We start from the raw sequence: 226271 nt of genomic DNA on the forward strand, positions 1-226271 counted from the left end.
CACATCAGCGCGCGAGGCGCCGCCCGCTACCCACAGAATTGCGAGGAAAGCGACGAGCATCCAGAAGGACAGGGACGATGCGCGACCGGATGCTGCGGTGGAATGACGAGACATGCGCGGGCGAATAGACAATTCCTTTCTCCACGCAAACCGAATAGTTGTCATGGATTGAGGCACCAATGAACTGCGTTGTTTATAAATCTGGAATCAATGCCTCCCAGATCCCGCACAATGACCGTCCGCACACCGCCGAATTCCTCGCGGACGGAAATCAAATTGCACGGAGGCGGAGAGTGTGGAGATCCTGTCGCCGAGTAACGCGAATTATGCTTTTCAACCCCGCAGCAGTTTGCGATCGCCAGCAGTCCGATTGAAAAGGGTGTGATCGTGGGGACTCTCTACCGGATAGCGCACCGCGAGCCGGGGAGACAGAAATCGATCCAGGATAAACCCTGGATTTCGCGCTTCGGCCTGTGCAGTCGCATTGGCGGAATACTCCGCAGTTGCAGCCACAAGAACCCGCGCCGCACTTTCCGTTTGTGCAAACTCTTCGGGTCTTGATGACTACAAACACACGAATGATCACCTACCGACAAGCAGCAGGACACGGGTGTTCGTTGATCAGGTCATGTCATGGCGCGCAAGCAACCGATGGCGATTTGGCCGCGTTCGCGCTGCTCAGGAATTTCTTCGGCGCGCTGTTGGCGGTCGGCCGCAATGTCGGCACTTGATTTGCTCTCGGCGGCGCCGAGTTGCTGGACCCGGCTGTTGTAAACAGTGCGCACCTGCTCGACAGCGTTTAACATTGCCGGATCGAGCTGGCCGCCTTCAGACATTTGTGCATACAAGGAATCCAGCGCGATACTGCACGAAAGTGACCGGATGTAGGCACTCGTTTCTGCCGACAGCGCCTGTACACTGCCCACGGAGAGAGCCACGGCAGCCCGCTTGTCCTCATCGCTAAATTGGCGCGCCTGCCCGACCTTCTCACTAGGAACCGGAGCCGCTGTATCGGCACCGCATCCGGCAAGGAGCAGGGGTGCAAAAAGCAGTTCGACTTTGCGGGCGATGGGGCGTGATGTTCTCAGATGGACCATGGGCCTACTAATGCCACAATCGGAGTTGCGCAAAGCATGAAATAGCATAACGTCTCCCCACCACCCGGCACCGGTCGCGCAATGCCGCTTTGCCGACCATTTCCCGCCATTATTCTCATTGGCGTTTGTTTTGCCCACGCTGCATTTTATGGCTTTTAGGCGGATTTGCATGACCAGTTGCGTGCCCCGCTTTCAATGCGAGCGGATTATTAAAATCACTGTCACACAGCTGGATCTTCTCTTTACGTGCACTCGCCTCGCCCCTATACGACCCAATCTCGTGGGTAACTGGACCTCTGATCTCAAAATGCGTAATTTTTTCCTAAGCCTAATGGTCAGTCTTGGCCTAGTCGGGTGCGCTGGGCAACCGCCCATCCAGTCGACTTCCGATCTTACCGTAATTGAATCTAGCATGGTGCTTCCTGCGCCAAGCCGCGGCGACTTGGACGCAACCGACCGGGTCGCCCTGATTGGTCCGCTCGATACCATCACCGTGCGCGTTTTCGGCATTCCCGAACTGGGCGGCCAAATGCAGGTTGATACCAGCGGCCGGATCGCAATGCCGCTGATCGGGGCGGTCGATGCCGGGGGTAAGACCTCTTCCGAACTCGCGCGCGACATAGAAGTCGCACTGGCCCGGAATTTCATTCGCGATCCTGATGTGACCATCAACATCAACAGTTCGGTCAGCCAGGTTGTGACAGTGGATGGCCAAGTTGTGGAGCCAGGGCTTTATCCGGTAACTAATCAGATGACATTGCTGCGTGCGGTCGCTTCAGCCCGTGGCCTGACCGAATTCGCCAAGCAGGACGATGTCGTTATCCTCCGTACCGTCGATGGCCAGCGGCTTGCCGGCCTCTACAACATCGGCGCTATCCGCCGGGGCCTTTATGCAGATCCTGATATTTACGCCAACGATCTGATTGTAGTCGGTGACAGTCCGCAGAGGCGGCGGTTCCGCGACATTATCGGTTTGGCTCCGCTTCTGGCCGCGCCGGTCATAGCAATTTTACAGCGTACGACACCTTAAGATTATGAACATTCTGACAAACAGTCGCGAAGATCGACGCTTCGATCAAAATTCTGAGGCTGATGCGCCGTACAATGCGCCAGCCGCATTTGAGGAACGTTCCGTTCTGCAGCATTATATGCGTATTGCATTGCGCTGGCGCTGGGTAATTCTCGGGGCAACCATCGCCGCGGCGGCGCTAGGCCTCGTTGCCACCTTGCTGATGACCCCGCAATACACTGCCGCCTCGACGATCGAGATCCTGCGCGAGTCGGACCAGGTCACAAGCTTCGAAGGGGTCGAACGCGAAACCAGCATCGCCGATCAAGAGTTCTATCAGACCCAATATGGCCTGCTGCGCGCTCGAAGCCTCGCTGAGCGGGTAGCTAATGAATTGAATTTGGTCGACGATCCCAAATTTTTTGAAATGTTCGGCGCCGCGAAAGCTGGCGAGGCAGCCTTTCAAATAAGTAACGGTCGTTTTCCGGCGCAGGGCCGGGCAGAACGTCAGCGGATTGCAGGCGAGGTGTTGCTCGCGAACATTAGTGTCGATCCCACTCGCCTGTCGCGACTAGTGGACATCCGATTCACCAGCCCCGATGCCGCATTCTCCGCCGCCGTCTCCAATGCTTGGGCCAAAAATTTCATCGAATCCAATCTGGAACGCAAACTTCAGTCGACCTCTTACGGACGCGACGCTCTTCAGCGGCAGTTGACCGATTACAAGCAGCGGCTCGACGAATCTCAGCGGCGGTTGGTAGGCTATGCTTCTGCCCAAGAAATTATCAACCTTCCGGCCACCAGCGCAGGCGCTCAGGAGCGTCCGATCATTGCGGACAACCTCGCTACGCTCAATTCGGCACTAAGCGAGGCAATTGCCGACCGCATCGCTGCGGAATCTCGCTTCCGGCAGGCAGGCAGCGCTGGCAGCACCGTTGCAGCCCTCGACAACACTGCGATCAACAATTTGCGTCAGCGGCGGGCCGAATTGGCTGCAGAATATCAGCAACTTATGGTCCGCTTTGAACCGGGTTATCCTGCAGCGCGGGAAATCAAACAGCAAATCAGTGCGCTGGATAGCGCGATTGCGCGCGAGGAAACGCGCGTTTCAGGCTCGGTGCAAGCTGAATATCGCCAAGCGGTCCAACGTGAAAACGCGCTGGAAACAAAGGTGGCCGCTTTAAAAGAAGAATTTCTTGATCTGCGCCGGCGCTCGATTCAATATAATATTTTTGAACAAGAAGTCGACACCAACCAAGCCCTTTACGATGGGCTTCTCAAGCGGTTCGAGGAAATCGGTATCGCCGGCGGTGTCGGCGTTAACAATGTTGCTATCGTGGATCTTGCCGATGTCCCGCAAAACCCGTCGAGCCCCAACTTAATTCTCAATATGCTGATAGCCGTGCTTGGCGGTCTCATGATTGGCATTGCGATGGCGCTGGGTCTTGAGCAGCTTGACGAATCCATCGGTGACCCGACCGAATTGCAGCGCCGGCTCGGCCTGCCATTGCTGGGGTCGGTTCCAAAGGTGGAGGACGAGACCCCTACGGAAGCCCTGCTCGATAGAAAGTCTGCCCTTGTCGATGCTTATCTGGCGATCCAGACTAATCTCGCCTTTACAACCGAACATGGCATCCCGCGCGCATTTTCGGTGACCTCTACCCGTCCCGGCGAAGGCAAGTCCACGACCGCGCTGTCACTCGCCACGATCCTGTCGCGCCAAGGGCGCAAGGTCATTTTGGTGGACGGCGACATGCGCTCGCCATCGGTTCACCAGCTTGCCGGCGTCAACCATGATCGCGGACTGAGTAATTTTCTCACTGGCGAAGACGCACTGGAAGGGCTCATTTTCCAAATCGAGAATTTGGGTGTCGATGCCATGACATCCGGTCCAATACCGCCCAACGCGGCCGAACTCCTTACCGGAAATCGCCTTTCCCAGTTAATCGAACGACTGCTGGACACTTACGATCACGTCGTGGTTGACAGCCCGCCGGTGCTTGGTCTCGCCGATGCGCCATTGATCGGTTCACAAATGGAAGGCGTCATTTATGCGGTCGAATCACATGGAATTCGCTCCACACAAATAAAGACCGCGCTCAATCGGCTGGCGAGTGGCAAGGTTAAGGTCTTCGGGGGAATCGTCACCAAATTCGACGCCCGCAAGGCGCATCTCGGCTATGATTATGATTATGGTTATGGTTACGGGCGAGACGCGAAAACCGAGCCGGCCTAATGCAGAAGCGGCGCCGCTCCTCATCCTCGCATCGCTCGGCCCCGCGCCGCTCGCGGCGAAACTGGTTGGGCCGCTTGGCGCTCGCATCGGGTGCCAGCACTGTCGGCCTGCTGAGCGTAAGCGGGTCTTTGGCACAGGTTATCGAACTGGCCGATCCGTCGCGCGCGGCTATCCTTGCGCCGAACAATGGCGTCATTCTCGCCGCTAGCGCGCAACAAAAACTGACGATGACGCCGACAGAGGCTCAGGATTCGGACCCGGCGCGGCTTGCGCGCGCTTCGCTGCGCGAGGATCCCACCGCAGTCGATGCGCTCAACGTGCTTGGGCTACAGGCGCAATTGCGTGGCGATACCGAGGGCGCGAGGAAGGTTTTTCAATATTCCCTGCTGCTCTCACGGCGTGAACTTCGGTCGCAAATCTGGGCAATAGAAGAGGCGGTCAGTCGCGGCGATATCGCCGCTGCCCTGCGCAGCTACGATATCGCCCTTCGAACCTCCAAGGCAGCGCCGGACTTGTTACTGCCAAATCTGGTCGCCGCGCTGGCCGAACCCAAAGTGCGCGCTGGTTTGCTGCCGATAATGGAAAGCAAACCTGTCTGGACCGAAAGCTTTTTGTACCAAATTGCTACTAGCGAGATCGCGCCAGCAGCGGGCGTGGCGTTCTTTCGCGAGGGCGAGTCGGTGGGTCTGCCGGTCACCAACGACTTGCGCGCAGCCTTGGTAAATCGTCTGCTGGCAGAGGGAGATACCAAGCAGGCTTGGGCCTATTATTCAAAATTCCGCAGCGGTGCGAAACGTAACCGTTCGAGCGACCCAGAATTTGCATTAAATGCTGGCATTCGCTCTGCCTTCGATTGGACTCCAAGCGCCCAGCCGGGAATTTCCGCTGCTATTTTACAAAAGGGGAAGGTTGGCTTGCTGGATTTCTCGCTGCCGCCCGGAACCGGCGGCACGCTGGTGCAGCAAACACTGCTACTCCCACCGGGAACATATCGTATTGAAGGGCGCAGTCGCGGCATCGTCCAACCGGACCGGACGCGCCCCTATTGGGCGCTGTTTTGCCAGGACGGCCGCGAGCTGGGACGGGTCGATGTCCTCAATTCGGATGTAGCCGGCGGCGCATTCGAAGGGCAGGTGAGCGTTTCGAGAGACTGCACGATGCAGACACTGTCCCTGATAGCGCGTGCATCGGATGACATTAACGGCGTCTCGGGTCAGATAGAACGGGCGTCGCTCACTCCAGCGGGAGAAGATCAATGATCAGTGCCAATTCGAACAAATGGGCGTTGGTAGGCGCAGTGGCAGCGTGTGTCGGGTTTGCCGCGCCCGCATCTGCGCAAGTATCGCCTCGCTTTCAAGCCGCCGAAGATGCGGATGCCAGTGACGAGGCGGAAACTCAGAATGAAGGAATGCAACGGTCTGCCCGCACCGCTGACACCGGGGTTGGCGAAGTCGGCAAGCGCCTGACAGCGCAAGACGCTGCGGCGATCGCCGATCCCTTGGGTCGTATTAACTCGCGGATCAATAATCGGGTCGAAAATCGCATTCGTAACAGAATCGACCGCGATTATGATCCTGCTGCTAATGCGACGTCACCCTATGAGGTTGCAAATCGACAGACACGCGTGGGGCAGAGCCAGCCCCGTTAAATACCCAGCCGCCACGGCCTGACAACCGCCATCGAGGTGGTGGATTACACCGACCATATACGATCACAGGTCGCGCAGGAAATACCGTCACGAGCGGCCCGATTCACCGGTCCCGAAGTTGCTCGCTCTATTCCATCGCTGCGATCGCGGCCTCAGTAACGTTTTAATGCGGGAAGACGCTTTGCTCCGCAGACGGTTGTCAGGCTCAACATTCCCAAGTTTGTTTTTTATACCGCGATGATTAGGCCGTCTGGCTACCATTTCAGCCATTGTCAGCCGGCCAGACGCAGACCCGGCGCGGGTGCGGTTTTTGCGGCATCGGGCCAGATACCGCGTGTATCGTAAGCGATGATGTGGCCGCGTTCTTCAGCGGGGATTACACGGAAAACGTCATGATCCACCAAAACGATCATGATGCCGCAAGTTTCCAGCGCTGCATCAACATCGATTAATTCCGCACCGGTTCCATTAAATTCTGGCGGCAATTCCTGCGCATAGGGTTCGACAATCTTGATACGCGAGGAAAACTTGCGCGCGAGACTGGCTGCGACAAAGCGCGCGGGGCTTTCGCGGAAATCATCGATGTTGGCTTTAAATGCCAGCCCCAGGCAGGCAACAGGTATGCCCGGATTATCTTCCACCAGCTTTGTTGCCCTCGCGATGACGTGGTGCATCTTGGCGTCATTCACATCGCGCGCCATGCGGATCATGCGGGCCTGCGCGGGTGCGCTGTTGACGATGAACCACGGATCGACTGCGATGCAGTGCCCACCCACACCGGGGCCCGGTTGAAGGATATTCACGCGCGGGTGCCGGTTCGCCAGTTTGATCACTTCCCACACATCAAGGCCGGTCTCATCGGCGATCATCGAAAGTTCATTGGCAAAGGCGATGTTGGTGTCGCGATAAGCGTTTTCGACCAGCTTCGTCATTTCAGCGCTGCGGGCGTCGGTGATCACGCAGGTTCCGCGTACGAACCGTTTGTAAAATGTGAGCGCCTTGCGGGCGCAGCGCGGCGTAATTCCGCCGATCGAGCGGTCATTGTTGGTCAGTTCTTCGATTATATGGCCTGGCAAAACACGCTCTGGACAATAGGCAATGGATACGTCCGGCGTATCGGCAGACACGCCCGGCAGTTTAAGATCGGGGCGTAACCCGGCGATCAAATCGCGCATTTTCTCCGTCGTGCCAACCGGCGAGGTCGATTCAAGAATGATGGTATCGCCGCATTTGAGCACTCCGGCAACTTCGGTCGCGGCGGACAGTACATGGGAAATATCGGGTGTGTGGTTGCCGTCTTTTTCAAACGGTGTCGGCACCGCAATCACAAACACATCCGCAGGTCGGACATGCGTGGTCGCGGTCAGCAACCCGCTTTTCACGGCTGCGTGGACCAACCCGTCGAGATCGGCTTCTTCGATATGGATTTCTCCGCGGTTGATCGTATCGACGACCGTTTGTGTGACATCCACCCCGTGCACACGCACGCCGGAACGCGCAATCACGGCAGCCGTAGGCAGTCCGATATAGCCCAGACCTACCACACAGGTTTCAATTGATGTTTCGCCGCGCATGGCAGACCTTTTCATTTATGTTCGCAGGAGGTCATGCCGCAAAGCGGTAAAGATAGCGGTAACGATACCGCCAGACGGGCAATATTTTCCGCGTTTCAGGCGCGCCCGAGCAAGTCCGCGATCCGCGCTGATGAATGGCCGTCGCCGAAGGGATTATGCGCCCGCGCCATCGCGGAATAAGCGTGGTCATCGTCGAGCAGGCGTTCGGTTTCGGCCACGATTGTATCTGCGTTTGTGCCGACCAATTTGGCAGTGCCGGCCTCGATACCCTCGGGCCGCTCGGTCGTTTCACGCATGACCAGTACCGGCTTTCCCAGCGCAGGCGCTTCTTCCTGAACGCCGCCACTGTCGGTCAACATCAATGCCGAGATGTCGAGCAGACGCGCAAAATGGAGATAATCGAGCGGTTCGATCAGCGCCACATTATCCAGCCCGCCCAGCGCCTCGTTCATTACCGTCCGAACGGCGGGATTGGGGTGCACCGGAAAGACCAGCGCAACATCGCCGCGCTGCGCAATCCTGCGAACCGCTTCGGCGATCGCTTCAAGCCCGCCACCGAAATTTTCACGGCGGTGGCTGGTTACTCCGACAATCCGCTTGCCCGCGAACCTTGCTTCGATATCGGCCAACCCTGCGGCGAGCGCAGGCTCTGCTGCTATTCGCGCCGTAACCCATTGCAGCGCATCGATAACCGTGTTGCCGGTAACGTGGATGGTGTCCGCAGCTGTGTTTTCAAGCCGCAGCGCCGCCGCTGACGTTTGGGTTGGCGCGCAATGTAGCGCCGCGATGGAACCTATGACCTTGCGGTTCACTTCTTCGGGCCACGGCTGATATATATCGCCGCTGCGCAACCCTGCCTCGACATGGCATACGGGTATTTTGCGGTAATAAGCTGCCAGAGCGCCCGACATGGCTGTCGCAGTATCACCTTGGACAACAACCCAATCGGGCTGTTCTTCATCCATTATTTTGCCAAGACCGGTGAGCAGCGCCGCAGTCAGGCTATCAAGCGATTGATCAGGGCGCATCAGATCAAGATCATGGTGCGGCGTAATTGCGGCAATTCGCAAAACCTGATCGAGCATGTCGCGGTGCTGGCCCGAAACGCAGATGCGCGACACGAAGCGCGTGTCATCCTCCAGCACATGGGCAAGCGGGAAAAGCTTGATAGCTTCGGGACGGGTACCGAATATGGTGAGGATTTTGCGCGCGGTCATGCAGATGCCCTTAGCGCGTGAGGGTTAAGACCGCGTTTGCCTTATTGCGGAGCGTCTTCACCCGAGGCTTGGGCGGCGATATCTCCGCCCACGGGGACCTCTGCAACTGGGGCAGGTTCTCCGGAAACCTGTTCGCCCGGCAGATTGCCCGTCCGTTCGCGTTCCAGACGTTCCATATACTGGCGTTCGAGCGATTCGACCCGGCGCTGCGTTTCTTCAGCATCTTCATCGATTGCAGACAGCCGTTCCTGCCGCGCATCCTCGATCAACTGACCAAAGCGGATATTGGGTGCGTTGGCTTTTTCGCCATATGCCGCATTGATCAGTTGCTGGGTGCAGCCGGTCTCGCCGCCGGATCCCACCGGACTACAGGACAGAATTCCAAATGCGCCGACCATTTCCATCGATTCGACCCGCCGCGTCCAGGGTTCGTTTGACGGATCATCGCTTTGACGCAAATTTTCCGGGATCCGGTATTGGTCGCTCAACCTGACGCAGACGGTGATAATCTCGTCAGTGGAGGACGGACATTCCTGATCATCATAAATTACCAGCTGGTTGACTGCATAATCACGGTCCTGCGCAGCGGCCACTTGTCCGGGGGCGAACAAGGCTCCGGTTGCCAGAATGGCTGCAGCTAACGATCGGGACATGGTCAAACCTTTCATACGATTAATCCGGCATCAAGCGCCAGACGCGCTGAATATGCAATGAAGCGAATGATCGCGCCAGCCGGTTCCCCGGCCACCGAAATTACTAAATCCGTTCGGAAACCTTGATCGCGATCCGGCAACCCAGGCGGATTGCGCCTGATAAAAGCGGGTACCCCGGGGTCTCCTCTGCGCCTGCAGCGATGGCGGCCGCATGGTGTTCCCGCTCATCTTCGCGAAATTCCGCGATCATGGCGGCAAGTTCCGGGTCGTCCCCGCTCGCGGAAAGTTCTTCGAGCTGATCGGAATAGTGCTTATCGATCTCCGTTTCGACCGCTGCGGTGCACGCCATTGCCGCCTTCGGCCCCAGCATAGCGGTCGCGGCGCCCAGGGCATAACCTGCCACCGACCAGACAGGCTGCAGCGCGGTGGGCCGCACTCCGCGCCGTGCCATCAGCGCATCGAATTTTTCGCGATGGACAGCCTCTTGTGCTGCCATACCTTCGATTTCCTGTGAATGCGCGCCGCGCGTTCCCATAACCGCCAATTGCCCGGCATAAATCCGGGTCGCGCCAAATTCACCTGCCTGATCGACGCGGATCATACGGTGGATGTCAGGTTTGCCTGCGGGCGTGCGTTGAGTCATTTGCGGTTTCCAAGCAGTATGAATATTACGGTCGCGGACAGGGTCGAAATCAGGAAATTCCAACCTGCCAGTGAAACGCCCCACAAGGCCCATGGTGCCCGGTCGCAGCGCACGAGCGGCGCATTGATGATCGCTTCGAGGGCATCCCCGCCCTGCGGCACTGACGAAGCGCAGCCGGTAATGCCTTGCCACCAGCCATATTCGACCCCGGCGTGAAAACCGCCAATCAGGCCCGATACCGATATCGCAGTCGCAGCAAGCGCAAGCCACATCCGCTTCGGCGCCGCCAGCAGGCCGGCAATTGCAAAACCCAGACCGGCGAAGTGCGGCCACCGCTGCCACCAGCACATTTCGCAGGGGAACAGGCCAAAACCATATTGCGACAAATACGCCCCCGCCAGCAGCAATGCAGGCACGCCAACAGCAATCCGCTGCGCGGCTTTGATCGCTGATCCGTCAGTCGGCGGCACTATCGCAGCGCTTTGTCAGTTGCGCGCCGCAACCGCGTTTCCGCCGGTGCGGCGCAGGGTTTGCAGCGCATAATGCAACTGGAAATCCTCGATGCCCTGTTCCTTCAGTTCTTCCGAGGTTTGCGTAAAGCGCGGATCAATCGCCTTGTCGCGTTCCAGGTCTTCGTCCTTGATCCCGAGTTCATTAACCAGATGCCCGCGCAGATCGCTTTCGCGCATGGCATATTTGGCTCGTTTCGCCGCATCGGGATCCGACAGCTGCGGAACGCGGATATCAGGGTTGATGCCGCCTTCCTGCACCGACCGGCCAGCAGGCGTATAATAGCGCGCGGTGGTCAGCTTAAGCGCGCTGTCCCGGGTGAGTGGCAACAGGGTCTGGACACTGCCCTTGCCAAAGCTGCGTTCGCCCATAATCACGGCACGGTGCTGGTCCTGCAATGCGCCGGCTACAATCTCGGAAGCGGAAGCCGATCCGGCGTCGATCAAGACAACCAGCGGGATCCCCGAAGCAATATCCCCGCGGAACATCGATTCCGCTTCGTAATACAGGTTTTCGCTTTTCGATCGGCCGCGCTGCGATACGATCCGCCCCTTATCGAGAAACAGGTCGGAAAGCGCCACGGCCTCGTCGAGCGAGCCGCCAGGATTTCGGCGCAAATCAAGCACCAGCCCGTTCATACGGCCGGTCGCATCGCGCTTCAGCGTGTTCCATGCTTCATAAACATCGCGGCCGACGTCGCGCGAAAATTCATTGACTGTGATGACGCCGATATTTCCTGTCGCAAGTTCATGCGTCACCGGTTCCAGTTCGATCACGCCGCGCGTCACCGACACGTCGAAAGGTTCATCGCGGCCCGGCCGGAAGATGGTCAGCCGGATGCTTGTACCCGCTTCACCGCGCATTTGCTTGACCGCATCATCCAGTGTGCCGCCATAAATCAGCTTGCCATCGAGATGGGTAATAAAGTCCCCGGCCTTGATTCCGGCCTGTTCGGCAGGGCTGCCGCGGAACGGCGAAATAATTTTTACCGCACCCTCATCATGGATTACCGAAAGCCCGAGCCCGGAATAATTTCCGTCGATCATGGTTTCCATGCGCTCCAGAGTGGCGCCATCTAGATATGATGAATGCGGATCGAGCGAGGCGAGCATCCCGTCAATGGCACCGCGAATCAGCTTTTCATCATCGACCGGCTCGACATAACTCGCCTTGATCCGCTGATAAGTCGCGAAAAGTTTTGCAAATTCGGGACCCGCCCGCCCATCAACCTGGGCAAACCCGGCAGTGGTGGCGGGGATGAGCGCGACTGCGGTCACCAATGCGGCGGAGCGGATAATTCCAGCAAACTTCATGGAGTGGGCCTTTCGTTACGTTACTATCTATCGTTCATTCCTGCTGAACGCCAGATGAGGATTTCCCCCGCGTATTAATGCGGGACAGACATTCCGCGCAGGGAATATCGCGTGGGCGTAGCTGGCATGGTCATCATTTGGCGCTAATGCAGGAACACGACCCGCAGCAGCAACAGGACCGACCCATGCGCGTACTCATCACCGGAACGGCCGGATTTATAGGCGCTGCTCTTGCCCGGACGTTGATTGCGCGCGGCGATGAAGTGATCGGGATCGATAATCTCAACGATTATTATCAGGTCTCTCTGAAGCAGGACCGGCTGGCACAGTTGCGCCAGGAAGGCGGGACGCAGTTCGCATTTCATCAATGCGATTTTTCGGACATGGCAATGCTGGAAGAAACGCTGGCGGGTGAAAGTTTCGACCGGATCGCGCATCTCGGGGCGCAGGCCGGGGTCCGCTACTCCATCGAGAACCCGCATGCCTATGTTTCAGCCAATCTGGCTGGACACCTCAATATGCTCGAGATCGCGCGCCGCCGCGAAACCTCGCACATGGTTTATGCCAGTTCTTCCTCCGTTTACGGGGGAAACACCAAACTACCTTTCTCCGTCGATGATCAGGTCGATCACCCGCTATCGTTATATGCAGCGACGAAAAAAGCCGATGAGCTGATGAGCGAGACTTACGCCCATCTCTATCGCATCCCGTTGACCGGGTTGCGCTTTTTCACTGTCTATGGACCGTGGGGCCGGCCCGACATGATGATGTGGATTTTCACCCGCAAGATACTGGCGGGCGAAACCATACCGGTTTTCAATCACGGCGATATGTACCGCGACTTTACCTATGTGGATGACATCGTTTCGGGCGTTGTTGCATGTCTCGATAAACCGCCGCCCGATGATGGTGCGGCCAAGGCAGGCGGCAGTGTGAAGCCGCACGCAATTTACAATATCGGCAACAACCGCTCGGAAAATCTGATGAAGGTTATCGGGCTGCTGGAAGACGCCTGCGGCACGAAGGCGCGGATGGAAATGCTGCCGATGCAGCCGGGCGACGTACAGAAAACCTATGCCGATATCGATGCGATCCGGTCCGATCTGGGATACAACCCGGCGACCCCGATAGAAGTCGGAGTGCCCGCTTTTGTCCGCTGGTACAGGAACTATCATGGTATTTAAGTGCCTGTAAAACCGGTTAGCTGACAAATTCAGCCGGGTTGACCGGAATCCCGTCTCGCCTCAATTCCAGCAGAACTTCGGGCCGCCCGGGCTTGGCAACGCCCAAAGGGGCCCCTGCAACCAGCTGTTCTCCTACCCCCACATCGGTGCGGGCAAGGCCGGTCACCAGACTGATCCAGTTGCCCGCGTGTTCGATAATCACGATCCGGCCATATCCGCGGTAAATTCCGGCAAAGGCCACCCTTCCCGCGGCGGGTGACACGACCTGCGCACCGCCAGCCGGAGCAAGCGTGATGCCCTTTGCCTTCACTCCTGCCACCGTCGGGGAACCGAACCCCGAAATTGTCCGCCCTGCTACGGGCATCAGATAGGGTGATGGTGCCCCGATACGGGATGTGGCAACCGGTGATGGCTGGGGCGCCGCGGCGATTGCTGCTGCGCCCTGGGAAGGGCGCAAAACCGGCCCGTCCAAAAGTGCAAGTTCGTCACGCAGTTTACCCGCCTCGTCCAATGTGCCCACCAGATTGTCCAGATCGCGCGCTTCTTCGGCCAGAGCGAGTGCCCTTTCCGCCTCCCGATCGGCGCTACCGCTGGCTCTGCGCGATGCCAGACGCTGGCTTGTCTCAAGCCCGGCAAGGTCGATCTTGCGTTCGCTCAACCGGGTTTCGCTATCACGCAAAGCGGTCACGGCCTGGCGGGTCTCCCGTTCCAGCTGGCGCGCCCGGTCAATCTCGCCGCGCAACGCAGCGGTGCGATGCGCAACTTGCGGGACCGTGCTGGACAGCATGGCGCGCAGATACACAATGTCCCGGACAGATCCCGGACGCAGAGCAGAAAGCGCAAGCGGCCGGCGGGATAATTTCTGAAGCGCACCGGTCAGCCGGACCAGCGGCTGCTGGCGCTTTGCAAGGCGGGCCCTGAGAGCGGTTTGCTGGCCGTCAATCAAGGCTATGCGCGCTTCTGCCATGGCGATACCGGCTTCTGCCTGCTGAACCCGCGCAGCAAGGGCGGCGGCTTCGCGTGCGGTCTTTTCCGCAGCCTGGCTGGCGTTGTCGGCTTCGGCTTCCAGCCGGTCTGCGCGCAACCGGGCGGCGGTCGATTGTGCCTGTGCCCGCTGCAAATCCGCGCGCGTTTCCGCCGCATTTCCGAAAACGACAGGACGCTGGGCCGACGCGCTATATTGCAGAGCGCCAAATGCGGTAGCGGCAAGTACGGGTATTATTGTCCAGTATATGCGTTGGCGGTTTGACCTCATGACCATTCCGTCATGCCCGATGATAGGGATGTCCGGCAAGGATTGCTGTCGCGCGGTACAGTTGTTCCATTACCATTGCCCGCGCCAGAAGGTGGGGCCAGGTCGCCTTGCCGAATGCAAGCAGCAAATCTGCCGATGCGCGTTCTTCGCGCGTGTGTCCGTCAGCGGCGCCCAGCACAAAGCGCGCTTCGCGCACGCCATCATCACGCCACGCACCAAGTATCCGGGCAAATTCTGCCGAATCCATATCTTTACCGCGTTCATCAAGTAATACGGTTTTGGCAGGGGTTAGCGGGTCAGCGACCTTGCCTCCCGTTTCGGGCAATTCGGTCAGTTTGAGCGGCCACGTAATGCGCTTCTCGTAGCGGCGCGAAAGTTCCGCCTCGGGAGAGCGGGCGATTTTCCCGCGCGCCACAACGTGTAGCAGCATGGTAGATCAGACCCCTTCGTTACGGCCCTTTTTCCAATCTTCGCTGTCGTCACCAATCGCCCACATGCGTTCAAGATTGTAGAAACTGCGAACTTCGGGCCGGAACAGGTGCAAAACCACATCGCCCGCGTCGAGCAAGACCCAGTCAGCCGCCGGTAGCCCTTCCAGACGGACGGGACCAAAGCCGGCCTTTTTGACTGTTTCAGCCATCTTCTGCGCGATGGAGGCAACCTGCCGCGTGGAACGGCCCGATGCGATCACCATATAATCGGCAATGCTGGACTTACCCTCGAGAGGGATCGAGACCACCTCCTGCGCCTGATCATCATCCAGTTGTTTGAGGATCATCGCGTGAAGTGCTTCCGGATCGCGCTTGGCAGAGAGGTTGGCCCCTCCGGCGGCGCGGCCTGCTACTGAAGCATCGGCTGGGGATGTATGTGACGCCTGTGTCATCGGCGGTGGTTAGCTCCTGAAAATTATGCTGCAACGCACGTGGACCATCCGGCTGATCATGCCGAAAGATCCGTCTGCGTATATGGAATGAGATTGCGCGTGATTTGGTCCCTGGGCACGGCACCACCGAAGCGGCTTGCCCAGTCCGGGTCTGCGCGGCGGATGGCCGTGGCAGAACGGGAATCGGGATCGAAACGTAATTGGACCAGTGTCGGTGCGCTCCATCGCTGCGCTGCGGAAAAGCTGGCAGCGGGAACACGGTAGCGCCCTAGCCAGGCCATCGCGGGGCTCGCGGTAGCCTGGCTATCATAGCCGGGCCTTGCGATCACCGCAATCGGCATGGTGCGGGCAATTTCGCGCCAGCGTTTCCAGCGGTGGAACTGGGCTAGATTATCGGCGCCCATCAACCAGACAAAGTCGCGCTTTGCAAACCGGCGATTGAGGGCGGAAAGCGTATCGACAGTATATGTAGAACCAAGCTCCCGTTCGATCGCGGTTACTTTGATCGGAGCGCGGCCGGTCATTTTCTGCGCCGCTTTCACGCGTGCGGCCAGCGGAGCCATTCCCCGCTTCGGTTTAAGCGGATTACCGGGGGAAACCAGCCACCACACTTCGTCCAGACCAAGTGCCTGTAGCGCAAAAAGACTGACCCGGCGATGCCCGCCATGGGCCGGATTGAAGCTGCCTCCCAAAAGACCGGTGCGGATCATAAAGCGGTCAGGCGCGAGTTTGGCCAGAGCCGCGCACGAGCCATTTATATGTCGTCAAACCTTCAAGCGCCACGGGCCCTCGGGCGTGCAGTCTGCCAGTGGCAATTCCGATTTCCGCACCGAGTCCGAACTCCCCGCCATCGGCAAACTGGCTGGACGCATTGACCATAACGATTGCCGAATCGACTTCGGAAAGGAAGCGATTCGCAGCTGCGTCATCAGCGGTGATGATCGCATCTGTGTGGGCAGAGGAATGCGCGGCTATGTGGTCCAACGCAGCCTCAATACCGTCAACTACCCGGACCGACAGCCGGGCGGCGAGATATTCGGTGTCCCAGTCAGCATGATCGGCGGCGGATATTCTGCGATCGAGCGCCTGCGCCCGCGCATCGCCGACAATCGTGCACCCCTGTTCGATCAGGCTTTCAATAATCGCCTCCGATGCAGGAAAGGAGGTATCGAGCAGCAGCGTCTCCATCGCTCCGCAAACGCCGGTTCGCCGCATTTTCGCATTGATGACAACATCACGCGCCATCGAAGGATCGGCCGCCGAATGGACATACGTGTGACAAATTCCGTCCAGATGCGCCAACACCGGCACGCGCGCATCTGCTTGAACGCGCGCGACAAGGCCTTTGCCCCCGCGCGGCACGATCAGATCAATCAGACCGGCGGCCCGCAACATCGCGCCCACCGCTGCACGGTCCTGGGTCGGCAGAATTTGCACTGCTGCCGCTGGCAGGCCTTGTGAAACCAGCCCTTGCTGCATCGCCGCATGAATGGCGTGGTTGGAATGCACCGCCTCGCTGCCGCCGCGCAGCAAAACTGCATTACCCGCGCGCACACATAAGGCAGCGGCATCCGCAGTTACATTCGGCCGGCTTTCGTAAATAATCCCGAGCAGACCGATGGGCACACGCACGCGGCTAAGCAACAGCCCGTTGGGACGTGTAGAATGGTCGATTACCTGGCCGACCGGATCGGGTAACCCCGCAACCGCGTCAACCGCATCGGCAATCGCGCGCAAGCGGTTTTCATCAAGCGCGAGACGGTCCAACATCGCTGCGGAAACACCGGCGTGCCTGGCGGAATCGAGATCTTTTTCGTTCGCTGCAAGAATATCGCTGCTTGCCTCGCGTAACGCCGATGCTGCGGCGCCGAGCGCAGCCGCTTTTTCCGCGTCGCTCGCCGCGGCGAGAGCACGCTGCGCGCTCCGGCCAGCCCGGGCGAGACCGTGGACCAGTTCAACCGCATTTCCCGCAATTTGCGTTTGATCGTCCATAAATGATGCCTAGCAGCACACCTCATGGCTGTCAGGTGGTGAAATTTGGCATCGCGCAACACGTCTGGCACCGATTTGTTCCTGCCAGAGCAACAAAATAATCGAATGAAACAACGTTTCACCCCGCGACTCTTTCGACTCGGCGAGTCTTGGCACGGTTGGATTCGACCAGCCCCGAAACGCCTGTTAGCGATCCGGCCAACCCGTAAACGGACCTTGGGGGTCTCGATTTGACTGACGCATCTGCCGCTAGTGGCAAATTTGACCGCTTGCGTGCCTGGTTTCCCGATCGTGAATTTTTCATGCGGTCGCAGGGACAGGTTCGATTTATCAAAATTTCATCACGCCTGCAGATAATCGCTGCCGGTACGGTCGTTGCGGCATTGCTGTTCTGGACCGTCTCGATGGCGATTATGGCGTTCGCGCAATATAACGCGCAGGCTGACCGAATGGCTCTGCTAGGCAAGCAAGCAGCGGTGGCGAAGGCTGAAAGCCGCGTGACTGCCTATCGCCAGAATATTGACGCAGTGGCTGACGATCTGAAACGCCGTCAGGATGTGCTGGAAGAATTCACCGAATCGCTCCCGGAAGATATGCGCAAAGGCGAAACCGTCAGCGATTCTTCGACCGAAGCTGCCAAGACGATCTCGAAAGTCAGTTCGTCCATTCCCGAGGCCGCCGGCCTCGCGCTCATCGAAGCGCGGCAGCTTGCTTATGTCGAGCGCCTTACACGTTATGCAGATCGCCGCGCTGCGCGCGCGGAAACAGCGCTTCGCAAACTTGGTCTCGACCCGAAATCGATGATGGCCTCTTCCCGCCGGCAGGCGATGGGTGGCCCGCTGCTCAACCTTTCTACCGAGAGCGATGGTTCGCTAGATCCGCGCTTTGAACGTCTGGGCCTGAGCCTGGCGCGCATGGAAGCACTTGAAAACGGGCTCGACGCAATTCCGCAAATCCGTCCGGCCAGAGTTGCCACCTTATCCTCCAGCTATGGCTATCGCCGCGACCCGATTACCGGAGGGGCGGCAATGCATAACGGGATGGACTTCAAAGGTCCGACCGGCGCCCCGATATTTGCCGCTGCAAAGGGTAGGGTCAGCTATGTCGGTTACAAGGGAGGCTACGGCAAAGTCGTCGAGGTAACCCATGGAAACGGCCTGATGACACGGTATGCCCACATGTCACGCTTTGCCGCATCGGTTGGCCAAACGGTCGAGGCTGGCGCGATAATCGGCGCAATCGGCAACACCGGCCGTTCAACCGGTCCACATCTGCACTTTGAAGTGCGCATCAACAACCGCGCCGTTAATCCGCGCCCGTTTCTGGAGACTGCACCCGATGTTCTTGAAGAAGCCCGCAGAGACCGGCCAGGGACCCGCGCCAATGGTTAGGCCGTCCGGCAATGGAGCGACCTTTTCCGTCATCGGCAGCGATGTGACCATAAAAGGCAACATCAGCGCGAGCGCGGACCTGCATGTGGACGGCCGGATCGAAGGCGACATCGCCTGTTCGAACCTGGTGCAGGGTGAAGGCAGCGAAGTCATTGGCGCGATCACCGCCGAAAGCGCCCGGCTTGCGGGCCGCGTGGCCGGATCAATTACTGCCCGCGAACTGGTGGTGCTCAAGTCCGCGCATATCGAAGGCGATGTGAATTACGATGCCCTGACGATTGAACAGGGCGCCGCAGTTGAAGGGCGGTTCGCACCGAAGAAAGCGGCCACTGCTCCTGCCAGGCAAGCGCCCCCCGCGGTAGTTACAACCGACAAATCAAAGGATGGTGGCGACGAGCCGCATCTGACGCTGGCAGGCTAAACTGGCGGGCTAAAAACGCCTCAATTTCCGCAGACCCGCTAAAGAACCTCAGCGCGCAACGCCTTGCGGTCCAGCTTGCCGATCATCGTTTTCGGCAGTTCGTTTCGGATGACAATTTCGGCCACGCGCTCATGCTTGCCCACTTGCGGGTTGAGCCACGTTTTCAGACTATCTGCACTGGTGTCGGCCCCGTCGTTCAGAGTAATATAGGCGTTGGGAACCTCACCCAGATAATCATCCGGTACACCCAGGACCAAGGCTTCTTTAACCGCCTCATGTTCAACCAGCACGGCCTCTATCCGGCTCGGAAATACCTTGAACCCTCCGACCGCAATCATGTCCTTGCTGCGGTCAACGATTTTCATGTAACCTTCGCTGTCGATCATCGCGATATCGCCGGTGCGAAGCCACCGCTCGCCATTAAACTGCGCGAAAGCAGTTTCCGCAGCATCGGGGCGGTTCCAGTATCCTCCCATAATCTGCGGGCCAATAACGACAAGTTCGCCGGGCTCACCCGCAGCAGCCGCGATTGCCGGATTTTCCTTGTCCAGCAACATAACCCGCGTCCGGGGCAGTGGTTGGCCGATTGTGCCCGGGCGGTTTTCACCCTGATAGGGATTCGTGGAGACCACACCCGAACTTTCAGTCAGGCCGTAACCCTCGACCAACAGCGCGCGGCTCTTTTCCTGAAAGGCTTCGCGCACCGGTGCCGGCAGCGGGGCACCGCCGGATATGCATACTTGGAGCGAGGAAAAATCCGTTTTCGCAAAATCCGGATGGTCAAGCAGTGCCTGATACATCGTCGGAACACCCGGAAAGGCGGTCGCGCCGACTTTGGCCAGCGTCTTCAGCGCTTGCCCCGCATCGAAGCGCGGAAGCAAAGCCATGCAACCGCCCTTCAAAATAGTCCGGTTCAACACGCAGGTGTTCGCGAAGACATGAAACATCGGCAACACACCAAGAATGATATCCTCGATGTCGGTGAACGGATCGATCGCATCGACCTGCCGCGCATTTGCGCTCAGATTCTGGTGTGTCAGCATCGCGCCCTTCGGCGTTCCGGTCGTGCCGCCTGTATATTGCAGCAATGCCAGATCATCGGCGGAAATTTCCACGGGAGACGGATTGCCGCGAGCAAATTCTGCCCAGCGTAATACATCCTTGCGCGCGGGTATGGCAGTCAGTTGTTTGCGGCCGAGCAGGCGCAGTGCATACCCCTTGATGGCGGGAAGCATGTCCGGAAGTCGGCCGACGAGCAGGTAGCTGAGCGAGGAAGCCCCAAGCACTTCCAGAGCGGTTGGCAACAGTGCCGGCACATCCATCGTCACCAGCATCTTCGTACCGGAATCTTCGACCTGGTGGGCGAGTTCCTCAGCCGAATAGAGCGGCGAGAAATTCACGACCGCGCAGCCGGCGATCATCGCGCCGTAATATGCGGCCGGATAGATCGGGACATTGGGCAGGAACAAACCGATCCGGTCACCGCGTTCGATTCCGGCGGCCTGCAACCCGGCGGCAAACCCCCGCGCTTCGGCCATGATTTGGGAATAGCTGTACGTGCGGCCCATGAACATGATCATCGGCGCAGCGGGTGCCCGCCTGACACTGTTCTCAAGCATTTGCGGCAGGGTTAGCGGCGGAAAATCCATGTCCCAAGCACAGGGGTGCTGATAGACATCTGCGTCGGGATGATCGGGTGCGCTACTGACATTCATGTTAATATTGTGCCGAACCGATGGCGGCAGAGCAAGGAAATTTTGCCCTGCAACTTACGAAAATTGCACCAAAAAGGGCCGCGCCGTTCCTCGCCGGGCGTGACGCGGCCCGTTTGATCGTCAATGGCTTTAAATTTACTCGCCCGGTGCTGCAGGTTCTTCGTCAGGAGCGCCTGCAACGGGCGTCTCGCCTTCGGCGGCCTCACCTGCGCGCTTGGCAACCAGCCAGGCCGCCGCTTCGGCTTCCTGAGCGGCTTCGACCGCAGCCTTTGCCGCATCGACCCGTTCCTGCTTCAGTTCAGCGATCAAGGCTTCCTTGTCCGTTCCGAGGCGGGCATCTGCGGGCGCTTCGTCCTCAATACCGGCCTTTTTGGCCGCCTTTGCTACAACTGAGTCAAGTTCGCGCTGCGAGCAAAGACCGAGTGTTACCGGATCTTTTGCCTGAATATTCTGGATGTTCCAGTGGGTCCGGTCGCGGATCGCATTGATGGTATTGCGGGTGGTACCGATCAGTTTCGAAATTTGTGCATCAGAAATTTCAGGATGGCTGCGCAGGATCCACGCAATCCCGTCGGGCTTGTCCTGCCGCTTCGATACAGGGGTATAGCGCGGGCCTTTTGTGCGGCTGACCTGCACCGGGGCCTTCTGCATCTGCAGTTTGTATTCGGGATCGGCCTGACCCTTGTCGATTTCCGCCTGAGTCAATTCACCCGAATGCAACGGGTCTCGGCCAGTGTATTTGCTGCTCGCCAGATCATCGGCCATCGCCTGAACTTCGAGAATATGCAAACCGCAGAAATCTGCGATCTGTTCAAAGCCTAGCGAAGTATGGTCGACCAACCATGACGCGGTCGCATGAGGCATTAGTGGTGTGGGCTGGGACAAGTTTCGTCTCCGTAGAAAATATAAGGGCCGCCCCTTGCGGAGCGGCCTGTGCCGGGACGATGTAGGCGATCACCTGCCAAACGGCAAGCAGATACGCATCAAACAAGTGTCGGGCGTCTCTTTCGAAGAAATATTTCCATCACAGCCGAAGCGAGCCTGGATTCAAGCAGCACTTCGGTTTGATGGATCCCGTCCGGCACGGAATCGCGAAAGGAAGGAATTTCGCGGACACGATCATCAAACATCACGGCAATCCTTGCAAATCTGCGGTTGTCTGATTGTTCGATAGAGCCAAAATATGACGTGGCGGCCACAAAACGATGACAATTCAGAGTCACCGCCAAGAAATCTTTCAGACTGCCAGCACGATCTTTCCGATATGATCACCCGCTTCCATTCTGCGGTGCGCAGCCGCCGCATCGACGAGCGGAAAAATCCGGTCCATTTCCGGACGCAGTTGGCCGCTGGCGACAAAATCCCACACATTGGTATGAATTTCATCCGCCAGAAGCGCCTTGAAGGCGTCCGGCCTGGCGCGCAGTGTCGACCCGGTAAGCGTAAATCGCCGCGCCATGATGACTGCCATATTCAGCTCTGCCTTCATCCCGCCCAGCACCGCGATGGTGACATGGCGCCCGTCTTCCGCCAGGCAGCCCAAATTGCGGGATACATAGTCACCTGAAACCATATCAAGGACGATTTCCACACCTTTGCCCCTGGTAATGGACTGCACTTCCTCGACGAAATCAGCCGATTTGTAATTCACGGCAAAATTCGCGCCGATCCTTTTTGCAGCCGCGCACTTTGCGTCGCTGCCGCAAGTCACGATGGTTTTGATGCCGAACAGTCCCGCGAGCTTGATCGCCATTGTGCCGATGCCGCTGGTGCCGCCGTGAACCAGCAAGGTTTCGCCCTCCGTCGCCCAACCGCGCTCGAACACATTATGCCAGACTGTGAACAGCGTTTCGGGGAGTGCGGCAGCTTCTGCGAGGTCCAATCCCTCGGGCACCGGCAGGCAGTGGGCAGCTTTTGCAAGACAATATTCGGCATAGCCACCCCCGGTGACCAGAGCGCATACTTTCTGCCCTTTTACAATATTTTCAACGCCTTGTCCTGACGTCACGACTTCGCCCGAGATCTCCAGTCCCGGAATCGGCGATGCACCGGGCGGCGCCGGATAGTGTCCCTGGCGCTGGATGACGTCGGGGCGGTTCACGCCGGCAAATGCGACCTTCACCAAAACCTCGCCAGCGCCAGGCAGCGGTACATCGATGGTGGATGCGCGAAGAACTTCCGGCCCACCGGCTTCAGCGAAGCCGACTGCAGTCATTGTTTCAGGTAAGGTGATTTTCAGGGCCCTTCGATTTTTGCGCAAACTATTTGAAAAGATCGCCTAAAGCGAGAGTGCGGGGATATGTTTCTCTCCAACGCGGATCGATCCGCTCGAGCAACATTGCCTCCGCCGCGCCGAAATCATACACCGCCAGCCGTTGCCGGGCGGCAAGATCAGAACCGGTCAGATCGGTCAGGACCCGTCTACCGGAAGCGGCGGCCTCCGCTCGGATAGTATCGTCGGGGTGCCTGTGACCGAGTTCGATTTCGGTCCAGCGGGCAACCCCTTCCTGCCAAAGCTGGAATTCGAAATATCGCCAGTCAGCATCGCTGACCGTTCTCTGCAGCCGGTTTCTGGCTGCCAGATATTGCATCTTTGACGCCGTGAATGCGGCGCCGTCCGGCGCTTGTAGTGCAGCCTTCAATGCAGATGCGGCAGCGGCATATGCGGATCCCGTCGCGGGGTCTGTGTAAGGGAACGCGTAATCAAGCATCCACATCCCGGTATCGTCACCGCCCGACAAACCGAGTGCGTCGACGCGGGGGTAATAGTCGGGCAATGCCGATTGCCATTGATGAAAATGCTCGTGCACCAATGTCAGCTGCCACCGCGCAAGCGACAAATTGGTCGCCCGGGGCGTTCCGATGACCACCACCGACGGCGGGCCAAAAGCGGGCATCGCGGCGAGAAATGTCGGTTTGCGCCAGCTGGACGGGCCGATTGCGCCAGCTGGACGGGCCGATTGCGGCAGAACATCCGGTTACGAACAGGCCTGACGCCCGTTCGAACCCGCCGGGCAAGCGGTCGTCACACAATAATATCTCGCGGTCTTCCTCGATCAGAAGAATTCCGAACGGCGCTTCAGAAAGGCCCGGCCACAATTTATCTGCCTGCTGCGTCACATAAGTCCGGATCGCCGCAATTTCGCTGTAGGGGGAACCGCTGGAAGTGGGGGAACCGCTGGCGGTTTCCGGGAATGGCGCGCGGGCGGGCTGGGCCACGCAGCCAGGCGGCAGCAACAAAAGGATGGTCGCCGCGATGATTCGCCCGACACCGCCCGCCAGACCGGAATCTCCCAATGCACCCCTCCCGCAAATATGACCCGGTCAAAGCAAAGCGCAGCAAGCCTGCGGCACTCGATAACTGTGGCGAATTCGCCTCTCCGGCGCAAAGTTACACCCGCTCTGTGTTGACAGCAAGCGATGCGCGCATGACACTGGAGGGGATATGGAAGATGACCGCCCACGCGCAAAGGGTGATGCCGCCGGCAAGCTTTCCGGTGAATTGCTCGATAGCTATTCGCTCCATGAACTGGATGAGCGGATAATTTCGCTTGAAGCCGAAATCGCCAGAGTCAGGGCGCACCGCGAAAAATCGGCTTCACACAGAAGCGCGGCCGATGCATTGTTTGGCGGCAAGCCATGAATAACGGCTGGCCAAATTGTCCGCATCGGGCCGCTCGCAATGCTGTTAAGACTACCCATATAGTCGGTGTTCACCTGCCTGTCGCATACCCTGATACCATCAGGATAATTGCCTCGCTGCCAATCAAAATTCCCAGGAAAGCGATTTAATGCCAAGCTTTGCCCAAAATCTCGAGAAGACCCTCCACGCGGCGCTGACCAATGCGTCGGACCGAAGCCATGAATACGCCACGCTCGAGCATTTGCTGCTCGCGCTGGTCGAAGACACGGATGCGGCCCAGGTCATGACATCTTGCGGTGTCGATCTGGGAGAACTGCGCGAGGCGGTGAAGCAGTATCTCGATCAGGAATACCAGTCGCTTAAAACCGAAGACGGCGCGGACCCGCAGCCGACGGCAGGTTTTCAGCGCGTAATCCAGCGGGCGATTTTGCACGTTCAATCATCTGGCAAGGACACTGTAACCGGCGCCAACGTTCTGGTCGCGCTGTTCTCCGAACGTGATTCATACGCTGTCTATTTCCTGCAGCAGCAGGATATGAGCAGGCTCGACGCGGTAAGCTTCATCAGCCACGGCATCGGCAAGGGCGGCAAACAGATCGAGGACAAAGGCGTTCCGTTGGGCGAAGAATCGCAGGTCGAAAACGATCCTACTGCCGATAAGGGCAAGAAGGAGTCCGCGCTCGACCAGTTTACCGTCAATCTCAATGCCAAGGCCGAGGCCGGACGGATCGACCCGCTCATCGGTCGCGGCCCCGAAGTTGACCGGACGATCCAGATCCTGTGCCGTCGCAGCAAAAACAATCCGCTGTATGTGGGTGATCCCGGCGTCGGCAAAACCGCCATCGCCGAAGGGCTGGCGCGCAAGATTGTCGAAGGTCAGGTTCCCGATGTGCTCAGGAATGCGGTCATATACTCGCTCGACATGGGCGCGCTGCTGGCCGGCACACGCTATCGCGGTGATTTTGAAGAGCGGCTGAAGCAGGTGGTCAACGAACTGGAAAAAATGCCCGATGCGGTGTTGTTTATCGACGAAATTCACACGGTAATCGGTGCCGGAGCGACCAGTGGCGGCGCGATGGACGCGTCAAATTTGCTGAAACCTGCGCTGTCAAGCGGTGCGATCCGCTGTGTCGGATCGACTACCTACAAGGAATTCCGCAATCATTTCGAAAAAGACCGCGCTCTGCTGCGCCGGTTTCAGAAAATCGATGTGAACGAGCCGACGATCGAAGACACGATCAAGATCCTGAAGGGTTTGCGCAGCGCGTTCGAGGATCATCACGGGGTAAAATATACACCGGACGCGATCAAATCAGCAGTCGAACTGTCCAGCCGATATATCAATGACCGGAAATTGCCGGACAAGGCGATCGATGTGATTGACGAAGTGGGCGCGATGCAAATGCTGGTTCCGCCCAGCCGCCGGAAGAAAAAGATTACTGCACGCGAGATCGAACAGGTCATTGCGACAATGGCGCGCATTCCGCCCAAATCGGTGAGCACGGATGACAAGCGCGTACTCCAGCATCTCGACCGTGATCTGAAACAGGTCGTATTCGGCCAGGATGCTGCGGTTGAACGTCTGGCAACAGCGATGAAGCTGAGCCGTGCCGGATTGCGTGATCCCGACAAGCCCATCGGCTCGTTCCTGTTCAGCGGTCCGACCGGCGTCGGCAAAACCGAAGTCGCGCGCCAACTGGCCAGCATCATGGGCATCGAGCTCAAACGCTTCGACATGTCCGAATATATGGAGCGTCACAGTGTCTCACGCCTGATCGGTGCCCCTCCGGGTTATGTCGGGTTCGACCAAGGCGGTCTGCTGACCGATGCGATCGACCAGAATCCGCATTGCGTTCTGTTGCTTGACGAAATCGAGAAGGCGCACCCCGACCTTTTCAACATCCTGTTGCAGGTTATGGATAATGGCCGTCTGACCGACCAGCACGGCAAGTCGGTGGACTTCCGCAATGTGGTCCTGGTGATGACTACTAATGCCGGCGCTGCGGATATGGCAAGCACAGGTATCGGCTTCGGAGATGTGTCCAAGGAAGATGCGAGTGAAGAAGCGGTGAAGAAGATGTTTTCACCGGAATTTCGCAACCGGCTCGACGCAATTGTGCCGTTCTCCTATCTCGGCACGAATACTGTCAGCCGGGTCGTGGACAAGTTTATCTTGCAGCTTGAACTGCAACTTGCCGAACAGGATGTGCACATTCAGTTCGATACCGATGCCCGTGAATGGTTGGCCAAGAAGGGCTATGACAAACTATACGGTGCGCGTCCGATGGCCCGTCTGATCCAGGACAAGATCAAGCAGCCGCTGGCCGAAGAACTGCTGTTCGGCAAGCTGGTGGACGGCGGCGAGGTTCACGTTTCTGTCAAGGATGGCAAGCCGTCTTTCGAAGTCACGCCTGCGCCCCCCAAAGCGCCCTCAGCAAAGAAGAAGAAGCCGGCTGTGAAGAAAGCCGGCCCGAAGAAGCCGGATGCACAAGCAGGTGATAGCGACAAGCCAGCCGGCAAGGACGATAACGACTAGACTGCCCGGCTCGGGGTTGAAGGGGGAATTATGCGTGCGAGGTTTATCTGCGGTGTAGCCGCAAGTTGTTTGGCACTCGGGGCTGTGGCGCCAGCGGCAAGCGCCCAGGAAGTTCCGGTGCTGGCTGCGCGCACGCAGGATAGCGGCCTACCGCTCAGTGAAAACCAGCTGCGTACACAGCTGCCTTATCTGGCGCTTTCGCTAAAGGTTAATCCCGCAACAAGAAGCATTATCGGCCGCGCTGATTACCAGATCATGGCCACTGACGCGGTGACCAGGGCAGAATTCGATCTCGATCCGCGCTATGACATTTCGGCGATCACCGTCGATGGCAAGACGCTTGCGAAAACAGGCTGGTCCAACCCCGACGGGTTTCTTTCAATTACGTTACCAAAGAGACTGGCGGCTGGTGAAACTGCCCGCGTCAGCATCAGTTACGCAGGCACGCCGCACGTTGCGGTGCGCGCGCCTTGGGATGGCGGCTTTGTCTGGGACAAGACACCCTCGGGCGCAGACTGGATTTCGACTGCAATTCAGATGCAGGGCTGCGACATTTTCTGGCCGTGTATGGACCATCCTACGCGCGAGGTTGGTGTGCTCGACAGTTCGATAACCGTGCCGGCCCCGCTGGTGGCTGCAGGTAACGGTGTCTTGCAGAGTGTCGAACAAAAAGGCGACTGGACTACCTATAACTGGCGCGCAAAAAACCCCAATAGCTATGGCGTCTCGCTGAATATCGCGCCTTATGAACTGCTGGAATTTGAATACAAAAGCCGGTTCGGCAACACCATTCCGGTCAAATACTGGCATCTGCCCGAAAGCGCCGGGCAGGCACCCGTGCTGATGGCAGAAATGCCGATCTACCTCGATTTTTTCGAGGAACTGATTGGCCCTTATCCCTTTGCGGACGAAAAGGTGGGCGTTGCCGAGACATCGCATCTGGGCATGGAGCATCAGACTATCAACGCCTACGGCAATCAATACCGGCCTACTCCCGAAGGTTATGACACGCTCATGCAGCACGAATTTGCGCATGAATGGTTCGCCAATCAGCTGAGCAATGCTGAAAGCGCCGATATGTGGTTACACGAAGGCTTTGGCGCCTATATGCAACCGCTGTATCTTTTGTGGAAAGATGGCGAACTCGCTTATCACGCCGATTTGTGGCAAGCGCGGAAGGGCCTCATAAACCGGTTCCCGGTTGCGCCGCGCGAACGGATCAGCAGCACCAAATATCTCGATGGAGAGGCTGGATGGGGCCGCGATATTTACGCAAAAGGGTCATGGGTGCTGCACACTTTGCGCGAGCATTTGGGCAATGAAAATTTCTTCAAGGCGACCACCCGGCTGGTTTACGGCCGGGACGATCCAAAGCCCGGCAATTTTGTCCCGGTCGTCAAAAGCACCGACGATTTCCTCGCTATCGTCAATGACGTGACCGGCAAGGATTTTGGCTGGTTTTTCGAAACATATTTACGCAGCGCCGAATTGCCCAAGCTGGTTGAAAACCGTGAAGGGAAAATACTGAATCTGGAATGGCAGGCACCAGGAGGGACGTTCCCGATGCCGGTCGAAGTTCTGGTGGATGGCAGGACCATTGTCGTTCCCATGGGTGGCGGCAAGGGATCGCTCGATCTGGGGTCGGCCACGGTTCATTATATCGCGGACCCGAAAGGCAAAATCCTGAAAGATGATCCCGATATCACCCGCTGGCAGGAATGGCTGCGTTCGCGTGAGCGCGGTCAGCGGCCCTAGCGCCAACTGACCGCTAAAGCGGAACACTTTGCACCGGTGCGGTTTCATCTAGGGATGGCCGCACCCTTTTCCTGGATCCAGCCCGAATCGCACGGCATTTATGTCGCCCCTGCCGACTGCTGGGTTGACCCATCGCGCGCGGTTGAAAATGCGCTGGTGACCCACGGCCACGCCGACCACGCGCGTGGCGGCCACGGCATGACGGTTGCGACGCCTGAAACGCTGGCGATAATGAATCTGCGTTACCAGACGGATTCGGGTGCGACGCCTGCACCCTACGGCGAAACGCTGAGGCTCAAGGGCGGAGTTGATGCTACATATATACCCGCCGGACACGTGCTTGGCAGCGCGCAAATCCTGCTCGAACACGCCGGCGAAAAGGTCATCGTCACAGGCGATTACAAGCGCCGCGCCGACCCCACATGCCCGCCGTTCGAAGTCACCCCCTGCGATATCCTCATTACCGAGGCGACGTTTGGTTTGCCGCTGTTTATCCACCCGCCAATCGAAGATGAAATTGCCAAGCTGCTGAAGGCACTGGCTGACAATCCCGACAGCTGCGTTCTTGTCGGCGCATATGCGTTGGGGAAAGCCCAGAGGGTAATCGCCGAACTGCGCGCGGCGGGGCATTTGGATACGATCTTCCTTCACGGCGCAATGGAGAAAATGTGCCGGCTATACGAAGAATGGGACGTTGCGCTGGGCGATCTGAAACTGGTGGCGGGTCACAGCAAGGATGACATGCGCGGCCATATCGTGGTCGCGCCGCCATCGGCGCTGGCTGACCGCTGGAGCAGGCGTCTGCCTGACCCGATCACCGCAATGGCATCGGGTTGGATGCGCGTGCGGCAAAGGGCGCGTCAGCGCGGGGTCGAACTACCGCTGATAATCAGTGACCACGCCGATTGGCAGGAACTTACCCGCACAATCGAGGAAGTGAACCCGCAGGAAAGCTGGATCACCCATGGGCGCGAAGAGGCGCTGTTGCGCTGGCATCAATTGACCCAGCGCAAGGCAAGGGCGCTTGCGCTGGTCGGGCGGGAGGATGAGGATGAGTGAACCCGCTGTCCGCCCATCCCCGCACCTCGTCTCAGCCGGCGGCAAGCGCCTTAAGGCCGGCATCTATTGCAGCCAGCATTTCGTCAGTGATCATACCTTGCGAGAATGGTTGGACCTGGCGAAGGCTCCAGTCCTTGAAATCACCATAATTCGGATGCCCTGTGATGCCGGGCATATGTTTTTCGACCACTGCCGCAGCAGCAGGATCCGCCATCAGGGTCACGATCGGCGTTTGCGTCGAGAGCGCGGCCTTTACTGCCGCACTATCGGCGACCGGTTCTCCGGCCTGCGCAGCAGCAGGTACTATCATCAAGGACAAGGCGAGTGCGATAGATTTGATCACATTGAATTCCATTCCGGACACGGCGCAAAAGGACGCCTGATGGGCGTAATTGATAATCCCAGCTTAATCCTGTGTGAAGCAGGAAAAACCTGATTATGGAGCGCTTTGCGAAATTGATCGACACGCTGGTCTATACCGGCAGCCGGAATGCCAAGCTCAGGCAAATCGCCGAATATTTGCGCGAAACGCCAGACCCTGACCGCGGCTGGGCATTGGCCGCGCTGACAGACGGGCTGGATTTCGCGGCGGTTAAATCCACCACCATCCGCAATGCCATGAAAGAACGGGTTGACCCGGTATTATGGTCGCTAAGCCGGGATTTTGTGGGTGATACTGCAGAAACCGCCAGTCTGCTGTGGCCTGAACCGCATGGCAAAATTGCTCCCCCACCAACGGTGAGTGAAGCGGTTGAAGCGCTTACGGCCATGACGCGGGCGACTGCACCAAAGGACCTGCCTGCGCTGCTGGACCGCCTCGATCCATCGGGCCGCTACGCGTTGTTGAAACTCGCCACCGGAGCGATGCGGATCGGCATCTCGGCGCGGCTTGGCAAGGTTGCATTCGCGCAGGCATTTGACGTGTCGGTGGATGATGTCGAAGAATATTGGCACGCGCTGCAACCGCCCTATCAGGAATTGTTTGCCTGGGCCGCAGATGGCGCTGCGCCGCCGGATACCGAAAATGTCCCGCTGTTCCGCCCCTTCATGCTGGCCCACCCGCTAGAAGATACTGTGGTGTCGATGGACAATTATGCGGCCGAATGGAAATGGGACGGCATCCGTGTCCAATTGGTCAACGTGGCGGGCGAGACACGGGTATATTCCCGTTCGGGCGACGACATATCGGCGACCTTCCCCGAACTGGTGACCGCTTTGCAGATACCCGCAGTGGTTGATGGCGAATTACTGGTCCGCGGCAGTGTCCAGGGCGGCGAAGCGGTCGGTGCGGCCAGTTTCAATGCATTGCAGCAGCGGCTGGGCCGCAAGACCGTGAGCAAGAAGATGCTAGCCGATGCACCGGCATTTGTGCGCCTGTATGATGCGCTGATAATCGGCGGTAAGGATTTGCGCTCACTGGCGTGGGAAGCCCGGCGCAAACAGCTCGAGGCTCTGGTCCCGCAGTTACCCGACAGCCATTTCGACATATCGCAAATCGTCCATGCGGACACTTTCGACCAGCTTGCAGAAATTCGCGCTACCGTGCGTGACGATGCAATCGAAGGGCTGATGCTGAAACGCCGCGACAGCCCTTATATCGCGGGGCGCAAAACGGGCCTGTGGTATAAATGGAAACGCGATCCCCTGTTAATCGACTGTGTGCTGATGTACGCGCAGCGCGGCAGCGGGAAACGCAGCAGCTTTTTTTCCGACTACACATTCGGTTGCTGGAACGGCGATCCCGACAAGGGTGCCGATTTGCTTCCGGTGGGTAAAGCCTATTCAGGGTTTACCGACGAGGAGCTGAAAAAACTTGACCGGCATGTCCGGCAAAACACTCTCAACCGCTTCGGGCCAGTCCGCGAAACAGACAAGAGCCTGGTTTTCGAAGTCGCATTCGATTCGGTTCATGAAAGCAAGAGGCACAAGTCGGGTTTGGCCATGCGGTTTCCGCGCATTCACCGTATCCGGTGGGACAAACCGCCGCACGAAGCGGACCGGATCGGGTCACTTCAGGCGCTGATCAGGGATTAGTTGCGCCGCGCAACTGCGGGCGTCCCGACGTCAGTCGAAATTTGCAGCGTCCACCGCCAAGCTGTGGTGCTTTGCATTCTCGGTGTAATGGGCGACACCAGCCCGCATCCCGGCCACTGCGGCCTCGGGTAAATCGCGCAAATATTTTGCCGGGCGTCCGGCCCACAATTGGCGCGGCTCCATAATCTTGCCCTCGGTCAGCATTGCGCCTGCCGCCAACATCGCGTCACTGCCGATCCGGGCCTTGTTCATTGCAATAGCACCAAGACCCACGAAACCGCGATCCGCAATGTTGCAGCCGTGGATCATGGCCAGATGGCCGATCAGCACATCGTCGCCGATAATGCAGGGCGAGCCATCAGGGTCGCCCGGGCGTTCGGGGTCGCAATGAATAACGCTGCCGTCCTGCACATTCGTCCGCTCGCCAATGACGATCCGGCTGACATCCGCGCGCAAGACGCAGTTGTACCAGATACTGCTGTCGGCACCGATTTCCACATCGCCAATGATACGGCAGCCCGGCGCGATAAAAGCGCTGTCGTGGATCCTTGGGGATTTTCCGTGGATAGGTATGATCGAAACGCCGGGCCTGTGCTTGGTCATCAGTCTGTCCCCAGTAGGTTTTCCCATTGGATAAACGGAATTGTGGAAGCGTAATCGTCGGTCCAGGCCACGTCTGCTTCAGGGCCCAGCGTCCGCCATGGTAATGTTGGCCGTGATGCCAACAAAGCTGCCATTTTTTCCGGTTTGGGCGCCATAGCAACCCAATAGGATGCATCGGTAACATTGTTTTTACCGGGTCGGTCATCGCGCAGCGCCGAAACCCAGCCGCGCTTTCGTGTGGCGGCCGCTAGCACCGGCCGCAAATTGATGTAACGGTTGGAAATATGCGCGATGATCACGCCATCATCGGCAATCGCACGCTGATACACATCAAGCGCCTCCTGCGTAAGCAAATGCAGCGGTATTGCGTCCGAACTGAATGCGTCAATCACCAGAATGTCAAACGAACCGGCGGGCAGTTTGGCCAATTCCAGCCGTGCGTCGCCCAGATACGTTTTCGCATCGGGTGCGCATTGCGGTAAAAATGTAAATTCGTTGCGCGTCGAATATGCAAGGATAGCCGGGTCGATTTCGAAGAAGCTGTATGTCTGACCCGGCTGCCGGTAACATGCCAGCGTACCGGTTCCCAGCCCGACCACGCCGATTCGCGCGCCATCTCCAAAAACTGCGCCTGCCGAACCCAAGGCAATCCCGACCCCCGACGTTTTGCCGTAATAGCTGGTCGGTTCCCGTCGCCGCTCCGGATCGAGGAACTGCTTTCCGTGCAAGGTGGTGCCATGTGCCAATGTGCGAATGTCCGGATTGGCATAATCGCGCACGGTATATACCCCGAAATAGCTTCGGCTGCGCAAATCCTTGGCCGACACTTCCAGAGTAGCAAAGCCGCCCCTCGTCAGCATGATAATTGAAAGCACCAGCACGAACGCCCAGCGGGTCGTGCGCACAGCCAGGCCGCAAAGCGCGATAGCCAGCATCAGACAAACCACCAACAGATTGTCTCGGGCTTCCATTGCCTTGACCATGGCAACGCCGAGGCCGATGGCAATCATCACGGCAATTCCCACAGTAACCAAGCGCTGTTTTTCGGTTTTGTTGAACCGCTGCATCCAGCGCGGCAGGTAACCCAGCGGGACCAGCAGGCCCGCCGCCAGGACAAGCAGGGGATGTTCCCAAACCCAGTCGAATACCAAAGGCGCAATCAGCGCGGTAAACAATCCGCCCAGAACGCCGCCAGCCGACATCACAAGATAGAACAGCGTCAGGCGTGACGGGTCCGGCCGGTCTTCATACAGGCGCGAATGCAGCGCGACCGAAATGACAAACAGCATCACCACCGCTGCCAGCGCAACCGACATGTTACCACCGCCTTCGGAAACCGCAGCCATTCCTCCTGCCAGCAACAGAACCAGTGGGGCAGGCCGGATAAACGTATTGGCCGCGACACGATTTTCGGAGAATGCCGGGACAAAGCTGAGGAGATACAGACCCAGCGGAATCACCCACAGCAACGGCATCGCAAAAATGTCTGTCGTAAGGTGAGTGGTGGTCGAAAGCATCAGGCCGGAAGGCACCGCAGCAAGCGCTAGCCAGACCACGATCCGTTTGAAACCAATCGGTTCTGGCGGCGTCTCGGCGGCGCTTTGGGTATAGGGCGCCGCGTTCCACCGCGCCCATGCGGTGAGCGCCACAAGCATCAACAGCAACCCGTAACCGGCGCTCCAGGCCAGACTTTGCGCGCGCAGCGAGAGGTTGGGTTCGAACAACAAAGGATAGCTTATCAGGCCCGCAAAGCTGCCCACATTGGATGCCGCATACAGCGCGTAGGGATCGCCAGCGCTTTTATCTGCAGCGAACCACCGCTGCATCAACGGCGCCTGCGCAGACACCAGAAAGAACACCGGGCCGATCGTCATCGCGAGTAGCGCGGGCACCCACAAAGCCTCCCAGCCGGGAGACGGCGGATCGAGGTTTGCCAGCGTAATCGGTAATGTCAGCGCGGCCATCGCGAGCAGCGTCAGATGGATTGCGGCCTGACGTTTGACCGCCAGTTTGCCCAGTAAATGGGCATAGGCATATCCGCCGAGCAGCAATGCCTGATAGACCAGCATGGCGCTGTTCCAGACATTGGGCGCACCCCCCAGCCTGGGTAGTGCAAGCCTGGCAACCATGGGCTGCACCAGAAACAGCAGAAAGCTACCCGTCAGGATTGCAGCCACAAACAGGGCACGGCGCGATGTGCCGGAATTCGCTTCCATCAACCGGGTTCCTTTACATATGTCACGTGCGGCTGCAGCGGATCGCCATGCGCCAATCCGGGATGCCCGAAATCCAGCCGGGGCAAATGCGTCATCCCCAGGCGGACCATCAGACCCCTGCTTGCCTTGTTTTTGACTGACGTTATCGCAAACACCGGTTCGCCGGTCCGGTTCGCCGCCGCCCATGCAAAACATGCCTGTGCCGCCTCGCGGGCGTAACCCTGACCCCATGTCTCGCTGGCCAGTCGCCAGCCTATCTCAAGCCGGTTTTTGACCGGTTCGACTTTGCCGCGCACTAACCCTGTAAACCCGATCATGCGCGAATCGTCTTTGCGTTCCAGAGCCCAGAATGTATGCCCGAAACGCTGTGCACGGCCCTGCAAATCGGTGATTAGGCTGGCGGTTTGCGTACGGTCCATTAACGGGCCAAGCGTCGCCATGACCGCCGGATCGCTGCACATACCGTGAAAAGCATCGATATCGTCATCGCGCCAATCGCGGATGATCAACCGCGCGGTTTCGATCATTCCGAAAGCAATTGCGCGGCCAACGGCGCATGATATGTCAGAACGCCCGTGCAACCGGCCCGCTTGAATGCCATCAATGTTTCGAGCACCAGCGCATCGCGGTCGCCGGCGCCCGCTGCAGCCGCCGCTTCGATCATCGCATATTCGCCGCTGACCTGATAAGCAAACACCGGCACTTCGAAACGTTCGCGCACCCGCCGGACAATATCGAGATAGGCCAGCCCCGGCTTTACCATCACACTGTCGGCACCTTCGGCGATATCAAGCGCGACCTCGCGCAAGGCTTCATCGCCATTGGCCGGATCCATCTGATAACTTTTCTTGTCACCCTTAAGCAGACCGCCGGATCCCACCGCTTCACGAAACGGTCCATAGAATGCGCTCGCATATTTTGCCGCATAAGCCATAATCTGGACATTGTGGTGTCCGCCCATTTCCAGCGCCATGCGAATGGTCTTCACGCGGCCATCCATCATGTCGGACGGCGCGATAATGTCTGCCCCCGCTTCGGCCTGGTTGATCGCCTGATCGACCAGAACGGCAACCGTGTCGTCGTTTACGACGTAACCGTGTTCATCCACCAGTCCGTCTTGCCCGTGGGCAGTGTACGGGTCGAGCGCAACATCGGTGAGAATGCCGACGTCATGACCACACGCATCGCGGACAGCCTTGATTGCGCGGCACATCAGATTGTCGGGGTTGAGGGCTTCTGCGCCGTCGTCGCTGCGGCGATCCGCCTGTGTGTTGGGAAATAATGCGATGCAGGGAATACCAAGCGCCGCGGCCTCTTTGGCACGTGCGGCAATACCATCTACCGACCAGCGTGAAACGCCCGGCAATGCCGCGATCGGCTCTTGCACCGCTGATCCTTCGGTCACGAAAAGGGGCCAGATCAGATCGGCAGGGGTGAGAATATTCTCGCGATGAAGCGCTCGGCTCCAACCGGCGGACCTGGTGCGGCGCATGCGCAAGGCAGGAAATGAAGCGCTCATCCGCGCCTGTTGCCCCATCTTGATAGCGCTTTCAATTGCTCAACCGACCTTCTTTGGCGCAGCAATGCGGTCGATTTCGCGGACGGGCGCTTCGGGCGCGCTGGTTTCCGGTGTCAACCGCTGCAACGCCTCACCCGCCTTTACTTGCCTTAGTTCAGCCAGCCGGTCACGGAACTGCTGCAATTCGGCACCCTCGAGCTGGGCTCTGGTTACGAAGCTGACGGAACGCGGATCGACCTTCCGGTTACCCCGGTACAATTCATAATGGAGATGCGGGCCGGTGCTAAGCCCGGTTGATCCGACATAGCCGATGACCTGACCGCGCCGGACGCGCGCGCCGCGGTCGGCGGCAATCCGGCTCATATGGCAGTAGCGTGTCGCAAGACCGCCGCCATGCTGCAGTTTTACTGCATTACCGCAGCCGCCCATGCGCCCCGAGCCTGTGACGACGCCGTCCGTGACAGCGACGATCGGTGTGCCGCGCTGCGCCTTGAAATCAATTCCCGAGTGCATCCGGCGATAACCCAGAACCGGATGGCGCCGCATCCCGAAACCCGATGAAATCCGGCCGGCGACGGGCTGCACGAGCCCGCTGCGCTGTTCGCCCACACCCGATGCTTCGAAAAAGCGCCCGCTGCTGCCCCAGCGCATCAATTGCGCGCGCGGCGAACCGCCCCGCTCTATTCCAGCATACAGCACCTTGCCCGTCTGCGTCTCGCCGGTCGCCGCACGCTTGTATTCCACGATCAGGTCGAACTGGTCGGTCGCGACAATGTCGCGTTCCAGATTGAGCTGGCCGTCAAGCGCCTGAAGATATTGCTGGACCGCGCCAGACGGCGCGCCTGCTGCCCTGGCCGAACGGTAGAGGCTGTTGCCGACAATGCCGCGGATCCGCAGCGGTGTGCTGTCCACCTTGATGGCGTTGCGTTTGAGCGATAGCCCGCCCGAGGTCCGCTCCAGCGCCAGTTCCAGATCGAAACGGGCGCGAAAACGCATGGCATCCAGCGGGCGCGGATCATCTGCTGCAGGGCGGCGGCCAAGCGTTATGTCCATCCGTGTACCGGCCTCGATATCGGACAAGGGGACTGCCGCGGCGATCATATTGGCAATAAGCTCAGCCTCGTCCCGTCCCACCCCTGCGCGGCGCAAGGTACGGGAAAAACTGTCGCCTTTGGCCAGCGTTGCAACCATGTCGATGCTTGGGCGTTCGGGCGCAGTTTTCAATTTGACGACTGCGGGTGTTGCCGCCATTCGGCGGCCCGTATCGCCGCCCAGCGCCAGGGGCAAAATCATCTGGCTGCGGAATTCATCGCGCGCGCTTTCATCGATCCGCATTGCAGGCGCAGCCTCAACCGGTGAGAAATCGGGCCAGAAAGCCAGCGCGATTGCCGACAAACCAAGCAATGTGCCGGCACCGCGCAGCCAGCGCCTGCTGCCGATTTCTTCGGCCAGATCAGGCGCCAGATCGATGGTTTCGAATTTTTCCGATGTGTTGGCGCGCCATTCGGTAAATCTGTCGGAAAGGCTGCGCACGCGCTGCATGACTTGCGGCTTGCCATAGTCAAGCACATGCGTGCCCGAAAGCGCCAACATCGTGCTGCCGCCCCCCTTTACGTCGTCCGGTTCGTCATCAGGTGACGTGAACAAGCGCACCGCTCCCCTTGCCGTTTCGCGCGCCCAGAAGGGCATCGAAACACTTCTTTGCCGCAACGTCCGTCAATTTAAAGTTAATTCCGCCTTAAGCTGCGATAATACGATGGCTGTGCAAGACGGGTTGATTAGACAGTCGGGGCGGTTGTTTAGGCCCGGTGCAAGTGCCACATTCCATTTGTGACTGACAGCCAGCTCAAGGCAGTTTTAGGGCCGACCAACACGGGTAAGACCCATTTGGCGATCGAGCGTATGTGCGCCCATTCTAGCGGGGCCATGGGTTTCCCGCTGCGGTTGCTTGCCCGGGAAGTGTATGACCGTGTCTGCGCCATCAAAGGCGACAGGGAAGTCGCGTTGATCACCGGCGAAGAACGGATTGAACCGGCGGGCGCGCGCTGGCTGTGCTGTACGGCCGAAGCAATGCCGCGCGATGGCGGCGGGAAAGCATTCGTTGCACTGGACGAGGCGCAATTGGGCGCGAACCGCGAGCGCGGACATATTTTCACCGACAGACTGCTGCATGCCCGCGGGCGCGACGAAACGATGCTGCTGGGTGCTGCAACGCTGGAACCGATGATCCGCGCGCTCGAGCCGGATGCGGAGATAATCCAGCGCCCGCGGTTTTCGACACTGAGCCATATCGGTCCGCGCAAATTGTCTCGTCTGCCGCCACGCAGCGCAATTGTCGCCTTCAGTACCGAACAGGTTTACGTTGTTGCCGAAATGCTGCGGCGGTTTCGCGGCGGCGCGGCAGTGGTGATGGGCGCGCTTAGCCCGACGACGCGCAACCGCCAGGTCGAAATGTTCGAAAACGGCGAGGTCGATTACATTGTCGCAACCGATGCCATCGGCATGGGTCTGAACCTGGATGTGCATCACGTGGCATTTGCCGGACTGACCAAGTTTGACGGCGTGCGAAAACGTCGACTTTTCCCGCATGAGATGGCGCAGATTGCCGGGCGCGCGGGCAGGCACCAGCGCGATGGCACGTTCGGAACGCTCGCGGGGATCAGGAAAGACGGGCAAATTCCCGAATTTACCGACGAAGAAGTTTATGCGATCGAAGAACACCGGTTTGCACCGATCACAAAGTTATACTGGCGCAATGCGCAGCCGCGGCTTGATAATCTGGCCGCCTTGATCGGCGATCTGGAGGAAGTTCCGCTCGATCCGGTGCTCGCGCCGGCGCCCGAAACCATCGATCTGGCAGTCCTCAAGCGGCTTGCCGGCGAACCATTGGGGGACGAGATTCGCGGGACCGGCTCTGTCAGGCGTTTTTGGGAAGCATGTTCGCTGCCCGATTTTCGTCAGTTGGGAATTGAGGCGCATTCGCGGTTCGTGGCACGTCTGTGGCAGGATTTGAAAGGTGGCGGCTATCTTGGCGCGGATTACATGGCCGCCAGAATTTCTGATCTGGACAATATGCAGGGCGATATCGACACGCTTCAGGGGCGGATCATGGCAATCCGCAGCTGGGCTTATATCGCGCAGCGACCCGACTGGGTGCTGGCGCGCGACGAAATGGCGGCCAGAGCCCGCGCGGTGGAAGCCCGGTTGTCCGACGCCTTGCATGCCAGGCTCGCAGAACGTTTTGTAAATCGGCGAACTGCTCTATTGATGAAGAATATGGGCCAAAATTCATCATTATTGCCGGTTGTACTGACAGACAGCGGCGCAGTTACCGTCGAGGACGAAGTCATCGGCTCGGTAGAAGGTTTCCGTTTTGTCGTCGATCCGCTGGCAGGTGTGGCAGACCGCAAGATGCTTCTGGCAGCCGCAGAACGCGCCCTGCCGCGGCTGCTCGCGCAGCGATCGCGAAAATTGATCGAGAGTGATTTCGCCGGTGTCGAACTTAGGGAAGGTAGCGTAATCTGGTCCGGGCAAACGCTTGCGCGCACTGCCACTGTGCAGCGAAATACGAAGCTCGAAGCTGACCGCAATCTGGCATTGCTGCCGGCGCAGGCCAAAGACAAATTGCTGGATGGCTTGCGGAATTGGCTCGGCCTTCGGATGGAACCGTTGGCACCGCTACACGCGCTCGAAGCGGGTTCGCGTGATCCGGATGCCGGTCCGGAAACCCGTGCGCTGCTGATAAAGCTGGTTGAAGGGCACGGCCTGCTAGCGCGTGAAAATGCGGGACTGGAAATAGTTCCCAAGGAAAATAGACGCTTGCTTCGCCGCCTTGGCGTCGTAATCGGCGCGCTCGATATATTCGTACCGGCGTTGCTCAAACCGGCAGCACGCAGAATGCTGCACGATAACGGGGCGGATAAACGCCCGCTTCAGGACAATATGCAGCCGGTCGTCAATGATGTTCGCCGGGCACCAGCGGGATACCGGATGGTGGGCCAACAGGCCATTCGCGTTGATGTGGCTGAGAAAATCGTGCGGGCTGCCCATGATGGGCGCGGCGCGGCAAAACCGCGCAAATTTGCCATCGATCAGGCGCTTGCCACTTCAACCGGGCTGAAGCAGGCCGCATTTGATAATCTGATGCGCCAGACCGGCTTTACAAAATTCCCGCACAAGGAACTTGCGGCGGATGCGTTTGGTCCGCCTGCGCCTTTGCTGTGGCAGTGGCGCCCGGCTCGCCGCACGAATGGAAAGTTGGCCGACAGCAAAAAACTGCAAAGTCGCAGCCGCAAGGGCAGCCAGCCGGAAGTAAAGCGGCAGCCAGAGGGTGGCGGCGCATTTGCCGGCTTGGCGGATTTGCTCGGTTGATCAGAATTGACCGTCTGCTGTGTCTGCTGCGACTAACCAAAACACGCAGCAAAGCCCAGAGCCTGATCGCAATGGGCCATATCAGGCGCAATGGTGTGCGGGTTACCAATGATGCGCTAAAGGTGAGCGTCGGCGATATCCTGACGCTACCGCTCGGCGAGAATGTTCGCGTGATCGAACTTGTGTCCTTGCCCGACCGGCGCGGCTCTCCGGCCCAGGCCATCGCGCATTATCGTATTGTGGAGCCGCAATCGCTTGACCCGGCAGGCGAAAGCACATTAGCAGCCGGTACGTTACCGCCGTACGAAGAGGATTAGACTGCAATGACCTATGTCGTGACTGATGCATGCATCAAATGCAAATATATGGATTGCGTCGAGGTCTGCCCCGTCGACTGTTTCTACGAAGGCGAGAATATGCTCGTCATCAACCCGTCGGAATGTATCGACTGCGGTGTTTGCGAACCGGAATGTCCCGCCGAAGCTATTTTGCCGGATACGGAAAACGGGCTTGAGAAATGGCTTGAGGTGAATACGAAATTTTCTGCCGAATGGCCCAATATCACGGTTTCGCGCGAAGCGCCGGCCGATGCCGATGAATTCAAGGGCAAAGAGAATAAGTTCGAAGAACACTTCTCCGAAGCGCCCGGCGAAGGCGACTAATTCGGTCGCAATTTGCAACTATGGTATTTTGCTGGCGAATCTGCTATATAATGGCGTAACTGGCCGTAACCCGCGGGTTACGGCGCAGTCGTGTTGATTGAAAGGCAGGCCGGCCCCCTCTCGAAATTGTTGACTGTCAGACGCCCGCCCCGATTGCGGACGGTCGGACGATTCATCATTTCGAACCGCGGCCCAGCCTAAAGAAAGGAATATTCATGGCAGGCAACGCACTCGCCTTCGATGTCGGCGATTATGTCGTCTATCCCAAACACGGTGTAGGCCGTGTGACCGAAATCCAGAATGAAGAAATCGCCGGAATGCAGTTGGAACTGTACGTGCTGCGGTTCGAAAAAGAACGCATGACCCTGCGCGTCCCGACAAACAAGGTCGAAGCGATCGGTATGCGTAAACTTTCCAGCGACAAGACGCTGCGCGAAGCTATGGAAACACTGAAGGGCAAACCCAAAGTCAAGCGCACCATGTGGTCGCGTCGGGCCCAGGAATATGAAGGAAAGATCAATTCCGGCGAGCTATCGGCCATTGCCGAAGTTACCCGCGATTTGTTTCGACCTGAAGATCAGCCAGAGCAATCCTATTCCGAACGCCAGATATTTGAAGCTGCTTCGAGCCGGCTTGCGCGCGAATTGGCTGCGATGGAAAAAACTGACGAGCCAACCGCGCTCACGAAGATCCTAAATGTTCTTAAAGAACACGCGCCGCAATATTATGTGAGTGACGACGACGATAAATAAGCGCCGCATCATTCGACAAACAGCATAGGGGCCACGCTGAAGAGCGTGGCCCCTTTCTTTTACGCGGTTGAATTTTTACCTGATTGGTGTATTAAGGTGGCAACACAGACCAAGTTGAGAGGCAAACATGCTCCATAAATTTTTCCGCAGGATAGCTCCCATTGCAGCACTCGCTTTGGGCGTGGCTACATCGGGCTGCGACAATTTGAACATGAATATAAACGGGGCTGACGGCGTACCATTGTCCGAACTGGATATGGCGGGTGCGGCCCCGACCGAAATCGTTCTGGCGGGCCCGGATACGGTGAAGATCACCGAGGGCGCGAATCTCGCCATTACGGTAGAAGGTGACGCCGCCGTAACGGGACAGCTCAGGTTCGACCTCGACGGTGAGACGCTGACTGTCACGCGGGCAAAAGGCAGCAAAACAAAGGGTGCGGCGACCGTCAATGTCACTATGCCTGCCCTTACGAGCATCACGCTTGCCGGTTCCGGCAAGATCATCGGCGGCACAATGGCGGGCAATGCCGATGTGACGATCGCCGGCTCAGGTGAAGTTGCGACACAGAACATCAAGGTTGACCGTCTGGACCTGACTATTGCCGGATCAGGTACGTACAAAACGAATGGCACGGCGGCGGCCATGGACATGACCGTAGCGGGCACAGGCTCCGCTTTGATGGGCGGCCTCAAGATCGACAAGGCCGATATCACGATCGCCGGTTCTGGTGATGCCGAGTTTGCGTCTGACGGAACAGTTGATGCCAAAATAATGGGATCGGGCGATGTGACAGTTCGCGGTAGTGCGAAATGCACCATCAATTCAATGGGCTCGGGCACGCTGAATTGCAGTGCGGGCACCCCTGCGACAACGGAAGCACCAAAAGCGGCCGAACCTCCTGAAACGCCGGAAGGTCCCGAAACACCGACTGACGGCAATTAGTTTTATCAGTCTTCGTTTAATTCAAGCGTAATAAACGGGGCGTTATGGTGCGAGGCGAAGGAACTTCGATCATGCGCCCCGTTTCTGTTTTCCTCTTCTGCATTACAATGTCAGCCGCCGTATCGGGCTGCGTAGCGAAAACAGCTTTCGACGTTGTGACAGCGCCTGTCAGAATTGCCGGAAAAGCGGTCGATCTTGCAACGACCAGCCAATCCGAAGCAGACGAGAAGCGCGGCCGTGAATTACGCAAGCGCGAGGAAGAACTGGGCAAGCTGGAGCGCCGTTATGAGAAGCAACTCGAGGAATGTGAGAATGGCGATCGCGCCGCCTGCGAGCAGGCGCGCGAAAGCCACGCCAGAATTGAGCAAATGTTGCCGGGCGTACCGGTCAGTCCGGACTAGTCCCGCCCCGCAGCGGCGCGCTGCAACCGGTCATTGATTGCGGCGCCAATGCCGCCGGCCGGAACAGGTGCCACAGCAACGCGCGGTTTGGGCGATGCGGCCGCCTCGTGAAGCGTCCGGTAAAGCCGTGATGCAGCAATCACAAGATTGCCGTCCTGCGACAGGGTTGTATCTCCGCCGATGTTTCCAAAGCCGATGAAAAATTCGTCACGCTCGGCGGTTTTCGCATTTAACCTGACGGGTTTGCCAGGAGAATAGTGGCTTGTCAGTTGGCCCGGCGCCTCGATCGTGGAACTGCCAGCGGATGCGGCACATCGCAGTTCTTGACTGATTGCGGCCTCCGAAATCGGCCCCGGTCGTAACAATTGCCAACTTCCGTTTTCGCGTAGCGCGACGATTGTCGACTCCAGCCCCTGCCCGCATGGCCCGGCATCAAGCACCAGGCCGGCCGCCTGCCCCAACGACCGCACCACATGAGCGGGATCGGTAGGGCTCACATCGCCGCTACGATTGGCCGAAGGTGCCGCCAATGGAAGGCCTGTAGCAGCCAATAGCGCCTGCATGACAGGATGCGCCGGGTGGCGCAGCGCGACCGTCGGCAGGCGCGCCGTTACAGCGGCTGCGAGGCGGGAGCCAGCCAGCGTGGGCAGAACGATTGTCAACGGACCGGGCCAGAATCGACGCGCCAGATTCTCTGCCTCCTCGCTGAACCGGGCAATTGTCCTGGCCTGATCCAGCGAACCCACATGAACAATCAGCGGGTTGAAACTGGGCCGGCCCTTCGCCCGGTAAATACGCGCAACCGCCGCGTCGCTGTCTGCGCGCGCAGCCAGGCCATAGACCGTCTCGGTCGGTAAAGCGACAATCTGGCCATTTCGCAGCATTTCAGCAGCTTTGGCGATTCCTTCTGCATTTGCGGGCAGCGTTTCCGTAGCGTTCTTGCGAGCCATGCCCGCGCGCTATAGGTGGGGCACACAAAAGCCAAGGAAATCACACGTGCAAAGCTTCACACCGCCTACCCAGGACCAACTGCTCGCCATGAAGGTCAATGCCGGAATCGCCGAACTTTCCCAAAGCGAACGGTTCGCTGCAGCCGAAGCGGATATGGTCGAAGCTATCGCGGAAGGTATCGGCGCATTTGCTTCCGGCGAATGGGCTCCGCTCAACCGGATCGGCGATCAACAAGGTGCCAAACTGGAGAACGGGGTGGTCCGCCTGCCCGATGGTTTTGCGCAGGCTTACGAAGCTTATGTCGAACAAGGGTGGAACGCCATTTCCGCGCCGACCGCATATGGAGGGCAGGGTTTGCCGAGCACGCTGGGCTGCAATGTGCTTGAAAACCTTGGGACAGCGAATTTCGCGTTCAATCTGTTACCTATGCTGTCCATCGGCGCGGTTGATGCGATCGAAGATCATGGCAGTGATGCGCAGAAGAATATCTATCTGCCAAAACTGGTAAGCGGCGAATGGTCAGGCACGATGAATTTGACCGAACCGCAAGCGGGCAGCGACGTAGGCGCGCTGCGTTCTACTGCTACCCCGATCGAGAGCGGCGAAAACGCGGGCAAGTTCATGATCCAGGGCCAGAAGATTTACATTACCTGGGGCGAACACGAATTGTCCCGCAACATTATCCATCTGGTGCTTGCTCGCACGCCGGGTGCGCCCGAAGGAAGCCGCGGCATTTCGCTGTTCGTTGTGCCCAAATATCATGTCTCTGCCGATGGGTCATTGGGCGGGCGCAACGATCTTCGCTGTGTCAGCCTTGAACATAAACTCGGCATCAATGCATCGCCCACCTGCGTGATGAGTTTCGGCGATAATGGCGAATGTATCGGTGAAATGATCGGTGCGGAATTTGGCGGACTGCGCGCCATGTTCACGATGATGAATTCTGCGCGAATCAATGTCGGCGCGCAGGGAGTTGAAGTGGCGGAACGCGCGCTGCAACAAGCCAGCCATTATGCAATGGACAGGGTCCAGTCCGCGCGTGCGGGATCGGAAAGCCGCGATGCGGTGGCAATAATCGATCATCCCGATGTTCGCCGGATGCTGTTGCGGATGCGCAGCCTGACCGAGGGAATGCGCGCGCTGCTGTATTACACGACCGGTCAGGTTGATCGTGGCACTTTGGGTGATGCCCAAGCCCGGATGCGCAGTGAATGCCTGGTGCCGATGATAAAGGCCTGGGGAACCGACACCGGCGTTCTGGTGGCCAGCATTGGCCTGCAGGTTCACGGCGGAATGGGTTTTGTCGAAGAAACCGGGGCGGCCCAGCATTACCGCGATGCCCGAATCGCCCCGATTTACGAAGGCACCAACGGTATCCAGGCTGCCGATCTCGTCACGCGCAAACTGGGCTTCGAAAACGGCGCAGTGCTAATTGGTCTGCTGCGCGAGATCGAAGCGGAAGCGGCGGAGGCGCCGGGACTGTCCAGACTGGCGGGCGAATGCGCCGGGATCGCTGCATGGATGCTTGACGAGGCTAGCCTCGATGATCGGCTGGCAGGCAGTGTTCCATTTACCGAAATGTGCGCCGTTGCTGTCGCGGGCTGGCAAATGCTCAGACAGAAACACGCGGTCGAAGCAGGCGATGCGCCGGCGCTGGACAAAATCAAGCCGGTCACTGTCCACTATTTCCTTGAACATATCGTGCCTGAAGCAAGCGGCCTTGCCGCTGCGGCCCGCGGGGGCAGCAGCCTGTTCTACGAACTGACCGCAGAACAATTGGCAGGATGACGGACCAGGGCGATCCGCTGGCGCGCATTGCCGCTGCGCTGGAGCGGATTGTGCCGCCGGATGGGCTGACAGACTGGCAGGGCAGCCCGGCCTATTCGTGGGGCCGACGTCCGCCCCGCGAAATAGACCGGATTGAAGCACCATTGTTGGACGAGCTACTCGCCATTGATGTGCAAAAACGCATCGTGACGCAGAACATTTTGCGGCTCGCGCAAGGTCATGCTGCGCACGATATGCTGTTGTGGGGCGCTCGCGGGATGGGCAAGTCTGCTCTTTTGCGCTCGGGCATGATCGCAGCGCAGACCATCCATCCGGGCGCGATCGCGCTGGTGCAGGTGGCCATCGATGCTTTGCCCCGTTTGCCTGATCTCTTCGCCATTCTTGCAAAGCAGGATCGCAATTTTCTGGTCTATATGGATGATCTGGGCTTTGCCCCCGAAGACACCGCTGGTCCGCGCCAACTCCGCAGCTGGCTTGAAGGCGGGGTCGATGCACGTCCGACCAATGTGAGGCTCGCAGTTACTTCAAACCGCCGGTCGATTGTCCCGCGCGAAGCTGCCGAACAGTCCGGCGCATTGAACCCGCGTGATGCGCTAGACGATGCGCTGGCCCTCGCTGATCGATTTGGTCTCACCATCGGGTTCCATAATTGCTCCCGGGACGAATATCTCGAAATCGTCAGTCGTTATGCGGCAACGGCAGGATTACGGTTTGAACCTGCGGACGCGCTGGAATGGGCGATCCAGCGTGGTGCGCGGTCCGGCCGGACTGCATGGCAATACATCACCGAACTGGCCGGGCGCGCGGGTATAGCGCTGTAGCCGGTTGGCTATTGATCCCTGCGGCCTGAGCGCGGATCCACGAGATTGCGCCGCGGCGGCAGGCTTTCGGTTTCGAACAGTGCCGGGGCGGTGGCGGGCTTCGCATTGGCGGCTATGACGCGCCAGATAATTCCGGCTGTATCATCGCTCATCAACAAGGCACCATCGGCGGCCCAGTCCACCCACGTCGGCCGGCCGCGCGTGTCACCACCCGACGTGAGGAAGCTGCCCAGTACTTCGACTGGTTTGCCTTGCGGATTTCCCCGCTCGTCAAACGCGACATAAATCAAATCATAGCCCGACGGCGGTTTGCGGTTCCACGACCCGTGACGCGCAATAAACGCGCCGTTGCCAAATGCATCGCCCATTCGGCTGCCCTGCTCGGTGAAAACCATTCCAAGCGCTGCAACATGGGGGCCAAGCGCATATTCGGGACGGCGCACATATCCTGCAACCATGGACGGCATGGGTGCTTTCACACGGTCGTCTACGTTGTCACGGTAGTAGAACCACGGCCAGCCATAATTCACCCCAACGGGCACATTGGTAAGGTAATCAGGCACGAGGTCCGAGCCGAGCATGTCGCGTTCGTTTACCGTGGTCCACAATTCGCCGCTCCAGGGATTGAATGCGAGGCCATTGGGATTGCGGAGACCTGTTGCAAACAGCCGCGACTTGCCGCTTTGAACGTCCAGTTCGTGGATTGCGGCACGACCTTTTTCGATCTCCATGCCTTTCTCGCCGATATTCGAAACGGATCCGACCGCCACGTAAAGCTGGCTGCCGTCCGGCGACAGCGCGAGATTGCGCATCCAGTGCCCACCGCCCGGCGGCAGATCCATGAGTTTGGTTGCCTTGCCGGTCACCGCATCAGCGCCCAGTTCGTAATCGAATGACAGGACGGCATTGTGGTTGGCGACATAAAGTTTGCCGTCCGCCCACTCGATACCGGACGGCGATTCCAGATCGTCACGCAGCACCTTGCGGGTTTCGGCAGCACCATCTCCGTCACTGTCGCGCAGCAGGACCAGTTGTTCCGGCGAGGCCCCGGCAGAGCCCGCCTTTTCAAACAATATTCCGGCAATCCAGCCCTGTATCCCGCCCGGCCCTTCGGACGCGGGTGCGCGGGTAAGCGTGACCAGAACATCGCCATTGGGCAGAGTGTGTATGACACGCGGATGATCGAGCCCATCGGCGAAGCGGCTGACGGCGAGCCCTTCAGCAGCAGCGGGAACTTCACCATCCTTCCAGCCGATCGGGTCTGCAATGGCCACGGTCGGGAAACTTTCCGCTTCCGGATCGGCCAACAATGGTTCGGTTCCGGTTACTTCGCTGACCGAGTAATCTGCAGTGTTGCCGCGAAGCAGCCACGCGCCAAGTGCGGCGACCGCAAGGATAAGGACCAGCAAGGCGATAAGAATTTTGCGTTTTGTGCTCATGCTGGCGGTGATAAATGCTCTGCGGCCTTGCGGCAATGGTGCATTCATTTAACTAACCGCCATGTACGATTTTCATGCCGATCACAGCCTCCCGGCTGACGAGATGTACCGCGAACTGAATGCCGCTGCTGCATCATTGGTCGATGGGGAGCCAGATGTTGTCGCCAATATGGCCAATATCGCCGCGTTGATGTGGCAATTTGTTCCCGACCTGAACTGGGCAGGCTTTTACCGGGTGGTGGATGGCGAACTGGTGCTGGGGCCGTTTGTCGGCAAACCAGCCTGTATCCGAATCGCCATCGGACAGGGCGTTTGCGGCGTTGCTGCAGCCAGCGGTACAACCCAATTGGTCGAAGACGTACACCGGTTTCCCGGTCACATCGCGTGCGATGCGGATACAAAATCTGAGCTGGTGGTGCCGGTTATGCGGCACGGAAAAGTAATCGCGGTAATCGATCTCGACAGTCCCCGCCTTGCGCGTTTTACGCTGCAGGATGCGGCCGGTCTGGAACAATTATCGGCCGCTATCGCCGAACACGTCTGAGCCCGGGCCAAGCGCCCCGAAACGGGACATTGCGCGCAGCATGCTTGGGTTTCTGCGCAAGACGATGATAAATTTTGCCCTAATGCTGCGAGAATCGCCATAACGCAATTCGAGTGGCCCGACTTGGGGAAATGGAACATGTCTGTCCGAATCAAAGCTGCCGCGAGCGCATTTGCAATATCACTTTTCCCAGCGGCAGTTGCCGCACAGGACGCCCCGGTCATTGTGTATGAGCCCGTGACGCAGGTGGAAAAAGCCGAAACCGCCGAAGACATCGAAACAGTCATTATGCGTTCCGACCCGGTGGTCCAGCCGCTGCCCGGTGCTCCGCGGCTGGAGATTGAGGAGTTTGAAACAGAGCCGCTGCCGGCTTCGGTTGAGGTGGAGCGCGAAGTGTACAGCGTTTCGCCGGACCCGGTACAGGGCGAACCTATGATCCGCGGCCCCCATCACGAGAGCCAGATGGATTATGGCCAAATGCATCACCGACAAATCCACCATACCGCTTCCCCTTATTATTCCTATCCGCAAGGCTATTATCAGGCTCCGGCGATGGCTGGCGGATATCCGGCTGCAGCCGGACAGTTCGAACGTGAAGAATGGCTCGCACAATGCCGCGAACGATATGGCCGCGGCGAAGGCAAGAGCAGTATTATCGGATCGCTGTTGGGCGCCGTTACCGGCGGCATTATCGGCAACCGCGTGGCTGACGGCGAACGGTTGGGCGGCACTCTGATCGGTGCCGGTATCGGGGGCCTCGCCGGTGCAGCGATCGGATCGGCGATATCGGGAAGCGGCAAACGCCGAGCGGCGCGCGACTGCGAAGAATGGCTGGATGACTATTATTCGGGCGCTTACCGCCCCGCATACTCCGGATATTACTATCCGCAGGCTTATGCCTACACTTACACGATGCAACCGGTTCTGGTCGCCATTCCGCAACACCGTGTGACACGGCAAATTGTGACGGAAGAGCATTATTATGACGAAGTCATGGTGCCAGAAACCGCAGCCGTTCCAGCCAAGCGCCGCATCGTGGGTGACAAGCGCATTCGCGCTACGCCAGCTTCGCCAACTAAGCGTCAACGATCTGGCAGGTAACGCGGCGGCAATCGGCATCGGCTGTCGCGGCGACTAATCCGCCATCGCAATTGCACTACGGTCGGCGCGCATCCGGATCGTTCCCAACCGCTTGAGATCCATTCCTTTTCCTAGAATGAACGGCGACGACAGACTGGTTGCTACCTCCAACACTTTGGCATCAGCGGCCTTCAACCTGAGGCTGTATGCACCGTAAGGCACACGGTCGAAAAGGAAGAACCCGTCATATTCGCTGACGGTTTGCGCAACGACGGTTCCCTTTGCATTGACCAGTTCCAGTTGCGCACCGCCGCGCGGGACACCTGACACAGTGTGAAGAACGCCTTCGACTTCGCCAGTGGGCGTTACGCCCAGCTCGATTACTGCGGCGACACCGGGTCGGGGCGTTACGACGACACCCTTTGTACCCGCCGCCAGGAACGGATCGTCGAGGCTTCCTTCGTCAATTCCGACAACAACCGGGATATAGGGCCGCAAACCGTCAACGACTGTGCGGCCATTCTGGTCGGTGATTGACTCGGTTGTACGGAAACCGGCCTCGACACCCACATTTTCGAGCACTTCTTCGCCAGTCTGGCGGCGCCCGTCGGCATTATCATCGCGGAAAACGGTAACCGCCGCCTGTCCTGTTCTGGCAAGCTTGTTTCGCGAAAACCGCACCCCGCCGCCGGCTGGATCTGGACCGAAACTGAAGGCTACCGAAAGCCGTCCTCCGCGCGATCCATCCGAACCGGCGGTTGCCCCCGCGCTGAGCGAGAATTTGTCAAACTGACGGACGTAGGCAAGCTCGCCGGTCGTCCGTCTCGCGACGGCATCACGGTCTAATCGTAACGCAACATCGGAGAAATCGTTCAATCGTTTTTCGGCAACCAGACTGGCGCTCCGAAATCCTTCGTCGCGGCCTGATAATTGAAATGACGCTTCCCCGCGCAGGCGCACCCCGGCAAGTCTGCCGTTTGCGAGCAGCCGCAGCCTGGTCCCGTCATTCGGGCCGAATCTGGGGCCTGTCGTGTTTATATTTGCCAACTCGCCCGTTAACGCAATGCGGCGGGTGCTAAGCGAGGCCCGCGTTAACCATTCGGTAACTTTTCTACCGTCCCGCTCGACGGAATGGCGTACGCCTGCCTGAACCGGAACTGCTATCTTGCCCAGTTTCAGGGTCGCATCCAACGTCAATGCATGATCGCTTTTCTGATCTGCGCCCACCAGGTCGCTCTCGAAGCGCCCATCTACCCACAACGACTGGGCCTGGAAATTGATATTTCCAAATTTGCCCAGCGCTTCGGCGCGATAGGTTCTGCCGCTTCTATATTCCTGCGCCGCCGACAGCTCCAAAAGCATCGGTCCGATCGAACGCAGAACGTTCGCCTCCAGATAATTCCGGCGTTTCCCGCCCAAAACGATGCTCTGAAGTGCGAAACCGGCCATGGTGCGCCTGTCGAACCCGCGCTCGATCCCGATACCCCCTCGCCACCCTGTCATTGGCTCGTTGATCCGCTTGCGTAAATCTATGAGGTCGCGATCCTGTTCGACGATCCCGGCCCAATATTGGAAGGTGCCTGGCGCAATGCTCTGCGCTCCGACAGGCAAATTGCTTCGCTCGCGGCGGATTTGTCCTTGCGGGCCATAAAGCACCACTTCGAGCGCATTCTGGCCGTAGAGAAGCTCTACATCGATAAATTCGTAACGCCCGTCTTCGCGGGAACCCTGAAAAGCGATCAACTGACCGTTCCGGTAAAGTTCGGCATCCCACCCGGTTGGCAATGCGCCCCGCAATGTGGTGGTTGAAAAGCTGCCGCCACGGCCAAGTGGCCGATTGCTGACAAATGCGCCGCGGCCCACAGCCGTCTGTCCGGTCAAGCTGGTGCTTGGTGTCTCGACGTCACCAATTGCCACTTGCGTCGCATCCAGCGGTCCCAGCAGTCCGCCGTCCAGATTGATCTTGTAGGCGCGCATGCGGAGCGAGTTGGGCACGCCCTGCCTGTCAGACGCGATGCGCGCATCAAAACTGGCGCCGGCTATCTCGCCGCTGCTGAATAATTCAAACCGCCTGCTGATTTGCGTATCGCCATCCGGCTTGGTCAGAACATTGGCACTGACAACCGCGTCAACCGACGGGGTGCGCCACGCGCGGTATGGCACATCGGCCTGTTCAAGCGTTGCCAGATCAAAGCTGGCGCGTTTCGGGCGAAGTCGCGCCGCACGACTTTTCCGTTCTAAAGCTGCGATGAACGGCAGTGCTTCTCCGCCCTCGACTTTAATCGCCGCATTCTGCAAATTCGGCTTGAATGACACTCCGAACCAGTTCGATAGCGCCCGACTGTCCACGCACCATCCCTCAGGCGTGTCGTAGATATCGCCTGCGGACAGTATTTTTGAACCGTTCACGTTTTGTACCGTATTTGCTGCTCGATCGATAGTGAAGTTCTGATCCTCCGCAAACAACCAACCGGTTGCGCGGCGCGACTTTTTGTCGAGTCGAAGCGGTAGATCCAGCGCCTGGATGATGTCAGCCATATCCACACATATGCCCTGATCGGTTTGGTAGCCGCGTATGTCCCCGGCCAAGCGGTATCGCTGGATCTGTAACTCCAGCAAGAGGAAATCATCTTCGCTGGCTTCCCACTGCTGCGAGGCGGGTGTGGCAGCGGTTTGCGCCTGCAACGGCACGCTCGCCCCAAACACGGAAAGCGCCGCTGCGAAGCCCGCAGCGGCGCTAAGCCGGGTGGAACGAAAACTTTTCATATCAAGTGGCTGATTTGTATGCCGTTATCTGGCCTAGCCGATAACTGTATCGACTGCGGCGATAAGAGCGCCGCCATTTTCCGGCATTTCGCGGTATTCGATCCGGACAGGCCCGCGCAATTCGGCGGCCTTTTCTGGATTAAGTCCCAGTTGAACTGTTCGCTGTGCAACTTCGGAATAAATAGCCACGCCGCGTGCGAGAAACAAAGGTTCATCAACGCCCTGCCGCATCACCCGGATCTCGCCGTAAGTGGAACTTTGGCCTTGTCTGGCTAAATCCAGCGCAAGATATTGCCCCCGATCGTTCCGTTCGATGCGAGGGTTCTGGATCGCTGCTGTCGCTTCCAAGCGACCTTTGCGTACAATAATCGGAATGGTTACGCCGTAAACCGGCACCAACTCGATCCGGATACCGGTAGCCGGATCCGCATCGGGCCCTTGCGTAACGGGCTTCGCATCGGGAATCGCCTTGAAAGACATGTGGACCCGGTATTCGCCATCAGGCAAGGCAGCATCGGGGCGCGCGCTGATGCGGACGGCTTGCGGTTGTCCCGGAGCTAGCCTGATACGGCGCGGGGCATAGCGGATCATCGCGAGCGCCGCCTCTTCTACCGCATTCACACCTTCGGGGGCGACATCTTCCAATGTGCCCTCGCTTGTCATCCGGCGCAGCTCCAAACCGATGCGGTACGTCGCCTCCTGATCACCTATGTTGCTCAGAATGACTTCCGTCCCCTGCCGGCCGTCAAGGATAACCCGCGTCGGGGCGACCAGCAGATCGCCCTGGGCGGCAAGTGGCGCGGATAAGAACACGGCCGCGGTCGCAACCACTGGCAGCAAACTGTGGGCGACAAGGCGTGCGAAGCGGGAATTCATGTTTATTCTCTCCAAAGCACAGGATGCCAAAGCGGCACCCAGGGGATCGCCCTTATGCCTTAGGCAAACAGGGTTAAGATCGCATAAACCCTATGCAGGACGGGCAATGAAAAAGGGCTGCTCCGCGTTATGCGGAACAGCCCCCTTCATTTGTCCGGGCGCGGGAAACGCCAGGTCAAAAGTCCCTTAAATTATTGATATTCTACCGTGACTGCGAACATTCCGGAATAAGTCCCGGCGATTTCCGAACCGTCGAAAGTCAACGTGCCGCCAACTGCAAAACCGCCGTCGCCATCAACGTCGAGCGTAACCACGTCGTCGGCATCATTACTGACGAAACTGCTCAGCTCGAGCTTGTCGGCCGCGTTAGTGGCAACGCCGCCGGCACGGACGAGGTCAACTGCTGATGTTGGAAGCGAAATGCCTACGTCCTGGTCGCCCTGGCCGGTAATCTCGAAATTGACTGCAAAAGTATCGCCGATGCAAACGAGGTTGGCCGAACAGGTCGGATTTGATTCGTCGGTCGGGTCAAGAACGATCGTACCCCCGCCGTTTACGGCAACCTGACCAAAGTCGAGGATCGAACCCTCGGCAACGACCAGTGTCAAAGCGGTGAGAACTTCCGCCTCTGCAGTTGCGGTTTCAGAATCAGCCGCCGAAGCTGCGGTGGACATACCGAGTGCGGCAATAAGTGCGACGCCAGCGGCGCCGTTACGGAATTTATTAGTCATCTGGATCTGGTCCCTTCCAAAGCGATTTCTAGCCCGGGTCACCCGAGGCAAGCCCGCCGAACGGGTCTAGCCCCATTCGCAAATCCGTCTCTAAGGGCGGGAGGTTCAGCTTTCCTTTGTACGCTTGGTTAACAACGCAACGCTTTTGCGTTAACTTCTAGTTTCTTCCATGCGGATGCGTCAGCACATTAAGTGACAATACGTATCTGAATTGAAAGACTTTTTTGTCAAATATCGCCGCCGGTAAGGCGTTGGCACAGCAGGTCCAACTGATCCAAAGTGCGGTATCTGATCGAAACCGCGCCTGATCGCGGGTCTGCGTCGGTTGCAATTTTCACATTCATGCCAAGAAATTCTTCGAGATGATTCTGTACTGCCGCAATATCGGCATCTTTGGCAGTATCACGCGGGGACCGGGCCTTGCGCTGTGCGGGTCCGTCACCTGAACGGACCAGCTTTTCTACTTCGCGCACGGATAACTTGGCCGAAACAGCCTTCCTCGCCAGTTCCTCGGCTGCATCGTTGCCGATTAATGCGCGTGCGTGGCCCATTCCCAGTTCGCCCGTTTCGACCAGTTCGAGCACGCTGTCAGGCAAGGATAAAAGCCGCTGGAGATTTGCGACATGGCTGCGCGATTTGTCGACGATGCCGGAAATTTCCGCCTGAGTGAGGCCCTCGCTCTTTGCCAGGCGGCTATATGCACGCGCCTCTTCAATCGGGTTGAGGTCTTCACGCTGGATATTCTCGATCAGGGCGAGGGTCATCACATCGCGCTCGTCGAGGTCGCGGACCAGAGCGGGAATTTGGTGCAAATGGGCCTTTTGCGCTGCGCGCCAGCGGCGTTCACCGGCTACAAGTTGATAGCGCCCGCCTTTTGTCGGACGAACAATGATTGGCTGGATTACCCCGCGCGATGCAATCGAGGCGGCAAGTTCCTCCAATGCCGTTTCATCAAAATGGCGGCGCGGCTGGTCAGGATGCGGTTCGATATCTGAAACGGACAGCATATTGAGGCCGTCACCTACCGATGTGACTGTTTTTGCTGAATTGTTTTGCGCACCATAATTGGATTGGACCAGAGGTTCCTCCCTCCGCGTTTCGCCTAGCAGTGCACCTAAACCTTTGCCCAGTTTTCGCGGTCTGGATTTCGCTGCTGAATCCGGCGCTGCTACAGACAGGCGGATGGGGTCCGAGGGATCGCTCATGCGGCTTTTTTCCTTTCAGGCAAACGGCCGATCAATTCCCTCGCCAGAGCCATATAGGCCCGGCTTCCGGCGCAGGAATGGTCATAAACTAGCGCCGGAAGGCCATGGCTCGGCGCTTCGGACAATCTGACGTTTCGCGGGATCACCGATTCAAACACCAAATTGCCCAGACAATCGCGAACATCGTCCGCCACCTGATCTGTAAGGCGGTTGCGCCGGTCGAACATGGTCAACACGATGCCGACAATGCCAAGATCGGGATTGAACCGCTGTTGAATACGCTCGACCGTCTGCAGCAGCTGGCTGAGCCCCTCAAGCGCGAAAAACTCGCATTGCAGAGGAACCAGCAACGTGTCGGCTGCACCCAGGGCGTTGAGAGTAAGCAGCCCGAGGGAGGGGGGGCAATCGATAAAACAAATATCGTAACCCGTGTTTCCGGCCAATGCACTACGAAGGCGGTCGGTTCGCTGCTCGACGGAAACAAGCTCTATCTCGGCTCCGCTCAGATCTTCCGTCGCGGGCACCAGATCCAAACCCGGAATCTTGGTTGCCATCGCACAATTGGCGAGAGGCGCCTGATCAACAATTAGATCATAACTGGACTTCTCCCGCTCGCCAGCACTGATCCCCAGGCCCGTCGATGCGTTCCCCTGAGGGTCCAGATCGATGAGCAACGTTTTCCAGCCGGTTGCCGCCATAGCGGTTGCGATATTGATCGCGGTTGTGGTTTTGCCCACCCCGCCCTTTTGGTTTGCAATAGCAATCCGTATCATGTCGTCGGCAGCTTCATGTCTTCTGACGTTCCTTGATCTGCCCTTTGCCAACAAGAATTCGGGCCTCTGCACTGGTCACCGATTGTTCCACGTGGAACAGTTTTTTTGTTGCCGGCTTGGCATCTTCCAATTCTTGCTCCGCCGAACGCCCTTTCGGCAACAGCCAGATCGTTTGGCGTGTGGAAAACCGTGCGGACAACTTGAGCAAAACCGGCAACGGCGCGAAGGCCCGGGCCGAAATAACGCTTACTTTGGTTGTTTCAACGTTTTCCAGTTTTGCGGCATCGACGCTACAATTACGAAGCTCGAAGTGATCGATGCAACCTTCCAACCACTCGATTCGCTTACGCCGCGATTCGACAAGACGAATACGCTGGTTTGGACGCATCAGCGCAACGACCATCCCGGGCAGCCCGGCCCCGGTCCCCAAATCCAGCCAAACACCTTGTGTTTCACGTGGAACATGGCTGAGAAGCTGCGCGCTATCTGCGATGTGCCTTACCCACATATGGAACAGCGAAGACTTCGAAACGAGATTCTGCCGGGCAGCCTCTTCGCGTAGCATGGAGCAGAACATAATAAGCCGCTCCATTGCGGCGCTGTCGCACATGTCAGCAACAAACTGACTTGCCTGTTCTTCGGTTTCTATCATCTGCATCCTGTCATGCGGCAATTGCTGCGCGTTTGCGGGCGTGAACAAGTAGCGCCGCCAGCGCAGCTGGCGTAATCCCCGCAATACGCCCGGCCGCGGCCAAAGTGGCGGGTCTCGATGCTTCCAGCCGTTCAAGCATCTCGTTCGATAGGCCCGGGACATCACAAAACGGATATCCCGTACCCAAAACAACGCCCTCGCTGGCCTTCAGATCGCGTAGTTCTGAATCCTGCCGCGCGAGATATGGGGCGTAGGCACAGTCTTCGGCGACTTCTAATGCCGCGTCACTCGCAATATCTGCTCCATCTGGTAACCAGGGCGATAGTCCATCCAGATCCACGCCGCCGAAACGCAACCAGTCCGCCAATGTACGCTTGCCCGAATCAGGACGCACCGGCAGGCCCGCTGACGCAAGCGTGGCCGCGCTTATATCGGCGGCTAATAATTGCTTCCATTCCGCGCGCAAATCCATTTTGCGCATGAACGCTACAGTCCTGTCTTGCGCAACACAGCCTGCCTCGATTGCCAGCGGGGTCAACCGCGTGCCTGCGTTATTGGCGCGCAACCGCAAACGATATTCGGCGCGGGATGTCAGCATCCGGTAGGGTTCACTGACACCGTGAAGCGTCAAATCGTCCAGCATAACGGCGATATACGAATTGGACCGGTCCAAGTCCGGCATTTCCCGGCCAAGCACCGCCGCGGCGGCGTTCATCCCGGCCATTAGACCTTGGGCCGCAGCCTCTTCATAGCCGGTCGTGCCATTGATCTGGCCCGCACAGTACAGCCCGGGGATTGCTTGCAACTCGAGCGAAGGCGCCAAGGCGCGCGGATCGATATGGTCATATTCGACCGCGTATCCGGGCACGGTCATATCGACAGCCTCTAGCCCCTCCATGCTGCGAAGCATCGCAAGCTGGACATCCGTCGGCAAGGACGTGCTGATGCCATTGGGATAAACCATGGCCGTGCCCAGCCCTTCAGGTTCGAGGAAGACTTGATGACCATCACGGTCGCCAAAACGGTGAATCTTATCCTCGATCGAAGGACAATATCGCGGCCCTTCGCCCTGGATATCCCCGCCGAACAAGGGCGACCTGTCCAGATTGGCCCGAATAATGTCGTGCGAGCGAATATTGGTACGCGTGACGGCGCAGAATATCTGCGGATTGACCCGCTTGGCGGACATCTCGGACATCGTCCAGGACTGGCAATCCGATGGCTGCTCGACAAGGCGCGCCCAATCGATTGTTCTACCATCAAGCCTGGGCGGAGTGCCCGTTTTCAACCGTGCCATCGGCAAATCTGCAGCGCGCAGTTGCTGCGCCAAAATCTGTGCCGAGTCTTCTCCGATCCGCCCGCCCGTCAAACGCTCTTCGCCGCGAAACAGCGTTCCGCCCAGAAAAGTCCCGGTGCACAGGATCACACATTTCGATACGAGCCGTGTCCCATCACCCAGAACGAGCCCGCGGATGCGGCCGCCGCTGATCAACAGCTCAGCCGCTTCACCGGCTATAAGGTCAAGATCGCCCTGTTGCTTCAACTGATGCTGGATCGATGCTTTGAAAAGGATCCGGTCGGCTTGAATCCGCGGCCCCCATACTGCGCTGCCTTTGGACTGATTTAGCATACGGTAATGTATCGCCGCTGCGTCTGCCGCTTTGGCTATCAAACCGTCGAATGCATCGACTTCGCGGACTAGATGCCCCTTGCCCAGCCCGCCTATCGCAGGATTACAGCTCATGGCGCCGATCGCCTGCAGATCAAAACTGACGAGACCCACGCGCGCGCCCATCCGCGCTGCGACCGCAGCAGCTTCTACTCCGGCGTGACCGCCGCCGATAACGAGGATATCGTGAGGTTTCATTTGAGGCCTCGATATAACGGGAGTAGCGATTTAGCCAACATTGTTTCGAACCAAGGGCGGTCGCCACCTTAGGCTGTGGCACTTACACTTCGACAATGTGTTCCACGTGGAACATCATTTTCCGATGCAGAAGCGTCCGAACAGCGTATCAAGCATATCTTCGGTGCCAGACCTGCCTACCAGCCGGTCAAATGCCGAGCGCGCTGTCCTGAGATGTTCGCCGAGTATAAGCAGATCATCCGGCACGTCGCCGCCAAGTGCCTCCGCAGCCTCACCGATGAGTTCTGCCTGCCGCTCGTTCAACGCAATTTCGCCTGGTTTGGGTAGCGAACCGCGGGCGTTTCGTATGATCGCAGAGCGGAGTGTTTCAATGCCTTCGCCAGTTACCGCAGACACGCGGTAATCTGGCCGGGATTTGCAATGCGCGCCCGTATCAATTTGCGACTGGACCTCCCAACAACCCGCCGGCCCCATACCTTCAGCGCCAAGCCACAAGACCAGATCAGCATCGCAGATCTCTTTCTGCGCGCGGCCAATCCCTATTTTTTCAATCTCATCGGCGCTTTCGGTGTGCAAGCCTGCCATATCCACAAATGTCAGCGGCACACCTTCCAGCGCAATCGAACGGGTCAGGACATCGCGCGTTGTGCCCGCTACAGGTGATGCGATTGCTGCTTCGCATTCCACTAACACGTTGAACAAAGTCGATTTTCCCGCGTTCGGGGGGCCTGCAAGCGCCACGCGGTAGCCCTCTTTCAGAACCCTGGCGCGCGGGCGTTCCAGCCATTGGCAAAGTGAGGCAGACAATGCCCCAAGATTGTCTCCAAAGTCATTCGGTAGCGGCGCGACATCATCTTCGTCGGCGAAATCCAGTGCCGATTCTACCAAGGCCGAGAGCGAAAGAAGGTCGTCACGCCAAGCAGCTACCTGGTCCGACAACGCGCCGTTTGCCAGTGCCATTGCAGAGCGGCGCTGCAGCTCTGTCTCGGCTTCCAGCAAGTCCGCGAGTCCCTCAGCCTGCGCCAGATCAATCCGGCCGTTAGCGAAGGACCGCCGGGTGAACTCGCCGGGTTTTGCAGCCCGCAATCCATCGATGCCGGACAAGGCATCTTCGACCGCGCCAACAATCGCCCGTCCGCCGTGAAGATGCAATTCGCCGCAATCTTCGCCGGTGGCACTTGCCGGCCCTGGAAACCAGAGCACCAGAGCATCGTCAAGTTTGTCACCAGACGTGCTGCGTAATTCGGCCAGTGACGCGCGCCGCGGTACGGGCAGTTTTCCGGCAAGTGATCGCAGGGCGTCAGCCGTGGCAGGTCCGCTGATCCGGATCACCGCTATGGCTGCGGGCGGCGCACCGCTGGATAAGGCGAATATCGTGTGCATGGGAAGCGCGATCTGGCGTGCCGCACTGGCTATGTCAGTCGTCAGTCTTTTTCCTGGACGTTTTACCAGCCGCTGCAGCCCCGGCATTAAGACTGCCTTCGACAAAATTCTGGAACAATTTCATGCCCATTTGCCCCATCGGCGCCAGATTTTTGGCGTAATCCTGCAGTTGGTCAGGGCTTGTTACACCCTTCATGGCCTTCGACATCATATCGACATAGATGTCATTTGCCTTGCCCACATCGGGCAAACCCATGAATGTGCGCGCCTCTTCCGGTGTGCAATCGATTTCGACGTGGACCTTCATGCGTGTTCCTCCGTTAGGCTCTTATGGCCGTCTGTTTGGATTTGGGCTTCCCAAAGCCAGTTGGCAAGGTCCGCAACATGGCGATAGGGATGGTTGCGAAGCCTGCACACGGCGGAATCGATCGATTTCAGGAGAGTATTATGACTGTGATGTCTCAAGTTCCGACACTGCAAACCGAGGGAAATATCCCGACTTATGTTGCGCGTCCTGAAAACGAGGCAAAGGCCGCAATCATCGTGATCCCCGAAATATTCGGCGTAAATCCGGGTATTCGCAAAAAATGTGACGACTGGGCTGCAAAAGGTTACGTAGCCGCGGCGCCGGATATCTTCTGGCGTTTCGCCGCGGGTGAGGAACTTGATCCGGATATCGAAAGCGAATTTAATCGCGCGCTCGAAAATATGGGCAAATTCGATGCCGATCTTGGTGTCCAGGACATTGAAGCGTTGATCCGCTGGCTCAAAGACGACTGTAATGTCTCGAAAGTCGGGGTGGTTGGTTTTTGCCTGGGTGGCCGCATGGCATACATGGCAGCGGCGCGCACGGACATCGACGCCAGCGTCGGGTATTACGGTGTGATGATCGATCAGATGATCAATGAAGCGCATGCCATCGCCAATCCGCTGATGCTGCATATCCCTGAAGAGGATCACTTCGTCGATAAAGCCGCGCAGGCCGCCATCCATGATGGTCTCGACAACAACACCAAAGTTACCCTGCACGATTATCCCGGAATGGATCATGGGTTTGCCACCGAAAGCGGAGCGCGGCGCGACGCGGAAAATGCGCGGATCGCCGACAGCCGGACGGACGCGTTTTTTTCCAAGAATCTGGTCTAGGTCGGGCGTCCGGTATGGCTGCGCTCACCGCTCCGCGTTACCTGATCCCTGCCGTGTTACTGGCGTTCACAGGTCTTTCCGTACTGTATCCGCCGCTCTGGCTGGCGCTGGTGTTGTTGATCCCTGCAACGATTGTAGCAGTGTGGGATTTTTTTCAGACAACCCACACGCTCAGAAGAAATTTCCCCTTGGTTGCGCGGGTGCGGTGGTGGTCGGAAGAATTGCGCCCGTTCGTACAATCCTATTTCGTTGAGGGCGATCTTGAAGGGCGTCCTTTCAACCATGATCAGCGAAGCCTGATTTACGCCCGTGCGAAAGGCCAGCTGGATTCGCATCCCATGGGCACCGAACTCGATGTGTATTCCGACGAATATGAGTGGCTGGGGCATTCAATCGTGCCGCGCGACGAAGCGCCTGAATTCTGGCGGGTCAACGTCGGCGAAGAGAGCTGTGCCAAACCGTATAATACCGCGCTTTTGAACATTTCCGCGATGAGCTTCGGGTCGCTTTCTGCCAGAGCCATCGAGGCGTTGAACCTGGGGGCGAGCATGGGCGGATTTGCCCATAATACGGGTGAAGGCAGCATCAGCAAATATCACCGTGCGCATGGCGGCGACCTGATATGGGAGATTGGCAGCGGATATTTCGGCTGCCGTGCGAAAGATGGCGGGTTTGACGGAGGGCTGTTTGCCGAAAATGCCAGCGGCGATGCAGTAAAAATGATCGAACTCAAGCTGAGCCAGGGCGCCAAGCCGGGCCATGGCGGCGTGCTACCCGGTTCCAAGGTCACACCCGAGATTGCCGAAGCGCGCGGTGTTACGCCGTGGCAAACCGTTTATTCCCCCGCCGCACATCCGACATTTTCCACCCCGATCGAAATGCTGCAATTTATCCGCAAATTGCGTGAATTATCCGGTGGAAAGCCTGTCGGGTTTAAGCTGTGCGTGGGTCAGCCGCATGAAATCCTCGCCGTTGCCAAAGCGATGCTCGAGACGGGCATCACACCGGATTTCATCACGGTTGACGGAGCGGAGGGAGGCACCGGCGCGGCACCGCTCGAACTTTCCAACAGCGTCGGCATGCCCCTGCGCGAGGGATTGATCTGGGTCCGCAACGCGCTGGTTGGCACGGGCCTGAAAGACAAGGTGAAGCTGGCCGCTGCGGGAAAAATCCACTCTGGGGCCGGTATGGCCAAGGCGTTCGCTCTGGGGGCGGACTGGTGCAACGCTGCGCGCCCCTTCATGTTTTCGCTGGGCTGCGTACAATCGATGCAATGCCACACAGGTAATTGTCCCACCGGTGTCGCAACGCAGGAAGGCTGGCGGCAGCGTGGTCTGGTGGTCGAAGATAAAGGGCCGCGTGTCGCACGATTCCAGCACCAAACCGTGGCTTCATTGCGCGAGATCGTAGTGGCCATGGGACTGAACAGCCCGTGGGAAATAACCCCGCGCGACATGCGTGAGCGGCTTAATGGCGCCTATTCGGCACCAATCGACAAGATCTATGAATTTCTGGATGAGAGAGCGCTGCTGGACGATCCCGCGAGCACGAAGATTTCCGATTATTGGGCGCAAGCTAAGGCGGATAGTTTCCGGCGAACCGCATGAACGGCCGGTGTAATCCGGCATGGCCTGCGAACGCTAATTCAATGCGGCGAAATTTCGTACCAGCCGCAAGACTTGCGGGTGAAGCCCGCCGGGTAACTGTTCTTCCAATATCCGGCGCCGCTCGCCCAGAGTATCGCCGAATTTGATCCTGCGCATTGCCCAGCTTTCGAACACCGGGCTTTCAACGGCAATATCTTCCAGCTTCAAGACGCCCGTATGGCGCGGATCGGCCATGATCCGTGACATCAAAAGCATCAGCTGCGAACCCTCTCCCTCTAACAATTGCAGGAAGTTTCTGCCGTTATAAAGCAGGAATCCGCCGACACCCTGCGCCGCATTGTTGCGAGACGCGGATTCGACGATTTCTTGGACCTGGTCTTCAGACAAACCGGGTGCGGTCGAAATATATACGTATTGGCGCAACCGAAACCTCTGGTATCCTATTGATTCATCGTATCGAAGAAGTCTTCGTTGGTTTTGGAATCCTTCATCTTGTCCAGCAAGAATTCCATCGCATCGATGGTACCCATTTGCATCAGAATACGGCGAAGCACCCACATTTTTGAAAGCTTGTCCTTCTCGACAAGGATCTCTTCCTTGCGGGTGCCAGACTTACCCACATCCAGAGCCGGGAATATGCGTTTATCTGCAACTTTGCGATCAAGCACGATTTCCGAGTTGCCCGTGCCTTTGAACTCTTCGAAAATCACTTCATCCATGCGGCTGCCGGTATCGATCAGAGCGGTTGCAATGATCGACAGTGAGCCGCCCTCTTCAATGTTACGCGCCGCGCCGAAGAACCGCTTGGGGCGCTGCAGCGCATTTGCATCGACACCGCCGGTAAGAACTTTACCCGAGCTAGGCACAACCGTGTTGTAAGCGCGGCCCAGGCGCGTGATGGAATCGAGCAGGATAACGACATCGCGCTTGTGTTCGACCAGACGTTTGGCCTTCTCGATCACCATTTCGGCGACTTGCACGTGGCGTGTCGCAGGCTCGTCAAAAGTGGAGGATACAACTTCGCCTTTCACGCTGCGCTGCATATCCGTGACTTCTTCGGGCCGTTCGTCAACCAGCAGGACAATCAGGAAAACCTCTGGGTGATTGTCGGTAATGGCCTTGGCGATATTCTGCAGCAGAACTGTTTTACCCGTCCGCGGCGGAGCGACGATCAGCGCGCGCTGGCCCTTGCCCTGCGGCGAGATGATATCGATTACCCGCGCCGATTTGTCCTTTACCGTGGGATCAAGCGTATCGAGCGACAGCTTCTCGTCCGGATAAAGCGGCGTCAGATTGTCGAAGTTCGTCCGCATACGAACCGCATCGGGATCATCGTAATTGACGCTGGTGATCGTGTTTAGCGCAAAATAGCGTTCGCCGTCCTTGGGTGCGCGAATTTCACCTTCGACAGTGTCGCCGGTACGCAAACCGGCCTTGCGGACCATATTGGGCGAAACATAGATATCATCGGGGCCGGCGAGATAGTTCGCTTCGGGGCTGCGAAGGAAGCCGAACCCGTCCTGAAGCACTTCGATTGTGCCAAGACCCATGATATCATCGCTATATTCATCGTCTTCTGCAAGTTCGCGCAAAATGCAGAACATCAAGTCCTGACGGCGCATCGTGCTTGCCGCTTCCACATCGAGATCTTCGGCCATCTGGACGAGTTCTGCGGGCGTTTTCTGTTTCAGGTCTTTAAGATGCATAAATAATTTCCGGCAATGAAAATTGCGTGTCTGAGATGGCCGGCGGACCTGTGGGCTTGGAGAAAGCGGGTCCGGTCGCACGGGCGACCAGTTGCCGGGTTGAATTGTCAATTACGACTGCAATGCCGCGCCGTCAATTCCGTAAACGGCCCGCGCTTGACGAACTTTTCCTAAAACGGTTTCACGACTACCAAGATAACGATCAAAACAATCGCGATCCCGGGAACTTCGTTGAGCAGCCGGAGCGTTTTTCCGGAAGATCGCCGTTCGCCGCGTGCGAGTTTTTTCGCGTAGCTGCCGAGATAACCGTGATAACCGCTCAGCAGGATAACCAGCAGCAATTTGGCATGGAACCACCCTTGCATGAATGCTCCGGTGGACATCGCCAGCGCCAATCCGGCCAACCAAACAACTATCAGCGATGGCAACAGGATTATCCTGAGCAACTTGCGCTCGCGGTCGACCCAGGCAGCTGCCTCCGGCGATCCTTCGGCAGCCTCCTGATGATAGACGAAAAACCGCGGCAACATGAACAATCCGGCCATCCAGAAGATGACAAACGTGATGTGGGCAGCCTTGAGCCAGAGATAGATCATCGCGAGGACATCCTGCATGGGTGTGATTTAGGCCAGGGTTGGACGGAATTTAACCCCGTAATTTTCTAAGCAATGCTTCGACATGCGAAACCGGAGTCCGGCGATCAATCCCGTGACCAAGGTTAAATATGTGCGGCCGGCCGGCAAATGCGCCAAGGATATAATCAATCCGGCAATCCAGTTCAGCGCCGCCGGCAAGCAGCAGGAGCGGATCAAGATTGCCCTGAACCGGCAGCCCGCCGGGCAGATGCTTCGCCGCCCAAAGCGGATCGATCGTTTCATCGATACCCAGAGCATCAACCCCTGTTTCGCGGGCATAGGCCGGCAATTTCTCGCCCGCGCCTTTGGGAAAACCGATGACCGGCACAGCGGGATGGCGATCATGGATTGCGGCGGTAATGGCCGCATTGGGGCCGATAACCCAGCGCTCGAACTCTGCGGGCGCCAGACTGCCCGCCCAACTGTCGAACAATTGCACACCTTCCGCGCCGGCTTCGATCTGACCAGAAAGATATTCGATCGTGACAGCAGTGATTGCATCGATGATTTCGGCAAATGCTGCAGGATCGCGGTATGCCAGTGCGCGGGTATCGAACTGGTCGCGGCTCCCCTCGCCGGCGACCATGTAAGTCGCTACTGTCCACGGGCTACCGGCAAAGCCCAGCAAGGTCGTCTCAGGGCCCAATACAGCCCTGACCTTGGCAACGGTCTCATAAATCCTCGCAAGCCGCTCAGGCACAGCTTCCAGCGAAGACAGAACGGTGTCTATCAGCGTCGGTGAAAGCTTTGGGCCTTCACCAGCCAGAAACTCCAAATTTTGGCCCATGGCATGCGGCACGATCAGAATATCCGAAAACAGGATCGCCCCGTCAAACCCGAACCGCCTGATCGGCTGGATCGTGACTTCGGTAGCAGCATCGCTATCATAGACCAGATCGAGAAATCCGCCCTTCTCTGCGCGTAGCGCGCGGTATTCGGCCAGATACCTGCCAGCTTGGCGCATAAGCCACACCGGAGGCACCGGAAGCCGGGTTCCGCGCAATGTTTCGAGAAGAGGACCAGGCATCGAAGAGACGTCCTTACTGAATATATAAGTATATTTATAGATTCTGTTGAAGATAGATGGCCCTGTGGAAAGCGGGGACAGGTGCTCCCTGCCCGATTTGTCCCGGTTTGAACAGATTCCAAATCAGGTTTTCGCAATCTCCGAATCCGCAGAGGAGTCGGTTAGCCAAGCGAGTCAAACGACACTTTTCCCCGCTGTCCCGGGTCTGTGGATTGGCCAGGCTACCTGTGTTCAAAACACCCTGCGGATGACTCGTAGTGGGCATGGATCGGGAGCAAAAACTTGTCCGCTGTTTCGTCCCGTGGTTTATGCCGGTGATTGTCCACAGCCTGAAACGGCGCAATTCCCAGCTCCGGAACCTGACCCGTATGACCAAAGTAAATTTGCATCTCGTGTCGGATTCGACCGGCGAGACATTGGAAATGGTCGCGAAGGCCGCGCTCGCACAATTTGATGACGCCGAGGTTGTCCGCCATTTCTGGCCGATGGTCCGCAGCCGTGTCCACCTGGACCGGATCATGACCGAACTGGCTGCCAAACCGGGTCTGGTCATGTTTACATTGGTTAATGATGAAACGCGCAGCCGGCTCGAGGAACATTGCCGCACATTGGGCTTGCCCGCCGTCCCCGCGCTTGATGCTGTAACCCAGGCTTTGGAAAACCAGCTCGGTCAGGAAGCTCACGGCCGGCCCGGGCGGCAGCACTTGATGGACGAGGCGTATTTCAAACGCGTCGATGCGATCCATTATACCATCGCTCACGATGACGGAATTGCTTACGAGGATTGGGAGGAGGCGGAGATCATTCTCGCCGGGGTTTCGCGCTGTTCCAAAACGCCCACCAGCATATATCTCGCCAACCGCGGCTATAAGACTGCCAATATCCCGCTGGTGATCGAAAGCCCGCCTCCCGATGATCTTTTCAGGCTGCGGCATCCGATGATCGTGGGTTTGACTACCGCGCCTGAACGGCTGGTGCAGATCCGCCGCAATCGCCTGCTCAGTCTGAATGAAGGCACCGAAACGTCCTATGTCGATGATGAGCGTGTCCAGCAGGAAGTGAAATTTGCCCGCCGGATGTTCGCCGATAATGGCTGGCCGGTGATCGATGTGACCCGGCGCTCTATCGAAGAGACCGCAGCGGCAATCATCAAGCTTTATAACGAGCGTGAGGCGCGCGATGCCCCGGCCAGGGTCGACGCAAAACCGATATGATTGTTCTCGCATCGAAAAGTGCGTCACGGCGGGCCATGCTGGATGCGGCTGGGGTCAGCTACGTGGCTTTGCCTGCAAATATTGATGAAAGAGCTCTCGAATCCGGGTTAGCAGACGGTTCGGTGGACATAATTGCCGCCGCTTTGGCGGATGCCAAAGCACTGGCAGTGGCCGCGCAGCGACCGCGCGATCTGGTGCTTGGCAGCGACTCGCTCGTCACAGTTGCCGGACAACGGTTTGACAAGCCGCAGTCACGTGATGACGCGGCCAAACATTTGCAGTTCTTCTCGGGCAAAATGCTCCATCTCCACAGCGCCGCCTCGCTTGCACGCGGAGAACGTATCGTCTGGCGTCACAGCGCAATGGCGTCACTGCAAGTTCGTGACTTATCAGGCCGGTTTATCGAAAAATATCTCGATGCCGAATGGCCCGAAGTGTCGCATTGTGTGGGAGTTTTCAGGATCGAAGCACTGGGGGTTCAATTGTTCGACAGCATCGAAGGTGATCAATTTACCGTGCTGGGTATGCCGCTCTTGCAGGTCTTGGGCGCTCTACGCGTTTTTGGTGAACTCGACTCATGACCGTCCAGCTTGCCGGCCTTACACCTTACGCCCATGTCATCGGCGACCCGATTGCGCATTCCAGATCGCCGGTCATTCACGGCTTCTGGATCGAAAAGCTGGGACTGACAGCACATTACGATAAAAGGCTGGTCAGGCCGGATATGCTGGCAGACTATCTGGCGGGTTGCGCCGGTGATCCCGATTGGCGTGGATGCAACGTCACGATGCCGCATAAACAGGCGATATTGCCGCTGCTTGACCGGATTGATTCGCTGGCCGCCAAAGTGGGTGCGGTGAATACGGTCGTACGCGGGGACGATGGCAGGCTTGCGGGATATAACACCGATGTGGCCGGATTTATCGAGCCACTGCAGGACATGGTCCGGCAACGCCATTTGTTCCGGATGGCGCGCGTAATCGGCGCGGGCGGTGCGGCCCGCGCAATTATCACTGCACTAGCGAATGAAGGGTTCGTGCTGGTCGTCGCTGCCAGAGACCCCGGCAAAGCCCGCCTCCTGCTGGATGAGCTGGATCCAGCGGGGGACCATCACACCGCACCGCTTTCACATTTTGCCGGGGTTACCGATTTCGAGTTCGATGACCGTAACGGATGCTGCGATCTGATTATCAATGCCAGTCCGCTGGGAATGGCCGGTCAGGCCGGGCTCAAGTTCGATCTTACCCACGCACCCCCGGGCAGTATTTTCTACGATATCGTAACCGATCCGCCACAAACAGATTTTCTGAAAGCGGCGCGAACTGCCGGTTTTGCGACAATCGATGGGTATTCGATGTTGATCGGGCAGGCTGCGGCAGCATTCGAGCTGTTCTTTGGCCGCGCCGCTCCGCGCGAGTTTGATTCCGAATTGCGCGAAAGGCTGATGGCATGACGAAACGGGAGGGATCAGCGCAGCGCCCCATCATCATCGGGCTGACAGGCTCAATCGGCATGGGCAAGACGACGGTGGCAACGATGTTCGAAGAATGCGGAGTGCCGGTGTTCGATGCCGATGCGGCAGTCCATAAATTGCAAGGCCCCGAAGGCCTGCTTATTCCGGAAATCGAAGCCGCATTTCCCGGGACGACATCGGCAGATGGTGTCGACCGGACCAGGCTGGGCGAGATAGTCTTTGGAAATGATCAGGCGTTGGCCCGGCTGGAATCGATCGTCCACCCTGCCGTTGCCAGAATGCGACAGGATTTCATCACTGAAAACCGCAATGCGACGTTGCTGGTGTTCGACATACCTTTGCTATTCGAAAAAGGCGGGGCAACGGCAGTCGATTATGTTGTTGTCGTATCTGCACCTTCCGGCGTTCAGCGAGAGCGAGTCCTGGCACGCCCCGGCATGACAGCAGAAAAGTTCGACCAGATTCTCAAAAGGCAAGTTACCGATTCCGAAAAACGTGCGCGGGCAAATTACATTATCGGCACTGGTGGATCTCTTGAAAAGACCAGACGCCAGGTTTCGCAGTTGGTTGAGACGATCAGCCAACAGCGGGAGCAAAAACATTAATCTGCGGGCCTTGTCATGGCCGCAATCGAGTCCGATAGTATAGCTAATGCGTGAGATCGTATTTGATACGGAAACAACCGGCCTCGACCCCAAGACGGGTGATCGCATGGTCGAAATCGGTTGCATCGAGATGGTCAACCGGGTGGCGACAGGCCGCAGCTACCATGCGTATTTCAATCCCGACCGCGATATGCCCGAACAGGCAGAGGCTGTGCATGGTCTCAGCATCGGTTTTCTGTCCGACAAACCGAGATTTCCGGAGACTGCCGGCGAATTGCTGGCATTTATCGAAGACTCGCCGCTGGTGGCGCATAATGCTTCGTTCGATTTCGGCTTCCTCAATACGGAACTTGCGCTGGCTGAAATGCCACCGGTCGATATGTCGCGCATGGTCGATACGGTTGCCATTGCCAAACGCCGACACCCAGGCGCGAAATTGTCTCTCGATGCACTATGTTCACGCTACGGCATCGATCGCAGCCACCGCGTAAAACACGGGGCGTTATTGGATGCCGAATTGCTGGCGCAGGTTTATGTCGAACTGACCGGCGGCAGACAGATTGGCCTCGAACTGGCTGCCAACGAAACACAAAGCGTCGTCGAAATGCCTGTTGGGAAGCTTGTGAAACGCGATTTTCGCGCCCCCCGCCCGCATTCGGCCTCTGAAGAAGAACTTGCCCGGCACAGGGCGTTTCTCGAAGGCATGAAAAAACCGCTTTGGGCTAGCTGACATGCTGGCCCGATACCTCCGCGGCCCCCGCCGCATTTAACAGGAGAATTCGTCACGATGGATATTCGGATCTCGGGCCACCAGGTCGAAACCGGCGCCGCCTTACAAGAACACGCGGCCCACCGCCTCAGCTCTATCGTCGACAAATATTTCGACCGTGCCATTTCGTCGCACGTCACATTCGGCAAGGCACCGGCCAACGGGTTTGGCTGTGATATCGTGACCCATGTTATGCAAGGGACCATCGTAAAAGCGCATGGCGAAGCGCAGGATGCGCATCAGGCGCTGGATGCGGCGGCTGCCAAGATCGACACCCAGCTTCGGCGTTACAAACGGCGGCTGAATGATCGCCATGCGCAAACGGCGCACGCCGTAAAGGAAGAAGAGGCTGCCTACATCGTGTTCGCGGGTGGCATGGATGATCCGGATGATACAATTCTCGAGGATACAGTTGCAGATGCCCCGCCGATTATCGCGGAAATGCGGGTCGATATTCCCGAGGCAAGCGTTTCAGACGCGGTCATGATGCTGGATTTGCGTGATACCAATGCGCTGTTTTTCAAAAATGCTGGCACCGGGAGGCATAATATGGTCTATCGCCGCAATGATGGATCGATCGGCTGGGTCGAACCGTCCTGACGGCCCATTCGCGGAATCGCTCGGTGCGCCGCAAATAATGCTGACCCCACCTCTTTTTCGCGTATCTCGGCGGTATCGTCCGCTGGAATTCTGCAATAAGGGTGTATGTCGGGGGCCCTATAACGAATTGATTTGACCGGATAATGAACGCAGAATTCAAGATAGTACCCGAAGCGGTGCAAATCGCGGCTCCTGAAAACAAGGAAGCCGGACTGGATATCCTGGCGCGCGTTTTTGCGCGTGCCTATTCGCTGGATGCGGACGAGATTCTGGAATCGCTACGAGAACGTGAGCAATTGGGCAGCACCGGATTTGGACGGGGTATCGCGATACCCCATGCGCGCGTTTCAGGATTGAAGCGTCCTATGGCGGCCTGTCTGCGGCTTGGGCAGCCGATTGATTTCGGGTCAGCAGATGGTCGGCCAGTTGATCTGATATTCGGGCTAATCTCCCCGGCGGATGCGGGTGCCGCACATTTGCAGGCTTTGGCCGCAATTTCGCGCTTGCTACGCGATGAGGCGATGCACGAAAGATTGTCAAGCGCCCCAAGCGAAGAAGCTCTGCGCGGCCTGCTCACCAACATTGCGGACCGTGACGCTGCCTGAATCTGACACTGCAGACCCGGAAATGGGCGCTGCCCAGCATTTTCGCGCGCTTGAAGGACTTTACCGTTCCGCGCCGATCAACGAAAGTTTTCGCTCTCGTCTGCAAATCGAGGAGCAGGGCCAAGCGATTATCCGCTTCACAGTGGACGAGCGATGCTTTCACGCTGCCGGTGCTGCTCACGGCACTATCTATTTCAAAATGCTCGACGATGCCGCTTTCTACGCGGCAAATACGCTTGTCACGGACCGGTTCTTGCTCACCACGTCATTCAATCTGCATTTCTCCAAACCCGTCCGCGCGGGCGATGTCACCGCATTCGGCCGCTGGGTTAGTGGCAGGCGGCGGGTCCTGGTCGCCGAATCGCGGTTGGTAGATGCGGACGGTGAGGAAATCGGGCGCGGGACAGGCACATTCATGCGCTCGCGCATCCCCCTCTCGACATTGCCAGGCTACCGGACGGCAGGGGCCTGATTTGGATACCCGCTTGCCTGCACATCTGGAAATCAGCGGGCTGATCCGGTCGGTTCAGGCCGCCGGCGGCTTTGCAACGGTTATTGCAAAAGGTGAACGCGACGCCGGAACGATACTGATCGTCACATTGGAAAAGAATGGGCACCAGAGGCTGTTCGAGCGGATGCCGCAGCTGGACGGTTCGCGCAATTTTATTGCGTCACGCGAAATGGACGTAGATAACCCTATGGAATTTCAGGATTATTTGTCCCGCCGGGCCAAACAAGATCGGGACATCTGGATTTTGGAGCTGGATATCGCGGATGCAGAACGGTTCATCGTTAATGTCGGATCGGTTTAGTTGACTTAACGTTTACGTCAGCTATTTGGCCTGTCGAACACCAGACGCGTATGCAGCGTAGCAGATAATAAGATCTGTTCAGCAGGCACGCAGACGGGGAACGGCCGGCAGGCCCACTACGACCCGACCTGATAGAATCGACACAACAGGGTCCAACCTGCGACAGAGCCCGTTCACCGCTCAAAAGACGAACAACATGAGCCGAAAGACCAAGCGGGCTGGCGTTGTCGCCGTGGCCGCCACCCTGATTACAACCTTCGCCCTGTCGGAAAGTTCCGGCGTGGCAGCAGAGGCAGCCGATTCGGCGCCCGCGATCCAGTTTAGCGATCCTGAATTTCAGGGTGCTGCCAATCAAGCCTTCATTTCCGAAGAATTGGTCCAACCACTTCCCGCTGGGGAACCAGCCACGGAAACCGAAGCCGGGGCCCAAGCCGCTGACTCAGATCAACCGGCACCGGCAAACGCAGGCTCGCTTCGTGAGCTCGTTTCCGAAACGACAACGTCAGGCAAACTGTCCAGCAACCTTCATTGTCTTGCCAGCGCAGTGTATTTCGAATCCCGCGGCGAACCGCTTGATGGCCAGTTGGCTGTTGCTGCGGTAATCATCAATCGCGCTGATAACCGTCAGTTTCCTTCGGATTATTGCGGCGTTGTCACGCAGCGATCTCAGTTTTCTTTTGTAAAAGGTGGCCGAATTCCGGCACCGCGCACCGGCAGCAGTGCATGGCGCAAGGCGAAAGCCATCGCCACAATCGCGCATGAGGGCACCTGGCAGAGTGAAGCGGGCGATTCGCTTTATTTCCATGCGACTTATGTAAAACCACGCTGGGCCCGTACAAAAACGGCGCGCGCCACGATCAGAACGCACGTATTCTACCGTTAGTCGCGTGTTTTCCCTCTGATTACCAAGCAGAAGCGCAATGAACAGGAAGGCTCTCGTCCCTACCAGGGATCGGGGGCCTTTTGTTTGTCCGCCAGTTGTCTCACGCCCGTCCGCCGCCCGCCCGTCGGATAACGTGCGAAAGTTCAGGCGGGCGCCAGTTCCACCCAGACGGGTGTATGGTCGCTGGCACGTTCGCGGCCGCGAAACTCCTTATCGACCCCGGCCGCGGTCATGCGGTCCGCCAATTCGGGTGAAAGCAGCAAATGGTCGATGCGGAAGCCGTGATCGCGCTGCCAAGCTCCGCGTTGATAATCCCAATAAGTCCACACGCCACCGCGCGGGTTGAGCGTTTCGATTGCATCGGTCCAGCCGCCGGCAAGCAGGCGGAAATACGCATCGCGCGATTCGGGCTGGGTCAGCGCGTCATCAGCCATGGCGCGGACCGAATATGTGTCCTTGGCTTCCGGAATGACGTTGAAATCCCCCAGCACTATCGTCGGTATTTCCAGATCCCACAAATGTTTCATCCGCACGCGCAGACGCTCCATCCACGCCAGCTTGTAATCGAACTTGGGTCCCGGCTGCGGATTCCCGTTGGGTAGGTAAATACAGGCAATCCGCACACCATTCACGTCAGCTTCGAGATAACGCGATTGTTCATCGTCGGGATCATCGTCTGATAGCCTGGGCAGCCCTCGCTGTTTTTCGACTGGAAGCACACCGTCGGCAAGGATTGCCACCCCGTTGAAACTTTTCTGGCCGTGCCAGATCGATTTGTAGCCGATCTTTTCGAATTCTTCTGCCGGAAACCCGTCATCCATCGTCTTGATTTCCTGCAGGCAAGCGACTGCAGGACGTGTTTCCTCCAACCATTCAAGCAAGCGCGGCAACCGAGCCTTGATCCCGTTGATATTGTAGGTGGCAATTTTCATGACCCGGTGTTTAGCCGCATCTCGGCAACCGCGTCCATCACGCTCCGGCCAAAAATCGCCGGTATGGCAGGTAGTCCTAGATTCCGAAGCTGGAGCCGCATCCGCAACCGGCGGCAGCTTGCGGATTTTCGACTTTGAACGCTGCGCCGCCTAGCGATTCGACGAAATCCACCGTGCTTCCTGCGACCAGATCAAGGCTGACCGGATCGACGACCAGACGAACGCCATCGGTTTCACTGATCATGTCGTCGCTGTCAGGAAAATCGGCCAGATCGAATTTGTATTGAAAGCCGGAACAACCCCCTCCCTCCACCGAAAGGCGCAATATCGCCGGCCTGGCCTGTTTTTCGGCAATGGCAGCCACGCGTTTCGCCGCGTTGGCAGTTAATGAAAGTTGGGGCATGTCCATGCTACTGATGTAGGGTTACGCGGCGCGCTTCTCAAGCGGTCTGGATGTAAGACCGCATCGCCTCGGCTTCGCTCTGGACTTCATCGATCCGAGATTTTACCAGATCGCCGATCGAAATGAATCCCTGCATATTGTCCCCCTCGATTACCGGCAGATGGCGAATGCGCCGCCGCGTCATCAATGCAAGCGCGTGGTCAACCTTGGTGTCGGGCGTCACAGTGATGGGATCCTTGGTCATCACTTCGCTGATTTCGCGGTCAAGACAAAGTGCGCCTTCTGCAGCAAGTTTGTAAATAACATCGCGTTCGGAAAATATCCCGACCACCCGGCCATCCTGCATGACCGGCAGTGCACCGATGCGTTTTTCCGCGAGAAGAGCAATTACATCACGCACCTTCATCCCGACGTCGCAAGTGATGATATCACTGCTGTCACGGCTTACGATCAAGCGGAATACTTCCATTTTTGCTTCGCTCCTGCGGTTACTTCGGCACAAAACATGCCACGTAATCGGGTGAAATGCGAATCGCATTCCGGCACAGCGGTTTTACAAGGACAATTGCCAAATCCGCCTGGCGCTCCCATGTCAGCCTTCATGGTACCGAAATCACCACTTGATGACCCTCAAAAAGCCGCTTTCGCATGGGCCCGCTATCGCCGCCTCATGCGGTTCATGCTGGGTGTGACATCGGGTGTTGTGCTGATTGCGCTGGCACTGCTTTACAAAAACGGACCCAGCGTTTCGGTCCATTTCTATATTGCCGTGGCGCTGGGTATCGGCTTCATGATGTTGCTGACCGCTGCATTGATGGGTCTGGTGTTCCTGTCAAACGGCACGGGACACGACGAATCGATTTCTGACCCGCTCAACAAGGATGACGCACTTTAGGGTTGCTACGTTTTGGCCTGTTGGAGACGGTAGGCATCTACCGGCCGCCCACCGATCAGATGTTCCTGGATAATCTGCTCCAGAACGGTTTCAGTGCAGCTGTGATACCAGACGTTTTCCGGCCAGACGACAGCGATCGGGCCTGCCGCACATAATTGCAGACAGTCTGCCTTGGTCCGCGCAATACCGCCGCTGACGCCGCTTTTCGGACCGACAAGACCGAGCTGCTTAAGTCTCTTTTTCAAGTAGCTCCATGACTTCTTCCCGGTTTCGCGGTCACAACATTTCTGCTTTTCAGACACCGCGCACAGAAAGATGTGGCGCTGCGTTTCTTCGCCGCCAATCTTCGCCAACGCTGTTTTTGCCTTACGCAGATCTTTCATCGGCCAAGGCTCATTCTGCAGTCCAGCGTTTCAACCAGTCAAAAACCGTGTTGTGCCATTGTAGCGAATTTTTCGGCTTCAATACCCAATGGTTTTCGTCCGGGAAAACCAGCAACTGTGACGGGATCTGTTTTTCCTGCAATGCCGTGAAGCTGGCGATGCCCTGTGTGTAAGGGACTCGGTAATCTTTTTCACCGGTAATCACGAGCATGGGGGTTTGCCAGTTTGCGACGTGATTAACCGGGTTCCATTTTTCGTAAAGTTCAGGATTTTCGGAATAGGAACCGCCAAAATCCCACTTCGGAAACCACAATTCTTCAGTCGTGTAATAAAAGCTGCGCATGTCAAACAGCCCGTCGTGCTGAACCAGGCAGTCAAACCGGTCGGACCAGTTACCTGCGATCCAGTTCATCATATAACCGCCATATGATGCCCCCATGGCGCAGGCCCTGTCGCCGTCGATAGTGCTGTCGAGCTCTAGCGCAGCGGCCAATCCTTTTTGCAGGTCCTCCAGCGGCTTGCCGCCCCAGTCCTGATTGATGCTGTCGGTAAAATCCTGTCCGTATCCGGTCGATCCATGAAAATCGATGGAGATCACGGCATATCCCTGGCTTGCAACCACGCGCGGGTTCCAGCGGCTCGACCACCCGTCGTTGAACGACCCTTGCGGCCCGCCATGGACGTATAGAATTGCCGGAATTGTCTTATCCGCCATCGCAGCGGGCCGGGTTATCTGGCCCCAGACCGTATCGCCGCCGGCCCCTGTGAAGCTGAACCGCCGGGTTGTGACGCCAGCCAGCCCGGCCAGCGCTGCATCCGTATCACGATAGGTAATCCGCCGCCCGGGCTGCCCGCCTTGCGAAACATAAACATCCGAAGGCGCTTCAATGGTGCTTCGCGTAAACACCAGCCTGTCGCCGGGCAGCGCGGCGGCAATGCCGATCTGCCCTTCGCGGCCCGGTGCAAGAGACAAACGGGTAACGCTGCCGGTTTTTACATCTATCCGGAATGCAGGCGTATCGAGTATTTCCTGCGCCGTGGCGATGATATGCTGTGAATCCGGTGTCCAGGTCAGCGACCCTACCGAACGATCCCAGTCAGGTGTCAAGATGCGGGTCTGCCCGGTGCCAAGATCGCGCAGCATCACTCTCAACCGGTCAGCTTCGTATCCTGCGCGTTCCATCGCGGCATACGCAAGATATTTGCCGTCGGGAGAGGGTGATGGTAAAGTATCCATTGCCTGATTGGCTGCGGTCATATTCACCGGCGCAGCGCCCGACAGGTCCGAGGCATAGATATCGACATTGGTCGAATAGGGCTCATTTCGATCCTTGACGCGGGCAGCAAAATAGATGCTGCGACTGTCGGCGCCCCAGGCAATATCCTCTCCCCCGCCAAACGGTCTCGTGGGGGTATTGGCGATCAGCGCATCGTCTCCGGGGGGGCCATCCAGCGCGGCGCCTTTGGTCGCCGTACCGCTGCTGATATCGAATACGAACACACGGCCATATTCGCCCGGCGTTTCGTAAGCGTCCCAATGTCGCACAAAACCGGCATCGCCTTCGAACAGCATTCCTGACCCGGGGCCGGTCAAACTGCTATTACCGCCCTCGTCGCAGCCGAAAGTCCGGCATTCGCGGGCAATTTTCCCGAACACCGCAATCTTCGAAGAATTGGGCGAGATATGGAAGCCGTTCACATCGACTTGGAAATTCGTGACCTGCGAAATTGCGCTTACAGCGCCCTTCGCATCTAGGCCGGCACGCCAGACCTGCGAGGTTCCGCCTTCGCCGCGTGACGACAGAAAATAAATCTGCCCGTCCGAAGCAAAGGCGAGATCGCTCGCATCTCCGGACAGGTCCAGCTCGACCGGGTCGGTCCCCGCACGGGTTATGTCCTGCAAATAAATGGCTGTGGCGCGCTCGTAACTTTCGGGATCGGTTCGGGTAATCGTATAGATCACCTTCCGACCGTCAGGACTGGCTGACGACATTGCAACGCGCGGCATGGTCACAAGGTCTTGTGCCGTCATGGCTCTGGGCTGCGGTACCGCATCCTGCGCGAAAGCAGGTGAGGCCAATATAAGCGAAAGGGCGGTGAAGCCGAAAGTCTTGATCATGCTGCGGAAACTAGCGGCTAGTTTGCCACGTGCAAGCGATTTGCCTTTAGCCGCGTTTACCCGCGATACGGGCAATTTCGGCGGCGACCATTTTTTCAACCATTGGTGGCAAGTTCGTGTCGAGCCACTGGGCCAGCATCGGACGAAGCATCTCGCGCACCATCCCTTCCAGCGACGTTTCTCCGGAACGGACGATCTGCGGTTGGACGCCGGGTTTTGCAAGCATGGCAAGCGCTTCGAAATTTTCACGCATCGAACCGCGGGTGGTTTCGGCTGTCAGCGGCTCGCTCTGATCCGGATCGCTTGAATCGCAGGGTTGCTCGACAAATTCGGCTGATCCGAGATCCAGAATTTCATCGTCACCCGTATCGCGATCGTCCGAAAGATCGGGAGCAGCGATTGCCTCCGCTTCATCCTTGCGGCGCACACGCGCCTGGGCGGCGTCGAGGCGATTATCGCGCGCAATCACCTTCTTTATGGATTCGAGAATTTCCTCGACCGAAGCTTCGCCGTGTTGCTGCATTCTAGCCACCCCTGACATTCTGCCTTCAATAAACGCCGTCTTCTGCGTCCGATTCACCGTCTGCAGGGATTTCGCCATCTTGAGGCGGCGAGTCAACGGTGCTGGTTGAAACCGCTGCCGGTGCCGGGTCGCGGTCCCAGTCCCACCAACTGCCCTCCACGCGCTGATAATTGACATCTGCATCGTACAGCGGAACGTCGTCACCCAGGCCCAGATCGCGGGCTTCGGCGCGGCCCATTGCAGCCAGCAGGCTAAAGCCAGCAACATATGCGTTGCGCCGCGCGGTCACCAGTTGGACGCGCGCGGATAACAATTCGCGTTCTGCATCCAGAATATCCAGCACAGTGCGGTTGCCGACCGTATTTTCGGCCCGCGTGCCTTCCAGGCTTAGCTCGGCCGCAGACACCGCTGTCTGCGTTGCAAGGATAATGCTGTTGGCGGCGCGCCAGCTGGAATAGGACGCCCTTACCTGTGCGATAACCCCGCGTTCGGCGGCAATTTCATTCTCGAGCGCGGCGGACGACCGCGCCTGCGCCTGCCGTTGAAGCGCAGCCACTCGTCCGCCGTTGAAAATGGGAATCGAAGCGCGAATACCGGCCTGCGCAGATGTTTGTGCCTGATCAATGGTCGGTCCGACACCGCCGCCGCCCAGCGTGCCAAGATAATTGGCATAGTCACCGCCGGAAAACAGACTTACCGACGGCAAACGGCCCGCGCCGGCTACGTCAATATCATAGTCTGACGCCGCAGCGCGTTCGCGGGCAGCAATCAGGTCCGGATTGTTTTCAAGCGCGATGTCCACTGCTTCGGCGACATTGTCCGGAAGGCCGGGCAATGGTGGCGGAGGCTGGAGATTGTCGGGCACATCCCCGACCAACTCGATATAGGTCTCGCGCGCGCCGATCAGATTGGCCCGCGCGCTTTCCAGGTCGCTTTGCGAGGTGGACAGCCGTGACTGGGATTGTGCCACATCCGTGCGGGTCAGATCACCGATTTCGAACCGGTCGCTGGTCGCCTGGAGATTGATGGACAGGACATCGACGTTGTTCAGCGACAGGCCGACAACCGCCTGCTGCAGGAGTACATCCATATACGCAGCGACAACCTGCGAAAAAAGCGAACTTTCGGTTCCCCGCAGGTCAGCCTGTCCTGCTTCGACCCGCGTCTCCGCGGCGCGCACCGAATATTTGACTGCGCCGCCCGAATAGACCGGCACCGCCAGATCGACCCGCGCTCCGACGACCCGCTCCGGCGCGGTGAAGTTGGCGGTCGATTGTTTCAGAAATTCGGTGTAGTTGGCCGACCCGTTGACACTGGGGCGCCCGAAAGATTTCTCGAGCGGAACATTCTCGTCAGTGGCCCGCTGGTTGGCCCGTGCTGCCTGAAGTGTGGGATTGGTCTGGTAGGCGCCGATCAAGGCTTCCTTCAGCGTATCGGCATGGGCTGGCGCGGACAGCGCGAACAAAGACACGGCAAGAAGCAGCGAAGCTGATTTGTTCCCCCATAGAACCATTATCAGAAGCTCCAGCTTTCAGCCTTGTCAAATTCTGGCAAGTGCGGAAAACCGATTTCGGCGCGCGGCACCAGCGCGACGGTTCCGGCAGCCTTTCGGCCAACCGCGAGACGGGTCACGCCGCTGCGCACCAGCCCGGTTACAATACGCGCATCATCGGCCATGCTTTTTACCAACCTGTCCGACAGACGGGTTATAGCCCCGTCGATCAACACCAGAGTGTAGGTATCTTTTTTGCGCAAATTAGCGGCCGCTTGTGCGGGTGTGATAATATCGATCGAGCCGACCAGAGGACCAATGAGTTCACCCAGATAGCCGCTGCCGCCATCCACCAACAGCACCCTGTCGCCCAGTTCGGGCCTGGCTTCTTCGAGCATCAGCCCGTGGCTGAGCGGAGCCGCAAGATGCTTGCCGCCGCCGAGCGCGATTGCGCGGTCCATATAGGCAAATCCGCGCGCGCTATCAGGCACATGATCTTCGCGCGGGACGGCTGCAAAACGTGCCAGAATGGCGGGATCATTGACCCCGGTAACCCGCAATTGGCTGTCGATCATCGCACGGCGCGCGGCGGCGAAGTCGGTAGTGGGGCGGGTTTGTGTCAATGTCATTTCAAATCCGTGGGCTGTGTTGTGTTACTAATACGCGGCGCCGCAAATGCATAGGCGCATAGGATGTTTTGGCCAAGTGCTTTGACGATAGGGCTTCGCCCGGACTATGGGCGTAGCATTCGATATAGAGGAGTATGCGGTCGATGAGCGACATGATCACCATCCGTGAGGAAGACCTGATCGAGAGTGTTGCCGATGCGCTGCAATATATCTCCTATTACCATCCGATGGATTACATTCGCGCGCTCGGCGATGCTTATGAGGCAGAGCTTGGTCCGGCGGCGAAGGACGCCATCGCACAGATCCTGACCAACAGCCGGATGTGTGCCGAAGGACACCGGCCGATCTGTCAGGATACCGGCATCGTAAACATATTCGTCAAATGGGGTCAGAACTGCCGCCTCGCATCGGACAAGAGCTTGCAAGACGTGGTAGATGAGGGGGTTCGCCGCGCGTACACGCATCCCGAGAACAAGTTGCGCGCGTCAATTCTGGCGGACCCCGCATTCACCCGGCGCAACACGCGCGATAACACCCCCAGCGTGCTTTCGGTTGAAATGGTCCCGGGTTCGAAGATCGAAATCGACGTGGCTGCCAAGGGCGGCGGCAGCGAAAACAAATCCAAATTCAAGATGATGAACCCGTCCGATAACATCACCGACTGGGTGCTCGAACAAATACCCAGCATGGGGGCTGGGTGGTGTCCGCCCGGAATGCTGGGCATCGGGATCGGCGGAACGGCAGAACATTGCATGAAGCTCGCCAAGCAGAGCCTGATGGAACCCATCGATATGGCGCAGTTGAAGCAGCGCGGCGCGCAAACCGATATCGAACAATTGCGGATTGATATTTTCGATGCGGTAAATGCCACCGGGGTCGGCGCGCAGGGTCTGGGCGGCCTGTCCACTGTACTCGACGTAAAAATCTACGATGCACCCTGTCACGCGGCTGGAAAGCCGGTGGCGATGATCCCCAATTGCGCCGCAACGCGCCACGCCCATTTCACTCTCGACGGGTCGGGGCCTTCCTTTCTGGAAACACCCAAGCTGGACGAATGGCCTGACGTGAACTGGCAGCCTGATGCTGCGGCCAAGCGGGTTGATCTGGATAATCTGACCAAGGAACAGGTGGCCAGCTGGGATCACGGAGACCGCCTGCTCCTGTCGGGCAAGATGCTCACCGGACGCGATGCGGCGCATAAGCGGATTCAGGACATGATTGCTGCGGGGGAACAATTGCCGGTCGATTTCACGAACCGCGCCATTTACTATGTCGGCCCGGTCGATCCCGTCATGGGCGAAGCCGTGGGTCCGGCCGGCCCGACCACGGCGACAAGGATGGACCGATTTACCGAAATGATGCTCGATCTGGGCCTGCTGGCCATGATCGGCAAGGCCGAACGCGGCAATGATGCAGTTGATGTAATCTCGCGCTTCAAGGTGTCATATTTAATGGCAACCGGCGGCGCAGCCTATCTGGTCAGCCGCGCAATCAAGGAAGCCAGGGTTGTCGGCTTTGAAGATCTGGGCATGGAAGCCATTTACGAGTTCACCGTCGAGGATATGCCCGTGACCGTCGCGGTCGATAGCAAAGGCAACAACGTCCATAAGCTGGCGCCGGAAATCTGGCGCAAGAAAATCGCGGAAGAACACCTTTTGCCGACTTAACAGGACATTTGATCGTTCGACAAAACGCGCCACCAGATCGACGGCGGCGCTGGATTGAATGCGAGATTTCGTCCAAAGTCTGCCGGTAATGGATATGAAACGCGATACTGCGGCTGCGCCGGCCGAGCCCCGTGCCAGAGTGCCCTTCAAGGTCGTGCTCGTATCGATGGTCACTCTGTGGGTCGCCTATTTCCTACTGGCGACGCTGAGCAGCTTGCTGGCCGATTATGATTTTCAGGACGAGCTGATAATTCGCCGTCTGGCGGTGTGTTTCGGCGGCGTGCTGGTGACCATCGGTGTTTGGCTGGTTCTGCGCATTTTCGACAATCGCAGCTTGGCTGCCAAAGCCGCGGTAGCGCTCATCATCGCCTTTCCGGCAGCGCTGTTGATCGCCCAGATCAATCAATGGGCATTTGCGGATATGGAAGGGCGGGTGTTGAACAAGATCGGCGAGGATGGCGTAAAATTTCGCCGCGATGCTGCCGGTAATCTGCTCGTCGATGTGCCGACCGAATCGGAAGATGGCGAGCAAAAACCCGAAACTGAGACAACGACCGTCACACTCGCACGCGGGGACACGCCCTATCGCAAGTTCAGAGTGCTGACCGAATCCGCGCTGGGCCGCTATTTCCTGCTCCTCGCCTGGGCTGCGCTATACCTGGCTTTGCTCGAAGGTGCGCAGGCACGCGCGGCGGAGCGGCGCGAAGGCGAATTTCGGCGGGCAGCCAAGGCCGCCGAACTCCGCTCGCTGCGGTATCAGGTCAATCCGCACTTTTTGTTCAACACGCTCAATTCATTATCTGCGCTGGTCATGACAGGCAAAGCGGAGCGGGCCGAACAGATGATCCAGGCGACCGCGAGTTTTTACCGGCATAGCCTGGCCGAAGAACCTACTGCCGATGTGCCCTTGGCGGAGGAGTTTGCACTTCAGCGGCATTATCTGGATATCGAATCGGCCCGCTTTCCCCATCGCCTCAGGTTCGAATTCGATCTGCCGGGCGATCTGGCAAACGCCATGGTTCCGGGGATGATTTTACAGCCTCTGGTTGAAAATTCGGTCAAATACGGCGTCGCACCCGTATCCCGGATTGTGACGATCGTGATCAAGGCACGAGAGGAATATGATCGTCTGGTGCTGACAGTCAGCGACGATGGCCCCAGCGTGCCCGACACCGGCAATCACGGATTTGGTATCGGGCTTGCCAATGTTGCCGACCGGCTTGAGGCGTGTTTCGGCCCGCTTGCGAGCATTTCATCCGGACCGACCCAAAACGGATATTCGACACAGCTGCGGATGCCGCTTGAACGCCATGACTGACGAAACTGAAAAACCGGTTTTGAAAACTTTGATCGTGGATGACGAACCGCTCGCGGTAGAGCGGATGCAAGTCATCTGCGCTTCGCTTGACGCCATTACGGTCGCCGGCACAGCCAATGACGGCGCTGCGGCCCTGCGGCTGATCGAAGCACTTTCCCCCGACCTTGTGCTGCTCGATATGACCATGCCCGAACTGGACGGCCTGGCTGTAGCCAGAGCGATTGCCAAACTGGACCAGAAGCCCGCGGTCATATTCGTGACGGCCCACGATTCTTTTGCGGTCGAGGCGTTTGATTGCGACGCGGTCGATTATGTGTTGAAACCGGTGACCCCGCAGCGGCTGGCCCGCGCAATTGAACGCGCATCAGAAAGGCGCGGCACCTCCAGCACCAGGCGGAGCCAGTGGCTGTCCGAATTATGGGTGCCGCATCGTTCGGAATTGCTGCGCATCGAAGTGGCGCAGGTCAGCCGGATCGATGCAGAACGCGATTATGTCCGGTTGCATGTCGGCGAACGGACATATTTGCTGCTGCAAACGATAGCCGGGCTTGAGAAACGGCTCGATCCCGACGAATTTATCCGCATCCACAGATCGAACATCCTGCGCCGCGATGCCATTCGCGGGCTGAAACACGATGGATTGGGTGTGTGGTCTGCCGAGCTTGAAGATGGTGAAAAGCTCAGGATTGGCCGCACCTATCTGGCAAAAGTGAAGGCAATGGCCGGGCGCTAGCGGTCCGGCCAGTAAAAGGCCGCCCGAAGGCGGCCAAGGGGGGATCCGGGCGGGGGGACTAAACCATCCCGGATCCGTTTGAGGTATCGTTATCCGCCAAGCAGGTTGTCGCGGATTACCGATGCCATTTGTACGGAAACCTTCTGCCGGGTTTCTCTGTAACAGGCGTTTTCTTGCCGGGATGTTTTCAACCGGCCTTGACTGTCGAACCGGCAAACCTGCCGCGCTGCTTCATTCAGTCTGGTCTGGAGTGTTTTCTGACCTTCCGGGGTGGTCAGCGCCAGGTCGGCGTAATTGACGTGCGCCACGACCGGATTGGTGCCGGCGATCGCCGGTTGCGCGATGGCAACTGTGGCTGCCAGGCCGATTGCGGCGAAACTCCTCGCGAGGGTTGGGGTGAGATGCCAAGTATTCATGGTCATTTCCTTTCAATCTACCGCAACCGGCGGGCGGGGGAGAAATGCCGACTGCGTACGATACTAATGCTCCAAGCCAGAAAGTTACGCAGCAACTGCTATACCGAAACACAATATGTCTCGACCAGAGCATCGCGCTACCGACGAATTGCGCGAAGATGCCCACGAATGGCCTTTGGTAATCGACGAACAACCCGCCTATATGAATGCGGATGGCCGTTTTGATTACCTTTCTGCTGGGAATCGGCAATTTTGCCTTGCACAAGGCTGTGCTCGAGAGCGGGCATCCACTTATCGGCCGGATGCCATGGTTTGTGCATATGTTGGGTGGGCGGGCCAGTCTGATAAGCGAATTTGCGGTGTTATTGGCGGCGATGCTGCTGGTCGGAACAGGCAATCCCGAGGTCTGGTATTATTACGCCGGTTACACCTGTTTCAACGTTTTTGCCGCCTGGCTTATCTGGACCCGCCGGGTTTGACCGGTGGCGCGTGGAACCGGCGGCAGATCGGCGCGCTTAGCTGACATGACCAAGACACAGAAAATCAGGCTGGTGTATAATTCGGCAAGCGGAAGTCATGACGATAGCCAGATCGCAGAGCTTGCGGAAAGCCTTTCCGGCTATGGCGCGCTGGAACGCTCGGACTGTAAAGATGACGGGTTGCCTGCCATTAGGGATCTGGACGATTCGGATACGGATCTGGTCGTCATTCATGGCGGTGATGGCACGCTTAACGGCTGTCTGACTGCGCTGGAAGGTTGGGGCGGGGCTGTTCTGGCGCTGCCCGGGGGAACCAGCAATCTGTTGTCCCATACGCTGCACGGGGACCTTGGCTCGCTGGACATTGTTGCGTTACTCTCTCGCGGCGAATTGACCAGATCGAGGATCGATTGCATCCGCTGGCGCGACGGGATCGCCGTAGCGGAAATCCTGGCCGGGCCCGGCGCCCGCTGGGCCAATGTGCGCGAGGATATCCGCGATCGCGATATCGCCGGTGCCCTTTCGCACGCAAATGAAGTCATCCAGCGCAGTGCCAACGGGTCGCTGGCCAGGCTCGACAAGCCCGCGGCGGGCAATCCGGATGGGTATGGCGCTATCCGGTTATACCCGCAGTCAGGGAAGATCGCGGCTGCCGGCTATAGCATTGACGGTGTCGCTGATTTTCTTGCCCAGGGTGCCGCAATCGCATTGCGCGATTATCGCAAGGGGCCACATGACGACATCGGCCAGTTTGCCGAGGTTATTTGTCGCTCGACCGGTGACGAACCGCTTGACCTGATGATCGATGGAGAAATCATCGAAGGGCAGCCAAGCGAAAGTTTTTCGCTTGCACCGCTCGGTCTCGATCTGCTTTGCGCTACGCATGGCTGAAGAAACACTGTTATTCCATGTAAGCGATGTCCATTTTGGTGCAGAAAACCGCACTGCTCTTGATTGGTTTGCTGCCGCTGTCGCGCAAGAGAAACCGGCTGCGGTAATTTGCACCGGTGATGTTACGCAGCGCGCGAAGCATTCCGAATTTGCCGCTGCGCGAGAATTTTTCGGCAGCTTGGGGGTTCCGGTCACGATCGAACCCGGCAATCATGATATGCCTTACTACAATTTGTGGGAGCGATTTACCAACCCTTATGGACGGTTTGGCGCCCTGGAACGCACCGTCGAAGCCCAGCTTGATCTTGGAGCGCTCGCTGTGGTCCCGCTCAAGACGACCGTCCGCATCCAGCCTCGCTTCCCGTGGTCCGATGGATATGTCCGCGACGAGGCTTTGGCGAAGACGCTCGGCCAGTTGAAACAGGCGCGTCAAAACCATGACTATGTGATTGTTGCCTGCCATCACCCGCTTGTTCCGGCGCGTCACGGCGACAAGAACCCGACCATCGGGGGTGATGAAGCGTTTGCAGCACTGGCGGGTGCCGGTGCAGATGCAGTGCTTTCCGGCCATGTGCACCATTCGTTCGACTTGATCCGTGAAGCCGCTGGAAACGGGGTAAAGGTTGTCGGCGCCGGAACACTTTCAACGCGGCTCAGGGGCGCACCGCCCGCTTATAACACCCTGCTTTACCGGCAGGGTCATGGTTTGACAGTAGAGCACCGCACCTTTTCGGACCAATAGGCCGGCGGCGGCGCAAACAGTCCGCCTAAAACAACAAAAAAGGCGACCCGAGGGCCGCCCTTTCTGGTGTTGATTGTCTGAACGCGTTTAACGCTTGGAGAACTGGAAGCTCTTGCGAGCCTTGGCCCGGCCGTATTTCTTACGTTCGACCACACGGCTGTCTCGCGTGAGGAAGCCAGCTGACTTCATCGTTGCGCGCAAAGCAGGTTCGTAACGCGAGAGAGCCTGGCTGATGCCGTGCTTTACCGCGCCGGCCTGGCCTGAAAGCCCGCCACCCTTGGTGGTTGCGATCACGTCATACTGCCCGTCACGCTCGGAAATCGTGAAGGGCTGGTTGATGACGAGCCGCAGCGTCGGACGTGCGAAATACACTTCCTGATCGCGCCCGTTGATCGTGATTATGCCCTTGCCGGGCTTGATCCAGACGCGTGCAGTTGCATCCTTGCGCCGGCCGGTCGCATAAGACCGGCCTTGTGCATCGATTTCCTGCTCGCGCAGCGGCGTAGTCGGAGCCTGGGGCGCCGCTTGGCCAACTTCTCCGGCACCTTGAGCAGCAGCAACTGCATCAGCATCGGGGGCATCGCCAGCAATCGTCTTGAGATCGGCCAGATCGGAAACGGTGGTAGATTCCGGCTTGGTTTCGGGCGCCTTGGTTTCAGCAGGCTTCGCTTCGGTGGCTACAGCGGGTCCGCCTTCGGACGCTTTTTCTTCAGGAGCCTTGTCAGCCGGAGCCTTGTCCTTTGCCGCCTTGGCTTTTGGCGCTTTGGCATCGGTTTTGGTTTCGGCTTTAGCGTCGGCCTTCTTGGCAGCCTTAGGCTTGGCCTTGGTTGCCTTGGCTTCGGTTTTGGCTTTCGGAGCGGCCGCGGCAGCAGCCTCTGTTTCGGCAGCCTTCGGGTCTGGTTTCTTGTCGTCAGCCATTATTGAGCAGCCTTGTTCTTGCGGTTCATAGAGGCAACGTCGAGCACCGCAGGCTTTTGACCTTCATGCGGGTGTTCGGTGCCGTTATAGAGGTGCAGCGCTTTCATCTGGGCACGACCCAGCGGGCCGCGCGGAATCATACGCTCGACAGCCTTTTCAAGCACGCGCTCGGGAAAGCGGCCTTCGAGGATCTTGGCAGGCGTGGTTTCCTTGATGCCACCGACATAGCCGGTGTGCTTGTAGTAAATCTTGCCCGTCATCTTGTTACCGGTGAACCGGACCTTGTCGGCATTGATAACAATGATGTGATCGCCGCAGTCAACATGCGGCGTATAGCTTGGCTTGTGCTTTCCGCGCAGGTGGTTCGCGATGATTGTGGCAACACGGCCGACAACCAGTCCATCGGCATCGATAATGTGCCAGTTTTTTTCGACCTCAGCCGGTTTGATCGACCGGGTGGTCTTGGTCAGCGCCTTCATGGCATGGTCCTTAAGATAGGAATACAAACAAATAGGCACCCGATCAGGGGTGCCCGAATGCGCGCGCTTTTGACGCAAATCATCCGCAAGTCAAGCAAATCGGGCGATTGCCGGAAGGTAAAATAATACCTCTGTGCAAAATGCTTGCCACGTCACGGCTGAGTTAGCCGAGGATCCAGTGTTCCTCGGAGGTTCTGCGAGACCCTGATAATTCGGTTATGATCAGCCGTTTTGCACTCGTCATGAGGCCGCTGGCGGCAGCACGGTTTCCCGAAAATTCGACGGCAATCGTTCCTTTCAGCCCGCCCGGCAGGGAGATCGTGTCCTGGCGGCGATTGGCCGATGCGGGCGGAACAAACAGATCGGGCGGGGAAGCCGCATTGGCGGTAGCTGCTGATTGCGCCAGCACAGAGATATAGGCGCGTGCCTGCGCTTGATCGTCCACCGGCAAGCCCGCATCAGCTATCACGTCCAGTGCTTCGGCAACTGCGCGCGCCAGCGAAATCGAATCGTCAATTTGGCGGGCATCCATCAACACGCCGCTCACGCCCAGATTGACTGGATAGGCTGCAGAATCGTCGCGGTCGAATTCGAAACCAGCAAATCTTGCCAGTGAAGGCGGAGCGTCGATTTCGACCGAAACCTGCCGGCCGGACAACGAATATCCCGAGCCCAGCGCAGTAAACTCGACCTCGTAGTCGCGAGTGATCGTGATGGTTTTTCCGTCACCCAGGTCACGCCGGAGGCTGCGACGCAAGTTCATGGGCGCCAACGGGGGAGAAAACTGGCTAGGTGACGCATTTGCAGTCATTGGAAACGCGGGGGAAAATACTGCCGCCGCCCCCAGGATCTGCAGAATCTTTCTTCGGCTATGCGGCTGCTTCATGCCCTGCTGCCCAGCGCATGGGCGCCCCAGGCAAAGGCCGCAACCAGCAGCGCGCCGACCAATTGGTGCGCCACCGCGAGCCAAAGTGCGACACCGGTCATCACCGTTGCGATGCCAAGCAGGATTTGCGTTCCAAAGGCGGAGTGAATTGCGATTGATGCAAGCCGATTTACCGGTTTGACTCTGCGCGCCATCACAACCAGCGCGATGACGGCAATCCACGCCCACCAGCGATGGGCGAAATGCAGCAGATACGGATCATGCGTTGCCGCCCAGAAGAAGCCGCGAGACGTATCCCATTCAGGCACTAATCTGTCTTGCATAAGCGGCCAGCTGTCTGAAGCGAGGCCTGCGTTCAGTCCGGCAACCCATGCGCCCAGCAGAATTTGCACAAACAGGATAAATCCGGCAGCCCACGCCAGGCCCGTAAACCGTGCCGGAGGGGCTGCCTGGTCAGCAGCATATGCGCGCAGGTCCAATGCTGTCCACACGAGCCCTCCCAATGTGAAAAATGCGGTCACCAAGTGAATGGAGAGCCAGAAATGGCTGACGTCGGTCATGGTACCCGACAGACCGGAGCGAACCATGTACCAGCCGAACACGCCTTGCAGCCCGCCAAGTGCAAGCAACGCGAGCAACCGCGGTTTGTACCCTGCCGGAATTGCCTGCTTCACCCAGAACCAGATCAGAGGCACGGCAAATGCCAGACCGATCAAGCGGCCCCAAAGCCGGTGAAACCATTCCCAGAAATAGATGAACTTGAATGCCGCGAGATCCATCCCGGCCGGCCCTGATTCGTTGATAAACTCAGGAGTGGCGCGGTAAAGCTCGAATTCGGCCTGCCATTGCGCCTCGCCCAGTGGTGGCAACGCGCCCGTAACCGGGTCCCATTGGGTAATCGAAAGACCGGATTCGGTCAGGCGGGTGATTCCGCCGACGCCCACCATTATCAGAACCATGACTGCAACGAACAGCAGCCAATTTGCGATATTGACGGGGCGAACTACGCTGCCGGCCAGCGTTGGCGCGGCGTCTCGCTGAAGAACGGTTGTGGCCATCTGCCCCAGATGCGGATCAATTGTTCGAACCGCAAGGCCGAATCCGACTTGCGCAATGATATAATATATCATAAATGATGTTTATGGTTTCAGCAACGCTTCCGACAAACAGCCGCACGGTCAGGCATTGGCTGGACCGTGCGGGCGTGGTCCTGTCGGCGCTGTGCGCCGCGCATTGTGTGGCAGGGTTGGCGCTGGTCACTCTACTCGGCGCCAGCGGAGGCCTTTTGTTTGCGCCGCAATTCCACGAAGCGGGCCTGGCAATTGCGGTCGTGATCGGAGCGCTTGCGGTCGGTATGGGCGCAGTGAAACATCGCCGGCTTGCGCCCGTCGTGCTGGGTATCACCGGGCTGGCGCTGATGGGGGGCGCATTATTTGTCGAGCATGGATATTCCGAAGCCGGTTTGACAATTGCTGGCGTCGCTCTGGTCGCTGCTGCACACATCATCAACTTGCGCCGCGCGTAGCACACGCTATCTGGCCTGTATGGCCGCATCACTGAACCTGACCGTCAACGGCGAAACGCATAGCGCGCCCGCCAAATCCTCCATCGCCGATCTGGTGCGCCAGATGCAGCTGGACCCGGCCAAGGTCGCGGTTGAGCATAATTCGGTAATCGCGCCGCGTTCCCGGCTTGCCGACATTGCCCTGATGGAAGGCGATGTGCTGGAGATCGTCCATTTCGTCGGCGGCGGACAGGGCGATGGGGGCGATGGGGGCGATGATAGCTGGTCAGTGGCAGGCCAAACCTTCACATCGCGGCTGATCGTGGGAACGGGTAAATACAAGGATTTTGCAGAGAACGCAGCAGCGCTGGAAGCCAGCGGCGCGGAAATCGTCACTGTGGCGGTACGCCGCGTGAACGTGTCTGACCCGGCAGCGCCAATGCTAACCGATTTCATCGATCCGGCCAAGACAGTCTATCTGCCCAATACGGCTGGCTGCTTCACCGCAGATGATGCGATCCGCACTTTGCGATTGGCGCGCGAGGCCGGCGGCTGGGATCTGGTCAAACTTGAAGTGCTGGGCGAAGCGCGCACATTATATCCCGATATGCGCGAAACGCTCAAGGCCACCGAAGTGCTTGCCGGCGAAGGGTTCAAGCCGATGGTCTATTGCACCGACGATCCGATTGCCGCCAAACAGCTTGAAGAAGCCGGCGCGGTTGCGGTTATGCCTCTGGGCGCACCGATCGGCAGCGGGCTGGGTATCCAGAACCGTGTTACTATCCGCCTGATAGTCGAAGGGGCCAGCGTGCCGGTGCTGGTTGATGCAGGCGTCGGCACGGCGAGCGATGCTGCTGTCGCGATGGAACTTGGCTGCGACGGCGTGTTGATGAACACCGCAATTGCCGAGGCTAAGGACCCGATCCGGATGGCGCGGGCGATGAAGCTGGCAGTCCAGGCCGGGCGGGATGCGTATTTGTCGGGCCGCATGGCAACGCGGAAATATGCGGATCCCAGCAGCCCCCTGGCCGGGCTGATATGAACAAATTTTTCTGCGCGTTTACCAAACGCTAACCATATTCAGTGACAACCGGAGCCAGAAAGCGCGCGGGCCGATTAGCCTGCGCGATGGGGGACCGGGCAATGGCTGCAGCTGAAACCATTTCAATGACAATCGCGGAAATGCGCGAATTTGCCAGCTTTGACGCGGCAGAACAGCGCTATATCCGGCGCAGCCTCGATATCGGTCTTGGCCGGCAGGATGCCTTCAAGCTGTGGGCCCGCGATGCCGCGGAAAGCGCGGCCATTCGCAGCCAATATGTGACCTATCAGGAATTGAAGGCACTGCGCGACGATATTCCCGCAAGCCACGGCTTCGAACAGATTGAAAGCTTCATGGGCAAACTCATCCGGGTTGCCGCATTCGACCTGGCGCAGGAACGTATCGCCAGTTTTTCAGCGTTCCGCTTCCTTTACGAGCGTCTGCTCGGCGCTGACATCCGCGCGTGGCTGCCCAGCGCATTTTGCGGCGCTGCTGCCTTGCCGCAAATCCGCCCGGACTGCCGCCGGGATTTGTTGCAAAGCCTGAGCGAAGCTGCCGCAACAGCGCCCGGCTGGTCCGACCGCGAACCCAGTTTCTACCCTGAGTTCATCGAAGCTGAGGCGGCCTAAACCTCTGAAACAGCTTCGCCGGCGGTTAGTTGAACCGTGGAACCGACTATTCGCCAAACTCTGTCAAGATATCGAGCGGTGTACGGTTAACCGGCTTTTACGTTACCCGTGGCCGAGCGTCATCCTCCATTGCCTTGATAATCGGGCGGGCCGAAAAATCATTATAACACGCCATTTGCCCCGCAATACCAGCGATGTAACTCCCCACAGAAAATGGTCTGCAATCAAAGCGGGTCAGAAGATCAACTCCGATAAAGCCCGTCCAGCCGTGCCTGATAGCGTTCGCGGATTTTGTGGCGGCGGATTTTCAGGCTCGGCGTCATTTCCTCGTTTTCAACCGAGAATGGCTCGTCCGCGAATTCGAATTGGCGGACTTTTTCGGTGACTGAGACACTCTGGCTTACGCGGTCCACTCCTTTGCGAACCGCGCTGCGGAATGCCGGTAGATCCTGTAGCGCGGCCATGTCGAATTTCTCGCCGTTTTTCTGCGCCCATTCAAGCGCCCATTCGGCGTCCGGCACAATCAGGCCGACCAGATAGGGGCGTTTGTCGCCAACAACCATGGCTTGCGCGATCTCGGGCTGGAGTGTCAGCATACCTTCTATTTTCTGCGGCGCGACATTATCGCCCTTGTCATTGACGATCATGTCTTTCTTGCGGTCGGTTATGATAATCCGGCCCTTGTCGTCTAAATGTCCGATATCGCCGGTGTGCAGCCAGCCATTCTTAAGCGTGCGCTTCGTCTCGGCACTGTTTTGCCAATAGCCGTGCATTACCAGTTCGCCGCGGCAGAGGATTTCACCGTCTTCGGCAATTTTGACCTCCACCCCGCGAAGCGGCGCGCCGACTGTGTCCATCTTGATGCCCGTTGCCGGACGGTTACAACTGATGACGGGGCCAGCCTCCGTCTGGCCGTAACCCTGCAGCATGGTCAGCCCCATCGCGTCGAAAAATATCCCGACCTCAGGGTTGAGCGGTGCACCACCTGACACCATCGCTTTCAAACGCCCGCCGAATTTTGCGCGGATTTTGGGACGCAGCGATTTTTCGAGAACCATGTCCATCGCCTTGTCAAGCATCCGCCCGCGCCCCTCGGCCTTACGCGCTCCGATGGTGAGCGCGCGGTCCATCAGGTAATTCGGCACGCGGCCCTGTTTCTCGATTTGCTTGATGATGCGGGTACGCAGAACCTCGAACAGGCGCGGCACCACAACCATTACTGTCGGGCGCACTTCTTCGATGTTGCTGGCCAGTTTTTCCAGCCCCTCCGAATAGAAAATTTCCGCGCCGACACCGATGGGCAAAAACTGTCCGCCCGAATGTTCGTAAGCATGGCTGAGCGGCAGGAACGAGAGAAAACGGTCCCCCTCATCCAGACCGAAATCTTCTATCAGCACTTCGGCTGCGCCAGCCACATTGCACAGGATCGCGCCGTGATGCTGGAGCACTCCGCGCGGTGCACCGCCCGTGCCGCTGGTATAGATTATACAGGCAGTGTCATCGCGTTTCATCGACGCAACCCGGGCATCGACAGCGGCGCGCGCGGCCTGCGCATCGCCCGTCAGAAGATCGGCCCAGTTATGCCCGCGAAAGCTACCGGCCTGGCTCTGTTTCTGACCGTCGATCGCGATCAGATGTTCGGCGATGCCCGATTGCAGCATCGCGGGCAGCAGCGGCGCCGCCAGCTTGTCGCCCGATACGATGACCGCGCGCGCCCCCGAATTATCGAGGATGTGCTCGTGATCATGCGTCGTGTTGGTGGTATATGCGGGCACTGTAATACAGCCCGCCGCCATGATCGCGAGATCGGCGACGCACCATTCAGGCCGGTTTTCGGAAACCAGCATCACGCGGTCGCCCGGCTCCAGGCCTAAACCGCGCAGGCTTTCGGCCAATATGCAAACCTGTTCGGCGGTTTGGGCCCAGCTTTGCGTTACCCATTCGCCGCCCGATTTGCGGCCAAGGAAGGGCGCATCGCCTTTTTCCCCGGCGCGTTTGAAAAACAGTTCTACAAGGCTGTTGGCCGATTCGATTTCTGCAAGCTGCACCTTGGGCCCGCTCCTCTTTCCCGCGAAATTATTACCGCTGTTACGGTTTATGATGGTTTAGGGTTCCGCAGGGCCAGCGGCAAGGGCCAGCGGCAAGGGCCAGCGGCAAGGGCCATCTGCAAGTGGCGACGGCGAGGTGCCAGCGGCATGGGCACATCCCTAGCGGGTAACCGCAATGCCCTCGCTCCGCGGATCAGCCGCACCTACCCAGATCCCGCTGATTTTGCGCGCAGCATTGGCCTTTAGCGGCAAGCCGCGCGCCGCGACATCATGACCCAGATTGCGCAACGCGGGGATCATGTCTTCCAGATAGGTTCCAGCCTCCACCGAAATCGCATCACCCGGCGAATACAAAACAGGTAAAGCAAGTGCATCCGCAGGCGTCATACCGAAATCGATCATGCCGATAAGCCCGCGCGCGACCTGCACCGGGATTGTCGAGCCGCCAGCAGCGCCAATAGCCATCACCAGTTCGCCATCGGGCGCGTAAACCAGAGTTGGTGACATGGAACTGCGCGGCCGCTTGCCGCCTTGGACGCGGTTAGCGATTTTCCGGCCATCCTTTTCCGGTGTGAAGCTGAAATCGGTCAGTTCATTGTTGAGATAAAACCCGCCGAACGTCAGCCCCGAACCGAAGGAGCCTTCGATAGTGGATGTATAGCTCACCGCATTACCTGCTCCATCGACTACCACGAAATGCGAGGTGCCGTTTTCTGCCGGTTCATCCCCATCAGGCGGAGCGAGAGACATGTCAGCCGGCAATCCGTGCGAAACATCCGCCATGCGTGCATCGGGCGCAATCAGACCGCCGCGGGCAGCCAGATAATCGCCGTCCATCAGGCCCGCCACAGGCACGGAAACGTAATCGCCGTCGGCCAGATACCGTTCCCGGTCGGCATAGGCGAGCCGCTGGGATTCGGCGAACAGGTGCCAGAATACCGGATTTTCTGCACCCAAAGCGGCCAGATCATGCGCTTCCAGCTGTTTCAGGATCGCGAAAACCGTGGTCGCGCCGGATGATGGCGGCCCCATTCCGCAAATCCGGTAGCTGCGATATTCACCGCAGACCGCACTGCGCTCGGCCGCACGGTAATTTGCTATATCGGCCGCCGTCATTCCGGCGGTGCGCGGTGTGTCGGCGGCAACTTTGGCAGCCAGCGCCGCGCCGCGCGGCCCCTCGTAAAAATACTGTGCCCCTGCAATCGCAATGCGCTGCAGCGTTTCAGCCAGATCAGGGTTGCGGATAAGACTGCCGACAGGGAGCGGAACATTATCGGCGCCGAAATATACCGGCCTGATCGCCGGATCGCGTGCCGCCCGTTCCGATTGGCTCGAAAGATATTCATGACCGCGCTCGCTCAGAATATAACCCTCGCTTGCCAATTTGATTGCCGGAGCAAACAGTTCTGTCCAATCCAGCCGCCCGTGTTGGCGATGCGCCATCTCCGCAAGGCGGATATTACCGGGCACACCGGTGCTGAGCCCGGTCATGACAGCGCCGCGATAACCAACGGGCTGGCCATCGCTGAAAAGAAACCAGTCTTCGCCCGCTGCCGCTGGTGCCGTTTCGCGCCCGTCGATTGTCGTGACAGCCCCATCCGCTGTTCCGCGGACGAAAAAGCCGCCGCCGCCAATCCCGCTTGATTGCGGTTCGACCACAGTCAGCGCAAGCATGGTTGCAATCGCGGCATCGGTGGCGGTGCCGCCTTGCCGGAGGATTGATGCACCCGCTTCTGCTGCGCGCGGATCTGCCGCGCTGACCACTCCAAAATTTTGCGGCGGCAAAGGGCCCGCCATCGGCGTAGCGCAAGCGCCAAGCGGCAGAAGCAGAACCAGCGAAGCGATGAGGCGTGTAATCATGATCGCGGTGCTATTCGCTCCCGACTGCCGCGGCAATGCCCGAAAAGCCGTCGCGTTTCATCAGTCCGGCCAGACCGCGCGTAATCGTCTTGGCTAATGCGGGACCTTCATAGACCATGGCGGTATAAAGCTGGACCAGGCTGGCGCCGGCGCGAATGCGTGCCCACGCGTCTTCCGCGGTAGCGATCCCGCCAACGCCCACCAGCGGCATTGCCCCCCCCGTCGCGCTGCGGAAATCGCGGATGCGCTGCAGCGCCAGATCGCGCAAGGGCTGACCCGAAAGTCCGCCCGTCTGATCGGCGTGGCGCGATTTCAAGGCGGGCCGCGCAATCGTTGTGTTGGAGACGATCAGCGCGCCCAGCTGCCTGTCCAGCGCGATCCGCGCGATTGCATCCATGTCTGCCGGTTCCAGATCAGGCGCGACCTTGAGGAATATCGGCACGTCATATGACCCGCGCGCCGCGATCACTCCATCGAGCAGGTCGATCAACGCCCCTTCATCCTGCAACGCGCGCAGGCCCGGCGTATTGGGGCTGCTGATATTGACCGCCAGATAGGATGCGTAAGGCACCACGGCTTTGGTCATGGTGGCATAATCGGCGCTGCGATCGGTGCTATCCTTGTTAGCGCCTACATTCACACCTACGATCCCGCCGCGATCCTTGCGCGCCTTCAGCCTGGGCAATGCGCCCGCCAGCCCGCCATTGTTGAACCCCATCCGGTTGATCACCGCACGGTCTTCGACCAGCCGGAACAGGCGCGGTTTGGGATTGCCCGCTTGCGGCAGCGGGGTAATCGATCCCACTTCGGTAAAGCCGAAACCCATCGCCAGCATTGCATCGGGCACTTCGGCATCCTTGTCGAAGCCAGCCGCAAGCCCGACCGGATTGGGAAAGCGCAAACCCGCCAGATCAACCGCCAGCGGGCCGCCGACAGGATGGCTTTTCAGCACCGGCTTGGCACGCAAGGCGGCAATCGTCAGCCGGTGCGCCCGCTCCGGATCGAGCGAGTATATCGCGGGCTTGAGAAGATCGAACAGCATCGGCTGGCGCTATGGCAATTCGGGCCGGAGTAGGCAAACGGATTGCAATGAGGGCGCAAGGCGGGCAATCCTGGAAGCAATATTATGTCACTGGGAGAACAAGAATGTTGAAACGGTCTTTGCTTGGCGCGGTTGCGGCGAGCGCATTGCTGGCAGGTTGCGCCAATATGGGCACCGCGCCGGAAGTTGCGCCGGTCATGGTGCAAAGTGCCGAGGCCGAACAGCAATCTCTCCGCGCCCTGTTTGAAGCCTATGACGCAGCCGAGCTCGCCGCATCACCCGAAAGCCAGGCATATCGCGGACAGCGCGGCGCGGATTACGGCAAATGGGATGATTATTCCGACGCCGCTGCGATTGCGGATCAGCAGCGGTTGCAGAACGCTGCCGGTGCAGTAGCGATGTACGATCCCGCTAGTCTCGGCGAGCAGGAACAACTCTCCCGGCGTTTGTTTGCTTCGATGGCTGCGCGGTCGGCCTCGCTCTTCCCGTTTCGCGAAAACGGCTATCTTTTCAACCAGATGTCCGGCGCGCAATCCGGGCTTCCGGCGTTTCTGATCAATATTCACTCGGTCAAGGACGAACAGCAGGCGCGCGATTACATTGCGCGGATCGAGGGTATCGGAACCGTGCTCGATACGCTTACCGCCACATCGCGCGAGCGTGCCGATAGCGGTGTGATGCCGCCCAAATGGGTCTATCCCTATGTGATTTCCGACATTGAAAACCTGATCGATGCGGGCGACGACAACGCCGTGCTCGAGGATTTTGCAAGCAAGACCGACGCGCTCGGTTTGGCGTCCAGCGCGGCAGCCGATCTGAAGCAAGACGCAGTGGCAGCGTGGAACAGCGCCGCGCGCCCCGGCTACCAGCGTCTGCTGGCTGAGATGAAGCGCCAGCAAGCCATTGCGCCAACCGACGACGGCGTGTGGCGGTTGCCCAATGGCGCGGCCTATTACAAGGCGCTGCTCGCCAGCTACACAACCACCGATCTGTCGCCGGACGAAATTCACAATATCGGTCTGCGCGAAGTGGACCGGATCCACGGCGAAATGCGTAAGATCATGGCGCAGGTCGGTTTCAAGGGCACGCTGCAGGAATTCTTCGCCTTCACCCGCGATGATCCGCAATTCTTTTACGAAACGCGCGAGGGGTATCTCGCAGACACCGCCACCAAAATGGCCGCAATGGAAGCGAAACTGCCCGAGTTTTTCGCCACACTGCCAACTGATCCGCTGGTGGTGAAGCCGGTGGAGGCGTTCCGCGAGAAGTCGGCGGGCAAGGCGTTTTACCAGCGGCCCGCACCCGATGGATCACGCCCCGGAACCTATTATGTGAACCTGTATAATCTGCGCGATATGTCAAAGAACGAACTGGAGGCGCTGGCTTATCACGAGGGGCTGCCGGGCCACCATCTACAGCTTTCGATCCAGACCGCCCTCGGCGATATTCCGCCCTTCCGCAGGTTCGGCGGCGTGACCGCCTATTCGGAAGGCTGGGGTCTTTATACCGAGGAACTGGGCAAGGATATGGGGTTCTACACCGATCCTTATTCCGACTTTGGCAGGTTGGGGATGGAACTGTGGAGAGCCTGTAGACTGGTTGTGGATACCGGCCTGCATCACAAGCGCTGGAGCCGCGAGGAAGCCATCGCTTATCTGTCCGGAAACACGCCCAATCCCGAGGGCGACGTGCGCAAAGCTATCGAGCGCTACATCGTCTATCCGGGCCAGGCGACAGCCTACACGATCGGCAAGCTGAAAATTATGGAATTGCGCAGCCGGTCACAGGCTGCGCTTGGCGATGCATTCGATATTCGCGGCTTCCACGATGTCATTCTGAAAAGCGGTCCGGTGCCGTTGTCGATCATGGAAGAAAACGTCGATGCGTGGATTGCGGCGGAAAAGGCCGGCTGAATAACGGGCCAGGGTTACACTAGTTACACCGTGTAACCCTGGCCGTTTCGGGTTTTGCCGTTGTTTTCCGGTGCTTTGCTCATAGGTTACAGTTTTACGTTTGGCCGCGCAAACCCGAACGGGGAACCGACGATTGGAAAGAGCCGCAACCACCGTGGCCGCGTTCCGCCGTGTAGGACAGCCGTTTTAAACGCGAAGTAGTTGCTAACGACTCGCAACAGTTTGATTTGGATTGAAATGCCATTTTGGCGCCCTTAAGTGTAATCGGAACGATTTAGTCCGATTTAACCCGAGAGTGCCGAATGCGCCTGTCAAACCTTGCCGATTACGCCGTAGTCACGATGAGCGCCGCCGCGCGCCATTGCGGCTTTTCGCGCGTTTCGGCGGCAGAACTGGCGGCGGAAACGGGGTTGCCCGTGCCGACAGTGCAGAAACTTGTCAGCAAACTCACCGCAGCCGGCCTGCTGCGTTCGGTGCGCGGTGCGGGCGGCGGTTTGCAGCTGGCGCGTCCGGCGGCGGCGATCACTCTGGCCGATATTGTCGAAGCGGTGGAGGGGCCGATCGCGCTTACCGCCTGCGCCGAACACGGCAAACATGATTGCGCGCTGGAAGACAGCTGCATGGTTCGCCCGCATGTCGGCATCGTCAACGAAGCCCTGCGCGGCGCGCTCGCGAATATCGCGCTGACGCAGCTTGCCAACACCCCCCGGATGGAAATTGCCCGATGAACGAACAGGTCCAGATCAAGGGCGCCCCCGAAAAGGACAAGGCCGCCAAAGATGCCGCCAAGTCGCTCGAAACTTACGAGCACGGTTTCTCCTCCGATATCGAACAGACTTTCGCGCCCAAGGGCCTGAATGAAGACACTGTGCGGTTCATTTCGGGCAAGAAGGGCGAACCGCAATGGATGCTCGACTGGCGGCTGAAGGCGTTTCGCCTGTGGCAGACCATGGAAGAACCCGACTGGGCCAAGGTCGGCTATCCCAAAATCGATTACCAGGACGCCTATTATTACGCCGAACCGACCAGGAAGCCCGAGCTTGGCTCGCTCGACGAACTCGATCCCGAAATCAAGCGCGTGTATGACAAGCTGGGTATTCCGCTTGGCGAGCAGGAAGTGCTTGCCGGGGTAAAGGGCGCGCGCAAGGTTGCCGTCGATGCGGTATTCGACAGTGTCAGCGTCGCGACCACATTCCGCGCCGAACTTGAGAAGGCGGGCGTCATTTTCCGCAGCATTTCCGAAGCGATCAAGGAATATCCCGATCTGGTAAGGCAATGGCTGGGCAAAATCGTGCCGCAGCGCGACAATTACTTCGCCACGCTCAACGCGGCGGTGTTCTCGGACGGAACATTCGTTTACATTCCGGAAGGCGTGCGTTGCCCGATGGAGCTTTCCACCTATTTCCGCATCAATGCCGAAAACACCGGCCAGTTCGAACGCACGCTGATCATTGCCGAAAAAGGCAGCTATGTCAGTTATCTCGAAGGCTGCACCGCGCCGATGCGCGATGAAAACCAGCTTCACGCCGCGGTGGTGGAACTGGTCGCGATGGAAGATGCGGAGATCAAATATTCGACCGTGCAAAACTGGTATCCCGGCAATGCCGAAGGGCTGGGCGGGATTTACAATTTCGTGACCAAGCGGGGCCTGTGCCAGGGCGACCGCTCCAAGATTTCATGGACGCAGGTCGAAACCGGCAGCGCGGTGACATGGAAATATCCGTCCTGCGTCTTGAACGGCGAGGATAGCGTGGGCGAGTTTTACTCGGTCGCCGTCACCAACAATTACCAGCAGGCCGATACCGGCACCAAGATGATCCATAATGGCAAAGGGTCGCGCAGCACGATCATCTCCAAGGGGATCAGCGCGGGCAAATCCTCCAATACGTATCGCGGGCTGGTGCGCGTGGGCGCGAACGCGGACAATGTGCGCAATTTCACCCAGTGCGACAGCCTGCTGCTGGGCGACAAATGCGGCGCGCATACAGTACCCTATATCGAAGTGAAAAACCCCACCGCGCAGATCGAACATGAAGCCACCACCAGCACGATTTCCGACGACCAGCTGTTCTACGCGATGCAACGCGGGCTGGACGAGGAAGAATCCGTCGCGCTGATCGTCAATGGCTTTGCAAAGGAAGTGCTGAAGCAGCTGCCGATGGAGTTTGCTGTGGAGGCGCAGAAGCTGCTGGGCATCAGCCTTGAGGGGAGTGTGGGCTAGTGACCATATCAGGTTGGTATAAAGCTTTGCTCGCATTGTGGGCTCTGGCGTTTGTGCCGTTTCACGCCTTTGTCATGCTGTTCAATGACAAATCGCTTTTGTCTTTGCCCGATGCGCCAGGCCCGTCGGGTTCTCCGCTCGGACTTTATCTGGGCTACATGACCGTGATGTTTTCCCCGCTGTTTCTTATCCCCTTCGCATTGCGAAAATCGAAATGACCGAACGTAAAAAACTTTCACTTGGCGCTGTCTCGGACCGCGAATCTGCCGATGCGGCTCCGCGCGGGCGCAAGCATATTTCGTCCGAGCGGCTGGACCGGATCAACGACCGTGCGCGCGATATGAAGCGCAATCCTACCGATGCCGAGAAGGCGCTGTGGGAAGTGCTGCGTGACGGACGGCTGGAAGGTTTCAAATTCCGCCGCAAGATCGTGATCAGCTCGGTCATTGTCGATTTCGGCTGTTCCGACCGGATGCTGGTGATCGACATAGATTCCGGCAATGTCGGCGCGGATGAACTGACCGCGCTGCGCAACAAGACACTCGCTGAAAAGCACATCCTGCCGATCAGTTTCACCGAAGACGAAGTGCTGAACGAAATCGGGCATGTGAAGGAATCAATCCTGAGCGCGCTCGAAATGCCCGATCTGGATTCCGGTGATCCGCGTATCCGCGCCCCGCGAACAAGAGACCGACATGCTAAAAATTGAAAACCTCACCGCCACCGTGGCGGACAAGACGATCCTCGACGGCCTCACGCTCGAAGTGAATGCGGGCGAAGTGCACGCGATCATGGGGCCCAATGGCGCGGGTAAATCCACACTGGCATACGTGCTGGGCGGGCGTCCGGGTTACGAAGTTACCGGCGGATCGGTGGAGTTCATGGGCAAGGACTTGCTTGAACTGGAGCCGCATGAGCGCGCCGCGCTCGGTTTCTTTTTGGGCTTTCAATACCCGGTCGAAATTCCCGGCGTCTCGAACGTGCAGTTCCTGCGCGAGGCATTGAATTCGCAGCGCAAGGCACGCGGCGAGGAACCGCTGTCGGGCGGCGATTTCCTGAAACTGGCGCGCGAGAAGGCGGGCCTGCTGAAAATGGACATGGAAATGCTCAAGCGGCAGGTCAATGTCGGCTTTTCCGGCGGCGAGAAAAAGCGCGCCGAGATGGTCCAGATGGGCATTCTGGCCCCGAAATTTGCGGTGCTGGATGAAACCGATAGCGGGCTCGATATCGATGCTTTGCGGATTGTGGGCGACGGGATCAACACGATCATGCGCGGCCCCGACAAGGCCGCGCTGCTGATCACGCATTACCAGCGTTTGCTCGAAGTGGTGAAGCCCGATTACGTCCACGTTCTGGCGCGCGGCAAGATCGTGAAAACCGGCGGCGCGGAACTGGCACTGCGGCTTGAAGACGAAGGGTATGAGGTGGTTGCGGCGTGAGCGAGCTGGCCACCCTTCCTACCAGGCATGACGAGGACTGGCGCTATGCCGATGGTGATTATCTTGCCGCGGCGGATGTGCGGGCGATCAACCACTGGCGCACGCTCGACGTGCCCGCCGGCGAAACGCGCCGCGAAGTCGGAACGCATCAAACGGGCGGGGCGGTTGACCGCCTTCGCGTGCATGTCGGCAAGCGTGGGCGGTTCGAAGCCTTCCACTCCATCACCGGCGGCAAATATTGCCGGGTCGAAATCGAAGTGACGCTGGAAGAGGGCGCGCATTTCGAATTTGGCGGGGTGACTGTGGGCGGCGGCGACAAGGTGCAGGAATTCGTCACCCGCGTTATTCATGCCCAGCCCAATGGCACTTCCAACCAGGTCGTGCGCGCTGTGCAATGGGGCAAATCCACGGGCAATTTCCTTGGCCGGATCGAAGTCGTGCGTGATGCGCAGAAAACCGACGCGGGGCAGAATTTTCGCGCCTTGCTGCTGGAAAAAGGCGCGGCGGCGAACACCAAGCCGGAACTCGAAATCTTCGCCGATGATGTGCTGTGCGCGCACGGCGCTGCCATCGGCGCGATGGACGAACAGGCGCGGTTTTATATGGCTGCCCGCGGTTTGCCGCCCGAAGCAACCCAGCGATTGCTGGTGCAGGCCTTTATCGGCGATGCGTTCGCCGCGCTCGACGATGATGACGCGCGTGAACGGATGGTCGAGGGCGCGCTGGCAGAGCTTGAGACGCGCGAATGAGCAAAACCGCAACCCTGATGCGGAAGGCCGACTTGCGCGAGGAATTTCCGGGCATGGTCACGCCGGACGGCCAGCCGTGGCACTATCTCGACACTGCGGCGACGGCGCAAAAACCGCAGGCCGTGATCGACGCCATGAGCAACGCGCTGGGCCGCGATTACGCGACCGTGCACCGCGGTGTCTATGCACGGTCGGCCGATATGACGCAGGCCTATGAGGCGGCGCGGGCGCGTGTTGCCAGATTCATGGGCGCGAGCGATGCAGGCGAGATTGTCTTCGTGCGCGGCGCGACCGAGGGGATCAATCTGGTCGCGCAGAGCTGGGGCGGGGCAAATCTGGCAGCGGGCGACCGCATCATGCTCAGCCAGCTGGAGCATCACAGCAACATCGTGCCCTGGCAGATGATTGCCGAGAAAACCGGCGCGCAAATCGACGTATGTCCGATCACCGATGACGGGTTGATCGATCTGGACGCGATGGAAAAGATGCTGACACCGCAGCACAAGATCGTCGCGCTGGCGCATGTTTCCAACGTGCTGGGTTCGATATTGGGCGCGAAGCGGGCGGCGAAACTGGCGCATAAAGTCGGCGCGAAGCTGCTGCTCGACGGGTGTCAGGCCGCACCGCGGATGCGGCTGAATATGGCCGAGCTTGACTGCGATTTCTATGTGATGTCGGCGCATAAACTCTACGGCCCGACCGGTATCGGCGTACTGTGGGCGCGCGCGGAACTGCTTGACACCATGCCCCCCTACCAGGGTGGCGGGGCGATGATCGACAAGGTCACTTTTGCCCGAACCACCTACGCACCTGCCCCGCAGCGGTTCGAGGCAGGAACGCCGATGATTACCGAGGCGATCGCGCTGCACGCGGCAGTGGATTACGTCGATGCGCTCGATCCGGAAAGCCTGTTTGCGCATGAAAGCGGCCTCGCTGCGACTCTGCGTAGTGAGCTTCGCAAGATCAATTCAATCCGTCTGTTCGGCCCTGAAAAGTCGGCCGGAATCGTCTCGTTCGAGATGGAGGGGGTTCACCCGCACGATCTGGGCACCATATTGGATGAAGAAAACGTCGCGATCCGCGCCGGCCATCACTGCGCGCAGCCGCTGATGGCGCATCTGGGCGTCACCGCCACCGCGCGGGCCAGCTTTGGAATTTATAGCGACGAAAGTGATATAGAGGCGCTGCTGCGCGGTATCGCACGGACCAAAAGGATTTTTGGATGAACGACCAGAGCAAGATTGCCGTTGAAGAGGTCGATAAGGTCGCGACCCCGCCGCGCGCCCGTGTCGAGGACGAAACGCCCGCCGAATCCATGGCCGAATCCATGGGCGCCAAGCTGGAGCGCAAACGCGACTACCTCGAAGGGTTTTTGGCCAAGAAGCCCGAAACCACGCCGATGGGCGAGGCAGGCAGCGAATTGCAGCAGGCGGTGATCGACGCGCTCAAGGAAATTTACGATCCGGAAATTCCGGTCAACATTTATGATCTCGGGCTGATTTACGGTGTGGAAGTGTCAGCGGATGCCGATGTCACGGTGAACATGACGCTCACCACACCCAATTGCCCGGTTGCCGAGAGTATGCCCGGCGAGGTTGAATTGCGCGCCGGGGCCGTGCCGGGCGTGCGCGATGCCGAAGTCGTTCTGGTGTGGGACCCGCCGTGGGACCCTGCGAAGATGAGCGACGAGGCGCGGCTCGAATTAGGGATGCTGTGACATGACCGTGACGAAAACCTCACCTGTAAAACGCTCGCTCCCCGCAGCGGTAAAGCTGACCAGGGCCGCCCAGCAGCGCGTGACCGATCTGATGGCCAAAGCGCCCGCTGACGCGATTGGCGTAAAGCTGTCCACCCCGCGGCGCGGGTGTTCGGGCCTTGCCTATTCGGTCGATTACGTGACCAGCGAGGAGAAATTCGACGAAAAAATCGAAACTCCCGGCGGCGTGTTCTACATCGACGGGGCCAGCGTGCTGTATCTGGTCGGATCGATCATGGATTGGGTGGAGGACGATTTTACTGCCGGTTTCACATTTGAAAACCCCAATGCCAAAGGGGCTTGTGGCTGCGGCGAAAGCTTTATGGTCTGATTTGTAAGGGGAGGGCCCGTTTATCGGCGGCCCCGTAACGCTACGACGCAGGCCGCGCGGTCAACGTCCAGACCATCACTCGCGCGGCGCGTATCGACATAGGTCGCCGCCGGTTCACCGCCGGGCCGCGGCGGATAGAGATAGACATCCATGACGCAGGCTTCGCCGGTAAACTGCAATTTGCGGGCGTCGCCTTCTTTGACAGTTAGATGCGGCTCTCCGAATTGACGGACCAGGGCGCCTGTGTTTGCGCCGATCACGCCTTCGAGGCCGGGCAGATCCATAATTCTCGCCGCGCGAAAGCCCGATGCAGCGGGCTGCGGATTGGTCGCCGGCCTTGGCACCGGCACCGAGGTTATCGGACGCTGCGTGCTACTTGATTTGCCGATGGCAGGTTTGGGCGATGAAGCGCACGCGCTGAGCAGCGGGAAAGCCATCAGGGCGAGGACAAACTTAGCGTGCATGGGTAACAATCCGTTTTCTGTGAATCAGGTGAGCGGCGCTCGCGGCACCCAATACGGGGGCGAGCAAATTGACGAAAGGTATCAGCAGCAGCGCGGCAACTACACCGCCCAGCATGAACCGCGTCGGACCCGTTAGCGGCGGCTTTTCATCAGCCTCGCCGGGTTGGCGCAGCCAGACCATGTCCTGCAATTCGCGCCCCAGAAGATGTGCATTCACCGCCCAGAACAGCAGCGGTGCACCAATTCCGGTGACCAGCAAGACAATTGCAAACGGCAATGCGATCAGATTTACGATTATCGCGCGCGCCGCGGATTTAAGGCTGCCCGATGCTTCCTGCGAAAAAGACAATTTGCGCGCCGTATGCGCGGCTTCGGGGTAGTGCCGGTCCTCCACGGCTTGCACGACATCTTCGGCAAAGAACTGGATCACCGCCAGCGCGACGAAGCGGAACAGAAACCATCCCGCCAGCAGCCCCGCCAGCAGCGCCAGCAGGCTGGAAACTTCATCGCTGGCTTGTGCAAAACCGCTCCGCTCCAGCAGCGCGTCGAACGCAAATGATCCGGCATAGGCGAGCGCGGCAAACACCAGCAGCGTGACCGCAATCGTCTTTGCCAGAATTGCCAGAATCCGGCGATCTGCCAGCTGCCCGAATGCCAGGCCGAATGCGGAAAGAACGCTACCCATCGGCAGGGCGATTGCGCGGGCTTTTGTCCCAAGTCAATCACATAGCCTTGGCGCGGGCGAACTTAGCGGCTAGGCGCGCCGGACCATGGACAGGCCGCCGGCCGAAGGACAAGAAATGACTGACCCGAAATTTGATGTGATCGCGATCGGCAACGCGATCGTCGATGTGATGGCACCGTGCGAAGATGCGCTGATCGAGGAACTTGGGCTGGCGCGCGGCGGGATGACGCTGGTCGATACGGACGGTGCGCGGCGGCTGTATGATGCGATGGGTCCGGCCAAGGAAATTTCGGGCGGTTCGGCAGCCAATACGCTGGCGGGCCTGGCCGCGCTGGGCGCAAAATGTGCTTTTATCGGCCAGGTTGCAAGCGATCAGCTGGGCGATGTGTTCAGCCATGATATCCGCGCTGCGGGGATCGATTTTTCCACCCCTGCACGCGAAGGCGAACCGCCGACGGGGCGCTGCCTGATTTTCGTGACGCCCGATGGCGAGCGGACGATGAACACTTTTCTGGGAGCAAGCCAGTTCTTGCCGCCCGCCGCACTTGATGAAAGCGCGATTGCCGATGCCGCAGTGCTCTATCTCGAAGGATATCTGTGGGACCCCGAAGAACCGCGCAGCGCGATGCGCCGGGCCATCGGTGTTGCCCGCGATGCCGGCCGCAAGGTCGCTTTCACAGCATCCGAAAGTTTTGTAATCGACCGCCACGGCGATGATTTCCGCGAGCTGATCGCGGACGGCCTGATCGACATTCTGTTTGTCAACGAACATGAGCTTGCCTCGCTGACCGGCGAAAGCGATTTTGATGCCGGCCTTGCGCAGCTGGACGGCAAAGTGCCGGTAATCGTCGCCACCCGCAGCGCCAATGGCGCGGTGGCGGTATCGAACGGCGTTCGCGCGGAAGTGGCCGCAGAACCGATCGACAAGGTGGTCGATACGACGGGCGCAGGCGATCTGTTTGCCGCCGGTTTCCTGTCAGGCCACGTCAAGGGCGACACGCTCGAAAACTGCCTGACGCGCGGCGCAATCTGCGCAGCCGAAGTCATCAGCCATTACGGCGCACGGCCCGACGCGGACATCAAAGCGCTGGTGGAAAAACGGCTGGGCTAGCCCGCTTCACGCTCGGCTTCGCGCCAGCCGATGTCGCGGCGGCAGAATCCGTCGGGGAAATTGACCGCGTCCACTGCCTTGTAAGCGGCGGCTTTGGCTGCGGTGACGTTGCTGCCGGTGGCGGTGACGTTGAGCACGCGCCCTCCGCTGGAAGTCAGCTGGCCATCCGCCAGTCTGGTGCCGGCATGGAACACTTTCGCGCCGCCATCCTCGGCGCGGCCAAGGTCGATGGCGCCGCCCGTTTCGGGCGCGGCGGGATAACCTTGCGCTGCCATCACCACTGTCAGCGCGGTTTCGCCAGCAAATTGCGCCGATGCGCTTTGGGCCAGGGTGCCCGTGGCGCAGGCAAGCATCAATTCGCCCAGATCGCTGGTCAGGCGGCTCATCAATACCTGGCATTCGGGATCGCCGAACCGCGCGTTATACTCGATAAGTTTGGGGCCTTCATCGGTCAGCATCAGGCCGGCAAACAATACGCCTGAATATGGCGTTCCTTCGGCGGCGAGCGTTTTGACTGTCGGCTCGATAATGCGCTGCATCACGGCCGCTTCCAACGCAGCGGTGAGCACGGGCGCGGGGCTGTATGCGCCCATGCCGCCGGTGTTGGGGCCGGTGTCGCCTTCGCCCACGCGCTTGTGATCTTGCGCGCTGCCGAACGGCATGATCGCCTTGCCATCGGTCAGCGCAAAGAAGCTGGCTTCCTCGCCTTGCATGAACTCTTCGATCACCACTTCTGCTCCGGCGTCGCCGAACTGGCCGCCGAACATATCTTCCAGCGCCGCGACAGCCTGTTTGCGGGTTTCGGGGATCAGCACGCCTTTGCCCGCTGCCAAACCGTCAGCCTTGAGCACATAGGGCGGGGTGAACCCGGCTAACGCTGCGACCGCCTGATCAAACGAGGCGGTGCGGACATAACCGGCGGTGGGGATATTCGCGCGCCGGCACAAATCCTTGGTGAAGCCCTTGCTGCCTTCGAGCCGGGCTGCGGCTTTGCCCGGCCCGAACACCGGAATATCCGCGCTGCGCAAGCTATCTCCCAGCCCGTCCACCAGGGGCGCTTCGGGACCGATCACCACCAGCCCGATATTCCGTTCGCGGCAGAAATCGGTCACCGCGGCGTGATCGCCGGCGTCCAGCGTAACCAGCTGCGCATGATCCGCTATCCCCGGGTTGCCCGGCGCGGCGTAGAGTGTATCCCCAGCCTCCGACAGCAAACGGGATTGCGCCAGCTTCCAGGCCAGCGCATGTTCGCGTCCGCCCGACCCCAGCAAAAGGATATTCATGCCCGCTCCCACTTCCGATGATGACAACTCTGGCGGGTTGGTAGCGAAGGGGGTGCCCGGCGACAACGCCGAGCCGCTGTCGATCAGCGAAATTTCGGGGATGCTGAAGCGCACGGTCGAGGACCGCTTCGGCTTTGTCCGGCTGCGCGGCGAGTTGTCAGGGGTCAAACGCGCCGCATCGGGCCACCTTTATTGCTCGCTCAAGGATGACAAGGCGCGGATCGACGGGGTGATGTGGAAAGGCACTGCCGGGCGGCTGGGTTTTGTCCCCGAAGACGGCATCGAAGTGATCGCCAGCGGCAAGCTGACGACATATCCTGGACGATCCAGCTATCAGATCGTGATCGAGCGGATGGAAGTGGCGGGCGAGGGTGCGCTGCTCGCCCTGCTTGAAAAAACCAGGCGGCGGCTTGAGGCGGAAGGGCTGTTTGCGCCCGAACGCAAGCGCGCATTGCCCTATCTGCCGCAGGTAATCGGCGTCGTGACATCGCCCACGGGGGCGGTGATCCGCGATATCCTGCACCGGCTGGCGGACCGTTTCCCCAGCCATGTTCTGGTGTGGCCGGTGCTGGTGCAGGGGCAGGGCTCCGCGCAGCAGGTGGCGCAGGCAATCCGCGGATTTTCGTCGATCCCCGAAGGCGGCGATGTGCCCCGGCCCGATCTGGTGATCATCGCGCGGGGCGGCGGCTCGATCGAGGATTTGTGGGGCTTCAACGAAGAAGCGGTGGTGCGCGCAATTGCCGAATGCACCATCCCGGTCATTTCGGCAGTCGGGCATGAAACCGATACGACGCTCGCCGATTATGCGGCGGACCGGCGCGCGCCGACACCGACAGCGGCAGCAGAGCTGGCAGTGCCCGTACGCCGCGATCTGGCTGCATTGCTCGACGAAATGGGGCTGCGCCAACGCCGCAGCGTGGCCCGCCCGCTGACGCTGGGACGCGAACGGCTGGAGGCGCGGATTGGCCGGATGCCCAAGCCGGAAACGCTATTCCAGCCCCAGACGCAGAAGCTGGACGATCTGGCCGAACGGCTCCGGCGCGGGCTTTCCGACAGGGCGGCGCAGGCGCGCCTGGCATTGCAGTCGGACAAGGCGCGGCTATCGGTGCCCCTGCTGGTGTCGCGCGTGGGCAGGGCGAGCGAACGGCTGGCGGCGGCGCGGCTGATCCCGGAACTGGTGCAGCGCCCGATTGCCGATTACCGCACAAAACTGGCCGCGCTGGGAAGGCTGGCCGGACAATTGCATCCCGATGGCCCGCTGCAGCGCGGCTATGTGCGGGTGATGTCCGCCGGCGGCCAGACTTTGACCGACAAACGGCGGGCCGCGAAAGAGCCCGCATTGACGCTGAAATTCCGTGACGGGACGCTCGATGTTGCTCCTGCAACGGGCGCACCGGCTCCAAAGCCCAAATCGCCGCGCCAAAAACCCCGTCCTGACCCGGCACAGGGCGCGCAAGATGATTTATTCGGCTAGATTCCCGTGCTAAGGGCCCGCCCATGTTGATGTCTTCAAGCGATAAACCCGCCATTCTCCAATATGGACCCAACGGCTTCCGCGTGATCAAACCCGGCAAATATGTCGAATGCGCGGTCAGCGGCGAAGCTGTGCCGCTGGAAGAATTGCGTTACTGGGATGTGGAACGGCAGGAAGCCTATTGCTCCTGCGAGCACGCGACCCGCCGCCTGACCGGAGAAGCGTGATCCGTTTTGATCGATTGATCGGCGTGAGCGCGCCCCTGCTGTTGCTTCTGAGTAGCTGTGTCGGCGATGCTGCGCGGCAGACTGACATGGCGGAAGATGTGGCCGTGGTACAACCGCTGCCCGCCCCGTCACCGGTGCAGCAGCCGGTTGCGGAGACCCCCGAACGCGGCACCGACCCGGCTGGCCCGACGACCTTTGTATTCAATGGCGAACTCACGCAGGGCGGCTGGATACGCGGGCAGGCACCCGGCGGGACGGTATCGGCGCGATTGGGTGACGAAGTGCTGGAATTGGACGATGACGGGCGCTTTTTCGCCGCATTCGACCGTGATGCGGGCGGTTCGACACGGCTTTCGGCGACCTTGCGCGACGGGCGGAAAATCGACAGTCCGCTGGTGATCAGTCCGCGGCAATGGAACATCGAACGCGTCAATCTGGCCCGCAATCGCGGCGGACCCAGCGAAGCGTTCTTGCGCCGCCGCCGCCCCGAACTGGCGCAAATCAACGCCGCCCGGCAGGTTGATGCCGATAGTCTGGGCTGGAGCCAGGATTTTATCTGGCCGGTAAAGGGCCGGATTTCGGGCCGCTTCGGCAACCAGCGGATCTATGCCGGTGTTCCGGGCAGCTATCATTCGGGTATCGATATTGCGACGGGCGAAAGCGGAACCCCCTATGTCGCGCCCGCCGACGGGGTGGTGACTTTGGCCACGACCTCGCCGTTTTCGCTCGAGGGATATTTGCTCATCATCGATCACGGGATGGGGCTGAACAGTGCCTTCCTGCACAACAGCAGGCTGGCTGTGCGCACCGGTGACGTGGTGAAAAAAGGGCAATATATCGGCAATATCGGGTCCACCGGCAGCGCCACGGGGCCGCATCTACACTGGAGCCTGAAATGGCGCGATACGCGGCTCGATCCGCTGCTGTTCACCGGCCCGATGTAAGTCCGGTTTCGGCCACATCGCCATGCGGCGGATAGCTCTTCTTCTTTTGATCGCTGCGGGTCTGGCGCCCGGGACATGGATCCGCTCCGCTCCGCCCGATCGCGCCGTTTTGCAAGGGCTGACTGTCACAAAACTCGATGCTGCTGCCAATCCGCAGGGCGCCATGCGCCTGCAAGGTGTCTGGTCGCTTGCCAGCAGGAACGAGCATTTCGGCGGCTATTCCGCGCTGCTGCTGACAGAGGGCGGGCGGATGTTTGCCGCGAGCGACCGCGGGCGTGTGCTCGATTTTGCCCGCCCCGACGGCGCGCGATCGGGCCCGCCGCAAATGCGCCGCTTCCGACCCGAACAACCCTCGGCCAAACATCTGGCGGATATCGAGGCGATAACCCGCGATCCCGAAAGCGGGCTGATCTGGGCAGCTTATGAGGGCAGCAATGCGATCATGCGCGTCGATCCTGCAACGGGCGAGCAGATCCGCGTGTTTCCCGAATCCATGCAGGACTGGTCGAGTAATTCCGGCCCGGAAGCGATGGTCCGCATGGCTGACGGACGGTTTATCGTTCTGTCGGAATCGCTTGGCGGTGTGGTCGGGCGGGCTTCGCCAGCGGTCATGTTCAGCGGCGATCCGGTGGAACCTGCAGAGGTGTTTGGCTTCAGTTTTCAGGCACCGGACGGCTACCGCGCGACCGATATGGCAGCCCTGCCCGACGGGCGGATGCTGATCCTCGTGCGGCGGGTCGTGTTTGGTTTCCCCCCCGGGTTTGCCAGCAAGATTGTTCTGGCTGACCCTGCAACGATCACGCGCGGGGCCATTTGGCGCGGCATGGTGATTGCGGAACTCGATGCAATTGCGCCGTCCGAAAATTACGAAGCGATCGCGGCCGAGCCAGCGTCTGCCCAGGCGGGATCGCCAGTGACGATTTGGGTCATGTCGGACGATAATCTTGCGACATTACAGCGAACATTGCTGCTCAAACTAAAATACACCCCGCCTGCAGCGCCAAAACACGAAAAAGCGCGCGAGAAACCCGCGCGCTCTTCTGGTTAGGGTAATCGATGTGCGCCCCTTGGGGCAGCGCAGCAGGCTTAAGCAGCCGCTTCGGTCTCGGCCTTGACCGCCTTGTGCAGTTCGCGCTTCACCTTGAGCGCGCCGGTGCTCAGCTTTTCAGCTTTCGTCTTGAGCAGCCAATTGTCGAGGCCGCCGACATGCTCGACCGAACGCAGACCGTTGGTCGATACGCGGAACTTGAAGCTGCGATCGAGCTTCTCGCTCATCAGCGTAACTTTTTGCAGGTTAGGCAGGAAGACACGCTTGGTCTTGTTGTTGGCGTGGCTGACATTGTTGCCAGTCAGACGACCCTTGCCGGTCAGTTCGCAAATGCGCGACATGATAAATCTCGTTCGAATTAAGGGGGGCCCGAAAGCCCGTGTTGTCTCGGAAAGGCGCGCGCTTAAACCCCGCAATGCGAATCGTCAAGCAATTGCGCGCCTTCAAGTGCCTGATTGCAGCACTATCCATCATGCCCTAGCGCAGAATGTTCTATGGTGAAATGGCCAATAGCTGATCCGATGGTGCGCGCGCTTGCGCTGGCCCGCAATGCTGCGGCTGCCGGCGAGGTGCCCGTTGGCGCGGTAATCGTCCGCGGCGGCACGATTATCGCGGAGGCGCATAACGAACCGCGTGGTTCGAGCGATCCCACCGCCCATGCCGAAATGCTGGCAATCAGGCGGGCGGCGGCGGCGCTGGGGCAGGAACGGCTTGGCGATTGCGACCTCTATGTCACACTTGAACCTTGTCCGATGTGCGCGGGTGCGATTGCCCATGCGCGCATCGGTCGGCTGTATTACGCGGCCAGCGATCCCAAAGGCGGCGCAGTTGAAAACGGTGCGCGCCTGTTCGGCCAGCCGGGCGCCTTGCACCGGCCGGAAGTGTACAGCGGCATTGGCGAAGCCGAAGCCGCCGGACTGTTACGCACGTTTTTTCGGGCCATGCGATAGTCATATCCGGCGGCGCGGCGGGTAATCCGGCTATCCCGGTGCAGGACCTGTTGCTCCAGCGAACCCGGTGGTTGCGAGGCGCCTATTCGAACACATCCGGATCGGCAGGATCCTGGTTGTCGAACCACGCGCGTGCATCAGGCTGGAACAGAAAATACAGCATCGCGATGCTCAGCACATAGCCGATCAAGGTGACCAGCATTGCCAGGCTGAAATCGACTATGAACAGTCCGGGGATCCCGATGAAGCCGATCACTGTCAGAACCACGAAAATCCATTTGGCGATGTTGCTGGCCTTGCGCGTGATGAAGTACCAGAGCAGCAAATTGATGACGAGGCTGAAGACAAAAATGCCGGTCATGAACCCGCCGCCGACACCCAAGGCCGTAACATTCGGATCGGACTGCATTTCAGCCAGCGCACCGTCATAGTTCAGAAAATACGACACCAGGCCAATTGCCAGGCTGATAAAAAACAGACGTTCGAACGTCACGATAGATTTAGGTTGCACGTGTAATCTCCCCTTTGCTGCAATGCTTTGTGCACCAGCGCAGACAAAGGTGCAATCGCTGCGGATTTGCCGGCGTGTCGGGCGGCGTCCCGGTTGAACGCTGGGGGATTGGGCGGTTGCCTACAGCGGCGTGAAATCCAACCCGATATCTGCCGCGGGCGCGCTTTGCGTCAGTCGGCCGACCGAAACATAATCAACCCCGGTCGCGGCTTTTGCGGCAATCGTGTCCAGATTGATGCCGCCTGATGCCTCGGTTATCGATCGCCCGTTCACCAGTTCAACGGCGCGGCGCAAAGTGTCCGGCGGCATATTGTCGAGCAGCAGATGATTGGCTCCTGCGGCCAGCGCAGGCTCGATCTGGTCGATCCGGTCAACCTCGCAGATGATTTTTTCGACTCCCGCTGCGCGCGCGCGGCGGACTGCCTCGCCGACATCGCCTGCGACGAGCACGTGATTGTCCTTGATCATGGCTGCATCCCATAATCCCATCCGGTGGTTTTGTGCGCCGCCCATGCGGGCCGCGTATTTCTCCAGAAAGCGCAGTCCGGGGATGGTTTTGCGGGTGTCGAGCAAGACCGCATCGGTCGCCCCCATCGCAGCGACATATTCGCGCGTCATGGTGGCAATGCCCGAAAGATGCTGGACCGTATTCAGCGCGCTACGTTCTGCGGTCAGCATCGCCCGGGCATTGCCCGACAGGCGCATCAGATCGCTACCTTCGGGGACCGCTTGCCCCTCATCAGCCAGAAGTTCGATTTCCATATCGGGGTCGAGCACGCGGAAAAAAGCCGCCGCCACGGGCAGCCCGGCCACGACAATCGGATCGCGGCTGTCCATCACCCCAGAAAAGCGCGCATCTGCCGGGATCACGCTTTCGGATGTGACATCGCGCCCGCCGCCGGGCAGCCCTTCGCCCAGGTCTTCGGCAAGCGTATCACGAACGAAAGCCGCGAGGTCGAAGCCGGTTATTTCGAACCGCGCCTCAGTGGACAAAGCGCGCCACCACATCGCGGTAGGACCGGCTCACTTTGACTTCGGCGCCGCTGTCCAGCACGAGAAAACATTCGCCATTGGTATGCGGTTTGACCTGCCTGACCTGATTGAGGTTGACGATGGTGGAGCGGTGCACCCGCTGGAAATTGCGCGGGTCGAGCCTGCGTTCCAGATCCTTCATCGTCTCGCGCAGGATCAGCGAATTGTCGCCGGTGTAGATGCACATATAATCGCCCGCGGCTTCGATATGCTCGATCGAATCGACTTCGACGCGGAAAATCTGGCCGCGGTCCTTGATGTTGATCAGTTTTTCGAATCGTTCGCCCGTTTCCTGCTCGCCTTCGGCAAATTCCTCCGCCGCGTCGGGCGCGACTTCTGCCAGCACCGTTTTCAGCTTGCCCGCTTCTTCGGCGGAGTTTTTTTCCTTCAGCCGTACACGCACACGTTCCAGCGTGTCCGCCAGTTTGTCTTCGGCCACCGGCTTCATCAGATAATTGACTGCGTTGGCTTCGAACGCGCGCACCGCATGTTCCTGATAGGCTGTGACAAATACGAACAGCGGTGGTTCGATTTCCATCACGCCCTTCACCACGCTGAAGCCGTCAAAGCCCGGCATCTGGATATCCAGAAAGACCAGATCGGGTTTCAGCGTCTTGATTTTACGGATCGCCTCGCGGCCATTGGCGCAGGTGTCGATGATTTCGACATCCGGATAGGGCTCAAGCCGCAGTTGCAGGCCCTGGATTGCCAGTTTTTCGTCATCGACGAGGATTGTTCGAATGGTCATGTTTCAGATCCTAACGGCCTGGCCGCGCCTGCCAGAAAATCGGGTGCGGGCGCAAATTGGGTTTGTTCGGGCTGGCTTTTGGCAGTGAATGCCGCCGCTGGCCGGCCTTCTTCAGCGGATTCGTGGGGCAATTCGATTATTACCGTAAAGCCGCCTTCGGGGGGCGTGCGAATTTCGAAGAGGTGGTCTTCGCCATATGCTTGTGCGAGGCGATCACGGATATTGGCCAGCCCAACTCCCGTCGATTCGACCCGGCCTTCTCCTGTCATCGCAGCGGGCAGGATTGGCCTGTCGCCGCCACTTTGCAATCCCGGACCCGTATCCGACACGGCGATCCGCAGCCGCTTTCCGACGAGTTGTGCTGTCAGACTGATCTGCGCCCCTTCTTCTTGCGGGCCAACTGCATATTTGATCGCATTTTCCACCAGTGGCTGCAGCAACAGCGATGGCAGGCAGGCCTTCGCGGCTTCGGGCGAAATTCTGAATTCGGTCCGCAGCCGTTCTTCAAACCGCATCCGTTCGATATCCAGATACAGTTGCAGCGTGTCGATTTCTTCCGCCAGGGTAACCTTGCTGCCCGGTTCATTGACCAGTGTGTGCCGCAAAAACGACGATAGCCGCGTCAGCATGGCGTTGGCGGGTGCGGTCTGCCGCAGCAGCACCAGCGTGCTGATCGAATTGAGCGTGTTGAACAGAAAATGCGGATTGAGCTGGTATCGCAGCATCGCCAGCTGCGCGCTGGTGGCTTGCATTTCCAGCTTTTGCAACTGGTCGTTCTGTTCTTCTACCTGCAGGAAGAAGTTGATGGCGTAATACAGCGCCGACCAACCCCCCAGCAGCGTTGCCGGGAGGAAATAAATGCCCAGTATCAGTTGCAGGAATGACGATTCGGTGGCTGGCCGGAAAAGGCTGAAAACCCACGCTTCGATAAAGGCATAAGTGCTGACCGCGACCACCAGCACGACCCCGGTCACGCCCCATGTTATCAGCGGCCGCAAACCGATCAGCCGTTCGTAGATGACCGAGAGAATCAGGCTGATCGAAAAGCCGGTTACCGCGCCAATCAGCAGGATCACCAGAATCGAAACCGGCTGCTGGTTGGCCAGCGCGGTGACGGTCCTGAGCAGGAAATATCCTGCCCAGCCCGATAGCTGGAGCATCCAGAACGCGCGGTTCTTGTTCGCGAAGAACGGCGACGGGCGAAACGGAAGGGCGGGTAGGACAGCCATAGCCCCGGCAGCTTAGCCGATTTGGCGTGACAAGTCAGACCTGTTTTGCGCTGCCGGGCAAGTTGGGATAGGCTGGCTATAGGCCGGAGCGGGCGAGGAGATGGATTCGATGGCAAGTGCAGCAGACGCAAAACCGCAGGAACAGGCAAAATTCCGCCAGATGAAGGAAGGCACTGCCGAAGATTGGGCAACCATCAGCAAACATTATATGGAATTTGCCTCCGATTTGCCCGACCGGGTTCTGACGCATCTGAATTTGCTCAAAGGCGATTTCGGCGGATTTCCGGTGTGCCGCCTCGAACATTCGCTGCAAACTGCCACCCGCGCGCACCGTGACGGGCGCGGCGAACGCTATGTCGTCATGGCGCTGCTGCACGATATCGGCGATACGCTGGGCACGTATAACCACCCCGATGTCGCGGCCGCAATTCTCAAGCCGTTTGTTACCGAGGAAGAGATGTGGATTTGCCAGCATCACGGCATATTCCAAGGGTATTACTTCTTCCACTTCATCGGCCAGGACCGGGATATGCGCAACGAATATCGCGACAATCCGCATTTCGAGGCGTGCCGCGAATTTTGCGAAAAATACGATCAGGCCGCGTTCGATCCGGCCTACGACAGCGAACCGCTGGAATTTTTCGAACCGATGGTGCGCCGCGTTCTGGCGCGTCCGCTGAAATCGGTTTACGTTCAGGAGGAGTAAGCAGCGCAGCCTAGCGGATAAAATCGGCCGACCAGTCCGCGCTGCCGGATTTTTCGACCGAAGCGCGGATCAGCGGCAATTCGGCGGCGATGAATTCGGCGCGTTCATCCCATCCGTCATGCGTTCGTTTGCGGAACAGCCCGCCACCATGCCTGGGCCCCCAGCGCTGCATGAACCGCAGCGCCGCCGCCGGATCGTAACCGGCATTGGCCAGCAGCCATGGCATCAGCCGATCAGCCTCCCGCTCGGTCAGGCGGATATTTTTCTGCTTGCGCCCGACAATGTTCAGATGGACCTGATGGTACAGCAGATTATGCGCCATCTCGTGCGCGATGGCCGCTGCCAGTTCTTCTTCAGGATAACCAAGTCCGGCGAAATCTGTGCCGATCAGGACCCGCGTTCCATCGGCGCTGGCGCGTTTCTTGCCGGTTATCATCTCGAAGCGGCCCGGACAGGCCGGAACCCCGTCCAGCACGATAATCCGCGCCTGCGTTTCCGCGCCAGATCTGACTTCGATTGCCAATTGGCCGCTATCCTGCAAACGGCGTTCCATAATGTCGGTGATGCTTTGCAATCGTTCGTAACCGGCTTTTGGCTGCGGCAGCGCCGCAATATCGATATCGGCAACTGTCAGCACCGCCATATTGGCCTTGAGCCCGGCAGCATCGCTTGGCGATCCGGGCGCCGCCGCCTGAACCGCAATATCACCGTCAATTCCGGCAGCCTCGCGCATTTTATCCGGGCTGGAATACCCCGCCATGTCCTGCAACAAAAGCCCGGTTGCCGGCGCAGCGTCTTCACAAAAGGCCGCATTGCCGGACGCCAGTTTCCACCCGATCGTCTGCAAACGGGCGTCCTGCTGCTGCAAGGTGTGCAAGGCGCTTCGCGCCGCGGATACATCACCGGCTGCGGCGGCCGGCAGATAAGCGCCCAGCGCGAATATCAAGGCTGAGGCAAAAGCGCCGGACTTACCCATCAGGATTCGCGAGCGGCCTTGATCGCTTGCTGCAATTGCGCTTGGCCGACGGCGCCCTGAAAAACCTTGTCACCGATTATCCAGCTGGGAGTGCCATCGAAACCGAGCTGCTGGGCGATGGCGAGATTGCGCGAAATTTCAGCCGAGACATCGGGTGACATGGCAATTTCTTCGGCCTTGGCGTAATCCATACCGGCTTTTGCGGCAGCTGCCTTGATTGTGACGGGATCGGGGCGGCCGCCCTCGAACATCGCTTTGTGAAACGCGGCGTATTTGCCTTGTTTTGCCGCCGCCAGCGCCATGCGCGCAGCCGCTTCGCTGGCGGGCGAAAGGATCGGTAATTCGCGCACCACGACCTTGAGATCGGGGTTCGCGGCAATAATCGCCTGCACATCCTGCATACTGCCCCGGCAATAACCGCAGCTGTAATCGCTGAATTCCACCAGCGTGATCGACCCGCCGGGATTGCCCATTACCGCTCCGGGGAACGGCTGGGATGCCTGAGGCCCGGCGCTGGCAAGCCGCCCTTCGACCTCGCGCGCTTCGAGCCGCGCGACCATCTCAGGCAGAATTTCGGGGTTTTCAAGCAAATAACTGCGAATTTCGGCTTTGTCGCCGCCGATGCCGCTGGCCCCGTAAATCGCTGCCCCGCCAAAACCGCAAACCAGAGCTATCGCTCCGGCCACCAGCATGGACTTACCGCTCAAGGAAGCTGTCCCGCTCATCAAATGCCCCCGTCCTGTCTTGCCCGGTCCCGAATCATCACCGTTTCCCCTGCCGCTCAAGCTCGGCGCGTGCCTGCAGCCCGATATCCTGCGCCCTGATCCAGTCGGGCGAGCCCGCCGGAAGCGCCGTTTCCGCCGCTCCGGCGCTGAACAGCGCCTCGGCATACTGCCTGCGCATTACCTGTTGTTCCGCGCTCGCCAGTCTTGCCCGCGCCATATCGCCCCGCGCTGCATAAACCACCCCTAACTGGTGCCAGGCAAAGGGATTGAGGCGGTCGCGCGAGACCGCATTCTTGAGCACTTGTTCGGCTTCGTCAAAATGGACCGGATCTTCGGTCGCGATCAATGCATGGCCGAACATGCCTGCGATCAGCGCATTGTTGGCGCTCAGATCGGTGGCGCGGCGCAGGCTATCGAGTGCCTCGAGCGGGCGACCCGATTCGAGCAGGACCTGACCCTTGAGTTCCAGAAAATAGGGATCATCCGGCTCCATTTCCAGCAGCGCCTCTGTTTCGGACAGCGCCAGATCGACCTGCGCATTCTTGTGATAGGCATATGCGCGTGCATAGCGCGCGGGGATCCCCGTCATGGTTTCATTATAAACCCGCAATGTGTCGCCGGGTCTGGACAAATATCCTGCCAGCTTCGCCTTTATGCGCAGGAACCGGCGCTGCAGAGCAGGATCAAGCGGTTTTTCCCACGCCGGATCGATCACATACACTTCGCGCAATGAAGCGATACGATCCCCCGACAGCGGGTGCGTCTGGCTGAACGTGGCCTCGTCATCCTGGCGGTAGCCATAGCGGAACGCCTGGTTCTGCAGTTTCTTGAAAAACTCCAGCGACCCGCGGCCGGAAATTCCGGCATCGGAAAGATATTGCGCGCCCGCCGCATCGGCGCTGGATTCCTGAACCCGCGAAAACGCCAGAAACTTGCCCAGGGCCGCCTGCTGTCCGGCGGCCAGAACCCCGGCAGCCGCTTCGCCCGCACCCGCGGCGGCGGCAACGCCTGCCAGAATAAGCGAAAGGATGGAAATATTGGCCGACTGGCTGATGCCCTCGCCGTAGCGAATGATGTGACCGCCGGTAATATGGCCCAGTTCGTGCGCGATCACGCCTTGCACTTCCTCCGCGTCATCGGCCGCCTGGATCAGGCCGGAATGCAGATAGACGACTTGCCCGCCGGCCACGAATGCGTTGATCGCGGGATCGTTGATCAGCACGATATCGACATTGCCGGGTTCGAGCCCGGCAGCCTCGACCAGTGGCGCCGCCAGTTCCTGCAGCAGGGCTTCGGTTTCCGCATCGCGCAAAACGGACTGCGCCATCACCGGCTTCGCGGTGAGCGCGAACAGCGCAAGCAGCGCAATAAGGCGGAAAAGGAATGGCATTTGGCCGGTTTACTAGGGGCTTTCGGCCTGAACCGCCGCTGAAGCGCGCGCGGCGGACGTATCTTTGATGAATTGATCGACGCGGTTAATCAGTGCGCGATTTTCCTGAAACGGCCGCGACAACCGCATCATGATCTGCGCATGGTCAATTCCGGCATATTCTTCGAGATAGCTGGTGCCGCCGGCCTGCGTAACAAGCCGGTGGAGGTTCTGCGAATTTTTTGGATAGACGGTGGTATCCTCCAGCCCGTGCATCAACAGCAGCGGCGGCGCATCACCGCGCGCAAACGTCACGGGCTGCGTCAGTTCAGGCGCATCGACCTGACCGAAGGCAGCCTTGGTCGAATCGCTGTCGAACGGATAAAAGTCTGCCGGTCCGGCAAGGCTGATCACACCCTTGATGGCGGAACCGGACAATCCCTCGCGCTGCAGCCACTGGCGGTCCAGCCCGGTCATCAGAACATTATAGGCACCCGCCGAATGACCCATCAGATAAATATTGCCGGCGTCGAGATTGAATTTCGCGGCGTTATCCACCACCCAGCGAACCGAAGCTGCGGTATCTTGCAGCATCGCGGGAAATTCGCCGCCCGGAACCAGCCGGTATCCCGCCAGCGCGGTCGCATAACCCAGATCGCCGAAGGTTCGCGCCAGAAACCGGTATTCCTCCGGCGCACCAAAACTCCAGCTGCCACCATGGACGAAAATGATGACCTTGTGCGGCCCGTCGGCATCCGTCTGCGGCACGTAAAGCTCGAGCCGCTGCGCTTCGGTTTCGCCATACCTTTCCGCCGCTGCGAGGCCGACCGGCAGATCGCGCGAATATAGGGCATCAATCCGGTTGAGTGTGTCGGCATTGCCAAATGCCAGTGCCGCACGCCACAACGCGAAGATGCTTATCGCCAGCGCGATCACGATTACCAACAGCCATCCCGTCAGGCCCATCTTCTTGCGTTCCATCGTGCGTTACCGGCCCTTGCTCTCGCCATTCTTGGCCTGCGTGGCTTCGACGATTTTCGCGGTTGCACCGGACATCGACAAGCCTGTGGCCTTCAGAAAATCCTGCCCGATTTCATAGCTTTCGCCAAGCCATAAAGGCACGCCGGCGGCCTCGATGGTGCTTTTCGCGGCGCGTTCCAGCGGCGTCATTTCCTCGCCCGCGCCAGTACGGATGAACACGGCGGCAATCCGGCCGGGGTTATCGGCGACGACGCTGGCATAGGCGGGCAAATCGCCCTGCGTATCGTCACCGATCAAGGCAAACCTCAGCCGCGGATAGGTTGCGCAGATATTGTCGATCGAACGCCGTTTGTGCGCGCCATGACCCTCGCTGCCCAAAGTTGCCCGGTCGAACGCCCAGTCTCGCAGCATGATCGGGCCAAGCGGCAGATTGCGCGTCCTCTGGAATGCCACAAGATAGGAATACAGGTTCCACGGGCTGGAAGAAACGTAGAAAAACGGGCGGTGCAATGCCGGAATTCGATCGCCGGGGCTGGCATCTTCCGCTTGCATCACTTTGCCGCCGCCCAGCGCGTTGTAAAACACATCGACGCCGGGTACCGAAATCCTGTCTTCCGGCAGTTCGGCCAGCACCCTGCGCCAGTTGCGAAGCAGCGAACGGAGCCCGCCGGTTATGCCGGTTTCAATGATGGTATCATCGATGTCCGATATCACTGCGATATGCGCAGCCTCACCGGGGGCCTTTATGTGTCCTTCGACACATTGTTCGCCATCGGAATTCGTCCAGCGAAGCGCCACCACATCCCAAGCGGTGTTTTCGGGCATCGGCCACCCTTCGTCCAGCACCAGATCCCAATGCACGAAGCCTTCATCGTTGGTGGTGGCAGGGTGCAGGCTGGTGCCGCCGTCCTGTCTGACAAGTTCCAGCGTCACCTGCAGCCCGGGAACTTCGCGGCTGGCAAATTGCGACAGCATTGTCCGGAAGGCGCGCATCTGTCCGCGCTTTGCGAAATCAGCCTCGCGGTCGCGCAATGCGCGCGCGGTCAACACCACGCGGTTTGCGCTGCGATAGCCGAAAAACGGCAGGACTCGCGCGGGATCCGGTTTGAGAAAATCCATCCCTCCCGCTAGCGAGAATGAGACAGGCGGGATAGGCCTCTGACTTACCCCGCTTGCTACCTGATTGAAAATCTAGCCAATAATTTTGCGAGCGGCGCGTTCCACCAGCGGAATATCTTCCAACACCTCGCCAACCATCACGATCTGGCCATCCGGCATCCGGCGGATCATCACCAGCCCGAACTCCGCACCTTCCGGGTCGATCGAAAGCAGATCCTGCGGCGTGATTTTGCGCAATTGACCGGCAAGTTTTTCACTCGGGCCATCTGCTGGCGCAGCGGTCTTGCCGCTTTCTTCACGGCGCAAACCGCGTTCGGTTTTGACGACCCCCTTGAGGCCGCCCTTGGCATCGCGCAAATAGCCGGCCAGTTCGCCGCGGCCCAGGTCGAGCCGGTGTGCATGGCTGAGCGCTGCTGCATATTCGGTAAGCCGGGTTTTGTCGTAATCCGCGCCGAACACCAGTTTCACAACCGGAGTCATCGGTGCCCGTTCCTGAACGGTCAACCCGCTGTCGGACACGATTTCGTCAAAATCCGTGGGACTTTCTGCCGCGGCCAGCGAAAAATCATAGGCGCGGCCAATCGCGGAATATAACGCGTTGCGGCTGCGGTCTTCGCTGTGATGCGCGGCCTGTGCCAGTTCGCGCGCGGAGGCCAGCCAGTCCGATAGTGCCATTTCGGTGTCCGGTGCGACGTGATCATCCTCCGGCTCGCTATCAAAATCCGCAGCGAGGAAATCTTCCTCTGGTGGCCCGTGATCGAATTCGATCTCGGTCGCCATGGGCTTGGTTGCCGCGCCGGCCTTGATGTTGGTCAATGATCCGAAGCTGGGCATCGGCAAGCCATCATCGGCTGCGTCTTCCTCTTCTTCGTGCACGCCCAGTCCGGTCGCGCCGTGCTGCGGGTTCAGCGCAGCGTCAGCCGAAGGGCCATCGGCCCAGTCGGTCAGCGCGTCTGCTTCGCGCGGCTGTCCGTCGCGCTCGCCGCCGATTGCCTGATCGATTTCAAGCAACAGTTCGTCGGTGGTGATCTGGTCGGCCATTTCTTTCCAGTTGATCACACCGTAAATGAAATCGATCGAATCGTCATCGCTGGAAAACGGCAGCAGGATGCCGCGATACAGGATTGTTGCGCCGCGCTGGTTCACGAATTCTGCTTCAAAGCCGATCGGGGCCTGATTGGCGATAATCTGCATGTAATGGTCGGTGATGCGTGACAGCAGGCTGCGGCTGGGAACATCCGACAGCTGATCGATGTTTTCCGTCGCATCACATTCGGTAGCCAGCTTGTCGCCAAGATACTGGATCGTGGGATCCTCGATACCGTTGGTGAAATCCAGCAGCACGCTGAAAGGACCGAAATCGGGCAATTCTTCGGGGACAAGGTCCTCGACCGCCGGATAATGCCGGTCATTCAGCAGGCTGGCCCAGTGATTATATGCGCGCACCTGCATCCGGCGTTCATCCTGGCCGATCGCCAGTGGCGGTTCCTCGCGGCCCGTCTCTTCTTCACCGACATCATAGTCGCGATCATCGTCCGAAAAGTCGGTCGATCCAAAATTGCCGCGTAGAGTATCCATGGCCTCATAGCCCCCGTTTCGTGATCAGGGGACCCTTTTGGCGCGACATGGTAAACAAGCCGTTAAGTTGTCCGGAAGACGCCAAAATTTTTCATGACGTCAGATTACCGGTGCCGCGGCACCGGTGGCCGGGCCGGGCCGGGCCGGGATCATCAGAACATATACCGCAACCGGATGGTCTGGCTTACCGGTTTGCCCGCGACGTCAAACGCGGCATCGGCGAATTTCGGCGGCGCCATCATGACTTTGGCGTCACGCGAGAATCCGAACCCCTCCTTGGGGATCATCGACAGGGCGCGGTCCGCTTTGCCATTGTCGTTTTCGTCATGCAGCAGCGCGATGGCATAAGTGCCCGGCCTGACATTTCTGAAGGTCAGCACTGCGCCCGATCTGGCTGCGACGGCAAGTTTGACCGCTCTGGCATCGCCGCGGCAGGTTTTTGGAAAACCGCTGCTGTTGGCGGTCATGCAGGCGCGGATGACGCCCTTTTCGTTGCGCACGTCGGTAATCCGAACCGTGACGTCAGCAGTTTTATCGGCATCAATGCCCGTCGATATCACCGCCGCAGGGGCTGGCACGGCACTGGCGAGCAGCGGCGCAGCACAAATTGCGGCCACCACAGTCAGGGCGCGGAAATACCTTTGTCGGTGCCGCACAGGTGATCCCAAAACCGGAAATACAGGCCGTAATTGCATGTGTAGCGCTCATGATGCTGATTGTGATGGCTGGCGGTTATCACGTATTTACCGAATCTGGAATGAACAAACCGTTGGGGAAACAATTCCCAGCCCATGTGATTGGTCACGCCCATCAAGGTCATGATTGCCAGCACTGCGCCCAGCATGGCTACATGGATGGGGATCAGGAACACCAGCGCGGGGATGACAACCGCGCCGGTAATGGCTTCAACCGGATGGAAGCTCATCGCCGCCCACGCGGTCGGCGGACGGCTGGCGTGATGGACTGCATGGGCGATTTTGAAAAGACGCGGCCGGTGCATCCAGCGATGCGTCCAGTAAAACCACGTGTCATGCGCCAGCAGGTATGCGATTAGTGACAGCGGCAAATACCACAGCGGGAAATCATTCCACCCTGTGTAAATCCGTGTCCAGCCGTGCGATTGCCAGCCCCAGGCGACAATCCCTGCAGGCACACCGTAAATCGCCGCGGAAGCCAGCGACCAGAATATTTCCTTCCTGATCTGCGCTTGACGCCCGGCATACTGGCCGGGGCGAACCTTCGCCGTCGCTAGCGCAAAAGCCCCGCTGACGACCAGATAACGAACCGCGACAATCACAGTCATGGCCGCCGCAGAAATGATTATTGGCGCTAACATCCCCGCATATATGCCCTGCGGCGAAATCGGACGCCAGCGTTTTCCCCGCCAGCTTTCTTGCTCAGAACTCGCCGCCCCACGGCGAACAGGTCGGGTCCTCGGCAATCTGCATCCGGCGCATGGCAGTACGGGCCAGCTTTTCCACTTCGACCTTGCGCCGCGCGGCGGCCAGCGAACGGGTGGGCGCGGGGCGGATGATTTCCGCGTCATAGCCATCACCCACAATCACGCCGCAACAATCCGGCTTGAACCCGTCGCCATCCAGACAGGTGCGGTCGAGACCGGGGGCCAGCCCCCAGTAAAATCGGTCACAATGGTCCAGATAATCAGGCCATTTGTTGTCACCAAGCAAATCGGCCCGAGACACCTTGATCTCGACGATCACGACGCGGCCTTTCGGGTCAACACCCATCAAATCGGCACGTCGCCCGCCGCGCAGCGGCATTTCCGCAAGGCACCAGATGTCATTGCGCGCAAACAGCCGCATAATCCCGCGCGTTACCGCAGCCGAATCGTGTAAAAGAGGGTGGGCGGGCGTAACTATTGCAAGCGAATCAACCATGCCCCAAATTGGAACATAGCATGAACTCGGTCAAGCCGTAATGATGGTTTGCGACCAGATCAGGCGCTGCGCAGCGGACCCAGCGCGGCATTTTCCGGTAACAATGCCAGCAGGCCCGCACGGGCCGCCTGAAATTCGCGCCACAGCGTCTGCGCGGGCACTGCCGCATCCTGACCGCGCGCCGAAACCGCCAGAAGCGCCGCCAGGCCCGGTTCCATGAAGGACGCCAGATCATCCAGTCCGTCATTGACCAGCTTGAGCCGCCAGCTCTCGCAATCGCGCATGATCGCGGGAAAATTGCGGACTTCGGACGTAGTTCTTTCGGCCGGCATTCCCGCCATCAGCGCAACCGCGTTGCCGGCATCATTCAGCGCCGCCCAGCGTGTCGCCACCGGGCCGGGGGGGCGACTGCCGCGCGCCTCGTTTTGCGATGTTGCCCGGGATCCGGGCGCTTTGCTGAAGCCTCGTTTGGCAGGATCTGCGTTCATGCGCTGTATTTAGCGCGGCGAACTTGCCAAATTGCTAATTACCGCAAGGGTTGCAAAACCGCTGGCGCAGCGTGCAGGCAATTGCTAGGCGCGCCGTCTTGGTAGTCAGCCAAACTGGCACCCGTAGCTCAGCTGGATAGAGCGCTGCCCTCCGAAGGCAGAGGTCACTGGTTCGAATCCAGTCGGGTGCACCATTATTTTCAATGACTTAATCAATCAACCGCGTGTATCATTTGGTTGCAGGTAGCATATAGGTAGCAGCCAGCGAGAAATTTGAGCAAAATGTAATTGTTTCCTTCAACGGTTCCATGCCATTGTGAAGTCTGGGGATTTGGGGGCAACAATGAGAATTTCATTAGCAATTTTTGCATCGCTGTTGATGGCCGGACAACCCGTTGCAGCGCAAGCCGAATACGATGCTGCTTTTGTAGCCAAACGTATCGGGGAATTGAGCGCGATATACCCGGCGTATGCAGCTTGTGCCGACACCCCAATTGCCAAATCCAATTTCGAAAACTTGAAATATAATGTCCGAGAATTTTTTGGTGATGATGCCGCTGAACGTATGCAAACAAACTTCGACAAAATGATTAACCAACTAAGCGAGTTTGCGCCATCCATAAGGCGCGAAACCGCCATAGATATGGAGTGCCATTCAAAAGAACAGTCAGCCGCACAAGAGCTGGCGACACTCTTTGAGGATTTGGAGTTCTTTGCAAAAAAAGCCAGCGAGCAAGCCGAATAGTTCAGCTAGGATATTTGGCGCAAAGAATGCGCTGGCCAGTCTCATTGGCGGCGCGATGAATGAATGCGGGCAACCCTTCATCAAAATGGCGCGTGCGCTCGCCATGACAACCAAATGCGCCCACAACCGGCCTAGCGTCATCATCAGGGTGTATTGTGATGATGACCGGCGCAAAGGCTCGCTTATGGCGATTGCGGCGTTCCTGGCGAGCGATACGGGCCTTAAGGGTGCGATAGCTCATTACCGGCATTCCAGCGCGTCTAGGCGGTCAGTCAGCTTATCGACCTTTTCGCGCTCAATATGGCGCGATAGCACTTCCAGCGCATAGATAAGCTTGGTTCCCTTTGCAGCAGGAATTTCGCTAGCTTTCATGCCGCGATAGACCTTGGCAATTTCACGCCGGATTTGAGGGCCGTTTTCAAGCCGCATTCGTTTTGACACTGGCTTGGGGGACGGGGGTTTATCCTGAACGCCAGCATCAACGGCGGGTGCACCCCAACCCGCCGCGCCATTTTCTGCATTTACGGGTGTATAATCAGGCCAAGCGTTTGCCATTTTCTGCTTCCAAATCTTGGCCCGGTCCAATTTCAAGTTGGTCCATGATAGCTTTTCGCGCAAGGTCAAAAGCAGCAATCCGATTAGCTTTTGTGTTTTTCTTATCGCGTGCAATGGCCAATGCCTTACCTGCAATTTCAGCTAATATATCAATTGGGTTTATAGTAGTATTAGAAGCGGGTGTTTCAGCATCGCCGCTTTGCTTGGCGACTGTTTCGTTCCAAATCTTAACGCTTTGGCCAGGTGAATATTTGCTACCCATTCCGCTGTCATCGCCGGAATAATATTCGGTCATTTTGATTTTCTCCAATATGCCCACAATGGGATTGTGAAGCCGCATCGCCCGCTACGGCTTCAGGTTGATTATCGTTTTACGTTTCGGTTTGTGGCGTTGTTGACCGCCGCCGCGATTGCCGCTTTTTTAGCCCGTTCACGCCATGCGCCGGGTTCAGTTCCAGCCCGCAATTTGGCGGTCATTTTCAAAGCCGGAATAGAAGCGGTTTCCATCTTTTCCAACGCCAGCTTCAATTGGTTGCGCAGTGCCAAACGTTGCGGGTCTAGCTTATTGAAAACCCGCTCTTTGATACTATCACGTTGTTCAGCGGTTAAGCCGGTCAAAAACAGCGGCGCTTCAATCAGGGTTGCCAATGCGCCATTTTCGCCTTGCTGAATAAGGTCATTCAAAGTTTGAACGCGCTGTTCAGGCTTCATGTAACTAAACGCCGCCGTGACAGCATTGAAATGAACATCATTCGATTTTAAGCCAGCATCAAATTCTAAGTTTGCTTCAACGTTGGCGAGTTCACGCTTCAATTCAGCCTTTGCGCCGTCAAATTACGCGCAATAGTTTTTCTCGAATTTTTCGACACGCTCAGCCGCGCGAACCGATGCTTCGGTAGCATCAATGTCATCAACCCCGATTGAGATAACGGGCAATTGCGTACCCGAGCCAACTTGGGAGGCGGTGTGCAGCTCGATCTTCTGCGCCGCGTCTTTTGTCAAAAACGAGATCCATCCCATATCGAGAGCTAAATCCAGATCGAAGACTTCTTGGTAAAATTTGGCTAGCGGTATTGGGCCGGGCGCAAAGAGATTGGCGACGCTTCTCGTGACACCCATAGCTGAAAGACTCCTGCAATCCAGCTCGCGCGGGTGCCGCTAAAGCATGACTTGGGGGATGTCCGCAAACCGCATATGACCGCATTTCACGCCGCCGCAATATATGGCAGATATTATCTGGACACCTTTCGGCTCCCGAGAGTTGAGAAAGGGAAGGAGGGATCCCCGTGACCCAATCTATTTCCGTAAATGGTACACAGCACCTGATGCCGGACGATCCGCGGGTGACCCTGCTTGATTTTCTACGACACGATGCAGGCCTGACAGGCACAAAAAAAGGCTGCGATCATGGCCAGTGCGGCGCCTGCACGGTGATCGTGAACGGCGTTCGGATCAACAGCTGCCTGACGCTGGCCGCGATGCATGACGGCGACAGTGTCACCACCATCGAAGGTATCGGGACGCCCGGCAGCCCCTCCGCGCTCCAGCGTGCGTTTCTTGAACATGACGGCTTCCAGTGCGGTTATTGCACGCCCGGACAGATTTGTTCTGCAACCGCGCTGATCGAAGAACTGGCGAGCGACTGGCCAAGTGACGCAAGCGGTAATCTGGAAGGCAAGATCGAGATCACCGGCGAGGAAATCCGCGAGCGGATGAGCGGGAACCTGTGCCGCTGCGGGGCCTATGCAAATATTGTCGCAGCCATTCGCGAAGTCGCAGCGGAGCAAGCGTCATGAGGCCATTCCAGTATAATCGGGCAACATCGCTGGCCGGCGCAGCGAATATCACCGGCACTGATGGTGCGGTGGCCATTGCGGGCGGGACCAATCTGCTTGATTTGATGAAGCTGCAGATTGAAACCCCTGACCAGCTGGCTGACATCAATCATCTGGGGATGGCCGCGATCACCGATAATGACGATGGCGGCTTGCGGATCGGAGCATTGGCGACCAACACTGCAACCGCAGTTCACCCGCGCGTTCGGGCCGATTACCCTGTGCTGGCCCGCGCCATTCTGGCCGGTGCGACGCAGCAGCTTCGTAACAAGGCGACGACCGGCGGCAATTTATGCCAGCGCACACGTTGTTTCTATTTCACCAATATCGATCAGCCATGCAACAAACGCGAGCCGGGCACCGGCTGCGGTGCAATCGAAGGCGTCGCAAAACTCCATGCGGTGCTTGGAACCAGCGACCAGTGCATCGCCACCTATCCCGGCGACATGGCGGTGGCGATGACTGCACTTGGCGCGAAGGTACATATTGCTGGCATGGACGGGGAAGAACGGACTGTCCCTGTGGCAGATTTTCACTGCCTGCCCGGCGATACGCCGTGGCGTGAAAATGTCCTCGAGGCGGGCGAACTTATCACTGCCGTTACGCTGCCTGCGCCAGTGGGCGGCACGCAGATTTACCGCAAGGTACGCGAACGATCGTCCTATGCCTTTGCGCTCGTGTCGATCGCGGCTGTTGTCGAAATTGGCGGCGGTGTTTTCACACGGGCGGACCTGGCATTTGGCGGTCTGGCGCACAAACCATGGCACGATCCGCGCATTGCGGATGTTTTGATCGGCCAGAAGCCGGCAGAAACGCTGTTTGACCAGGCGGCCGATATCCTGCTGGGCGGGGCGCGGGGTTATGGCGAAAACGATTTCAAGATCCCGCTTGCCCGAAGGACGCTGCACGCGGTCCTTGCCCAGGCGGCGGAGGAGGCGGCATGAGCGCACATCTGAAACAGGACAAGCCTGACACTGCCAACCGGCTCGACGATATGAAGCAAGGCATTATCGGTCAGCCGCTACCGCGCGTCGATGGTTTGGCCAAAGTAACCGGCACTGCCACTTATGCCGCTGAATACCGGATGGAAAACTGCGCGGAAGGCGTGCTGGTCACCGCCACGATTACCCGCGGTGAAGTCACCCTGATCGACAAGGACAGCGCACTGTCAATGCCCGGTGTTATCGCGGTTATCGATGACGAACGGCTCACCACGCGGGCAGCACAGGGCACAGCCGACGAGGCACCCCGGCAATCGCCGCAGACAGTCTGTTACTGGGGGCAGCCGATTGCATTGGTAGTGGCCGAAACTTTCGAGCAGGCGCGCGATGCTGCAAAGCGTTTGAGAGTGGAATATCGTGAAAACGCTGGCGCACCCGTTTCGCCCGGCGCAGAAAAACCGGAAGAACAGCAAGACGACACCGTGAGGCAGGGCGACCTTGCCAAAGCCATGTCGGATGCGGCCCACAGCGTGGACATCACTTGTACGACGAAAGGCCATGCATCTGCGGCGATGGAGCCGCACGCTGCCATTGCAGAGTGGGACGGCAAGAAATTGACCGTTCACGCATCGCTGCAAATGCTCAATTTCAACATCACCGAACTGGCCGACGCACTTGGTATGAAAGAAGCCGGGATCCGGCTGGTCTCGCGTTTCGTGGGCGGCGGTTTCGGGTCCAAACTTGGCATTAGCGAAGAAACGGTCGCAGCATCGATCGCGGCTATGGAGCTAGGCAGGCCGGTGCGCGTGGTGATGTCACGGCAGCAGGTTTTCCAGTGCATCATGCGCCGCTCCGAAACGACCCAGCGTTTGCGGCTTGCCGCAGATTCGGACGGCAAGCTGACCGGGTTCGGCCACGAAGCACTGGTGTCCAACCTTCCGGGCGAAACCTTTGCCGAACCGGTTCTTCAGTCATCCCATTTCCTGTACGCTGCGGAAAACCGCGAATTGACGCTCAATCTCGCGCGCACACACCAGATGACCGCAGGATCGGTTCGGGCGCCCGGCGAAGCGGTGGGTATGCCTGCCCTGGAAGGTGCGATGGATGTTCTTGCCGAAAAAGCCGGCATCGATCCGGTACAACTGCGCCTGATCAATATTCCGAAGAAAGATCCAGAAGAAGGCTTGCCGTTTTCGTCGCACAAACTGGCCGAATGCCTCGAACAGGGCGCGGCGGCTTTTGGCTGGGATACGGGCCCGCGCAAACCCCGCCTCAGGCGCGAGGGGGAATGGTGGGTCGGAACTGGCATGGCCAGTGCGGCGCGGGTGCATAATGTTTCCGAGGCAAAAGCGCGTGTCACGCTAAAGCCCGACGGAACCTGCCTGGTGCAAACGGATATGACCGATATCGGCACCGGGACCTATACCATCCTGGCGCAGATTGTTGGCGAAATGCTCGGCCTTGAAATCGATCGGGTGCTGGTCGATCTCGGGGATACGCAGCACCCCAGGGGCCCCGGATCGGGGGGAAGCTGGGGCGCCGCTTCTATCGGCTCTGCGGTTTATGCGGCGTGTCTGGCAATTCGCGAGCAATTGGCCAAGCGCGCGGGCACGTCCGACGCCGGGCTTGATCTGGCCGATGGCAGGATAGTTGGCGGGCAAAAGCTGACCGAACTTTTGAACGGCGATGAAATTTCCCAAGAGGGCCATTACGAACCCGGCGATATCAAGGATGATTACACGGCTTCCGGCTTCGGGGCATTTTTCGCGCAGGTCCGGGTCAATCGCTTCACTGGCGAAACGCGGGTGGACAGGATGCTCGGCGCCTTCGGCTTTGGCCGTGTGTTGAACCACAAGACAGCCCGTTCGCAATGTCTGGGCGGCATCACCTGGAGCATCGGTGCCGCATTGACCGAAGCGCTGGAATTCGATCCAGTCGACGGGCATCTGGTGAACTGCGATCTGGCGGAATATCATGTCCCTGTGCACCGCGACGTACCGGATCTGGAAGTGATTATGGTCGAGGAAAGAGATCCCTCTGCAAGTCCGATCCAGGCCAAGGGGATCGGCGAGCTGGGGATGTGCGGAGGTGCGGGTGCCATTGCCAATGCCATTTACAACGCCTGCGGCGCGCGCCTGTTCGATTATCCCATGACCCCGGACAGGGTGCTGGCGGCCATGCCTGAATGACAACCATCGAAAGTTTGTCCCGCGTCTGTCAGGACGAAGATCACGCGGCGCTGTATGCTGCGTGCGAAACCGGTGTGGGACTTTGCACCATCGTTGGTATCGACGGCAGCTTTTCGCGGCGTATTGGCGCACAGCTGGCCATATTGCCCGATGGTACAACCGCCGGAAGCCTTTCGGACGGGTGTCTGGAAGCCCAACTCGCCGCCGATTTGCGCGGGGCCGAAGTGCCGAAAATCATCCGCTATGGTCAGGGGTCCGCAAAAATCGACTTTCGTCTTCCGTGCGGCGGAGGGCTGGACATATTGCTTGACCCGCGGCCGGACCGTGACGATTGCCGGCAAGCAGTCCGGTCGCTGGAGGATCGCTGTCCCGCAACGATTGCGCTGCCGAAGCCAACGCCTTTGGCCGTGCGAAAGTATATTCCGCAATTGCGGATCATCGCGGTGGGCGAAGGGCCGGAACTGGAGGCTTTCGGGAAGCTGGGCGAAGCGGCGGGTGCGGCGATCGCGGTTCATCCGGCAGACAATCTGCCGCTGAGCGCGCCCATGCAGATCGGACCGCTGGACCGTTGGACTGCCGTATTGCTGTTGTTCCACGATCATGAACGCGAGTTAGCGCTGCTTGCCGATGCCCTGTCGGGCGGGGCGTTCTATATCGGCGCACAGGGGGGCGAAAATGCGCGCACCTCGCGCGTTCTGGCGCTGGCTGCGAATGGTATTTCCGAAGAGGATATTGCGCGTGTCCGCAGCCCCGTGGGGCTGATTGCGGGATGCAAATCGCCATCGACACTGGCGCTTTCGGCACTGGCTGAAATTGTCGGCGAATATGAGCATATGCGTGCCGCAGATTGATCCGGATATAGGGATCATACTGCTTGCGGCGGGCCGCGGTAAACGCTTTGGCCAGGACAAATTGCAGCAGACCTATCGCGGCCGCCCGTTATGGACCTTTGCCGCAGAAGCGGCCGAAAATGCAGGTTTTGCAAAACGATATCTCGTGCGCGGACCGCATTCTCCTGCTTATTTGCGCGCCGGGTGGTGCGAAGTTGTCAATCCCGGCGCGGACGAGGGTATGGGAACCTCGATCGCTGCCGGAGTTGCGGCGGCACAAACCTGCACGCGTCTGGTGGTGACGCTGGCCGATATGCCGCTTGTCGATCCGGCGCATCTCGTCAGGCTGGCCGTGGGAAACGGAACCGTTTTCACGTGCTACGCCAATGGAAAGTCGGGTAGTCCGGCGGCATTTCCGGCAATTGCGTTCAGTCAGCTACGCAGCCTTGCAGGCGATGCAGGTGCCAAAACACTGCCGCTTGAGAATGTCACTGCAATCAAACCACATGATATGGGTTCATTGCGCGATGTCGATACGGCGCAAGACCTGCTTGATCTTGATTGAAGAAAGCGACGTTTATTTGCAGGTGACTGGAGTGTCCGCCAAAATTTAGCGAGAGATGCCAAAGCTTTAGCCAGGCAATTGCGTGCATACTTGCTTACTACTTCTCGCTTTTGTCCTGCGATCGCTCTAGTCTGGTGGCAGGTGCAGTCACGAGCGGCTTCGGCATTTTGCGAAACCCTTCGCAGGGCGGAGCTTTGGTAAAGCAGTACCGGGGAGAATAATTTGGCTGTCAAAGACGCAAAGTCCCAGACAGGAAAACCGCCGCGTTATATGCAATTGGCGGGGGAGCTGCGCGAAGCAATCGTGGCGGGCAAGTTTGCCGAAGGCAGCCAATTTCCCACCGAAAACGCGCTTTGCAAACGATATGAAGTCAGCCGGTTTACCGTCCGCGAGGCGCTGCGCCGCCTGCAAGCCGAAGGATTGATCGCGCGCAAACGCGGCTCGGGCACGACTGTGCAGCGCGCTGCCGCGCGCAGCGGTACGCTGCACCAGCCGCTGAGCAATGTGGGCGAAATTCTGCAATATGGGGGGGCAGTAAGGTTACCTACGTGCCAACCGGCCGCGGCAGTTTGCCCGGACATTTGGCGGAGCAGATTTACGGTGATGTAACCGGCGAATGGCACTGTTTTCGCGGCGTTCGCCGCCATGCGGACCATTTGCTGCCAATTGCCGTAACCGATGCCTATTTCCATGAAATGCTGGGAGATGCTGTCGGTATGCTGGACCTGAGCGGTGGCACCTTGTTCAACCAGATCGAACGTCTTTCCGGCGTGGCGATCGGCAGGGTCACGCAGTGCACGCAGGCAATCGCTGCGACGAAGGAAGTTGCCGCCTTGCTGGAAATGGATACCGCGTCACCGGTGCTCCGGATCATGCGAGTCTATACCAACCCGGCCGGACAGATTTTCGAAATTTCAGCCAGCCATCATCCCGGCGGCCGGTTTGCCTATATGATGCATATCGACGTCGATAGCTGATCCGGATACGCAATCAGGAAAGATCGGGCACTTGACCTGAAACCGTGCGTCGGGCTTGCGATGCGAAGCGGATAGCCGGGGCAATCATATGCCGCCCGCCTGTTTCGATCCACAAACCGCGTTCGGCAAAATGCGCGCTGTCGAGCGCCTCGCGGTAATCCAGCACGGGCGAGAAAGCGACGTCCCTGCCCGCAAACCACTGCACCCACTCGCCGCGTGTTTTGGTGGCGAAAATTTTTCGCAGGTCAGCGATAAGCTGGTCCTGTTCACCAGCCTCGCGCATGGCCTCCTCCACGCGTTCCGGCATACCCAGCGCGCCCAGTAAGTTGCGCGCGAATTTTTCCTCGCGCCCGCCCAGAACTATCTGACGCGCGTCCAGTGTCGAATAGACATTGTAGAATGCAGCCCCGCCAAGCGATCGCTGACTGGCAGAGCGCGGACTTTCGCCGCCCGCAATCGCGGTACCTGCGGTATGGCTGCACCATGGCATCATCGCATCCAGCATCGCGCAGTCGATATAATCGCCGCGCCCCGATTTCTCGCGTCCGATCAGCGCCATCAACACTGCGGAAAGGCCAGTCAGCCCTGCCGCCATATCCGCGCTCGGGACGCCCGGCACCACCGGGATTTCGTTTGGCCCATCGTTAACCGACAGCGACCCCGCCACTGCCTGCACGGCCATATCATGCGCCGGATGGTGCGCCATCGCGCCATCCTGCCCAAAGGCGGAAATCGAACAATAGACGATCCGCGGATTGCGCGCCGATACCGCCTCGTAATCAAAGCCAAGCCGCTTCATCACGCCGGGGCGGAACCCTTCGATCATGACATCCGCCTGTTCGAGCAAAACCCACATTGCCTGTTTTCCGGCGGCGGATTTGAGGTCAAGCGTGATACTGCGTTTGCCGCGATTGAGGTTGGTAAACCAGACCGAGTGGGTTCCGTTTTCGCCAGTTTCGAAAGGAGCCATGGCGCGCGCCGGATCGCCGCCCGCCGGCTCGACTTTCGTCACTTCGGCGCCCTGATCCGCCATCATCAATGTCAGCGCCGGGCCGGGCAGGAACTGTGACAGGTCCACCACTTTGATGCCTTCGAGTTTACCCGCAGCGTTCGTCATGAATGTTCCCTACTCCCCCCTCCAGGGCGCTGTTTTCAAACCGAAGCCTGCGGCCTAATTTGCCGAACGCGCATTGTCATCGAGCTCGACCAGGCGGTTTTTCATCCGCTGCAGGATGGCTGCCGTTTGCGCCAACTCACCGGTTGAAAGCCCTTCGGTCATCGAATGATCGAGCGCGAGGGCTTCGGGGAGAACCTGGTCCAGCTTTTCTTTGCCGGCATTGGTTAAAAACAAATGCTTTGATCGCCGGTCGCCGGGGTCCGCCCTGCGTTCGACATATCCGCGTTCTTCCAGCCGGTCGATCTGGGTGCCCAGCGCGACAGCACCGATATCGAGCAGGGTGGCGAGATCGACCTGCCGCATTTCGCCCTCATGATTGTCGAGATGCAGCAGCATCCATCCCTGCGCCCAGGTAATCTCGAACTCGCGCATAACCCGGTCTGCGACAGTCCGGCGAAGCCGCGACACGTCGTGGAGCAGGCTGCCCAATTGTAACGGCTTTTTGTGCGGAATATTGTTTGCCCCTTTATCCGAATGTCACCCGACACAAACCGATTGTCAATCAAACCCGCGTTCCAGGAACCGCACCGCACAACCCGCCAGCATGGCAGACCCGTTAGGCAGCGCGGTTTCATCCACCATCATGCGGTTCGAATGGATACCGCAGCAGCTGGACCAGTCAGCGCCCTGCTTGGCCACGCCCAGAAAGAACATGGCGCCCGGCACTTTTTCGAGCAGGTATGAAAAATCTTCCGCGCCCATGATCGGGCTGGGCAAAGTCTTCCAGCTGTGCGGTCCAAACAATCCGGTCGCCACTGCTTCGCCCAGCGCAACCGCTTTGCTGTCGCAGATCGTTACAGGAAATCCCTCGGTGATCTGGACGTCGGCTGCCATATCGTGCGCCCCGGCGATCCCTATGGCGATGCGTGTGATCGATGCTTGCACCTCTGCCCGGTTTTCCGGCGACAAGGTGCGCATTGTGCCTTTAAGCGTGGCCGTATCGGGAATGATATTATGCGCGCTACCCGCGTCCAGTTGCGACACGGTAACAACCACCGCTTCCGCCGCATTGAAACGCCGCGTAACCAGGCTTTGCAGAGCGGTCACAATTTCGCACGCGACCGGAACCGGATCGCGTGTATCATGCGGCATCGATGCGTGACCGCCGCGCCCCTTCACGGTGATTTCGAACTGGTCCGCCGCAGCCATCAGCGCGCCGCTTCGCCCGGCGATTATGCCATGCTGCGCGTTGGGCATGATGTGCAGCGCAAAGGCAGCTTCGGGCAGCGGATCGATCAGCCCGTCATCCAACATGAAGCGTGCGCCATGATAGCCTTCTTCGCCAGGTTGGAACATGAACTGCACCTCGCCTGCCAGCTGATCTTGCATACCGCAAAGGATATGCGCTGCACCGGCCAGCATCGCAGTATGCGTATCATGTCCGCAAGCATGCATCCGGCCCGCAATCGTGGAAGCGAAGTCGAGACAGGTTTCTTCCTGCATCGGCAGCGCGTCCATATCACCGCGCAACAAAACGCGCCGGCCCGGCTGCGCCCCTTTCAATGTGGCGACGGCACCGGTCGTTGCGCCGCCTTCGCGCCATTCCAGCGGCAGTCCGGCGAGCTCCTGCCTCACCTTGGCCATGGTCAACGGCGTTTGCAGGCCAAGCTCCGGCTCGGCATGGATTGCGCGGCGCAAATCGACAATGCGGTCTGCAATGCTGCGGGCGTTTTCTATCAGATCGGTGGTCAGCATTTGGGTAAACTAGCGCGAAATTTGTGCAGAGTCCTCACCAGAATTTTCGCGCGCAAGACGCCGCAGCGTAAGCCACGCCATCGCACCCATGACCAGATAATGCACCGCGCCGCCCAGCGCCACCGACCACGCCGCAGCGGGTCCGCCACCTTTTTCGACAACCAGAAACAGCGCGGCAAGCATGGCGCACACTGCGACAAGGCGCGATGCAAGCGCATTGCGCGCCTTGCCGGAGGAATGCAGCACAGGCTCGAACGCGACGCTGCCCAGTTCGAAACACGCGGCCACGGTTAGCGGAATAAGCACTTCGTAGGCAGGACGGAACTCCTCGCCCGCCAGTAGCGCCAGCATATGCCCGCCGATTGCGACGGCCAGTCCGATCACGATTGCCCCCGCAGCACCGGCCAGTTTGGTGGTCTGGATCGCCAGCTTGCGAAATTCCATCACGTTAGCCGCGACGCTGGCGCGGGCAATCTCGGCATAAGCTGCCTTGGTCAGCACATTGGTCAGTTTCGACAGCCCCTGCGCCAGTTGATGCGCCAGGCGGTAAAGGCCGGCTGCACTGGTGCCGACAAAGTATCCCACTGCCAGAAGCGGGCCGTGGCGCATCGTCGCTTCCAGAGTGGCGCTTGCATAAGTGATCATGAAAAACCGCGTGATGCCGGGGTTTTCCTGGCGCGTACTGCGCCACTGGAACGCGTTGCGCAGGTTGATCGATCCTGGAGCCAGATATCTGGCCATACACCAATATGCAGCGGCTTCGATCAGATCGACAAGCGCCCAGACGATCAGAAATTTGACCAGTGTCGGCCCTGTCAGCCAGATGATCAGCGCGCCGAGCAAGCGCCCGCTTGGCACCAGCGCTTCGACATATACCGCCATATCGAACCGGTCGAGCGCACGAACGATACCCGTGGGCGCGGACACCAGCGCCCACAGCGCGGCGACGACAAACCAGAATGCAATGTCGGAAAGCTCCGGATTGATGTCGAGTACGTCGCCGAATTGATAAATCGCGATATAGGCGACCACGGTACCCAGAACCGCGCCCAGCGCATCGATTGCACCAGCCATCAGGCCCAACCGGCCGAACGCGTCCCACTCCTGTTTGTGCACATGGCCCACGCCGTAGCGCACGACCACGCGCCAGGTTTGAAAACCGGCAACGGCAATGAGTGCTTGCGACGCGCCGAAGATCAACGAAAAGTGACCGAAATCTTTCAGTCCAAGCGATCTGGTCAGGATGGCCAGATAGGCCAGGCTACAAATCGCGCCAAAGGTTTTGCCGCCCAGCAGCCATGCGACATTAGCAAACATCCGGCCCAAAAGGGATTCGGGCATGGGACGTGCTTTGCCGATCATGGATGGCTATGTGGACGAGCGCTGCGATACGCGCAAGCAGCGGCTCGCAACACGCAATGCGTGATCAGCGATTGCTTGAACGCATATTGCGAGTTGTGGGCGGACGCACTAGGTGCGCGTGGATGATCGAACATGCCATACTTCTCAGCGCCGGCCAGGGCTCGCGTATGCTGCCGCTGACGACCGAACGCCCGAAATGCCTGATCGACTTCTCCGGAAAGTCCTTGATCGAATGGCAAGTCGAACTGCTCGCCAGAAACGGCGTAAAGCGGATTGATGTCGTCACCGGTTTCATGACCGAGAAAGTCGAAGCGGTACTGCACGCAATGGATATTCCGGGAGTTACCGTCCGCACGCTGTTCAACCCGTTCTTCGAAGTTGCCGATAATCTGGGCAGCTGCTGGATCGCGCGCGCAGCAATGGATGGCGATTTTCTTATCCTGAACGGTGATACGCTGGTCTCCGACGAGGTCGTGAAGCGTGTCCAGCTGGGCAATGATTGGCCGATAGCGGTTACGGTCGATATCAAGCAGGCTTACGACAGCGATGATATGAAAGTGACCCGCGCCGATGATGGCCGGTTGCTGCGGATCGGCAAGACGCTGACCGCCAGCCAGAGCAATTCGGAATCGATCGGCTTTCTGGCATTTCGCGGCGAAGGTGCGGCGCTTTTCAAGGAGAAAGTACGCGCCACGATGCGGACGCCGGACGGAGTCAAACACTGGTATCTCAAGGTCATCGACAGTCTTGCGCAGGAAAGTGATCGTGTCGGGACGCTGTCGATCGAAGGGTTGGGCTGGGCGGAAGTCGATTTCCTGACTGATATTGAAATCGCGACCAAACTTACCGATCGCTGGATCGCGCAGGCTTAATTTTCAAACGCGTTCCTGAGCCATTCCGCCAGCGCGTCAAGCTCGGTTCCCTCGTGCAGAACCGCGTGACCCAGATCTGGCATCTTTGGCCAGCCGATGTCGACGAATTCCCGTACATCCGATGACGGGGCGCCCCATTCGCGCACGCCTTCGTACCGCGGGATGACATGGAAATGGACGTGCGGGTCGACCATCATCAGCATCAGATAGTTGATCTTGTCATACCGCACCGCGCCGCGCAGCGCATTTTCGATTGCGACGGTGACAGATTTCAATTCGGCATGAGCCGCGGCGGGTAAATCCGCAAATGCCTGTTCATTCGATTTCGCCGCAAGTACCAGACTCCCAAGCGTCGGCTGGGCGGGCCGGGCCAGCACCACCCAATGGCCGAATTCTTTTACGAGGCTTTGCGGGAAGCCGAAATTCCGGATGGTTTCGTTCATGCCCCTTCGCCCGACAGCCAGGAATTGATCGGGTGACCCTGCCTGCGGGCAGCCTGGGCCTGGAAAATCCGCACCGTGTGCACTGCAAGGCTGATAAGCGTCCACACCGCGACCGCGACCAAACCAATGTCGGGGCGATAAAACAGCATTGCGGCAAACAGGATAACCATATTCGGATTGCGCCGTGCCGTCACAAGCCGGAAGCGGCTGTCAAACCGCCGCCAGACATGAATATGCATCATGCCGTTCTGGCGCATGAAAATCCCTTCGATCAGGCGCTGGAGCAAATACCCGCCCTGGATGACAAACATCGTCAGCCAGAACATCGTATCGGATAGCGGAAGGCCGTAAGCTGCAAGACCTGTGGCCCAAAACCACCACCAGAAAGGCGGATGTATCAAATCGATGCCATGATCGAAAATATTTCCCCACCAGCTTGATGTGACGGTGCACCGCGCAAGTTTGCCGTCAACCGTATCGAGCACCATGAAAATCAGCCCGGCACCCATGCCCAGCCAATATTCGCCCTGCGCAAACAGATAGGTCGCAGCCACAACGCAGACAAAACCGATCGCGGTGACCATGTTTGGCGTCATGCCCAGTTTTGCTGCGATCCGGGTCAGGACCAGAGCCCATTCAGGCCACAAAAACTTGGTTAGAATGTCGGTGACGCCCTTGTAAGCGCCAAAATAGCTCGCTCTTTCAAGCGGCCGGACATTGCTTTTCGTCAACGGCATCAGAAACGGTGTCTCGCGCTTCCGCAACTGCTTGTTTTCGATCAAGGGCCGGTCTTCGAATGCCAGGACGTTCAGACCGGCATGGGGATCAGGCGCAGAGCCGGATTCCATGGCGCTTGCCAATCGCTGTTCTTCCGACCCGTCGCGGGCATGGGCAAGCACCGGAACACCGTCCAGCGTCAGCACCAGGCCCGGCTGGGTGGAGAGATGACGCATCCACGCCGGATCATAGGCAACCGCATTGTTCGACAGAATTGTCCCTGCAGAACCGTCACCGTGCAAATCCATGGAGCGTGCCAGCCGGCGGACACGCTCGTCCATCGTCATACCCCAAAGGCGGACGGGATTGTTCCCGACACTCCTGACCTTCAATTTGGCGTTTGAACCGGATTGTGCCTCTTGCATTACAACGGCGCATATTATGAGCAGCCCTGCGGCGCAACTCGTAGATGCAAGAAGAAGTTGCGTGATTCGCGCGTCGCACACGGCTAGGGGGGCCATTATGAACCGGTTGACCCACCCGTTTGAAGAAATGTCAGGCCCGTCGGCTCAGTCTGCCGGCACGTCTGAAATGCCGCCGCGCCGCAATCAGGATGGCCGCCCCCTGATAGGTGTCGTGCGCAACCCGCGCAGCCACCGGAACAAGGGGCGCAACTCGCAATTTTCCGGCCATCCCGATGTTATCGTCGCGGAGCCTTCGGGCAGAATGGATCTACCGCGCGTGCTTGGCGAACTGGCGGACAAAGGGATCGATTATCTGGTGATCAATGGCGGCGATGGCACCATCCGCGATGTTATTACAAAAGGGATCCCGATTTTCGGTGATAATTGGCCGGGGATCATTATTCTTCCCAAAGGCAAGACCAATGCGCTGGCTGTCGATCTGGGCTCGCCGGCGGACTGGTCGCTCAAGAATGCGATGGACGCAATCGACAGCGGCCGGTTTATTGAACGCCGGCCTATCGAAATCAGCCCCAAGGCCGATCCGGGCACCCAGATCAGCGGTTTCATATTTGGCGCCGGCGCATTCACCATTGGCATCAGGGCGGGTCAGCAAGCGCATAGCTGGGGCGCATTCAATTCCTTTGCCGTTGGCGCGACCGCATCCTGGGGTGTTTTACAGGGATTTTTTGGCGGCGCGGACAACCGCTGGCGCAAGGGTACGGGGATGAAGCTGTGGCTTGGCAAAAAGCGCCTGCCGATGAAGCATAGCGGATATGGGGATCCTGATCGCCGCTGGCTGTTGCTGGTTTCCACGCTGGAGCATTTCCCGCTCGGCATGAAGATTTTCGGGCGCCTGGGGTCGGGTCTGAAGCTGGCAGTGCTGGATGCGCCGCGCCGGCGGATTCTGGCGGCGCTACCCGTCGTTCTGTTTGGCTGGGACAGGGCCTGGATGCCCCGCGCTGGTCTCCATCGGCGGGTGGCGCACGAATTCGAGCTTGACCTGGAAGACCAGTTCATTCTCGACGGGGAAGAATTTCCCGGCGGCACATATATCGTGCGCGAAGGACCACTGCTGCGGTTTGTTGTCCCGTGAGCTCGCTTGACCAGCGGATTGCCGCGCAGCTTGAAGCGGATGTCGAACCTGCCGTGAGGCAATTCGCCGCTGCGCTGGGCAAGGATGCGGGCGCGCTGGCGGTGCTGTTTTACGGTTCGAACCTGCGCACCGGCTCGCTTGATGGTGTGCTGGATTTCTATGTCATGCTGGACGGGGAGGAAGAACGCGGCATCTGGCCGCGCGTATCCTATCACGAGCGTGATCACGGCGGCGAGACATTGCGAGCCAAAGTCGCGACGATGAATCTGAAAACCTTCCACGCAGCGGCATCGGGCCGGAGGATGGACACGACGATCTGGGCCCGTTTCGTCCAGCCATCGGCGCTCGCCTGGATGGGTGAAGCTGATACGAGGAACCGCATAATTTCTGCTATTGCGCAAGCGGCCCAGACCGCATCGCGGCTAGCGGTCGCTTTGGGCCCGGAACGCGGCCGGGAGGAAGATTATTGGCGGGCCTTGTTCCAGGCCACCTACGCTGCGGAGTTTCGCGTCGAAAAGGCGGGGCGCGAAAATTCGATACTGGAAGCAAACCGGACACATTTCGACGGCTTGCTGCCAGCATCGTTGTCGGCTCAGGGCTTGCCGTTCGAACGCGAAGGCAACACGCTGCGCCCGTTGATAGAGGGCGAACAGCGGGCGCGCACTCTCAACTGGTGGAACAGGCGAAAACGCTTGGGCAAACCGATCAACTTTGCGCGGCTATTGAAAGCGAGCACCACTTTCGAGGGTGCGGCGCGCTACGGCGCCTGGAAAATTGAACGGCACACAGGTATTCCCGTCGAGCTCACGCCGTGGCGCGAAAAGCATCCGGTTCTGGCAGCTCCGGCCGTGCTGTTCGATGTTTGGCGTAAAAAAAAGAAGGCTGGATCTTGAAGCCGTCTGCTCTGGTTCTGGCTGGTTCGCGGGGGGAGCGCGACAGCGTAGCGTTGAAGGAAAATGTGTCGCACAAGTCGCTTGCGCTGGTCGAAGGCGAAACTCTGCTGGCCCGCGTTATCGGTGCTCTGCGCGATGCCGGATTGACCACTATCAGCGTTTCGGCGGATGACCCCGACGTTATGGCCGAAGCGTTGCGGCTGGGTGCCGAAATTTCGCCGCCCGAAAGCGGCCCCAGTGGCAGTGTCGCGCGCGGGTTTGCCGCGTCAGGCGCTCCGCTGCTGGTGACGACCGCCGATCACGCGCTGCTGAGGGGGGAGTGGGTTACCAGCTTTATTGCGGACCTGCCGGCAGGGGCAGATATCGGCGTCGCTTTGGCACCGCGCGCAGCGGTCGAAGCTGCTGTGCCGGGCAGCAAGCGAACATATCTGAAATTTGCCGATGGCGAGTGGAGTGGCTGCAATCTTTTTTTGCTGGCGACGCCGCAAGCCGCGCAAGCGATCGAGGCGTGGCGCTCGGTCGAAGCCAACCGGAAGCGCCCGTGGCGGATTGCCGCGCGCCTTGGCGTCAGCACTTTGTGGGCCTATTTTCGCGGTCGCCTGACGCTGGACCAGGCCATTGTCAGACTTGGAAAAAGGCTAGGTGTCGAAGCGCGGCTGGTCCCTGCCAAGGACGGATTGGCGGCTGTCGATGTCGATAAACCGCAGGATCTGGCAGAAGTCCGCATGATTGCGGCGACGGCAAAGACCCGTCAGCGATAGCGCATCCGCACATTGATGGATTCAACAGTGTTACCGACCGCAAATGCAGCCTTTTTGTAATTCGGTTTCCCAAGATTGAGGATGTTGATGCTCGGGTTGTTGGAAATCGCCCCGCCATCGGAAAAAATGTCTGTCTTGCGGTCACCGTTAAGGTCATGCCGCACCGCCACACCGTATGTGCCGGCACTTGGCGCAGGCAGGCAAAAGGTCATCGTTCCCGCACGCGCGGGGGTTTCGATCCGGTTGAGCCAGCGACCTTTTTCGAGCCATTCGGACTTTGTTGCCCGATATAGCTGAACGCGCATTGTGCCGGACCCGCTCTTGACGCCCGTAACTGTCACTTTGACAGCCGGCCCGCTGCCGCGGCATTTGGACATGTCGTTGCTGATTTTTTGTTTGTATTGGCCATATGCGGGCGCCGACATGGCAAGGCCGCCAATTGCCAACGCCGCCAAGGCGGTGTTCAGAATTTTTACCATCAATCTTCCCCTGGTCCCACGCGCCTCGCATCTAAGGATGGGAGCGCATGGCCAAAATTTGTCCCGGCACACGGCCCGGGTTCGACGTTTTAATAGTCCCGAAGCGCTGAACAGCGACTTAACCCTGGCAATTGTCCAGGTTCAGTTGCGGCGATCTGACATAACCGTCCTCCAGCTCCCAAACGTGGTCCGCGATGGTTGTCAGCGCTCCGCGGTGCGCGATGATCAGCATGGTCAGCGTCCCTTTCAGCTGCGTCAAAGCCTTTATCACAGCCGATTCCGAGACACTGTCGAGGGCACTTGTCGCCTCGTCCAGGATAAGCAGACTAGGGCGAAGAAGCAGCGCCCGGGCGAGTGCGATCCGCTGGCGCTCCCCCCCCGATAGCTGTCTTCCGCCTTCACCAAGTGGGCAGTCAATCCCGCCGGGAAAATCGAATACGAAATCAGCAGACGCCATCCGGATCGCTGCGGCAAGTCCCGCTTCGCTGGCATCCGGCGCAGCCCAAAACAGGTTTTCCCTGACGCTGCCACCGAATAGAACCGGTTCCTGCTGCACATACACCACGCCGCGCCGCCACGCGTTTCGCAGGGCGCCGGATAGCGCCCGGCCATCAAGCAGAACTTCGCCTTTATCGGGCGAAATCAATCCGCCGAAGATATCCGCAACAGTGCTTTTCCCCGCACCCGACGCACCGATCAGCGCGGTGCAGCTGTTAACCGGAAGCGCAAGGCTGACATCTTTCAAAACCGCTCTTCCCCCGCGCAGGTTGAGCGCCGCATTGCGCAGTTCGATCGCGGAACGCAGTTCCGGTATGGCATCCGCGATCCAATCGGTTTGCTCTGCAGCGCCTTCTGCCTGCTCGATTAGGCTGCGTGCAGATTGCAATGCAGGTGCGTTGTGAGCCCAGATTTGCCAGCAGGTTTGCAGCGCGGCAAGCTGGGTCACCGCACGCGCGAACAGCGCGACAAGCGGCAGAATAATTGCCGGCGCCAATTCCCATTTTTCCAGCGCAAGCCAGACGAGCATGCTGAGCGAAATCGCCGCTGCCGCTTCGAACGCGATCCTGGCCTGGCCGACAACTTCGAGGTATCTTAACTGCGCTGCACGCAAACCGGCAAATCCGCCGCTTACCCGGACCTCGGAAGCCTGCTCCTTGCCATGCAATTTTATCAGCCGCAGCGCGCCCAGTGTCTCTTCGAGCCGGGCGTGAATAATGTCGTAATTTCGTTCCAGATCGCGGCCCAATGCAGCAGCGCGGCCGCGCAGCCCGCTATATGCAAACAGGACAAGGAGGCCAGCGACACTGGCGGCGGCAGCGACCAATGGCGAGATCAGGAAGGCGGCCACGCCAATCGCCGCCAGCCCGAGCAAGATCCGCATGGCTGCAAAGGCACTATCGGCTGCATCACCGACGCGGTCGATCGAGGAAATCAACAGGGCGCGGTTGGCGCTCTGGTCCATAGTTGACAGCATCCGCCATTCAGCCCGCACCACCGCGCCGATGGTGCGCGCACGCAGCCCGTCGATCACTGTGATCTGCAGATTGAACGCCGCCAGCCCGCGCAGATATTCGAACACCGCGCGCAAAATCACCAGCATGGCCGCGGCCACCAGCCATGCTATAGGCGAAAGCTCAGGCAGCCAGCTGCTTGCAAGTGATCCGGCTGCGGATTGCCCGCCATCGAGCGATGCCAGCAGCGGAACCAGAACAGCAAATCCGGCACCTTCCAGAACCGCAACCAGACCACTGAGCGCCGCCAGCCAGACCACCTTGCGCAGCCCGGCCAGCGCCAAGAACTGCCGGGCGGAACCGGTTTTTTGTCTCAGCGTATGTCGTTCACCCGTCATAGGTCGTTCCGGCCCTCGACATGGCCGACGAATTGCGCTGCCGCAATGGCCCGCGTTATGCCAAGCGAACGCGGATATATGTCGGCCGGATGGAGCGGAGTGGCCGCGGGCCATTCGGCAAGCAACGACTGAAGTCTGTCGACATCGATCAATTTTCGCAGTTCCGGATGCGACCTGATGTTTTCGGCATAGTCGGAAAGCTCCTGCCTTCGCCGCCCCATCCGGATATGCCAATCGACATTGTGCGCGCCGTGGCGAGGATTGCTGCGCTGCTTTTCGGGCATGATGTCTTTGGCCAATTGCTTGGCTAGCCAGCGTTCCTGACCGGCTGACACAAATGCGCGCGTCGGCAGGGCAGCTGTAAATTCGAATAGCGGGCGATAAGCAGTCACGTCACGGTGCCGCAGACCGTAAACCTGCTGGAACGCCAGATTTACATCGGCGGCGCCGCCATCTCCTTCGGAATAGATGGTCCGTTGCCACAACGCCCTGCCCATAGGGGTTTCAGCGGCATCTGCGCCCGATCTGTGGCGGCGTTTCAAGCCATTGATCGCTTGCGGCATCAGCAATGCACCGTGGTGTAAAAATGATCTCGAGCGAGCGTGCGCCAGCCCCCGGACGGCTGCCTGAACTGGCTTTGGCATCAGCGGCAAAACCGACAGGCTGGCAAATTTGCGCCAAACCGGCCGGCTGTCTCCGCGGCGGTGTTTCAGGGTCAGATACAACTCCCGCCAATGCCCCTGCAAAAAGTCCTCGCGGTAGGACCAGCTGCCATCCGCGCTGAAATTGTCGTTGCCCCGTTCCGCATCAAGCAACCAGTCGCAGCCTTCGCTTTTCGCCTTTGCCCAGACCCCGTGAAACATTCCGATATTGGCGATATTGATGGTAGTCATGTCGGATGCCCGAAACAGCTCGCGCAGTTTGTTGTCAAACCCGCCTTCTCTTGTGAAGTGCACATCAAGTCTGGGATGCATTTTGGCGAAGGCGGATACGAAACCGGCTTCGTCACCCATCAGCGTTTCAGGGACAATTCCGTCCCATTCCTCGTCTGGCCTGAAAGTTACTGCTGTCAGCCGCCGGTCAGGCGGCGTCTGTTCGAGAATTTCGGCAGCGATCCGGGGTGAGTCCAGCCCGCCGGACAAAGCCAGTGCAGGCTTGGCCGGTGCCGACAACGCACACCGCGTCGCATCGCGCAACAATTCGGCGGCGCGGGCGACATAATCCTGCGGGTCGGCGTAATGGATTGGCGTGATATCGCTGGGATCATAAAGCCGGCGTAGTGAAATACTTCGATCGGGCCGAAGTTCGGTGATGCATCCCTGCGGGACCATCCGGACGCCTTTGTACCATCCGTTCGGATTTTCCGGATCCGCATTTAGGTAAAGCGATTCTGCCAGATAATCGTAATCGATCCGCTTGGGATGGCCTGCGGCGAAGATCGTCCGAACGACGGTGCTGGCAACCGGACCGTTAGCAGTGACGGCATAGTACAGCGGCGGAGCAGTCCAGGGGCTGCGGATCAGGCTTACATTGCCAGATGACGAAAAAATGATCGCGCTATAGGACCCGATCAACCGGATATGTGCGGCATCCCCCCAGCGCTGGGCAGCAAGCGCCAAAATGAGCGCATCATTTTGATAGGGTGCCGACAGGAGATCCGCAATTTCGCGGCCATTGTCGAGCCAGCCGTCAAAGGCAACCTGCAGCCCGGTTTCGCTGGCGGCGAAACAATCCAGCGGTGACCGATTTTTCTGTACCGACGCCGCTGCCAGCCGGGCTGTGCCCGGAGCCCTCGTTAGCGTAACGCCTTGCGCGTATTTACCCAGCGCAGCCGAAATATCGGCGTCGTGCTGCTTGCCTGAACGACCGGATAGACATGCAGCGGCAAACCAACCGGCAATCACATCCGCACTTACGACCTGTTGTTAGAGCCGCTGCCTTGCCCGACACCAGTATTCGCCCCGGCGACATCAGCCATTTTGCCAAGTTTCGCAAGCTCCGGCCTGTTCCATTCTTTCTTGCTTGAAGTCGTGTCACGGTCAGACATGATGGGATCCTGAAAGTCGGTGCAAAATCGCATGATCTGCGTAACAAAAGCGCAGCGATTTCGCAAGCGCAACAAATTGCCGGGCACATACAGGCTCGCGTCTAACCATGCGATATTATCCGGAACAGGTCGATATGGGCATCTTGCGTATCGCCAAACACCGGCTGCCGGTTTATTTCGACCCACGCGTGCAGGTCATCGACCGAACCGCGCGTTTCGCCCGGCAATATACCGAAAACCAGGGCGGACCTGCACCCTCTGCGCGATAACATGATATGCAGCGCCATCGCCCTTGGCAGGCAAAGGGATGCAGGTAGGCGCTGCCCGGCGCGGCTGGCAGCGGCAACAAGCGCCCGCACCAATCGCAGATCTGCGGGCTCTACCGGCGGAATGTTCGGGGCGTTCTGGTGCAGGCTGCCCAACCAGCCCCGCCAACGCCCGAAACTGACCCGGCGAATGACGATCCGGGAAAGCCAAACCAGAACCATCGCTTCCGCGACGCGCAGGCGGTGCCGCCATTTTTCCATCAGCAATCAATAAAGCCGTTTGCTTCCAGGTCAGCAAGGAAAGCCGCAACATCGGCTTGCACAGTGGCTTCCGGAGCATCGAACAGGGGGAGCAAATACCGCGTCAGATCTTCCGGACTGCGCACATCATTGATTGCATTCCAGATCGCGAGAGCCGTGTCCCTGAGCGAATAAAACTCGCCATTCGCCAAGCTAACGACAATCAATTCGTCATCGACACGGGTTTCGATCAGGTCGGCTTGTCTCTTGCTAATCTTGGTCATGGTCGTGATTTCAGTTCCGGTTTCAGTGAATATAGCGGGTCTGACTGCAAAAAGGTCATTATTGTAGGCAAACTGGTCTGGCCAGTGTGGAAAAGGCTGCGCGGTAACTTGTGAGCGCATTAGGGGGGTTGTAGTCGCGGTGCTTCCAAGAAACTCTGGCGCCACCATGACCGCTCCGCTGATATCTCCTTCGATCCTGTCTGCCGATTTCGCCCGGCTGGGCGAAGAAGTGCGTGCCATGGATCAGGCCGGCGCGGACTGGATCCATGTGGATGTGATGGACGGACATTACGTGCCCAACATTACAATCGGCCCCGCGGTCGTGAAGGCGCTGCGCCCGCATACGGCAAAGATATTTGATGTCCATTTGATGATCTCGCCGGTTGATGCCTTTCTCGAAGATTTTGCCGCGGCGGGTGCCGACATCATCACCATTCATCCCGAGGCCGGGGCGCACAGCCACCGGACGGTTCAGGCAATCAAGGGACTGGGCAAGAAAGCGGGCATTTCGCTCAATCCCGGAACTGCGGTGGGCGAGCTCGACTATCTGATCGACGACATTGACCTGGTGCTGATCATGAGCGTCAATCCCGGTTTTGGCGGCCAGAGCTTTATTTCCAGCCAGTTGCGCAAGATTGAGGCAGTCCGCCGGATGATTGACCGGACCGGCCGCGCAATCCATCTCGAAGTTGATGGCGGTGTAAATCCCGAAACCGCGCGCCGATGCGTGGACGCAGGGGCTGATGTGCTGGTGGCCGGATCGGCAACTTTCAAGGGCGGGCCCACGCAATATGCTGCCAATATCGCCGCCCTGAAGGGCAACGGGTGATGACCGATGCTGCGACCTCCGAACGGCTGGTCGCTGCAGACCGGAATGATAATGACGACGAGCCTATGGCAGTTCCGTTGAACGACAAGGCGGGCGAACCGCTGGCTTCTCACGCCGCCGACAACTCGGCTGAACTGTTCGAGCCGGGGCGCGCGCTGGCGTTGGCGGATTTCCAGCCACCCAAAACAGGCGCGGGTGAAAAGCTGATCCGCCTCGCATACCGGTTGGGTGTACCCGGTTCCACTTTGACTGCACCATTCCGAAAACCGGGCAAATCGCGCCTTCTTGCCACGGTCGAGAGCCCGCTGACGGGTGACCGCAGCGCGGGGGTCGCGCTGCGCGCCGGCCATTTTCTGGTGCACGGGGTAAAAGCTCCGATCACGCAAATGGATTTTGCGCCCAAGGCGCTGCTGACACCCCCTTTCGAGCGTACCGTTCACGGCTTTTCATGGCTGCGCGATCTGGCGAGCTGCGGCCCCCGCGAACAATGTGCACCCACGGCCGAACGCGTCCTGACCGCTTGGCTGGATGCCAATCCCAAAACCGGCAAGGGGGCTGCATGGTCGGTTGAAAATGCTGCCCACCGGTTGCTGAACTGGCTGGTTCACGCCCCCCTTCTGATCGGCGGACAAGACAAAAAACTACGCAACCGCACGTTAATCGCTGCCACCGAAACGGCGCGCTGGCTTGACCGGAACGTGGGTAAGGCGGACGACCGGCTGTCCGAAGTTGCCGGGTGGACAGCCATTACCGCCGCCGGACTGCTGCTTCCTGACGGCAAGCCAAGGCGGCTGTTTGGCGAAGCCGGCCTGATGAAGGCGCTGGGCGAACTGGTTGGCGAGGATGGGGGCGTCCTGTCGCGATCGCCGCTCGACCAGATGGATGCAATTGCGCTGCTGGTAGAATTGTCAGCCTGTTACCGCGCCACGCGCCGAGATCCGCCCGATGCCATCGAAGCGATGCTGGGATTACTGGTCCCGCCGCTGCTTGCGGTGGTTCATTCCGATGGGGCCATCGGCAGTTGGCAAGGCGCAAATGCGGTTCCTGCAGACCGGATTTCCGCGCTCGTCGAAGCAAGCAATGTCCGGGTCAGGCCACTGCGGGATGTGCGCCAATGGGGCTATCAGCGGGTCAAGGCCGGCAAGAGCGTACTTCAGTTTGACGCCGCGCCCCCGCCTCTGGCGCGGCACACGCGGACAGGCTGCGCCTCGACGCTGGCGCTTGAATTTTCACATGCAGGCCAGCGCATTTTCGTCAATTGCGGCGGCGCGGGTGTGGCTGGAGGCCAGACTCCCGTGCGGATAGAGCGCGGCCTGCGCGCCACGGCGGCCCATTCCACCCTGGTGCTGGATGACGCGAATTCGACCGCTGTGCTTATTCGCGGCAAGCTGGGTAGCGGGGTTGGCGAAGTTGAAGTTGACCGGCGGACAATGCAATTGCCGACCGCCAAGGGGCAAAGCGGAACAGCTACGCGGATAGAAGCCAGCCATGATGGTTACGCTGCGCGCTTTGCATTGACCCATCGGCGCATTCTGACGCTTCGAGATGAAGGTACGGAACTTCGCGGCGAAGATATGCTGGTCCCGTCGGGCCGCAAGGCAAAACGCGGCAAGGTCGGTTATGCCATCCGGTTTCATATCGGACCCGGCGTCGAACTTGGTCTGTCGGACGACAAGCGCGGCGCTGGGCTTGCCTTGCCCGACGGATCATATTGGCAAATGCGGATGGGCGGCGATGAGCCGGGCAAGCTGGAAATTGAAGAAAGCCTGTGGATCGATGCAGACGGCAGGCCGCAGCCGATCCAGCAATTGGTGCTTCAGGGCATGGTCTCTCGCGGCGGGGCAAATTTTACCTGGTTGCTGAAGAAAATGGGCTGACCGCCCAGCATTAGACGAACAGGAAACAAGTGTGAGCGATATGACCATCAAACGGGCGCTGCTATCAGTGTCCGACAAGGCCGGTTTGGTAGAACTTGGTCGCGCGCTGGCGGCGCATGGTGTCGAACTGGTATCGACCGGCGGGACGGCAAAGGCGCTGCGCGATGCGGGGATGGCGGTGCGTGATGTTTCCAACCTGACACACTTTCCCGAAATGATGGACGGGCGGGTCAAGACACTCCACCCCGCGGTCCACGGCGGTTTGCTGGCAGTGCGCGATAATCCTGAACACGTCGCCGCAATGGAAGCGCACGCGATCGGCGCGATCGATCTGGTCGTCGTCAACCTGTATCCTTTCGAAGCCACGGTTGCGAAGGGCGCCGACCGCGAAACCATTATCGAAAACATCGATATCGGAGGACCATCGATGGTCCGCTCTGCGGCGAAAAACCATGCCTTTGTCACCATCGTAACCGACCCGTCCGACTATGCCGTGCTGACGGCGGAACTGGATGCGAAGTCGGGGGCGACTTCGGCCAAATTGCGCAAGGCCATGGCGGCCAAGGCATTTGCGGCAACTGCGGCTTACGATGCGATGATCAGCCAATGGTTCGCCTTTGCCGATCAGGGGCAGACGTTCCCCGATATGCTGGCGCTGAACGGGAAAAGGCCTGCAGAACTGCGCTATGGTGAAAACCCGCATCAAAAGGCTGCGCTCTATACGCCGGTCGGCCCTCATATCCAGGGTATCGCGCAGGGCGAACAGTTGCAGGGCAAGGCGCTCAGTTACAACAATTACAACGATGCCGATGCGGCGTTCGAACTATGCGCGGAATTTGCCGGCGGCGATCCGGCGGTAGTCATCGTAAAGCACGCCAACCCCTGCGGCGTGGCGCAGGCGCCGACATTATTGCAGGCTTGGGAGGATGCATTAGCCTGCGACAGTGTTTCGGCCTTTGGCGGGATTGTCGCGGTCAATGTTCCGCTCGATGGCCCGACTGCCGAAGCGATCTGCCAGATTTTCACTGAAGTCGTTATCGCGCCAGCGGTTGACGATGCCGCACGCGCAGCCTTTGCCAAGAAGAAAAACCTGCGCCTGCTGATAACGGGGCCCTTTCCCGATGCGCGGCGCGGCGGCTTGCAGGTAAAGCCGATTACCGGCGGCTTGCTGGTGCAAAGCCGGGATAATGGCGCGGTCAGTCAAGCTGACCTGAAAGTGGTAACCAGGCGCGAACCAACCCGGCAGGAACTGAAGGATTGCCTGTTTGCATGGACTGTCGCGCGGCATGTCAAATCAAATGCGATTGTTTATGCCAAAGACGGCGCCACGGCGGGCATAGGCGCAGGCCAGATGAACCGCCGCGACAGTGCGCGGATTGCCGCAATCAAGGCTGCCGAGGCGGCAGAAACCCATGGCTGGGACCAACCGCGCACTGTCGGCAGTGCGGTCGCATCGGATGCATTTTTCCCGTTCGCCGATGGATTGCTGTCGGCTGCCGAAGCAGGCGCCACTGCCGTTATCCAGCCCGGCGGTTCAATCCGCGATGATGAAGTGATCGCGGCCGCAGACGAGAACGGCCTGGCAATGGTGTTCACCGGGATGCGGCACTTCAGACATTAACTTACTGGTTTGGCGCAGGCCGAACGGGAGGCGCTGGCGGTGGGGGAGGCTCGGGCGGCGGAGATGCCGGTACGTTTCCGGAATGTCTCCACGTGCTTCGTTTTCGGTCCATCACGCTTTTGCGGCACAGGCTCAGCCTGCCGCGACTTGTGCGCAGAAACAGGCGGCCCTCATTGTCAAAGCCGAAGCCGTCGGGTCTCAGAACGGCGAGCGGCGACACATCGCCTCCAATGTCAACGGTATTTGCGCCGTCATAGGGCCCGGCGGGCGGCGCGGCGCAAGCGGGTCCGGATGCCGTTTCGATGGCCAGTTTGGGACCGTCGGCTTTGTAAACGGCTTTGCACCCGGCATTGTCGATCATTTCTTCGCCCGAGATGCTCAATCTTACCTCGCCCGAATGCGCCGCACCCAGCGTCGTATTGCCGCAATGCTCGTATTCGCCGGCAAGTTGGCGGTCCGCAGCAAGTGGGCGGCGCAGAATAATTTCCTGAGGCCCGATCAGGCGCAGCGTACCGTCAGGCATGAAATCATGACCGACAACGCCTGAAATCGCAGCAAACAGTCGGTCATCCTGTTGCTGCATCACGGCGCTGCAGCCCTGTTGTGTCGCCGCGCCTCCTGGCCCGATCCTAACGCCGCGCGGCGTCAGGATATAACCGGTCCATAATGCGTTGCAATCTGCCGCTGCGCTGACCCCGCGGCGATCAAAATCGACATAAGCATCAGTGCCGAGCTGCGCGCTGCCGATGCTCAAAACACGCCATCGGCCTGCGATTTCCGGAGCGGGCGGTGCGGGCGCTTTCAGCACCGCAACGACGCCATCGCCAGTAGTCAGTTCCAGCGTGCCAGCATCGATTTTGCGCCAGCCTGCCAATTTGTCGATGAAGGCGTTGACCAGCCGCTCACGCTGCATCGCGGCGGCGTCCGGGCATTTGCCGACTTGGGGCTTTTCGCGCCTGCTGACCGAAATGGTCTGGCCGGCCAATGCGTAAAAAGCGGGCTGGCTGCCGCCGCAGCCGCCGCTGTGATTGATGAACCCGCCTTCCATAAAATGGATAAAGCCTTCGTTGCTTGGCCGGTCTGCAACATCGGCAGGCGGAAAACGTGTTCCTCCGATCCGCTCGAACACCCAGACGCCTTCCAGCGGATATATCTGCGCGAGATAGGTTCCGTCATCCACCGGGCCTGATGCCGCCGGACTGTAGTCGGCAGGCGCATCATCGCCATTACCGGTTTGCGCAGCGGTGCAACCTGCTAGGGCTAGGAGGCATAATCCCAATGCTACACACTTCATCGCAGCCATCTCCTTCGGGACTTCAACACCGCAGCCGCGCAATTGTGCCCCGGAGCACCGGTCACGCCGCCGCCGGGATGGCTGCCTGCACCGCATAGCCACAATCCGTCCAACGGGGTCCGGTAACTGCCCGCTCCCATCACGGGCCGGGCACCCCATAACTGGTCGAGGCTCATCCGGCCGTGGAATATATCTCCGCGATAAAGGCCGAACTTTGCTTCCAGCGCGCGCGGTGTGTGCACTTGCTTGTGAAGCACCAATTGGCGGAAACCGGGGGCATGGTGCTCAATCGTATCGAATACTGCCTCAACTGCTTCCTCTTCGCGCTCCTCGGGGAGATCGGGATCGACGTGCTGGCAGAACAGGCTGGCTACGTGCTGACCCTGCGGCGCGAGGCTATGATCGACGAGGCTGGAGATCAGAATCTCGACAATGGGATTTTTACTGAAACCATCCGCTTTGGCCTGATGAAAAGCGCGGTCCATATAATCCAGATCGGGCGCGATAATGATACCGGCCTTGAGATAGTCTTGCGTTGCAGGCTGATCACGAAATTGCGGCAAGCCCGACAAGGCAATGTTCAACCGCAGCGATCCGGAGCCTGCCCGAAATCCGTCCATCGCGCGGCTGAAATCTTCGGGCATTGCGCTGCGCGGCACCAATCGGCCGAACAAGGGTTTTGGCCCCATGTTCGAAATGACATGGTTGGCCCGAATTTCCTCCCCGCTGGCCAGCTTTAGTCCGGTGGCCCTGCCGCCGGTAACCAGCACCTTGTCGACCGGAGCATCAACCATGATTTGCGCGCCCGCTTCGCGCGCTGCCTCTGCCATCAATTCGGTGATCCGGCCCATTCCGCCCACCACATGACCCCATGCGCCGCGCTTGCCGTTCACTTCCCCAAATACATGGTGAAGCAGGACATACGCGCTGCCCGGCTCGTCGGGCGATGCATAATGGCCAACGGTCGCATCGAAGCCGAATGCGGCCTTGACTGCATCGCTTTCAAACCAGTCGTCGAGGATATCGCGTGCGGACCGGGTGAACAGCGCAAGCACCTCGCGCTTGGCGGAAAGCGGTAATTTTGCCATCCCGCGCAACTGCAGCGCAGCATCGACCATCGCCGGCAGGCCGCCGTCGGGTGCCGGCGGAATGCGAAGCGCCAGATCGCGCAGCACATCGGCAACGCGTTCCAGCATTGCATACCATTGGGGCAACACTGCCGCGTCTTTTGGCGAAAAGCGCGCAAATTCGGCCTGTGTCGCGGCCGCTCCGCCGCCGACCAGCAGATGGCCGCCCTCCAGCGGCAGGAAGTTTGAAAACGGGCGTTCGATTACGCGGTAACCGCGCTCGACCAATTGCATATCGCTGATAATTTTCGGCTGCAGCAGACTGACGGTATAGCTGGCGGTGGAATTGCGGAACCCGGGGGCAAATTCTTCGGTGACTGCGGCGCCGCCGACCACATGGCGTGCCTCGAAAACTTTCACCTTCATACCGGCCTTGGCCAGATAGAAAGCACAAACCAGCCCGTTGTGTCCGCCCCCGATAATGACTGCATCAAGCATTCCGTGGTCCTGTCTGAAGCATTGTGCCGGATTTCCCGGATGAATATTTGCTGACGGCGCATTCACCCAATTGCAAGTGGTGGCGCGCTAATGCCAGGATTGAAAATCTAGAAAGAGACAGTTCATGGGCCTTTTCGCATCAGATCTTTATCGCAATTTCGCCATCGGATTCACCGCGGGCGCTATTGCCGTTGCAGCCCAGATGGGGCCGAATATGATACCCGAGGCTGCAATCCGGGCCATCGCATCGATTTTGGGCTAAGGCGCACATCATGAAGAATGCCATGGTTCCCGTGTTTGCCGCAGCGCTCGCTTTATCAGCCTGCCAGCAAAACGACGCGGTTGCCGCAGAAAATGTGGTGCGCGCACCCGTTGCCGAGCGGACGGCTAAAGAAGCCGGCGGACTTAAAACTGCCGTTTTTGCAGGGGGCTGTTTCTGGGGTGTGGAAGCGGTCTTCAGCCACACGAAGGGCGTAACCAGCGCTGTTTCGGGTTATCATGGCGGGAGCGCTGCAACCGCGACTTATGCACGCACCAATACCGGTGTTACCGGTCATGCGGAGGCTGTGCGGGTCACTTATGATCCCGCGGTCATCCGCTACGACCAATTGCTGCAGATATTCTTTTCGGTTGTGGCCGATCCGACATCGAAGAACCGGCAGGGCCCTGATGTGGGCTCGCAATACCGTGCGGCTCTGGTTCCGCTGAATGCGGAACAGCGTTTGGTCGCTGGTGCCTATCTCAAGCAGATGCAGGCTTCCGGAAAATGGCAGCGCCCGGTCGTGACGGAGATCGAAACATACCGGAAATTCTATCCCGCAGAAACTTATCATCAGGATTTCGCGGTTAAAAACCCGGACCATCGCTATATCCAGCGCTGGGACAAGCCCAAGGTCGCCGCGCTCAAACGTCTGTATCCTTCCGCCTATCGCGCGGGTTTCCAGCGCAACTGATTGAAGTTTGCCCCATGGCTGCCCTATATGGTCAGTGATGAGCGGCCATTCCCATCATGAACATTCGGGCCGCGGCCTTGTGGATGCCGCGCGCAAATCTCTGACCGACGGCGGCGAACAGTGGACTGCCTTGCGGGCCGATGTGTTCGGTGCGCTGATTGACCGTGAAACACCGGCGTCGGCGTATGATATCGCTGAAAGCCTGTCGGACAAACGCGGCAAGCGCGTGGCTGCCAACAGCATTTACCGGATCCTCGATCTGTTCGTCAGGACAAATCTGGCGAACCGTATCGAGAGTGCGAACGCATATCTGGCGAACAGTCATCCTGGTTGCCGGCATGATTGCATTTTTCTGATTTGCGATATCTGCAATGCTGTCACACATATCGATGATGACGTGATTACATCCGCGCTCAAGATTAGCGGCGAAGGTGCCGGCTTTTCCGATGTGCGCCCGGTGGTGGAGCTGCGCGGACGGTGCGACAATTGTTCGGCGTAAAGTGCCATGATGCAGACCATCGTGTTCATCGACAGGCGATAATTACCATTGTAAGCACCTATCCATGAGTGAACGCCCCGATACGCCGCTGCTCGACACTGTCGATGTGCCAGCCGACCTTCGCAAGCTACGGCCCGAGCAATTGCGCCAATTCGCCGATGAACTGCGCTCCGAGATGATCAGTGCTGTCGGCTCTACGGGCGGGCATCTGGGTTCGGGCCTGGGTGTGGTCGAATTGACCACGGCCATCCATTATGTCTTCAACACACCCGACGACCGGTTGATCTGGGATGTCGGCCATCAGGCGTATCCGCACAAGATCATCACCGGACGCCGCGACCGTATTCGCACGCTGCGTCAGGGCGGCGGCCTGTCGGGTTTTACCAAACGCAGCGAAAGCGAATACGACCCCTTCGGTGCGGCACATTCCAGCACTTCGATTTCCGCAGCACTCGGTTTTGCTGTTGCGAACAAGCTGAACGACAAGCCCGGCCGCGGCATTGCGGTAATCGGTGACGGCGCGATGAGTGCCGGGATGGCCTATGAAGCGATGAACAATGCCGAACAGGCTGGTAACCGGCTGATCGTCATTCTCAACGATAATGATATGTCGATTGCCCCGCCGGTAGGCGGCCTCAGCGCATATCTCGCGCGGATGGTTTCGAGCAGCGAATATATGGGGCTTCGCAGTCTGGCGAGCCGGATCACGAGGAAATTTTCGCGGCGTGTACATAACAGTCTGGAAAAGGCTGAAGAATATACCCGCGGCATGGTGACCGGCGGGACGTTGTTCGAAGAGTTGGGTTTTTATTATGTCGGCCCCATTGATGGGCACAATCTGGACCATTTGATTCCCGTTCTGGAAAATGTCCGCGACACTGATCAGGGGCCGATACTTGTCCACGTGGTGACTACCAAGGGCAAGGGCTATGCGCCCGCCGAAAGCAGCGCCGACAAATATCACGGCGTCGCAAAGTTCGATGTCGTATCGGGCAAGCAGGACAAGGGTCCGGGCGGCGGACCACCCAGTTACCAGAATGTGTTTGGCGAAACTCTGGCCAAGCTTGCTGAAACCGACGACAGGATCTGCGCGATTACCGCTGCCATGCCTAGTGGAACGGGCGTCGATAAATTTGCCCAGGCACACCCCGAACGCGCGTTTGACGTGGGGATTGCCGAACAGCACGGTGTGACCTTTGCGGCGGGACTGGCGGCCCAGGGGATGCGCCCGTTCTGCGCGATTTATTCGACTTTTTTACAGCGCGCCTTCGATCAGGTCGTGCACGATGTGGCGATCCAGAACCTGCCTGTGCGGTTCGCGATCGACCGTGCGGGTCTGGTCGGCGCTGACGGCGCTACGCACGCGGGCAGCTTCGATGTGACCTATCTCTCCACTCTGCCTAACATGGTGGTGATGGCGGCTGCCGATGAAGCGGAACTGGTCCATATGACCTATACAGCCGCATTGTATGACAGCGGGCCGATTGCATTCCGCTATCCCCGCGGCGCGGGCACCGGTGTGGAAATGCCCGCCGTGCCGCAGCAACTCGAAATAGGTAAGGGCCGGATAGTCCGCGAAGGTAGCAAGATTGCGCTGCTCTCGCTTGGTACGCGGCTGGCCGAAGCGCAGAAGGCGGCAGACGAGCTTGAGGCAAAGGGTTTATCGACAACCGTAGCCGATCTGCGGTTTGCCAAGCCACTCGATAGTGAACTGATCGAAAGACTGATGCGCACGCATGAAGTCATCATCACGGTGGAGGAGGCCGCGATCGGCGGTCTTGGCGCGCATGTCCTGACTCTGGCCAGCGACAGGGGGCTGACCGATGCCGGCCTCAAAATCCGCACATTGCGCCTGCCTGACAGTTTTCAGGATCACGATTCGCCTGCCCGTCAATATGACGAGGCTGGCCTCAACGCGCCGCAGATCGTGGATACCGTCCTGACCGCGCTGCGCCATAACAGCACGGGCGTGGAAGAGGCGCGGGCTTGAGCGCAGGCGAATAGTGGCATTTTTGCTGAAGGCTGTTTTGGGCCTTTCGGCGGTTTATCTGGTTCTGGTTGCTGCCCTGTTTTTTGCCCAGCGAAGCCTGATCTTTCCGGCGCCACCTGGTGGTGCAGGAGCCATTCCGGCGGGTTATGACAGGATCAGCTACATCACATCAGACGGCCTGCTGCTGAAAGCAGGATACAAACCCGCATCGCAGGGCTGCCCGACGATTCTGTATTTTCACGGCAATGGCGCGGACTGGCAATCCAGCACTATTGCCAGCAGACAGCTTGCGGCGAGCGGTTACGGGGTTCTGGCCGCTGAATACCGCGGCTATCGCGGCAATCCGGGCACCCCGTCTGAGGCAGGCATTTATCGCGATGCCAGGGCTGCCGCGACATGGCTTTTCGCCAATGGTGTGCCAGCTGAACACATTGTGCTGATCGGTAATTCGATTGGTTCGGGCGCTGCGACCCAACTCGCAACCGAGTTGGCACCGAAAGCGTTGATCCTCATTTCGCCCTTTTCCAGCCTTGAGGCGGCGGTCGGTGAAAAGGTCCGCTGGGCACCGGCAGGTTGGCTATTGAAAGACGAATTCGACAACCTTGCGAAGTTACCCGAAGTGAAGGCGCCCGTGCTTATTCTGCACGGCGACGCTGATGATCTGATCGGCGACTGGCATTCGCGCGCGCTGGCCAATGCGCGTCCATCTGCCAAACTGGTCATCGTACCGGGCGCAGGACATGATCTTGCATGGTCCGGGGTAGCCGGCGCGGAATTATCCCGGTTTCTCAGCACAATGCACCGTTAGCCGGCCAAGCGCCAAAGTGCGGCGTGGGGTGCCGCCCGGCCAGATTTACAGCCACCCACCTTCAGACGACGGCGCCGGTGCGACGGCTCAAAATGGCGCGACTTTGGACTGTCACCCGGCTGCAGCCAACGGGAGGTTTGCAAAGCGCACACATTGTGCAGGCCGCAGGCGATGTATTCAGCGCCCTGTCGGGATGATTGTGGCCTGTGCGATTGCGACCAGAACCGGGACTTCGTCTGCGCGTTCCGACCACACGTCTGCACGTACGACGGCCTGACGCTTGCCTTCCTTCAACACCCATCCTTTGGACCGCAAGTGCGTGCCGCGCGCAGGCGCCAGGAAGTTGATAGTATAGTTCCCCGTCACAACATCACCGAGCGCGCTTGCCCCCGCCCAGGCACAGGCATTATCAGCCATCAGCCCGATTATCGCGCCATGCGCAAAGCCGTGATGCTGCGTCAATTCATCGCGCATCGCGAGCAGAAGTTCGGATTCGCCCTGCCACACCCTGATCGGTTCGACGCCCAGCCAATTGGAAAAGCCCGACCCCTTGACCGCAACTTCTTTCATATATGCCAATGACGATTCTTCACTTACGAAACGGGAGTCAGGCATACGAATCTCCATAGGTCTGAAATACAGACTATATGCCTCTTGCACCACACGCGGATAAGTCTGTAAAGCAGATGCATGAAGAAATACATCGCTTCTCGTGCCCCCTGTCCGGTGGGGCGGGCATCCCGTTTGTTGGGTGACCGATGGGTGATCCTGATTCTTCGGGAGGCATTTTTGGGTGCCCACCGATTCGAACAGTTTATGGGCAGGTTGCCGATCAGCCGGGCGGCACTGTCATCCCGGCTGGCGATGCTGGTCGAAGCCGGCGTGTTGGAACGTGATCCACCGACAGGGAGCCGCGCCCGCTACAATCTTACGCCGGCGGGCGACGAATTGCGCCCGATGTTCACCGAAATGTGGCGCTGGGGCAAAAAGCATTTATTTCGGCCAGGCGAGTTTACGCCCGGATACTAGCTCAGCGGCCTGTGATACCCAGAAGCTGTACTTTGAACATCAGGGTCGCGCCGCCGGGAATCGAACCACGGCCGGCCGGGCCATAACCCAGGCTGGCAGGGGAGACGATTTCGATCGTGTCCCCGACGCCCATTTGCGGGATTGCAAGCTGCCAAGCCCTGACCACTCTGGCAAGCGGGAATGTCGCTGGCCTGCCCCCGCCAAACGAACTGTCGAAAGTGGTCCCGTCCACGAATGTCCCGGCAAAATGGACCGTGACGGTATCGGTTGGCAGCGGCTTTTCACCCGTGCCGTTTCCGTCGATCCGCCGCCAGTATAGTCCGTCAAGATAACTCCAGCCCGGATCCGCCGCGAGCCTGGTAAGCGCCCATTGCTGGCTGCTTTGCCATGCATCGTCCTGCGACTGAGCACCCGGGGTCAGCGAAAAGCCGTCCTGCGCGCCCACCGGCGTCGTCGCTGTCAGCGCAGCAGCGATGAAAAGCAATTTACGCACCGGTTTCACCAGTCATAGGCTTTGGGTAAGTCAGTTTCATCCAGATCGCGGTAGCGTTCGCGCAGCCGGGACTGGTGGCTGTCCATCGGCTGTTCGACACCATCGATGAAGACCTTCACAGGAGCCGATGATACTTCGAGCGGATCACCGTCCCAGATAACCACATCACCCGCTGCGCCGGGGCTTAGAACACCGGCCATCCCGCCGATCCCGGAGATTCTGGCCGGCACCGAACTGATCGCCGCAAAGGCTTCACCCCAAGTCAGACCGGTTGCGCCCGGGACGTTGTTCAATGCCACCAGGTTTCCCGCATATTGGGTAACATAGGCGGGTATTTCCTCGCCGAAAATCCGTCCGATAGACACTTCCACACCGGCATCGACCATCCGGCCGATGTTGCTTTGTGTCGCACCCAATTGTTCGAAACTCTGCGGCAAATCGTCCAGAGCATCGGCGATTACCGGTACGCCTGCCCGGGCGATATCGTCCGCGACCAGCCATCCCTCGCTCGCTCCGACCAGCACCAGATCGAGCATGGGAAACTCATCGCCAAGCGCCAGCACTGTGCGAATATCCGAAGCGCGCTCAACCTCGACATAAAGCCGTTGTTTGCCGGATACGACTGCGCCCAGCGCCTCGGCATCAGCGCGGGTAAGCAGCGCTTCTTCGCCTCCCCACGTCCCCGCCGCGAAAGCGCGTGCTTCGCGCATGGCATTGCGCAGATAAACATGCGCCGCGACTCGGCTGCCGCCAGCCAGTTGCGCGCCGCCTTCGCCCAGTTCGACATATTGGAAAGCGCGGGCTTTCATCACCGCATCAGCATCCGCACCCGTATCGACCACCGCGCCCTGGCCCGCAAAGATCGAACCGCGCGCATTGTTTACCACGCTGGCGCGGGTCACCCCGCCTGCCCGCGCAAGTTTCATTTGCTGGGCGGCGGGATTGATTGCAGGGGAAATGTCGAGTGCTGCACTAAACGGCCCGCTGCCGCCTGAAATATCGTTGCTTTCCGACACTGCACCAACGTCGTAAATGCCGATATCGGTGAGCGCGACGACCAGACCTGGCGTTACCCAGGAACCGGCTGCGTCCAACACAGCCATACCGGCAGGCACAGCGACCCCGGCACCGGCCGCGACGATCTTGCCGCCGCGCACAACCACTGTTCCGCGCTCAACCGGTTCGCTGCCATCGCCGATCGCAACGGTCGCACCGGTAATTGCAAAATCCTGAGCAGATGCAGCAGCCGGCAAGGCAAGCGCCGCCAGAGCACCGATCATTATGCTGCGCGCGCTCATTTCACGTCTCCTTCGCCGGGTTGACCCAGTTCGAAATCGCTCACCGGCCGGCGTTTTCTGTCGATTGAATCAAACAACATCGCACCATCCACCCAAACTTTTTCAGGGCGCGAATACACGCTGAGCGGGTCGCCGTTCCACAAAACGATATCGGCCATTTTGCCCGTTTCCAGACTGCCTGTTTGATCGTCGATACCCATGGCTTTGGCGGGGTTGAGCGTAATCCAGCGGATAATCTCCGCGTCCGGGATTTCGATGCCCATGCGTTTGCCCGATGCCTGCGCCTTGGCAGCTTCCTGATTGAGCCGCTGGATTCCGTTTGCGCTGTCCGAATGGACAATTACGCAGGCACCCGCCTGATGGATCAGAGCGGCATTTTCGGGGATACCGTCGTAAGCTTCCATCTTGAAGCCCCACCAGTCCGCCCAGATCGCGCTGCAGACATCCGCATCACGCAGAAGGTCGCCGATCTTGTAGCTTTCCACAGCATGGTGAAAGGCGGTTACCTTGTACCCGGCTTCCTTCGCCATATCGAGCACCTGCGCCATTTCGTCAGCGCGGTAGCAATGGTTGTGGACCAGAATGTCGCCGTCCAGCACACCGGCCAGCGTTTCCTTGGCCAGACTGCGTTTCTCGCGGTCGCCGCCGGCATATTCCTTTGCATCCGCCCATGTCTGGCGGTTTACGGCAAAATTGCCCATACGGGTTGAAGGACCGCGGCTTGAATAGACGCGTTTGGGATTTTCGCCGCAAGCCATTTTGAAGCCGTAAGGTGCGCCCGGGAATTTCATTCCCTGCACTGTGCGACTGGGAACATTTTTAAGTGTTACCGACCGGCCGCCCATCAGATTGGCCGAGCCGGGCAAAATCTGCAGGCTGGTGACACCGCCATTTGCGAGTGCGCGGCTGAAACCGGGATCCTGCGGCCAGACAGAATGTTCGGCCCAGACTTCGGGCGTGGTCGGGCTGGTCGCTTCATTACCATCGGAATGGGCAGCAACCGAAGGTGTGGGATAATCGCCCAGGTGGCTGTGTATATCGATCACGCCGGGCGTCACGAATTTGCCTGTCCCGTCGATCCGCGCGTAACCATCCGGTATTGCCAAGCCGGCATCGCCCACCGCCGCAATCTTGCCGTCGGCAAACAGCACTGTGCCATTTTCAATCCGGTTTCCAGCCCCATCGAACACAGTGGCGCCGACCAGCGCGGTCGGCAATCCGGGATAAGCCTTGTAGGTTGACGGGAAAGGGGTGCCCAGCGCCGCCTTGCTCGCCGAGCTATCTGACGCGCTGGCAGCTTTACCACTGTCAGTCGTGGAACAGGCGGCGAGCGCTACCGCGCTCCCTAAAATGACGAGAGCACGATAGCGCATCGGGTGTTTTCCCATTGAGTAGTGTATTGTTCTAGTTACGGGTTGCGGGGTGAATTCCGGCTGCTTGCGGCTCGCCGATTTCGCCCTGACCCAGCAGATCGTCAGACACGTCGTCATCCGCCAGCGTATCGAGATGCATCAGCTTCTTGATCAACGGGCTGATTACCATGGCCGCTACGCCGACACCCACAGCGGTCCAGCCGACTGTTGAATAGACGCCCAGCACAACTTCCTTGCCGGATGTTTCGCCCACACCTTCTGCACCTGTTGCAGATGCAATCAGGCCGGCTGCGAAATTCCCGCTGGCAGAAGCGAAGAACCAGGTGCCCATGATAAGCGACGCCATATGCGACGGTGCAAGACGGTTCATCGCTGACAAACCGACCGGCGACAAGCAAAGCTCGCCAGTGGTGTGGAAGAGATACAACAGAAAGATAAACAGCACCGGTGTCGGTACGTTCACGCCAACCGATTCGGCACCCCAGACAAGCACCAGGAACCCGAGGCCGACCTGAATGATCGCCAGCCCGAATTTCATCGGTGCAGATGGCTCCAGTCCCGCGCGCCCAAGCATCGTCCAGAGCCCGGCAAACAACGGCGCGAGCAGGACGATGTAAATCGCGTTGATCGACTGGAACATCGAAGCCTCGACACCTGCCCGGTCAACGTGACGGTCGGTGAACAGGTTGAGCGACGAGCCAGCCTGTTCGAACAATGCCCAGAAGATGATCGAAGTCAGGATCAGGAACATCGCGGCAAAGATGCGGTCGCGTTCGTCGGGTTCGAGTTTCGTGACAGCGGTGAACAGCACATAGAGTACCAGAGCGCCGCCGAAGATGCCCAGAACATAGCCGACAAGATCCTGGTATTGCACAGCTGTCCAGCAAATCGCGACCATCAGAAGTCCGATGCCGTAGATGCCCCATTCGCGCGGAATGCCGGCGACCTTCTCCCTGAGCAGGGCAGGGTTTTTCGGTTCGCCATTGCCCAGCAAAAGCGGGCGGCCAAAATGGAAGAAGATCAGACCGATCAACATACCGAACCCGGCAAGGCCGAAGCCGTACTGCCAGCCGTAAGTCTGGCCGAGATAACCGCAAATGATCGAGGCTGTCGCAGCGCCGACATTTATCCCCATGTAGAAGATCGTGTAGGCCGGATCGCGGCGCGGATCGGTACGGGTGTAGAGCTGTCCCACGATCACCGAAATGTTGGCTTTCAAAAATCCGGAGCCCACGATGATGAGCGCCAGTGCGAGCCAGAAAACATTGATGACTGGATCAGCCTGCCCGCCGGAACCCTCGAATGCCATGAAGAAGTGCCCGAATGTCAGCAGGATGGCGCCAAACAATACCGCCTTGCGCTGTCCCAGATAGCGGTCGGCCAGATAGCCGCCGACAACCGGAGTGATATAAACTAGCGCGGTATATGCCCCGTAAACGACACTCGCCTCGCTGTCCGAGAACATCCAGTGCTGGACAAGGTAGAAAATGAGCAGCGCACGCATGCCGTAATAGGAAAAGCGTTCCCACATTTCGGCAAGAAACAGGACAAACAGTCCCTTGGGGTGACCTGCAAATTCAGGTTGCGGCCTGGTCACGATCGCAAGACCGCCCAGAAGGAATGCGGCCAGTACGATCACTGCCCCATAAAAAAGTACAAGTTCGAAAGTCATCGGGCTGCGCCCTCCCTCAAAATTCTGGCCGGTCGCTACGGACAGGTCCTAATGCCGCGCACCCTAGCGCCTGTTTTGCCTATGTGAAGCAGTTGTTTCACGCGAATTTGCCTTAACCCACGCTGTCCGGATGTCCCACCGGAGCTTGACCCGACGCGCTGTATTATGGCACTGATGCACTTGAAACAGGAAATGACCATGACACAACAAGGCCGGCCCGTTTATCTGCGCCTGAGAGATCTGATTGCAGCAGCGATTATCGAAGGGCGTTATCGCGAGGGCGAAATGCTGCCATCTGTCCGTGCCTTTGCCGCACAGCAAGGGGCCAATCCGCTGACTGTCGCCAAGGCATATCAGCAATTTCAATCAGATGGCCTGGTCGAAGTGCAGCGCGGCGTCGGGATGTATGTCGTCGAAGGCGCCGCGGACCGCCTCCGGGCAAGCGAACGTGAAAGTTTCATCAGCCGTGACTGGCCGGAAATTCGCACCCGTATGGATAGACTGGGCATTGTGCCAGCGGACCTGTTCCAAAGCAGTTGAGCCGCAGCCTGCAAGCAATCTACGACTGACAATTAAAGAAATTTCCTAACCTGCGTTGCGAAATGTCCGCACATTTGGCACAAAGGCCGCCTGAGGTTGCACATCGACGTTGCTCTGGTGCGAGCCAAGCGATCTTTACCTACACCGATCCTGCATACAGGACGGTTTCGAAAGGCTTTCAAATGATCCGTTCCGAACTGCTGCAGGAAATAGCCAAGGAAAACCCCGAACTTCGCGCCGATGAGGTCGAGCGGGTGGTGGACATTTTCTTTGACGAGATTGCAACCCGCCTCGCAGAAGGCGGCCGGGTGGAACTTCGCGGCTTCGGAGCGTTCTCCACGAGAGAGCGCGACGCACGCAAAGGACGCAACCCGCGGACCGGCGAGGCGGTAGATGTCCCGGCAAAGCGCGTACCTTATTTCAAGCCAGGCAAGGAAATGCGCCGCGCCCTCAATGATTAAGGCCGGGGAATGATCAGGTTCGCGGCATGATTAAGGTCGGATTTTGATCCGGCCGATGGCGGCTTGACCTCTGTAGTCCCTGTAATCCCTGCAATGACTGTAAACCCGGCAACCGAAACGATGTTCGGACGGTGTGTCCTAATTTTCCTATCGTAACCGGCAATGTCGATTGCGGCGGTACGCTGTGCTCGCTAGGGCGGTTTTGCGCGGCGCCTCCAGGCCTGCGGGTGTGGCGGAATGGTAGACGCCGGGGACTTAAAATCCCCTGATCATTGATCGTGCTGGTTCGAGTCCAGTCACCCGCACCAGCCCTCCCATTATGGTCTGTTAAGGGTAACTACTAAGCATATCCGGTACGCCACATTAAAGCTCCTATGGTTAGTCGGAACGCGGACACAGGAATGGGGCATCGCGATGGATCAATTTACGGCAGCCTGGGATGGAGTTTTGCCGCCCGAGGAAACCTCGGCTGAATCGCGTGAGGCGCCGCGATTTACCCTGTTGATGCGCGCCGCAAAGCTGATTGTCCCGTCAGGTGAATTTCTTTGCATTGTCCGTGACGTTTCATCCACCGGTTTGTCGACCAGGAACTTCCACGCACTGCCGCCCGGCCGCCCGATCATTCTGGTGCTCCAAAACGGCGACCAGCATCAAATCGAAAAGATGTGGGAGCGGGACGGAGCAGCCGGCTTCCAGTTCGCAGAGCCGGTCGATATCGTGCGGTTCCTGAGCGAACATGGCCGCTATCCCAAGCGGCCGGTCCGTCTGTCTCTCAATATTCCGGCGCAAATCGCAAGCTACGGTTCGTCACAGCATGCCCTGATCGAAGACATTTCACAGCAGGGCGCACGGATCGAATGCAGTTCGCGATTGGCGATCGACCAAACGTTCAGGATCGAGGCCAAAGGCCTGCCCGAAATTCGCGCCAAGGTGCGTTGGCGGCGCGACAGGAAATACGGTCTTGTCTTCGAAGATACTTTCCAGTTTGCCGAACTGGCCAGCCTGGCTGTGACCGTCCAATGCCCCGATCTTGCAATGCACGTGCGGATTTAGCGATGTTCATGACATGGGCTGACGGCAGGCTTGCCAACCGGGACGTTGCCGGTGTGCCGGCCGCGTTAACGATCCCCTAACCAATTTCCTTCACTTCCGGTGAGGAGATTGAATTGGGGGCTATAAGTGAGCGATAAAATTACTCAGAACCTGAATGTCGACGCGGTTATCGTTGGCGCGGGCCCCGCCGGCCTGACCGCAGGCTATTTGCTGACAAAGCAGGGCAAGACTGTAGCGATTATAGAAAAAGATGCACGATACGTCGGCGGAATCAGCCGTACGGTGGAACACGAAGGTTACCGGTTCGACATTGGCGGCCACCGGTTTTTTTCCAAAAGCCGGCAGGTGGTCGATCTGTGGAACGAGATCCTGCCCGATGACTTCATCCAGCGGCCGCGGATGAGCCGGATTTATTACGAGGGCAAGTTCTACAGCTATCCGCTGCGCGCATTTGAAGCTCTGGCTAATCTGGGTTTGTGGCGGTCGTCGGCCTGTATGGTCAGCTACCTCCGGTACAAGGTTTTCCCGGTCAAGTCCGTGAAGAGCTTTGAAGACTGGACGACCAACCAGTTCGGCAAAAAACTTTATTCCATATTCTTCAAAACCTACACCGAGAAAGTGTGGGGTATGCCGTGTGACGAAATGAGCGCGGATTGGGCCGCCCAGCGCATCAAGGGCCTGTCGCTGTGGAGCGCGGTCATTGACGGCCTGAAACGCAGTCTTGGTTTGAATAAACAGCCCAATGACGGCCAGGCTGCCAAAACATTGCTCGAGACATTCCGTTATCCGCGGCTTGGCCCCGGTATGATGTGGGAGGCGGCCCGCGACAAGATCGTGGCGGCCGGAGGACATATGATAATGGGGCATGGCCTCGAACAGCTCGCCAGCGATGGTGAAGGCGGTTGGCGGCTGAGCGCATCGGGATCGGCCGGCAAGATCGTGATCAAGGCGAAAAATGCCATCAGCTCAGCACCCATGCGCGAGCTTGCCGCACGCCTGAGCCCGTTACCCGATACTGCGCTCGATGCTGCGCAGCTGAAATATCGCGATTTTCTGACTGTCGCTCTCAAAATCCGATCGGACGATCTGTTTCCTGATAATTGGATTTATATCCACGACGACAAGGTTCAGGTCGGGCGGGTGCAGAATTTTCGCAGCTGGTCGCCGGAAATGGTGCCGGACAAGGATGTTGCCTGCGTCGGACTGGAGTATTTCTGTTTCGAGGGAGATGGCCTCTGGTCAATGCCCGACGATAGGCTGGTCGAACTGGCGAAGGCGGAAATGGAGATATTGGGGCTTTGCGATCCGGCAGATGTCATCGGCGGCGCGGTAGTGCGGCAGGAAAAGGCATACCCCGTCTATGACGAAGATTATGCTGCGAATGTAACCGCGGTTGCGCGCGAACTGGAAGACAGGTTCCCCACACTTCACCTGGTCGGCCGCAACGGGATGCATCGTTACAATAATCAGGATCACGCCATGATGACGGCAATGCTGACAGTCGAGAACATCCTGGTTGGTGACCGCGTATATGATACCTGGTGTGTCAATGAAGATGCCGAATACCACGAGGCCGGCGATGAAGGTGCCGAAGCGGCAATCCCGCGCCGCGAAGTAACCGACGATCAGGCGGCAGCGCTGAATTCCTTGCGCGGCGTTCCCGAACGGATTTCGCAAGCCGACGACGATTCGCAAACCGGCCGGAAAGTCGCCTGACCGGGGTTTATGGGGCATCCGATGACAGCCTATATCGATAAGTTGAGAGACATTCGTCTGCTGCGCTATTTGCTGGCTAGCGTTGGCGCACTGGCCGTCGATCTTGGATTTTTCCTCGTTCTGCTTGCTGCTGGCACGGGTGCAGCAGCGGCCTCCGCAGTGGCTTATTGCACCGGAATTCTGACCCACTGGATGCTTTCCAGCCGCGCGGTTTTTACCGGCTCCGTGGCTGAGCGCGGCCCGCGCCGGACGAAGCAGAAGGCGCTGTTCGTGATATCCGCACTGGTGGGTCTGGCGCTGACAACATCAATCGTCGGGCTGGCCGATTATCTGACATTCGATCCGCGCGGCGCCAAGCTGCTGGCCATCGTCATAAGTTTCACGGTCACCTGGTTGCTACGCAGCCGGGTGGTGTTTCGTTAAGTCTGGCGCGTGGACACCGATCGCCGCCTGCGCGGACATGAAAGGCCGAACCGGCGCATCCTGATTGTCTGGGCGTTGTTGAGCGCGATATTCCTGGTGATCGGCTGGCCCGGAATCCAGCAAGGCCAATTCCCCGATCCCGATGACGCGCTGCGATTTGTGCAGGTTCGAGATTTGCTGGCGGGGCAACCGTGGTTTGATCTTCATCAATACAGGATCGCGCCGCCGGACGGCGTGGTGATGCATTGGTCGCGTCTGGTCGATGTACCGCTTGCAGCGATCATTCTCGCGCTCACGCCGCTTCTCGGTGTATCTTCTGCAGAATTGGTAGCGCTGATAGCCGTTCCCCTGCTGACGCTGGGCGCAGTGCTGTTCATGATCGGGCGGCTGGCCTGGCGGCTGTTCGATGTCGATGTAGCCGGCCTCGCCTGCCTGTCGGTCGGATTGTTTGCGCCGCTCGTTTTCCAGCTTCAGCCGATGCGGGTCGATCACCATGGCTGGCAGATATTGGCCGTGGCAGCGGCGCTGTGGTCCATATCAATGCGCTATTACCTTTCGGGCGGCAGTCTTGCGGGGCTCGCCATGGCAACCGGTTTGTCGATCTCGATCGAGCTGCTGCCGATCGCGGCGGCATTCGGTTTAGTTCTGGCGCTGCGCTGGTTGCGCGACCCGGCGGCCCGCTGGTGGCTGGTATCCTATATGCAGGCTCTCGCACTCGGCCTGTTTATTCTTTTCTTCGCGACCCGCGGGATTGCAGGGCTGGCGCAATATTGCGATGCTATTTCCCCTGCGCATCTCGGGTTCTTTTTGATCGCGGCGATCGGAACAGGTGTGATCGCCGCAATGCCGCGAATGCCCATGCCGGTGATAGCCGGGCTGTTCGGTGTAACGGGCGCTGTGGGCCTAGCATTTTTTGCCCTGTCTGCACCTGCCTGTCTGGCTACGCCGCTGGGCGACCTAGACCCGCTCGTGCACAAATTCTGGTATCTCAATATCGCGGAAGGCCGGCCGCTTTGGGAGCAGGATCCGTGGCGGGCAATACCGGTTTTCCTACAGATCCTCGTCGCATTTGTGGCGAGTATCACTCTCGCGTTGCGTTCGCACGATTGGCTGCGGTCATGGTGGACCGAATATACCCTTTTGTTCGCTGCGGCGATCCTGTTGTCGCTGTTTGTCTGGCGTTCGGCCGCATTCGCTGCGGTTTTGGGAGCGGTCCCGCTCGGCTGGCTTGCGAGCGGGTTGCTGCACCGCTTCCGGATTGCTCAGGGCGCGGGGCAGAAAATTACCCTCACGCTGGCTATCCTGATGGTGTTTGTGCCGTCTGCACCGTTTAATCTGGCCGCTAAATTGATGCCCGGTCAAACCCATGTTCCGGCATTGTCTGCCGAAGCCAGTGGCTGCGCGATCAGGCAACAAGCGAGACGGTTGGACCGATTGCGGCCGGCGACGATTTTCGCACCCTTCGATGTTGGGCCTGCCCTGCTGGTGGGAAGCGGGCATTCGGTTGTGGCAACCAGCCATCACCGCGCGGAGGCGGCGATGCATGATGTCATCAAAGCATTCACAAGTCCGGCAGACGGGGCGAGAGCCATAATCGGCAAATATGACGCTGATTATGTCGTCATGTGCACCGATCTGGCGGAGCCCGCGCTGTTTGCCTCGGCCAATCCTGATGGTCTGGCGGCCGACTTGCTGGCAGACCGCGCGCCGGCCTGGTTGCAGCCGGTTTTTATTCCCGCCGGCAGCGCAACTTTCAAAGTCTGGAAAGTCCGCAAGGACCAACCCGTGGACTGATCAGCCGGCAATAAAGTCCATCGCGGTGCCATTGATGCAATGCCGCTTGCCAGTCGGTTTTGGCCCATCGTTGAAGATGTGGCCCAGATGCCCGCCGCAATCCGCGCAGTGAACTTCGGTGCGCGGAAAACCGATCTTGTAATCGGTCGTGGTTCCGACAGCGCCGGGCAACGCCTTCCAGAAACTGGGCCAGCCCGTGCGGCTGTCGAATTTGGTTCTTGATGAGTATAATTTGTTGGAGCAGCCGGCGCACACGAATGTTCCTGCGCGGTTTTCCTTGTCCAGCGGCGAACTGTATGGCCGTTCCGTCGCAGCCTTGCGCAATACGTCGAATTCAGACTTTGTCAGCCGCGCCCGCCATTCGGCTTCAGTGCGTTTTACCGGAAAGGCCTTGGCTTCTGCGCGGCCAGAACCGCAGGCCGCCAAAATCGGCAAGGCGGTGCCGATACCCAGCAGTGTCAAAATTTTGCGACGTGAAGTTACCTGTTCCATATCGCACTATACGCAGAGGAATTCCGAACGGTTTCTGAACGGGTTAAAAGCGCGTCATTTCCACTTCCAGTTTGCGGAAGCCGTGAACGAAGTTGGCTCTTACTCGCTCCACATCGCCGGCAACATGCACGCGGATCCGGCGCTTGTGCATTTCCTCCAGCAGGATTTTCAATTGCAGTTCCGCAAGACGCGCACCGACACAGCGATGGATGCCATATCCGAATGCGATATTACGGCGGGCATTTTCGCGGGTAATATCCAGCTTGTCGGCATTGTCGAAAACGGTCTCGTCACGGTTTGCGGAAAGATACCACATGACCAGCTTGTCGCCCTTTTTGATTTGTTCGCCGAACAGTTCGGTATCTTGCGTGGCCGTACGCCGCATATGTGCCAGGGGGGTCTGGTAACGAATGCATTCCTGGACTGCATTCGGGATCAGATCGGGATTTTCTTCGAACAGTTTGCGCTGATCGGGAAATTTATCAAACCCGTGAATGATGCCCGACATTGTATTGCGCGTCGTGTCGTTTCCGCCCACGATCAGCAGCACCAGATTGCCCATGAATTCCTGCGGGTCCATCTGGTTCATCGCGGGGCTGTGGATCATCATCGAAATCAGGTCCGGGCCGGGTTCTTCGCTGGATTTCCTGATCCATAGTTGCTGAAAATACGCAGCCATTTCGTGGAGGATTTCGCGGCGCTGTTCGTCCAGTTCGCGCGCCAGAGACAATTCGGTATCGCCAGCCCAGTCCGACCAGTAGGTCAAAAGTTCACGGTCTTCCCATGGAAAATCGAACAGGATCGCAAGCATACCCGTGGTAAGCGGAATCGACACTTTTTCGACCCAGTCGAACGTTTCACCCTCGGGCAGCGTATCAAGCAATTCGCCCGTACGCTGGCGGATTTCGTCGTCCATCCGCTTCATTTCGCCTGGCGCAAAAGCCGGGGCGACGGTGCGGCGCTGGCCGGTGTGCTTGGGCCTGTCCATCGCGATGAACATCGGCAGCTGAAAGCGTTCTTCGCCTTCCGCCAATTCCTGTTCCCAGTCGGGATCGGTGATCGTAATCCCGCCATGTTCCCAACTTGACGAGAATAAATCGGGCAGGGATTCGACGTGCTGGATCGCCTTGTGCTGCACCACATTCCAATAGGGCCCGAACGGGCTTTCTTTTACGTAATGCAGCGGACCTTTGGCGCGCATTTCGGCGAAAATCGGCTGCCAGCGGTCTTCGACATAAATATCGCTGCGGCTGACATCGAAAGGTTCGGTATGGCTGGGGATTTTCTGCGGATTGTTCAGCAGAAACTCCGACAATGCCTCATAAGCCGTGGGCGACGTGCGCCATTGCGGCTTTTCGGCTGCTTGGGTAGCCATATCATCCTCTCCTGTTCCGCATGTCAATTTGCTGCAGAATCGTCAGGCCAGTCTGGACTTACTTACCTCAATGTCAATAGTCAGTTGCTGGATGCAACCTCTACCGGCACGGCTTTGCCATAGCCGGCGCGGGAGCGCCATCTTCGATGGAAACCGAAGCGGCGGCGTTTCTTCACGCCTTGTGGTCCAGACTTCATTACCCGGCGGCGGAACAGCGAAGCCCCCATTTTAATAAAGATTGCCACCCAAAGTGTTTGCCACATAAGCGCCAGAACATGCGGCCAGATTTCCGGCTGCAAAGCCGCGCGGGCCAACATCGCAAAAGAGGAACTAAGCGGGAAAACAATTGCCGCATATTCGGCAATGGTGCCGGGATGCGCCATCGCAAAACTTGCAAAGAAGAAGTTCATCAACTGCAGCATCGTAACCGGCATGGACAGCGTTTGAACCTCGCGGACGGTCGCTGCCATCGAACCGATAGCCAGGAAAACCGAACCGATCAGTAAATAGCCCATCGCGAAATAGACGATGCCAAGGCCGACAAACAAAGGCCAGCCAACAGCCGGTTCGGGTAACGCGCCCGCCAGCGGATTCAGCAACACGATAGCTCCGGCCGCGCCGGCCCAGACACTGATACCGACGAATGAAACACCCAGCATAGCGAACAGTTTGCCCAGGAACACAGCATCCATCGGGATCGCCGCAGCTAGGATTTCGATAATCTTGTTGCCCTTTTCCTCCACCAGATTGGACAACACCATCCCGGCCAACAGCATGGTCAGCAAGAACAGCAACATCTGTCCCACTTGCGCGGTTTGAACACGGCTGCGTTTTTCATTGGCGCCACTGGTGGCGACGGTCTGTTTTGTGACTGCGGGAAAATCAGGTGAGCGCTGGGCAAGCGCGGCGCCGGCGATCAGGGATACGCGGCCTTCCCAGCGATCAACCCGGTCGCCGGTAGCGGTAAGGACCGGCCGGGCTGGAGAACCCGTCACAATGGCCGCCAGATTACCGCTGCTTGCCATCAATTCTTCCCGTGGGTCCAGTTTCGTCCCGTCTTCAGGCACATCCAGAGCTATTAATGGCGGAAGAATGCCGCCAATTTCGGTCGCCAGCTGTTCGCGGGCAGCTAGCATTGCGGCATTGTCCGATTGGCTCATGGCGACGCCGATGACCGGGTCTGCAGCGCTTTCCGCTACTTGGGCACCAATCCCGCCGGCTGCGACACCGACAAGAATGGGGAACAGCGGCCCGAGCAGGAAAAACACAAAACTTCTGCTGAACAGGATCGCCACGAAATCCCGCCGCGCGATAACGAATGCAGCCTGCCAAATGGAAAGGCGGCCCGGTGTCGTAAGGTTGCGGTTCATTGCGCCATCTCCGCTTGACGGTCGGCATCAAGTTGCCTTGCAGCGGCTTCGCCGGCAATCGCAACGAATGCATCGTGCAGTCCGGCGCGTTCGATCGAAAGCGATAAAATGCCTGCCTCACCCTCGATCAGCGCGCGCAGCAGGGGTTCGATACCGCTATCGGGCAAAGAGAAAAACCAGAAGTCGCCTTCGCGCCGCGCATCGCGTGGCAATGCTGCGCGCCAGGGGCCATCACCGGCCCGGGTTTCCAGCCTGACCTGCGCGGGAATGCGGTCGCGTGCCTCGTCCACCTGCCCTGCAAAGGGCACTTTGCCGCCAGCGATAATGGCGATGCCTTCGCAAAGCCGTTCGGCGTGCGCGATGACGTGGGTGGAGAAGATCACCGTGGTGCCTTCGTCGGCCATACTCCGGATCATCTGTTCCAGTTTGCCCTGGTTGATTGCATCGAGCCCCGAAAACGGTTCGTCCAAAACCACCAGTCTGGGCTTATGCACGAGCGTGCCGAGCAATTGCACGGTTTGCGCCATACCTTTCGAAAGCTGGCGGATCTGGCGGTCAACCGCGTGACCAAGGCCGTTGCTTTCCATCAGTTCCTTGCCCCGCCGCCGGCCTTCCGCCAGTGGAACCCCGCGCAGTGCGCCCATGAACGCGATGGCTTCATAAGCTTTCATCGACGGGTATAATCCGCGTTCTTCGGGTAGATATCCGATCAGACGCGCAATGTCGTAGGGCCTGTCGGTGCCAAGGATTGTCCGCGTTCCTTCATCCGGTTCGATAATGCCCAGCAACATTCGCAGAGTTGTGGTTTTGCCCGCTCCGTTAGGTCCCAGTATTCCGTAGATTGCGCCTTCCGGCACGGTAATATCGACGCCGTCAACCGCCAGTATCCCATCAAACCGTTTGACCAGTCCCCGCGCTTCGATAGCGGGGGGGCGCCCTGCTGACGCTGAAGTTGGAGCTGACGCTCCTGCATTGCCCATCCGGGCCGTATTGCTTAGCGCGCTATCCATTGCGGGTCGTTAACCGTCAGGGATGAACAGGAGCAACAGCGAAATTGGTTAATCCAGCGCAACTTTCCGATTTACAGGAGCGTTTGAGGAACCACGCTGCAGCGCTGGGCTTTGCGACGATTGGCTTTGCCCCCGCCCGGGATGATCCTCTGCGCGCCCGGCGGCTGGAAAAATGGCTTCAGGCCGGCCACCACGGCACAATGGACTGGATGGAGGACCGCGCCGATGTCCGCCGCGGCCCGCAAAGCATGTGGCCCGAGGCACAAAGCGTAATCGCGCTTGGCATGAGCTATGCGCCCGCTGTCGATCCGATGGCACTTGAGGGGATCGGTAACCGCGCCCGGATTTCGGTGTATGCGCAAGGCGGCGATTATCACGTCACGGTGAAGAAAGCGCTGAAATCATTGGCTCGCTGGCTTGTTGCCGAAGCTGAAAAGGCCGGTTTAGCAGCTCCTCGGCTTAAGGTGTTCGTCGATACGGCGCCGGTCATGGAAAAACCGCTTGGCGAGGCAGCGGGTATCGGATGGCAGGGCAAACATTCGAATCTGGTCAGCCGGAAACATGGTAGCTGGCTGTTTCTGGGCGCCATATACACCACACTGCCGTTTGCGTCCGACACGCCGCATGATGATCGCTGCGGCTCGTGCAATGCATGCCAGACCGCGTGTCCGACGGATGCGTTCCCGGCACCCTATCAGGTCGATGCAAGGCGCTGCATTTCATACTTAACGATCGAGCATAAGGGCCCCATACCCGAGGAGTTTCGCAAACCGATCGGGAACCGCATCTACGGCTGCGACGATTGTCTGGCCGTTTGCCCGTGGAACAAATTTGCCGATCAGGCAGCGCGTAACAAGGCTTTTGCTACCCGGGCAGAGCTTGCTGCACCAAGGCTAGGCGACCTGCTGACGCTTGACGATGCCAGTTTTCGCACGCTGTTTTCGGGAAGCCCGATCAAACGCATCGGGCGCGACCGGTTTGTGAGAAATTGTCTGATTGCTGCGGGCAATAGCGGCGACGCGGAGCTGTTGGTCCAGGTTGATGCGCTAGCCGCTGATGCTGATCCGGTGGTGGCGGAAGCTGCAGTGTGGGCGGCTTTGCAGCTCAGAGCATGTCTTTAAGCGGCGTTTCGGTATCGGCCAGCAGCGCCGGATCGATCTGAGCACGCGCCTCCACCAACTTGCGGCCCTGCACGTAATCCCTTGTGGCGTTGACGCAGTCGAGCGCGATAACCCGGCCTTCCCTGAGGTAAATTACCGAAAAAGACCGTGTGGCAGGATCGCCGCGCAAGACAGTCTGATCATGATCCAGGCTATGGCCCGCTGTCTGCAGGCGCAGATCATACTGGTTGGACCAAAACCATGGCAGCGCGGCATAAGGCTCTGCATCACCGGTTATCGCCCGCGCGACAGTGGCCGCCATATCATGGGCATTCTGGACCGACTCGAGCCGCAGCACAGCGCCATCTGCATAAGGATTGGAATGCGCCGCGCAGTCGCCGATTGCATAAATTCCCGGAAGCGATGTCCGGCAATACTCGTCAACATCAACCCCGTTCGCGCCGGCTGCGCCCGCGGCAATCAGCGGGCCGATCGCCGGCACAATGCCGATACCCACTATTACAATATCCGCTCGGATCTCGTGGCCGTCAGCCAGTTGAACGCCCGAAACGCGGCCGTCCGAACCATGAATTGCTTCTACCGAAACGCCGGTTTGCAAATTCACACCATGCGCACGGTGCTCGGCCTCGAAGAAGCGTGACAGGTCTTCTCCCGCCACCCTTGCGAGCACTCTGGGGAGAGCCTCTAGAACGGTCACTTCGCACCCAAGCCTGTTCAGGACAGCGGCTGCTTCCAACCCGATATATCCCCCGCCCACCACAACGGCAGTGCGTGATCCCCCTTCCAATTCTGCCTTCAGCCTGTCGGAATCAGCAAGGTCGCGGACCGTATAGACACCGTCCAGATCCGCACCGGGGCAGGACAAAGGTCGGGGATTGCCTCCGGCAGCCCAGATCAGCCGATCATATTCGATCTGGGACTTGTCCGACAATGTTACGAATTTTGCGGCCGGATCAACCGCTGTCACCGATTTACCGAGCCGCAGGTGAACGTCGCGATCAGTCCAGAATGCCGGTGGACGGATAAGAATTCTTTCGAACGCCTTGTCGCCCGAAAGATACTCCTTCGACAATGGCGGCCGTTCATAAGGTGGGTGCCTGTCACGCCCGATCATCATGATCGAACCCTCGAAGCCCTTTTGACGAAGCGCGATAGCAGCGCTTGCCCCGCCATGGCCTGTCCCTACAATAACAATATCCGCATTATTCATGCGCGGACTTTGGCCTAACCAGCGCGCGAATCCAACCTCTTGAATTTTAGGCTAACGGCCCAGCAGGTTCCGCGCCTGACTGGCGATCTGTGCCAGCATTGCGGGGGCGACCGAAGATTGGGCCTGCGCCCGCGCGACCATCTTGCGAAACTGGGCTATCGCATCGGCATTGCTTTCAGCCCATTGTTCGACCGTAGAGGCCGGGTCTGATTTACCATCTTTGCGGCGGGACATCCGGCGCAGGAAATCGAGCCGCATCTGCTGGAAATCGCGTGCAAGTCCCGAAACCAGCATGCGCTCCCACACATCCGATGAATTCATCATCGCTGCAGTTCCCTGCGCCCAGGCAAGCCCAAGCTTCGCGCCCAGTTCCGTAAATGCGGCAGTCAGTTTGCGCGGATCGATTTCTGCGTCTTTGGCCAGATTGGCGATGCCGACCGCACCATCCATGTCAAACAGGTGGGTGACCATCGCAGCCTCGGTTTCCCCGGCGCCAGCAGCGACCAGTTCATGCCGCAGCTTGGCCGATTGTTCTTTCGATTCGTCTGCCAGATGGCTTTGCGTCAGGCTGGACAGAGCGGTCACGCCTTTTGCCAGACGGCTGACAGTGTCGGACGGCTGCACATCGCCCGCGCCCACTCTCAGCAGGTCGGCAGCCTGGTTGGCCATTCCGGCAGAATAGCGGTCAAACAGCTTGAGACGGGCCGTTTCCGAAATGTTTGCTTCATCCAGCTTTGTCCAGGTTTCCGCAAATCCGAACAACCGTTCAGCGGCGACAAATGCGCTGGCAACCTGGGCCAGCCCTGTGCCTTCTTCTTCGGCCAGTTCAAAAGGATGCACCACCCCCATCCGGTTGACGATCTGGTTTGCCAGAATTGTTGCGATGATTTCGCGGCGCAACCGGTGCTCTTCGATGGCCTTGCGGTATTTGCCGCGCATCGGCTGCGGAAAGTATCCGGTGAGTATTTCTATCATGCCCGGATCGTCGGGGAGGTCGCTGGCTTCGATTGCTGCCTGCAATGCCAGCTTGGTCGAACTGAGCAGGACGGCAAGTTCCGGGCGCGTGAGGCCTAGCCCGTCGGCAGCGCGGCGCGACAGTGTTTCGCTATCGGCGAGGCCTTCCGTTTTCCGGTCGAGATTGCCGCCATCCTCGAGCTTTTCGATCAATCTCAGATGCGATTCGGTTGCTTTCGCGCCGCCTACCTGTGCGACGGATAAAGCAAGTGCCTGCAAGCGGTTATCTTCAAGCACAATCTCGGCGACTTCTTCAGTCATCGAAGCGAGCAAGCTGCTGCGCTTCGCTTCGGACAGCTTGCCGGACTGGCTTGCCGTACGCAGTGCAATCTTGATATTCACTTCGTTGTCCGAACAATCGACGCCAGCCGAATTGTCGATAAAGTCGGTGTTCAAACGTCCGCCGCCAAGTGCGAATTCGATGCGCCCGGCCTGCGTCACACCCAGATTTGCGCCTTCGCCGATTACTCTGGCACGCAACTGGTTCGCATCGACTCGCAGCCTGTCGTTGCCCGGATCGCCGACCTGTATGTTATTTTCGCTGCCGGCTTTGATGTATGTTCCGATACCGCCAAACCAGATCAGATCGACCGGAGCGGTCAGGATGCCGGATATCAGGGTTTCGGGATCCATCTCCTGCTGGTCGAGCCCCAGCGCAGTCTGTGCGGCAACCGACAGCTTGATAGTTTTGGAGGCACGGGAATAGACTCCGCCGCCACGCGAAATCAGGTCTTGGTCATAATCTTCCCAGCTCGAACGCGCGAGCTGGAACAGACGTTTGCGCTCTTTCCAGCTGGCTGCCGGGTCTGGGTCGGGATCTATGAAAATATGCCTGTGATCGAATGCGGCAACCAGTTTGAGCGCTTTTGAAAGCAACATTCCGTTGCCGAATACATCGCCTGACATATCGCCGCAGCCGACCACCTGGACGGGTTCGTGCTGGACGTCGACGCCCATTTCCAGAAAGTGTCGCTGCACTGACACCCAGGCGCCGCGCGCGGTAATGCCCATCGCCTTGTGGTCATAACCGTTCGAGCCGCCGCTTGCGAAAGCATCGCCCAGCCAGAAATCGTTCTTCTCGGCAATGGCGTTGGCCACGTCGGAGAAACTGGCAGTGCCCTTATCCGCCGCGACCACGAAATAGGGGTCCGGACCATCGTGGATCACGACCCGGTCGGGGTGAACCAGTTTATCGCCGTTATAATCATCGGTCACGGACAAGAGAGTGCGAATGAAAAGTTCGTAACTGGCCCGACCTTCAGCAGCCCATCCTTCGCGATCAGTCGCCGCGTCGGGCAGTTGCTTGGGATAAAAACCGCCCTTCGCGCCGGTAGGCACGATGACCGCATTTTTAACACGCTGCGCTTTCATCAAGCCGAGAATTTCCGTGCGAAAGTCATCCCGCCGGTCCGACCAGCGAAGCCCGCCGCGAGCGACGGGTCCGGCGCGCAGGTGAATGCCTTCCACCCGGCGTGAATAGACCCAGATTTCGCGCCATGGCACAGGCTTGGGGAGATTGGGCACGAGCGACGAATCGATTTTGAATGCCAGCGCCTCACGCGCTGCCGGTGCGAAAGCATTGGTGCGCAAAATGGCTTCTGCGACGGCTTGATAAAGCCGTAACAGCCGGTCGTCATTGATAGCCGATACTTTTGCCAGACCTTTGCGAATGGCGTCTCTCGCGGTCTGGGCCGCATCTTCGCGATTACCGCTGAAATCCGGGTCGTGCCTGGCGATAAAAAAGTCGAGAATACCGCGTGTGACCGACGGTGCCTGACGCAGGGCATCGACCACCGTATATATCGTGAAGCCCATGCCGGTCTGGCGCAAATATCTGTAAAACGCCCGCAAGCCGTTTGCTTCGAGTGATGTGAGCCCAGTACCTACCACCAGGCGATTGAAGGGATCATCCTCGGCAATGCCGTTCAGCACATTGGCAATAGCGTGTTCGATCGCATCCGCACGGTCGAGCAGCGGCCCAACGTCAACGCCTTCGGCAAGTGCCAGCGTAAAATCGTGGACCGACCCCAAGTCGCCACCTTGCAGCATCGTGGGAACTTCGGTCAGAACATGGAAACCGAAATTTTCGAGTGCCGGGACGGTATCGGACAGCGAAATCGAGCCGGTTTGCTGGTAAATCTTCAGACGGAGCCGGTTTTCCGCATCTCCGCTGAAGCGATAAAGGCGCGCATCCCTGAGAGTTCCGGTCGCTGCACTATCCGTAGAAAGCGCGCGCAACCTGCGAATGTCCAGCGCGGCTTCGGCGGCGCCGTAATCAGCGCGGTAAGCTGCCGGGAATGCATCGGCATAACGGCCGGCAATGGCGGCTGCCCGTCCGGGCTCTACACCTTCGGCAAGCTCGGCCTCGACCGCGTCACCCCATCCGCGCAGCAATGTCTGCAATTGCGCGTCCAGCGCGGCCTGGTCGGGAAGTCCCTTCGTCCCGCGAATGTCGAGTACAAAGCGCAAGGTAGCAAGTGTGCCGCCTTCGACTTGCAACGACCAGTCAAGCAGTTCCGCCCCGGTATGTTCGATCAGCAAATCGCGAATTTGCAGGCGCACCTGCGTCGAAAGCATGTCGCGCGGCAACCAGACAAAGGCAAACATATGCCGGGCAAGCGGTGCCTCGACCAGTGCCAGACGGGGGCGCGGGCGATCGACCAGGCTCATCAGTGCGCTTGAAACAAGTTCCAGATCGGCTTCGCTGAAACCGATCGCCAGATCATGCGGCAAAGTGGTCAGGGCGTGGATCAGCGATTTGGCTGCATGGCCGCCCGGTATGAAACCGAACCGCTCCATCAGCGTCTCGAGACTTTCGCGCATGACGGGAATATCGCGCGGCGGGGCGGCAAGCGCTGCACTGGTCCAGACCCCGGCATGGATAGACAAAGCGGTCAGCTTACCGTCCTCGACCAAGGGAACGACGAACAGATCAAGCGGAACACGGCGGTGGACATTGGCAACCCGGTTGGCCTTGATGATCAGCGGTGCCTTGCCGCGCCCGAACTCTGGCGCATCATCAAAGTACTTGAAGGCATTTTCAAAGGATGAATCGGCCAGCAGACCCTGCGACGTCCGGCGGCATATCCCCAGCAATCCCGAATGGCTGCCATCACGCTTTCGGGTGAGATGGCCCAGTTGGGTCAGCATCCCCGCATTGAGCCAGCGAAGCAGTTGCGCGCCTGCTGTGTCGCCCAGCGAATCCGCGTCCGCGCGCATCGCTTCCTGCAATTTGGGCCAATCGCCGACTGCTGCGTGCACATCGGACAATGTGGTATCAAGGGCTTTCTTCAATGCCGAGCGCTGCCGCGCGTCGATCCGGCCCGTCTCCAGATAAATCATCGATTCCCGGGCGATGTCACCGTCGGCGGAAATCCGCTCCAGTCTGTTTTTCTTGTCACGATGAACGCTGACGACCGGATGTACCAGCCGGTCGATCGTCAGGCCCAGCGCAGCAATCGTTGCCGCAATCGAATCCACCAGAAACGGCATATCGTCATTGACGATGGCAATCCGCATTATGCGGCGTGCATCAGCAACCGTGCCGGTATTGATCGTGATGGAACTGCTTCCGGCCTTGCGCGCATTGGCGGTTTCCAACAGCAGAGTCGCCGCACCGTCCAGTTCGGCAGGCACGAAAGGCGCGTCGCCCGGGAGTAGAGAATCGCGGATCTGTGCAGCAAGCGCTGCAACCAGTTTGGCAGATTTCTGCTTGCCCATCCCGACCATTAAACATTGCTCCATTCAGGCGTTCAAATCCCCCGCCGACCGGCAATTGGCTGGTTACGAGCGCAACTATATTTCGTTCGATAGGCGTCTCGCGTTGGGCGGGCAAGCGAGCATTCAGCGAATTTTTCCGCTCTGGCGCCCGGCTCTGGCAGCGCCTCTCTATAACAGTATCAGGTGCATCTGGCGGCCCAAGGTTGGTCCCTTCCGCCGCCGTTTGTACCGGTTAGTCACTGGCTTGTTCCCCGGGCCCCGCATCGGGGCCGACCCGCCGAGCCCGTTTGATCAGCTTGCGATGGCTTCCATCGTGAGCCGGATCGAGCGGGTTCGTGCGTCAGGGTCGAATGTCGCGCCTGAAACGATTATTTCGTCAGCGCCGGTTCGTTCTACAAATGCCTTGATCGAATTCGCGACCGTCACGGGCGCCCCTACCGCGCGTGCCTGACCGATATGTTCCAGCATCGCTTGCAAGTTGGCGGGCAGGGACGCACGGTATCCGGCAACCGGCGGCGGCAGTTTTCCCGGACTGCCGGTTCTGAGCCTGACGAAGCTCTGTTCCAGCGACGATGCGAGGAACTCTGCTTCTTCATCCGTATCCGCCGCGATTACCGTCATCGCTGCCATGACATGTGGCCTTTCAAGAGCGTCCGATGGCTGGAAATCGCGGCGGTACAGGGCCAGCGCCGCATCGAGATGGTCGGGCGCGAAATGGCTTGCAAAGGTATATGGCATACCCAGTTTTGCCGCGAGCCGTGCGCCGAAAAGGCTTGAGCCAAGCATCCACATCTCGACATCCGCACCGAGCCCGGGCGTCGCTGACAGTGCGAGTGCTGGCTTGCCCGTGAACAGCGCGCGTAATTCCTGCACATCTTGCGGGAAATATTCTGCCGCTTGTGCCAGGTTCTTGCGGAAAGCGGCGGCAATGCGGCTGTCGGCACCGGGTGCGCGGCCAAGGCCGAGGTCAATCCGGCCGGGGAACAATGCGTCCAAAGTTCCGAATTGTTCTGCAATCACGAAAGGGTTGTGGTTGGGCAGCATGATCCCGCCCGACCCGATGCGAATAGTGTCGGTCGCATGGCCGATGGCAGACAGCACCACCGCTGCCGCACCGCCCGCAATGCCGTCCATCGCGTGATGTTCGGCGACCCAGAAGCGGGCATACCCTGCATCCTCGGCGGTTTTCGCAAGATCGACCGCATTTGCGATGGCTTCACGCACCGTTCCGCCTTCACGGACAGGAACGAGGTCAAGGACGGACAGGGGCACGCTCAATCGACTTGCCTCATGGGTTTGGCTCATTCAGCTGCGCGAGATAGGATGTCGCCGTCTCTGCCGCCGTAGATGCAGGAGCAGCTATGATGACCGATTCCCAGCTTTTCCTCGCCGCATCTTCGCGGCCTGATAATACAGCGATCAGTCCCGCCTCAAGCCCGATTGCAGGATCGTCTGGCGCCAGGATTGCAGCACGCTCAATCTGGTTTTGCGCGGCGGTCAGATCGTCCATCCGGCGCGAAAGGGTGGCGGACATAAGCCAGGCATCTGCATTGTTTGGCAATTGCGCGCGCGCGGTGGCAAAATACGGAGCGGCATCAACCTCACGCTTTAGTGCGACCAAAGCTCGGCCGCGGTCCAGCGCGAGTTCGCCATCAAAACGGGTTGTACCCGCTTGCCTCGCATCCGCCTCGGCAATGGCGATTGCTGCCAGCGCATCATCCGGTGCGCCAGCGCCGATCAGCGCATTTGCCGCGAGCATACCCAATCGGGCGCGGTACAGTCTTGCGTCAGGCATTGCATTTTCTCGTCCGCTGACAAAAGCCGCAGCGGCTTCCTCAAGGCGGCCCAATCCGGCCAGTGCCAGCCCACGGCAATGGTTGGCCGATGCCTTGAGATTGCCCTCAGCCCGCACCAGCCATTCGTTCGCTGTGATTTCGGCCTGCGCGGGGTTGGTTTTTGCCAGCTCGGTGCATTCGGCAAATGTGCGGTTGATAGTGCGCGGTACAGGGGCCGGAGCATTTTCGCGTTGCCGGCGCCGCAATTCTTCGAGTTCGGGCGGATTGGTTATGTCGGTCGCCGCTGATGGGTTGGGTCCGATTTGCGCAGGTGTGGCAAAAGCCAGTGCGGGGGCCAATAGTATCGAAAGCAAGTGGTCTCTCCGGTCAGCCTGTCGGCAAGTTCTGGATCGTGCGCAGTAGCAGCGCGATGTCTTCGCCGTTTGACATGCGGTGGTCCGCATCTTTGACCAAGGTCACCTGAACATCCCTGGAACGTATCGCCTCCGCCAGCCTCAGCGAGGTTTCCCATGGCACATCGGCGTCATTCTGGCCGTGCAGCAGGCGGACGGGGCAGTCTATGGCAATCTCGCGGTCCAGCATTTTATGTGCCTCGCCATCAGCCCAGAATGCCGCATAGGTCGGGGTTGGTTCGGGGCCGTAGGGATTGACTTCAAACACCGTCTCGCCCGCCGCCAGCTGGGCCTTTTGTGCATCGGTATAACCCCAGTTTGTGAAATCGGGCGCAGCGGCGATGCCGACAATTCCGGACATTCTCGAGCCCAGGGTTTCGGCGATCATCAGCATCAGCCAGCCGCCCATCGACGATCCGACCAGCGTTATACGGTCTATGGCGAGCGCCGTTACAAGCCCGAGCACTTCATCGCGCCACTTTGATAAGGTGCCGGTAGCGAAATCGCCCGAACTTTCGCCGCAGCCGCTATAGTCGAGCAGCAAGCAGGCGCGGCCATTTTGTTCGGCCCATTCCATCACGGCGATCGCCTTGCCGCCCGCCATGCCGGACATGTATCCTGGCAGAAATACCAGTGCCGGATCGCTTCCCATCTGGTGACGAAAGGCGATCCGGCAACCCTTTTGTATTTCGTGAAATTCTACTTCGCTCATGCACCGCCTTGTGCGGCGGGGCGGAGCGCAGGGCAAGCTCACTTGGCGAGAAATGCTTCCAGGGCGGCTTGCATCTGCTCAGGCTGGTCGAGCATTACGAAGTGGAAGCTGCCATCGACTGGGACAAACTCCGTATCGGGCGCAGCGGCATAATTGCTGGTGTAAAGCTGATCCATCATTGCTGTGGGAATGCCGCGTTCGTCGCGTCCGTAAACTACGGTCATCGGCGCGGTAATCCCGGCAATGCCGGCGCGCATATCGGTGACCATATCGTCATACATCGCCTGTCCAACCACGTGTTTGTCCGCGGAGCCGCTCCACTGTGCGACCATGCAGGCACCGCGCTGGGTATTGGTCATGTTGCCCGGCGGGGGTGTACCGGTATTGACCACTGCGGAGCAATCGATCGCGGGGTTTCTTGCCCCTTGCGGTGCGGACACGATCATATTGCGCATGGCAGCAGCCTGCCCCTCGATCGCGACACTGTCTTGTGCCCCGAATATTACGCCAATGAACGGGAGTGCGTCGACCACCATGATCCGGCCCGGCAAATCGGGGTATTGCGCGCCGATCATCAGCGCCGCAAGCCCGCCCATCGAATGGCCGATGACCGCTGCGTCTGCAATTTTTTCTGCCTGCAGATAAGCTGCCAATTCATCGACGAAAGGTTGTAACACGGGGCCATCGGTGTTTGCTCCGGCATGATCGCCAAAGCCGCGGATTTGCACCAAATGGACGCGGTGCGTGGCAGCGAGTTTCTCGGCATTGGGGCGCCACACTTCGCGCGGGGTTGAAAGGCCCGGAATCATGACGACGTCCGGGCCTTCTCCGACGGTTTCGATGGTGAAGCGCGCTGGTTGCCCGGCAACTGTTTCCATGTGGGTTGTTTGGCCCGAAGCACCGGCAGGCAGGACGAGCGAAAGGCATGCCGCAAGCGCGGCGTGTAAAAGTTTCATCATCATTCTCCTTGGTAATTTGAGGTCACTCTCGCTCGAAAATTTCTTCAATGGCGAGTTCGAACAGGTCGGCCAATTTAAAGGCTAGCGGTAGCGAAGGATCGTATTTCCCGGTCTCGATGGCATTTACGCTCTGGCGCGAAACCTCCAGCCGCTCGGCCAGATCCTGCTGGCTCCAGTTGCGCTCGGCCCGCAGGACCTTGAGACGGTTTTTCATTCGTCCGTCCCGGCGCGGTCGCGGAAGGTCATCCAGCATTGTCCGATACCAAGCCCGATGGCCCAGATCGGAACCACCCACCAGCCGGGCACATGCGGGACGATCTCGAATGTTTCGAGAAATCCCCAAAGCGATCCGGCACATAACACCGCGCCCAGCCCCATGACATTTGCGATCATCGCGCGGTGTTTGAGATATTCGTCGGTTTCGTCGGTGAGATATTTGCCCATGACATAAACCATCGCGAGTGTCGGGATCACCGGCAGCAGGGCAACGAGCACCGCAATGATCCCAGTCAGTTCCATCGTATTGTGCAGCCGGACCGCAATGCCCAGCCCGATGGCATAGGCAAACGATGATGCCATAATGCCCTTCGTGTAAGTTGCCACCGCCGGGCTGAACGTCCCGGTGCGGCGCTGTTTCCGGATGGACGCCCTGACGTAAGGGATCATCAGCATCATCGCCCCGGCCATCAGGATGAATCCGGTCGTACTGTCAATCGCACTGCTGATCCGCAAGGCCGCGATGACTGCGATCGATGCGGCCAGCAGCCCGCCGTAGAATGCAGGACTGCGGCCTTCGGCGGCCGGTTTCGTCTCCCCGGTCATCGCTCTGCTCCTGCCAGAGCGCAACCGCTGCGCTGGCCGGCAAGAGCCCACGGGACGAATGCGAGCCAGAGAAACGGCGCAGCTTCGGCAAGGGCTGCAGGCGAAGTATCAAAGTCCGCGAAAACCGAAGTCAACAACATGGCCGCGGCGATGAGAAGGCTTTTTAAAACAGGATTCATGTCAATGTCCCTTTGCTTGATGTAAAGGTCACTAGACATAATTCTTTAATATGTCAAGCGTCATTGACAAATTGAATGGCTCGCTTGTCATCGCCCAAGTTCTTAATGATGGCCTGTGCGAAGTTTCGCTGCTGTCTTGGCGGCGTCATACCACTCGCGTAGGGTTGGCTGATGAACCGTGAATCTTGTGCAAAGCCCGCTGCGTTTCGCCAACCTTCGCTGGATCGGCGATCGCTGATCGGTGCAGCATTGGTGGGGACGGCATTTGCCGCGGCTCCGCTTGCCGCGCAGGCGCAGGCAAAAGGCTTTACGCATTGCGTTGCGAGCGGAGAGCCAGGCGCAAATTCGGTGCTGCTCTGGACCCGCTATGTACACAGCGGCGATAACGCATCGCTCGTTTACGAGGTGGCTGACGATCTGGCGTTTTCGCGAATCGTCAGTGGCGGAACAGTCGGGGCGCCGCGCGCGCGTGATTTCTGCGCCAAAGCCACTGCCAGCGGGCTCAGCCCCGACCGGTGGTATTACTATCGCTTCATCGATGAAACCGGTGCCGTCTCGCCGGTCGGACGCACCCGCACATTGCCCGCAGGGCCATCGGCGCGCTTCCGCATGGCGGTAGTCGGTTGTTCGAACATCGGCTTCGGCTGGTTCAACGCATATGCGCATATTGCGGAAGCGGACGATGTCGATCTGGTCATCCACACGGGCGACTATCTGTACGAATATGGCACCGGAGTTTATCCTTCGGCGGCTGAGGAGGTTGCTGGCCGCGGTGCCGCGCCGCTTACCGAAATCATCGCATTGGCCGATTACCGGACCCGCTACGCCAGTTACCGTGCCGACACCGATTTGCAGCGCCTGCACCAACTTTTCCCGATGATCGCAGTCCCGGACGATCACGAAAGCGCGAACGACAGTTATGTTGACGGGGCCCAGAACCACCAGCCCGAAACAGAAGGGTCGTGGGACGTCCGCAAAAGCGCCGCAATGCAGGCCTACCGCGAATGGTTGCCAGTTTCGGACGAACCATGGGCTGCATATGACATCGGCGATCTTGCCACGTTGTTCCGCTTGGAAACGCGTGTGACCGCGCGTAGCAAGCCGTTCGATCTGGGTGATGTAATCAAACGCGGTGGCGGGGACCCGGAAAAGATCCAGGCCGCATTAGAGGCTTTCCGCGACGAGGAGTGGCGCGATCCCTCGCGCACAATGATGGGCGCGGCGCAGGAAAGATGGCTGGCGAACGGCCTGAAGCAGTCGCGCCGAGCGGGCAAGATCTGGCAAGTGCTGGCCCAGCAAGTCATCATGACCAGCCTTTCCACATCAGCCAGCGTGCTTGACGGTGTGACCGGTCAATTCCCCGCCTATATCCGCACGCTGCTGCAAAACTCCGTAGCTGCAAGCAAGGCGGGGCTGCCGTTCAACATGGATGCATGGGACGGTTATCCGGTAGCCCGCGAGAGACTGCTCGGATCGGCGCAGGAAGCAGGTGCCAATCTGGTGGTTCTGGCGGGTGACAGCCACAATGCCTGGGCATCCGACCTTGCCAATGGCGGAGCCGCGGCGGGGATTGAATTTGCCGGGCAATCGGTATCCTCGCCCGGATTCGAAAATACTTTGCCATGGATAAGACCGCAGGATCTCGCTGCGGATTCCGTTGCGCGTAATCCGCAGCTTAAATGGGCGGAAACCGCGCATCGCGGCTATATGGCGCTGGAACTGACACCGGCCAGAGCGACTGCGGAATACCGCTTCATGGCCGGTATCAAACAGCGTTCCACCACGCTCGCATCGAGCAGACGTCTAACCAGCGCGGCGGGCACCCAGACACTGGACCTTGGTTGAACGCCTGCTTGTTCGCCGCTATATCCACCGCATGAAGCAAGCGTCCGCTACGCCAACTACCATCACTACCCCGGATTTTCCGGGGCGGATGGCTGCGGCCTGATAGCTGCCGCTTCCGCCTGCCCCGGGTCCCAAGCGGTTCGGATGGCTGGCGTCACCTCTCGAACCGATCAGCAAAACTGACGCCGCCCTTCCGGTGCGCCGCTGTTTCTGCCATGGCGCGCCGGAACAATCGAGACGAGACCAATGAGCGAACTTTTGAAAATCAGCCTGCCGGACGGTTCTGTGCGCGAGGTGCCCCAAGGCTCGACCCCCGCGGATATCGCCGCCGCGATTGGCCCGGGCCTTGCCAAAGCCGCGATAGCTGCGCGGGTAAACGGCGAATTGCGCGACATCATGCGCCCGTTCGAAGGTGACGCAGAGCTTGCGCTGGTCACCAGCCGCGATGAGGATGATGCGCTCGAACTGGCCCGGCACGATTTTGCCCATGTTCTGGCGGAAGCGGTTCAGGCATTGTGGCCAGGCACGCAGATTACGTTTGGGCCTTCGACCGATGACGGGTTTTATTACGATGTCATGGCGCCTGCCGGCCGCGAGCCGTTTTCGATGGATGACCTGCCCGCCATCGAAGAAAAAATGCGTGAGATTATTGGCGCGGACAAGCCGCTGCGGCGCGAGGCGTGGAGCCGCGCGGACCTGATCAAGAAATGGTCTGACGACGGCGAAACATTCAAGGCCGAATGGGCCGCCGAATTGCCCGAAGGCGAAGAACTGACGGTTTACTGGTCGGGTGAAGAAGGCGAACCGGGCGCATGGATGGATATGTGCCGCGGCCCGCATCTGGCAAGCACGGGAAAGCTGGACCCGCAGGCTTTCAAACTGATGCGCGTTGCCGGAGCCTATTGGCGCGGCGATCAGCGGAACCAGCAGCTGACGCGCATTTACGGCACCGGATGGTTGAACAAGAAACAGCTTAACCAGCATTTGATGCGGCTGGAAGAAGCTGCCAAGCGCGACCACCGCCGGCTGGGCCGCGAGATGGACCTGTTCCATTTGCAGGAAGAGGCTCACGGCAGCGTATTCTGGCATCCCAAGGGATATAAAATCTGGCGCGAGCTGGAAGCCTATATGCGGCGCGCAATGGATGCTGCCGATTATCAGGAAGTCAAAACGCCGCAGATCATGGATGCCCGCCAGTGGGAGCAATCGGGCCACTGGGGCAAATACCGCGAAAATATGTTCGTGATCCCTGACGAAGTGCCCAACACCGAAGATGATGGCCCGGTAATCAGCGGCGAGGCGGACTGGATGGCTGTGAAGCCGATGAACTGCCCGGCGCATGTGCTGATCTTCAAACAGGGCATCACATCTTACCGCGACCTGCCGCTGCGCATGGGCGAAATGGGCTGCTGCCACCGTAACGAGCCGCACGGCGCGCTGCACGGTTTGATGCGCGTGCGCCAGTTCACGCAGGACGATGGCCATATCTTCTGCACCGAAGATCAGGTTGTCGAGGAGGTTCGCCGCTTCTGCGAGTTGGCCGGGCGTGTCTATAAGGAACTGGGTTTCGAAAAATTCGCCGTCAAACTCGCAACGCGGCCAGACGAACGCTTCGGCAGCGATGCCGATTGGGACAAGGCCGAGGAAGAGCTGCGCAATGCAGTGAAAGAAGCGGGCATGGCGACCGAGGAGTTCGGCTGGGAAGAACTTCCGGGTGAAGGCGCGTTCTATGCACCCAAGCTGGAATGGCATCTGACCGACGCGATTGGCCGCACGTGGCAAGTCGGCACGATCCAGTCCGACCGGGTCCTGCCCGAACGGCTGGACGCAGCCTATATTGGCGAGGATGGCGGCAAGCACCGCCCCGTCATGTTGCACCGCGCGATCTTTGGTTCTTACGAGCGGTTTATCGGCATTCTGATCGAAAACTACGCAGGCAAATTGCCGCTTTGGCTGGCGCCGGTGCAGGCCGTCGTTGCCACAATCGTTTCCGATGCCGATGCTTATGGCGGAGAAGTCGCTGCAAAGCTGCGAGCCGCTGGCATCCGTGTCGAAACGGACATGCGAAACGAGAAAATCAATTACAAGGTGCGCGAACACAGCCTGGCCAAAGTCCCGCATTTGCTGGTCGTGGGAATGCGCGAGGCGGACGAAGGCAAGGTTGCGATCAGAACGCTGGGCGACAAGGATCAACAGATATTGACGCTGGACGACGCGGTCGAAATGCTCACACAGAACGCCTTGGCGCCCGATTTGCGCGGTTCCTGACCAGTTGGAACTGCTCGCGGGTTTCGGGCCCGGCCAGATCGCGATCGCGCTTGCCGCAACACTGGCCGCCGCATTTATTCGCGGGCTGGCCGGATTTGGTCTGGCCATCCTTTTGGTGCCGGTGCTTGCGCTGGCAATCACGCCGGTCGAAGCGGTGCTGGCAACCAACGTCGTCGCTGTGCTGATTGGGCTCAGTGAAATTCGCCGGTTGCTGCGCGAAGCGGAAAAATCGGCGCTGAAGGTCGCTGCATTGGTGGTTTTGGCAACGCCGGTTGGCCTTGTTGCGCTCACTGCCACTCCGCCCGATCTGGCGCGCTTGCTCATCGCGCTCGCTGCCCTGTCTGCATTTTTCGTCGTGCTTTTACCGCGCCGTCCAGCAGACCTGCCCGGCGCTGGTGTCACTTTGGCAACCGGCCTGTCGAGCGGTTTGTTCACCGGATTTGCCGGGATGCCGGGCATACCCGTGGTACCGTATTATCTCGGTCGAGACATTCCCAAAGAGATCGCGCGCGCATCGATGTTGCTGATTTTCACGATTGCCGCACTCGCCGGGATCGGTTCTGGTCTTGCACTTGGCGTGATGGAATGGCGGCTGGCCGGTCTGGGAGCATTGCTGTTTCCGGTAGTGTTGGCGGGTAATTATCTGGGCGCTTTGGCATTCGGCAAAATCAGCGATCCGGTTTGGCGGACATTTACCGTGACGGTCTTGGGCGGCACAGCAATTGCCGCGCTCGTCAAACTGTTTTGATTCTAGAAAGGGAGCGCGTTGCCTGCGAAAATCAGGACGGCAGCGCAGGTCGTCACGATGGCGGATCGCAGAATATCTGCAGTATCGAAACTCGTTGCGCGGATAAGGGCTACAGATTTTGCCATGGCGGTATTTTGGCCGTTCCGCCCTAAAAAAGAGTTAACGGTTGGCTGCCGGCATTTGCTGGCTCGCGCAGTGGAAACCGCCGCCGCCAGCGAGAACGGCATCGGCGGGCAGGCCAATCACATCGCGTTCGGGGAACAGCGCTGCGATGGCGGCGACGCCGTCTGCATCATGAATGCTGCCAAATGTCGGCACAGCGACCAGTTTGCTGGTGATCGCAAAGTTCGCATAGCTTGCGGGTTCGACCACACCGTCACGCTCGATCCGCCCGGGCGAGGGGATTTCGGCAACTTTCATTCCGAACGCCGCTACCCGTTGTTTTGCGTCTGCGTAGATAGCGGAGTTGGGATCATCGCGGCCGCTGGCGCGCGGCAAGGCGAGAACCGATGGCGCAACAAAGCGCGCCAGATTATCGACATGACCGTCGGTATGGTCATTGATCAGACCATCCCCCAGCCAAAGGACGCGGTCAAAGCCGAGATCGTGCTCCAGGCGCGCTTCGATATCACCGCGGGAGAGTGCAGGGTTGCGATTGGGGTTGAGCAGACACTGCTCGGTGGAAACGACCAGGCCAGTGCCGTCACCATCGATTGCGCCGCCTTCCAGAACCCAGTCGGAAACCTCCAAGGCCAGACCCGCATCACGCGCCAGTTCGGCCCCGATGGTCTGGTCGCCGTCCATCAGATATTTATTGCCCCAGCCGTTAAAACCGAACCGCGCCGCCTTGCGCAATTTCCCGTCAGCTAACACCAGCGGGCCGGTATCGCGCAGCCAGATATCCCCGTAATCCCGCCGCTCCAGCTTCACCGAAGCGCTAACCAGTTGCTGCGCACGCGCGTGATTGGCATCACCGCGAACCAGCAGGCGAACTTCCTGCCCGCTGTCAGCAACGGCATTTGCAAAGGCTGCAATCTGTTCCTGTGCGCGGCCCAGAAAGCCTGGCCATTCGCCGGCATCGTGCGGGAAGCCGATCCACAGCCACTCCTGCTTCGCCCATTCAGGCGGCATCAGATAGGTCATGGGCGGGCCCTTCGGTCAGACCTGTTCAGCAGCCACCTTCGCCAGCGCAACTCAGGTTGCGCAAGGCGCGGAATTCGTCGCCGTCATTCCAGTTGGGCCATGATGTGCTGTCGCCGAGCATCCGGCCAAGGCGGTAATAGATGCGCAGATCTTGCGCGACGCCCGTCCAGTCCCAGTTTTCGTTAAATTCGTCGGCCGGTGCGTGATAGGCATTTTCGCGGTATGCGTCCTGCCAGGCTTTGCCCGCTTCGGGGCCGCCCGCAATCAGATCTTCACCCCCTTCGACATAGAGCATCGGCAGCCCGCGCTTGGCAAAGCTGAAATGGTCGCTGCGATAGAAATAGCCAGCTTCGGGCGCCGGATTCGGCGTTCCGATGCGCCCTTCAGCCAGCAGCGCAGTTTCGAGAAACGAGTCGAGCTGCGACTTGCCCGGACCAACGATAATCACATCTTTCGCCGGCCCCGCCAGCGACAAGGCATCCAGGTTTACACCGCCGACCGTCTGGTTGAGCGGGAAAACCGGATTGGCGCTGTAATATTCCGAACCAAGCAGGCCCTGTTCTTCGGCAGTGACTGCAAGGAAAACCTGCGTGCGGCGGGTTGGTCCCGCTTTCGCATGCGCCTGAGCCATCGCGATCAGCGCAGCGGTGCCAGTTGCGTTATCGATCGCGCCGTTACAAATCTCGTCAGCTTCGCCAATGGCGCAGCGGCCCAGATGGTCCCAATGCGCGGTGTGCAGGACATATTCGTCGGGCGCTGAAGAACCGGGCAGCATCGCAATGAAGTTTTTGGTCGTGAAGCTGCGAATATCATTGCTGAAGCTGGTTGAAATGGCGGCATTCAGCGGGACTGCCCTGAACCCCTTCAGCTTTGCTGCTGCCGATAATTTGGCCAGATCTTTCCCGTCTGCGGCGAGTATTTTTTCAGCTGCGCCCTTCTGGATCCAGCCGTTCATGACCGTCTGATCGGCGCCGCCATCGCTGCGCTGGGCATAACCCTGCCCGCCCGCCCAACTGGTAGAAACAACGTTCCAGCCATAGGATGCCGGCGCTGTATCATGCACGATGATGGCAGCGGTTGCGCCCTGAAGGGCAGCCTCTTCATATTTATAGGTCCAGCGGCCGTAATAGGTCATCGCCTTGCCATTGAACGGACCTTCCAGCCCCTCGGTATCAAAGTCCGGGTCATTGACGAGGATCAGGGCAGTCTTGCCCTTCATGTCGACCCCTTCGTAATCGTTCCAGCCTTTTTCAGGTGCGTTGATCCCGTAACCGACGAACACGATTTCGCTGTCTTCGATTTTGGTGTTCGGGACTTCACGGTACGATACGCCGACCCAGTCATCGCTATACGCCAATGCCATGCTCTGATCGCCGACTTTCACGGCCAGCGGCGCAAAATCCTTGCCGGTAACTTCGACCAGCGGGACATTCTGGAACCAGCTGGTACCGTTGCCAGGTTGCAGGCCAGCGGCCTCGAATTGCGCGACCAGATAGGCCAGCGTTTTTTCTTCGCCAGCGGTACCGGGCAGCCGGCCTTCATATTCGTCAGACGACAGCTCTCTGGTTGCCGCCTTCATAGTTTCAAGCGAGATTTGCGGCACGGAGACTTCAGGGATGTCGAGCCGGGCGCTGGCGACATCGCCGGGCTGGTTACAGGCGACCAGCGACAGGGCTGCCCCGGCGGCAAAAATATGACGGATCATGGAAAGCTCTCTCTCGGAATATTATGATTGCCGCCAATCTGACAGACGCTGCGCTTACGGGCAAGCTCGGCCTTGCCCGCATTGCCGCGGCGGTGCAGTGAAGCGCAGATGACAACCGGTTGGCAAAATGCGCTTGAACGTGCGGACAGGCATTCCCCCTTTTTGCGCGATGCATTGGCGAGGCAGGCGGATCTTGCGCGGCTGCTGGAGGATGGCGAGGGAGAAGCGGCATTGGCTCTGGCCCGTCAGGCAGGCGCCGGTGTGGATGATATCGGGACGGGATTGCGGCGCGAGAAACTGGCGCTGGCGACAGCATTGGCAATCGGCGATCTGGCGGGCGCATTCCCGCTGGCCAGGGTCATAACCGAATTGTCACGATTTGCCGATCGGGCACTGGACAGTGCAATCAATTTTGCAATTTTGGGCCGGGTGCCGGATGCGGAGCCGCAAGGCTTCTTTGCACTTGCGCTTGGCAAGCATGGCGCGCGGGAGCTCAATTACAGTTCCGACATTGATCCGATACTACTGTATGATCCAGCAACCCTGCCTCGCCGTGACCGTGACGAACCGGGCGAGGCCGCGCAGCGTTACGCGCGCCAGATTGTCCAGACACTGGCCGCCCAGACTGCCGAGGGATACGTTTTTCGCGTCGATCTGATGCTACGGCCCGCATCGGAGGTTAGTCCGCCTGCGCTCTCGATTGCAGCAGCACTCTCGCATTACGAATCCAGTGCTTTGGCATGGGAACGCGCGGCGTTCATCCGCGCGAGGCCGGCGTCGGGCGACACTGCGCTGGGGGAGGAATTTCTCGCCGCGATCCGCTCGTTCATTTGGCGGCGCAACCTTGATTTCGGTGCCATCGAGGAAATCAGGCGACTGACCACCCGCATCAGGGCGAACCATTCCGGCCCCGGCCAACCAGGTCCGGGTTTCGATGTGAAACGCGGGCGCGGCGGCATCCGCGAGGTCGAATTTTTCGCCCAGACGCACCAGCTTATCCATGGCGGACGCGATCCGTCTTTGCGGGTGAAGGGAACGCGCGCCGCGCTCGATGCGCTGGCGGCTGCTGAACGGATCGGCGCCGAAGATGCTGTGGTGCTCGGCACTTCGTATGACCGGCTGCGCGAAATAGAGCACCGGCTTCAAATGGTGGCGGACCGGCAAACCCACGCCTTGCCTGACGATTTGGCCGCGCTGGATTCGGTCGCACAGCTTGATGGCTTAGCCGATGGTCAGGCGCTGATCGACGAGCTGAATGCGATAACCGAGGCAGTCGGGTCACGCTTCGATTCGCTGGTCGATGCAGATTCCGGAACCACATTTTCTGCGGTTGTCACCCCGCGCAGTTCCGGCCTTGCGCCGCATCTGGCGGAGCTTGGCTTCGATAATCCGCAAGACCTGGCGAAACGCATCGCGGGCTGGGGGGAAGGCAAGGTTCGCGCATTGCGAAGCGAGGCTGCACGCGCTGCCTTTGAGGCTGTCCTGCCATCGCTGCTGAGTGCATTTGCCGCCGCCCCCGATCCTGACCGCGCGCTGCTGAGGTGGGAGACACTGCTGATCAAACTGCCCAGTGCGGTTAATCTGTTCCGGCTGCTGGAAGCGCGCCCGGCATTGCTGGATCAACTTGTCTCGGTGCTTACGCTTTCGCCGCTTTTGGCTGACGAACTGGGCCGCCGTCCAGAACTGCTGGATCGCATGATCGACAATACAGCGTTCGATTTGCCGGGTAATGTTCATGAAATCGCTGCCCGTATGGCGCGCAGGGAAGATGGTGATGATTACGAGCGGGCGCTGGACCGGATCAGGATTGTGACCGGAGAAACGCGGTTTGCGCTGGGATTGCAATTGATCGAGGCGGCACACGATCCGCTTGCCATTGGCGATGCCTTGTCACGCACTGCGGAAGCCGCGCTGGAGGTTGCCGCACAGGCAGCCGAAGCAGAATTCGCACAGCGCCATGGGCGCATAAAGGATGCGTCGCTAATCGTGGTGGGGCTGGGACGGTTTGGCGGCGGTTCGCTGACCCATGCTTCCGATCTGGATGTAATCTTCCTTTATGACGGCGATCATTCTGCCGAATCCGATGGTCAACGGCCACTGGGGGCGACGCTTTATTTCAACCGGCTGGCGCAGCGGGTCAGCGCCGCGCTGAGCGTTCCCACCGCCGAGGGTGCATTATATGAAGTGGATACGCGCCTCAGACCCCAGGGCGCGCAGGGCCCGCTCGCAGTCAGCCTGGATGCGTTCGCCCGTTACCAGCGCAAGGAAGCCTGGACATGGGAGCATATGGCGCTGACCCGTGCGCGCGCGCTGACCGGTCCGCCTGAGGCACGCGCCAAACTGGATGCAATTGTAGCCGGCGTGCTGAATATGGAACGGGACGGCGACGAGCTACATCGCGACGTCTTGCAAATGCGGTCTGAGATGGCGGCGAACAAACCTCCGCGCGGCCCGCTTGACATGAAATTACTGCGCGGCGGGCTGATCGATTTCGAGTTTCTGGTCCATTTTCTGCAATTGAAACACAGGACCGCGTTTTCTGCCAATCTGGCGCCCGCGATCAGGCATTTGACACGTGAAGGCCTGCTGCCTGACGAATTGCGGCAATCATATGACCTGATGACGCGAATGCTGGTCGCGGTGCGGCTGCTGGCACCCGATGCGCAGGACCCGCCGCCAGCGTCTCAGGCTGCACTTGCAAGGGCGTGCGAGTACAAAGATTATCCATCACTCTTGCAAGCAGCCTTCGAGGCGCGGCATGGGGTGGTGCAAGCCTGGGCCGAAATTTTCGGCACAACTTTGGAGATTGGACCATGAATGATCGCCCCGATATCGGCGATGCTGTTCCCGATGTGACGATGGAAACGCCGGGCGGCGGCAGTGTCAAACCTTCGGACTTTGCCGGCAAACCGCTGGTGTTATTCTTCTACCCTAAGGACGACACGCCGGGTTGTACCACCGAGAACAAGGATTTCTCCGCGCTTAGGGCCGATTTCGACAAAGCCGGCGTGGCATTGCTCGGCGTGAGCAAGGACCCGCCCAAGAAGCACGCGAAGTTTATCGCCAAGCACGAACTCTCGGCGCCGCTCGCTTCTGATCCGTTAAACGATGGCCTTGCCGATGCCTTAGGTATCTGGGTCCTGAAGAAAATGTATGGCCGCGAATATATGGGGATGGAACGCAGCACCTTCTTGATCGGAGCTGACGGAAAGATCGCGCAGGTCTGGCGCAAGGTCAAAGTAAAGGGCCACGCCGAACAAGTGCTCGAGGCAGTCGAAGCCCTCTGAATTTTCATGTCTGATCGACCGTCTCTCTCAGCTGCCATAAGCTCTTCCCTTTTGACGGCCGAGCCGCAGGCAAAAGCGATGGCTGCAAGGCGTGTGGCGCGTGATTGGCGATTGGGGCGGCTGGCTTTTGAATTCTCCAATGTAATGCCCGATCAACCCGCGTGGCCCGATAGACCGGAACTGATGGACGCGCGCGAACTGCCGCGGCGGGGTAATGGCACACAGCGTGGGCGCATCGCCTTGTGGCATGCGTTGGCGCATATCGAATTCGTCGCGATTGATCTGGCGCTGGATATGGCGGGGCGCTTCGGGGCTGAAATGGGTGAGGAGTTTGTCACCGACTTTCTGTCGGTTGCCGCCGATGAAGCGATGCATTTTTCGCTTCTCGATCGGAAGCTGAAAACCGTGGGCAGTTATTACGGTGCGCTGCCCGCCCATGCAGGATTGTGGGAGGCGGCAGAAAAAACCGCGCATGATGTTGCTGCACGGCTGGCCATTGTCCCGATGGTACTGGAGGCAAGGGGGTTGGATGTGACGCCTGCAATGCTGGCGAAGGTTCGCGCAGCGGGGGACGAAAACGGCGCGAAAATTCTCGAACGCATCCTTGACGACGAAATCCGCCACGTCGCAATCGGTACAAGTCACTTTATCGCGCTGTGTGGAAAAGCCGGTGAATTGCCTGAAAACCGGTGGAAATCGTTAGTAAAAAGTTACTTTCGCGGCACCATAAAGCCGCCATTCAACGACTCAGCCCGTCTCGCAGCCGGTTTGTCGCGGGACTTCTACGCCGCTGTTGCTTGATTAATATTTACCCGCATAACTCATAATCAATGAGACGTCGGGGGGTTCCGAAAAGTCTCAAAAAATATTTGAACAGGCCGCTTTCGCGTAATTTCGCATCAATAAGGTCTGACAAATTTGGGGGTCGAGCGGAAGAAATTCCGCCAGATCAAAAGGACGGGTCACTTTGTATATTAAAAATCTGAAAAGCCGCTTCAACTTCGCAATCATGGCGCTCGGTGCTGGATTTGTTGCAATGGGCGCCAGCCCGGCAATCGCCGAAGCACCGGCCGTTCCCGCCGAATCATCTATTCAATCGGCAACCGGCGCAGCGGCACCCCTGGCACGCGGCGATAGGGAATTCCGCCGTCTGTTCCAAAGCTGGGAAGCGATCGAGGAAGGTCAGGCCGCACCGGCAGCAAAGGTTTCTATCCCGTCACGTATGCCGGTAGATGACACCAAACTGACCAGTTCATACGGAATGCGCACGCACCCTGTTCTTGGCGGACGCCGTTCGCACAATGGTGTCGATCTCGCCAGCCCCAGCGGCACACCGGTTTACGCAACTGCGGATGGTTATGTCGAAATGGCAGAATGGTTCAGCAGCTACGGAAAGTTCATCAAACTTGATCATGGCGCCGATCTCGAAACGCGTTACGCGCATCTTTCGCAGATTGCCGTATCAGCCGGCAGCCGGGTCGAAAAAGGTGATCTGATCGGCTATGTCGGTTCGACCGGCCGATCTACCGGCCCGCACCTCCATTATGAAGTCCGCGTTGGCGGCGAGGCTGTCAATCCTATTCCTTACATGGTGGAAACCGAAGCCCAGCAGGCCTATGCTCTGGCAATGGGTGAAGGCGGACGCGGCGGCGACTAAGCTGCCGAGCAACAAGATTTACAGCTTTTGACATCGGAGAGGGTGTCTTGATTAGGCGGCGGGAGCGATCCTGCCGCCTTTTTCCTTGATGCGTTTAATCGATTGCCTAAGCTGCTCGCCGGACTGTTGGCCATGATGCGGCGACAAGAAGGAAAGGCAAAACGATGCACCCCATCCAGCATGCGAAAGACAAACCGGATCATGTCGCGGTTATCATGGCCGGGAGCGGGGACCACCTGACCTATGGCGAACTGGATGCACAGGCCAATCGCTTCGCACAGCTTTTGCGGTCGAGTGGCTTTCAGCATGGTGATGTTATTGCGGCCTATCTGGAAAACCGTATCGAATATTTTCCGATGTTCTGGGGAGCGCAGCGGTCTGGTGTCACGCTGGTTCCTGTATCGAGCCATCTGACCGCGGCGGAAACCGCTTATATTCTGGGCGATAGCGGCGCGAAGATGATAGTCACGTCAACCCGGTTCGCCGCCATGATCGGCGATCTGCGCGCGCAAAGTCCGGATATCCGGTTCCTGATTTTTGACAGCGGCGGTGAAGATGATGCCGCGGCAGCCATCGCCGCGCAACCGGCCCAGCCGATTGACGATCAAAGCGCCGGCGTTGTCATGCTGTACAGTTCCGGCACCACCGGCAGACCGAAAGGTATCAGGCCCGCGCCACCAGCGGATCCGGGTGTTCAGGCGATGCCGCCACTTGCGCTGGTCATGACGCATATGATGGGCGTTCCGGCAGATGGCAGCTGCGTCTATCTGGCTCCAGGCCCGTTATACCATGCGGCGCCGCTGATCTGGGCAACGACTGTCCACCGGCTCGGCGGGACCGTGGTGGTGATGGAAAAATTCGAGCCGGAGGGCGCGCTTGCCGCGATGGAGCAGTACGAGGTCGATACAACCCAGTGGGTGCCGACCCATTTTGTCCGGATGCTGAAACTGCCGCAGGATGTCCGGTCAAATTACGATCTGTCGGCGCATAAGCGTGCGATCCATGCGGCTGCCCCGTGCCCGCCGGATGTGAAGCGCGCGATGATCGAGTGGTGGGGCCCGATTATTCTGGAATATTATGCCGGAAGCGAAGGTAACGGCATGACAATGGTTGGTAGCGAGGACTGGCTCACGCATCCCGGCACCGTGGGGCGCCCGATTTTTGGTGAATTGCATATCTGTGACGCGAACGGTGATGATGTGCCGGCTGGCGAAACCGGATTGATCCATTTCGCGTCGGAGCAGAAATTTGCGTATCATAACGATCCCGAAAAAACGCAGGAGGCCACGAACCGGCACGGCTGGACCACGCTGGGCGATATCGGACGGGTTGACGAAGACGGGTTCCTCTATCTGACTGACCGCAAAAGCCACATGATCATATCGGGCGGCGTGAACATCTATCCGCAAGAGATCGAAAACCTGCTGATCGCGCATGATAAGGTGCAGGATGCGGCGGTCATCGGCGCACCCGACCCGGACATGGGTGAACGGGTCGTGGCAGTTGTCCAGCCGCTCGACATGACAAAAGCCGGAGATGCGCTGGCACAGGAACTCACCGATTATCTGGCCAGCAAGCTGGCAAGGCTCAAAATTCCGCGGCAGATCGACTTTCGTGCGGAGCTTCCCCGCGAGGCCAATGGCAAGCTCTACAAACGCAAATTGCGCGACGAATACGCGACGTAGGCATTTTCAGCGAAGCAGTCTTGTAAACGCTAACCGGGGGAATCCTGGCTCAACAGCCGCTTGGCCATCGCGCGAACATCGCCGCCAATGTCTTCGCGGTCGAGCGCCAAGGCCAATGTCGCTTCGATAAAACCCAGCTTGCTGCCGCAGTCATAGCGATTACCTGCGAAGGTTACAGCATGGAACGGTTGTTCGCCAATCATCCGCGCCATGGCATCCGTCAACTGGATCTCGCCGCCTGCGCCCTTGCCCTGATTTTCCAAAGTCCGCATCACCTGAGGCTGGAGAATATAGCGGCCTGAAATAATTTTGTTTGATGGCGCATCCACGGCAGCCGGCTTTTCGACCAGACCCTTCACTTCTGTCAAAGCGCCCTTCGATGCGCCCGGTTCGATTACGCCGTAATTTGAAACCTCATCTTCGGATACTTCGAGAACGCTGATCAGATTACCGCCGATTTGATTATAGGCATCGACCATCTGTTTCATGCACCCAGGTTCGCCGATCATCAATTCGTCCGGCAGCATGATTGCAAACGGTTCGTCACCCACGATTGCACGGGCGCACCAGATTGCATGGCCAAGGCCCAGCGGAACCTGTTGGCGCACGGTAATGATGTCGCCCGGTGTCGCACGGGTCGGATCGAGCACAGACATATCCTTGCCCCGCTGCCCCATCATGTCTTCAAGTTCATATGCAACGTCAAAATGCTCGACGATTGCGGTCTTGCCCCGGCCGGTGACGAAGATCAGTTGGTCAATGCCGGCCTCGCGCGCCTCATCGACGGCATATTGGATCAATGGTCGGTCGACGATCGGCAGCATTTCCTTCGGAATCGCCTTGGTCGCCGGAAGAAATCGGGTGCCAAGGCCCGCAACGGGGAACACGGCTTTGCGGATCGGTTTACGAGCGTTCATAACCGATCGAATTGAAGCGAGGCGAGGCCCGGGTCAACCGTCCACTTTACGACAGCAGGATTCCCGCTAAACGCTTGCTCATGGAAAAAATCATCATTCGCGGCGGGAACCGCCTGTCTGGAACGCTGCCGATCAGTGGCGCAAAAAATTCCGCGCTTACGCTGATACCGTGCGCTTTGTTGACCGAAGATCCTTTGACGCTCCGCAATCTGCCCCGGCTGGCCGATATTGACGGTTTCCAACATTTGATGACGCAGTTCGGCGTGAGCACATCGATTGCGGGCAACCGGCCGCAGGAATTCGGGAGGGTGGTTACGTTTAATGCACAGCGATTGACCTCTACCGTCGCGCCCTATGATCTGGTTCGCAAAATGCGCGCGTCAATTCTGGTTCTTGGCCCGCTGCTTGCGCGTGCGGGTGAGGCAACCGTTTCACTTCCCGGCGGCTGCGCAATCGGCAACCGGCCGATCGACCTTCATTTGAAAGCGCTGGCGGCAATCGGCGCCGAAATCGAGCTCGCCGAAGGCTATGTCCGGGCACATGCGCCCGACGGCGGGCTGACCGGGGGCGATTATGAATTTCCCGTGGTATCGGTTGGCGCGACTGAAAACGTGCTCATGGCCGCCGCGCTGACCAGCGGCACATCGCGGCTGGGCAATGCTGCGCGCGAACCCGAGATCGTGGATCTGTGTAATTTGCTCGTGGCGATGGGCGCAGAGATCGAGGGTATCGGTACATCCGAACTGGTCATCCACGGTGTCAAACGGCTCAACGGCGCGACGTATAAAGTGTTGCCTGACCGGATCGAGGCGGGATCCTATGCCTGCGCGGCAGCGATTACAGGCGGCGAAGTCCGGCTGGAGGGGGCAAATGCGGGGGACATGAGCGCCACCATCCATTCGCTGCGCAATGCCGGAGTCGAGGTGGAATCGGACAAACACGGCATCAATGTCCGCGCAAACGGTAAACTCAAGGCGATCAACCTTTCGACCGCACCCTATCCCGGCCTGGCAACCGATATGCAGGCCCAGCTGATGGCAATGCTTTGCCGGGCTGAAGGTACGAGCGTGCTGACCGAGACGATTTTCGAAAACAGGTTCATGCACGTACCCGAATTGAACCGGATGGGCGCGAATATCGAAACCACGGGGCGCACTGCGGTCGTGCACGGCGTTGACGAGATGAACGGAGCGGAAGTGATGGCAACCGATCTGCGTGCGTCGATGAGCCTGGTAATCGCCGGGCTTGCTGCGAAGGGCGAAACGCAGGTTCACCGCCTGTATCACCTTGATCGGGGTTACGAACGGCTCGAAGAAAAACTTGCGATGGTGGGCGCCGATGTCGAACGTGTCGGGGATTAGAGGTCAGGGAACCGGCTCTGCGTTCGAACCGTCTGCCGTCCCGGTTTCACAAGCTATCCAGATACGGATTGCACTGGCTAGGCCCGGCGGTGTCGCTGCCTGAATCCGCTCCGCATCAATCCGGGCTACCAGCGCGTTGATCGGGACGCCGCGTGACCGCGCGGCCTCTTTCAGCATTTGCCAAAACAAAGGCTCAAGGCTGATCGACGTCTTGTGTCCGGCGATCTCTACCGAACGTTTTACCGGCGGGTGATAGGGCGTGGTCATCTGCGGACCATACTCAATACATATGCTGCCCGCCATTGATGCTCATTGTCGAGCCTGTGACAAATGCGGCATCTTCCGATGCAAGAAATGCAACGCCGCGGGCTATTTCTGTCGCCTGACCAAGCCGTCCGACCGGGATTTTCGCGACGATTTTCTCCAGCACAGGTTCGGGCACTGCAGCCACCATGTCAGTGTCGATATAGCCTGGTGCGATCGCATTGACTGTGACGCCCGATCTGGCACCTTCCTGAGCCAATGCCTTGGTAAATCCGTGAATGCCTGATTTTGCGGCCGCATAATTGACCTGTCCGTATTGCCCGGCCTGACCGTTGATCGACCCTATGTTCACAATCCTGCCCCAGCCGCGTTCTTTCATTCCGGGGAAGCAAGCCTTGGCCATATTGAAGCAGCCGCCAAGATTGATCCGCATCACCTCGTCCCAGTCTTCATAGCTCATCTGGTTGAGTGTGCCGTCGCGGGTGATCCCGGCGTTGTTGACCACGATATCTATCTCGCCGAACTCGCCGGCGATCCGCGCGCAGCCATCCAACACCGACTGGTGGTCTCCGACATCGAATTTGTATGCCGCAATCCCGGTTTCTTGGGTAAATTTTCGCGCCGCATCATCGTTGCCGCCGTAATTGGCAACGACCGTATGCCCGTGATCTTTCAACATCAGGCAAACAGCCTTGCCGATCCCTCGTGTCCCGCCCGTAACAATCGCTACCCGTGCCATAAGTACTCCCCCGCTTCCGAATCGTTATAAATTATGATTCGGACGCTACGACATGCGGGCTTAAGCTGCAAAAGCAGGATGTGTGCATTCGTGTCCCGCACGGGCCACCTGCGGGGCAAGTTACATTATTCGGGGAAGCAGGGTGCGAACCTGCGCGATCAGAATTTGAAGCGCGTGCCTACGTAAACTGCCTGCGCGTCTTGTGTCGCGTCGGTGAGCGGCGCAATCCGGTCGAGGTCCTGCGACAACCTGACACCGGCGGTCAGATTCAGGTTCTTGGCAACCCGGAAACTGCCGCTGACATCGACCGCCTGATCGCCAATACCCTGAAGGGTGCTGGGCGAACGGCCGACAGTGCGTTCGCGTTCAAGTTCGATATTCGCGTCAAACCGGCCCGGCTTTTTGGGGGCCGTTCCCTTGCCCGGCTTGAAACTGGCCAGATCAGGCATTTGGACATCGGCAATCTGGCTGCCAATGGTGAATGGTTTGGCGAAGCTTTCATAACCGCGCGATGCGCCCAGATTGTAACGGGTTGGCGCGATCCGAATCTTGCTGATCGGCTGTCCGCTGCCTACTTCTGTGCTGGCAATCTTGACTGCGCTGCGTACGGAAATAGCGCGCGCTGTTTCGGAATCGACCCGCACTGCAACGGTGGAGGACTGGACGCGCTTGGAAGGCGACCCTGCCGGAGTGAAACGCATTTTTCCGGCCCCGTCGAACCGGCTTGCAACGCGGCGCGCAAGTTCAGCATCCACACCTGCCGGTGTGAAAGAGGCCATGCCCGTTTTGGCGAAACTGACGACGGCTCCGTTATCGCCAAGCGCGAGGCCGGCAGAAGGGAGCGCCAAGCCAAGCAATGAACCGGCAAGCAGAAGCCGCGCGGCAATGCCGCTACGTTTCGCTGATGTGCCGGTCATGGTCATTTAGCCAAGGCCCCTGATAATCGCCCCGGTCATCCGGGGTGCCGTATATGATGACACTCACGTGCCTGAACTGTTCCTGAGTCGCACGAAAAAACGACTCGGCAACACTTTGTATACGCCTGTTGATAATTTTATGACAGCAAGTTGGCCATAGACGACGCTCGCGCGCATGTCGGGTTTTTGCAAACTGTTGCACCCAGTCCACAGAAACGCATGACCAGGGCTGCGGGTTAAGCGGTTATTCACCCGTTCGAGGTGCAAGAAAGGTGGCGCGACGATTGATACCCTTTGTCTTGCCGCGAGCGGGTGCGGGGTTATAGAGAGCGTTTGAACCGGCACTGCGATATAGTCGTCGGCGCACAATAAAATACGGACGGAACGGACACTCCATGATGGTCACAAGTAATTTTTCGACTTTTTCCGCAAAGTGGACACGCACGCTGATCCTCGGCGCTGCGCTGGCTGGACTGTCCGCATGCGGCGGCGGAAACGAGAGGCCCCAGGCTGACCTTGCGGCTTCCAAAGTTACAACAATCGGCGTAAATTCCTATCTGTGGCGTGCATCGCTCGACGCGGTTTCGTTTGCTCCGCTTCTGCAGGCTGACAGTGCCGGCGGAGTTATTGTCACCGACTGGTACGCCAATCCGGCAAATCCGGCTGAACGCGTGAAAATGACGATCACAATTCTTGATCAGGATTTGCGCGCGGATGCTTTGCGCGTCGCTGCCAGCCGTCAAGTCGCCCAGGGCGGTGCGTGGGTCGATGCGCCGGTGCAGGCTGCAACGGTCCAGAAGCTGGAAGACATCATTCTGACAAAAGCGCGGGCGCTGCGCCGCTCTTCCGTTTCGGGTTGATCCCGCTGATCCATCGCCCCAAAGGGCATTTACATGACTGATAGCAAATTCGATCCGTCGCAATCCGACGGGCGCTGGCAGCGCGCATGGGACGATGCCCAATGCTTCGCCGCGGATAGCGATAGCGACAAACCCAAGAGCTACGTGCTCGAGATGTTCCCTTACCCCAGCGGACGCATCCATATCGGGCATGTGCGCAATTACACTATGGGTGATGTGCTGGCGCGATACCGCCGGATGCGCGGGCACGAAGTGCTGCATCCCATGGGCTGGGATGCGTTCGGAATGCCGGCCGAAAATGCGGCGATGGAAAAAGGCGTGCACCCGGGCAGTTGGACGCGCGAAAATATCGCCAACATGAAAGCGCAGCTGAAGCGGCTTGGTTTCGCGCTTGACTGGAGCCGCGAGTTAGCGACTTGCGACCCTGAATATTACGGCCATGAACAAGCCTTGTTCGCCGACTTGTATGCTGCCGGGTTGGTGTACCGCAAGGAAAGCACCGTCAACTGGGACCCGGTCGATCAGACCGTGCTCGCCAACGAGCAGGTTATTGACGGCAAGGGTTGGCGAAGCGGCGCGGATGTCGAAAAGCGCAAACTCAACCAGTGGTTCCTCAAGATTACCGAATTTGCGGATGATTTGCTTGAAGGTCTGGGCGATCTGGAAAACTGGCCCGACAAAGTCCGGCTGATGCAGGAAAACTGGATCGGCAAGAGCCAGGGGCTGCAATTCCATTTCGGAGGTGCCAACTTTGACGGGCAAATAGACGTTTACACAACGCGTGCGGATACGATTTTCGGGGCCAGTTTCATTGCTGTTGCGGCCGATCATCCCATTGCGCGCGCTGTCGCTGCGAATTCGTCGGACGCGCAGGCGTTCATTGAAAAATGCCGGGCTGGCGGCACAACCGCTGCAGAACTGGATACGGCAGAAAAGCTTGGCTTCGACACCGGCCTGCGCGCGGTACACCCGCTCGCCAGCGACATCGATCTACCGGTCTATATTGCCAATTTTGTGTTGATGGAATACGGCACGGGCGCTGTCATGGGCGTGCCGGGCCACGATCAGCGCGACTTTGAATTTGCGACCAAATACAAGCTTCCGATCATGCGCGTTGTTGCCAGCAATGCCGCTGACGCTGCCATGCCATTCGGCGCGCAGGCCGAATCCGGCGACGGTGTAATCGTCAATTCCCGGTTTCTTGACGGCATGGACACGGCGTCTGCGGGCATCCGCGTAATCGATCTGGCCACGGAACAGGGCTGGGGGACGGGCAAAACTGTCTGGCGGTTGCGCGACTGGGGCGTTTCGCGTCAGCGTTATTGGGGCACGCCGATCCCGTTTGTCCACTGCGATGCTTGCGGTGTGGTCGCCGTCCCCAAGCACCAGCTTCCCGTGACGTTGCCGGAAGATGTGGACTTTACATCACCGGGTAATCCGCTTGAACGGCATCCGACTTGGAAGCATGTCGCTTGCCCCGAATGCGGCGGAAAGGCCCTTCGCGAAACTGACACGCTCGACACTTTCATCAACAGTTCGTGGTACTTTCTGCGCTTCGCCAGCCAACCTATCGATCAACCGTTTGACCGCGACGAGCTCGCCAAATGGCTGCCTGTCGAACAGTATATTGGCGGTATCGAACACGCCATCCTGCACCTGCTGTATGCGCGGTTCTGGACCCGCGCATTGCACCATATCGGGCTGATCGACTTTACCGAACCTTTTTCCAGCCTGTTTACGCAAGGGATGGTGACGCACGAAACCTATTCGCGGCGCGACCCCGTTACTGGCCAACGGATGTATTTTGCGCCCCCCGAGGTGGAGCGGCGCAGTGATAGAGCCATCTTGAAAACCGATAAGGGTCCGGTTGAAATCGGCCGCATCATCAAGATGTCCAAGTCAAAGAAAAACACCGTCGATCCCGATGAGATTGTGGCCGAATACGGGGCCGATGCCGTGCGCTGGTTCATGTTGAGCGACAGCCCGCCGGAGCGTGATTTGCCTTGGTCCGAGGCGGGTATCGAAGGCTGCTGGCGGTTCGTCCAACGGTTGTGGCGGCTGTTCGACCAGTTTGATCCGGCTGCTGCCGGCGAAGATAACGCGATCGACCGCGCCGCCGCTAAAGCCGTCGCTGCGGTTGCTGACGATATCGAAGCGCTTTCCTTCAATAAGGCGGTCGCTCGGATCTATGAGCTTACCGGCGCCATCGAAAAGGCTTCGGCTTCGGCCAGCCGGAACGCTGCGACCCGGGATTTGCTACTGCTCGTTGCTCCGATGATGCCGCATCTTGGCGAGGAAGCATGGGCGAAAATGGGTAATCAGCAATTGATCGCTGCTGCATCGTGGCCGGCCGTGAACGAAGCCCTGCTGGTCGATGACGAAGTCACGATTGCGGTTCAGGTCAAAGGTAAATTGCGCGACACTTTAACCGTGCCGAAAGGTATGCCGAAAGACGAAGTCGAAGCGCTTGCACTCGCAAGCGAGAAGGTGCAGCGTAGTCTGGATGGAGCAGAAATTCGCAAGGTAATCGTGGTGCCGGACAGGTTGGTCAATCTCGTAATATGAAATGGTCTGCGCCTTTGATGCTGTTGATTGCCGGCGCGGGACTGGCAGGCTGCGGCTTACAACCGATGTATGCAGGTGGCGGTAGCGGCGCGGTTGCACAGGGGCTTGCCGCAGTGGAGGTTCCGGCGATCCAGGGGCGCGCAGGTTGGCTGGTAAGAAATGCCTTGAACGACCGGCTGGCCGAATCAGGCACAAACACCGTCATTCCCAAATACCGGCTGGATGTCCGCCTCGATGACAAGCTCGAAGGGCTGGGCTTGATAAATGACGATACGATCGGCAGGGAGCGGCGCACTTTGCGCGCGCGCTACCAACTGGTTGAATTGGCGAGCGAGAGTATTGTCATCGATGCGACTGCAGGGTCCGATGCCGGAATCGATGTCGTATCGAGCGAGTTTGCGACCATCGCAGCCGAACAGAAGGCGCTCGAGAATCTTGCAGAACAGATCGCTGACCGGATTGTTACCCGGCTCGCGCTGGAACTGCGTAAAGATGAATGATGCAGTCCGGCTGGCTGGTATCGGTCCATGAAGGCGACCCAGAAGGATTTCAGAACGGTTGCGCGCAGGGCCGCCCGCCAGTGCCGGATTTTCTTTTTTTGCGGTCCTGACGAAGCGGGCGCATCGGCTGCGGCATTGCAGGTTCTGGAGTTGCTGGACCATCCGGGCGAGCGGATCGAACTTTCAGGAGCGGCGCTTCGCAAAGATCCGGTATTACTTGGCGACGAGGCGCGCTCTACATCCCTGTTTGGCGGCAGCCGGCATATCTACGTCCGCGCCAACGGCGAGGAGGCTCACGACGCGCTCAAAATTCTGATCGATAACACAGATGAATTTGCGGGCGATGCAGCGCCTGTCCTTGTTGTCGCTACCTCTGCGACAGACAAGTCGCGAACCGCCAAATTGCTGGCGAAGCGAGACGATGCGTTGGTCGCAATGTTCTGGCCTCCCGACTTGGGGTCGGTTTCGGCAGCTGTCCGGTCAATGGCCGATGCTGCCGGATTGCGGCTGAACGGCGATATCGCCGAACGCATCGCACGCGGTGCCGGGCTCGATGTCCGGTTGGCGCAAAGCGAAATCACGAAGTTGGCACTATATTTGGATGCTTCGCAGCAATCTCCGCGCAATGCCGATGCCGAAGCACTGGAAGCAATTGGCGCGACAACCGAAGAAGACGGCTTCATGCCGCTCGTAAATGCGGTCTTGTCGGGCGAAACGGGAAAGCTGGCTGGCGAACTGAAGCGGATGCGCGATTTATCGCTCAATCCGGTCGGGTTATTGCTGGCCTTCGAACGCCGGACTGCCCAGCTGGCGCAGCTTTCGGCAAAGCTTGGCAGCAGCCGCGATGCCGAACGGCTGGTTGATGCGGAGAAGCGGGCCCACCGGATTTTCTGGAAAGACCAGCGCGACATTACCAACCAGCTTGGCCGGTGGCAGGGCAAGAAACTCGAACTGTTGATCGAGCGCATGATCGAGCTGCACCGTGAATTGTTGGCCAATAGCGCTGCAGGCGAATTGCTGCTTGCGCAGGCGCTTGCCCGGATCGCGCGGTCTGCCAGGGGCAAAGGGTAGCCGGCGTCCCGACGATAAGGGGATTCACTTATGGTCAACAATGATTTAACTGTCGCTCAATATAGGTAGTTACACGCAATCCCGTGTGCCGTAACTTAGGCCTGGCAATGAACGCATCAGTCACATTTGTCAGAGATGCAGCATCGTCCGAATGGACGATGCGGGATACGCGCCCGCTCGCGCCCTCGCTGGAACGGCGCAGGCTGCGGCTTTATCTCGGGCTGATGATCGCGGACATCATTTGCCTGATCACAGGTTTTTTTCTGGCCGGAGGGCTTTACCTCGGGCAGTGGCCCGCACCGATAGCGATGCTATCAGCCCAGCTTCTTTTGCCACTGTTTCTTACCATCATGCTTTATCAGGGTGCCTATTCGATCAAGGTGTTGACGGATCGCCGGTTTGCAATTCAGCGCGGTTTTCTGGCGCTGCTGGTTTCGTCGGCTCTCCTGATCTTCATTACATTTTACACCAAATCGACGACAACCTTCTCGCGCGGCATTTTTACGGTGGCGCTGCTGTTTACCGCATTATTCATGGCCACTGCCCGTGTGATGATGGCGACCCTCGTCGGCAAGATCTGGAATTCGAACGTCAGGAATGTATTACTCATCCATGCCGGAGGCCCGGCAGTCGTAATCGATCATGCAATCGATTTGGATGCGACGGCCATGGAATTACGCCCTGACCGCGCCGACCCGCACAGCCTCGACAAGCTGGGCCGCTATCTTGTCAACATGGACAGGGTTATCGTCAGCTGTCTGCCAGAGGACCGTATAAACTGGGCATATGTTATGCGCGCCGCCGGTGTGCGCGGCGAACTGGTCACGACAAATTTGCAGGAAATCCAGCCTCTCGGGATTGAAAGCGCCGGCTCGGAAGTTTCCTTGATCGTCTCAAGCGGTCCGCTCGGTCTTCGGGCGAGGGCTCTCAAGCGTATGTTCGACGTTGGATTTGCGGCAGTCGCTATCGTCATCACATTGCCAATCATGTTAATCGCCGCGGCTGCGATCAAGCTGGACAGCCCCGGGCCGGTCCTGTTCGTGCAGCGGCGACTGGGACGCGGCAACCGGTTTTTCGAAATGCTGAAATTCCGTTCGATGTTTGCCGAGAATACCGATGTCTCGGGCGTTCGTTCGGCAAGTCCGGATGATGACCGGGTGACGCGGGTCGGCCGGTTCATGCGAAGCACGAGCATCGATGAATTGCCACAGCTGTTCAACGTGTTGTGGGGCGATATGAGCGTAGTGGGCCCGCGCCCGCATGCTTTGGGATCACAAGCAGGATCGAAACTGTTTTGGGAAGTGGATGACACTTACTGGCACCGGCACCGCCTTCGTCCGGGCCTCACCGGTCTGGCGCAGATTCGCGGTTTTCGCGGCGCCACGATGTATGAAAGCGACCTGCAAGACAGGTTGAACGCTGATCTGGAGTACATCACAGACTGGAACCTGTTTCGTGACCTCACAATCGTCCTCAAAACGGGAAAAGTGCTCAATCACGATAAAGCGTTTTAGGCCCCGCGAACACCATCACTGCGTGCGTGCGAATTGAGGCTAAACAATTAAATGATTAGGTGCTATTACCTACCAGCAATCTCAAAGGGATGTAAAACGTGAACCGGTTTCAAAATTTTGGCACTGCATTGGCGATGGGCGCGCTGATAGTCTCTGCTTCGGCACAAGCTGCAACGCGGTCTGCTGCAGTTTTGCCGCAAGATGTAGTGGTTCATCCGGTCATGCCCGAGGGCGCTGAAATCATTAATGACGATGCGCTGGATTATTGTTTCAAAGGCGATATTTTCTCGAGGCGGGGTGTTTTGCTTGAAGCTGATGCCGCCTGCGGCAAAAGTGCAGGCACTGCGGATGCAGGCAATTCGTTCCTTCAGGGCGGTGGCACCATCATGGCAGCAATCACTGGTTTGTTGGCAGTAGTCGGTATTGTGTCGGCGCTGGGCAATGACAACGCCGTTCCGGACAGCCCGGGCGGTTGATTGCTGTGCACTTCGCCCAGGGGCCGAGTGCAAATCGGAACCTGAAGCGGTATCGATAGCGGATGAACGGCCCCTACCGCGTTTGGGTGGCCGCAGTGCTGCTTGTGTCTGCAATGATATTGGGCGGCGGCGGCACATTAAACCCGCGAAATGAAATACTGTTGCAACTGTTGTATGCTGCAACGTTTCTGGCATTGATCGCCGCGTATTTACGCGGTCCGGCAGGCGGGGGCGCGAGCACCCATCGGGTACCGCGCATGGCCTGGTTACTCACAATACTGATTCTGGCGCTACCGGTCATGCAGCTTGTGCCGCTGCCACCTTCGATTTGGCAGGCGTTGCCCGGCCGAGAACCGCTGATGGTCATATTGGCGCAGATTGGCGAGCAGGATAGCTGGCGACCGCTAAGCATGACGCCCGACCGGACGCTGGCATCGCTGCTGGCCATGGTCCCGCCGGTTTTTCTGATGCTTTGGTTGGCTGGCTGCGAGCAATTCCAGCGCCGGCAGATTGTCAGCTTGGTTGCCGCAGTGGCCGCCATTTCCGTCGCGCTTGGCGCTCTGCAAATGTCATCGGGCGAAGCCGGCGGATGGCGGCTGTACCAACATACGCATATGGGCTTTCTGGTGGGCTTTCAGGCCAGCCGAAACGCGCAAGCCACTTTGTTGCTGATCGGGTTATGCGCTCTGCTGCCGCTTGGGGCGACCCTGGCATTACGGCTGGGCGACCGAGCGGGCCGATTGTTACACGGCGGGTTCGCACTCTTGCTGGGCACGGGCATTTTTCTGACCGGATCAAGAGCCGGCATCGTACTTCTTGTGGTGCCGGCCGCGATCCACCTAATCGCCTTTCATGGTGCGGTACGTAGGATACCGGTCCGGATTATATCGGCGGTGATTGTGGGCACCGGTGCGCTGTTTGCCATTGTTGCCCTTTGGCGCCCGGCATCGGTGTCAAAAGTCCTGGGCCGTTTTTCCGGCACACCGGAGGGCCGCGCAGATCTGTGGGCGGACACCTGGTTTGCCGTCACCCAAACTTGGCCGGCGGGCGCTGGGATGGGCAGTTTCATCCCGATGTTTACTGCTGCCGAACGCCTCGAAGCCGTTGATCCCAGCTATCCGGTCAGGGCGCACAACGACTGGTTGGAATTTACGCTCGAAGGCGGGCTGCCCGGACTGCTGGTTCTGGGCGTGATTGCGGCTTTGCTGGCTAGACTGACTTTGACAGGCAAGCCGGCATTCTCTGCACCGTCAAGCGAGGTATCGCACGCGTCTGGACTGTGGCTTTTCGCAGTTGGTAGCTTGACGGTGATAGCCTTGCATTCCATTGTCGATTACCCGTTTCGATCCATGTCGATTGCTTGCCTGGGGGCGACCGCGGCCGCGTGCCTGTTTCCGCACAAGAACCCATCAAGGCAAACATTCTAAAATGCGATTCTGCGATTTTTTGGAGCTGCGCTGTTTGAACCGAATTTTGGCTCGTTTCGTAATCTGCCTGGCGGCTGCTTCGATATTGGCAGCGTGCGCGGGCGCGCCTCCACCGCTGCCTGCCGGGACTGCCGCGTACGAAACAATTCCTGCACCAACGAACACCGCGCCGCTGCCTTACCGGTTGGCGGCCGGAGATGTCATCAGTGTGCAGGTATTTCAGGAGCCCGAATTGAGTCTGGAGAAGGTGCCGGTTGATGAAGCAGGCAGCATCCAGTTGCCGCTAATCGGACAGATCGATGCGCAAGGCCTGACCGCCGTCGGGCTTAGCGAGGTTATCACCGACCGGCTCGGGGCACGTTACATCAGGGATCCGCGCGTCGTGGTTCAGGTGGTGCAGCGCACAGCGCGGTACGTTACTGTCGAAGGCCAGGTGCGAGAGCCTGGCGTGTACGAGGTTGACCGGGAAGACACTTTGTTGTCCGCTCTGGCCCGTGCCCGAAGTCCGACCGATGTGGCTAAACTGAACGAAATCGTCGTGTTTCGAAAAGTAAATGGCAGTAGGCTCGGCGCCGTTTTCAATCTGGAGGATATTCGCACCGGCAGGGCGCCCGATCCGCAGATCATCGGCGGAGACACGGTGGTTGTGGGCTTTTCCAGCCTGAAAGGCGCCTTCCGCGATTTCCTGCGCGCCGCACCTGCCCTCAATGTATTTACTTTATTCTAGGCCCGCACGGTGACTCAGCCATCCCAGACCCCGCCATCTCAGGCCCAGCCATCTCAAGCCCAGATAGACAGCGAGCCAGTGGGCGCCAATTATCCGCAAGGCACGTTTCAGGGCTTGATGCCTGAATTCGATCTCAGGCATCTGCTGGCTACCTTGCGCGGACAACTTGTGCCCATCTTGGTCATCTTGACCATTGCGGCCTTGCTTGGCGCGATCTGGACCATGTTCCAGACACCCAAATATACCTCCGCTGTGTCGCTGCAAATCGACGATTTGGCTGGTCAGGTGCTCGAAAGCGGCGACGAGGTTCAGGCCAGTAGCTCGGACTATGACGTTGACCGGTTTCTGAACACGCAGCTTGATGTAATCCAGAGTTATGCGGTGTCGGAAAAAGTTGTCGAAACGCTGAAACTGGCTGACGATCAACAATTTTTGGGCGCCATGATGATCGATCCGGCAACGATGCCTGATGATCCGCGGCAGAAAAAGGTTATCGCCGTCAGCGCGCTGAGATCTGCAATGATCGTCAGCCTGCCGCGACAGTCCCGCATCGCAACCTTGGCGGTGGTGTCCGCTGATCCGGTCATGTCCGCCAAACTGGCGGATGGGTATGGCGCGGCAATCATCGAAACAAATCTCGAGCGTAAATTCGATAGCACCGCCTATGCGCGCGATTTCGTAGCGGAGCAGCTTGCCGAGGCGAAGGAGCGGCTCGAACTGTCCGAAGGCGAGCTTAACGCTTATGCGCGCCAAGCCGGGCTGATCCGCTTGCGCGGTGATGAAAGTAGCGAATCCGGCGGTACGGAAACTTCGATCACAACGTCCAGTCTGGTGCAGATGAACCAGGCCGCGATCGATGCGCGGACAAAACGTATCGAAACAGAAGGCCGTTGGCGAGTGGTTGCCGCTTCCGATCCGATGAATTCACGCGAAGTCATGTCGAATGCCACCGTTCAAAATCTGCTGACCCGGAGGGCAGACATTCAGGCCCAGCTTGAGGATGAGCGTACGAGGCATCTTGCCGAGCATCCCAATGTCCAGCGGCTCGAGGCGCAGCTTGCCGTCATCAACCGGCAAATTGCCGGGATTGTTTCCGGCGTCCGCAAGGGGGTCGAATCCGAATATCGTAGCGCCCTTGAAAACGAACAGGCGTTGAACCGGCAAGTGGCAGCGATGAAGGGCGACACTCTGGGTGAGCAGGATCGCAGCGTTCAGTATAATTTGCTCCAGCGCGAAGCGGATACCAACCGGGCACTGTATGACGGATTGCTGCAGCGGTTTCAGGAATTGACCGCTGCCGCAGGTGTCTCGAGCAGCAATATCGCCTTGATTGACAAGGCTCAGGTGCAAAATGCACCTTCCTCGCCAAATCTGATTCTGAACATACTTTACGCGTTATTCGTCGGCCTGTTTGCCGCTGCGTTGTATGTATTTGTTAAGCTGCAGCTTGATGACGCGGTAAGAACGCCCGAAAATGTCGATACAATGCTCGGGCTGCGAACGCTGGGTATTATCCCATACGCCGGAACGGAAAACATTGTCGAAGAGCTCTCCGATCCCAAGTCGAGTGTAGCTGAATCATACAATTCTCTGCGCGGGGCAATTGGCTTCGCCGCAGACGGCAAAGTCTCTCCATTGCTTGTGACAAGCGTGTCTCCGTCAGAAGGCAAGTCTACCAGCAGTTATGCTCTGACCCGCGGCTTCGGACGGATCCGCGGCAAGGTGGTGCTGGTCGATACCGATATGCGCCGCCCTTCGACCCATAAACTGCTCGGGCTGAAAAACGAAACCGGGCTTTCAAGTGTTTTGAGCGGCAATGCCGATCTTGCGGACGCGCTACAAAAACTGGATGATTCAAATATCTGGGTGATCACGTCGGGCCCAATCCCGGATAGCCCCAGTGAATTGCTCGCAGCTGATACGATGGGGCAATTGCTCGCACAGCTTGACCATGATTTTGATATGGTTGTGCTGGACAGTGCGCCCATTCTCGGGCTGGCCGATGCGCCGCTGCTGTCATCACTTGTCTCTACGACATTGGTAGTAATCGAATCCGGGTTGAACGGCCGCAAGGCAGTACACGAATCCCTGCGCAGGGTCAGACAGGCCCGCGGAAACATAATCGGGGCCGTACTTACCAAATTCGATCCGGCGCATAGCTCCAATTACGGCGGCAGCTATGGGCGTGATTATTACACTTACGGCGATGGTTCCAAACCGGCGCGCAACCCGGTCAAAACATGGCTGGGATCGCAGATTGGTGGTCAGAGCAGTAAGAGACAGTGAAATTAAACCGTATTGCAACGATGGGAGCCGCGCTATTTGCAGTCTTCTACGCGGTTGCGGTGACGGGCAGCGGGCTGGACCGGGCAGGTGCTGATTCGGTTGAGATCGCAGGCAAAAATTTTGCACCCTTTCTCGCCCGATCGAACATCGCGCTTTCGCTCGACAGCGCGCGGCTCGGCGCCGACAACGTTGCACTGGCCTATGCCAGACGGGCAGTCAGCGCGGTTCCGATGGAAGCATCAGCAAGCGCCCAACTCGGCTCGCTGCTATTGGCCGGATCGCGGCTTGGCCTGGCAGATCGTGCGTTCAAAGCTGCGGCGCTGCTTGGCTGGCGCGATCAGAGAACGCAGGCATATTGGGCGGCAAAATCACTACAGCAACAAGATTACGCAGCAGCCACGCTGCGAATTGACGCATTGTACCGGACCGATCCGGACAATCTTGCGGCCAATGTTCTAATTGGCAGTTTGGAACGGACTCCCGCCGGACGGGCCGCGCTCGTCAATAGGCTGCGCATTAGCCCGTCCTGGATTTCCGATTACGCCGCCGGCGCTGCAAACCTTCCCACACAGGATCGGACAGGAAGACTGGACGTGCTTGGCCGCGCCGCGCTGCTGGGAGCCCGGCCGCGGTGCCAGGCCATTTTCGGGGCGATTAACGATTTGACATACAATGCGCGCGAACCGGTCGATGCGCGGCGATTATGGGCAATTGCCTGTGACCGCGAAAGCGCTGGGGCCATGATAGCCAATGGCGAATTTGTATTGGACGCACGGCAATTTGCAACGCCGTTCGACTGGAAACTTCGTGCCGAAAACGACGCTGGAGCGGTGATCATTAACAATCGTCTGGAGATCTGGAATACCAGTGATCGGCCAACGGTCGTCGCAGAACAGATGCTCACACTTCCTGCTGGCGAGGCCAGCCTGAAATGGGCTGCAACCGGTCTTGCACCGCTTGCGGTTGACCAAATGGTCAATCTAAAGTGCGGTTCAAGAGATCTTCGTCTGCGAAGGAGCGGTGGTTCGTCGGAAGCGGATAGCCCCCGGCAGGTGATGGTCACTATCCCTCGCGGTTGTCCGGCTCAATTGCTACAAGTGCGGTTAGCCGGCCCTGTCAGCGAGGCATATTTGCTTCGAATTTCAGCATCTCTTCCCGAAAAGGCCGGGTCCGTTTCATGAGCATCCTTGACGCACGCGCTGCCAAGCCCACGCAGGGCGGTGCGAGTTTCACCTTGCAAAACCGCTTATGCAGGATCGTTTTCCGGCTTGTCTGGCTATCCACTTGCAGATGGACGCCGCGGTCTGCAAACCGGTGGCGTGTGCTCATCCTGCGGCTGTTTGGCGCGCGCATACAGTTTACGGCAACCGTCTATGGTTCTGCGCGGATATGGCTGCCCGGCAATCTGGTTATGGAAGATTATGCAACTCTCGGCCCACACACCGACTGCTATAATATTGCACCGGTCAAATTAGAAGCGCACGCGATTGTTTCGCAGCGAGCGGTCCTGTGCACCGGCACGCATGATCACAGCGACCCTGCCTTTCAATTATACGCGCGTCCCATAACAGTCGGATTGCAGGCGTGGGTCGCAGCCGAAGCCTTCGTCGGCCCAGGAGTTATTATCGGCCCGGGCGCAGTTTTGGGAGCGCGGGCCGCTGCGTTTGCCGACCTTGATGCCTGGATTATTTATTCCGGCAACCCCGCAATGCCGCTTGGACCGCGTAAACTGGGGGTTGAGTGACCCAGAAGCCGGTCCAGATCATAACCGCTTGCGGAAGATAGCGCAGCGATGCGTTGTTTTTTGGTGGCGGTCCCAGATAGCACCTTCTCCAGTTCCAACTTTCGCAAATCGACCAGATACCGGTACCAATAGCCTTGAAGGTAGTGATAGATCCGGCCCTCTTTCCCATCAAGGATGCCCAGCTGGAAAATCAACCTCCAAATGTAATAGGCCCATGGCCCGACGCCGAAAGGCAACCGGTTGTAAACCCCTTCTTTCAGCGCGCGTTTGCGGGCGGCCTGGGCCGACCCCGAACGTAAATACAAGTCCGGGGTTTCCTGCCCAAGACCATACTTCCGCGAAAGCGCATCAAGAGCTTCCCGCGTTGCGTAACCGTTGTGCTTTGCAATAAAATCGTTGATCCCGCGGAGGTTGTGGTCTGCAAATTCGCCGTCAAGATGGATCGAGCGGCCCCGCAGCAGCACGATATGTTCGTCCATCAACCTTTGTTCGATAGCGGCATCTCCGGTCCGCCATAAGCGCAGCATTCGCAGCGGGAAGCGGCCACCACGGCGCACCCAGCGGCCCATGAAAATATGTCGTCTGTCGAATGTCACGCCGGTTACCTTCGGCGAAAGATCTGCAAGCGTATCGCTGATGGCACTCCACAGGTCAGGGCCGATAATCTCGTCCGCATCTATTCTGAGCGTCCATGCGGTTCTTATGCCAGCGTGCTCCATCGCCCAGGCAAACTGTTCCGCCTGCGTGGTGAACGGATTTGTAAGTACCTCGGCGCCGGCCAAAAGCAGTCTGGAGACGGTTGCATCTGTCGAGCCCGAATCCACGGCGACAATCCGTTCAACCGGGGCAAGCGAAGCGACCAGCCGTTCTATGTGAACCTCTTCATTGTAGGTCAGCACAATTGCGGTGATCGGTAGTAGCGCCATCAACTCTCCTTCAATGTGTCCCCGGCAGCACCGGACTGCCGGGGACCCGGCTTCTAATAACTTGCTGTAACGAACAGCGGGGCATCGACAAGTCCGCTGCGTCTGGCCGGCCGATCAAGTTGCAACGCGCCTGTCAGAACACCGCTGCCATCGCTGGCTGCTGAAATGACCCGCGCTTTTGCGAAAGTTGACTGATCGCGTGTAACGCTGTCTTTTTCCGATATGGCCAGATAGTCGCCGTCAATGATGGAACGTGGCCATGCTGTCCCCAGTTCGAATTCTGGCAGCACCTCGCTTCCGTAGGCAAGCAACTGCACTGCGCTCGAGCCTTCGGTCACTGTCATCGCCAGTTTGGACGTGAGCCCGGCCGAGAAGCGCCGTGCACAGTGAAATCGAAGAACTCCTGAAGCAGCGGTCAATGGTGCCCCGGATGTCCAGGTCCCGTCGACAAATGCATGCACGCCGGTAATCTGGCGCAATGTGATACTTACGCTGTGTGATGGTCCGGCGCCGGCGATGGAGACATCCTTGACATAGAGCAGGTGTCCTGTGGTCATATCCTGCACAACATCGCCCTGCCCCAGGCAGTAATCAGGTTCGTCAGGGTCAGACATGAAATCGGTGGTGGTGTTGAAGGACCACTCGATCCCCCGCTGGACAAGGTCTGCCAAGGGCATGTCATTTCGGTCCAACTGCTCTGTAGGGGCGGAGCCGATCGGCCACCGATAGCCTGAGTAATCGATCGAATGTGCGTAAAACGGCACCGGCAGCGGCCTGTTTAATTTGCCATCGCCAAGGAAATTCCAGCCCTCGCTTTCGCACAACAAGTGGCTCTTGGCGGTACCATCAAGCGAATAAACCACATAGGGCCGCGCGCTTATCCGGCCATAACGGGGTGCGAAAATACCTGCGCAAGCGGACGCAGCCCGTCTCCCGCCCGGTGTCGGCTGATCGAACACATGCCACGCGACACTGGGTAGGGAAATAGTGCAGTCTTCCAGAATGCAGTTCACCGGGAACACGCCAAACGTCCCGCCGATCGATACACCTTCGAATTTGGCGAGTACATCGCCGCCGCCATCAAGGTAATAGGCGGGCGAATATTCGTCGAGCGCGCAGAAGAAATTCAACTCACCGCCGATGAAGCGGATTACGCCGGGTGTACCAGTGCCCAATGCCCGAACCGTGCCGAGGCAATAAACCGCTTCGCAATACGCATTTATGTAGGTGATCGAGGGCGCGAAGCGCTGGGCCAGAACTCCCAGTTCGACGTTGAGAGCACGGTATAGATTGTCGAACGAGCAATTTGAAAATGTCGCGGCTATGTTTCCGTTGCCCTGCCCGTAACGCACACTGTCCAGCTTGGTATGGCAGAAATGGAACTGACACCGGTCAAACGCGACAACACGCATATCGCTGTGCGACAGACTGATTGCGGTTTCGTTATAACTGAGGTCACAATCTGCCCATTTCAGAAAGTCGCCATTTGATGCAGTGGGAACCAGGCCGGGCTGGACAGCAACTCCAACTTCAAAACCGCTGCTGGTGACACCCTCCATGCGGAGGCGCGATGACGATCCCTTGTTATATTGACCGGCGATCGACGTCCAAGCCGGATAATTCACATCAGGATAATGCGACTGCGCCTGGCGTGGGCCGGAATAGGCGTCGACCGAAATGCCGCAATACGGTGCATACCGTGTGTCCCGGCCAGTCGAAGTTGTTGGGCCCCGCCAGGCTGACCCTGGCCCGCGGTCCGTAACCGCTGCATAATTTTCAAACAGCCACGGATGGTTTGTGCCGTAAACCGAGATTTGGCGCAGCTGGGCGTGTCTCGCGCCTTGCACATTGATGATGGGCCGGTCAGAGAAATCGCCCACGATCCCGCTGAGATAGCCAGCATTGGAATCGAAACCGCGAATTGATTCGCCTTCGATTATCCAGTCGAGAAATGCGTCGCCATAACCAATATGGATCGTATCGCTGACATACCTCAATCCTCCGGTAATTTGCAGCCGCCGAATGTCCCTTGCGAAGTATAGCAGGTAATCCACTGCCGCCTGAAGCGCCTCACGGTCATCGGTCCCTGCTATCACCATGTTGCTGGAAGCGGACGTAACAACTGCGTCGGCCGCGACTCCAAACATCAGATCCGACGGCACATTTTCATTCAGGCGCCAAAATACATTTCCTGCATTACTGGTGAAAAGCCACCGGCCCATGCCGGCGGCCTGTTCTTTGGCCGTGGGCGTGGCGGCTGCCCGGAGATATTTCGCGGCGCCTTTTCCTGGCTCGGCAAAACCGTCGGACTTGAGGGTCTTTTGATCATTCGGAAAATAACTGATGCCGAAATTAGTGGCCAGCAATGCAGTCCCGCTGCGCGGAGAACTGGTAGCTGCGTCCCAGATCGCACTACCGTTTGCTGCTCGTACCACTTCCCTGCATGGCCCGTCAGAGAAAATCGGGGCGCGTCCCTCGCGGTCCAACAAAACCGGATTGGATTGCGGAGTTGTACGGTCGGGATCACTCCAGATAGCCTTGTAGATAGTCGAGTTGGGTTCAAAGATTTCGACTGTGCCACGAACGAGTGCTTTGCCCTGATTGTCGAAATACTGGGCTAGTGCAGGATGATGGGGGCTTACCATTGTTTTGCTCCGATGAAAGTTTGAGACATGCAGGAGCGACCTCACCACTGGGGCAAGGCGCAACTGCAACTATTTGGCCGGACGTTAAAGTATGTCGGCACGCGCCGCGGCCAGCGCATCAAGCAAATGCGGGTGGATTTGCCGGGCAAGCAGGATCTGCCCTCTGGAGTTGGGATGTAAGTTGTCTGCCATCAGACCGCTTTCAGAAACGGAAATCGCTGTTTTTCCGAATACGTCCTGTTTTTGGACCAGCCGGAAAACCCGCTCGTCATCCGCGAATACCGAATAGGCTTCACGCACATCGTCGGTCATTGTCTGTGCTGCTTGCGCGGTCGTCATCGACGAGAAACGGCCCGATAATTCGACACCGCCAGCTTCGTTGCCATCGGTTGCAACCATATTGGGCGCCCACAGGATAATGCGGGTATCGGGGTTGGGCACAGTCTGCGCTGGCCAGGTAAAATCCAGTTTTGAACCGACCGGCGAAGAGTATGTTTCGCCGGCCACCGTACCGTATCGGGTAGCGTGAAGTGCAGCGTCGATCATGGAGATGAGATCTGCCTTGCTGCGCTGCCCCTGCCGCAGATCGTTGAGCCCGTAGCCAAGGACGAGGACGCCCGGGTGGCCGTTTAATCTGTCCAGCACGCCGTTCCAACCTTGCGGGTAAGGGATGCCATTTGTGTGCAGCAGGTAATCTTCGAGCCGGTAACCATTGGATCCTGCGTTGAAGAAATTGCAATAATTTCCCAGTCGGCCAGAATTTGATAGCGCTTCGAAAAGGCTCATCGCGTGGGATGTGGTGCTGTCACCTGCAAATTGAAGCAGCGGCTGTGCCTGTTCGCTCCATTGGATCGTTATATTCAACTCGCATCCCGCCGGGGCTGGCAGCCCGCCCAGGTTCACGACAATCCATTCATCAAGCGATTTCAGACTTGGACGAGCATGATCACTGAAGGTGATGGAATGTTGGCACGGGGCTGAGCCGCCGGAAGACAAATGCAATTTGTGTACCGAGAGAAGCGGGCGCGAGGCATCGATACCGTGCCCGTTGACCGTGCGTTCTGCGGAAAATGTGC

The 226271-nt window shown here is 58.8% G+C and carries 226 protein-coding genes and 2 tRNA genes (1 of these 228 running past the window's edge); 112 read left to right on the plus strand and 116 right to left on the minus strand.

All coding sequences use genetic code 11. The features are described from left to right. Positions 1-626: 626 nt before the first annotated feature. The gene (locus WFP06_RS00005) at positions 627-1268 is read right to left on the minus strand and encodes a hypothetical protein (protein WP_336985208.1); all 642 of its coding nucleotides are present in this window, start codon (positions 1266-1268) and stop codon (positions 627-629) included. A gap of 241 nt (positions 1269-1509) precedes the next feature. Here WFP06_RS00005 and WFP06_RS00010 point away from each other — a divergent pair, with 241 nt between their 5' ends. From WFP06_RS00010 to WFP06_RS00025, 4 genes are all read left to right on the plus strand, one after another. Continuing rightward, positions 1510-2127: a polysaccharide biosynthesis/export family protein gene (locus WFP06_RS00010; protein ID WP_336985209.1), complete on the plus strand. Its 618-nt coding sequence runs from the start codon at positions 1510-1512 to the stop codon at positions 2125-2127. Positions 2128-2131: 4 nt separating this feature from the next. Beyond that, the gene (locus tag WFP06_RS00015; RefSeq protein WP_336985210.1) at positions 2132-4342 is read left to right on the plus strand and encodes a GumC family protein; all 2211 of its coding nucleotides are present in this window, start codon (positions 2132-2134) and stop codon (positions 4340-4342) included. Positions 4343-4416: 74 nt separating this feature from the next. Then, positions 4417-5601 carry a tetratricopeptide repeat protein gene (locus WFP06_RS00020; protein WP_336985211.1) on the plus strand — a complete coding sequence of 395 codons (1185 nt, stop codon included), beginning with the start codon at positions 4417-4419 and terminating at the stop codon, positions 5599-5601. Further along, positions 5598-5990 carry a hypothetical protein gene (locus tag WFP06_RS00025; protein ID WP_336985212.1) on the plus strand — a complete coding sequence of 131 codons (393 nt, stop codon included), beginning with the start codon at positions 5598-5600 and terminating at the stop codon, positions 5988-5990. The genes WFP06_RS00020 and WFP06_RS00025 overlap by 4 nt, the downstream gene beginning before the upstream one ends. Before the next feature lie 272 nt (positions 5991-6262). Here WFP06_RS00025 and wecC read toward each other — a convergent pair whose 3' ends face one another. From wecC to WFP06_RS00055, 6 genes are all read right to left on the minus strand, one after another. Beyond that, positions 6263-7564 carry a UDP-N-acetyl-D-mannosamine dehydrogenase gene (gene wecC / locus WFP06_RS00030; RefSeq protein ID WP_419716232.1) on the minus strand — a complete coding sequence of 434 codons (1302 nt, stop codon included), beginning with the start codon at positions 7562-7564 and terminating at the stop codon, positions 6263-6265. A gap of 95 nt (positions 7565-7659) precedes the next feature. Beyond that, positions 7660-8781 (minus strand): non-hydrolyzing UDP-N-acetylglucosamine 2-epimerase, encoded by a 1122-nt coding sequence (gene wecB, locus WFP06_RS00035; protein WP_336985214.1) that lies wholly within the window; start codon positions 8779-8781, stop codon positions 7660-7662. A 41-nt stretch (positions 8782-8822) separates the two neighbouring features. Beyond that, complete coding sequence (locus tag WFP06_RS00040; protein ID WP_336985215.1) at positions 8823-9434, minus strand: hypothetical protein; 612 nt, start codon at positions 9432-9434, stop codon at positions 8823-8825. A gap of 103 nt (positions 9435-9537) precedes the next feature. Continuing rightward, positions 9538-10077, minus strand: coding sequence for a demethoxyubiquinone hydroxylase family protein (locus WFP06_RS00045; RefSeq protein ID WP_336985216.1), 540 nt, complete (start codon positions 10075-10077; stop codon positions 9538-9540). After that, entirely contained in the window at positions 10074-10547 is a 474-nt protein-coding gene (locus tag WFP06_RS00050) for a disulfide bond formation protein B (RefSeq protein WP_336985217.1), read from the minus strand. The genes WFP06_RS00045 and WFP06_RS00050 overlap by 4 nt, the downstream gene beginning before the upstream one ends. 15 nt (positions 10548-10562) lie before the next feature. Then, entirely contained in the window at positions 10563-11900 is a 1338-nt protein-coding gene (locus WFP06_RS00055; RefSeq protein ID WP_336985218.1) for a S41 family peptidase, read from the minus strand. A 185-nt stretch (positions 11901-12085) separates the two neighbouring features. Here WFP06_RS00055 and WFP06_RS00060 point away from each other — a divergent pair, with 185 nt between their 5' ends. Further along, complete coding sequence (locus WFP06_RS00060) at positions 12086-13084, plus strand: SDR family NAD(P)-dependent oxidoreductase (RefSeq protein ID WP_336985219.1); 999 nt, start codon at positions 12086-12088, stop codon at positions 13082-13084. A gap of 16 nt (positions 13085-13100) precedes the next feature. Here WFP06_RS00060 and WFP06_RS00065 read toward each other — a convergent pair whose 3' ends face one another. The 5 genes from WFP06_RS00065 to WFP06_RS00085 are packed head-to-tail and all read right to left on the minus strand — an operon-like array spanning position 13101 to position 17214. Next, a complete protein-coding gene (locus tag WFP06_RS00065; protein ID WP_336985220.1) occupies positions 13101-14339 on the minus strand; it encodes a murein hydrolase activator EnvC family protein in 1239 nt (412 codons plus the stop codon). 10 nt (positions 14340-14349) lie between these two features. Beyond that, complete coding sequence (locus WFP06_RS00070) at positions 14350-14769, minus strand: 23S rRNA (pseudouridine(1915)-N(3))-methyltransferase RlmH (protein WP_336985221.1); 420 nt, start codon at positions 14767-14769, stop codon at positions 14350-14352. A gap of 6 nt (positions 14770-14775) precedes the next feature. Beyond that, entirely contained in the window at positions 14776-15222 is a 447-nt protein-coding gene (gene rsfS / locus WFP06_RS00075) for a ribosome silencing factor (protein WP_419716206.1), read from the minus strand. A gap of 56 nt (positions 15223-15278) precedes the next feature. Further along, complete coding sequence (locus WFP06_RS00080) at positions 15279-15932, minus strand: nicotinate-nucleotide adenylyltransferase (RefSeq protein WP_336985222.1); 654 nt, start codon at positions 15930-15932, stop codon at positions 15279-15281. A 7-nt stretch (positions 15933-15939) separates the two neighbouring features. Next, the gene (locus WFP06_RS00085) at positions 15940-17214 is read right to left on the minus strand and encodes a glutamate-5-semialdehyde dehydrogenase (protein WP_336985223.1); all 1275 of its coding nucleotides are present in this window, start codon (positions 17212-17214) and stop codon (positions 15940-15942) included. A gap of 302 nt (positions 17215-17516) precedes the next feature. Between WFP06_RS00085 and WFP06_RS00090 the strand changes: the two genes are divergently transcribed. Together WFP06_RS00090 and WFP06_RS00095 are read left to right on the plus strand one after the other, a co-directional pair. Beyond that, on the plus strand, positions 17517-18605 hold the full coding sequence (locus WFP06_RS00090) for a M23 family metallopeptidase (protein WP_336987587.1): 1089 nt from the start codon (positions 17517-17519) through the stop codon (positions 18603-18605). Then, complete coding sequence (locus tag WFP06_RS00095; protein ID WP_336985224.1) at positions 18598-19026, plus strand: bactofilin family protein; 429 nt, start codon at positions 18598-18600, stop codon at positions 19024-19026. The genes WFP06_RS00090 and WFP06_RS00095 overlap by 8 nt, the downstream gene beginning before the upstream one ends. A gap of 38 nt (positions 19027-19064) precedes the next feature. Here the strand turns inward: WFP06_RS00095 and WFP06_RS00100 are convergent, their stop codons facing one another. The 4 genes from WFP06_RS00100 to WFP06_RS00115 all read right to left on the minus strand — a co-directional run bounded on the left by WFP06_RS00100 (position 19065) and on the right by WFP06_RS00115 (position 23614). Next, complete coding sequence (locus tag WFP06_RS00100) at positions 19065-20741, minus strand: AMP-binding protein (protein ID WP_336985225.1); 1677 nt, start codon at positions 20739-20741, stop codon at positions 19065-19067. A 135-nt stretch (positions 20742-20876) separates the two neighbouring features. After that, positions 20877-21605, minus strand: coding sequence for a DUF1013 domain-containing protein (locus WFP06_RS00105; RefSeq protein ID WP_336985226.1), 729 nt, complete (start codon positions 21603-21605; stop codon positions 20877-20879). A gap of 373 nt (positions 21606-21978) precedes the next feature. Further along, entirely contained in the window at positions 21979-22956 is a 978-nt protein-coding gene (locus WFP06_RS00110) for an NAD(P)H-quinone oxidoreductase (RefSeq protein ID WP_336985227.1), read from the minus strand. Positions 22957-23002: 46 nt separating this feature from the next. Beyond that, positions 23003-23614 carry a hypothetical protein gene (locus WFP06_RS00115; RefSeq protein ID WP_336985228.1) on the minus strand — a complete coding sequence of 204 codons (612 nt, stop codon included), beginning with the start codon at positions 23612-23614 and terminating at the stop codon, positions 23003-23005. Between WFP06_RS00115 and WFP06_RS00120 the strand changes: the two genes are divergently transcribed. The 5 genes from WFP06_RS00120 to WFP06_RS00140 all read left to right on the plus strand — a co-directional run bounded on the left by WFP06_RS00120 (position 23604) and on the right by WFP06_RS00140 (position 29734). Continuing rightward, positions 23604-23735 (plus strand): hypothetical protein, encoded by a 132-nt coding sequence (locus tag WFP06_RS00120; protein WP_336985229.1) that lies wholly within the window; start codon positions 23604-23606, stop codon positions 23733-23735. The two genes, WFP06_RS00115 and WFP06_RS00120, sit on opposite strands and share 11 nt — an antisense overlap. Before the next feature lie 451 nt (positions 23736-24186). Further along, positions 24187-24384: a DUF1192 domain-containing protein gene (locus WFP06_RS00125; protein ID WP_336985230.1), complete on the plus strand. Its 198-nt coding sequence runs from the start codon at positions 24187-24189 to the stop codon at positions 24382-24384. A 148-nt stretch (positions 24385-24532) separates the two neighbouring features. After that, positions 24533-26920 carry an ATP-dependent Clp protease ATP-binding subunit ClpA gene (clpA, locus tag WFP06_RS00130; protein ID WP_336985231.1) on the plus strand — a complete coding sequence of 796 codons (2388 nt, stop codon included), beginning with the start codon at positions 24533-24535 and terminating at the stop codon, positions 26918-26920. Positions 26921-26950: 30 nt separating this feature from the next. Next, entirely contained in the window at positions 26951-28675 is a 1725-nt protein-coding gene (locus WFP06_RS00135; protein ID WP_336985232.1) for a M1 family metallopeptidase, read from the plus strand. A gap of 54 nt (positions 28676-28729) precedes the next feature. Beyond that, the gene (locus WFP06_RS00140) at positions 28730-29734 is read left to right on the plus strand and encodes a ligase-associated DNA damage response exonuclease (protein ID WP_336985233.1); all 1005 of its coding nucleotides are present in this window, start codon (positions 28730-28732) and stop codon (positions 29732-29734) included. Positions 29735-29765: 31 nt separating this feature from the next. On the opposite strand, the gene WFP06_RS00145 is transcribed toward WFP06_RS00140, so the two are convergent. Next, positions 29766-30077, minus strand: a complete 312-nt coding sequence (locus tag WFP06_RS00145) for a hypothetical protein (RefSeq protein WP_336985234.1) — start codon at positions 30075-30077, stop codon at positions 29766-29768. A gap of 95 nt (positions 30078-30172) precedes the next feature. Between WFP06_RS00145 and WFP06_RS00150 the strand changes: the two genes are divergently transcribed. Then, a complete protein-coding gene (locus WFP06_RS00150; RefSeq protein ID WP_336985235.1) occupies positions 30173-31768 on the plus strand; it encodes a cisplatin damage response ATP-dependent DNA ligase in 1596 nt (531 codons plus the stop codon). Between the two features lie 30 nt (positions 31769-31798). Here the strand turns inward: WFP06_RS00150 and WFP06_RS00155 are convergent, their stop codons facing one another. The 5 genes from WFP06_RS00155 to WFP06_RS00175 are packed head-to-tail and all read right to left on the minus strand — an operon-like array spanning position 31799 to position 37753. Further along, positions 31799-32371, minus strand: coding sequence for a gamma carbonic anhydrase family protein (locus tag WFP06_RS00155; RefSeq protein ID WP_336985236.1), 573 nt, complete (start codon positions 32369-32371; stop codon positions 31799-31801). Next, positions 32371-34587 carry a spermidine synthase gene (locus tag WFP06_RS00160; protein ID WP_336985237.1) on the minus strand — a complete coding sequence of 739 codons (2217 nt, stop codon included), beginning with the start codon at positions 34585-34587 and terminating at the stop codon, positions 32371-32373. Before WFP06_RS00160 ends, WFP06_RS00155 begins: the two co-directional genes overlap by 1 nt. Beyond that, the gene (locus tag WFP06_RS00165) at positions 34587-35114 is read right to left on the minus strand and encodes a GNAT family N-acetyltransferase (protein ID WP_336985238.1); all 528 of its coding nucleotides are present in this window, start codon (positions 35112-35114) and stop codon (positions 34587-34589) included. The genes WFP06_RS00160 and WFP06_RS00165 overlap by 1 nt, the downstream gene beginning before the upstream one ends. Then, a complete protein-coding gene (hemB, locus tag WFP06_RS00170) occupies positions 35111-36106 on the minus strand; it encodes a porphobilinogen synthase (protein ID WP_336985239.1) in 996 nt (331 codons plus the stop codon). Before hemB ends, WFP06_RS00165 begins: the two co-directional genes overlap by 4 nt. 39 nt (positions 36107-36145) lie before the next feature. Continuing rightward, entirely contained in the window at positions 36146-37753 is a 1608-nt protein-coding gene (locus tag WFP06_RS00175; RefSeq protein WP_336985240.1) for a M23 family metallopeptidase, read from the minus strand. A 183-nt stretch (positions 37754-37936) separates the two neighbouring features. Between WFP06_RS00175 and WFP06_RS00180 the strand changes: the two genes are divergently transcribed. The 6 genes from WFP06_RS00180 to WFP06_RS00205 all read left to right on the plus strand — a co-directional run bounded on the left by WFP06_RS00180 (position 37937) and on the right by WFP06_RS00205 (position 43235). Continuing rightward, a complete protein-coding gene (locus WFP06_RS00180; protein WP_336985241.1) occupies positions 37937-40477 on the plus strand; it encodes a helicase-related protein in 2541 nt (846 codons plus the stop codon). After that, a complete protein-coding gene (locus WFP06_RS00185; RefSeq protein ID WP_336985242.1) occupies positions 40474-40794 on the plus strand; it encodes a S4 domain-containing protein in 321 nt (106 codons plus the stop codon). The genes WFP06_RS00180 and WFP06_RS00185 overlap by 4 nt, the downstream gene beginning before the upstream one ends. A 6-nt stretch (positions 40795-40800) precedes the next feature. Next, positions 40801-41139: a ferredoxin FdxA gene (gene fdxA / locus WFP06_RS00190; RefSeq protein ID WP_336985243.1), complete on the plus strand. Its 339-nt coding sequence runs from the start codon at positions 40801-40803 to the stop codon at positions 41137-41139. Between the two features lie 215 nt (positions 41140-41354). Next, positions 41355-41891 carry a CarD family transcriptional regulator gene (locus WFP06_RS00195; RefSeq protein ID WP_336985244.1) on the plus strand — a complete coding sequence of 179 codons (537 nt, stop codon included), beginning with the start codon at positions 41355-41357 and terminating at the stop codon, positions 41889-41891. Positions 41892-42018: 127 nt separating this feature from the next. Continuing rightward, complete coding sequence (locus tag WFP06_RS00200) at positions 42019-42834, plus strand: head GIN domain-containing protein (protein WP_336985245.1); 816 nt, start codon at positions 42019-42021, stop codon at positions 42832-42834. A 107-nt stretch (positions 42835-42941) separates the two neighbouring features. Further along, complete coding sequence (locus WFP06_RS00205; protein ID WP_336985246.1) at positions 42942-43235, plus strand: hypothetical protein; 294 nt, start codon at positions 42942-42944, stop codon at positions 43233-43235. On the opposite strand, the gene WFP06_RS00210 is transcribed toward WFP06_RS00205, so the two are convergent. Beyond that, positions 43232-44185 carry an L-threonylcarbamoyladenylate synthase gene (locus WFP06_RS00210; protein WP_336985247.1) on the minus strand — a complete coding sequence of 318 codons (954 nt, stop codon included), beginning with the start codon at positions 44183-44185 and terminating at the stop codon, positions 43232-43234. The two genes, WFP06_RS00205 and WFP06_RS00210, sit on opposite strands and share 4 nt — an antisense overlap. Between WFP06_RS00210 and WFP06_RS00215 the strand changes: the two genes are divergently transcribed. Together WFP06_RS00215 and WFP06_RS00220 are read left to right on the plus strand one after the other, a co-directional pair. Further along, positions 44184-45974, plus strand: coding sequence for an acyl-CoA dehydrogenase family protein (locus tag WFP06_RS00215; RefSeq protein ID WP_419716207.1), 1791 nt, complete (start codon positions 44184-44186; stop codon positions 45972-45974). The genes WFP06_RS00210 and WFP06_RS00215 overlap by 2 nt on opposite strands. Then, positions 45971-46795 carry a DUF815 domain-containing protein gene (locus WFP06_RS00220; protein ID WP_336985248.1) on the plus strand — a complete coding sequence of 275 codons (825 nt, stop codon included), beginning with the start codon at positions 45971-45973 and terminating at the stop codon, positions 46793-46795. The genes WFP06_RS00215 and WFP06_RS00220 overlap by 4 nt, the downstream gene beginning before the upstream one ends. Positions 46796-46803: 8 nt before the next feature. Here the strand turns inward: WFP06_RS00220 and WFP06_RS00225 are convergent, their stop codons facing one another. Continuing rightward, positions 46804-48234, minus strand: a complete 1431-nt coding sequence (locus tag WFP06_RS00225) for a PQQ-dependent sugar dehydrogenase (RefSeq protein WP_336985249.1) — start codon at positions 48232-48234, stop codon at positions 46804-46806. 61 nt (positions 48235-48295) lie between these two features. Here WFP06_RS00225 and WFP06_RS00230 point away from each other — a divergent pair, with 61 nt between their 5' ends. Next, entirely contained in the window at positions 48296-48778 is a 483-nt protein-coding gene (locus WFP06_RS00230; protein ID WP_336985250.1) for a GAF domain-containing protein, read from the plus strand. A 138-nt stretch (positions 48779-48916) separates the two neighbouring features. Then, positions 48917-49879, plus strand: coding sequence for a glycine zipper 2TM domain-containing protein (locus WFP06_RS00235; RefSeq protein ID WP_336985251.1), 963 nt, complete (start codon positions 48917-48919; stop codon positions 49877-49879). A gap of 33 nt (positions 49880-49912) precedes the next feature. Here WFP06_RS00235 and WFP06_RS00240 read toward each other — a convergent pair whose 3' ends face one another. From WFP06_RS00240 to WFP06_RS00280, 9 genes are all read right to left on the minus strand, one after another. Beyond that, positions 49913-52624, minus strand: a complete 2712-nt coding sequence (locus WFP06_RS00240) for an MSCRAMM family protein (RefSeq protein ID WP_336985252.1) — start codon at positions 52622-52624, stop codon at positions 49913-49915. 33 nt (positions 52625-52657) lie between these two features. After that, the gene (locus tag WFP06_RS00245; RefSeq protein WP_336985253.1) at positions 52658-53500 is read right to left on the minus strand and encodes a fimbrial biogenesis chaperone; all 843 of its coding nucleotides are present in this window, start codon (positions 53498-53500) and stop codon (positions 52658-52660) included. A 191-nt stretch (positions 53501-53691) separates the two neighbouring features. Further along, positions 53692-54231, minus strand: a complete 540-nt coding sequence (locus WFP06_RS00250) for a DUF4402 domain-containing protein (protein WP_336985254.1) — start codon at positions 54229-54231, stop codon at positions 53692-53694. Positions 54232-54458: 227 nt separating this feature from the next. Then, positions 54459-55436, minus strand: a complete 978-nt coding sequence (locus tag WFP06_RS00255) for a ParB/RepB/Spo0J family partition protein (protein ID WP_336985255.1) — start codon at positions 55434-55436, stop codon at positions 54459-54461. Beyond that, on the minus strand, positions 55433-56209 hold the full coding sequence (locus WFP06_RS00260) for a ParA family protein (protein WP_336985256.1): 777 nt from the start codon (positions 56207-56209) through the stop codon (positions 55433-55435). Before WFP06_RS00260 ends, WFP06_RS00255 begins: the two co-directional genes overlap by 4 nt. Before the next feature lie 13 nt (positions 56210-56222). Then, positions 56223-56861: a 16S rRNA (guanine(527)-N(7))-methyltransferase RsmG gene (gene rsmG, locus WFP06_RS00265; protein WP_336985257.1), complete on the minus strand. Its 639-nt coding sequence runs from the start codon at positions 56859-56861 to the stop codon at positions 56223-56225. A 10-nt stretch (positions 56862-56871) separates the two neighbouring features. Beyond that, on the minus strand, positions 56872-58728 hold the full coding sequence (gene mnmG / locus WFP06_RS00270) for a tRNA uridine-5-carboxymethylaminomethyl(34) synthesis enzyme MnmG (protein ID WP_336985258.1): 1857 nt from the start codon (positions 58726-58728) through the stop codon (positions 56872-56874). 114 nt (positions 58729-58842) lie between these two features. Continuing rightward, positions 58843-60111 carry a tRNA uridine-5-carboxymethylaminomethyl(34) synthesis GTPase MnmE gene (gene mnmE, locus WFP06_RS00275; RefSeq protein ID WP_336985259.1) on the minus strand — a complete coding sequence of 423 codons (1269 nt, stop codon included), beginning with the start codon at positions 60109-60111 and terminating at the stop codon, positions 58843-58845. Between the two features lie 34 nt (positions 60112-60145). Further along, the gene (locus WFP06_RS00280) at positions 60146-60418 is read right to left on the minus strand and encodes a DUF6489 family protein (protein WP_336985260.1); all 273 of its coding nucleotides are present in this window, start codon (positions 60416-60418) and stop codon (positions 60146-60148) included. Between the two features lie 140 nt (positions 60419-60558). Between WFP06_RS00280 and WFP06_RS00285 the strand changes: the two genes are divergently transcribed. Together WFP06_RS00285 and WFP06_RS00290 are read left to right on the plus strand one after the other, a co-directional pair. Then, positions 60559-61257 (plus strand): dienelactone hydrolase family protein, encoded by a 699-nt coding sequence (locus WFP06_RS00285; RefSeq protein ID WP_336985261.1) that lies wholly within the window; start codon positions 60559-60561, stop codon positions 61255-61257. Positions 61258-61271: 14 nt separating this feature from the next. Further along, positions 61272-62864 (plus strand): FMN-binding glutamate synthase family protein, encoded by a 1593-nt coding sequence (locus WFP06_RS00290; RefSeq protein WP_336985262.1) that lies wholly within the window; start codon positions 61272-61274, stop codon positions 62862-62864. A 33-nt stretch (positions 62865-62897) separates the two neighbouring features. On the opposite strand, the gene WFP06_RS00295 is transcribed toward WFP06_RS00290, so the two are convergent. From WFP06_RS00295 to hemE, 4 genes are all read right to left on the minus strand, one after another. After that, positions 62898-63422, minus strand: coding sequence for a BLUF domain-containing protein (locus tag WFP06_RS00295; RefSeq protein ID WP_336985263.1), 525 nt, complete (start codon positions 63420-63422; stop codon positions 62898-62900). Continuing rightward, on the minus strand, positions 63305-64570 hold the full coding sequence (gene rho, locus WFP06_RS00300) for a transcription termination factor Rho (protein WP_336985264.1): 1266 nt from the start codon (positions 64568-64570) through the stop codon (positions 63305-63307). The genes WFP06_RS00295 and rho overlap by 118 nt, the downstream gene beginning before the upstream one ends. Positions 64571-64740: 170 nt before the next feature. After that, complete coding sequence (hemJ, locus tag WFP06_RS00305; RefSeq protein ID WP_336985265.1) at positions 64741-65184, minus strand: protoporphyrinogen oxidase HemJ; 444 nt, start codon at positions 65182-65184, stop codon at positions 64741-64743. 31 nt (positions 65185-65215) lie between these two features. Continuing rightward, a complete protein-coding gene (gene hemE / locus WFP06_RS00310; RefSeq protein ID WP_336985266.1) occupies positions 65216-66232 on the minus strand; it encodes a uroporphyrinogen decarboxylase in 1017 nt (338 codons plus the stop codon). Between the two features lie 368 nt (positions 66233-66600). Here hemE and WFP06_RS00315 point away from each other — a divergent pair, with 368 nt between their 5' ends. The 10 genes from WFP06_RS00315 to WFP06_RS00360 all read left to right on the plus strand — a co-directional run bounded on the left by WFP06_RS00315 (position 66601) and on the right by WFP06_RS00360 (position 73194). After that, positions 66601-67446: a pyruvate, water dikinase regulatory protein gene (locus tag WFP06_RS00315; protein ID WP_336985267.1), complete on the plus strand. Its 846-nt coding sequence runs from the start codon at positions 66601-66603 to the stop codon at positions 67444-67446. Then, positions 67443-68027, plus strand: coding sequence for a Maf family protein (locus tag WFP06_RS00320; RefSeq protein ID WP_336985268.1), 585 nt, complete (start codon positions 67443-67445; stop codon positions 68025-68027). The genes WFP06_RS00315 and WFP06_RS00320 overlap by 4 nt, the downstream gene beginning before the upstream one ends. Next, entirely contained in the window at positions 68024-68899 is an 876-nt protein-coding gene (aroE, locus tag WFP06_RS00325; protein WP_336985269.1) for a shikimate dehydrogenase, read from the plus strand. Before WFP06_RS00320 ends, aroE begins: the two co-directional genes overlap by 4 nt. Then, positions 68896-69525: a dephospho-CoA kinase gene (gene coaE / locus WFP06_RS00330; RefSeq protein WP_336985270.1), complete on the plus strand. Its 630-nt coding sequence runs from the start codon at positions 68896-68898 to the stop codon at positions 69523-69525. Before aroE ends, coaE begins: the two co-directional genes overlap by 4 nt. 46 nt (positions 69526-69571) lie before the next feature. After that, complete coding sequence (gene dnaQ, locus WFP06_RS00335; protein ID WP_336985271.1) at positions 69572-70255, plus strand: DNA polymerase III subunit epsilon; 684 nt, start codon at positions 69572-69574, stop codon at positions 70253-70255. A gap of 57 nt (positions 70256-70312) precedes the next feature. After that, a complete protein-coding gene (gene hpf / locus WFP06_RS00340) occupies positions 70313-70894 on the plus strand; it encodes a ribosome hibernation-promoting factor, HPF/YfiA family (protein ID WP_336985272.1) in 582 nt (193 codons plus the stop codon). A gap of 143 nt (positions 70895-71037) precedes the next feature. Further along, positions 71038-71499 (plus strand): PTS sugar transporter subunit IIA, encoded by a 462-nt coding sequence (locus WFP06_RS00345; protein WP_336985273.1) that lies wholly within the window; start codon positions 71038-71040, stop codon positions 71497-71499. 22 nt (positions 71500-71521) lie between these two features. Continuing rightward, on the plus strand, positions 71522-71971 hold the full coding sequence (locus WFP06_RS00350) for a PaaI family thioesterase (RefSeq protein ID WP_336987589.1): 450 nt from the start codon (positions 71522-71524) through the stop codon (positions 71969-71971). A gap of 1 nt (position 71972) precedes the next feature. Next, a complete protein-coding gene (locus WFP06_RS00355; RefSeq protein WP_336985274.1) occupies positions 71973-72311 on the plus strand; it encodes a DUF1491 family protein in 339 nt (112 codons plus the stop codon). 196 nt (positions 72312-72507) lie between these two features. After that, positions 72508-73194 (plus strand): cell wall hydrolase, encoded by a 687-nt coding sequence (locus tag WFP06_RS00360; RefSeq protein WP_336985275.1) that lies wholly within the window; start codon positions 72508-72510, stop codon positions 73192-73194. Positions 73195-73337: 143 nt separating this feature from the next. Here WFP06_RS00360 and xth read toward each other — a convergent pair whose 3' ends face one another. The 3 genes from xth to WFP06_RS00375 all read right to left on the minus strand — a co-directional run bounded on the left by xth (position 73338) and on the right by WFP06_RS00375 (position 74998). Then, positions 73338-74126 carry an exodeoxyribonuclease III gene (gene xth / locus WFP06_RS00365; protein ID WP_336985276.1) on the minus strand — a complete coding sequence of 263 codons (789 nt, stop codon included), beginning with the start codon at positions 74124-74126 and terminating at the stop codon, positions 73338-73340. Between the two features lie 76 nt (positions 74127-74202). Further along, positions 74203-74535, minus strand: a complete 333-nt coding sequence (locus WFP06_RS00370) for a HesB/IscA family protein (protein WP_336985277.1) — start codon at positions 74533-74535, stop codon at positions 74203-74205. A 31-nt stretch (positions 74536-74566) separates the two neighbouring features. After that, positions 74567-74998: a CBS domain-containing protein gene (locus tag WFP06_RS00375; RefSeq protein WP_336985278.1), complete on the minus strand. Its 432-nt coding sequence runs from the start codon at positions 74996-74998 to the stop codon at positions 74567-74569. Between the two features lie 132 nt (positions 74999-75130). On the opposite strand from WFP06_RS00375, the gene WFP06_RS00380 reads away from it, so the two are divergent. Next, positions 75131-75424 (plus strand): hypothetical protein, encoded by a 294-nt coding sequence (locus WFP06_RS00380; RefSeq protein ID WP_336985279.1) that lies wholly within the window; start codon positions 75131-75133, stop codon positions 75422-75424. Between the two features lie 5 nt (positions 75425-75429). Here WFP06_RS00380 and WFP06_RS00385 read toward each other — a convergent pair whose 3' ends face one another. From WFP06_RS00385 to WFP06_RS00405, 5 genes are read right to left on the minus strand one after another with little or no spacing between them, the layout of a single operon-like run. Then, the gene (locus WFP06_RS00385) at positions 75430-75807 is read right to left on the minus strand and encodes a (2Fe-2S) ferredoxin domain-containing protein (protein ID WP_336985280.1); all 378 of its coding nucleotides are present in this window, start codon (positions 75805-75807) and stop codon (positions 75430-75432) included. 10 nt (positions 75808-75817) lie between these two features. Further along, positions 75818-77926, minus strand: coding sequence for a S9 family peptidase (locus WFP06_RS00390; protein ID WP_336985281.1), 2109 nt, complete (start codon positions 77924-77926; stop codon positions 75818-75820). 46 nt (positions 77927-77972) lie between these two features. Further along, a complete protein-coding gene (locus WFP06_RS00395; RefSeq protein WP_336985282.1) occupies positions 77973-78449 on the minus strand; it encodes a DUF2497 domain-containing protein in 477 nt (158 codons plus the stop codon). 25 nt (positions 78450-78474) lie between these two features. Further along, on the minus strand, positions 78475-79962 hold the full coding sequence (locus WFP06_RS00400; RefSeq protein WP_336985283.1) for a TolC family outer membrane protein: 1488 nt from the start codon (positions 79960-79962) through the stop codon (positions 78475-78477). Between the two features lie 2 nt (positions 79963-79964). Further along, entirely contained in the window at positions 79965-80570 is a 606-nt protein-coding gene (locus WFP06_RS00405; RefSeq protein ID WP_336985284.1) for a protein-L-isoaspartate O-methyltransferase family protein, read from the minus strand. 143 nt (positions 80571-80713) lie between these two features. Here WFP06_RS00405 and WFP06_RS00410 point away from each other — a divergent pair, with 143 nt between their 5' ends. The 3 genes from WFP06_RS00410 (at position 80714) to WFP06_RS00420 (ending at position 84288) form a co-directional block, all read left to right on the plus strand. Next, a complete protein-coding gene (locus WFP06_RS00410) occupies positions 80714-82237 on the plus strand; it encodes a fumarate hydratase (protein ID WP_336985285.1) in 1524 nt (507 codons plus the stop codon). Between the two features lie 94 nt (positions 82238-82331). Further along, the gene (locus WFP06_RS00415) at positions 82332-83555 is read left to right on the plus strand and encodes a sensor histidine kinase (RefSeq protein ID WP_336985286.1); all 1224 of its coding nucleotides are present in this window, start codon (positions 82332-82334) and stop codon (positions 83553-83555) included. Further along, on the plus strand, positions 83548-84288 hold the full coding sequence (locus WFP06_RS00420) for a LytR/AlgR family response regulator transcription factor (RefSeq protein ID WP_336985287.1): 741 nt from the start codon (positions 83548-83550) through the stop codon (positions 84286-84288). Before WFP06_RS00415 ends, WFP06_RS00420 begins: the two co-directional genes overlap by 8 nt. A gap of 89 nt (positions 84289-84377) precedes the next feature. Here the strand turns inward: WFP06_RS00420 and WFP06_RS00425 are convergent, their stop codons facing one another. After that, positions 84378-84710, minus strand: a complete 333-nt coding sequence (locus WFP06_RS00425) for a UrcA family protein (RefSeq protein WP_336985288.1) — start codon at positions 84708-84710, stop codon at positions 84378-84380. A 206-nt stretch (positions 84711-84916) separates the two neighbouring features. Here WFP06_RS00425 and WFP06_RS00430 point away from each other — a divergent pair, with 206 nt between their 5' ends. From WFP06_RS00430 to WFP06_RS00440, 3 genes are read left to right on the plus strand one after another with little or no spacing between them, the layout of a single operon-like run. Then, positions 84917-85183, plus strand: a complete 267-nt coding sequence (locus tag WFP06_RS00430; RefSeq protein WP_336985289.1) for a hypothetical protein — start codon at positions 84917-84919, stop codon at positions 85181-85183. Positions 85184-85228: 45 nt separating this feature from the next. Beyond that, positions 85229-86074 (plus strand): diacylglycerol/lipid kinase family protein, encoded by an 846-nt coding sequence (locus tag WFP06_RS00435; RefSeq protein WP_336985290.1) that lies wholly within the window; start codon positions 85229-85231, stop codon positions 86072-86074. Further along, positions 86067-86816 carry a metallophosphoesterase family protein gene (locus WFP06_RS00440; protein WP_336985291.1) on the plus strand — a complete coding sequence of 250 codons (750 nt, stop codon included), beginning with the start codon at positions 86067-86069 and terminating at the stop codon, positions 86814-86816. The genes WFP06_RS00435 and WFP06_RS00440 overlap by 8 nt, the downstream gene beginning before the upstream one ends. A gap of 87 nt (positions 86817-86903) precedes the next feature. Here WFP06_RS00440 and rpsI read toward each other — a convergent pair whose 3' ends face one another. The 4 genes from rpsI to WFP06_RS00460 all read right to left on the minus strand — a co-directional run bounded on the left by rpsI (position 86904) and on the right by WFP06_RS00460 (position 90157). Then, positions 86904-87425: a 30S ribosomal protein S9 gene (rpsI, locus tag WFP06_RS00445; RefSeq protein ID WP_336987590.1), complete on the minus strand. Its 522-nt coding sequence runs from the start codon at positions 87423-87425 to the stop codon at positions 86904-86906. 308 nt (positions 87426-87733) lie between these two features. After that, positions 87734-88213 carry a 50S ribosomal protein L13 gene (gene rplM, locus WFP06_RS00450; RefSeq protein ID WP_336985292.1) on the minus strand — a complete coding sequence of 160 codons (480 nt, stop codon included), beginning with the start codon at positions 88211-88213 and terminating at the stop codon, positions 87734-87736. Between the two features lie 163 nt (positions 88214-88376). After that, complete coding sequence (locus WFP06_RS00455; protein WP_336985293.1) at positions 88377-88976, minus strand: hypothetical protein; 600 nt, start codon at positions 88974-88976, stop codon at positions 88377-88379. Between the two features lie 119 nt (positions 88977-89095). Further along, a complete protein-coding gene (locus WFP06_RS00460; protein WP_336985294.1) occupies positions 89096-90157 on the minus strand; it encodes a COX15/CtaA family protein in 1062 nt (353 codons plus the stop codon). A gap of 83 nt (positions 90158-90240) precedes the next feature. On the opposite strand from WFP06_RS00460, the gene WFP06_RS00465 reads away from it, so the two are divergent. The 3 genes from WFP06_RS00465 (at position 90241) to WFP06_RS00475 (ending at position 92274) form a co-directional block, all read left to right on the plus strand. After that, positions 90241-90624, plus strand: coding sequence for a MerC domain-containing protein (locus tag WFP06_RS00465; protein ID WP_336985295.1), 384 nt, complete (start codon positions 90241-90243; stop codon positions 90622-90624). 19 nt (positions 90625-90643) lie between these two features. Further along, positions 90644-91645 (plus strand): sulfur carrier protein ThiS, encoded by a 1002-nt coding sequence (thiS, locus tag WFP06_RS00470; protein ID WP_336985296.1) that lies wholly within the window; start codon positions 90644-90646, stop codon positions 91643-91645. Positions 91646-91746: 101 nt separating this feature from the next. Continuing rightward, positions 91747-92274, plus strand: coding sequence for a hypothetical protein (locus tag WFP06_RS00475; RefSeq protein ID WP_336985297.1), 528 nt, complete (start codon positions 91747-91749; stop codon positions 92272-92274). A 242-nt stretch (positions 92275-92516) separates the two neighbouring features. Here the strand turns inward: WFP06_RS00475 and WFP06_RS00480 are convergent, their stop codons facing one another. The 3 genes from WFP06_RS00480 to WFP06_RS00490 form a co-directional block, all read right to left on the minus strand. Then, the gene (locus WFP06_RS00480) at positions 92517-94322 is read right to left on the minus strand and encodes an AMP-dependent synthetase/ligase (protein ID WP_336985298.1); all 1806 of its coding nucleotides are present in this window, start codon (positions 94320-94322) and stop codon (positions 92517-92519) included. 159 nt (positions 94323-94481) lie between these two features. Then, complete coding sequence (locus tag WFP06_RS00485) at positions 94482-96182, minus strand: gamma-glutamyltransferase family protein (protein WP_336985299.1); 1701 nt, start codon at positions 96180-96182, stop codon at positions 94482-94484. Positions 96183-96192: 10 nt separating this feature from the next. Continuing rightward, the gene (locus tag WFP06_RS00490; RefSeq protein WP_336985300.1) at positions 96193-97224 is read right to left on the minus strand and encodes a quinone-dependent dihydroorotate dehydrogenase; all 1032 of its coding nucleotides are present in this window, start codon (positions 97222-97224) and stop codon (positions 96193-96195) included. Positions 97225-97328: 104 nt separating this feature from the next. On the opposite strand from WFP06_RS00490, the gene WFP06_RS00495 reads away from it, so the two are divergent. From WFP06_RS00495 to WFP06_RS00540, 10 genes are all read left to right on the plus strand, one after another. After that, on the plus strand, positions 97329-99137 hold the full coding sequence (locus tag WFP06_RS00495) for a DUF885 domain-containing protein (protein WP_336985301.1): 1809 nt from the start codon (positions 97329-97331) through the stop codon (positions 99135-99137). Between the two features lie 302 nt (positions 99138-99439). After that, complete coding sequence (locus WFP06_RS00500; protein WP_336985302.1) at positions 99440-99865, plus strand: SUF system Fe-S cluster assembly regulator; 426 nt, start codon at positions 99440-99442, stop codon at positions 99863-99865. Beyond that, the gene (gene sufB, locus WFP06_RS00505) at positions 99862-101358 is read left to right on the plus strand and encodes a Fe-S cluster assembly protein SufB (RefSeq protein WP_336985303.1); all 1497 of its coding nucleotides are present in this window, start codon (positions 99862-99864) and stop codon (positions 101356-101358) included. The genes WFP06_RS00500 and sufB overlap by 4 nt, the downstream gene beginning before the upstream one ends. Further along, complete coding sequence (locus tag WFP06_RS00510; RefSeq protein ID WP_336985304.1) at positions 101358-101576, plus strand: hypothetical protein; 219 nt, start codon at positions 101358-101360, stop codon at positions 101574-101576. The genes sufB and WFP06_RS00510 overlap by 1 nt, the downstream gene beginning before the upstream one ends. After that, the gene (locus WFP06_RS00515; RefSeq protein WP_336985305.1) at positions 101573-102067 is read left to right on the plus strand and encodes a DUF559 domain-containing protein; all 495 of its coding nucleotides are present in this window, start codon (positions 101573-101575) and stop codon (positions 102065-102067) included. The genes WFP06_RS00510 and WFP06_RS00515 overlap by 4 nt, the downstream gene beginning before the upstream one ends. Next, the gene (sufC, locus tag WFP06_RS00520; protein WP_336985306.1) at positions 102054-102797 is read left to right on the plus strand and encodes a Fe-S cluster assembly ATPase SufC; all 744 of its coding nucleotides are present in this window, start codon (positions 102054-102056) and stop codon (positions 102795-102797) included. Before WFP06_RS00515 ends, sufC begins: the two co-directional genes overlap by 14 nt. After that, complete coding sequence (locus WFP06_RS00525) at positions 102794-103546, plus strand: SufD family Fe-S cluster assembly protein (RefSeq protein ID WP_336985307.1); 753 nt, start codon at positions 102794-102796, stop codon at positions 103544-103546. Before sufC ends, WFP06_RS00525 begins: the two co-directional genes overlap by 4 nt. Beyond that, positions 103543-104772 (plus strand): aminotransferase class V-fold PLP-dependent enzyme, encoded by a 1230-nt coding sequence (locus WFP06_RS00530; RefSeq protein ID WP_336985308.1) that lies wholly within the window; start codon positions 103543-103545, stop codon positions 104770-104772. The genes WFP06_RS00525 and WFP06_RS00530 overlap by 4 nt, the downstream gene beginning before the upstream one ends. Next, positions 104769-105263 (plus strand): SUF system Fe-S cluster assembly protein, encoded by a 495-nt coding sequence (locus WFP06_RS00535; protein ID WP_336985309.1) that lies wholly within the window; start codon positions 104769-104771, stop codon positions 105261-105263. Before WFP06_RS00530 ends, WFP06_RS00535 begins: the two co-directional genes overlap by 4 nt. A 1-nt stretch (position 105264) precedes the next feature. Beyond that, positions 105265-105633, plus strand: a complete 369-nt coding sequence (locus WFP06_RS00540; protein WP_336985310.1) for a HesB/IscA family protein — start codon at positions 105265-105267, stop codon at positions 105631-105633. 20 nt (positions 105634-105653) lie between these two features. On the opposite strand, the gene WFP06_RS00545 is transcribed toward WFP06_RS00540, so the two are convergent. Further along, positions 105654-106097 (minus strand): hypothetical protein, encoded by a 444-nt coding sequence (locus WFP06_RS00545; RefSeq protein WP_336985311.1) that lies wholly within the window; start codon positions 106095-106097, stop codon positions 105654-105656. Further along, positions 106087-106782 (minus strand): EI24 domain-containing protein, encoded by a 696-nt coding sequence (locus tag WFP06_RS00550; RefSeq protein WP_336985312.1) that lies wholly within the window; start codon positions 106780-106782, stop codon positions 106087-106089. The genes WFP06_RS00545 and WFP06_RS00550 overlap by 11 nt, the downstream gene beginning before the upstream one ends. A gap of 115 nt (positions 106783-106897) precedes the next feature. On the opposite strand from WFP06_RS00550, the gene WFP06_RS00555 reads away from it, so the two are divergent. Beyond that, complete coding sequence (locus WFP06_RS00555) at positions 106898-107893, plus strand: adenosine kinase (RefSeq protein ID WP_336985313.1); 996 nt, start codon at positions 106898-106900, stop codon at positions 107891-107893. Here WFP06_RS00555 and purD read toward each other — a convergent pair. After that, positions 107890-109176: a phosphoribosylamine--glycine ligase gene (purD, locus tag WFP06_RS00560; RefSeq protein ID WP_336985314.1), complete on the minus strand. Its 1287-nt coding sequence runs from the start codon at positions 109174-109176 to the stop codon at positions 107890-107892. The genes WFP06_RS00555 and purD overlap by 4 nt on opposite strands. Here purD and xseA point away from each other — a divergent pair. From xseA to WFP06_RS00580, 4 genes are read left to right on the plus strand one after another with little or no spacing between them, the layout of a single operon-like run. Beyond that, complete coding sequence (xseA, locus tag WFP06_RS00565) at positions 109175-110650, plus strand: exodeoxyribonuclease VII large subunit (RefSeq protein ID WP_336985315.1); 1476 nt, start codon at positions 109175-109177, stop codon at positions 110648-110650. The genes purD and xseA overlap by 2 nt on opposite strands. Positions 110651-110673: 23 nt before the next feature. Continuing rightward, positions 110674-110877, plus strand: a complete 204-nt coding sequence (locus tag WFP06_RS00570) for a DUF2093 domain-containing protein (protein WP_336985316.1) — start codon at positions 110674-110676, stop codon at positions 110875-110877. Next, a complete protein-coding gene (locus WFP06_RS00575; RefSeq protein ID WP_336985317.1) occupies positions 110874-111821 on the plus strand; it encodes a M23 family metallopeptidase in 948 nt (315 codons plus the stop codon). The genes WFP06_RS00570 and WFP06_RS00575 overlap by 4 nt, the downstream gene beginning before the upstream one ends. A gap of 22 nt (positions 111822-111843) precedes the next feature. Beyond that, the gene (locus WFP06_RS00580; RefSeq protein ID WP_336985318.1) at positions 111844-112869 is read left to right on the plus strand and encodes an esterase-like activity of phytase family protein; all 1026 of its coding nucleotides are present in this window, start codon (positions 111844-111846) and stop codon (positions 112867-112869) included. Positions 112870-112907: 38 nt separating this feature from the next. Here WFP06_RS00580 and rpmB read toward each other — a convergent pair whose 3' ends face one another. Beyond that, a complete protein-coding gene (gene rpmB / locus WFP06_RS00585) occupies positions 112908-113210 on the minus strand; it encodes a 50S ribosomal protein L28 (RefSeq protein WP_336985319.1) in 303 nt (100 codons plus the stop codon). A gap of 153 nt (positions 113211-113363) precedes the next feature. Between rpmB and WFP06_RS00590 the strand changes: the two genes are divergently transcribed. Next, entirely contained in the window at positions 113364-113819 is a 456-nt protein-coding gene (locus tag WFP06_RS00590; RefSeq protein ID WP_336985320.1) for a nucleoside deaminase, read from the plus strand. Positions 113820-113901: 82 nt separating this feature from the next. Here the strand turns inward: WFP06_RS00590 and WFP06_RS00595 are convergent, their stop codons facing one another. From WFP06_RS00595 to WFP06_RS00610, 4 genes are all read right to left on the minus strand, one after another. Beyond that, positions 113902-114330 (minus strand): hypothetical protein, encoded by a 429-nt coding sequence (locus WFP06_RS00595; RefSeq protein WP_336985321.1) that lies wholly within the window; start codon positions 114328-114330, stop codon positions 113902-113904. A gap of 120 nt (positions 114331-114450) precedes the next feature. Next, positions 114451-115338, minus strand: a complete 888-nt coding sequence (nadC, locus tag WFP06_RS00600) for a carboxylating nicotinate-nucleotide diphosphorylase (RefSeq protein ID WP_336985322.1) — start codon at positions 115336-115338, stop codon at positions 114451-114453. Beyond that, a complete protein-coding gene (locus WFP06_RS00605) occupies positions 115313-116110 on the minus strand; it encodes a LytR/AlgR family response regulator transcription factor (RefSeq protein ID WP_336985323.1) in 798 nt (265 codons plus the stop codon). Before WFP06_RS00605 ends, nadC begins: the two co-directional genes overlap by 26 nt. After that, the gene (locus WFP06_RS00610) at positions 116107-117339 is read right to left on the minus strand and encodes a sensor histidine kinase (protein WP_336985324.1); all 1233 of its coding nucleotides are present in this window, start codon (positions 117337-117339) and stop codon (positions 116107-116109) included. The genes WFP06_RS00605 and WFP06_RS00610 overlap by 4 nt, the downstream gene beginning before the upstream one ends. A gap of 109 nt (positions 117340-117448) precedes the next feature. Between WFP06_RS00610 and WFP06_RS00615 the strand changes: the two genes are divergently transcribed. After that, a complete protein-coding gene (locus WFP06_RS00615; protein WP_336985325.1) occupies positions 117449-118045 on the plus strand; it encodes an HD domain-containing protein in 597 nt (198 codons plus the stop codon). Positions 118046-118055: 10 nt separating this feature from the next. On the opposite strand, the gene WFP06_RS00620 is transcribed toward WFP06_RS00615, so the two are convergent. The 10 genes from WFP06_RS00620 to WFP06_RS00665 form a co-directional block, all read right to left on the minus strand. Continuing rightward, positions 118056-119021 (minus strand): hypothetical protein, encoded by a 966-nt coding sequence (locus WFP06_RS00620; RefSeq protein WP_336985326.1) that lies wholly within the window; start codon positions 119019-119021, stop codon positions 118056-118058. After that, a complete protein-coding gene (locus tag WFP06_RS00625; RefSeq protein ID WP_336985327.1) occupies positions 119021-119746 on the minus strand; it encodes a DsbA family protein in 726 nt (241 codons plus the stop codon). Before WFP06_RS00625 ends, WFP06_RS00620 begins: the two co-directional genes overlap by 1 nt. Before the next feature lie 37 nt (positions 119747-119783). Beyond that, complete coding sequence (locus WFP06_RS00630; protein WP_336985328.1) at positions 119784-121136, minus strand: M48 family metalloprotease; 1353 nt, start codon at positions 121134-121136, stop codon at positions 119784-119786. Positions 121137-121148: 12 nt separating this feature from the next. Continuing rightward, positions 121149-122096 carry an alpha/beta hydrolase gene (locus tag WFP06_RS00635; protein ID WP_336985329.1) on the minus strand — a complete coding sequence of 316 codons (948 nt, stop codon included), beginning with the start codon at positions 122094-122096 and terminating at the stop codon, positions 121149-121151. Positions 122097-122102: 6 nt separating this feature from the next. Further along, a complete protein-coding gene (locus WFP06_RS00640) occupies positions 122103-123215 on the minus strand; it encodes a phosphatase domain-containing protein (protein WP_336985330.1) in 1113 nt (370 codons plus the stop codon). Positions 123216-123287: 72 nt separating this feature from the next. Then, positions 123288-124793, minus strand: a complete 1506-nt coding sequence (locus WFP06_RS00645) for a PAS domain-containing protein (protein WP_336985331.1) — start codon at positions 124791-124793, stop codon at positions 123288-123290. Between the two features lie 152 nt (positions 124794-124945). Continuing rightward, positions 124946-125410, minus strand: coding sequence for a DUF2141 domain-containing protein (locus WFP06_RS00650; protein WP_336985332.1), 465 nt, complete (start codon positions 125408-125410; stop codon positions 124946-124948). A 5-nt stretch (positions 125411-125415) separates the two neighbouring features. After that, positions 125416-126129, minus strand: a complete 714-nt coding sequence (locus WFP06_RS00655) for a sterol desaturase family protein (RefSeq protein WP_336985333.1) — start codon at positions 126127-126129, stop codon at positions 125416-125418. A 61-nt stretch (positions 126130-126190) separates the two neighbouring features. Next, complete coding sequence (locus WFP06_RS00660) at positions 126191-126691, minus strand: MmcB family DNA repair protein (protein ID WP_336985334.1); 501 nt, start codon at positions 126689-126691, stop codon at positions 126191-126193. A gap of 59 nt (positions 126692-126750) precedes the next feature. Continuing rightward, positions 126751-127179: a hypothetical protein gene (locus WFP06_RS00665; protein WP_336985335.1), complete on the minus strand. Its 429-nt coding sequence runs from the start codon at positions 127177-127179 to the stop codon at positions 126751-126753. 117 nt (positions 127180-127296) lie between these two features. Between WFP06_RS00665 and WFP06_RS00670 the strand changes: the two genes are divergently transcribed. After that, a tRNA-Arg gene (locus WFP06_RS00670) sits at positions 127297-127373 on the plus strand. 149 nt (positions 127374-127522) lie between these two features. Then, complete coding sequence (locus tag WFP06_RS00675) at positions 127523-127924, plus strand: hypothetical protein (protein WP_336985336.1); 402 nt, start codon at positions 127523-127525, stop codon at positions 127922-127924. Between the two features lies 1 nt (position 127925). On the opposite strand, the gene WFP06_RS00680 is transcribed toward WFP06_RS00675, so the two are convergent. The 5 genes from WFP06_RS00680 to WFP06_RS00700 form a co-directional block, all read right to left on the minus strand. Further along, positions 127926-128165: a hypothetical protein gene (locus WFP06_RS00680; RefSeq protein ID WP_336985337.1), complete on the minus strand. Its 240-nt coding sequence runs from the start codon at positions 128163-128165 to the stop codon at positions 127926-127928. Next, positions 128165-128479, minus strand: coding sequence for a hypothetical protein (locus tag WFP06_RS00685; RefSeq protein ID WP_336985338.1), 315 nt, complete (start codon positions 128477-128479; stop codon positions 128165-128167). Before WFP06_RS00685 ends, WFP06_RS00680 begins: the two co-directional genes overlap by 1 nt. Beyond that, positions 128460-128774, minus strand: a complete 315-nt coding sequence (locus WFP06_RS00690) for a hypothetical protein (RefSeq protein WP_336985339.1) — start codon at positions 128772-128774, stop codon at positions 128460-128462. Before WFP06_RS00690 ends, WFP06_RS00685 begins: the two co-directional genes overlap by 20 nt. 68 nt (positions 128775-128842) lie before the next feature. Then, positions 128843-129292, minus strand: coding sequence for a hypothetical protein (locus WFP06_RS00695; protein WP_336985340.1), 450 nt, complete (start codon positions 129290-129292; stop codon positions 128843-128845). Between the two features lie 21 nt (positions 129293-129313). Beyond that, positions 129314-129598 (minus strand): VOC family protein, encoded by a 285-nt coding sequence (locus tag WFP06_RS00700; protein WP_336985341.1) that lies wholly within the window; start codon positions 129596-129598, stop codon positions 129314-129316. A 167-nt stretch (positions 129599-129765) separates the two neighbouring features. Here WFP06_RS00700 and WFP06_RS00705 point away from each other — a divergent pair, with 167 nt between their 5' ends. The 7 genes from WFP06_RS00705 to WFP06_RS00735 all read left to right on the plus strand — a co-directional run bounded on the left by WFP06_RS00705 (position 129766) and on the right by WFP06_RS00735 (position 135816). After that, positions 129766-130275 (plus strand): 2Fe-2S iron-sulfur cluster-binding protein, encoded by a 510-nt coding sequence (locus WFP06_RS00705; RefSeq protein WP_336985342.1) that lies wholly within the window; start codon positions 129766-129768, stop codon positions 130273-130275. Next, positions 130272-131258 (plus strand): FAD binding domain-containing protein, encoded by a 987-nt coding sequence (locus tag WFP06_RS00710; protein WP_336985343.1) that lies wholly within the window; start codon positions 130272-130274, stop codon positions 131256-131258. Before WFP06_RS00705 ends, WFP06_RS00710 begins: the two co-directional genes overlap by 4 nt. Further along, the gene (locus WFP06_RS00715) at positions 131255-133444 is read left to right on the plus strand and encodes a xanthine dehydrogenase family protein molybdopterin-binding subunit (RefSeq protein WP_336985344.1); all 2190 of its coding nucleotides are present in this window, start codon (positions 131255-131257) and stop codon (positions 133442-133444) included. Before WFP06_RS00710 ends, WFP06_RS00715 begins: the two co-directional genes overlap by 4 nt. Next, positions 133441-134295 (plus strand): XdhC family protein, encoded by an 855-nt coding sequence (locus tag WFP06_RS00720; RefSeq protein WP_336985345.1) that lies wholly within the window; start codon positions 133441-133443, stop codon positions 134293-134295. Before WFP06_RS00715 ends, WFP06_RS00720 begins: the two co-directional genes overlap by 4 nt. Continuing rightward, the gene (locus WFP06_RS00725) at positions 134270-134839 is read left to right on the plus strand and encodes a nucleotidyltransferase family protein (RefSeq protein ID WP_336985346.1); all 570 of its coding nucleotides are present in this window, start codon (positions 134270-134272) and stop codon (positions 134837-134839) included. The genes WFP06_RS00720 and WFP06_RS00725 overlap by 26 nt, the downstream gene beginning before the upstream one ends. A gap of 222 nt (positions 134840-135061) precedes the next feature. After that, positions 135062-135448, plus strand: coding sequence for a GntR family transcriptional regulator (locus tag WFP06_RS00730; protein ID WP_336985347.1), 387 nt, complete (start codon positions 135062-135064; stop codon positions 135446-135448). After that, positions 135388-135816, plus strand: a complete 429-nt coding sequence (locus tag WFP06_RS00735) for a UTRA domain-containing protein (RefSeq protein ID WP_336985348.1) — start codon at positions 135388-135390, stop codon at positions 135814-135816. Before WFP06_RS00730 ends, WFP06_RS00735 begins: the two co-directional genes overlap by 61 nt. Before the next feature lie 13 nt (positions 135817-135829). Here WFP06_RS00735 and WFP06_RS00740 read toward each other — a convergent pair whose 3' ends face one another. The 4 genes from WFP06_RS00740 to WFP06_RS00755 all read right to left on the minus strand — a co-directional run bounded on the left by WFP06_RS00740 (position 135830) and on the right by WFP06_RS00755 (position 140050). Next, a complete protein-coding gene (locus tag WFP06_RS00740) occupies positions 135830-136933 on the minus strand; it encodes a CaiB/BaiF CoA transferase family protein (protein WP_336985349.1) in 1104 nt (367 codons plus the stop codon). Positions 136934-136987: 54 nt separating this feature from the next. Next, a complete protein-coding gene (locus WFP06_RS00745; protein WP_336985350.1) occupies positions 136988-137422 on the minus strand; it encodes a MarR family winged helix-turn-helix transcriptional regulator in 435 nt (144 codons plus the stop codon). Between the two features lie 69 nt (positions 137423-137491). Beyond that, entirely contained in the window at positions 137492-138688 is a 1197-nt protein-coding gene (locus tag WFP06_RS00750) for a M20 metallopeptidase family protein (protein ID WP_336985351.1), read from the minus strand. 9 nt (positions 138689-138697) lie between these two features. Then, positions 138698-140050, minus strand: coding sequence for a lipopolysaccharide biosynthesis protein (locus tag WFP06_RS00755; RefSeq protein ID WP_336985352.1), 1353 nt, complete (start codon positions 140048-140050; stop codon positions 138698-138700). Positions 140051-140172: 122 nt separating this feature from the next. Between WFP06_RS00755 and WFP06_RS00760 the strand changes: the two genes are divergently transcribed. Continuing rightward, the gene (locus WFP06_RS00760; protein WP_336985353.1) at positions 140173-140922 is read left to right on the plus strand and encodes a phosphocholine cytidylyltransferase family protein; all 750 of its coding nucleotides are present in this window, start codon (positions 140173-140175) and stop codon (positions 140920-140922) included. Here the strand turns inward: WFP06_RS00760 and WFP06_RS00765 are convergent. Further along, positions 140919-141365 (minus strand): HIT family protein, encoded by a 447-nt coding sequence (locus WFP06_RS00765; RefSeq protein WP_336985354.1) that lies wholly within the window; start codon positions 141363-141365, stop codon positions 140919-140921. The two genes, WFP06_RS00760 and WFP06_RS00765, sit on opposite strands and share 4 nt — an antisense overlap. Then, entirely contained in the window at positions 141362-142507 is a 1146-nt protein-coding gene (locus WFP06_RS00770; protein WP_336985355.1) for a CDP-alcohol phosphatidyltransferase family protein, read from the minus strand. The genes WFP06_RS00765 and WFP06_RS00770 overlap by 4 nt, the downstream gene beginning before the upstream one ends. Before the next feature lie 97 nt (positions 142508-142604). Between WFP06_RS00770 and WFP06_RS00775 the strand changes: the two genes are divergently transcribed. Genes WFP06_RS00775 through WFP06_RS00785 form a run of 3 tightly spaced genes read left to right on the plus strand, consistent with a single transcriptional unit; the run spans position 142605 to position 145293 of the window. Further along, positions 142605-143639, plus strand: a complete 1035-nt coding sequence (locus WFP06_RS00775) for a diacylglycerol/lipid kinase family protein (RefSeq protein ID WP_336985356.1) — start codon at positions 142605-142607, stop codon at positions 143637-143639. Continuing rightward, entirely contained in the window at positions 143636-144532 is an 897-nt protein-coding gene (locus WFP06_RS00780) for a hypothetical protein (RefSeq protein ID WP_336985357.1), read from the plus strand. The genes WFP06_RS00775 and WFP06_RS00780 overlap by 4 nt, the downstream gene beginning before the upstream one ends. Beyond that, positions 144529-145293, plus strand: a complete 765-nt coding sequence (locus tag WFP06_RS00785) for a nucleotidyltransferase family protein (protein WP_336985358.1) — start codon at positions 144529-144531, stop codon at positions 145291-145293. Before WFP06_RS00780 ends, WFP06_RS00785 begins: the two co-directional genes overlap by 4 nt. Here the strand turns inward: WFP06_RS00785 and WFP06_RS00790 are convergent. From WFP06_RS00790 to WFP06_RS00815, 6 genes are all read right to left on the minus strand, one after another. Then, the gene (locus WFP06_RS00790; protein WP_336985359.1) at positions 145284-145772 is read right to left on the minus strand and encodes a DUF2141 domain-containing protein; all 489 of its coding nucleotides are present in this window, start codon (positions 145770-145772) and stop codon (positions 145284-145286) included. The genes WFP06_RS00785 and WFP06_RS00790 overlap by 10 nt on opposite strands. Positions 145773-145890: 118 nt before the next feature. Beyond that, positions 145891-147621 carry an ABC transporter ATP-binding protein gene (locus WFP06_RS00795; protein ID WP_336985360.1) on the minus strand — a complete coding sequence of 577 codons (1731 nt, stop codon included), beginning with the start codon at positions 147619-147621 and terminating at the stop codon, positions 145891-145893. Beyond that, positions 147618-149525 (minus strand): asparagine synthase-related protein, encoded by a 1908-nt coding sequence (locus WFP06_RS00800; protein WP_336985361.1) that lies wholly within the window; start codon positions 149523-149525, stop codon positions 147618-147620. The genes WFP06_RS00795 and WFP06_RS00800 overlap by 4 nt, the downstream gene beginning before the upstream one ends. 8 nt (positions 149526-149533) lie before the next feature. Next, on the minus strand, positions 149534-149668 hold the full coding sequence (locus tag WFP06_RS00805; RefSeq protein ID WP_336985362.1) for a hypothetical protein: 135 nt from the start codon (positions 149666-149668) through the stop codon (positions 149534-149536). Between the two features lie 101 nt (positions 149669-149769). Next, positions 149770-150195, minus strand: coding sequence for a lasso peptide biosynthesis B2 protein (locus tag WFP06_RS00810; RefSeq protein WP_336985363.1), 426 nt, complete (start codon positions 150193-150195; stop codon positions 149770-149772). Then, on the minus strand, positions 150195-150458 hold the full coding sequence (locus tag WFP06_RS00815; RefSeq protein ID WP_336985364.1) for a PqqD family protein: 264 nt from the start codon (positions 150456-150458) through the stop codon (positions 150195-150197). The genes WFP06_RS00810 and WFP06_RS00815 overlap by 1 nt, the downstream gene beginning before the upstream one ends. Positions 150459-150624: 166 nt before the next feature. Between WFP06_RS00815 and rpe the strand changes: the two genes are divergently transcribed. The 3 genes from rpe to purH are packed head-to-tail and all read left to right on the plus strand — an operon-like array spanning position 150625 to position 154785. Continuing rightward, a complete protein-coding gene (gene rpe, locus WFP06_RS00820) occupies positions 150625-151287 on the plus strand; it encodes a ribulose-phosphate 3-epimerase (RefSeq protein WP_336985365.1) in 663 nt (220 codons plus the stop codon). After that, complete coding sequence (locus tag WFP06_RS00825) at positions 151287-153164, plus strand: heparinase II/III family protein (RefSeq protein WP_336985366.1); 1878 nt, start codon at positions 151287-151289, stop codon at positions 153162-153164. Before rpe ends, WFP06_RS00825 begins: the two co-directional genes overlap by 1 nt. 40 nt (positions 153165-153204) lie before the next feature. Continuing rightward, complete coding sequence (gene purH / locus WFP06_RS00830) at positions 153205-154785, plus strand: bifunctional phosphoribosylaminoimidazolecarboxamide formyltransferase/IMP cyclohydrolase (protein WP_419716233.1); 1581 nt, start codon at positions 153205-153207, stop codon at positions 154783-154785. Position 154786: 1 nt separating this feature from the next. On the opposite strand, the gene WFP06_RS00835 is transcribed toward purH, so the two are convergent. Together WFP06_RS00835 and WFP06_RS00840 are read right to left on the minus strand one after the other, a co-directional pair. Then, a complete protein-coding gene (locus WFP06_RS00835) occupies positions 154787-156079 on the minus strand; it encodes an META domain-containing protein (protein ID WP_336985368.1) in 1293 nt (430 codons plus the stop codon). Continuing rightward, a complete protein-coding gene (locus WFP06_RS00840; RefSeq protein ID WP_336985369.1) occupies positions 156076-157644 on the minus strand; it encodes a phytoene desaturase family protein in 1569 nt (522 codons plus the stop codon). Before WFP06_RS00840 ends, WFP06_RS00835 begins: the two co-directional genes overlap by 4 nt. Before the next feature lie 124 nt (positions 157645-157768). Between WFP06_RS00840 and WFP06_RS00845 the strand changes: the two genes are divergently transcribed. From WFP06_RS00845 to WFP06_RS00865, 5 genes are all read left to right on the plus strand, one after another. Beyond that, on the plus strand, positions 157769-157906 hold the full coding sequence (locus WFP06_RS00845) for a hypothetical protein (protein WP_336985370.1): 138 nt from the start codon (positions 157769-157771) through the stop codon (positions 157904-157906). Positions 157907-157916: 10 nt separating this feature from the next. Then, on the plus strand, positions 157917-158597 hold the full coding sequence (gene msrA / locus WFP06_RS00850; RefSeq protein ID WP_336985371.1) for a peptide-methionine (S)-S-oxide reductase MsrA: 681 nt from the start codon (positions 157917-157919) through the stop codon (positions 158595-158597). A 37-nt stretch (positions 158598-158634) separates the two neighbouring features. Further along, positions 158635-159096, plus strand: coding sequence for a Fur family transcriptional regulator (locus WFP06_RS00855; protein WP_336985372.1), 462 nt, complete (start codon positions 158635-158637; stop codon positions 159094-159096). 64 nt (positions 159097-159160) lie between these two features. Then, the gene (gene dxs, locus WFP06_RS00860; RefSeq protein WP_336985373.1) at positions 159161-161086 is read left to right on the plus strand and encodes a 1-deoxy-D-xylulose-5-phosphate synthase; all 1926 of its coding nucleotides are present in this window, start codon (positions 159161-159163) and stop codon (positions 161084-161086) included. A gap of 13 nt (positions 161087-161099) precedes the next feature. Further along, on the plus strand, positions 161100-161894 hold the full coding sequence (locus WFP06_RS00865; RefSeq protein ID WP_336985374.1) for an alpha/beta hydrolase: 795 nt from the start codon (positions 161100-161102) through the stop codon (positions 161892-161894). A gap of 177 nt (positions 161895-162071) precedes the next feature. Here the strand turns inward: WFP06_RS00865 and WFP06_RS00870 are convergent, their stop codons facing one another. Next, entirely contained in the window at positions 162072-162509 is a 438-nt protein-coding gene (locus WFP06_RS00870) for a PaaI family thioesterase (protein ID WP_336985375.1), read from the minus strand. Between the two features lie 75 nt (positions 162510-162584). Between WFP06_RS00870 and WFP06_RS00875 the strand changes: the two genes are divergently transcribed. Beyond that, positions 162585-162923, plus strand: coding sequence for a winged helix-turn-helix transcriptional regulator (locus WFP06_RS00875; protein ID WP_336985376.1), 339 nt, complete (start codon positions 162585-162587; stop codon positions 162921-162923). 1 nt (position 162924) lies between these two features. Here the strand turns inward: WFP06_RS00875 and WFP06_RS00880 are convergent, their stop codons facing one another. Genes WFP06_RS00880 through WFP06_RS00895 form a run of 4 tightly spaced genes read right to left on the minus strand, consistent with a single transcriptional unit; the run spans position 162925 to position 167759 of the window. Beyond that, positions 162925-163416 (minus strand): FKBP-type peptidyl-prolyl cis-trans isomerase, encoded by a 492-nt coding sequence (locus WFP06_RS00880; protein ID WP_336985377.1) that lies wholly within the window; start codon positions 163414-163416, stop codon positions 162925-162927. Positions 163417-163421: 5 nt separating this feature from the next. Beyond that, positions 163422-164714 carry an amidohydrolase family protein gene (locus WFP06_RS00885; protein WP_336985378.1) on the minus strand — a complete coding sequence of 431 codons (1293 nt, stop codon included), beginning with the start codon at positions 164712-164714 and terminating at the stop codon, positions 163422-163424. Then, positions 164711-166087 carry an amidohydrolase gene (locus WFP06_RS00890; RefSeq protein WP_336985379.1) on the minus strand — a complete coding sequence of 459 codons (1377 nt, stop codon included), beginning with the start codon at positions 166085-166087 and terminating at the stop codon, positions 164711-164713. Before WFP06_RS00890 ends, WFP06_RS00885 begins: the two co-directional genes overlap by 4 nt. 31 nt (positions 166088-166118) lie before the next feature. Then, on the minus strand, positions 166119-167759 hold the full coding sequence (locus WFP06_RS00895) for a peptide MFS transporter (RefSeq protein ID WP_336985380.1): 1641 nt from the start codon (positions 167757-167759) through the stop codon (positions 166119-166121). A 198-nt stretch (positions 167760-167957) separates the two neighbouring features. Between WFP06_RS00895 and WFP06_RS00900 the strand changes: the two genes are divergently transcribed. The 7 genes from WFP06_RS00900 (at position 167958) to WFP06_RS00930 (ending at position 173746) form a co-directional block, all read left to right on the plus strand. Beyond that, on the plus strand, positions 167958-168299 hold the full coding sequence (locus WFP06_RS00900) for a GntR family transcriptional regulator (RefSeq protein WP_336985381.1): 342 nt from the start codon (positions 167958-167960) through the stop codon (positions 168297-168299). 182 nt (positions 168300-168481) lie between these two features. Then, positions 168482-168760: an integration host factor subunit beta gene (locus WFP06_RS00905; protein ID WP_336985382.1), complete on the plus strand. Its 279-nt coding sequence runs from the start codon at positions 168482-168484 to the stop codon at positions 168758-168760. Between the two features lie 223 nt (positions 168761-168983). Then, positions 168984-169068: transfer RNA gene (locus WFP06_RS00910), tRNA-Leu, on the plus strand. A 106-nt stretch (positions 169069-169174) separates the two neighbouring features. Beyond that, entirely contained in the window at positions 169175-169813 is a 639-nt protein-coding gene (locus tag WFP06_RS00915; RefSeq protein ID WP_336985383.1) for a PilZ domain-containing protein, read from the plus strand. Positions 169814-169951: 138 nt separating this feature from the next. Beyond that, complete coding sequence (locus tag WFP06_RS00920; protein WP_419716234.1) at positions 169952-171529, plus strand: NAD(P)/FAD-dependent oxidoreductase; 1578 nt, start codon at positions 169952-169954, stop codon at positions 171527-171529. Positions 171530-171550: 21 nt separating this feature from the next. Beyond that, a complete protein-coding gene (locus WFP06_RS00925) occupies positions 171551-171952 on the plus strand; it encodes a GtrA family protein (RefSeq protein WP_336985385.1) in 402 nt (133 codons plus the stop codon). 9 nt (positions 171953-171961) lie between these two features. Continuing rightward, on the plus strand, positions 171962-173746 hold the full coding sequence (locus WFP06_RS00930; protein ID WP_336985386.1) for a hypothetical protein: 1785 nt from the start codon (positions 171962-171964) through the stop codon (positions 173744-173746). Here the strand turns inward: WFP06_RS00930 and msrB are convergent, their stop codons facing one another. The 4 genes from msrB to WFP06_RS00950 all read right to left on the minus strand — a co-directional run bounded on the left by msrB (position 173747) and on the right by WFP06_RS00950 (position 177963). Then, the gene (gene msrB, locus WFP06_RS00935; RefSeq protein ID WP_336985387.1) at positions 173747-174238 is read right to left on the minus strand and encodes a peptide-methionine (R)-S-oxide reductase MsrB; all 492 of its coding nucleotides are present in this window, start codon (positions 174236-174238) and stop codon (positions 173747-173749) included. 43 nt (positions 174239-174281) lie between these two features. After that, entirely contained in the window at positions 174282-175613 is a 1332-nt protein-coding gene (locus tag WFP06_RS00940; RefSeq protein ID WP_336985388.1) for a cytochrome P450, read from the minus strand. A gap of 80 nt (positions 175614-175693) precedes the next feature. Further along, positions 175694-176983 (minus strand): ABC transporter permease, encoded by a 1290-nt coding sequence (locus tag WFP06_RS00945; RefSeq protein ID WP_336985389.1) that lies wholly within the window; start codon positions 176981-176983, stop codon positions 175694-175696. After that, positions 176980-177963: an ABC transporter ATP-binding protein gene (locus tag WFP06_RS00950; RefSeq protein WP_336987591.1), complete on the minus strand. Its 984-nt coding sequence runs from the start codon at positions 177961-177963 to the stop codon at positions 176980-176982. The genes WFP06_RS00945 and WFP06_RS00950 overlap by 4 nt, the downstream gene beginning before the upstream one ends. 74 nt (positions 177964-178037) lie before the next feature. On the opposite strand from WFP06_RS00950, the gene queG reads away from it, so the two are divergent. Continuing rightward, on the plus strand, positions 178038-179114 hold the full coding sequence (gene queG, locus WFP06_RS00955) for a tRNA epoxyqueuosine(34) reductase QueG (protein ID WP_336985390.1): 1077 nt from the start codon (positions 178038-178040) through the stop codon (positions 179112-179114). On the opposite strand, the gene WFP06_RS00960 is transcribed toward queG, so the two are convergent. The 8 genes from WFP06_RS00960 to WFP06_RS00995 form a co-directional block, all read right to left on the minus strand. Beyond that, positions 179098-180324, minus strand: a complete 1227-nt coding sequence (locus WFP06_RS00960; protein WP_336985391.1) for an NAD(P)/FAD-dependent oxidoreductase — start codon at positions 180322-180324, stop codon at positions 179098-179100. The two genes, queG and WFP06_RS00960, sit on opposite strands and share 17 nt — an antisense overlap. Before the next feature lie 51 nt (positions 180325-180375). Further along, entirely contained in the window at positions 180376-185067 is a 4692-nt protein-coding gene (locus WFP06_RS00965) for an NAD-glutamate dehydrogenase (protein WP_419716235.1), read from the minus strand. Positions 185068-185349: 282 nt separating this feature from the next. Then, positions 185350-186363, minus strand: a complete 1014-nt coding sequence (locus WFP06_RS00970) for an LLM class flavin-dependent oxidoreductase (RefSeq protein WP_336985393.1) — start codon at positions 186361-186363, stop codon at positions 185350-185352. Further along, positions 186347-187207: a tetratricopeptide repeat protein gene (locus WFP06_RS00975; RefSeq protein ID WP_336985394.1), complete on the minus strand. Its 861-nt coding sequence runs from the start codon at positions 187205-187207 to the stop codon at positions 186347-186349. The genes WFP06_RS00970 and WFP06_RS00975 overlap by 17 nt, the downstream gene beginning before the upstream one ends. Positions 187208-187220: 13 nt before the next feature. Continuing rightward, on the minus strand, positions 187221-187958 hold the full coding sequence (locus WFP06_RS00980) for an alpha/beta hydrolase (RefSeq protein ID WP_336985395.1): 738 nt from the start codon (positions 187956-187958) through the stop codon (positions 187221-187223). A 38-nt stretch (positions 187959-187996) separates the two neighbouring features. Further along, the gene (locus WFP06_RS00985; protein WP_336985396.1) at positions 187997-188920 is read right to left on the minus strand and encodes an alpha/beta fold hydrolase; all 924 of its coding nucleotides are present in this window, start codon (positions 188918-188920) and stop codon (positions 187997-187999) included. 19 nt (positions 188921-188939) lie between these two features. Continuing rightward, positions 188940-189131 carry a helix-turn-helix transcriptional regulator gene (locus WFP06_RS00990; RefSeq protein ID WP_336985397.1) on the minus strand — a complete coding sequence of 64 codons (192 nt, stop codon included), beginning with the start codon at positions 189129-189131 and terminating at the stop codon, positions 188940-188942. Next, positions 189128-189739: a hypothetical protein gene (locus tag WFP06_RS00995; RefSeq protein WP_336985398.1), complete on the minus strand. Its 612-nt coding sequence runs from the start codon at positions 189737-189739 to the stop codon at positions 189128-189130. The genes WFP06_RS00990 and WFP06_RS00995 overlap by 4 nt, the downstream gene beginning before the upstream one ends. Before the next feature lie 350 nt (positions 189740-190089). Between WFP06_RS00995 and WFP06_RS01000 the strand changes: the two genes are divergently transcribed. From WFP06_RS01000 to WFP06_RS01010, 3 genes are all read left to right on the plus strand, one after another. Then, positions 190090-191763: an alkaline phosphatase D family protein gene (locus WFP06_RS01000; RefSeq protein WP_336985399.1), complete on the plus strand. Its 1674-nt coding sequence runs from the start codon at positions 190090-190092 to the stop codon at positions 191761-191763. A gap of 246 nt (positions 191764-192009) precedes the next feature. Beyond that, complete coding sequence (gene thrS, locus WFP06_RS01005) at positions 192010-194031, plus strand: threonine--tRNA ligase (protein WP_336985400.1); 2022 nt, start codon at positions 192010-192012, stop codon at positions 194029-194031. 4 nt (positions 194032-194035) lie between these two features. After that, on the plus strand, positions 194036-194779 hold the full coding sequence (locus WFP06_RS01010) for a sulfite exporter TauE/SafE family protein (protein WP_336985401.1): 744 nt from the start codon (positions 194036-194038) through the stop codon (positions 194777-194779). Between the two features lie 159 nt (positions 194780-194938). Here the strand turns inward: WFP06_RS01010 and WFP06_RS01015 are convergent, their stop codons facing one another. After that, positions 194939-195922: an agmatine deiminase family protein gene (locus WFP06_RS01015; protein ID WP_336985402.1), complete on the minus strand. Its 984-nt coding sequence runs from the start codon at positions 195920-195922 to the stop codon at positions 194939-194941. Between the two features lie 25 nt (positions 195923-195947). Continuing rightward, positions 195948-197627 (minus strand): M28 family metallopeptidase, encoded by a 1680-nt coding sequence (locus tag WFP06_RS01020; RefSeq protein WP_336985403.1) that lies wholly within the window; start codon positions 197625-197627, stop codon positions 195948-195950. A 108-nt stretch (positions 197628-197735) separates the two neighbouring features. Here WFP06_RS01020 and WFP06_RS01025 point away from each other — a divergent pair, with 108 nt between their 5' ends. The 5 genes from WFP06_RS01025 to WFP06_RS01045 all read left to right on the plus strand — a co-directional run bounded on the left by WFP06_RS01025 (position 197736) and on the right by WFP06_RS01045 (position 204256). Continuing rightward, positions 197736-200444, plus strand: coding sequence for a bifunctional [glutamine synthetase] adenylyltransferase/[glutamine synthetase]-adenylyl-L-tyrosine phosphorylase (locus tag WFP06_RS01025; RefSeq protein ID WP_336985404.1), 2709 nt, complete (start codon positions 197736-197738; stop codon positions 200442-200444). Beyond that, positions 200441-200914, plus strand: coding sequence for a peroxiredoxin (locus WFP06_RS01030; protein ID WP_336985405.1), 474 nt, complete (start codon positions 200441-200443; stop codon positions 200912-200914). Before WFP06_RS01025 ends, WFP06_RS01030 begins: the two co-directional genes overlap by 4 nt. A gap of 6 nt (positions 200915-200920) precedes the next feature. Next, complete coding sequence (locus WFP06_RS01035) at positions 200921-201715, plus strand: ferritin-like domain-containing protein (RefSeq protein WP_336985406.1); 795 nt, start codon at positions 200921-200923, stop codon at positions 201713-201715. Positions 201716-201881: 166 nt separating this feature from the next. Beyond that, complete coding sequence (locus WFP06_RS01040) at positions 201882-202571, plus strand: M23 family metallopeptidase (RefSeq protein ID WP_336985407.1); 690 nt, start codon at positions 201882-201884, stop codon at positions 202569-202571. 164 nt (positions 202572-202735) lie between these two features. Beyond that, complete coding sequence (locus WFP06_RS01045; RefSeq protein ID WP_336985408.1) at positions 202736-204256, plus strand: acyl-CoA synthetase; 1521 nt, start codon at positions 202736-202738, stop codon at positions 204254-204256. Between the two features lie 29 nt (positions 204257-204285). Here the strand turns inward: WFP06_RS01045 and galU are convergent, their stop codons facing one another. Then, the gene (galU, locus tag WFP06_RS01050; RefSeq protein WP_336985409.1) at positions 204286-205173 is read right to left on the minus strand and encodes a UTP--glucose-1-phosphate uridylyltransferase GalU; all 888 of its coding nucleotides are present in this window, start codon (positions 205171-205173) and stop codon (positions 204286-204288) included. A gap of 80 nt (positions 205174-205253) precedes the next feature. On the opposite strand from galU, the gene murA reads away from it, so the two are divergent. Beyond that, entirely contained in the window at positions 205254-206534 is a 1281-nt protein-coding gene (gene murA, locus WFP06_RS01055; RefSeq protein WP_336985410.1) for a UDP-N-acetylglucosamine 1-carboxyvinyltransferase, read from the plus strand. Positions 206535-206537: 3 nt separating this feature from the next. On the opposite strand, the gene WFP06_RS01060 is transcribed toward murA, so the two are convergent. The 3 genes from WFP06_RS01060 to WFP06_RS01070 all read right to left on the minus strand — a co-directional run bounded on the left by WFP06_RS01060 (position 206538) and on the right by WFP06_RS01070 (position 208460). Further along, positions 206538-206801 carry a ribbon-helix-helix domain-containing protein gene (locus tag WFP06_RS01060; protein ID WP_336985411.1) on the minus strand — a complete coding sequence of 88 codons (264 nt, stop codon included), beginning with the start codon at positions 206799-206801 and terminating at the stop codon, positions 206538-206540. Between the two features lie 13 nt (positions 206802-206814). Next, on the minus strand, positions 206815-207537 hold the full coding sequence (gene phbB / locus WFP06_RS01065) for an acetoacetyl-CoA reductase (protein ID WP_336985412.1): 723 nt from the start codon (positions 207535-207537) through the stop codon (positions 206815-206817). A 158-nt stretch (positions 207538-207695) separates the two neighbouring features. Next, positions 207696-208460, minus strand: a complete 765-nt coding sequence (locus WFP06_RS01070) for a hypothetical protein (protein WP_336985413.1) — start codon at positions 208458-208460, stop codon at positions 207696-207698. 389 nt (positions 208461-208849) lie between these two features. Between WFP06_RS01070 and WFP06_RS01075 the strand changes: the two genes are divergently transcribed. From WFP06_RS01075 to WFP06_RS01125, 11 genes are all read left to right on the plus strand, one after another. Then, positions 208850-209314, plus strand: a complete 465-nt coding sequence (locus WFP06_RS01075; protein ID WP_336985414.1) for a DUF3576 domain-containing protein — start codon at positions 208850-208852, stop codon at positions 209312-209314. 33 nt (positions 209315-209347) lie between these two features. Further along, entirely contained in the window at positions 209348-211879 is a 2532-nt protein-coding gene (gene leuS / locus WFP06_RS01080) for a leucine--tRNA ligase (RefSeq protein ID WP_336985415.1), read from the plus strand. Positions 211880-211896: 17 nt separating this feature from the next. After that, complete coding sequence (gene lptE, locus WFP06_RS01085) at positions 211897-212379, plus strand: LPS assembly lipoprotein LptE (protein ID WP_336985416.1); 483 nt, start codon at positions 211897-211899, stop codon at positions 212377-212379. A gap of 27 nt (positions 212380-212406) precedes the next feature. Then, positions 212407-213450, plus strand: a complete 1044-nt coding sequence (gene holA / locus WFP06_RS01090) for a DNA polymerase III subunit delta (protein WP_336985417.1) — start codon at positions 212407-212409, stop codon at positions 213448-213450. 107 nt (positions 213451-213557) lie between these two features. After that, on the plus strand, positions 213558-214964 hold the full coding sequence (locus tag WFP06_RS01095) for a sugar transferase (RefSeq protein ID WP_336985418.1): 1407 nt from the start codon (positions 213558-213560) through the stop codon (positions 214962-214964). Between the two features lie 98 nt (positions 214965-215062). Further along, entirely contained in the window at positions 215063-215440 is a 378-nt protein-coding gene (locus WFP06_RS01100; RefSeq protein ID WP_336985419.1) for a hypothetical protein, read from the plus strand. A 62-nt stretch (positions 215441-215502) separates the two neighbouring features. After that, complete coding sequence (locus tag WFP06_RS01105; protein WP_336985420.1) at positions 215503-216867, plus strand: O-antigen ligase family protein; 1365 nt, start codon at positions 215503-215505, stop codon at positions 216865-216867. Positions 216868-216913: 46 nt separating this feature from the next. Further along, positions 216914-217594 carry a polysaccharide biosynthesis/export family protein gene (locus WFP06_RS01110; protein WP_336985421.1) on the plus strand — a complete coding sequence of 227 codons (681 nt, stop codon included), beginning with the start codon at positions 216914-216916 and terminating at the stop codon, positions 217592-217594. 117 nt (positions 217595-217711) lie between these two features. After that, positions 217712-219880: a GumC family protein gene (locus WFP06_RS01115; RefSeq protein ID WP_336985422.1), complete on the plus strand. Its 2169-nt coding sequence runs from the start codon at positions 217712-217714 to the stop codon at positions 219878-219880. Then, complete coding sequence (locus tag WFP06_RS01120) at positions 219877-221061, plus strand: tetratricopeptide repeat protein (protein ID WP_336985423.1); 1185 nt, start codon at positions 219877-219879, stop codon at positions 221059-221061. Before WFP06_RS01115 ends, WFP06_RS01120 begins: the two co-directional genes overlap by 4 nt. Beyond that, positions 221058-221624 (plus strand): LbetaH domain-containing protein, encoded by a 567-nt coding sequence (locus WFP06_RS01125; RefSeq protein ID WP_336985424.1) that lies wholly within the window; start codon positions 221058-221060, stop codon positions 221622-221624. Before WFP06_RS01120 ends, WFP06_RS01125 begins: the two co-directional genes overlap by 4 nt. On the opposite strand, the gene WFP06_RS01130 is transcribed toward WFP06_RS01125, so the two are convergent. The 3 genes from WFP06_RS01130 to WFP06_RS01140 form a co-directional block, all read right to left on the minus strand. Further along, positions 221570-222550 carry a glycosyltransferase family 2 protein gene (locus WFP06_RS01130; RefSeq protein ID WP_336985425.1) on the minus strand — a complete coding sequence of 327 codons (981 nt, stop codon included), beginning with the start codon at positions 222548-222550 and terminating at the stop codon, positions 221570-221572. The genes WFP06_RS01125 and WFP06_RS01130 overlap by 55 nt on opposite strands. A 53-nt stretch (positions 222551-222603) precedes the next feature. Continuing rightward, complete coding sequence (locus WFP06_RS01135) at positions 222604-225195, minus strand: hypothetical protein (protein ID WP_336985426.1); 2592 nt, start codon at positions 225193-225195, stop codon at positions 222604-222606. Positions 225196-225279: 84 nt separating this feature from the next. Beyond that, positions 225280-226271, minus strand: the 3' portion of a protein-coding gene (locus WFP06_RS01140) for a hypothetical protein (RefSeq protein WP_336985427.1). 379 nt of this gene lie beyond the right edge of the window; only the last 992 of its 1371 coding nucleotides appear in the window; the start codon falls outside the window, past its right edge; the stop codon is at positions 225280-225282.

It is taken from the genome of Altererythrobacter aquiaggeris (genome assembly GCF_037154015.1).
GTDB lineage: Bacteria > Pseudomonadota > Alphaproteobacteria > Sphingomonadales > Sphingomonadaceae > Aestuarierythrobacter > Aestuarierythrobacter aquiaggeris.

Coding starts and splice junctions, on each gene's coding strand:
- WFP06_RS00485 (WP_336985299.1), bottom strand. CDS start 96,182: ATGATTACACGCCTCATCGCTTCGCTGGTTCTGCTTCTGCCGCTTGGC.
- wecC (WP_419716232.1), bottom strand. CDS start 7,564: ATGCGCGGCGAAACATCAATTGAAACCTGTGTGGTAGGTCTGGGCTAT.
- WFP06_RS00855 (WP_336985372.1), top strand. CDS start 158,635: ATGAGCGGCCATTCCCATCATGAACATTCGGGCCGCGGCCTTGTGGAT.
- WFP06_RS00640 (WP_336985330.1), bottom strand. CDS start 123,215: ATGGATTTTCTCAAACCGGATCCCGCGCGAGTCCTGCCGTTTTTCGGC.
- WFP06_RS00805 (WP_336985362.1), bottom strand. CDS start 149,668: ATGTCTGACCGTGACACGACTTCAAGCAAGAAAGAATGGAACAGGCCG.
- WFP06_RS00790 (WP_336985359.1), bottom strand. CDS start 145,772: ATGGTAAAAATTCTGAACACCGCCTTGGCGGCGTTGGCAATTGGCGGC.
- leuS (WP_336985415.1), top strand. CDS start 209,348: ATGACTGATAGCAAATTCGATCCGTCGCAATCCGACGGGCGCTGGCAG.
- WFP06_RS00140 (WP_336985233.1), top strand. CDS start 28,730: ATGGCCGCACCCTTTTCCTGGATCCAGCCCGAATCGCACGGCATTTAT.
- mnmE (WP_336985259.1), bottom strand. CDS start 60,111: ATGCACACGATATTCGCCTTATCCAGCGGTGCGCCGCCCGCAGCCATA.
- WFP06_RS00775 (WP_336985356.1), top strand. CDS start 142,605: ATGAACCGGTTGACCCACCCGTTTGAAGAAATGTCAGGCCCGTCGGCT.
- WFP06_RS00240 (WP_336985252.1), bottom strand. CDS start 52,624: ATGAAAAGTTTTCGTTCCACCCGGCTTAGCGCCGCTGCGGGCTTCGCA.
- WFP06_RS00960 (WP_336985391.1), bottom strand. CDS start 180,324: ATGAATAATGCGGATATTGTTATTGTAGGGACAGGCCATGGCGGGGCA.
- WFP06_RS00765 (WP_336985354.1), bottom strand. CDS start 141,365: ATGAACGAAACCATCCGGAATTTCGGCTTCCCGCAAAGCCTCGTAAAA.
- WFP06_RS01115 (WP_336985422.1), top strand. CDS start 217,712: ATGCCTGAATTCGATCTCAGGCATCTGCTGGCTACCTTGCGCGGACAA.
- msrA (WP_336985371.1), top strand. CDS start 157,917: ATGAAGAATGCCATGGTTCCCGTGTTTGCCGCAGCGCTCGCTTTATCA.
- WFP06_RS00475 (WP_336985297.1), top strand. CDS start 91,747: ATGGCTGCAGCTGAAACCATTTCAATGACAATCGCGGAAATGCGCGAA.
- WFP06_RS00500 (WP_336985302.1), top strand. CDS start 99,440: ATGCGCCTGTCAAACCTTGCCGATTACGCCGTAGTCACGATGAGCGCC.
- WFP06_RS00620 (WP_336985326.1), bottom strand. CDS start 119,021: ATGGGTAAGTCCGGCGCTTTTGCCTCAGCCTTGATATTCGCGCTGGGC.
- WFP06_RS00905 (WP_336985382.1), top strand. CDS start 168,482: ATGATCCGTTCCGAACTGCTGCAGGAAATAGCCAAGGAAAACCCCGAA.
- WFP06_RS00245 (WP_336985253.1), bottom strand. CDS start 53,500: ATGAATTCCCGCTTCGCACGCCTTGTCGCCCACAGTTTGCTGCCAGTG.
- WFP06_RS00015 (WP_336985210.1), top strand. CDS start 2,132: ATGAACATTCTGACAAACAGTCGCGAAGATCGACGCTTCGATCAAAAT.
- WFP06_RS00550 (WP_336985312.1), bottom strand. CDS start 106,782: ATGGGTAGCGTTCTTTCCGCATTCGGCCTGGCATTCGGGCAGCTGGCA.
- WFP06_RS00715 (WP_336985344.1), top strand. CDS start 131,255: ATGAGCGCACATCTGAAACAGGACAAGCCTGACACTGCCAACCGGCTC.
- WFP06_RS00235 (WP_336985251.1), top strand. CDS start 48,917: ATGTCTGTCCGAATCAAAGCTGCCGCGAGCGCATTTGCAATATCACTT.
- WFP06_RS00360 (WP_336985275.1), top strand. CDS start 72,508: ATGAGCCGAAAGACCAAGCGGGCTGGCGTTGTCGCCGTGGCCGCCACC.
- sufC (WP_336985306.1), top strand. CDS start 102,054: ATGCTAAAAATTGAAAACCTCACCGCCACCGTGGCGGACAAGACGATC.
- WFP06_RS00980 (WP_336985395.1), bottom strand. CDS start 187,958: ATGAGCGAAGTAGAATTTCACGAAATACAAAAGGGTTGCCGGATCGCC.
- WFP06_RS00225 (WP_336985249.1), bottom strand. CDS start 48,234: ATGAGCACAAAACGCAAAATTCTTATCGCCTTGCTGGTCCTTATCCTT.
- WFP06_RS01070 (WP_336985413.1), bottom strand. CDS start 208,460: ATGACCATGACCGGCACATCAGCGAAACGTAGCGGCATTGCCGCGCGG.
- WFP06_RS01095 (WP_336985418.1), top strand. CDS start 213,558: ATGAACGCATCAGTCACATTTGTCAGAGATGCAGCATCGTCCGAATGG.
- WFP06_RS00060 (WP_336985219.1), top strand. CDS start 12,086: ATGCGCGTACTCATCACCGGAACGGCCGGATTTATAGGCGCTGCTCTT.
- WFP06_RS00420 (WP_336985287.1), top strand. CDS start 83,548: ATGACTGACGAAACTGAAAAACCGGTTTTGAAAACTTTGATCGTGGAT.
- WFP06_RS00205 (WP_336985246.1), top strand. CDS start 42,942: ATGTCAGCCGCCGTATCGGGCTGCGTAGCGAAAACAGCTTTCGACGTT.
- WFP06_RS00065 (WP_336985220.1), bottom strand. CDS start 14,339: ATGAGGTCAAACCGCCAACGCATATACTGGACAATAATACCCGTACTT.
- WFP06_RS00375 (WP_336985278.1), bottom strand. CDS start 74,998: ATGGAAGTATTCCGCTTGATCGTAAGCCGTGACAGCAGTGATATCATC.
- WFP06_RS01025 (WP_336985404.1), top strand. CDS start 197,736: ATGACAACCGGTTGGCAAAATGCGCTTGAACGTGCGGACAGGCATTCC.
- WFP06_RS00895 (WP_336985380.1), bottom strand. CDS start 167,759: ATGACTTTCGAACTTGTACTTTTTTATGGGGCAGTGATCGTACTGGCC.
- WFP06_RS00095 (WP_336985224.1), top strand. CDS start 18,598: ATGGTTAGGCCGTCCGGCAATGGAGCGACCTTTTCCGTCATCGGCAGC.
- WFP06_RS00100 (WP_336985225.1), bottom strand. CDS start 20,741: ATGAATGTCAGTAGCGCACCCGATCATCCCGACGCAGATGTCTATCAG.
- sufB (WP_336985303.1), top strand. CDS start 99,862: ATGAACGAACAGGTCCAGATCAAGGGCGCCCCCGAAAAGGACAAGGCC.
- WFP06_RS00555 (WP_336985313.1), top strand. CDS start 106,898: ATGACTGACCCGAAATTTGATGTGATCGCGATCGGCAACGCGATCGTC.
- WFP06_RS00495 (WP_336985301.1), top strand. CDS start 97,329: ATGTTGAAACGGTCTTTGCTTGGCGCGGTTGCGGCGAGCGCATTGCTG.
- WFP06_RS00380 (WP_336985279.1), top strand. CDS start 75,131: ATGGTACCGAAATCACCACTTGATGACCCTCAAAAAGCCGCTTTCGCA.
- msrB (WP_336985387.1), bottom strand. CDS start 174,238: ATGGAACAGGTAACTTCACGTCGCAAAATTTTGACACTGCTGGGTATC.
- WFP06_RS00110 (WP_336985227.1), bottom strand. CDS start 22,956: ATGACTGCAGTCGGCTTCGCTGAAGCCGGTGGGCCGGAAGTTCTTCGC.
- WFP06_RS00350 (WP_336987589.1), top strand. CDS start 71,522: ATGGGCGCTGCCCAGCATTTTCGCGCGCTTGAAGGACTTTACCGTTCC.
- holA (WP_336985417.1), top strand. CDS start 212,407: ATGAAGGCGACCCAGAAGGATTTCAGAACGGTTGCGCGCAGGGCCGCC.
- WFP06_RS00835 (WP_336985368.1), bottom strand. CDS start 156,079: ATGAAGTGTGTAGCATTGGGATTATGCCTCCTAGCCCTAGCAGGTTGC.
- WFP06_RS00725 (WP_336985346.1), top strand. CDS start 134,270: ATGAGCATATGCGTGCCGCAGATTGATCCGGATATAGGGATCATACTG.
- WFP06_RS00535 (WP_336985309.1), top strand. CDS start 104,769: ATGAACGACCAGAGCAAGATTGCCGTTGAAGAGGTCGATAAGGTCGCG.
- WFP06_RS01020 (WP_336985403.1), bottom strand. CDS start 197,627: ATGATCCGTCATATTTTTGCCGCCGGGGCAGCCCTGTCGCTGGTCGCC.
- WFP06_RS00815 (WP_336985364.1), bottom strand. CDS start 150,458: ATGACCAAGATTAGCAAGAGACAAGCCGACCTGATCGAAACCCGTGTC.
- WFP06_RS00210 (WP_336985247.1), bottom strand. CDS start 44,185: ATGGCTCGCAAGAACGCTACGGAAACGCTGCCCGCAAATGCAGAAGGA.
- WFP06_RS00195 (WP_336985244.1), top strand. CDS start 41,355: ATGGCAGGCAACGCACTCGCCTTCGATGTCGGCGATTATGTCGTCTAT.
- hemJ (WP_336985265.1), bottom strand. CDS start 65,184: ATGCAGGATGTCCTCGCGATGATCTATCTCTGGCTCAAGGCTGCCCAC.
- WFP06_RS00290 (WP_336985262.1), top strand. CDS start 61,272: ATGGCTGCGCTCACCGCTCCGCGTTACCTGATCCCTGCCGTGTTACTG.
- WFP06_RS01015 (WP_336985402.1), bottom strand. CDS start 195,922: ATGACCTATCTGATGCCGCCTGAATGGGCGAAGCAGGAGTGGCTGTGG.
- WFP06_RS00285 (WP_336985261.1), top strand. CDS start 60,559: ATGACTGTGATGTCTCAAGTTCCGACACTGCAAACCGAGGGAAATATC.
- phbB (WP_336985412.1), bottom strand. CDS start 207,537: ATGGCACGGGTAGCGATTGTTACGGGCGGGACACGAGGGATCGGCAAG.
- WFP06_RS00925 (WP_336985385.1), top strand. CDS start 171,551: ATGACAGCCTATATCGATAAGTTGAGAGACATTCGTCTGCTGCGCTAT.
- WFP06_RS00615 (WP_336985325.1), top strand. CDS start 117,449: ATGGCAAGTGCAGCAGACGCAAAACCGCAGGAACAGGCAAAATTCCGC.
- WFP06_RS01035 (WP_336985406.1), top strand. CDS start 200,921: ATGTCTGATCGACCGTCTCTCTCAGCTGCCATAAGCTCTTCCCTTTTG.
- WFP06_RS00465 (WP_336985295.1), top strand. CDS start 90,241: ATGGTTTCAGCAACGCTTCCGACAAACAGCCGCACGGTCAGGCATTGG.
- WFP06_RS00435 (WP_336985290.1), top strand. CDS start 85,229: ATGACCAAGACACAGAAAATCAGGCTGGTGTATAATTCGGCAAGCGGA.
- WFP06_RS00370 (WP_336985277.1), bottom strand. CDS start 74,535: ATGGACATGCCCCAACTTTCATTAACTGCCAACGCGGCGAAACGCGTG.
- WFP06_RS00885 (WP_336985378.1), bottom strand. CDS start 164,714: ATGAGCGCGCGCAGCATAATGATCGGTGCTCTGGCGGCGCTTGCCTTG.
- hemE (WP_336985266.1), bottom strand. CDS start 66,232: ATGCCTGGTCCTCTTCTCGAAACATTGCGCGGAACCCGGCTTCCGGTG.
- WFP06_RS00260 (WP_336985256.1), bottom strand. CDS start 56,209: ATGATACGGATTGCTATTGCAAACCAAAAGGGCGGGGTGGGCAAAACC.
- WFP06_RS00425 (WP_336985288.1), bottom strand. CDS start 84,710: ATGACCATGAATACTTGGCATCTCACCCCAACCCTCGCGAGGAGTTTC.
- WFP06_RS00665 (WP_336985335.1), bottom strand. CDS start 127,179: ATGAACGCAGATCCTGCCAAACGAGGCTTCAGCAAAGCGCCCGGATCC.
- WFP06_RS01135 (WP_336985426.1), bottom strand. CDS start 225,195: ATGGTAAGCCCCCATCATCCTGCACTAGCCCAGTATTTCGACAATCAG.
- WFP06_RS00125 (WP_336985230.1), top strand. CDS start 24,187: ATGGAAGATGACCGCCCACGCGCAAAGGGTGATGCCGCCGGCAAGCTT.
- WFP06_RS00995 (WP_336985398.1), bottom strand. CDS start 189,739: ATGACCGGGGAGACGAAACCGGCCGCCGAAGGCCGCAGTCCTGCATTC.
- WFP06_RS00990 (WP_336985397.1), bottom strand. CDS start 189,131: ATGAAAAACCGTCTCAAGGTCCTGCGGGCCGAGCGCAACTGGAGCCAG.
- WFP06_RS00220 (WP_336985248.1), top strand. CDS start 45,971: ATGACGGACCAGGGCGATCCGCTGGCGCGCATTGCCGCTGCGCTGGAG.
- WFP06_RS00660 (WP_336985334.1), bottom strand. CDS start 126,691: ATGGTTGATTCGCTTGCAATAGTTACGCCCGCCCACCCTCTTTTACAC.
- WFP06_RS00675 (WP_336985336.1), top strand. CDS start 127,523: ATGAGAATTTCATTAGCAATTTTTGCATCGCTGTTGATGGCCGGACAA.
- WFP06_RS00150 (WP_336985235.1), top strand. CDS start 30,173: ATGGAGCGCTTTGCGAAATTGATCGACACGCTGGTCTATACCGGCAGC.
- WFP06_RS00255 (WP_336985255.1), bottom strand. CDS start 55,436: ATGAGCGATCCCTCGGACCCCATCCGCCTGTCTGTAGCAGCGCCGGAT.
- dnaQ (WP_336985271.1), top strand. CDS start 69,572: ATGCGTGAGATCGTATTTGATACGGAAACAACCGGCCTCGACCCCAAG.
- WFP06_RS00085 (WP_336985223.1), bottom strand. CDS start 17,214: ATGGACGATCAAACGCAAATTGCGGGAAATGCGGTTGAACTGGTCCAC.
- WFP06_RS00685 (WP_336985338.1), bottom strand. CDS start 128,479: ATGGCAAACGCTTGGCCTGATTATACACCCGTAAATGCAGAAAATGGC.
- WFP06_RS00845 (WP_336985370.1), top strand. CDS start 157,769: ATGGGCCTTTTCGCATCAGATCTTTATCGCAATTTCGCCATCGGATTC.
- WFP06_RS00410 (WP_336985285.1), top strand. CDS start 80,714: ATGAGCGACATGATCACCATCCGTGAGGAAGACCTGATCGAGAGTGTT.
- murA (WP_336985410.1), top strand. CDS start 205,254: ATGGAAAAAATCATCATTCGCGGCGGGAACCGCCTGTCTGGAACGCTG.
- fdxA (WP_336985243.1), top strand. CDS start 40,801: ATGACCTATGTCGTGACTGATGCATGCATCAAATGCAAATATATGGAT.
- WFP06_RS00250 (WP_336985254.1), bottom strand. CDS start 54,231: ATGACTAATAAATTCCGTAACGGCGCCGCTGGCGTCGCACTTATTGCC.
- WFP06_RS00840 (WP_336985369.1), bottom strand. CDS start 157,644: ATGCTTGATGCAGTCATTATCGGGGGCGGACACAACGGGCTGGTTTGT.
- WFP06_RS00570 (WP_336985316.1), top strand. CDS start 110,674: ATGTTGATGTCTTCAAGCGATAAACCCGCCATTCTCCAATATGGACCC.
- thiS (WP_336985296.1), top strand. CDS start 90,644: ATGGCCGCATCACTGAACCTGACCGTCAACGGCGAAACGCATAGCGCG.
- WFP06_RS01030 (WP_336985405.1), top strand. CDS start 200,441: ATGAATGATCGCCCCGATATCGGCGATGCTGTTCCCGATGTGACGATG.
- WFP06_RS00105 (WP_336985226.1), bottom strand. CDS start 21,605: ATGCCTCATGCGACCGCGTCATGGTTGGTCGACCATACTTCGCTAGGC.
- WFP06_RS01045 (WP_336985408.1), top strand. CDS start 202,736: ATGCACCCCATCCAGCATGCGAAAGACAAACCGGATCATGTCGCGGTT.
- purH (WP_419716233.1), top strand. CDS start 153,205: ATGACCATCAAACGGGCGCTGCTATCAGTGTCCGACAAGGCCGGTTTG.
- WFP06_RS00755 (WP_336985352.1), bottom strand. CDS start 140,050: ATGATCGGCAAAGCACGTCCCATGCCCGAATCCCTTTTGGGCCGGATG.
- WFP06_RS00530 (WP_336985308.1), top strand. CDS start 103,543: ATGAGCAAAACCGCAACCCTGATGCGGAAGGCCGACTTGCGCGAGGAA.
- WFP06_RS00160 (WP_336985237.1), bottom strand. CDS start 34,587: ATGGAAGCGAATTCCGGCACATCGCGCCGTGCCCTGTTTGTGGCTGCA.
- WFP06_RS00655 (WP_336985333.1), bottom strand. CDS start 126,129: ATGTTAGCGCCAATAATCATTTCTGCGGCGGCCATGACTGTGATTGTC.
- WFP06_RS00135 (WP_336985232.1), top strand. CDS start 26,951: ATGCGTGCGAGGTTTATCTGCGGTGTAGCCGCAAGTTGTTTGGCACTC.
- WFP06_RS00810 (WP_336985363.1), bottom strand. CDS start 150,195: ATGGAAAAATGGCGGCACCGCCTGCGCGTCGCGGAAGCGATGGTTCTG.
- WFP06_RS00750 (WP_336985351.1), bottom strand. CDS start 138,688: ATGCTGACCACCGATCTGATAGAAAACGCCCGCAGCATTGCAGACCGC.
- rsfS (WP_419716206.1), bottom strand. CDS start 15,222: ATGACACAGGCGTCACATACATCCCCAGCCGATGCTTCAGTAGCAGGC.
- galU (WP_336985409.1), bottom strand. CDS start 205,173: ATGAACGCTCGTAAACCGATCCGCAAAGCCGTGTTCCCCGTTGCGGGC.
- WFP06_RS00070 (WP_336985221.1), bottom strand. CDS start 14,769: ATGCTGCTACACGTTGTGGCGCGCGGGAAAATCGCCCGCTCTCCCGAG.
- WFP06_RS01000 (WP_336985399.1), top strand. CDS start 190,090: ATGAACCGTGAATCTTGTGCAAAGCCCGCTGCGTTTCGCCAACCTTCG.
- mnmG (WP_336985258.1), bottom strand. CDS start 58,728: ATGAAACCTCACGATATCCTCGTTATCGGCGGCGGTCACGCCGGAGTA.
- WFP06_RS00985 (WP_336985396.1), bottom strand. CDS start 188,920: ATGATGATGAAACTTTTACACGCCGCGCTTGCGGCATGCCTTTCGCTC.
- WFP06_RS01060 (WP_336985411.1), bottom strand. CDS start 206,801: ATGACCACGCCCTATCACCCGCCGGTAAAACGTTCGGTAGAGATCGCC.
- WFP06_RS00395 (WP_336985282.1), bottom strand. CDS start 78,449: ATGCAGCAACACGGCGAAGCTTCGGTCGAGGAAATTCTCGAATCCATA.
- lptE (WP_336985416.1), top strand. CDS start 211,897: ATGCTGTTGATTGCCGGCGCGGGACTGGCAGGCTGCGGCTTACAACCG.
- WFP06_RS01075 (WP_336985414.1), top strand. CDS start 208,850: ATGATGGTCACAAGTAATTTTTCGACTTTTTCCGCAAAGTGGACACGC.
- WFP06_RS00055 (WP_336985218.1), bottom strand. CDS start 11,900: ATGAAGTTTGCTGGAATTATCCGCTCCGCCGCATTGGTGACCGCAGTC.
- WFP06_RS00610 (WP_336985324.1), bottom strand. CDS start 117,339: ATGGCTGTCCTACCCGCCCTTCCGTTTCGCCCGTCGCCGTTCTTCGCG.
- WFP06_RS00590 (WP_336985320.1), top strand. CDS start 113,364: ATGGTGAAATGGCCAATAGCTGATCCGATGGTGCGCGCGCTTGCGCTG.
- WFP06_RS00280 (WP_336985260.1), bottom strand. CDS start 60,418: ATGAAGGTCCACGTCGAAATCGATTGCACACCGGAAGAGGCGCGCACA.
- WFP06_RS00385 (WP_336985280.1), bottom strand. CDS start 75,807: ATGAAAGATCTGCGTAAGGCAAAAACAGCGTTGGCGAAGATTGGCGGC.
- WFP06_RS00875 (WP_336985376.1), top strand. CDS start 162,585: ATGAAGAAATACATCGCTTCTCGTGCCCCCTGTCCGGTGGGGCGGGCA.
- WFP06_RS00230 (WP_336985250.1), top strand. CDS start 48,296: ATGTACGATTTTCATGCCGATCACAGCCTCCCGGCTGACGAGATGTAC.
- WFP06_RS00540 (WP_336985310.1), top strand. CDS start 105,265: ATGACCGTGACGAAAACCTCACCTGTAAAACGCTCGCTCCCCGCAGCG.
- WFP06_RS00165 (WP_336985238.1), bottom strand. CDS start 35,114: ATGATCGAAACCGCGCGGTTGATCATCCGCGATTGGCGCGATGACGAT.
- WFP06_RS00580 (WP_336985318.1), top strand. CDS start 111,844: ATGCGGCGGATAGCTCTTCTTCTTTTGATCGCTGCGGGTCTGGCGCCC.
- WFP06_RS00700 (WP_336985341.1), bottom strand. CDS start 129,598: ATGGGTGTCACGAGAAGCGTCGCCAATCTCTTTGCGCCCGGCCCAATA.
- hemB (WP_336985239.1), bottom strand. CDS start 36,106: ATGAGCGCTTCATTTCCTGCCTTGCGCATGCGCCGCACCAGGTCCGCC.
- WFP06_RS01105 (WP_336985420.1), top strand. CDS start 215,503: ATGAACGGCCCCTACCGCGTTTGGGTGGCCGCAGTGCTGCTTGTGTCT.
- WFP06_RS00460 (WP_336985294.1), bottom strand. CDS start 90,157: ATGGCCACAACCGTTCTTCAGCGAGACGCCGCGCCAACGCTGGCCGGC.
- WFP06_RS01125 (WP_336985424.1), top strand. CDS start 221,058: ATGAGCATCCTTGACGCACGCGCTGCCAAGCCCACGCAGGGCGGTGCG.
- rpe (WP_336985365.1), top strand. CDS start 150,625: ATGACCGCTCCGCTGATATCTCCTTCGATCCTGTCTGCCGATTTCGCC.
- wecB (WP_336985214.1), bottom strand. CDS start 8,781: ATGACCGCGCGCAAAATCCTCACCATATTCGGTACCCGTCCCGAAGCT.
- WFP06_RS00545 (WP_336985311.1), bottom strand. CDS start 106,097: ATGCACGCTAAGTTTGTCCTCGCCCTGATGGCTTTCCCGCTGCTCAGC.
- WFP06_RS00760 (WP_336985353.1), top strand. CDS start 140,173: ATGATCGAACATGCCATACTTCTCAGCGCCGGCCAGGGCTCGCGTATG.
- purD (WP_336985314.1), bottom strand. CDS start 109,176: ATGAATATCCTTTTGCTGGGGTCGGGCGGACGCGAACATGCGCTGGCC.
- WFP06_RS00440 (WP_336985291.1), top strand. CDS start 86,067: ATGGCTGAAGAAACACTGTTATTCCATGTAAGCGATGTCCATTTTGGT.
- rho (WP_336985264.1), bottom strand. CDS start 64,570: ATGCATCTTAAAGACCTGAAACAGAAAACGCCCGCAGAACTCGTCCAG.
- WFP06_RS00720 (WP_336985345.1), top strand. CDS start 133,441: ATGACAACCATCGAAAGTTTGTCCCGCGTCTGTCAGGACGAAGATCAC.
- WFP06_RS00080 (WP_336985222.1), bottom strand. CDS start 15,932: ATGATCCGCACCGGTCTTTTGGGAGGCAGCTTCAATCCGGCCCATGGC.
- WFP06_RS00390 (WP_336985281.1), bottom strand. CDS start 77,926: ATGATCAAGACTTTCGGCTTCACCGCCCTTTCGCTTATATTGGCCTCA.
- WFP06_RS00320 (WP_336985268.1), top strand. CDS start 67,443: ATGATTGTTCTCGCATCGAAAAGTGCGTCACGGCGGGCCATGCTGGAT.
- WFP06_RS00200 (WP_336985245.1), top strand. CDS start 42,019: ATGCTCCATAAATTTTTCCGCAGGATAGCTCCCATTGCAGCACTCGCT.
- WFP06_RS00215 (WP_419716207.1), top strand. CDS start 44,184: ATGCCCGCGCGCTATAGGTGGGGCACACAAAAGCCAAGGAAATCACAC.
- WFP06_RS00940 (WP_336985388.1), bottom strand. CDS start 175,613: ATGGCTACCCAAGCAGCCGAAAAGCCGCAATGGCGCACGTCGCCCACG.
- WFP06_RS00400 (WP_336985283.1), bottom strand. CDS start 79,962: ATGGTTCTATGGGGGAACAAATCAGCTTCGCTGCTTCTTGCCGTGTCT.
- nadC (WP_336985322.1), bottom strand. CDS start 115,338: ATGTGGTGGCGCGCTTTGTCCACTGAGGCGCGGTTCGAAATAACCGGC.
- WFP06_RS00515 (WP_336985305.1), top strand. CDS start 101,573: ATGACCGAACGTAAAAAACTTTCACTTGGCGCTGTCTCGGACCGCGAA.
- WFP06_RS00710 (WP_336985343.1), top strand. CDS start 130,272: ATGAGGCCATTCCAGTATAATCGGGCAACATCGCTGGCCGGCGCAGCG.
- WFP06_RS00770 (WP_336985355.1), bottom strand. CDS start 142,507: ATGCAAGAGGCACAATCCGGTTCAAACGCCAAATTGAAGGTCAGGAGT.
- rpmB (WP_336985319.1), bottom strand. CDS start 113,210: ATGTCGCGCATTTGCGAACTGACCGGCAAGGGTCGTCTGACTGGCAAC.
- WFP06_RS00315 (WP_336985267.1), top strand. CDS start 66,601: ATGACCAAAGTAAATTTGCATCTCGTGTCGGATTCGACCGGCGAGACA.
- xseA (WP_336985315.1), top strand. CDS start 109,175: ATGCCCGCTCCCACTTCCGATGATGACAACTCTGGCGGGTTGGTAGCG.
- WFP06_RS00645 (WP_336985331.1), bottom strand. CDS start 124,793: ATGGATACTCTACGCGGCAATTTTGGATCGACCGACTTTTCGGACGAT.
- WFP06_RS00045 (WP_336985216.1), bottom strand. CDS start 10,077: ATGACTCAACGCACGCCCGCAGGCAAACCTGACATCCACCGTATGATC.
- aroE (WP_336985269.1), top strand. CDS start 68,024: ATGACCGTCCAGCTTGCCGGCCTTACACCTTACGCCCATGTCATCGGC.
- WFP06_RS00870 (WP_336985375.1), bottom strand. CDS start 162,509: ATGCCTGACTCCCGTTTCGTAAGTGAAGAATCGTCATTGGCATATATG.
- WFP06_RS00950 (WP_336987591.1), bottom strand. CDS start 177,963: ATGGGCAATGCAGGAGCGTCAGCTCCAACTTCAGCGTCAGCAGGGCGC.
- WFP06_RS00025 (WP_336985212.1), top strand. CDS start 5,598: ATGATCAGTGCCAATTCGAACAAATGGGCGTTGGTAGGCGCAGTGGCA.
- WFP06_RS00970 (WP_336985393.1), bottom strand. CDS start 186,363: ATGAGCCAAACCCATGAGGCAAGTCGATTGAGCGTGCCCCTGTCCGTC.
- WFP06_RS00090 (WP_336987587.1), top strand. CDS start 17,517: ATGCGGTCGCAGGGACAGGTTCGATTTATCAAAATTTCATCACGCCTG.
- WFP06_RS00455 (WP_336985293.1), bottom strand. CDS start 88,976: ATGAACTTGCGTCGCAGCCTCCGGCGTGACCTGGGTGACGGAAAAACC.
- WFP06_RS00625 (WP_336985327.1), bottom strand. CDS start 119,746: ATGAGCGGGACAGCTTCCTTGAGCGGTAAGTCCATGCTGGTGGCCGGA.
- dxs (WP_336985373.1), top strand. CDS start 159,161: ATGAGTGAACGCCCCGATACGCCGCTGCTCGACACTGTCGATGTGCCA.
- WFP06_RS00120 (WP_336985229.1), top strand. CDS start 23,604: ATGACCACCACCGACGGCGGGCCAAAAGCGGGCATCGCGGCGAGAAAT.
- WFP06_RS00690 (WP_336985339.1), bottom strand. CDS start 128,774: ATGACCGAATATTATTCCGGCGATGACAGCGGAATGGGTAGCAAATAT.
- WFP06_RS00965 (WP_419716235.1), bottom strand. CDS start 185,067: ATGGTCGGGATGGGCAAGCAGAAATCTGCCAAACTGGTTGCAGCGCTT.
- WFP06_RS00490 (WP_336985300.1), bottom strand. CDS start 97,224: ATGCTGTTCGATCTTCTCAAGCCCGCGATATACTCGCTCGATCCGGAG.
- thrS (WP_336985400.1), top strand. CDS start 192,010: ATGAGCGAACTTTTGAAAATCAGCCTGCCGGACGGTTCTGTGCGCGAG.
- WFP06_RS00405 (WP_336985284.1), bottom strand. CDS start 80,570: ATGACATTGACACAAACCCGCCCCACTACCGACTTCGCCGCCGCGCGC.
- WFP06_RS01130 (WP_336985425.1), bottom strand. CDS start 222,550: ATGGCGCTACTACCGATCACCGCAATTGTGCTGACCTACAATGAAGAG.
- WFP06_RS00680 (WP_336985337.1), bottom strand. CDS start 128,165: ATGAGCTATCGCACCCTTAAGGCCCGTATCGCTCGCCAGGAACGCCGC.
- WFP06_RS00825 (WP_336985366.1), top strand. CDS start 151,287: ATGACCGATGCTGCGACCTCCGAACGGCTGGTCGCTGCAGACCGGAAT.
- WFP06_RS00345 (WP_336985273.1), top strand. CDS start 71,038: ATGAACGCAGAATTCAAGATAGTACCCGAAGCGGTGCAAATCGCGGCT.
- WFP06_RS00890 (WP_336985379.1), bottom strand. CDS start 166,087: ATGCGCTATCGTGCTCTCGTCATTTTAGGGAGCGCGGTAGCGCTCGCC.
- WFP06_RS00155 (WP_336985236.1), bottom strand. CDS start 32,371: ATGACCAAGCACAGGCCCGGCGTTTCGATCATACCTATCCACGGAAAA.
- WFP06_RS00040 (WP_336985215.1), bottom strand. CDS start 9,434: ATGTCCCGATCGTTAGCTGCAGCCATTCTGGCAACCGGAGCCTTGTTC.
- WFP06_RS00635 (WP_336985329.1), bottom strand. CDS start 122,096: ATGGAACGCAAGAAGATGGGCCTGACGGGATGGCTGTTGGTAATCGTG.
- WFP06_RS00605 (WP_336985323.1), bottom strand. CDS start 116,110: ATGACCATTCGAACAATCCTCGTCGATGACGAAAAACTGGCAATCCAG.
- WFP06_RS00630 (WP_336985328.1), bottom strand. CDS start 121,136: ATGCCATTCCTTTTCCGCCTTATTGCGCTGCTTGCGCTGTTCGCGCTC.
- WFP06_RS00915 (WP_336985383.1), top strand. CDS start 169,175: ATGGATCAATTTACGGCAGCCTGGGATGGAGTTTTGCCGCCCGAGGAA.
- WFP06_RS00010 (WP_336985209.1), top strand. CDS start 1,510: ATGGTGCTTCCTGCGCCAAGCCGCGGCGACTTGGACGCAACCGACCGG.
- WFP06_RS00430 (WP_336985289.1), top strand. CDS start 84,917: ATGGCCGTTTTGATTACCTTTCTGCTGGGAATCGGCAATTTTGCCTTG.
- xth (WP_336985276.1), bottom strand. CDS start 74,126: ATGAAAATTGCCACCTACAATATCAACGGGATCAAGGCTCGGTTGCCG.
- hpf (WP_336985272.1), top strand. CDS start 70,313: ATGGATATTCGGATCTCGGGCCACCAGGTCGAAACCGGCGCCGCCTTA.
- coaE (WP_336985270.1), top strand. CDS start 68,896: ATGACGAAACGGGAGGGATCAGCGCAGCGCCCCATCATCATCGGGCTG.
- WFP06_RS00740 (WP_336985349.1), bottom strand. CDS start 136,933: ATGACGAACGCTGCGGGTAAACTCGAAGGCATCAAAGTGGTGGACCTG.
- WFP06_RS00005 (WP_336985208.1), bottom strand. CDS start 1,268: ATGCAAATCCGCCTAAAAGCCATAAAATGCAGCGTGGGCAAAACAAAC.
- WFP06_RS00415 (WP_336985286.1), top strand. CDS start 82,332: ATGAAACGCGATACTGCGGCTGCGCCGGCCGAGCCCCGTGCCAGAGTG.
- rplM (WP_336985292.1), bottom strand. CDS start 88,213: ATGAAGGCGCTGACCAAGACCACCCGGTCGATCAAACCGGCTGAGGTC.
- WFP06_RS00900 (WP_336985381.1), top strand. CDS start 167,958: ATGACACAACAAGGCCGGCCCGTTTATCTGCGCCTGAGAGATCTGATT.
- WFP06_RS00945 (WP_336985389.1), bottom strand. CDS start 176,983: ATGAACCGCAACCTTACGACACCGGGCCGCCTTTCCATTTGGCAGGCT.
- rsmG (WP_336985257.1), bottom strand. CDS start 56,861: ATGATAGAAACCGAAGAACAGGCAAGTCAGTTTGTTGCTGACATGTGC.
- clpA (WP_336985231.1), top strand. CDS start 24,533: ATGCCAAGCTTTGCCCAAAATCTCGAGAAGACCCTCCACGCGGCGCTG.
- WFP06_RS00795 (WP_336985360.1), bottom strand. CDS start 147,621: ATGACGGGTGAACGACATACGCTGAGACAAAAAACCGGTTCCGCCCGG.